Genomic DNA, 230,686 nt, shown 5'->3' with positions numbered 1-230,686 from the left:
ACCACATGGTTGACCAAAGCGCATGGTCATTGGTCGTCACCATGCCACCTTCACCGCCGGTGGTCATGATTTTATCTTGGCAGAATGACCAAGCACCAATATGACCAATGGTGCCGACACTACGGCCTTTGTATTTCGCGCCATGCGCTTGGGCGCAATCTTCAATCACATAAAAACCGCGCTCGGCGGCGAGTACCATAATTGCGTCCATTTCGGCTGGCATACCCGCCAAATGCACCACAATCACCGCTTTGGTTTTTTTAGTGACGACAGCATCAATGGTTTCTGCGGTGATATTTTGGCTGTTGAGATCCACATCCGCAAACACTGGATTGGCACCAGCGGTGACAATGGCAGAAGCAGAGGCCAAGAAAGTGCGTGAAGTGGTGATCACTTCATCCCCTTCGCCAACACCCAAGGCTTTTAAGGCCACATCGAGCGCGAGCGTGCCGTTACCTAGCGCAATCGCATATTCACAGCCAGCCCAGGCTGCGAACTCTTTTTCAAACTCACGGCATTCGTTGCCTGTCCAGTAATTGACTTTGTTTGACAGCAGCACACGGCTGACTGCATCGGCCTCTTCTTGAGTGAAGCTTGGCCATGGAGAAAATGGGGTATTTAACATTAGAATGCCTCTAATTGTTTGATAACTTTTGCTGGATTACCAAAATACAGGGTGTTAGGTTGAGTATTCTTTGTCAAGATACTCCCCATGCCAAGACTTGCACCTGTTCCAATCGTTAATCCCTGCCGGATTTTACTGCCTGCACCGACTTCGGCACCACTTAAAACATTCGTATTGCCACCAAGCATCACTTGTGGAGAGATAGTTACAAAATCAGCAATATTCACATCATGGCCAATACTAACAAGTTTATTAACGATGACATGATTTCCAATTTGAACATTGGCTGTCGTAATGGAGCCAGCACAAATAACGCTTCCTTCACCAATAGATAGATCCTCCGATAGCCACTGGACAGATGGATCAATTAATGTGGCAAAATGTACTTTTTTATCCACAAAATGCTGCATATAGATTTTCAATCTTACTCTTGGTGAAGCAACAGCAATAATAAACTGAACATCATCATATTCTGGCCAAGTATGGATATGCCCTAATATGGGTAAGTTATAGAAATGGCCTGTTGACGAATTATCATCAAGAAAGCCTTTGACTTTAATTTGTAAACGTTTAGCAAGCCAAGCAATCTCTTTACCAAGACCACTCGCACCGATAATCACTAACTCTTTATTATTATTTATCAAGACTACTTCCCTTAAATCTTGGCATAGTGACATTATCACTATTATTTATTCCATCTTTCACAATAACTTTCTTTATTGTTAAAAATAAAATCTTAATATCAAGCCAAAGTGACTGATTATCGACATACCAAACATCAAATTTAAATTTATCTTCCCAGCTAATCGCATTGCGGCCATTAACTTGAGCCCAACCAGTAATTCCAGGGCGTACTTCATGACGCCTTGCTTGCTCTTCAGTATAGAGAGGCAAGTACTCAACTAATAAAGGACGAGGGCCAACTAGGCTCATATCACCTTTAATAACATTAAACAAGCCTGGTAGCTCATCTAGGCTTGTCGCTCTAAGTGCGTTTCCAAACTTAGTCATGCGTTGCTCATTCGGTAATAAATGACCATGAAGATCTTTAGCATCAGTCATGGTTCTAAACTTATACATCTTGAAAACTTTACCGTGTAATCCTGGGCGTTCTTGATGAAATAAGATTGGCGAGCCGAGCTTAACTCGTACTAAAATAGCGACAATAATAATAATAGGGAGAAAAAAAGCACACGCTAATAAGGCAAGTATAAAATCAGAAGCTCTTTTTAACACAGTAGTCTCCTGGTGCAATAGCAGCAACATCATTACATTTGGATTGAACAGCACAGTTGAGCACATCTTCAAATTGCACTGCAAGTTTATCGCGGTCGAACTCGTTCATTGCAAGCATTTTTGCTGAATAGCCAGCAGATTTTAACCAATTTATATCTGTTATTTTATTAGCAACTAACCGAGCAACATCATCTAGTGGAACTTTCCACATAGCTAAGCCACATTGATGTGAATTAACCAAATCGTGCATCCAACCACCATAATTGAGTAGCACAGGGGTACCTGATGCCAATGAGTCAAAAAATTTATTTGCAGAGTTAGGTTGCATTTCTGGCATATCGATAAAAAGGCAAGCTGCCATATCAGCTGCAGACAATAAATCTGGTATATCTTTTTTAGGAAGGTAGCCTTCAATAAACAAATTCACCCCCAACACACCACTTTCTTTGGCCTTTTCCGCAATGAGCTCTTTTTCAAAACCACCACCAACTAATAAAACCCGGATATCCGGATTAATGGGCAGTAATTTTTTCGCTAGTTCAACCATATAGCCAACACCATTGATTTTACCAAACGTACCGGTATAAACAATTAACGGTTTGTCACCTAACCAGACTCGCGCATTTCGAAATTTAATCGCAGCCGCTGAATCATGAGAGAATTCTTTATTATCACTACTGTTGGGAATAACAGCAACCTTACTAGCGGGGTAGCCAGATTTAACCACGCCTGCTTTCATTCCTGGTGAAAGTGCAATAATTGCCGCAGAATGATGATAAGCCCATTTTTCTAATTTATGTGCCAACCAGCGAGCTAACGGGTTCTTGATTGCCCCCATTGCGATTGGCAACTCTGGCCACAGATCTCTCACTTCAAATACCATGGGTATTTTTTTACGTTTTGAAGCGAGAACTCCAGGTAGAGCTATAGTGAGAGGGGTACTTGTTGCAAAAATAACATCGCCATCAAGCTCTTTCGCTTTACGCATTGCTTTAAATGCAAATATAAAAAAAGCCTGAATACGTTTTGAGTAAGATAACTTATTATTATAGGGAACGGGCAACCAGTGAACATTTATACCCGCTTCATTGGTGGAAAACCAATCTTGTTCAAGACAATTTGTATCCCGAAAGGAGGTAACCATATGAACTTCATGACCAGCTGCAACTAAACGCCGAGCCATTTCATATGAGCGAGTTCCACCACTCATAGACGGAGTATTAAAATACTGATGTAAATAAATGATTTTCATGATTTAAAATAATTTCTTTAAGTGCCTAATTGTTGCCAATATACGTGTAATGATAAAAACAAAACTATAACCTGGAGAAAATAATAACTTTGAGTATTTACCAGTCAGATAGATAACCCTTTTAATTTCTAATAATCTATTAACTGTACTTCTACTAGCAGAATTTTGACGATGATTTACATAATAAATCGCATCGCTATTGCATTTAGCGAAAGTAGCAATATTCTTCGAAATGGTAGTCATAAAGAGCCCGTCTTCACCTCTTGCTAACTGAGTATCAAAACGCACATCTTTAACCATATCTCTATGTAGCATTTTTGCACATGGTGACGAAAAATATTTACGATACAAAGGTTTAGATCTACCCGTTGGAGGTAATTTCACAAATGAACGTCCAATATAATTTTCAAAAGAGTCTGATAAAGAATCTTTAAAATTAATGATGTTTGCCAAACCCATGGTAGCACTATCAGTTACTTTCATTAGCTCTTCTAAGTATGAAGGAGAAATTAAATCATCATCATCCAAAAAAACCAAAAACTGACTATCTGACGCATCAAGGAGATGGTTTCTAGCGTTAGACACTCCGCTAGTTGGTATATAAAAATACTTATAATTAAACTTAACTTCAGCTAAATAATGAAAAATCATATTTTCATAGTCATCTTTCGGTCCATTCAAACCTATGTACACACAGAAGCGTTCTCTCGTTAATGTCTGTTTATCTAGAGAATTAAAACAGTCTAGCAAATATTTACCAGGCTTATACACTGGCAATATAACGGATATCTCAAACACAATAAATGAATCCTTAGAAATATTATTTTCCTCAGAAAATAAAACAACAAAGTTAGGGTAACACTCAGGGAGAAAATCACGGCTTGCACGGCTTGCGCATGAGTTAAATAATTGTTAAGTCCCAAATAACACGTGCTCTCGAAACTCTGTATTTAACGCACATTTCAATTGCCACGGAAAAATCATGAACATTCCCGTAAATAAAGGCTTCCCAGAACCTTCAAAAGGTACTCGGGATCCATCGCGCACATCGCTCTTTTGTGTTTAATACTCGCTTTTAGCGTCGTTTCACTTTTGAGCATGTTTAAACACATCTGTCTGATCACGGAAAAATCATGAACATTCCCGTAAATAAAGGCTTCCCAGAACCTTCAAAAGGTACTCGGGCTCCATCGCGCACATCGCTCTTTTGTGTTTAATACTCGCTTTTAGCGTCGTTTCACTTTTGAGCATGTTTAAACACATCTGTCTGATCCTTGCGAAATTCTCTGCTCGTTCTTCCGCTCGTTTACGGCAAGCATCTTCACCAAATGCAGTATCCAACATCCAATGCATCGACTCGACTAACCAGTGCGAGCGTGAAGCATTTAACAATTCTTTAGCACTGAGCGCTTTCGAACTAATATAATATCGAACCGTTACTTCTGACTCTTGAGCCACTGCGGATTCTTGTCGAATTGATACCACAATTCCCATCGTTTTTAGCCCCGGCCAATCAAATTCAAGATCGCCTAAAACACTTAAATCTTCATTCACTAAAGCCAGTCGTGTTTCCTGTCTGCCTCGCGATTTTTCTTGGGTACTGTAAGAATCACCATCATGTTTTTGTAGCATGCTCATATTGAAATAATTATCAAAAGCTTGCTCAAGTCGGCCTTGATTTCCTTTCACGGCCAGCAAGTAATCAGCGTTTTTTTCAAGGATCTTTTGCGCGATTTTCTTTTGGCATCCCATCGCATCAATTGTGACTAAACAACCCGATATATCAAGCAGTTGAAGCAACTCAGGGATAGCGGTTATCTCATTGGACTTCTCGTAAACTTTATGTTGTCCAAGGCACACGCCATTCTCTGTCGCAAACGCATTAACCATATGGATAGCACCAAGCCCACGGGAATCATCATAAGAGCCACGCACGGTTTTACCGTCTATGGCGATCACTTCACCGTCCGTCAGTTCACAGCAGGATTTCATCCATTCGATAAAACACTTTTGTAAGCGTGTCGCGCTAATCATTCCCATCACTCTTGCAATGGTAATGGCAGAGGGAACACCATGACTAAAATCACCAAAGCGTTTGAGAAAATCTAACCATCTAGTGCCGTAAAGATGGATAGCTTTCCAGTCATCTTGACCGGAAAGTATCGCGCAAATTGTTAACAAAATGATATCAGTTAACTTGTGCTCGACTTTACCTTGTTGGCGATAATCTGGGATGGCACCGAAATGCATAAATGGGTGCTGGTTACTCATCGTTGGACCTCCAATTTGTCTATGGAGGTATTAGAAAACACCGAAAATGATCGTCAAATTGATCATCAATTTATTGTTTGTTGTGTGATGTTCTTATCCATTAGAGCAAGAAAACGGTGAACTCACTATGCCACAAACCCTTTAAACACGGGCTTCATGAATTTTCTCTTACACCTTGGCATTTCAGCTAGGTGGGAAAATTTAGAAATACTTATTTAGCACGTATCTCTTCTATAGAAAATGAAAAAACAAGTAACCAGTATAATAACGCAGTAAAACCGAACACATAGCCACTGAATAATGATAAAGCTATTGCAGACAATGAAAGCCTAACTTTTGACATTCCGTCATAATTAACAATCTGAAACATTGAAAATAAATAAAACAAAAAACCAATTACTCCTCCAGATACAAACAAAGCGGTAAAAAAGTTAAAAATATCACCACTCCTATATATACCGTAATTAGTAGAATAATAGTTTTCAACCCAAAGAAAATACCCTGACATTCCCTCTCCAAAGAGAAATGACAACTTTCCAAAGGAGTATTGTGCATATTCAAAAAATAACACAGTCGATAAATAGCGAACCGATGAACTACTCAAGCCATATTCACCATCAAGAACAGCCAAAAGTGTATCAAGTTTTTTTTCTAACCAAAAACCACTCCCATCCAATACAAATTTCCACATTAGAAAAAGTGACATATAGATAAATATTGAGAAGAAAATTAATCTAAAACTTTTTCCTTTCGACTTGTCTATAGCTAAGAGGATTGAAAAGAGCAAGTAACCAGAAAGAGACCACGTTAAAATCAAACCCAGGCTAATTATAGATAATCTTGCGAGACCTACATTAGCAGATTTTGCGTTAATTAAATTGAAAGCTAGAAATATAGCATAATGAGATGGTTCGCTGAAAAAAAATGTCAAACGAGACATCCCAAAAACGTCACTTGTTCTAATTCCAGCATCTTCCAAGTAAGAGTTTAAAAAAAGAGACATCACTATCGCAACAGGCACACTCAAAATAGCAAGATCAACCAAGTAACGTTTAAAATTTAATATATCTTCTCTTTTTAAAATAACTATAACTGATAGTGTTAAAAATGCATTTATATAAGAAAATAAATTAGTTATATTACCGTCTAACAAATCTACAAGCGCGATAGTAGAAAAATATAGGAAAATAAAAATTACGTAGGCAAGGGATCTTACATTCATCAACTTAATTGAATGTAAAAAGAGCATTATCAAGCTAATAAATTGTATTCCAAAAATATTTCCAATTATACCTACATCAATTATCCTTCTAGGTATATATTTTTTGCTAATATTCATTTAATCCTTATTAAATTTCATCGTAAATAAAACTCTTCCAATACTTGTCCACATTTTTTTTATCAAAAAAATCAGCAAGAGCCTTCCTGTTTTCACACGAAAAACTTCTATTAAGGATATTTTCGTAACTTATCTCTTCTGTCGTGCTCACTCTCAAACCTAAATCACATAGCCATCTATAGTTAGAGCCATCTTTATTTAAAAATATAACAGCGCCGTTATTTACAGCATTATAAATTAAGCCTAATCCCGTTTGATGCTTAGTATCAACGATCACAACATCCGACTTGGACAATAACTTCAGATATGATTCATAGTCTAAAATATTCCTATATATACAGTACCTATTGGGAAACTTATTTATAGCGACATTCTTAATCTCTTCAATGTATTCAAGTGTGCCAGTTCCGTAAGACATTAGTAAATGAAGAAAAATATTTTTATCTTTGTCGCTTTCATATAATTTATCTATCATCTCTTTATGATTGTGGTGGGGTGTGGACTGGTTTCCCAAAAAGACATGCAAATAGTCATCTTTATGCTTAACTAACGATTCATGCATGAATTCAGTTTCAAACTGCTCATTATAATAAGGAGAAACTGATATTTTACCTTTCCATCTATCACCAACAATTTTAAGGAAATTAATTTTATCAGGTCCCATAAGAAAATGAGCAGCCCCTAGTTTTCTATATGAGAAGGCTCGTAATGCTTTTAAAGTAAAACTATTTATATTATTACTAACACCAGAACCCCAACAAACCCAAAAAAGATTGGTGATTTTTTTAAAGTGTATCATATTTAATAACGCATTTATTAGAATTAACTTAAAAAAATTACCATGTAATATAAAACGACACTCGTTGCTTGACTTCATAAATAAAATTAAAAAACGACCAAATGACATAAACATTACAGAGGTATCAATAGATTTGCATAGATCTTTTTCTTCGCCATCAATAACAATAAATTCTGTTATTTCATTCAACGATTTCATATAGCTGATAATCTTGTTATAGTGTGTAGGCAATCTACCATCTAGAATATGAACAACTTTCATTATTTAAAACGCCGTTAACTTAACAGGAATGATATCTTTACTACCAACAATACCCTCTTCAATTGAGAAATAAGTACTTTGTGTTTTCCCTCCCAATAACCAATCAATAATTTGCTTAGGGATGTTGACTCCCGCTAAATGTGAGAATGGGTACTGCCCACCGAAACGAGCATTCATTTCCAATACATAAAATCTACCATCTTGCTCTAGACAATCCGTATCTAGCACTGCAATATGACCCAACTTCTCAGATAAATTCTTACCAATATTTTCAAGCTCTATACTTTGTAATGTAATCGCCTGATCAGTTTCCCCAGATCGCATAGCAAGTTTTTTCTTACACAACGTTGTAACATAATTCTTATCAAGGTCATTAATAACTTCGACGCCATATTCGGCCCCAGAAATACACTGTTGTATCAGAACCGATTGCTCGATATCGCTCTCAGATTCATATTTCAGGTATGATGATTTAATCTCATTTATCACTTTTTTGTAAAAAATGCTTAACTCATCCATATCATCCGCTTTATAAATACCAATAGAACCCATCCCCCAGCGAGGCTTTACAATCAGCGGAAATGATAGATTTTCGATATCTTGATGAACCTCATTTAGCGAAAGATATGTCTTAGGTGTCGTAATATTGTGACTCACTAAAAATTGATATGTCTTCCATTTATCATTGCATATTTCAATGACTGACTCATCAGAAACGACGACACGTATACCATTCTTTTCGAATTCACACTTGTGCTTAGATAATACTGGCAAGTCGATGTCAAATAATGAAATAATGGCTCGAATATTGTATTTAAGGCAATACCTTATCAAGTAATCGATATAACCATCTGAGTATATTGGCGGAGTAATAGTAAAACCATCTGCTTGCGTCAATGCATATGTTTCAATGCTATTCGCAGCGAAAACCTTACCGTCACGAGACTTTAATGCATCTTTAAAATAATTGACTAAATAGGTTCTTCGACCTACGGAAGTTAATAATATATTCATTAGTTAAGCCATTAAATTTAGTAATCCACCAGTATGCCAAAATAAAATTTTTGCATCTGGCCTTACAACCTGATTTTTAATATGATTTTCCATACCTAACCATGCTTTCCCCGTATAGGTAGGGTCAAGAATGATCCCCGATCTTATGGCGACAGACTTAATTAGACTCAGCAACTCAGCATTTGTTTGTTCGTAACCGCCACAGTTAGCAGAATCATCAAAGTTGATATCATCAAGATAACTGCTATCAAGCTTTTTATACCCAATAAACTCAGCAACTGAGTTTTTTACCGCTTCATAACCACGTTGTTTTTCTCGAGCAACACTAATCCCATAAACTTGGGCGTCAGGAAAGTAGTGCTTGAAACCGCAATGTAACCCTGCCTGTGTTGCCCCTGTTCCGCTAGCAACAAACACCGCATCAAATTGGATATCTGTTTGTTCTTTTAGCTCTTTTACTGCATCAAAATAGGCTAGCGTACCTTCATAGCAATGCCCTCCTCCCCAAATATAAAAAGGAGAGTAGCCTAGCGAAGACCAACGAAGCATTTCAGCGTCCATAACAGCTGCTACATCTTTCATTTCACAGTAGACAATTCGGATACCAAGAAGCTGTAATAACTTCAAATTGCCTGATGATTGCTCTCTAGGCTTAGCATGAATAACTATTGTACATTCTAAGCCTAATTCTTTACATCGAATTGCCGTTGCTCGAGTATGATTGGATTGAATCCCACCACAAGTTACGACTGCATTACATCCATTGGAAATACATTTTTCCAAAATGTATTTCGCTTTCCTTCCTTTATTTCCGCCGCCTGAGATTGGATATAGATCATCTCTTTTTACGTAAAGATTATCTATTGAACTATAAATTATCTTTTGAATTGGCGTGATCATATTCATATTTTCTTAACCATATTAACACCAACTATATCAGTATTTTTATATTTGAACTCATAATCTATTTTAAAACCAATTTTTTTATACAAATAGAATGCATCAGAATTTTTTCGTACTGTTAATGATAGGTTTTTAAAATTATTTTTTTTAACTCGAACAGTAACTTATTTAATAAAATCCCACCTATACCATAACCTCGAAAATCTCTATCGACAGCAATAAAAGGAATATAAGCATTTTTTTTTGATGAGTCATTCGCATAACATGCAACTAGACCAATTGTATTTGAGGCTTTATATGCTTTAAAAACAATTGCGTTACATATTAACTTTTGAGCATAATTTTTTATATCAACACGAGATGACAAAGTTGGTTGAAAGTCTTCATCTACTTTATGAAGAAACCTCTCTAACTCTTTTATCTCTTTTACATCAAGCTTACTTATTAACATTTGCATTACACTTAATTACATTTACAACAAACTCTAAATCTAATTGAGTTAGATCATTGTGTATAGGTAAACATATTACACTGTTTGATATCTCTTCTGAACACGGTAATTCGTTTTGAAAGTTACGATATTCTTTGAAATTTGTAATCAAGGGATAGAAATATCTTCTCGCCAAAATGTCATTTTTTTTAAGTGCATCAAAAAGATCATTGCGACTAATACCCAGCTTATCTTCAATAATGATTATTGGGAAATACGAGTAATTTGCTTCTACACATGATTCTTGTTTGAATGTTATTATACCATCGACTGACGCCAAGTGGTTTTCATAAAACTCAGCAATTCTTTTACGTTTAGTAATAGCCTCATCAATATACTTTAACGTTACCAAACCAAATGCAGCCTGGACTTCATTGAGTTTTGCATTCATACCACATAAGCTAATCTCTGTTTCTGATTCAAAGCCAAAGTTTTTCAGCCTATCTAGCTTGTCTTTCATTTCTTGGCTGTGGCAAACCACCGCACCACCTTCAATCGTGGAGTAGGCTTTCGTGGCATGGAAACTTAAAATAGATAGCTCCCCCATATTAAGGATAGACTCACCATCTTTCTTCACCCCAAAGGCATGGGCGGCATCATAGATAACTTTTAAGTTATGCTTATCAGCAATGGCTTGAATGGCATCATGATCACAAGGATTGCCGTAAACATGAACAGGTAAAATAGCGCAGGTTTTATCCGTGATCGCTGCTTCGATCTTGCTTGGGTCAAGATTGAAGGTTGTCGGATCTATATCAACAAATACCGGCGTTAAGTTATTCCATTTTATGGCATGGCTGGTAGCTACAAAACTATAAGGTGTGGTTATTACTTCTCCCTCAAGATCTAAAGCCTGTAGCGCAGTGATAAGAGCTAAAGTGCCGTTTGAAAAAAGGCTGATATAAGACACACCTAAATAGTCGCATAATGCTGCTTCAAGCTGTTGATGATAATAACCATTATTGGTCAACCATTTTCTCTGCCATATATCTTCTAGATAAGGGGTTAGCTCTTCTAATGGTGGTAATAAAGGTGAGGTGACTGTAATTTTTTTCATGATGGCCTACTGGTTTTAGATTGCAGCATCGACAGTATTTGTTGGTAAAGATCAGGTTGAAACATTTTAATTAATATGATGTAACTCGGAATTGCATAAATCCCAATTAAAATCAATTGTAGTAATGGATTACTGATAAACTGAATTACTAATAGTTTGCCACTTATACAAACAAACACTGCAATAGTGCCTATCGGTAATAAGTCTTGCAGTTGCTTAATTAAACCTAAGTTACCTAATTTACCGTTGTAATAAGTATTAATCACTAAAGCAAGATACGACTGTACAACCATACCTATACAGATGACAGTAACGCCATAAGGTACAGTAATAAATAGTATTAATGTGGTGATTATCTTTTTAATAATTTCTAATTTTAGAAACAGATCGGAACGGCCTTTAACTTGTAGATAATTCAGGTTGATAGAATGTATTGGGTATAACAAAAAACCTATTGATAATATCGAAACCAATATCACAGCTGGTTGCCATTGTTCACCTAAAACTAACGGCAGTAAAATATCAGCAGTAGTAGCCAAACCAATCAGTAACGGAAAAGAAACGACTGCCGCTAATCGAATAATCAATAAATAGGCACAGTTGAGCCTCTGTGGTTCTCTCTGAATTCCACTTAGTAATGGGTAAGTTACTTTTTGTATAATTGTGACCATTGTAGTTGCAGGAGTTCTAACCAATTGGTTAGCCTGAGTAAAATACCCAACATCTGTAGCACTGAACTGTTTACCTATCACTAGTTGATAGATATTTTGAAACAGTGAATCGATTAAACCTGATAAAAGTAATTTAGAGCCAAAACCAAATAAATCATTAAACGACTGACGTGAAAAACGACTGTTCGGCCACCAAAAATGGAAATAATTCAGTAGCAGTACATTAGAGATGGCAAATGTGAGCGTTTGTACAACAAGTGCCCAAACACCAAAACCTAAATGAGCTGTGATGAGTGCAACAAAACTACTCAACAAAACCGACAGCAAAGAGGCTTTAGCTTGGGTTTTAAAATCCATAACAATAGTAAGCTTTGCTTTTTGAATAACCGCAAAAGCGTTAACCATTATAACTAGACCCAAAACTCTAGCCAACTCGATTAATTCGGGCTGTTGGTAAAAACGAGCTATGCTTGGTGCTGTCAGATACAAGAGCGCGTAGCAAATAACGGCAATAACGATATTAAAATAAAATGCCGTTGAAAAATCAGCTTCCGTTCTATCTAACTTACGAATTAAAGCGGATGTCATACCACTATCAACAAACACTTGGCTAATCGCGATAAATACAGCGAGCATGCCAACTAAACCAAAAGCCTGAGGACCTAATTGACGCGCTAACAAGAGCATAACCAAAAGCTGCACAGCTTGAGTTGCTAAACGCTCAATAGCACTCCATTTTAGCCCTGTCGTCGCTTTTTGCTTTAAACTAGACATAGTTAGTTTTTCAACAAACCAGCAAGATACTGCCCATATCCATTCTTAACCATTAATTCTGCACGCTCTGCTACTTGCTCAGTAGATAACCACTGTTGACTGTAGGCAATCTCTTCTAGACAAGCGACTTTATAACCTTGTCGCTTTTCAATGGTTTCAACAAATTGTGCCGCTTCTAACAAGCTTTCATGAGTGCCAGTGTCTAACCAAGCATAGCCACGGCCGAGTAATTCAACATTAAGCTGATTTCGCTTTAAGTACATCTCATTAAGGCAGGTGATTTCCAGTTCACCGCGAGCTGAAGGCTGCACTTCCTTGGCCAGTTTTACCACTTGATTATCGTAAAAATACAACCCAGTGACAGCAAAGTTACTTTTCGGTTTGCTTGGCTTTTCTTCAATCGAAATCGCACGATTATTTTCATCAAACTCAACCACACCAAAACGTTCAGGATCTTTCACCTGGTAACCGAAGACCGTCGCCCCTTTGCCTTCACTTGCATTTTCAACTGCGTGTTGTAGTTTTGCACGAAAGTTTTGCCCCCAAAATATATTATCGCCCAACACTAAACATACTGAGGAATCGCCAATAAATTCTTCACCAATTATAAAAGCTTGCGCCAAACCATCTGGGCTCGGTTGAATCGCGTACTGTAGGTCGATGCCAAAATCGCTGCCATCACCCAGTAAACGCTTAAAACTATCCTGATCTTCTGGAGTGGTAATAATCAGAATTTCACGAATACCAGCCAACATTAATACTGAAAGTGGATAGTAGATCATTGGCTTATCGTAAACAGGGAGTAACTGCTTCGATACACCACGCGTTATTGGGTAAAGCCTTGTGCCCGAGCCACCAGCCAGAATGATGCCTTTCATGGAAAATAGGATCCTAGGTTAATAGGTACTAAGTTCTAGGAAAAGCCTAGAGCAAAGAACCTGAGATAATTTAATAAGAAGACTGAAAGTGCTTAATTTGTGCCGAGGCGCTCTCGGGAGTAAGAGCCGTCGAGAACGCGAGACCACCATTCTTGGTTGTTTAAGTACCATTCGACTGTTTTACGAATACCGGACTCAAAGGTTTCTTGTGGTTTCCAACCTAACTCGCGCTCAATCTTGCTTGCATCAATGGCGTATCGCACATCATGACCAGGGCGGTCTTTTACGTAAGTAATCAGGTCTAAATATTGATCAACACCTTGGGGTTTCTTTGGTACCAATTCTTCAAGTAGTGAACAAATCGTTTTCACCACTTCAATATTGGCTTTCTCGTTATGGCCGCCGATATTGTAGGTTTCACCCACAACACCTTCGGTGACCACTTTGTAAAGTGCGCGAGCGTGATCTTCGACAAATAGCCAGTCGCGGATCTGCATGCCATCGCCATATACAGGCAGAGTTTTACCTTCTAAGGCATTGAGAATCATCAGCGGAATAAGCTTTTCAGGAAAATGGTACGGACCGTAGTTGTTTGAGCAGTTGGTGACTATGGTTGGTAAACCGTAGGTACGCAGCCAAGATCGAACCAAGTGATCGCTCGATGCTTTAGAAGCAGAATAAGGGCTACTTGGTGCATACGAGGTCGTTTCAGTAAACAGGTCGTCTGTACCTTCTAAATCACCATACACTTCATCGGTCGAAATATGGTGGAAACGAAACGCGGCTTTGCGCTCGCCGTCCAAGCTATTCCAGTAGCTACGCGCTGCTTCTAACAAAATGTATGTACCGACAATATTAGTTTCAATAAAAGCGGCAGGCCCATCAATTGAGCGGTCTACGTGAGATTCAGCGGCCAAATGCATCACCGCATCTGGTTGGTGCACGGCAAATACACGATCCAGCTCTGCGCGATCACAAATATCTACCTGCTCGAAAGTATAGCGTTCGCTGCCTGCAACGCTGGTCAGTGATTCTAAGTTACCTGCATAAGTGAGCTTATCAAGGTTTACTACGCTATCTTGAGTATCATCGATGATGTGGCGAACCACGGCAGAGCCTATAAAGCCCGCGCCGCCAGTGACGAGAATTTTCATAAAATACTGCTCGTTTCCTTTACGCTTCTATTTATTTTGAGACAGACCAACATCGCCATCTCATTTTAGGTTCTAGGTTCTAGGTTCTAGGTTCTAGGTTCTAGTAAGAATAATTACGCCTTCTTGCTATCACCATAGCTATAGTTGTAATAACCATAGCCGTAGTAACTTGATGCACGTTTCTCGGTGGCGTTAAGAATTACGCCTTTCACCTCAATGCCCGCTTGTTCAAAGCGGTTACGTGCCACTTCAATCTCTTTCACTGTATTTTGGCCAAAACGTGCCACCATCAGCGTGGTGCCTGCTAGCGAGCCAACAATGCTTGGGTCGGTAACCGCCAGCACTGGCGGGGTATCAATAATCACTAAGTCATAGTTTTCACTCGCCCACTCCACCAACTGTTTAAAGCGCGGGTGCATTAAAAGCTCAGAGGGGTTGGGTGGCACTTGGCCGCGGGTAATAATATCGAGGTTGTCCACTTTAGCGTGTTGCACGGCGGTGGCGGTGTCGATTTTGCCTGCGAGGTAATCAGAGAGGCCATTTTCCCAGCTCAGGCCAAAACATTGCTGCAAGTAGCCTTTGCGCATATCGGCATCGATAATCAGCACTTTTTGCCCGGTTTTCGCTGCCACGGCAGCAAAGTTGGTGGAGATAAAGGATTTACCAATACCTGGCGCAGGGCCAGAGATCATCACCACGTTGTTTTTGGCTTCTAGCATGGCGAAGTGCAAGCTGGTGCGTAGACCGCGCAGCGCTTCGATGGAAAGATCGGCTGGGTTGCTCTCTGAAAGCAGCGCCAACTCTTTGTTGTGCTTGCCTTTGCGCTTGAGTTTTTCGGCCAAGGCAATTTGCAGGGTCGATTTCGGCACGCTAGCGTAAACGGAAAGGCCAATTTGCTCGATTTGATCGGGCGTTTCTACTCCGCGATGCAGCGCGGCTTTCACCAGCACAATCGCCACACTGAGCATGCCGCCCAGCAAGGTAGCTAGCACCGCAATCAGCGGTTTTTTCGGTTTGATCGGTCTGGCAAAGGTTTGCGCCTCATCCAAAATACGCACATTACCCACTGTGCCCGCTTTGATGATGCTCAGCTCTTGCACTTTATTGAGTAGCTGAATGTAGATCTGCTGGTTTACTTCTACATCGCGTGTCATGCGCAGCACTTCACGCTGGGTTTTCGGCAGCTTTTGCACTTGCAGGTTTAAACGCTCGCGCTCTTTAAGCAGGGTTTCACGTTTATCTAACAGAGAAATATAAGCCGGGTGATCTTTGGTAAAGCGCTGGCTAATTTCACTCTCTTTAAAAGTCAGCTCGTTCAGCTGCGCTTCGAGTTTCACCATCACATCAAGCGTTGATTTGGCTTCTAGGCCCAAATCGATCGAGTCGTTCTCTTGGCGAAAACGATTTAATGTGTCTTCGGCAATGGTCAGGCTGTCTTTAATGTCCGGCAGGTGGCCTTTTAAAAAGCTCAGACTCTTTTCCGCTTCTGCTGAGTTACGCTCAACGTTTTGTAAAAAGTAGGTTTGGCTAATGTGATTGAGGATGTCACTAATCTGCTTGCGGTTTTCGCCTTCAAAGCTCAGTTGTAAAATCCCGGTCTGCTTGCCGCGCTCTGAAATGGAGAGATTTTGTTTTAACCATTCAATCGCCTCTAAACGGTTGCGCTGGCCAATGGCAAACTCTTGCCCAGTGTGAGAACGCAGCTCGGTAACAAACAGTTCATAACCGTCGTTTTTCGCCAGCTCGCCCGCTTTACCTTGCAGCACTACGCTGTCATCTTCGCGCACCAGTTGGTAGCTTTGCTGCGCTTCATCGGTCACCAAAATGGTATGGCTCATCCCTTGTGCGTAATCAGGCACTTGGTAGCGGCTCACCTCAATTTGGTTGACCTTGCCTGCCATGCGCGCGATGCCCTTACCAACCAGCGGGAAGTACTTCGCCTCTGTCACTGTGGTGAGGTTAAATCTCTCCACCGTGTCGCCCAAAATCATCCGCGATTTGAGAATCTCAATTTCTGTAGTGGCGGAGGATTTTGCACTGAACAGATCCCCCATATCGCCCACCAGCGAACTAACGCCACCCGAGCTTTTTTCTTCAATTTGCAGTAAAGCATCGGCTTTGTAGATCGGCGTAGAAAGCAGCGCCACCGCCACCCCACCGACCGCGAAGATAAAGGTAATGGCGAAGATGAACCATTTGGCATCCAATAAAATACCAAGCAGCTTGCCTAAATCGATTTCGTCAGAAGCGTTATCAACAGAAGGTCGAGTTTGTGGTGTTGTCATTGTCTCGTAAATTTCCGGGTTGGTGGATTTTTGAATAAGGTTCTAGGTTCTAGGCTCTGGGTTCTAGGCTCTAGGTTCTGGGTCCTAGGTTCTGGGTCCTAGGTTCTAGGCTCTGGGTTCTGGGTTCTAGGCTCTAGGTTCTGGGTTCTGGGTTCTAGATTTTGCTCTTCCTAGGAACTAGGGCCGCTTTTCCCCTAGGACCCGCTCTTAACCGCTCTTCTACAACTTCTTCGCCCAGGCTTGGGCGGCTTCGTCAATTAACTTGTAAGCGTAGTCAAAGGCTTCTTTACTTTGTCTGTATGGGTCGGGGATCTCTTTTTGCCCGATCCATTGGCCGAATAACATGGTTTTACCGCGTGCTTCTGGCGCTATTTGTGTCAGCGCTTCCATATGGCTTTTTTCCATCACTAAGATGAGATCATACTGGCTGCATAGCTGCGGGGTTAACTGCTGAGAGTGATGGTTTTCTACATCCACCCCGTGCTCGGCCGCGACTTCGATCGCCATGGGATCGGCTGGCTTACCGACTAAACGGCTTTTTTCCGCCGCAATGCCCGCAGAAGCGATGGTTTTATGCGGCAGTAACTTTTGCAACACACGCTCCCCAGTAGGAGAACGGCAGATGTTACCGACACAAACGACTAGAATTTTGTTAAACATGCCTTACAGCCTATCGATATAAAGTTTTTGGGTCCTGGGTACTAGGTTCTGGGGTCCTGTGGTCCTGTGGTCCTGTGGTCCTGTGGTCCTGTGGTCCTGTGGTCCTGTGGTCCTGTGGTCCTGTGGTCCTGTGGTCCTGTGGTCCTGTCAAACTGGAAACAACAGCCACATCTATTGTGTCAAGTCTTATCGTACCGTGCCTTTGCGAATTTTGATCAACTTCGCCAGCATGACAGAAATATGCTTGGCTTCTTGAATGAATGCCATTCCTTGCTCTTTGCTGATGTAGCCCAGCTCAATCGCGATATAGAGTTGAGTAATCATTTCTCCACAAGAACCCTTTGCTATATATAAAAAGCGGGCAGACTCTTTGGCAGTTTCTCTCTCTTCGCCCTCGGAAATATTCGAAGGGATTGAAAGAGAACTGCGTGTTAGCTGGTCAAGCAAAGCATAATTTTTACACTGCCGGAGAGATTTAACGATATCAACCGAAAGCCTTGAACTCTTTTTCCAAACCTCAAGCGTTTCAAATCCCAACACCCTCATCTTTCATCCTTGTTTAAGTGTATTAGAACCGCTTTTCTAGGACCATAGGACCGCTCTTAACCGCTTTCGCCCTTCCCCGCCCTTCAGGACCATAGGACCATAGGGCCGCTTTTAACCGCTTTTAACCGCTTTTAACCTTTCTTACGGCCAAGTTTTTACCCTTAACGCGCCTTCGGTTAGGTTGTTAAAGCCATTGATGGTTGGCAGTAGCTGGCCGATCAAACGGTTCCAGCGGGTGATTGGCGCGGCGGTAACGTAAACAATGTCATACGGTTTGAGGTCAAACTCGGTGCCGATGACTAAAGCAGAGGCGTCTTTGATATTGAGTTGGTAGATGTCGGCCATGCGCTCAGATTTGTTGTCTGAAGTGCGGATGACAAACACGCCAGTTGCGTCGGCAGAGAGCTCGTTAATACCGCCAACACTGCTGAGGGCTTCGGTCAGGCTCATGCCAGAGCGGTCCATCTTCAACAGTTTGGGATCTTTCACTTCACCCATCACAAACACTTTTTGCGCGTCGTTGCGCGGCACGTGGACGATGTCGCCCGGTTGCAACAAACGGTTTTGTGTGAGATCGCCACGCTGCATCAGCGCATAAAGGGAGATTTGTTGCTCTTCACCGTTGCGCGTTAGGGTCACATTGCGCCAATCGGCGTCTTGCGCGAGGCCACCAGCGCGGTTAACCGCATCTAGCAGGGTGAGCGGAATATTGGTGATCGGCTGTTGGCCTGGGTTCGAAACTTCCCCTGTGATGTAGGCTTTTTTCGAGCGAAACGCGGCAACGTTTACGTCCACCTGCGGGCTTTCGATAAATTTCGCCAAGCGCTTGGCGATATCGGCACGTACTTCACGCACGGTTTTGCCCGCCACCTCAACAGTGCCAATATAAGGGTAGAAAATGGTGCCATCGGCATGAACCCAGTTACCAGCCTCTTCGGCGCTACGGTAAGAGCCAGCAGGAATGGTCAGTTCGGGGTGGTCCCAAATGGTCACGTTGAGAATATCACCCGGGCCAATGCGGTATTCGTAACGCGCAAGCTGGCTATCAAGCTCAGGGTTGGCGCGAGAAACCGAAGGCGGCGTGGTGAGGTAAGTCGAGATGGTTTGCGTTGTCAGCGGGTAGAGATTCACCATTTGCGAGAGATCGTTTTCTTCGCTCTGATTGGTTTCAACGCGCGTTTTGTTGTCGGTGGGGAGGTGAGAGCCGGGTACGGTACATCCAGCAAGCAAGATAGGTAGCAAGGTTGCTAACAGAAGTTTTCTTTTTAGTTCCATGTAAGCCAAATCATCATAATGCCAGAGTGATTAACCGCACTCTTGGGTGAACACAAAGTGGTTTTGATTTCCGGAGTCCCTAGCCATTGCTAGGTTCAGGTATTCAATATAGTTAAACACGCTTCCATGATCGCACTTAACTATATTTTATAATCTGATTTTTTAGTCTGTTTGCACAGCCCGACTCTAAAACCCGATATTCCGTTATTTTTCATTCTGTTACTTACGCTGTCTAATGCCGAACAAGGGATTAGAACAGCGCCAGTTGTTTGCACACACCAAGATGAGCTCTTTGTTAACGCTTTGATATTAAACATCTATTTAATCAGAGCATCACAGTTTAGGCACGCTACCGCCCGTTGGTGTATACGCACAACCACACAGCGCATGATGAACTTGCCGCCGGGCAAAAGACCAAACGACAAATTACTGACGTTTCATGACAGTTGTTAGGATTCTGTCATGATTAATAATATTTATGGCGGCTTATTATCCATATTGTGGCGTACAGCACAAATTGTTTTTTGGGGGGAAGAGAGAAAGAGAAGGTTCTGGGTTCTGGGCCCTTGGTTCTGGGAAAGCAAGGGCGGAAGAGAAGGTCCTATGGTCCTGTGGTCCTGTGGTCCTGTGGTCCTGTGGTCCTGTGGTCCTGTGGGAAAGGCTAAAAGCGTTACTAGGGAAAGCAAGGCCCTTGGTTCTAGGAAAGCAAGAGCGGAAGAGAGGGAAAAGAAGGTTCTAGGTTCTGGGCCCTGGGTTCTGGGAAGAGCAAAAGCAGGTAAAGCAGGAAACGAGTTTTCTAGAAGCTAGGTTACGAGGGCAAGCAAAAGCGGAAAAGCAGGACCGCTCTTCCTGCTCTTCCCTAGAACCTAGCAACCTTCTTTTCCTAGAACCTAGTACCTTTTTTCCCCGCTCTTCCTAGAACCTAGTAACCTAGGAACCAGGACCGCTTTTCCCCGCTCTTCCTAGTACCTAGTACCTTTCCTTTCCCTTCCCCCCTTTTTCTATGAATTTTTCTTGAGGTAGATTTTGCTCAGTATTTACACATTGTTAATATAACGCTATGCTTGAGGTTGCGTTTGGATCCAATTAAAACAACCGGAGCGTAATTTTGAAAACTAAACTATTAACAGCATGTGTGGCTGCAGCGTTGCTTGCAGGTTGCGGCAGTGATGGCAAAGATCCACAACAACAAGTTCAAGCATTTGACGGTGCGATTCAAGATATCGCGGGTACTTATTCTTGTACTGCGGATGGCGTAACTGAAACTGGCACTCTACCAAAAACGGCTTACAGTGGTTTTTCTACGGTAACAACCACTGTAGATTCTCTACTTTTCTCTAACCCAAGTAGCTGTACCTTTACCTTTAACCCAACAGCGGGTGCGGTAGACGTATCTAACGGCAAATCAATGGCAGATGTTTCGCTATCTATCCCTCGCGGTTTTGCAACATCTGGCTCTAAAATTGCTGCAACACCGTTTACTTCACTAGTAGCACAAACTCTAAATGGCGCAGACTACACAGAAGCGGCTGCAACTCAAGTTCTGCAAGACCTAGGCCTAGGTCCTGTATTGAACGCAGGCGTTACTGCAGCAGAACTGATGACTGACCTTGAAGGTGCTATCTCTAAGCTGAAAAACAGTGCGGATGAGAACACCAAGAAACTGGCGGGTCAGTTAACGGCAACGACTCACGTATTGACTGACGTGCTGGTGAAAAAAGGCACTCTAACCTCTACTGAAACTGCAGTTATGGCGAAAAACCTCGCCGCAACCGTGACTTCATCAAACCCTTTCTACCCAGCAGCAGGCGCTACGGGTACAGGCGGTAACATTGTGGTTGATGTTAAAGCGACGGTAGACGCTGTTATTGCAGATCCAGCGACTAAAGTGACTATGACTAACCCAGCAACGACTATCGATGACATCCCTGCGGATGTTAAGACTGAGGTCGGTAATAGTGAGAGCCCAGCTAAACCTGTAGATCCAAACCCAGGCACTGGTACTGGCACTGGCACTGGTTCAGGCGGCGGCAGCACTGGCGATTAATTTCGGCTGAAACACGCTTTTTAAAGGCACTCTTTGTGAGTGCCTTTTTGTTATCAAATGGACTCTTTTTTTCTTAGGATACCCGATGAAGCTTAATCCTATTCGCTTGGCGATGCTGCTGGGTGGTTTACCTTTAAGCAGCGCTGCTCTAAGTGCGCCTTTATCTGTCACTTCGGCCAATCAGGCGTTTTCCGGCCTCGTTTTAACCCCCAACGCACAAGTGATGCAAAGCGGCGACTTTAGTTATACCTTTGCTCAAGGGGTACCCTTTCGTGGCGAAATTGCTGAGCTGGATGTGCTGAAGTTTTCCTTAGGCCTTTTCCAAGGGTTGGAAGCCCATGGGCGTATTGTAACGAAAACCTACGATACCAACTTGTATGAGGACCCCAGTGGCGGCATTCGCGATCTCTCCGCATCGTTTAAATACCAGATCCCCAATTTCTACCACCATGACAACCTTAAACTGGCTTTTGGTATGCAAGATTGGGGCGGCGCGGCCAACAATTTTGAAACCAAATACGCAGTCGCGGACTACACCTTTGATGCGTTGCCCGTACGTGCCAGCCTTGGTTATGGCTCTTCCACCTTAAACCCGCAAGTGATGAACGGCGCGTTTGGCGGCGTGGAATACCAACCGTTTGATTTCGTTCAGTTACTCGGCGAGTACGACAGCGTGGCTTACAATGCGATGGTTAAAGTGATGACGCCGAAAGATTTCCTCCCTTACGGCGTGAAAGCCTCGCTCGGTTATCAGCTTTACACCAGCCATGAAAAGAGTGAACAGCCCCTATGGCAAACCCAAGTGAGCGTGCCGCTGGCAGGTAAATTTATCACCGAACCCACCCAAGTCAGCGACCGCCTCACCCTTCAAGACAAACTGACCATAGCGCAGCAAAATGCACAAAGCGCTTCGCTACAAGCATTAAAACAAGCGCTGCTGGGCGAGGGCTTTTTGAATGTGCGCCTCGGCCGCCACGATGGGCAGTTGATTATCACCCTAGAAAACCGCCGTTATAACCAAAACCAAGTTGATGGCCTTGGTGTGGCTCTGGGGATAGTGTCTAGCTACTATGGGCAAAGCGCCGCAGCAGAGCTCGAACTGACTAACGACAAGTTCCAAGTGATCGCCCTGACCAATGGTATTGCGACTAGCAAAGTAAGCACTTCTGCGCAGTGTTATCGCGATTTTCTGCGCGACAACATCGCCTGTCGCGATCTCGCCTTTGACACCAGCAACCCAGGTGAAATGCTCGACGCCGCCGATTGGCAGGGCGAGCAACAAGCGTCCGGTTTTGGCCGCGTACAACTTAGCCTTGCACCAACACTGCGCTATGGCGTCGCAACCGAGTACGGGGTGTGGGATTACAGCTTAGCCTTAGCCAGCAATATTTACGCGCCGTTATGGAAAGGTGCCGCACTGGATATTCGCCATGTGACGCCAGTGGCCAACAGTGATGACTACGAAGAAGGTGGCTACTGGCAAAATTCAGCCTTTGAGCGCGGGGTGGATCGCGTGGTGGCTCACCAAGCCTTCTCCCTACCTTATGGCTTTGGCTATCAATTGTCTTTTGGCCGCATTCGTACTGATTACGAAGGGTACACCCATGATCTCGCTTGGCACTCTCCGCAAGGTCACCATTCACTTTCTTACCAGTACAGCGATTATGAGCACCGCGATATTAAAGGTCAGGAAAAGTCGGTCAGCTTAGCGGGTTACCACTACTCACGCCCAGAGTGGGATTGGCAATTGGATATTGTCGGCGGCGAGTTTTGGAACAGCGACAAAGGCTATGAGATCACCACCAACCACTGGTTTGGCGATTTCAACGTTTTCGCTCGTTACCTCAATAGCCAGTTCGAAGGCAGAGACAAAGAGCAATTTTTAACGCTTGGTGTCGCCTTCCCGATTGATGTATGGCGAGGCATGAAACCGGGTTACCTTCAGGTTCGCGGCATCGACCAGTTTGATTTCTCACTGCAAACCCGTATTCATGAGAAACACAACTACATCAATAGCGGCCTTGGCGGCGCAGTCAACTTCCAACACAGTTTGGAACGTCAATACCACAACCGTGGTCGCTATGGCGCCGGCTACTTCGAAAACCAACAAGTACGTTTACGAAATGCGTATTTGAGGTATTTGGATAGGGATTAAGAGCGGAAGAGAGGGAAAAGAAGGTCCTAGGCCCTGGGGACCTGGGTACTGGGGAAAGGCAGGGACTAGGGAGAACAAGGGCGGAAAAATGGTCCTGTGGTCCTGTGGTCCTGGGCTCTGGGAAAAGCAAGAGCGGAAGAGAAGGTCCTATGGTCCTGGGGAAAGCGGAAGAGAAGGGACGAGTTTTCTAGAAGCTAGGTTACGAGGGAAAGCAAAAGCGGAAAAGCAGGACCTAGAAAAGCAGGACCGCTCTTCCCGCTTTTCCTGCTCTTCCTAGAACCTAGCAACCTAGGAACCAGGGCCGCTCTTCCTGCTCTTCCTGCTCTTCCTGCTCTTCCTGCTCTTCCTAGAACCTAGAAACCTAGAGCACCATATAGTTTAAATTTTAAGCAGCCAAACTCATCGCTATATGCAGGTTGGTAATAGCTGCCGTTCTGTTTAAATCATATTCATTTAGCCGCAAGCCTCGGTACCTTGCTCTAGGACCTTTGCGGTTGCAGATTGATGCTAGAGAGTGCTCTACTTTGACCCGCTCTCTAGCATCAGCCCGACCTTGAGACGTACTTACGTACTTCTGAAGTTTTTGCAGCATCGCTTCCTGCTCGTGTATTTTAATTTTTCGACCTTTCTCTGATGTCGTACAATCTGCTTTCTTCGGACAAGCGTTGCATTCCGTTGATTTAAAACGAGCTTGCGTTACTTTTCCAGACTTTATCATGGCCACTTTCCCTGCTGGGCACATGACACAACCTTCAACCAAGTCTATTTGGAAGGCGTTTTTAGTCAGTACTTTTTTGGATGGTGGTGTCCATGGCTTTGCAACAACCTCTTTCCCAGCCTCATACAGCTCTGTTGTCCAGCTAGCGGCTAAATAACCCCTATCTATTTGAATTTGTTTAACTTCACCGTAAGCATTGACTTTGGGTTTTAAGTACTCCGACGCCTTGTGCTCCGGTTCATTGGCAGGACGGACACAGGTCGCTAATATCAGCTTGTTGTCTAAGTCGACAGCAATATGTTGCTTAAACCCGCTAATCGTCCTTGAGCTTGATTTTCGTCCATGGCGCATGGTTGAGTCTGAGATAGAGATTTGCCTATCCGGCACCGAACCCTCTTTTACTTTAGGCCCATTTCCGTCCGGGTCGGGGTCTATATTCTGTTCCAAAACTTTTGCAAGTAAAGCGAGGCTCTCTTCCAGCCCTTTATGCTTAATAAAGGCGGAGGGTTGTTTTTCTAACCACTGCTTCAGAGCGTCAACATCATTTTGCAAGGTTTCAACGGCTTGATGCTTCTCGTTTTTATCTGACCAATCAATGTCTAACGCCGCTTTGACACTGCTTTTTCCTACCAGTTTTAGACCACATTCTTCGATGAGTTCTTCTTCTGAGATCATCTTTATTTGTGCAGCACAGTTGACGACTAATTCAAGAGCATGTCCCACTAAATTGAACGTATCTTCAACTCGACCAGCGCCCTGTAGTGGCGCTGAGTCTAGGGCCACTCTGAGCTGAACATGACTAAAACCTCCAACTTCACGAGCGACATTTACGGTATGTTCAAGTAAAACTACATCCATATCGTGCGCAATTAAACGATGACGAAAATCACATAAGGTGCCTTGTGAAAATGGCGATTCCTCGCTCCCTAGACAGTCCAGTACCATTTGCCAACGTTGGTCAAACATCGCTTCTAATGTCGCTCCGGCATCCGATTTTTGCTCGTATGCTTGGAGAATCGTTGCCATAGCTAAAAGAGCGGCCGGAACAGCAGGCTTTCCTCTTGGGTGGTCAGCATACATCGACATAAGCTTATGATTAATCTCTTCATTAATGATGAGATGACGATTGGTGCGTAAGAACACAAACAGTTTTCCGGTCTGTTTTAACTTTTTGCAAATAAACTGCTCTTTTTTGGAAAGAGCAGTTGGTGGTTCCCAGTTTCTAGAATTAGACATAATCAATCAGTTGATAAGTTAATAATACTGTGTATTTGATCATGTTTTGGGGCTAAAGTCACTGTATGTTTTTTAAACTGATCGGTGCTCTAGGTCCTAGGCAAGCAAAAGCGGAAGGAAAACTGCTCTTTCCTAGAACCCAGCAACCTAGGAACCAGGGCCGCTCTTCCTGCTCTTCCTGCTCTTCCTGCTCTTCCTAGAACCTAGAAACCTAGAACCTAGCAACCTTCTTTTCCTAGTCCCTAGCGACCTGCTCTTCCCCGCCCTTCCTAAAACCTAGCGACCTAGGAACCAGGACCGCTCTTAACCGCTTTTCCCTGCTCTTCCTAGCAACCTTTTTTTCCTAGTCCCTACTTTTTCAATGCAACAAAGTTTTGCACTGGCATCTCATCGGCGGCGGGTTGATCGAGTGGGGTCTTGTCTTTATCGAGCTTTTTGATGTAGTTGATCAAAGAGTCGGTGTAAAGCAAACCGGTGTCTTCACGGCGCGCGTCATCGGCGTAGATGGGCTTCATGGTGTCGTAACGGTCGCCGCCTTTGGCGATAAAGTCGTTGGTCACGACGATATACATCTTATCGAGTTCAATCGTATGCCATACTGATTCATCACGGCGACGCGCTTCAACCTTCGTAACACGCTGACCTTTCTCGGCGTTCATATCCACATCAAAACGCAGATTGGCCGCCGCAGGGAATGCACCACTGGAGTTGTTGGCGACCACGTTGTCTATCGCATCTTCTAATGTGTTGATGATCTCTTGCCCTGTCATCTCCAAGTTAACGAGGAAATTACTGAACGGTAGAACATCAAAGGCATTACCGACACTGACATTACCCACATCGATACTCTTGCGAACGCCACCGGTGTTTTGAATCGCGAGATCGGCGCGCAAAGAGAGATCAAGAAAGGCTTTAGAAACAATGTGCGCCATCACGCTGCCGTGTTTATCCATAAATGCGCGCTCTGCACTACCAGGGCCACAGAGATCGCCCGAGCTATGATTGCTGCCTGGCACACGCTCGTTACACAACTTGCTGTTGCTGCTGTTGATGATTTCGGCTTTTTTCACGTTGATCTCATCTGAAAAGTTTTTCAGCAAGGCCGCAGTTTCGACATCATCTTCGACAAACGCTAGCTCAGGAATGGCTTTCGCGGCAGTCACAAAGGCTTGGTTTTCAGCCTCAGCGAACGCCACTGGGGTTCCGTCGTTGTTTTTAAATTGTTGATCAAGAAGAATGTGTGGCTGGCCAACACAGCTTTTCACTTTACCGTCTGAGGTAAACTCAACCGTTAGCTCACCAACCGCTTTGCTATTTTCCCACGCTTGGACAATACACGTGGTGTGGCCGCTGGCGTTAGTCACCTTGGTTGGGTAATCGCCCGCTGGAGCAAAACCCACTGAGTTCAAACGCTGTGCATTACCCAACAAGGTGTGGCTATCACCGCCGACAATCACATCCACGTCAGTCAGTTTGGCTGCCATCTTCACGTCGTTTTGGTAGGTTTGATGAGTGAGTAGCACTATTTTGTTGACGCCATCGGCTTTCAACTTATCGATGTATTTTTGTGCCGTCGCCGCTTCATTTAAGAAAACCGTGTCTTCCGATGGCGACGACGAGGCCTGAGTTTTCCCTGAGATATCAATGCCAATCACACCAACTTGATAACCATCAATTTCAAAGACTTTGTAAGGTTGGTATTTGCCAGAGATCGGGTTGCTGTTTGGCACTTCGATATTGGCGGCCAATACGGGTGTTTTACACTGTCCTTCTGCCAGTTTATCTAAGAAGTTGGCTAAAGATTCGTTACCATCATCGAACTCGTGGTTGCCAAGCGCAAAGGCATCAAAGCAGACTTGGTTCATCATCAAGGCATCGGGCAGTTCATCACGGAACAGGCTGTAATACATGGTGCCGGTAATGGCATCGCCCGCGTGCAATTTGAGTAGGTTTTTGTGTTTGGCTTCCAATGCTTTGAATTGGCTGACCACTTTGGCGTAGCCGCCAATATCGTTACGCACCGAGGTGCTTTCACCCGCTGCGTTTGCCAATGTCAGCGCCATATTGCTATTGGCATCAAGCTTGGAGTGATGGTCGTTAATGTGCGCAATGGTCAGGGTGAGCCTCTTTTTATCGTTGTCGTTATCTTTATCGTTACAACCTGTTAGGCCTACAACAATCGCACACGCCAATAATGTTTTTTTTCCTAGTAACACAGTGTTATCCCCTTGTTCTGTAGAGTTCCACACTCTACTCAATGATAATGACGCATTGATTAATCTTTTATTGCTCAATTGTTTAGGTAGTTTTAATTACTTGCGTAAGGTAAAGCCCTCGGCGAGATTATCGCCATGCATGCATAAGTTGTGTGAATGCAATCGATTTATGTCGTTCTTTTTGACAAATTGATTGATAAGTTAACAAAAGGTGTTGGCTTGGTGATGGGAGGAAGGGAAGGGGCTAGGGAAAGCAAGGGCGGAAGAGAAGGGACGAGATTAATAGGGACTAGATTGCTAGGAAGAGCAGAAGCGGAAAAATGGTCCTATGGTAAAGACTAAGAGCGGTGCTGGGGAAAGCAGGGGCGAGGTTGCTAGGAGCTAGATTTCTAGGAAGAGCAAGAGCGGAAAAATGGCCCTGGGTTCTGGGTTCTGGGCCCTGGGTCCTAGGCAAGCAAGAGCGGAAGAAAAACTGCTCTTTCCTAGAACCTAGGAACCTCTTCTTTTCCCCGCTTTTCCAGGACCATAGGGCCATAGGACCGCTCTTACTGCTCTTCCCTGCCCTTCCTAGAACCTAGCGACCTAGGAACCAGGACCGCTCTTAACCGCTTTTCCCGCTCTTCCTAGCAACCTTTTTTTCCTAGTCCCTAGAAACCTTCTTTTCCTAGCAACCTTCTTTTCCCCGCTTTTCCAGGACCATAGGGCCACAGGACCGCTCTTACTGCTCTTCCCTGCTCTTCCCCGCCCTTCCTAGAACCTAGCGACCTAGGAACCAGGACCGCTCTTAACCGCTTTTCTCGCTCTTCCTAGCACCTAGACTCCTGCTCTTTCCTGCTCTTCCTAGCAACCTTCTTTTCCCCGCTTTTCTCCCAGGAACCAGGGCCGCTCTCGCCTTTCCTAGGACCGCCTTTTTACCCCAACACCCACCTCATTACGGCTTTAAACCAAGGGTGCTCTTCTGCCCAGACGACTAGGCGCGGGGACCAGTGATAATACTGCGCCACCAGCCAGTCGCCGCCGGGGAGATTGAGCAATACCTCGTCGCGAAAGTGGCGATAATAGGCCAGCGTTTGTGGTTGGTCGGCAAATAAAGAGGTGGCGAGAAAGCAGCGGCTGTCGCTGCGTTTCTCTCCGGCGACCGCGAGAGGGCTGACACTCATTTCGAGCAGGATTTGAAAGCTATCGCTTTGCTCTGCCGCGCTTTGCGCATTGGCGATGGCCCCCGAGCTGATGGCGAGGCTTTGCCCGCGGTTAGTTAAAATAACTTCTCTCTCTCCACTACTGCGGATCACTTTGGCTTGGGTAAACTGATAGTTTGCTTGCTGCGGGCGGAGCAAAATTCCTCCTTCCGCCGCGAGCCATTGGCCGGAGAGTAATATGCGTCCATCGGTGATTTGCTGCGCGCCAGAAAGTTGTGCAGAGGTCAAATCCAGCAGTAACGGCTGACCTGAGAGCGAAACACCCCAATTTTCTCCTTCCGCTATGCTAATCAAAGCCATTTGTCGCGCTTCGGTGAGGCGATTTTTCACCGTGATTTGCCCGGTTCGCGCCACATCGGTCGCAATTCGCACTCGGTTGCCCACCACCTCTTGTACTAGGTTTTTCGTATCTTCGACAATAGCTAAATCCACGCTCGCTTCGTCAACAAAAAAGCTCACCCACGCCTCTTGCCCTACTGGTACAGGGCCCACTTGGATGACCTCGCCGACGGAATCTGATGAGCTTTCACTCAGCGGAGAAGTTAATTCAAACTCACTGCCGCCCACTTCGATGCGATACACCAAGCGCACCTGATAGCTGGCGTCACTGCTGCCTTCGCTATCGAGATACTGATTGGTCACGCCGCTGACGCTGGCGATCTTCTGTTTGTAGCTATTGTTACTGGTACGATAGATCTGGTACTCGCTGGCATAATCGCTGCCTTGCCAAGTTAGCAGCTCGCCACGTTCAAGACTTTGTTGATAGAGATTGATGGGCGCAGGAACGTCAGGCAGATACTCAAGTTGCTGCCACTCTCCGCCCGCGCTTTGCCACTCCAGCCAGCCAGCTGGCATATCCCAATCACTAAAAGAGACCAAGCTCTCACTGGATTGCAAGGGTGTGAGTGATCGTTCACGTTCTGCCAAAGTACTGTTTTGCGCAGCGCTGCGATAGCGCCAAGCGCTGACTTCGTTTAAACGATGCCCAGATAGACGAAACTCACCAGAGACTCGCTCAATCGACAGCACTTGCGGGCCCGGTGCGGCGATATCAGCGAAATTGGCCACGCTGAGCCTTCGTCCTTGTCTTACCCGGCTGACCAAAGGCGCGCTGGTTTGGCTCTGCTGCACTACGGCGCTGACGAGCGCCCCCGCAGACCAATTAGGGTTTTGCTGCCAAAGCATAGCGCTGGCGGCCGTGACAAACGGCACCGCCATCGACGTGCCACTCTCTGTTCTTGTCGCGTTATTCGGCGCTAAGCTGAGAATATGGGTGCCAGGCGCGGCTAAGTCGGCCTTGGCCCAGTTGAAGTTGCTGGTGCTGTTAAGGCGTTGGTTTGCGTTGTCCCAGTTAGCAACGGCTAACATCATCGGCAGTTGGGCGGCAAACTCGGCTGGATAGACATCAAAGCCGTCGCGTTCTAGATCGAAGCCCGAGTTACCTGCGGCGACAATTTGAATGATGCCGAGTTGGTCAGCTTCTTTCATTACATCCCACAACGCTTGCGAGTATTGGGTCACCGTCCAAGAGTGGTTGATGATGTTGGCTTGGTGGTCTATCGCCCAGCGAATGCCCGTCACCGCATCGGCGATTTTCCCGCCGCCTGTGTCGCCTAAAAAGCGGATTGGCATCACTTGTGCGCTGCTGCATGCCCCTTGAACGCTGCTACTTTCACTCGCTTTAGCAGCCAGAATCCCCGTTACATGCGTGCCATGGCCAAACGGATCGCTCATATTGGTGCTTGGGTTGATCACATCAAAGGGCGCAGAGAAAAGTACATGACTAAGCGCGCTATGGCTGATATCGACACCGGAATCCAGCACCGCAACACGCATGGCATCGCACTGTCGTTCGCTTGCGCTGAGCTGCGAGAAGCCCGCAATCGCTAAGCCATCTTGCACTTCAGTGGCGGCCTGAGCGGCGCGCAAAAGGCCGCTCTTTTGCTGCCGCTCGCTTAATGGCGCTGGTTCATCTAGTTGCACTTGGTCTTCTAATTGCGTTGGCTCTTGCAATTGCACTGGCTCTTGCAATTGCAATAGCGCATCAGGTTCGATATAGCGCACTTCGCTATCGGCGAAAAAAGGCAGGAGGTCGGCTTGTTTAACACTGAGCAGGCGGTCTTGATCAGTAAAAGTATACAGCGGCGTTAGGTGCGAAAAACGTTCGCTATAACCCGTGTCACTGATGCGTACTAACCAGCTCTGCGCTAACGCAGCATGGCTAGCCAGCAAAGCTGGGCCAAGCAGAGTGATAACAATAAGAAAACGGCGAAGAAAGTACGGCATCCGTGCAATTCCTGTAGTGAAGATATCCTTTCTATTTATACTCAATTTTTATCCGCTTGATGGAGAAAAACCAAGCGGTATAACGCAAACAAATCAATAAAAGCGAATGTGAACCAGCACATTTATCTACTTTGTAACTATCTGTGCTGTAAAGATCTGCGCTGTAAAAAAACATCACACCATGCTACGTCGCAGCATGGTGTGATGAAAGCGATAACACGATTAACTCGATATTTGCCTTATTCGACGATCACGCCGCCATCGGTGCCGTAATCAATCGCCAGTTCAGAGGCTTCAAGCGTGAATGGTTGGATGCACATAGTTGCCGTGGTGGTGGTGGTGTAAGCCATCACTTCGGTTACCGCTTCCGACACCCCTTCACAGTTTAGCGAGTAGCTATTGATCTGCTGCTCTGAATTCCACTGGCTGCTGACATAGCAGTAACCCGATGAGTAACCCTCAGCGTAGAACACACCATCTTCAAACAGGGTCGCGGTACCATCCTCGTTAAGATCGACATTCGAATTAAACTCAGCTTCCAGAGTATTGAGATCGTCAATAGCCGCAAGCTCTAAGGTGTTTCTATTTTGCAGACTGGTAATTAAGTCTTCCAGCCATTGAACATCTGCCTCGCTAGCACCATTAGCCAAAGCACTATCAATTTCAGCCTGATAATAGCTGATATTCAGATTGTTCATATCAATCTCGTTTTGATGCCCGCTACGGTAGCTATTGAAGGTTGGATAGAGATTGCTGTAAGCGTTTAGCAACAGCTCGTTGGTTGTCCCTGCTACCCAGCGGCTGTTTTCTTCATCCCAGCGGTACTGGTTACTAAAGCTCACCTCTTTATTTGTTAGTTCATGACAGCTTTCGCTGGCTTTAGCCAACAAGCCCGCTTGCACAGCCACCTCATTGAGTGAGGCATCAAGGTACTGAGCCGGCATTTCGGCACCGTCTGATTCCGTTCCCTTTTCAACCACTTCGATAAAGAAACCATTAATGGTATTGCCACCGACAAACGAGTTCGCACTGCCTTGCAAAACATCCAAGAAGGTTTTCTCGTAGTTGTTTTGTTCCTGCCAAGTTCCGACATCCAGAACTTGAATGCCCGTATCCACATTTTGCCCGATATCGGCATCCCAGTAGGTAATATTGCGCATATACCAAGCGTTACGCTCTACCTCTTCATCTTCGTCTGCGCTCACATGAGCGACGCCCATCAAGACAGAGGCGTTCCAGAACATGCGGCTTGGGCTATCTTGCTCTTCATCACTCCAGTCAGAGGAGAAGATTTCAATTTCCTTGGTACCGAGTTCAATGAACGCACTGTTTTCACCCGCCGCATACTGCTGGTACAGCCCAGCAATGGTATCGTGGCGATACAGATGCTCTACCACTTCTCCTGGCTCAACCATATAACCCATGTCATAGTCATCTTGGTTGGCTTGAGGGTGTAGATCAGTCTCACCAGTGCCATCTTGAATTCGCCACACAGGAACCAGCAGCGCCGCAGAAGCTTTGGCGTTAGTCATGTTGCCCGTTAAGATACCAATTTCACCATCGTCCAACTCCAGCTCTTCGCCTAAAGGGCCAGAATAGCCAAACAGGCTTGGCAAATGCAGACCTAGGATGTTCCCAGTCAGCCCCATTGCTTCGGCTGGCGTTTGCACGCCTTCGGTTTCTGGATCCCAATCTTTCTCATGGGCCTGATTGAGCAGTGAAAGCGCGATAGGCGTTTGTGCCGTCCAAGTAGCGGAAACCCCTTTGAGCGCGACTTGATGCTCACCCTCGGTGAAGGTGACGTAGCTGACACTGGTTTCACGCAAACCACCTTGCGCATCATAAAAATGTGCTTCAACACGGTATTTACCGGGCATGAGATTGACCGATGCCGTTGGTGAGCTGGCGCTGAGCGAAGCGGCCACCGCAAAACGCTCTTTCATGCCGTTGTTTGGCAGCTCATAGCATTCCAGCTCTTCGTCGCCGACCATCACCGTTTGGTTTTGGTTTTCCGACTTGTAGTTTTCCTCTTGGCAAAAATGGTAGGCATCAAGCATATCTTCTGCTTCCGATAAGCTGCCCACATACTGGTTGCGATAAAAATCGATCTCAATTTCACTCGCGCTACCAATCCAAGCTGCGCCTGCTTCGGGTGCGGGGAATTTAGCCGCCAGTTTGACCGATGCGGTTTTCTGCTCTTGAGTCGCATCGGGAGACGATGCCACTTGGCTCTCGCTGTTACAGCCTGCCAAGCCGATTGCAGCAGCGACAACCACTGCCAATGGTTTAAGTGTGAATAGAGTTTTCATAGTTCTGTCCCTGCCAATTATTCGACAATAATTCCGATGTTTCCTGAAAATTCGAGTACCGAGAAGGCGAGATTTTGCGTTGTCGCCTGACCTTGGTTATCCGTGACCGTGACGCTGGCTTGATATTCGCCAACCGCTAAGCTTTCGGCTGCAATGCTGGCAGTGTTGCCATTGTCCGTTGCCGTTACGCCCGTGCTAAACGTCCACTCCACTGTTGGAGCATCGTCGTTGTCGTCACTCACGCTAACACTGAAGTGAATCGCGTCCGGGTTGGTGCCCGACTCATTCGCTTTTTGAATTCTTGGCGTTGCTGTCAACGAAAGAATTTGCGGCGCTTTGTCTTCGACCACACTCACGGTCAACTGCGATTCGCTGCTCAAACCAACCGCATCGGTCGCTTTTAGCGTGATCACATAGTTGCCTGCACTCAAGCTGTTCGCCGCGATCGTTGCTTGCCGCTCGTCAGCGGACAACGCCAGTGCGCTGCTCATGTCTTGAGCGTCTTTCGTCATAGTCCAATCCAGCGTGAGGCCTGCGTCGCCGTCGTCATCCGACACTGTCGCCGTGACAATCACCGCCTCACTGTTCATCTGACCTTGCAAAACCGTGATCTTTGTGGCGCTACTGCTAAGCGCAACTGACGGAGGCTGATTGGCCAGCACAGTAAACGCCACCGATTTGCTGCTCACGTTTGGCGTGGCTGCCGTATCGGTGACGCTTAACGTCGCCTGATAACTGCCAACGGGGATGGTATCGGCCGCCAAACGAATGGTTTGCCCTGGTGTATCGCCCAGCAAAGAAGTGACATCTTGCTCGTCGCTGTTGACTAGGTTCCAGCTCAGTTGCAGTTGATCACGCGCGGTAAAGTCATCACTCACTAACGCTGCCAGCGTAATCAGTGCCACGTTATTCTGCCCGTTACTGCCGACAGAGCTTGGGTTAACACTGAGCACCTCAATCACTGGCGCTTGATCTGCCACCACCTTGAACTTGATGTTGGCCGAGCTCGAGAGCGGCGTGTTGTGATCGTCAGTGACAGTCAGTGTGGCGGTATGTTCGCCAACTGCGACTGAGGCGAGATCGCACTGCGTCGTAGTGCCACTGCATTTACCACTCCATTGATAGCTGAGCGTATCGCCGTTACCATCACGGGCAATGGCGGTGACAATGCCTTGATTACCTTGCTGGACTTTAATCGTTTGACCGGCAGAGTAACGGGTGTTGCCGTAATCAAAACCGATGATTTGCGGCGCGATGTTGTCGCTGTCACGCACGGTAATCGGGAAGCGGCGTATTGGATTAACGCTGCCAGTAGTACGGGTTTGTCCATCATCCGCACTGATCACCAGCGTTTTCTCGCCAATCGAACTGAAGGTGATGGTCGCTCGCGTGCCACTGCGCTCAATGGTGCAGTTGTCATCGCCTTCGCACTCGATATTGACCGTCACGGCATCTCCGTCTGGATCGGAAACCGACCAACGCAGATCGGCGCTTTCATCGATTTTCATTTGTGATGGCGTGCGCAGCAGCGCCCCTAGTAGCGGTGGCTGATTGGCTTTGATGAAATCCAACGTCGCTTTTTGTTGTGCGCTCGTCACCGTCTCGGTTTTATTCTGCCCAAGGGCGCTGACCGCAAGTGGACTGTCACACAATACGCTTTGGCTGTAAGAACCGTCGGTACCGGTGTAGGCATAGTCCTGACCACGCGCATGACTGATGCGTACGTATTGATTCGCCACTGGTGTGCTGCCATTGGACTCAAATGTGTGCCCTTCTAACGTACACGCATAAGGGTTGACTAAGAGCAACTCTGGCAAATCATTACACGCACCGACGTTGAGAGTGGCTGGCATCTGCACATATTCTGTCTGCCAGGTTTTTTGGTTGTAGACTGGCAGTGACCACAAGGCTCCATTGGTCGGTTCGGCTGACGTGCCTGATACCAAAGTGTTAATTTGGTATGCGCCATCTTCGATATAGTGCCATTCCGTTCCTCCATCAGGTAGACGAACGCTGATCTGGCCGTAGAATGTTTCACCGTTTTGGTACCTGACTTTACCTTGCAGACAGATATTGATATTGACGCCCGCTTTGATCGGCCAGTCCAAGTTGATCCACTGAATCCACTGATTGGCCTGACTGATCTCTACCTTAACGTACAACTGCAATGCTTCTTGGCCCGTTAGGCTAATGACGCCCTGATCGTCAATCGGAATGTCCGTACTACTGGTCACCACATTGCCTGCCGCATCATTGACCAGCACCCCATTCCCGACATATTGCCAACCTTGTCCACTGCGATAGACGTAAATCGGGATCTGAATACCATCTGTGGTTAAATCAAAATCGCGCTGAATGGTCGGGTAAGAGCCTTTCGGCACCATCATCACAATTGATGGGCTTTCACCGGCCGCGGGCTGAACATCGGTCAGTGGTAACGGCTGTTGATTTTCATCGGTCAAGCGAATTTGGCTGAAGGTACTGGAGATCAGGCGATAGCTTTCATCGCTGTTTTGGTTATCAAAATTGACCCCTTGCCCTTGATTGTCCGTGGTCCCTTGCCCTTCAAACTCGCCAGGGAAGCTTTGGATATCATTAGCATTACTCGAATCAAAGTACGCCACTTCACTGTTGATCGCTTCAACATTCGGGTCGATATTGGCCACTGGAAGATTAAGCGCAAGCTGCACATCTTCGTCGGCGGCAGGAGAAACCTCTCCGACCACAACCCGCTGCTGTCCTTGGCTATTTTTTACCAGAGAAAAGCGCAAGCTCGGCACGCCATTGGCTGACACCACAATAGAAGCAAGGTCGGAGCGCTTGACCGTGCTCACCTGAGCGGTGGCCAAGAGCACATTGACCGAGATTCGATTGGATTGATCGTTAACGTCGATACTTTTTTCGTTATCAACAAACCCTGATTTCGCCACTGAAACGACCAAGCGGCTGGCTTGGTGAGCATCGGCTTTAATTTCAGGAACGGAGATAGAATAGAAACCACTGTCATCACTTTCGGTACTCAATTCGAGCAATGACTGACCATCACTGCTTTGGAACTGAACCGCAACGCTCGATTTGGCGACGGGTTGTCCGCTGCTTGATGTCACTTGACCGGAAACGATTTGAGTACTGATGGCACGCACTTGGGTCACTGGGTCGACTGGGTCTGGGCTACTGCCGCCGCCATCCCCGCCACCACAGGCTGAAAGTGCCGCCGCGATAAGAGTGCTTATTACGGTGCGACTGAAGGTTGTCATATTAATCCTACCAATGACTGTATTGATGATTTTGCAACTACAATGAATGTAGACGATATATTTGCTATATGGATTAATTATTAGACAGAAAGACTATTTCATGAATATTGCGTAAAAAAATGTGAGATTGGGATAAGTTTGCTTGCAGTTATCGAAAGTAAGTCTCAATTCACCTGAGTAGGAACCCCGTTTCATCGTGGATTTGCCCTGTTTCCTCGCCTACGCTTTTTCTGCTAAACTCGGAGCGCATTTTTAACCTATGGCGGAAGATTTATGATCATCGTAACTGGTGGCGCTGGCATGATTGGCAGCAATATTGTTAAGGCCCTCAACGAGATTGGCATCAATGATATTTTGGTGGTAGACAATCTAAAAAATGGTAGAAAGTTCAAAAACCTGGTTGACCTCGACATCACCGATTACATGGATCGTGATGATTTTCTTACCCAAATTATGGCGGGCGACAATTTCGGCCCGATCGAAGCAGTGTTCCACCAAGGTGCTTGTTCGGCAACCACCGAGTGGGACGGCAAGTATATGATGCTCAACAACTATGAGTATTCAAAAGAGTTGCTGCACTACTGTTTGGATCGCGAGATCCCATTTCTATACGCCTCTTCTGCGGCTACCTACGGCGAAACCTCGGTATTTAAAGAGGAGCAGGAGTACGAAGGCGCACTGAATGTCTACGGTTACTCAAAACAGCAGTTTGATAACTACGTGCGTCGTCTATGGCAAGATGCCGAAGAACACGGTGAAAAACTCTCGCAGATCACTGGCTTTCGTTACTTCAATGTCTACGGCCCACGTGAACAGCATAAAGGCAGCATGGCCTCGGTGGCGTTCCACCTCAATAATCAAATTCTTGCCGGTGAGAATCCAAAGCTATTTGCTGGCAGTGAACAGTTCAAACGTGACTTCATCTACGTCGGTGATGTGTGTAAGGTGAACTTGTGGTTTATGCAAAACGGTGTCTCTGGCATCTTTAACTGCGGCACTGGCAACGCAGAATCCTTCGAAGAAGTGGCCAAGGCGGTGATCAAACATCATGGTAAAGGCGAGATCGAAACCATCCCGTTTCCTGAACATCTAAAAGGCGCTTACCAAGAATTTACCCAAGCCGACCTAACCAAACTGCGCGCTGCCGGCTGTGATGTCGAGTTTAAGACCGTCGCCGAAGGGGTAGCGGAGTATATGGCGATTGTTAATGGTTAGGTTTCTAGGGGGTAGGCTCTAGGGACTAGGTTTCTAGGTTCTGGGTTGCTAGGGACTGGGTTCTAGGTTGATAGGTTTTGCTCTTCCTAGGGCCCAGGGCCCGCTCTTCCCTAGGGCCGCTCTTCCTAGCACCTGCTCTAAAAAAATTAGTATGAAAACTGAACGAAACGACTTCGATCCTAAAGCATACCACCCCACCTTCCAGTGGGGTTTTCTTGCACCTAAATATTGGGGAATATGGCTAGGCCTGATTGTGGGGTTGCCGATTGCTTTACTGCCCATCCGTTTACAATATTGGATTGCCAGTAAAATCGCTAAAAATCTTGCCAGTAACCCACCGCGTACTGTGCACAACATCTGGGCCAACTTAACCTTATGCTTTCCGGACAAAAGTGATAATGAGAAAGAAGCCATCTTGTTGGAGTGCCTAACCACAGCAGGGGTCTTTCTACTCAACTTTCCGCTCATCACCCTCTTTGGCAAACGCTATTTAGAAAAGAGCTGTTCAATAAAAGGTCTAGAGCATTTACAAACGGTTCGAGAGCAAGGCCACAACGTCATTTTACTCACGCCACACACTTGGGCGATTGATGTTTTGCCAGTATTGCTCGCCTCAAAAGGCAGCCCAGTGGTGGCCATGGTCAAAGAGCAAAAAAACCCGGTTGGTGATTGGCTGATGCACAGGCAACGTATGCAATTTGGTGGACGAATTTACGAGCGCAGCGCCGGAATAAAACCTTACATGAAATCGGTGCGCGAGGGGTATATCGGTTATTATCTTCCTGACCAAGATCATGGCCGTGAACAGAGCCTGTTCGTCGATTTTTTTGCCACTCAGAAAGCCACCTTACCGGGTTTAGGCAAACTGGCTAAAGTGAGTAAAGCCAAGGTACTAGCTGCCTTTACTCGCCTTAATACCGAAACTGGCAAATATGAAATCACAATTTCTCCTGTGTGGGAGAACTTCCCAAGTGGGGATGAACACGCCGATGCCAGAGCCATGAACGTCTTTATCGAACAGCAAGTCTCTCGTTATCCAGAACAGTACATGTGGACGTTCCAACTTCTGCGTACGCGGCCCGATCCCAACGAGCGCAGCCCTTACAACAATGAAGATTTAAAGAAACCGGCGGTAAAATCATGAAGATCTTAGTTATTGGCCCTTCATGGGTGGGCGATATGGTGATGTCGCAGTCACTTTACACCACACTTAAGCAGCAACACCCTGATGCGCTGATTGATGTGATGGCGCCAGGCTGGTGTAAACCCATCTTAGAACGCATGCCCGAAGTGAACCGAGCGATTGAAATGCCGCTTGGCCATGGGGAGTTTAACTTGCTGGGCCGTCGTGAAATCGGTAAGTCGCTGCGCGAGTTTAAGTACGATCACGCCTACGTTTTGCCTAACTCGGCCAAATCGGCGCTCATTCCTTGGTTTGCCAATATTCCTCTGCGCACAGGCTGGCGCGGTGAGCTGCGTTATGGCCTGCTCAATGATTTACGCCCTAATAAAAAAGCCTTCCAGTATATGGTCGAGCGCTACGTGGCGCTGGCTCATCCGCGAGCGCAAATGGTCGATTCCGCCTCGCTCGGTGGCCTGGAAACGCTGCCTCGTCCTAAGCTTTCCATCGATGTCGAAGCGCAGCAACAAACGCTGGCGAAGTTTGATCTCTCTACACAAAGCAAAGCCATTGGCCTTTGCCCTGGCGCCGAGTTTGGCCCGGCTAAAAAATGGCCAGAAAGCCATTATGCCGAAGTCGCCCATGCCATGTGCCAGCAAGGCCATCAAGTATGGCTGTTTGGCTCGCAAAAAGATCTCGACACCTGCAACAGCATTAAACAGCGCGTGCCGAGCGAGTATCATGCTCAAATCCAAGTGTTAGCCGGGCAAACCAGCCTTATCGAAGCGGTGGATCTGCTGGCAGCTTGTCACACGGTGGTGAGTAACGATTCAGGCCTGATGCATGTCGCCGCGGCGGTTGGTTGTAATGTAGTGGCGGTGTATGGCTCGACCTCGCCGAAATACACCCCACCGCTGGCCGAAAAGGTCGAGATTGTGCATACCGATATTGAATGTCGCCCCTGCTTTAAACGTGAGTGCCAGTACCAGCATCTCAAATGTTTGTCGGAACTGACACCAAAGCAAGTGTTAGACAGCATTCGTAAGCTCGATGCCATTGCGGTGAGCGCATGTTAGTGCGGCTGTTCTATACGCTGATTCTGGCCCTTGCCGCGCCTTTGCTACTGTTCGGCTTGTATCGCAGCAAAGCGAATAAGCCAAAGTTTGGGGCGCGCTGGAAAGAGCATTTCGGTATCACGCCCAAACTTGATGGGCAAGCGAGACCACTGTGGATCCATGCCGTCTCTGTCGGTGAAAGCCTCGCGGCGATTCCGCTCATCAAAGCCATCAAAGCGCAAATCCCGGAGCAACGGATTGTCGTGACCACCACGACGAGTACTGGCGCAGAACAAATCGAAAAGCTGGGTGATTTAGTCGAACACCGCTATATGCCGATCGATTTCGCTTTTGCCGTCCGTGGTTTTCTTAAAGTGGTCAATCCCGCTAAGATGCTGATCATCGAAACCGAGCTGTGGCCCAACACCTTAGCCACCGTGCACAAAGCCAATATTCCGATTATCGTGGTCAATGCTCGTTTATCAGAAAAATCTCAGCAAAACTACGCCAAAGTGCAGCCGCTATTTAACCTGATCCATCCTTGTTTGAGTAAAGTTCTTTGCCAATCCCAAGCAGACGCGGATCGTTTCGCCAAGCTTGGGGTCGCGGCAGAGAAACTCTGCGTCACGGGTTCGATAAAATTCGATATCCATATCTCTGATGAGATCAAACGCAAAGGCGCTGAATTGCGCGCTCAGCTTGGCCAAGACAGACCTATCTGGATAGCCGCGAGCACCCACAAAGGCGAAGATGAACAGGTATTGGCCGCACATCGACAAGTACTTGAATCGCACTCCAACGCTCTGTTGATTTTAGTTCCTCGTCACCCAGAGCGTTTCGATTCGGTGTTCGAACTGTGCCAAGCACAAGGGTTTGAAACGATAAGGCGCACGCAACAGCAAGACGTTAGCGACTCGACTCAAGTTTACCTAGGCGACACCATGGGAGAGATGTTGATCTTGCTGGGCGCAGCTGATGTCTGTTTTATGGGTGGAAGCCTGATTGGAGACAAAGTAGGCGGGCATAATGTGTTAGAGCCAGCAGCGCTGGGAGTTCCTGTTATAACTGGGCCGAGTTTCTTTAATTTTAAAGAAATTACCGTAGAATTACAGCAAGCCAATGGCATCATCGTTAGTGAAGGCACTGACATCGCTCTCCATATAGCTCGCCTCCTACATAACAACTCATTGTGTTGTAAACTCGCGAAATCAGCATATGGAGTGGTACATAATAATCAAGGTTCACTTGCTCGTACTTTGTCTGTGAGTATGAAACTGTCAGTCACTACGGATTCAACAATATGAACGTGTTCTTAGTCACATCACCATTTCAGTATATTTGTGCTTGTGAAGCCAAGGCCCACTATAAAACCAAAGAAAACATTCTAATACTAGTAAACCAAGAGTCAGAACCTGGTATTACCCAACAAAATAAACTCGTTAATTTTTCTGAATGGGATTGCGTGATAACAATCGGTCGAACTTCTCGCAGCAAACAGGTACCATCGGTTATACGAAAAATCAGGAAAATGGCACATGGTCGTGTCATTGATCACTTTTTCCATGCAGAATATAATGCTTGGCGTACAAAGCTAATTTTACGAAACTTAGACATTGTTAAAGAAGTCTATTTTGATGATGGAACATTAACAATTAATGAGTATGAAGAAGTTATTAGACCCAAAACTTGCTATTACCGACCACGTCTAATGCCTGACCTTATGACTCGACTTAGAGGTTGCCAACCAGTTGGTAAAATGCCTCAATCTACTAACCTTGAATTATTTACGATTTTTGATATTCCATCACCTATACATCACATTGAACGAAACACCTTTGAACACTTAAAAAGTCAATATAACCTAGAATCACTATATGATCCAAATGCTCCAATAGGATTTATTGGACAAGGGGCTATTGGCCATAAACGTAGAAAAACAATAGCAAGCTATATAAAGGAAGTATCGTATTTTCAGAAGAAACTAAACAAACCTATATTATATTTTCCACATAGAACAGAATCAGAAGAAGTTAGAAATAAAATATTAGCACTAGATAATGTTACTTACCATCATAGTGAGCTACCACTCGAGATAGAACTTATTGATAAGAGAATTCATTTATCAGCTCTTGTTGGTATACTTTCAACGGTACAATACACATCGTTAATATTGTACCCAAACATGCCAATATTTAATCTAGAAAACAACAACTTAAACCAAGACTACAATCTAGATGAGCATGTGAAGCAGAGGGAGAGTCGCATTGCGAATCTATTCACAAGATGCGGTATTGAAAACATAACCATTGAATAAAATAAGGCTACATATTCAATGCAGCCTTATTTTTATCCAGAAAAAGAGAAATATAGAGCTATGATTCTGAACTACTCTTCAATCAAATCAAATCGTAGTGCTGTTCCTCTAGCGATGTTTGTTTTCGCTTTTTTCCCCAAAACTTCATCATAATACTTAGGCGCTAAGCCAAAGCCAGGCCGAATACTACGCACATGCTCTTCGGTTAAGACCTCCCCCGCTTTGATATCCTTTACAATATATAAAGAGCGACGGAACTTAACATTGCCTTTCTCTGCCTCGGTACGCTCGTAATTCACTTTACCCAAAGCTGCCCAAGCGGTCTTTGTATCTCGGCACAATGCTTGCAGCTCATGCGGCTCTAATGAAAAGCTATCGTCGGCACCACCACCATTTCGATCCATCGTCACATGTTTTTCTATCAAACAAGCCCCAAGCGCCACTGATGTCACCGCCGTCGCATTGTCTATTGTGTGATCCGAAAGCCCTGCAAGAACATTAAAACGCTCAGCAATATCTGCAATTGTTCTGAGATTATATTGATCGGCAGGCGCTGGGTAACCACTCACACAGTGAAGTACCACGAGTTCCTGGCAACCATTCTCTTTCGCTGTCTTGATAGCCTCTGCAATCTCCACTTCATTTGCCATGCCTGTTGACATAATCATTGGCTTGCCCGTCTGTGCTACTCGCTTAATCAAGGGCAAGTCTATCAACTCGAAAGAAGCGATTTTATACGCAGGCGCGTCCAGTTCTTCTAAAAGGTCAACCGCTGTGAAATCAAACGGAGAGCTAAATATGGTTATGCCTAGCTGTTTGGCTTTCTCAAAGAGCGGCTTATGCCACTCCCAAGGCATATGCGCTCCCTTATAAAGTTCGTACAGGGTCTGGCCATCCCATAAGCCTCCATGAATTTGGAACTCCTCAGAGTCACAATCCATAGTGATTGTTTCATGGGTATAAGTTTGTAATTTGATCGCATCAGCCCCCGCCTTTTTTGCTTCTTCCATAATTTGGAAAGCACGGTTGATATCGCCATTATGATTAGCGGAAAGTTCTGCAATAATATAGGGAGGATAATCCGGACCGATTTTGCGGCCGTCAATGGTTATAAATGGCGTCATTTTTGCCTCAATCAATGGGTTGACGGATATAAGTTTCTTCATCGACTTGTTGGTAGTCGGCTTTTTGGAACAGTCGTTGTGATGCAATGTTGGCTTTCAAAACAGTGGCATGAAGTGTCACATCGGGATGGATTGCATCAATTGCTCGTAGCGCTTTGTACGCTATTCCTTTCCCATAATTCTGCGGATCAACAAAAATGGAGACAAGATAGTGTCCTGGACGCATTCTATCTAAACGAACGGCACCCACTTTTTGGCCTTCATTAGCTCGCTCCACAACCATATAGTAGTAGTCTGTAACTGAGCGTAATTTTCTCGACATCCAGGCATGATGTTCATCCCACGTTGGTATATTTGGCGTTAATGCATGTTTTCTGGTCTCTGGATGGCACTGCCATTCATAAATCAATGCAATATCTTCTGGTAACGCCCGCACCAAACTGATCCCTTCTTTCTCTTCTCCTAGTAACTGTTCGATTTCAAACACGACTCGACGAGCACCCCGTCCATCACAAAGCGCCAAATTGGTGTCTTTGATCTGTGACCATTGCTTTAGCAGCTTCTGGTACTCATCGGCTAAACGCTGAGGGATAACATCGATATCGACTTGCAAGGCCGCATGGCGCTTGACGAGCTGCTGGCAGATTAGCTGTTGATTTTCAGCTAAGGGAACAATAATGCTGGGTAAGCCAAGACAAGCACGCTCCCAACTGGTGGTGCCTGGTGCACCAATCGCCACATCATGAGCCAACATTAAGCTGGCCATATCTTCGACAAATTCTTGATGCGTGACCTGCGAGTGCAAAGCACACCACGCTTTCACTTTATGAAAGTGAGGTGCTCGCGGGGATAAGAGCACAGTAATTTCAGCGTCTATTTGTGGATGACACAATGACTCAAGCACTTTTAAGGTGGCATTGGGGGCGTCAATTCCGCCCATCGAAACCAGTACTTTAGGACGGTCTTCTGACAACGCTCGGCCAAGTGCGGCTTCTCGCTGACTCGAGAAACCTCGCTGCAACAAGGCATACTCACTACCAACCAGCACGCGTGTTTTTGACTCGGCATAAGCGGCTTGCTCACGTCCTAGCGTTTGATCCAATATCAGATCCGCTCGATGATGCCTTGCTAAATCGTCAATGGCAAGCAAGCGACAACCGAGCGATGCTTTGACCCGTTTCTGCCAAGGTTCTCCAATCGCATAGTGATCGGTAATGACCAGATCTGCCGCGGACACGGCCCTTAAGAAATCATCGGCATCGGCATCCACGCTCTTTTGCAGCCACGCCTCATAGTCGGCATCATGCGCGGGCTTCATCACTTCTCGAGGCTCGGGAAGAGCCAAAACGTCAAATCCTCGCTCCAGGATAAACGAACGCATATCTCCGGTGAGTGGCGTGCAAGCGAACAGAATTTCATGCCCTTTGCGGCGTAACTCATTAGCAAGTACCAGGCAACGCATCACATGCCCACTGCCGATCAATAAAGACGCATCGACTCGGAAAACAACCTTCATGACTTACCCTAACTTTGTGACTTAACGAGTTTCAAGGCAGTAAATAAGGATTCGGCGAACTCCCAGTCCTCAAGTGTATCGATGTCTTGAACACGCTTTCTAGGAAGAAGCACGATTCGAGAGTGAGGTGAAAAAACAGAACGTTTTTCCACAAAGGCATCGGTCTGCCCCCAATAAAACTGCCCTGCATCATGATAGGCTTCCTCAAGATCTTGTGATCTTACTTGCTCATTTTCTGGTGCAAACATCGAAACGCCACCGTCTTGACCCAGTTTGATTGCACGCTGAATGGGGAATGGGAACGATGTTGCACTAAAGACAAATTGCACTCCTGTCTCTTGCAATAGAGCATAGCCTTGCTGCAAATCTTCAGATCGCACGAACGGCGCCGTTGCGTATAAACAGCAGACCGCTTCAATATCCCAACCTTCATTTTGACACCAATGAATCGCATGAGCCATAACGTCCATCGTCGTCGCATAGTCGTCAGAAATGTCTGTCGGCCGTAAAAAAGGCACCTCAGCCCCATGAGCCTGGGCGACCTGGGCAATTTCAGCGTCATCGGTTGATACGATCACTTTATCAAAACAGCCAGAGGCCAAGGCGGCTTCAATGGAATAAGCGATCATCGGCTTACCATGAAACGCCTTGATATTTTTCCTTGGTATGCGTTTGCTACCACCTCGTGCTGGAATAATCGCGATTTTCATTAGCGTCTCTGTAATACGTCGGTGAGAATTTGAACCACGGTATTTTGTTGCTCAAGTGTCATACCATGAAACATGGGAAGTGACATCGCTTCTTGATAGTAGCGTTCAGATTCCGGGAAATCTCCTACACTAAAGCCCATCTTGGCGTAATAGGGCTGCGTATGGACCGGAATATAGTGCAGGTTCACACCGATCCCTCGCTCACGCAGTGCATCAAATACCTGCTTGTGACTTAATCCGATCTCCTCTAAGCACAAACGAATCACATAGAGATGTAAGCCAGAATACGTTTCCGGTAGTTGGTACGGTAGCACAATAGGTAAATCAGCCAATTGTTCATTGTAACGTTGCGCAATCTGATGTCGGGCAGTGACAAAATCTTCCAACCGCTGCATTTGGCTCACGCCCAACGCCGCTTGAAGCTCTGTCATTCGGTAGTTGTAACCCAAGGCGATCTGCTGATAATACCAGCCGCCATGGCTTTCCCCTTCCATCTGCTTTGGATCGCGGGTAATGCCATGACTGCGCAGTAACGCCAACTTGTCTGCAAGATCTGGGTGATTAGTCAAAGCAGCCCCACCCTCGGCAGTGGTGACTATTTTCACCGGGTGGAAACTAAATACGGTAATGTCTGAATAGTCACAATTGCCAATCGGCTGACCACGGTACTTGCCTCCAATGGCATGCGAGGCATCTTCAATCACGTGAAATCCGTACTCCTTCGCTAACTTACCAATGGCTTGCATGTCGCAGGGCTGACCACACAGATGAACGGGCACCACGATTTTCGGCAGCATGCCCTTCGCTTTGGCCTTGATGAGTTTTTCTTCGAGCTTGCGGGGGCATAGGTTATACGTTGCGGGGTCGATATCGACAAAGTCCACCTTTGCGCCACAATACAAGGCACAATTTGCCGACGCGACGAACGTAATAGGTGACGTCCACAACCAATCCCCTTCACCCAGTCCCAGTGCTAAACAGGCCATGTGCAGCGCCGAGGTCGCACTATTGACGGCAAAGGCGAACTTCGCTCCAGTATGCTCAGTTAAGGTTTTTTCAAACGCAGGAACTTGAGGTCCTTGGGTGAGGAAATCGGATTTCAACACCTCAACGACACTATCAATATCTTGCTGACTTATGTCTTGCTTTCCGTAAGGGATCACTGCGGCTCTCACACTGCAAAGTTGGGATCTACGTGCTCTTTGATGAGCTCGCGTAAGCTTTCAATACTTTCCCACTCTGTATTGGTACCGGAGTTGTATTTAAATCCAAACGGCACTTTTTCAGCTTTGTGGTGTTTGAGATATTCTGCTTCGGTGTAAGTAAAGGAAACAGAAGGCAGAATCGCGTAATACTTACCAAGGTCGATAGTATTAAGAGAGTCTGTGTCGGTGATCATCTCTTCGTGCAGTTTCTCACCTGGGCGGATCCCAACAACCTCAGTTTTGCACTCAGGTGCAATGGCTTTTGCGATATCTAATATCTTGTACGATGGGATCTTCGGTACAAAAATTTCACCGCCAAGATGGTGCTCAAGCGCATACATCACCATGTTTACGCCATCTTGCAATGAAATATTAAAACGCGTCATCTCTTCATGAGTGATCGGTAACACACCTTCTGCACGCTTTTTCAAAAAGAAAGGAATCACTGAACCACGAGAGCCCATGACGTTGCCGTAACGCACGACACTAAAACGGATTTTCTTTGAGCCCTTGATGTTATTCGCTGCAGTAAACAGCTTATCTGATGCGAGCTTGGTGGCGCCATAAAGGTTAATGGGTGCGCAGGCTTTATCTGTCGAAAGGGCAACAACATCTTTGACACCACACTGAAGCGCGGCCTGAATAACATTCTCCGCCCCATCGATGTTGGTACGAATACACTCTGTTGGGTTGTATTCGGCGGTATCTACTTGTTTGATCGCGGCAGCATGAATGATCACATCAACCCCTTCACAAGCTTGGATCATACGGTTACGATCACGCACATCGCCAATAAAGAAACGAAGTTGAGGGTACTGGTTGTGTGGATACTGCTGTTTCAGCTCAAACTGCTTCAGTTCATCACGAGAGAAAATGATTATTTTCTTCACTGCTGGATAACGGTTAAGGATTGTTTTGACGAACTGCTTACCAAATGAACCAGTTCCACCAGTAATCAGGACTGTTTTATTATTTAACATATTTTCTCCAGTTAATTCTTGAGCCATCTAGATCAGTGACACTTTTGCAAGTCGTTAATAATCGTTGCAACATACTGTTTTACCATTATTTTATCATCAAACATTGCTGCATACTTTGCGTCAGAAAATTTCTGCCTAAAATACTCTTCGCTAGATGGATTTACACATCCAGGTATAGCCTTATTATCTATCCAACCTAACAAGGATTCCAGAACTTCTTCTCTTGAATGATTTCGCTCCAACATCAAATCTTCAAATGACTGAAGTGCACTAAAACTGTACACGTTTGGTATCCCAGAAAACCAAGTATCACCCATCAAAATCGATTTTCGCTCAAAACATGCCGCTTCAATACACGCCGTACCTGTTTGGCTCACAGTAAGAAGGGCATTTCTAACTAATGTCTCAGACTTAACGTTTAGATCAACCAAAAATACATTCGGAATGTCAGTGAGTACTTTATAAAGATAAGGACTTTTTCCACGATAACCAGGAAGCATACGCGTAAATTGAGAATAATGTTCCTTAACATATATAGGAATATTTTTCGGTATAAAACTCCGTAGCGCAATAATAGCGTCATAAGATTGGTAGTACAATCCACCATCAGGGTTAGATGTTCTTTCTGGCTCATAGTGAAGTGGATAGTAAACATAATCCAAATTTAGAGAAAGAGGTATAACATTTGTTAAATATGCATTTTCCAGTTTAGTGTGTATTTTATTTGAAATTAACTGAGAAAATACGCTCCTACTATTATCCTCATAAAAAAAGTTATTATTTATCGCATAACTATTTCTTTGCTTCTTTTTCCTAGAATATTTAACCCCCTTCCCAAAGAGCTCTAAGTATTTAATAATACCAAGTCTTTCTTTCTTAATGTCATGTTTTTTTTGATTGATCATATATAACGGTTCTTCAGGAGAAGAAGAAAATGAACTTACATAATCTGTATATATGTCTTTAAAGATGCTTGCAACTTTTTCGTTACGGCATACATTAACAACCGTTCCATAAAAATCTTTACATACATGCATTAATGGAGCAACACCCGACTGCATGAGATGGTATCTTGGTATATTTAATATTTCACACAAGCCATACAAGACCATACCTACAGGAGAGTGTGGCGCTTCCGATGCCACTAACAATTTTATGTTCTCATCAACTATAATATTATAATAATAATTGAACCACAAATAAAAAACAGCCTCTCTTTCTAGCCTAGAAAAGCGTCGTATATCATCCTGTCGATCCATTATCTTGTAGACTTTGTCTTTTAAAACAAAAAACTTCTTATCTAATAAAATTTCTCTTGAAGGAGTATGAACTATTTTTCTTTTCCCTAACAACCCTTTATTTACTCTAAAAAAATTTTCTACATTACAACTGGGGAACAGCTCTTTAGCTCTATCATCTAACTTAGGATCCCCAAGCCAAATTTTAATATCAAATTTGGCTATTTTGAGTTCTTTAGCCACATCCAACCATACAGCCCTACCCGCTGGTATGTAGATCACATTAATCATGAGATATCACCAAATCTGTTTGTTATTTTCAAAGAAGAATCTATTTTTAATATAATTATTTTAGCATACACTGAGATCCTTGTCATTATGAATATATTTCTAGTCACATCACCTTTACAGATATTAAACGCTATAGAGGAAAGAATAGAGTTTAACTGTCAGAATAATATTCTTACCTTAAGGGAAGGTAAAAACAAATACCGGAAGAAAGTAAATAAAATCGATGCTTACATTAAAAGAATGGGACCACATCATATATTTACCAAGAAGAAACAAAGTTCTTTCTATCTTATTAGTCATGTCAAAAGTAAAGAAAATAACAACAAATAATAAAATAGAAACTTTTTTCTTTGCTGATTACTCGGCATGGAGAACAAATGTGTTTCTGAACAATTTTCACGCAGAAAAAGAGATTATGATTGATGATGGTGGTGTTTTAACGCTGAGAGAATACAAATCAAAGATAAAAAATTACAAATTATTATTTTCAAATAAAAAGTACAACTTCATTTTCAATCTACTTAGATTCTCGCCACCTAGAGATATTTTTCCATCAAAAAGGTTTATATATTCACTATTTTTGACTTGGAAAAAAGTGAAATACCGATAATAAAGAACGAGCTAAATTTTATAAAATCAAAATTTATTATTCCCCCATAGAACAGAATCCAAAGAAGTAGAACGTAAGATTCTAAAAATTAAAAATGTAGTATACGTAAGACCAGTATTTCCAATAGAAATAGAATTAATGAGTAAAAAACCACCTTCTAAAGAAGGTGGCTTTGTGAGAGCCCCCTAAAAGGGGGGCCTTTGTTTAGTCCAGCGCTAATTCTTGCTGCTCCTGGCGCTCTTTCTTTTCCTGATGTCTGACATATCGTCGGATTATTTCTTCATTAATTCCAACACTATCGACAAAATAGCCTCGCTGCCAAAAGTGATTACCCCACAGTTTATTCTTCCGTAGATATGGAAATTTACTGAATACTTTCAGGGCTATTTTGCCCTTCAATACCCCCATCAACTTGGATATTGATAGCTTGGGTGGCACCTTAACCACTAAGTGCACATGATCTACTTGGACATTCAGCTCTACGACTTCACATCCAAGTTGATTACAGTACACATATATACACCGATAAACCTCTTTACCAACATTGTTCTTCAATATCCGAAACCGATACTTTGGAGTCCATACGATGTGATATTGACATCTCCAAAATACGTGGGAAGCTTGCTTGTATCTACTCATGTTATTTGTCCTCTTTGACTTCGCTAAAAATCAAGGGAGCAATTAGCATGGGTAGAACTACAGGCCAAGCCTAATTGAATGATAACCACCTACTGAAGTAGGTGGTTTAGGGCTGAAAATAAAAATGTAAACATTAAGGAAATATATGGGATTGGCTCCACTGCTTTAGTCACTCTATCAAGCTTAATTCCTGATGCTAAAATTTATAACATAAATTTTGATATCTCATCTTATATAAATACATCTTTTGGGGAAAATTTTTTGGAGATCAATCCTTTTGTAAATTCAAGCACATACACCTTGATATACCCAAAGGATTTCAATTAGCACACAAAAAGGCCCTGAAAATACAAGGGCCATATATTATGTTATCTATAAAACCGACTAATCTGCTCTAGCGCTTGCTGCAGATAAGTAAAGTTAGGTTGTTGATCTTTCAATTGGCGGTTGGTTTTGTCCATAAACTGGTACTGGCCACCGCCACCCACTTCGAGAATGTTGTCATTGGTAATGATGGCATAGCCACTGTAGTTAGAGGAAATGATCCAATCACGTTTTACCGCTTTGCCCAGCAAATCTTCGCCGACTGAGTAATCTTTAACGTCGTTGGTGACGCCAAGATAATGCTTCATCAAAGTAGGCACCACATCTTGATGACTGGTTAGCGCCTCGGTGCTCCACTGCATGTTTTCAGCATCAACACCGGGGCCAAATATCGCAAACGGCACGTTGACCTGTGCATCGGTAAAGTTGCTATTATGCCCCCAGAAGTTGAGCTTGTTGTCGTTCATCTCTTGCCCGTGGTCACCAGTAATGATCACTAGGGTATTTTCTAGATCGCCACTCTCTTTGAGTTTATCGAGCACTTTGGCCGCCATTGAATCGACATAACGCACGCTGGTTTTGTAGCGATTGAAAAATGGCGTTGGATCCGTGTCGTTATTTAGCTTGAGATAGTTTACCTCTTTCAGCATCGGCTCATATTTCGGTTCGAAATTGGGCGGGAAATCATAGCCATGTGGCGCATCGTAAAACAAGAAAGAGAACGTTGGCTTCGACTTATCACGTTGATCGTACCAAGCTAGCCAATCTTGGGTTAAGTCGGCATCCAACTCGGATGGGCGGTTGCCTTTTGAGCCAATACGCAAGTCGTTCACTTTGGTGAACACGGTTTGATTGAACTCGGGCTTACGCAATTGTGCAGCGGTAAAGATACCAAGCTGATAATCCATCGCTTGCAGACGATCAATCAACACTGGGCTTTGCTGGTTGGCTAAAAAGCCATGCCAGTACGTTCCCGGTACTCCGTAAAATAGCCCAAAAATCCCCGTACGGGTCGCATTCCCCGTGGAGATATGGTTATTGAACACCACACCCGCTTGAGCATATTTCCACATATTAGGGGAGTTTTCCGCGTTAAAAGTGTCTGCACGCCATGAATCGACCACCAGCAACATGATGTTCAACGGTTTTGCGACTGGTTGAGTTTGCAGTGGAGCCAAAGGATAGTTGAGATCGTTTTTACGCTTAAAAGCCAATGCCTTCTGCCTTTCCAACGCTTCTTCATCCACCCAACCGCGTTTACGCATAAATTTATCTGCCGTTGCAGGATAGAACAGCGGCAAGTAGCGTTTGACGGTCGTCACAGGCTGATAGGCATGCGCGGCCGCCCAAATATGAATGGCGTTAGTTGCAAGTAATGCCACGAAGGTCAAAAGCGCAAACTTACGTCCTAGCTTCAGGTTGCGCACTGGCGCTCCAGCTTCTAGCCAGCGAATTAACCACCACTGCGCCGCCAACAGAATACCCACACCACCAATTACCATCAGCCAAGTAATCAACGGGAAGCTGACAATCTGCCCTGACATCACCAGTTCAAGCACCACGGCATTAATATGGAATCGATATTGCGCAAAGACGATGGTATCAATAAACAGCGTCGCGACGCCGAGTGAGGCAATCAAAGCTTGAGTACCATTGCGCAGCGATTGAGGTAGTAGCAGCGCTGGAATGGCAAGCAGACCAATCAACGCGGCAAGCAGTGTCATTTGCCCCCAGGTGCCCACGAGAATAAAAGCGATGCCTAACGGATCGCTCGGAAACTCAGGTAAAAACGCGAAAAAACGGCTGGCGATGAGCATGAGCACTAGGGCGTTAATCAGAATAAACCAACCGTGAGCATGCAGCTTTTGTTTGAAGGACATGTACTATTTCCTGAAACTAATGATGAGTTATCGGACGCTTTGGTAGCCTTGCAGCAAGGCTTGAAAGTCATCGCGCTGCCAGTGAATGTTTCGTTTCACTAACTCTTTGTTAAATGAGCGTAGTAAGCGGGCTAAGTTCGCTTGTTTCCACGCTTCTCCCGGCTGTGCAAAGCACTTATCAAAATCGATAATCCATACCTTTTGCTGATCATCCAACAGAATATTGTGGATGTTCAGATCGGTATGATTGACGCCCACTTGGTGCATCTTGGCAATTTCGATCCCAATTTGATGATAACGCTCCGCACCCAAGTGAGACGCTTGTAAAAGAGCAACTAAGTCTTGCGCGTTGGCAATCCGTTCACTAAGCAAATCCGCTTGATAAAACGGCCCTTTTTTCACCGCTCGGGCGGCAATCGGCCTAGGGACATTGACGCCCGCCGTGCGCAGTTGGCTCAGAAGCTCAAACTCGGCCACACTGCGAGTCTTATCCCAACTCGTGAACCAATAGCGATCTTTAACCAACTTACCAAATAGGCCACCACGGCGGTAATGGCGCAGCGCGGCCTGTCTATCCCCTAGCTGCACAAACCATGTAGTGCCTCGGCCAAGAGCGCTCCCCTGTACAAGGTTGTTTTGCTGCCAATAGTCTGCATCAAATAGTGGTAAAGTCGGGTCGGCAACGATCTCTGCGTCATAACAGAGATAGGTATCGCCAATTTGCTTGCGTTGTATCATGTTTACCACCAGTGGTAACTGCCGATGATGTACAGCCAAGTGAATCCGGCAAAGGTCAGCGCGACTAAAACGGCCGCCGAGCCGATATCTTTCGCCCGGCCACTTAGCTCATGGCGCTCGACACCGATCCTATCCACCACCGCCTCAATGGCAGAATTTAACAGTTCAACAATTAACACCAGCACCACGACTGCCAGCATGGCAATTCGCTCGAGCACGGTCACGTCCAGCCAGCAAACCAACACAATTGCCGCCAGTAGCAAGGCCGATTCTTGACGTACCGCCGCTTCGTGTTTAAACGCCGCTTTCAATCCTTGAATCGAATAGCCTGTCGCTTTAATAATCCGTTTGACGCCGGTATTCCCCGGTTTGCCAAGATTCTCCTGAGTCATAAAAGGTGCTGCCTTGTAATGTCTGCGCGGTTTTCAAAGAGGCTCATTTTACATTTATCTCGGGTATCTGCATAATTTAGCCAGATTTTTTTGTGAGCTTTAATTATGCCGCTGTTTAGCCAAGCCCCAGACTCTGTTTGTTTCCTAAGATTATCCGCCATTGGCGATGTCTGTCATGCGGTGGCTGCCGTACAAGCCTTGCAGCGTCACTGGCCAGAGACCAAAGTGACTTGGATTATCGGCAAAGTGGAAGCGCAGCTTTTACAAGGGCTTGAAGGCGTTGAGCTGATCGTCTTTGACAAAAAGCAAGGTCTTAAAGGAATGCAGGCAGTGTGGGCACAATTGCAAGGACGTCGTTTCGATGCGCTGGTCCATATGCAGCTCGCCTTGCGCGCTAGTCTGTTAACCTTGGGCATTAAGGCGCGTTATAAAGTCGGATTTCATTTGAAACGGGCTAAAGAGGGTCAGTGGCTGTTTACGAATCACAAGATTGCCGACACCGACTCCGCCCACGTGTTGGACAGCTTCTACTCGTTTATTGAGTACTTGGGCGTTCCGCGCTCACTTCCTCTGTGGAATCTGCCGATTAGCGCCGCGGATCGTCAGTTTGCCAGCGACGCGCTGGGCGATAAACCGACCTTAGTTATCTCGCCAGCCGCGAGTAAAGATGAGCGCAACTGGCTGAGTGAACGATACGCCGCTCTCGCCGACTACGCCTATACGCACGGTTATCAAGTGGCGATTTGTGGCTCTCCGGCAGAACGTGAAAAACGCCTCGCAGATGAGATTATTCGTCAAATGTCGCACCCTGCGCTCAACTTGGTTGGGCAAACCAACTTAAAACAGCTCGCCGCGCTGTTAGCCAAAGCAAGCGTGGTGGTGGCCCCCGATTCCGGACCAGCGCATATCGCCACCACTCAAGGCACACCGGTGATTGGCCTTTATGGTCACAGCAACCCCAAGCGCACCGGCCCTTACAACAATTTAGCGCAGGTGGTAAGCGTATATGAATCTTTCGCCGAGCAACAATACGGCAAACCTGCGGCGCAACTGGCGTGGAGTACACGCGTGAAAGGTAAGCACATAATGCAAGAAATCACCTTGGATGCCGTGAAAACCGCATTCGATAGGCTCATTCAAGATAACAACCCCAAAGGTAGGCAAGATGTCTGATTTTCCGGCCAAGGCCACAAGCAAACCGACGTTGGCCGTTGCGCTGATCGTCAAAAACGAAGCGTCTAATCTGGATGCCTGCTTAAAAACCGTCGAAGGCTGGGTGGATGAAATTGTCATTCTCGATTCAGGCAGCAGCGACGAAACCGAAGCGATTGCGAGAAAGTACACCGATAAATTCTTCGTCAACACAGCGTGGCCAGGTTTTGGTCCACAACGTCGCTTGGCGCAGCAACATATCGAATCCGATTATGTCTTGTGGCTGGATGCCGATGAGCGCGTCACACCAGAACTCAAAAACAGTATTTTGCAAGCGGTACAGCGCAATGAATCCAATACACTCTATAGCATGTGTCGATTGAGTTGGGTATTTGGGCGCTATATTCGTCACTGCGGCTGGTATCCGGATCGTGTGGTTCGTCTTTACCCCACAAAATTGACCCAATACGACGACGCGCTGGTGCACGAGAAGGTTGAGATCTCCGGCGCTATGCAGGTAAAAGAGCTACAAGGCGACGCGATTCACTACACGTACAACGATTTGCACCACTATTTGGTTAAATCGGCCGGATACGCGAAAGCATGGGCCGAGCAGCGAGAAAAACGTGGCAAGAAAAGCAGCATTAGCGAAGGTGTGGTGCATGCCATCGCTTGCTTTGTCAAAATGTACATTGTCAAAGCTGGTTTTTTAGATGGCAAACAAGGATTTTTGCTATCGCTACTCTCAGCGCACTCCACTTTGGTGAAGTACGCTGATTTATGGATTAGGACAAGTACTGAGAAACCCAAGGATTAAGGGATTGTAGTGCCGCGTTGATGTCGATGCGGCTCATATCGGCCTCCGCGGCCTCACCGCCGCCTTTTGGCGGAGAAAACGCCAAGTGACGCCCTGGAGAATTGAGCGGCTGCCAACGTAAAGGGGTCGACGAGCGTTTACTCGGGAAGAAACCTATGGTCGGTACATCCAAGGTTGCCGCTATATGCAACGGCCCGGTTGACCCCGCGATAAACAAATCAGCGCAAGCGATGGAACGGGTAAAGTCCACCAGCCCTTCATTCTCATCATACACCACGCCATGTCCGCCGAGCGCGGTATATTCTTCGAGCAAATCCCGTGCTTTCTGCTCTTCCCCAGGCCCTGCCGTCACAATCAACTGAAAGTCAGCATCAATGCCTTTCAACAACTGCGCGTATTGTGTCAGGGTGAGATTGTTGGCCGATCCCCCTGTGCCAGCGTGCACCATCACCCACGCTTTATGCGCTTCAATGCCCAGTTGCTCCGCGAGTTTGATTTTTTGTATCGCCAGTTCGCTAGCATCAAACTGCAAGAACGGTGCCTGCGGTTCGACCGGAGTAATGCCTTGCTCTGCTAAGAAAGCGCGAATCAAATCGAGATTGTATTGATACTCAGGCTTGGCCGAGCGCGAACGTTTTTGTTTGATACGGCGATTGTAAAAAATCTGCGCGATTTTGGTTGCTGGTGCTAAACGATAGCGAATGCCCGCTTTCCACACCAACAGGGCATTATATGTGGTTGAAAAGAGGTTGATCGAAGCGTCAAACTGACGCGCTTTCATCTCTGCAACCAACTGTTTCTGCGCCTCTTTACTGCCCTTTTCCGTGGGATCGATCATCACCTCATCAATCCACGGACAGAGTCGAGCCAGCTCTTGTGTATAACGAGGCACCAACGCGGTAATGTGGGATTCGGGCATCGATTGCTTGAGCATCGCAAAGCTTGGCCAAGCCAACATAAAATCGCCAATTTTATCGTTTCGGATCACCAGTAATTTTTTCATTTATCTGTTCGCATTCGATTTTTTCTGTCGTCATGATACATGCATATTGATAGCATGTAGACATTTTGAGCTGAAGAGTATTTCAACGTGTCAAAAAAAGTAATTTCAAGAGTGGTTTACCCTGGCACCTTCGACCCTATCACCAATGGCCATTTGGATCTGGTGGAACGTGCGGCAAAAATGTTTGACGAAGTGATCATCGCGGTGGCCGCCAGCCCAAGCAAAAACACCATGTTTACCTTAGACGAGCGAGTGGACTTTGCCCGTCAGGTCACAAGTCATCTCGACAATGTCACCGCACAGGGATTTACTGGTCTCATGGTCGACTTTGCTCGTGACGTCGACGCCAACGTGCTCATCCGCGGTTTGCGCACTACGGTCGATTTCGAGTATGAGTTTGGCCTGACCAATATGTACCGCCGCTTGCTGCCCGGGCTTGAAAGCGTGTTTCTCACCCCTTCGGAAGAGCACGCCTTTATCTCCTCGACTATCGTGCGAGAAGTGGCCATCCATGGCGGCGATGTGAGCCAGTTTGTCCCGCCGATTGTGGCACAAGCGCTGCATCAAAAGAAAAAAATCTAATCCTATCAAGTTCCGCTGAGCGAATGGCTCAGCGGGAACTGGTTACGGCTGAGTCACCTGATAGCGCAAATACGCATTCATCAACTTGCGATACTCTTGGGCCCATTCTGGGTCTGGGTTAACCCGGGTTTCTGTCTGCGACAGCAAACCATCCGCCCACGGATACAACACGTCTGGCTGACCAGTGCTGTACGCACCTTGCGAAGTGATCACTCGCGATGCGTTAAAGCCGATGTTACTCACCTCCTGGCTGGAGAGCAGATTCTCTCCACCCAAAGAAATATAGCTCTGCCCAGAAAGGCTTAAGCTATAAAGCGTTGGGAAAATATCACGGTGTGAACCCATTCGACTCGCATCGTAGTGGAAATCAACCTGAGTTAAGATCGATTGCGGTGCATAGAGATAGAACGGCACGCCAAAGGTTAAGCCAAACTCATCTTCACGCTCTATCGACAAATAACGCACTCGATGATCACCCGACGCGGCGATGATGGTCTTATCAGCAAGGGAAGAGGCTTTGATCCCTTGGACAAACTGTCCTAATGAATCGTTGGCATATTGATATGCCTGTAGCAGCTTTTCACCTTGATCCGCCATTGGGCCAAGCAGCGCAGCTAACCGTTCACTAACGTGAACTGGTTTAGGCTGGTAATAGTCGGGCGCACGAAACGGCGAATGATTGGTTACCGTCATAATGTAGATCAGCGTCGGCTGCGTCGCTTCATCTAAGAGCTTACGGGCGAACTTAAAAGTGAATTCATCCGGCACGCCCCACGTATCGGCGTATTGGCCTGCCTCTGGAAAGACGTTTTTGATGCTGTTCTCATCGTAAACTTGATCAAACCCTTGCACTGGCAAGTAATTAGATAAGTTGCGCCACATGCTGTTTCCGCCATAGATAAACACCACACGATAACCTGCACGTTTGTAAGGCAGCACCGCCGAAGAGGGCAAAGCCACTTTTTGCGCGCTGGAGTGGCTGATGGTCGGTACGTCGCTGTGCAGCAACATCATTACTATGCTGTCAATGGTCGCCGATGTGCCCGCCATAAAACGCTTGAAGACAAAATCTTGCTCAAAACCTTCACGCAACGCGCCAAGCAAATCGTTGTTTTGTGCATCGTCTTCAATCAGCACGTTGTTGCCCATGCCTTCCATCAAAGCCATCACCACATGCGGTGGATTTTCTGCTAAATAACGGTTCTCTGGAGTGCGGTACTCTGGGGTCGGTTGACCGAGCACTTTTAACATTTGCGCTTGCAACTCTTCGACTGAAATCGGTTCGAATTTCGACTGTTTTTTATAATCGCTTTTGGCCCAATCAAGCGCCATAAAGGCGTTCGGCGTGATGATATTAAGCACCTTGTATTCCGACACATTGGCGTGATAGCGCTTTAGCGGTAAGGTACCGAGCGAGCCGCGCGCAACGATAACGTATACTAGGATGGTTGCGAAGACAGAAAGTGTTGTCACGCTCCAATGCCGAGCAGGGCCACACCACTGCTTGGCGCGTGCCGCCAACCAAGCTGCGCCCTGATAGGCCAACCATGCCAGCGCAACTGAAATAAAGAAAGAGCGTAAAATCGGATAGTCTTGCCAAGCATTCGCCAATACGGCGTGAGTGTCATCATCAAACAAGCCAAAGGCAAACACATCAATGTAGTTGCCGTAAGTAACGTAGTAGTAATAGTTACCTATCGAAAAAGCGGTGAGCAGGAAGAAAATGAGCCCAACATAACTTGGCAAAAGCTTACGCCACCAGCAGAAGAGGCGATGTGATGCCGCCATCACGAGCCCAGACAAAAGCAGTGGGGCGAACGCTAAAGCGATCACCTTGGCATCAAAACGCAAGCCGACATAAAAAGCGCGCCACACATCTTGGCTGAGAGCGGGCAAACGGGCCAAATCCGCCGCGAGTAAAAGAAACCAGCCACGCGAGATGCTCATCAGCATCAACGCGGCCAAAAACACTATCAATAAAATTCGCAGTAGCTGTCGGAACTGCTGTTGAAAGCCCATATTCCACGACATCCAGTGATGATAAAAAACAGGACGGCATCATAGCACAGTGTTCGCTCGCGTCGCTTCACAATAGCTTCAAAAAACTGGCATCTTACTGCCGCATTTCTTTAGTGGAATGGACGCAAAATATCTAACCCAACGTCCTGATGAGCTTAAAGAAACTTCACTACTACAGCGTGCACACCTTGCTGCGAATGCTACCGAATGTGCTTCATCGCACCTACGCACGCACCTTGTTAAGTCAGTTCGATAAAATGAGTTACGCAGAGCAATCGGAACTCATGGCGCGTGTTCATTACTATTGCCAACTGCAACACCCATTTCCACTCGATCACAACAGCCGAGTCTCCGTGCGGCACTTTCGTAAAACCGGTGGCAACACCTATTTCTTCGATCTAAGAAAAATCATCAAAGGGTTCTGCCCCGATCTCGAATTTTGCTTTATTAATGGAGATGTGACTCACGTGCCGCCTACGCCGTGTTTTGTGAAAAGCCGACCGATTGAGGGCAACCGCAGCAACTCCGTACTCCTCAAACTGAATGCCGTCCGCCATTATCAGTTTGTTGACGATCCACTGCCGTTTGATAAAAAGAAAGACAACCTCGTCTGGCGGGGGGATGGGTTTTGGTCGCACCGTGAAGCGTTTATCGAGCAGTATTTCCAACACCCTCTGTGCGACATTTCCCGCTGTGACTATCACAAAGCACACGCAGCAAGCAATATGGCCACGTTTGGCCCGTTTATGCCTATCCGAGAGCAGTTGAAAAGCAAGTTTATCGTTAGCTTAGAAGGCAAAGATGTCGCCACCAATCTTAAGTGGATCCTTGCATCCAACTCGGTTTGCATCATGCCGAAGCCAAAATTTGAGACTTGGTTTATGGAAGGTTTACTTCAACCCGGGGTTCACTATGTAGAAATACGTGACGACTATCAGGATTTGCTTGAAAAACTTCACTATTACCTCGACCATCCCGAAGAGGCCAAACAGATCGCCGCCAATGCGAATCAGTGGGTCGCGCCATTTAGAAACCAACAGCGTGAGCACTTACTTGGATTATTGGTTGCAATGAAATATTTCATGCTGTCACAGCAACCTCAAGCATTTGCCATCCACCAGTTCAACCGAGCTTAACTCTGGCATTCAAGGCAGAAAAAGGTATTGCGCTGACCGATTTTCAGCTCTTGAATCGACTCACCGCACACTGGACAGGCTTCCCCCGCTTTACCATACACTTGCAGCTCTTGGGCAAAGTAACCGGGTTTCCCATCGGCTTGGGAGAAATCTTTCAGTGTGGTACCCCCTTGCTCAATCGCCGTTTGCAAGGTGTGTTTGATGTGGCTGACCAAGCATTGCCACTGCTCGGCACTGAGTGACATCGCTGGTCGTGTTGGCAGAATACGGGCGCGAAACAGCGATTCACTGGCGTAAATATTACCCACCCCGACCACGATTTTATTGTCCATAATAAACTGCTTCACCGCCACGCGCTTACCTAGCGCCCTTTGCTGCATATACTCGGCGTGAAAATCATCGGTGAGCGGTTCTGGCCCCAACTTGTCTAAAACCTCATGTGACTGACCCGGCTCGACATACAGCCAAGCGCCGAAGCGTCGCGGATCGTTGTAGCGCAGCACTTTGCCATTTGTCAGTAGCAGATCGACGTGATCGTGTTTGCCCGCGGGGAGTTCGGCGTCCAAAACGCGCAGTGAACCCGACATGCCCAAATGGACAATCGCTGAGCCTGCTGCGGTTTCAATCAGCAGGTATTTGGCACGGCGCTTAATGGCGTCAATCACTTGCCCTTCCAGCCGCTTTAATTCTAGTGGAATGTCCCAACGCAATTTGGCGGTACGAAAAGTGAAACGGCGAATGGTTTGCTGATTTAAATGCGGGGTAATCCCCATTCTGCTGACTTCAACTTCCGGTAGTTCAGGCATGGCGGCTCCAAGATAAGGGCAGGTGCTAGGTGCTAGGTGCTAGGTGCTAGGTGCTAGAGCACCATATAGTTTAAATTTTAAGCAGCCAAACTCATCGCTATATGCAGGTTGGTAATAGCTGCCGTTCTGTTTAAATCATATTCATTTAGCCGCAAGCCTCGGTACCTTGCTCTAGGACCTTTGCGGTTGCAGATTGATGCTAGAGAGTGCTCTACTTTGACCCGCTCTCTAGCATCAGCCCGACCTTGAGACGTACTTACGTACTTCTGAAGCTTTTGCAGCATCGCTTCCTGCTCGTGTATTTTAATTTTTCGACCTTTCTCTGATGTCGTACAATCTGCTTTTTTCGGACAAGCGTTGCATTCCGTTGATTTAAAACGGGCTTGCGTTACTTTTCCAGACTTTATCATGGCAACTTTCCCTGCTGGGCACATGACACTGCCTTCAACCAAGTCAATTTGGAAGGCGTTTTTACTCAGTGCGCTCTTGGATGGCGGTGTCCATGGTTTTGCAACAACCTCTTTTCCTGCTTCGTACAGCTCCGTTGTCCAGTGAGCAGCTAAATAACCCCTATCTATTTGAATTTGTTTAACTTCACCGTAAGCATTGACTTTGGGTTTTAAGTACTCCGACGCCTTGTGCTCCGGTTCATTGGCAGGACGGACACAGGTCGCTAATATCAGCTTGTTGTCTAAGTCGACAGCAATATGTTGCTTAAACCCGCTAATCGTCCTTGAGCTTGATTTTCGTCCATGGCGCATGGTTGAGTCTGAGATAGAGATTTGCCTATCCGGCACCGAACCCTCTTTTACTTTAGGCCCATTTCCGTCCGGGTCGGGGTCTATATTCTGTTCCAAAACTTTTGCAAGTAAAGCGAGGCTCTCTTCCAGCCCTTTATGCTTAATAAAGGCGGAGGGTTGTTTTTCTAACCACTGCTTCAGAGCGTCAACATCATTTTGCAAGGTTTCAACGGCTTGATGCTTCTCGTTTTTATCTGACCAATCAATGTCTAACGCCGCTTTGACACTGCTTTTTCCTACCAGTTTTAGACCACATTCTTCGATGAGTTCTTCTTCTGAGATCATCTTTATTTGTGCAGCACAATTGACGACTAATTCAAGAGCATGTCCCACTAAATTGAACGTATCTTCAACTCGACCAGCGCCCTGTAGTGGCGCTGAGTCTAGGGCCACTCTGAGCTGAACATGACTAAAACCTCCAACTTCACGAGCGACATTTACAGTATGTTCAAGTAAAACTACATCCATATCGTGCGCAATTAAACGATGACGAAAATCACATAAGGTGCCTTGTGAAAATGGCGATTCCTCGCTCCCTAGACAGTCCAGTACCATTTGCCAACGTTGGTCAAACATCGCTTCTAATGTCGCTCCGGCATCCGATTTTTGCTCGTATGCTTGGAGAATCGTTGCCATAGCTAAAAGAGCGGCCGGAACAGCAGGCTTTCCTCTTGGGTGGTCAGCATACATCGACATAAGCTTATGATTAATCTCTTCATTAATGATGAGATGACGATTGGTGCGTAAGAACACAAACAGTTTTCCGGTCTGTTTTAACTTTTTGCAAATAAACTGCTCTTTTTTGGAAAGAGCAGTTGGTGGTTCCCAGTTTCTAGAATTAGACATAATCAATCAGTTGATAAGTTAATAATACTGTGTATTTGATCATGTTTTGAGTCTAAAGTCACTGTGTGTTTTTTAAACTGATCGGTGCTCTAGGTTAATGGAAAAGCGGAGAGAAGGTAAAGGCAAAAACGAGGCATGAGGTTATTAGGTAAAGAAATAAACCTAAAGAAAGAGCCAGCTTGTAGCTGGCTCTTCAATCGAATGTTATTGCGGCAACAGGTACTCGGGAGAGACAGAGATGGCGATCCATTTATCCTGCCAGTTTTTAAATAACCAGAAATCGCTTAAACGGTAGAAGGTGATGCGCTGCGGCTCTTCTTGGTCTTGGTACCATACTTCGATGGTTTCGGGGCTGCGTAGCTGGGCAGAAAGTTTATCTACCGTCGCGTCATCAAGACGTGTGCCTTTTAAATCGCGCCAGCGATTGATCAGTGTAGCGGGTGTGACGGATAAGGTTTGATTCGACTGCCAATCGTCCCCTTGTCGCTCTAAAGCCCAATCAGAGAGATAGAAGGCCACCAAGGTTTCATTTGGATTGAGCAAGCTCGGGTATTGACTCTGGGCCACAGGATCATCCAGCAGATAGGTTTTGATCAATGTGGGCGCATTAATGATCACAATGAAAAAGGTGATCCCTGCAATGAGGATATTATTCCAGCGGCGACGGCGTGAAGGGGATACGCGCATGATTTGAGTCCTGAGTGATAACTGAGCAAAGTATACCAACCAAGGGAAAAGCGAGGTACTGATTTTGAGGGTGCTAGGTGCTAGGTGCTAGAGCACCGATCAGTTTAAAAAACACACAGTGACTTTAGCCCCAAAACATGATCAAATACACAGTATTATTAACTTATCAACTGATTGATTATGTCTAATTCTAGAAACTGGGAACCACCAACTGCTCTTTCCAAAAAAGAGCAGTTTATTTGCAAAAAGTTAAAACAGACCGGAAAACTGTTTGTGTTCTTACGCACCAATCGTCATCTCATCATTAATGAAGAGATTAATCATAAGCTTATGTCGATGTATGCTGACCACCCAAGAGGAAAGCCTGCTGTTCCGGCCGCTCTTTTAGCTATGGCAACGATTCTCCAAGCATACGAGCAAAAATCGGATGCCGGAGCGACATTAGAAGCGATGTTTGACCAACGTTGGCAAATGGTACTGGACTGTCTAGGGAGCGAGGAATCGCCATTTTCACAAGGCACCTTATGTGATTTTCGTCATCGTTTAATTGCGCACGATATGGATGTAGTTTTACTTGAACATACCGTAAATGTCGCTCGTGAAGTTGGAGGTTTTAGTCATGTTCAGCTCAGAGTGGCCCTAGACTCAGCGCCACTACAGGGCGCTGGTCGAGTTGAAGATACGTTCAATTTAGTGGGACATGCTCTTGAATTAGTCGTCAACTGTGCTGCACAAATAAAGATGATCTCAGAAGAAGAACTCATCGAAGAATGTGGTCTAAAACTGGTAGGAAAAAGCAGTGTCAAAGCGGCGTTAGACATTGATTGGTCAGATAAAAACGAGAAGCATCAAGCCGTTGAAACCTTGCAAAATGATGTTGACGCTCTGAAGCAGTGGTTAGAAAAACAACCCTCCGCCTTTATTAAGCATAAAGGGCTGGAAGAGAGCCTCGCTTTACTTGCAAAAGTTTTGGAACAGAATATAGACCCCGACCCGGACGGAAATGGGCCTAAAGTAAAAGAGGGTTCGGTGCCGGATAGGCAAATCTCTATCTCAGACTCAACCATGCGCCATGGACGAAAATCAAGCTCAAGGACGATTAGCGGGTTTAAGCAACATATTGCTGTCGACTTAGACAACAAGCTGATATTAGCGACCTGTGTCCGTCCTGCCAATGAACCGGAGCACAAGGCGTCGGAGTACTTAAAACCCAAAGTCAATGCTTACGGTGAAGTTAAACAAATTCAAATAGATAGGGGTTATTTAGCTGCTCACTGGACAACGGAGCTGTACGAAGCAGGAAAAGAGGTTGTTGCAAAACCATGGACACCGCCATCCAAGAGCGCACTGAGTAAAAACGCCTTCCAAATTGACTTGGTTGAAGGCAGTGTCATGTGCCCAGCAGGGAAAGTTGCCATGATAAAGTCTGGAAAAGTAACGCAAGCCCGTTTTAAATCAACGGAATGCAACGCTTGTCCGAAAAAAGCAGATTGTACGACATCAGAGAAAGGTCGAAAAATTAAAATACACGAGCAGGAAGCGATGCTGCAAAAACTTCAGAAGTACGTAAGTACGTCTCAAGGTCGGGCTGATGCTAGAGAGCGGGTCAAAGTAGAGCACTCTCTAGCATCAATCTGCAACCGCAAAGGTCCTAGAGCAAGGTACCGAGGCTTGCGGCTAAATGAATATGATTTAAACAGAACGGCAGCTATTACCAACCTGCATATAGCGATGAGTTTGGCTGCTTAAAATTTAAACTATATGGTGCTCTAGGTGCTAGGATACTAGACTATAGGTTCTGGGTTCTAAAAAATAACAATAAAAAACCCAGCTAAAAAGCTGGGTTTTCTACAATCTTCAAAGAGACAAAATCAATTACTTGATTTTCGCTTCTTTGTATACAACGTGCTTGCGAACTACTGGATCAAATTTTTTGATCTCGAATTTGCCTGGCATGTTGCGCTTGTTTTTGTCAGTTGTGTAGAAGTGACCAGTATCAGCAGTTGATACTAGACGAATTTTCTCACGAATGCCTTTCTTAGCCATTGTCTATTTCCTCTTAAACGTTCTCGCCACGTGCACGCATATCAGCTAGAACAACATCGATACCTTTTTTGTCGATGATGCGCATGCCTTTAGCAGTCAGGCGTAGTTTAACAAAACGTTTTTCGCTCTCTACCCAGAAACGATGAGTTTGTAGGTTCGGCAGAAAACGACGCTTAGTAGCATTTCGTGCGTGTGAGCGGTTGTTACCAACTGCAGGACGCTTACCAGTTACTTGGCATACTCGGGACATGAATGTCTTCTCCAAATCGTTTCAGCTCGATATCAACCTTGGTGGCCGAACCTCATCAATTAGAGGTTAAAAACCGTTATGGCATATCCATACAAGGCTATCAAAGGTCGCGCATTATACTAACTTGACATGCATTGCTCAAGACCCGAACAGATCCTTTTTACAGGTTTTCGTGATCTTTTTTTAGACAGCACGTTTTCAAGTAGTCCAAGCTGAATGTAAGTTAAAAATTTTGAGTGGCGGGGATTGTAGCAGAAACTCACTTATGAACAACAAAAAAGTTTGCCTGTCAATACGGAATAGAATTCACACGGATAGCCACCCTCGTTCGGCAAATGAAACCACCTCGCCATCCCCCACCACAAAGTGATCCAACACACGAATATCAACTAGCGCCAAGGCATCACTGAGGCGCTGGGTTATCCGTCTGTCCGCTTGGCTTGGCTCGGCCACACCGGATGGGTGATTGTGCGCCAAAATCACCGCCGCCGCATTGTGGTAGAGGGCCCGTTTGACCACTTCTCGCGGATAGACAGACGCCGAATCAATGGTGCCTTCAAACATCACCTCGTCTTTAATCACCCGGTGTTGGTTATCGAGAAACAGCAAGTAAAAAGCTTCGCGCTGTCGATCGCGCAATATAGAGGAAAGATAGAGTTTGGTGTGATGGGGACTGGTCAGCGCGTCGCCGCGTTGCAAGGTTTCGCCTAAGTAGCGCTGCGTCATCTCAATCACCGCCTGTAGCTGCACATACTTGGCTTCCCCCAGCCCTTTGTGGCGACAAAACTCTTGCTGGTTCGCTGAAAACAGCTTGCGCAGCGACCCAAAATCACGCAGCAGAACATCGGCCAGTTCAATCACGTTCATCCCTTGCGTGCCGGTACGCAGGAAGATCGCCAACAGTTCGGCATCGGACAAGGATTGCGGGCCCCGGGAGAGCAGCTTCTCCCGTGGCATGGATTCACTCGGTAGGTTTTTCAGGCTCATCACGGCGCTCGTTTGCGAAAGATAAGCCAATTGACCTGAGAGCGCGACGTATGTCTAGATGCTTGATAGCGCTTTTCTATCCGCTCAAGAACTTTATGTAACTGAGCGGTTTATCAGAGCTTAAAGTGCCCGACCAGAGCATGCATCTCGCGCCCGGAGGTACTGAGCTGGGTACTGATCGTCTCCGACTCTTGCAAGTTGCGATTGAGATCGTTGACGATTTGCGCAATCGCCACCAGATTTTGATTGATCTCTTCTGCAACCGCGCTTTGCTGCTCGGCCGCTGAGGCGGTTTGGATACCCATATCGCGGATCGTCCCCACCGCAGTTTGGATGCCCGCCAGCGAATTTTTGATTTGCACCGATTCAAGCGCCGTCTGCTCACCTCGTTCTTGGCTGACCGACATGGTGCTTACCGCACGGGCCACGCCACTTTGCAGCTGTTTCAGCATGTCGCCAATTTCCAGCGTGCTGTTTTGCGTGCGACTGGCCAGCGAGCGGACCTCATCAGCCACCACAGCAAAGCCACGCCCTTGCTCTCCAGCGCGCGCCGCTTCAATCGCCGCGTTCAGCGCCAGCAGGTTGGTCTGCTCGGCAATCTCGCCAATCACTTGCAACACTTTGGTGATCTGCTCGGTCTGTTGGCTCAATTGAGAAATGGCCTCCGAGGTGGTGTTCACCTCATCCACCAATTTGCCAATCCCCTCAATGGCGTGGTTAACTTCCAGCTGCGCCTCAGATATTTGCACGTTGGCTGAATCAATCGCCTGCGCTGTGGCATGGGTGTTGCTCGCCACTTCTTTTGCGGTGGCGCTCATTTCAGTCACCGCGGTCACCACCTTGTCGGTTTCGCTGCAGTGACTTTGCATCTGTGAACTCGCCATCGCCGTGTGTTCATCCAAACCACTGGCGGCTTCCTGCACCACTTGAGCGCTGGCACGGATCTCGACCATCATCGGATGCAGTTTGTCCATAAACTGATTAAACGCGTGCGCCACTTCGCCCACTTCATCTTGGCTCTCAACTTGCAAACGCGCGGTGAGATCGCCGCCACCAGCGGCTACCGCTTTTAAGGATTGGCTAATGTGCAGCAAAGGTTGAATGCCACGTGTCACCAACACGCTGATCGCCACACAGGCGAGCAATAAGCCAATCAGAGAGAAACCGACCGCCGACAGCGTATGCGCCTTGAGCTTGGCAATGCTCTGCTCGCGGTATTGATTCACTTGGCGGTCAATATCATCGATGTAGATCCCGGTGCCCAGCACCCAATCCCATTTCGGCAGATATTCCGCATAACCGAGCTTGGGCGCTTGAGCGTTAATGGTCGGTTTGTGCCAAGAGAAATAGAGAAAGCCATCGCCCTTTTTTGCGGCGTCAATCAGGCCAGCAATCACCGCCACGCCATTTTGATCTTTCATGCCGTAGAGATTTTTCCCCTCCAGCTCCGGTTTGATCGCATGTAAGGTATTAACCCCTTTGGAGTCGTAAGCAAAGAAGTAGCCATCTCTGTCAAAGCGCATCGCTTTGAGGATCTGCTTTGCCTGCTGTTGATGGCTGCCATCCACATCACCGTCATACAGCGGTTTGATGGCCGTCATCCCCATCATCAAATAGGCTTTTAACTCGCTTTTTCGCGTCTCAATCAGCTCGTTTCGGTAGTTTTTCAGCTCAAGTTCGAGGCTTTGTTGGCTGTTGATATAGAAGACGGCGGTGATCATGGCCGAGATAAGTACCAAAGGTATTAAGGTAAGCAATAGCAGTTTATTGCGGCTTTTCATAGCTAGCGACATAAGTATCCCAATGATTGTTATGGTTTTTATTTTCGCCATATCTTGCAGAGAAAAAATGCCTTGTCTGTGAGCTGAGCATGAATTTGCATAATCCATCCTCATTATTGATGGGCCTTTTGATTTAGCTTCACTTCTGTGATTGCCCACGCGCACCCTCGGCGCAAACTCCGCTCATCCAGTAACGAGCCGCGGCAAGTTGTGTTACTATCGGCGGCAGAATTTTTGGAGAACAACAAGATGCAAACATTGGCAGGAAAAAAAATACTACTGGGCATCAGTGGTGGAATTGCCGCCTATAAATGCGCGGATTTAACACGTCGTCTCAAAGAGCGCGGCGCTGAAGTACAGGTGGTAATGACCAAAGCGGCCAAAGAGTTTATCACGCCGCTCACCATGCAAGCCGTCTCTGGTCGCCCGGTCTCTGACAGCTTACTCGACCCGGCGGCAGAAGCGTCCATGGGCCATATCGAACTGGCAAAATGGGCCGATCTGGTGCTACTTGCGCCCGCCACCGCCGATTTGATCGCCCGCATAGCCGCTGGCATGGGTAACGACCTACTCACCACGCTGGTGCTGGCCACCGACGCACCAGTGGCGGTTTCTCCCGCCATGAACCAACAGATGTATCGCAACGTCGCCACGCAAGAGAACATCGCAACGCTGCTGCGCCGTGGCATGCACATTTGGGGCCCGGCGGCAGGCGAACAAGCCTGTGGCGATGTAGGCCCAGGCCGTATGCTGGAGCCGATGCAACTGGTGGAGCTTTGCGAGCAGTTTTTCCAGCCTAAACCTTTGCAAGACACGTCGATTTTGATCACCGCTGGCCCAACTCGCGAAGCGATTGACCCGGTGCGCTATATCACCAACCACAGCTCGGGAAAAATGGGCTTTGCTTTGGCGCAAGCAGCCATGCAACTAGGGGCGAGCGTGACCCTCGTCAGTGGGCCGGTTTCGCTCTCCACGCCAGTCAACGTCAACCGTATCAATGTCGACAGTGCGCAAGAGATGTATGACGTGGTCATGGCTCAAGCGGCCAGTCATGACATTTTTATTAGCTGCGCGGCGGTGGCCGACTATCGCCCAGCCAGTGTGGCTGAGCAAAAGTTGAAGAAAACCGACGACAGTGACGAAATGACCATTACCATGGTGAAAAATCCCGATATCGTTGCCTCCGTCTCGGCGATGGCAGAAAACCGCCCCTTCACCGTGGGCTTTGCGGCAGAAACTCACGATGTGGAGACCTATGCGCGACGTAAGCTGGAAAAGAAAAAGCTCGATATGTTGTGTGCCAATGACGTTTCGGTTGAAGGTCAAGGTTTCAACAGCAGCAACAACGCCATCACACTCTACTGGTCTGAGGGCGAGAAAGCCTTGCCACTGAGCAGTAAAGCGTCGCTGAGCGTCGAGATCCTCGATCAAATCCGTCGACTGATGGATAAATAGCCTATCACAGTAGTTGAGCAGGCGCGCGTGTACAGCTTTTTGCTTTTTGGCCTCACAAAACCTGCTCATCAACTACTGTCTTGTACTTGGCATACTGATATACTCGCTGACGAAAAAGTCTATTCAAAAGGAAGTTAATCAATGGCTGGCAGTAAAAAATCAAACCGCCGCGAAGAGATCCTCCAGGCGCTGGCTCAGATGCTGGAGTCCACGGAGGGCGCTTCACGCATTACCACAGCGAAACTGGCTCAACAGGTGGGTGTGTCGGAAGCCGCGCTTTATCGCCATTTCCCAAGTAAAGCCCGCATGTTCGAAGGTTTGATCGAGTTCATTGAAGAGGCGCTGATGTCACGCATCAACCGAATTTTGGATGAAGAAAAAGACACGCTGGAGCGCATTCGCTTGGTGATTCATCTCATCCTAGCTTTTTCTGAGCGTAACCCAGGATTGACTCGCATTCTCTCCGGCCATGCACTGATGTTTGAAAACGAGCGCTTACGCGATCGCATCAACCAACTGTTTGAACGCATCGAAACCCAACTGCGTCAGATTCTACGTGAGCGTAAATTGCGCGAAGGCAAATCCTTCCCGGTTGAAGAAAAAATCTTGGCGGCGCAATTGCTGGGCCAGGTGGAAGGCAGTTTAAACCGCTTTGTTCGCTCCGATTTTCGCTATCAACCTACTGAAAATTTTGAAGAATACTGGGCACTGCTCAGTGCACAAATACAATAAGTTATGGCATTACAAACCCCTCCAACCTTCTCACTTTCACTGCTGCACCCCAAATATTGGCCGGTGTGGTTTGGCTGCGCTCTGCTGGCGCTCGTGGTCACCCTTCTTCCTTACAAAGTGCAACTGCGCTTAGGGCGAGCGCTCGGGCATTTTGCCATGCGCTTTGCCAAAAGCCGCGTGCATGTGGCACGTCGCAACTTGGAACTGGCTTTTCCAGAAATGAGCCAGCAAGAGCGTGAGGCCATTGTGGTTGAAAACTTTAAGAACTCAGGATTGGCGCTGTTTGAAACCGGCATCGCTTGGTTTTGGCCCAATTGGCGCATCAAACGTCACATCACCTTTAGTAACATTGAACCCTTGCTCGCACTTGAGGAGCAAAAAAAAGGGGTTTTGGTGGTCTGTACACACGCGCTCAACCTAGAGATCACTGCGCGCGCCTTTGCTTTGGTCGCGCCGGGCTATGGCGTTTATCGCCCTCATAACAACCCCGCCTATGACTTTATACAGACTTGGGGACGCACACGTTTTGGCAACCAGATGGTCGATAGAAAAGATGTGAAGGGGATGCTGAAAATTCTGCGCGCTGGCGGCCGTTTGTGGTATTTGCCCGATCACGACTACGGCAACAACAATTCGGTGTTTGTGCCCTTTTTCGCCGTGCCAGACGCCTGCACCACAGCCGGAACTGGTGTGTTGGTGGATGCGAGTAAATGCGCCGTGATCACCGCTTCCAGTTTTCGCCAAGGGGAAACCTACACGTTAGAAGTGGATGAAGACATCAGTGGTCAGTTCCCGCGCAAAGATGCCGTTGGCGCCGCGACCGTGATGAATCAGGCGATTGAAAAAGTGATCTTGCGTGGATTAGATCAGTGGATGTGGCTACACAAACGCTATAAAAGCATGGCTGACCCAAGCCAGCCACGCGGCATTCGTTATAAATAGATAGTTAGGTTTCGAGGTTGCTAGGTTCTGGGTTCTGGGTTCTGGGTTCTAGGGGGCTAGGTTACTAGGCTCTGGGTTTCTAGGTTTTGCTTTTCCTAGAACCTGCCCTTCCTAGTTCCTAGCCCCTGCTCTTCCTAGGACCCGCTCTTCCTAGCCCTTCTCTTAAACACCAAACTGCTCACGGTACGCTTTAACCGCGGCGAGGTGCTCAGTCGCATCACCTTTCTCTTCTAGGTAGGTGATCAAATCCGATAGGCTGACAATCGAGATCACCGCGCAGCCGAAATCACGCTCCACTTCTTGAATCGCAGAGAGTTCGCCTTTGCCCTTTTCCTGACGGTCAATCGCCACTAGCACCCCAGCTAAATCGGCGCCGTTGGCCTGAATAATTTCCATCGATTCACGAATCGCCGTGCCTGCGGTAATCACATCATCCACCAGCATAATGCGCCCTTCCAGCGCGGAGCCGACTAAGTTACCGCCTTCGCCGTGATCTTTGGCTTCTTTGCGGTTAAAACAGTAAGGCGTATCAATATCGTGGTGATCCGCCAAGGCCACTGCGGTCGTAGTGGCGATAGGAATGCCTTTGTAAGCAGGGCCAAACAGCACATCAAACTCAATACCAGAATCAGCCAGTGCAGCGGCATAAAAACGGCCTAGTCGCGCCAAATCACGGCCAGTATTGAAAAGACCAGCGTTAAAAAAGTAAGGACTTTTACGACCTGATTTTAAGGTAAACTCACCAAATTTCAGGACCTGTTTCTCTAAGGCAAATTCAATAAACTCACGCTGGTATGCTTTCATGAATACTCTCTCAATGTTTAATAGGGAGGTTAATAGGTTCTAGGTTCTAGGTTCTAGGTTCTAGGTTACTAGGTCCTAGGTTACTAGGTCCTAGGTTACTAGGTCCTAGGTTACTAGGTCCTAGGTTACTAGGTCCTAGGTTACTAGGTCCTAGGTTACTAGGTTACTAGGTCCTAGGTTACTAGGTTCTGGGTTACTAGGTCCTAGGTTACTAGGTCCTAGGTTACTAGGTTCTAGGTTCTAGGTTACTAGGTTACTAGGTCCTAGGTCCTAGGTTACTAGGTTCTGGGTTACTAGGTTCTTGCTTTTCCTAGGGCCTAGTCCCTGCTCTTCCTAGTCCCTGCTCTTCCTAGCCCCTGCTCTTCCTAGCCCCTGCTCTTCCCAGATAAAAAAATAGCCCCCTTAATGGGAGCTACTAACTAAATCATTCCGCTAATGCGGCTTTCTGTGCGGCGACGATCTCACTGATGCCTTTTTTGGCCGACTCCAGTAGCGCTAGCAACTGCTCATGGCTAAACGGTTCGCCTTCTGCTGTGCCTTGGATTTCGATCATCTTGCCTTCTTCGGTCATCACCACATTCATATCCGTGTCGGCGGCTGAGTCTTCGACATATTCGAGATCGCAAAGCACATCGTCACCGAGAATACCGACCGAAACTGCCGCTACATGGCCTTTCATCGGGTTCTTTTTCAGCTTGCCGCTGTCCAGCAGATGTTGGAACGCATCAGCCAGTGCCACGCTCGCGCCAGAAATCGACGCCGTGCGCGTGCCGCCATCGGCCTGAATCACATCACAGTCAACCGTGATCATAAACTCACCCATCGCTTCCAGATCCACCACCGCACGTAAGCTGCGAGCGATCAAGCACTGAATTTCCATGGTCCGGCCGCCTTGCTTGCCGTTGGTCGCTTCACGGCGAGTACGTGAATGGGTCGCACGTGGCAACATGCCATATTCCGCGGTCACCCAACCTTTTCCTTGGCCCTTTAGCCAACGAGGCACCGATTCTTCCACCGTCGCGTTACACAACACCTTGGTATTACCAAACTCAACCAACACAGAACCTTCTGCATAGGCGGTGTATTGGCGAGTGATTTTAATTGGGCGCACCTGGTCTGCCGCGCGATCATTTGGACGCATGGATGAATCCTTTTATGGGGGATGAGTAAGATTGGGGCAAGATTATAGCGGAAAGCCAGCCAAGATCCTAGCGAGAACGCCGAGTTCTCGCACGCCACACGCTATCGCAAGCCCCGAGCCAGGCGATTGTGTGTTACTATTGCAGGGCGTTATTTTCACAGATAAAGAACAGGAAAATTCGATGATTTACAGTATGACAGGCTATGCCCGCAAAGAGGTCAAAAGCGACTGGGGTACCGCCGTGTGGGAAATCCGTAGCGTCAACCAACGCTATCTGGAAACCTATTTCCGCCTCCCGGAGCAATTTCGTGGTTTAGAACCGCTGCTGCGCGATCGCTTCCGTCAGCGCTTAGCGCGCGGCAAAGTAGAATGCAATTTGCGCTTTGAGGCCAATCCCGCGGCCAAAAGCGAGCTCAAGATCAATGAAGCGCTGGCCAAGCAAGTGATCAAAGCCGCTGAACAAGTGATGCACATGACCGGTGAATTAAGCCGCATCAACCCTTTCCAAGTGATGCAATGGCCCGGCGTGATGGAGACCCCAGAGCAAGATATGGACACCATCAACAAAGCGTTACTCGCGGCCTTTGATGAGGCGCTGGCTGAGTTTATTGAATCACGCGGACGTGAAGGCGACAACATGAAAGCGCTGATTGAGCAACGTCTTGAAGCGATCAGTGCAGAAGTGGTCAAGGTACGTGCGCGCATGCCAGAGATTTTGCAATGGCAACGCGAGCGCTTGCTGGGCAAATTTGAAGAAGCGAAGATTGAGCTAGACGCGACCCGTGTTGAGCAAGAGCTGATCCTCCTCGCACAGAAATCGGACGTGGCGGAAGAGCTGGATCGCCTCGATTCCCACGTCAAAGAAGCACGCAATGTGCTGAAAAAAGGCGGAGCGTGCGGCCGAAAACTCGATTTCATGATGCAAGAGTTTAACCGAGAATCGAACACGCTGGCATCAAAATCGATCACCACCGACATCACCGCTTCAGGTGTCGAGCTCAAGGTACTGATTGAGCAGATGCGCGAACAGATCCAAAACATCGAATAGGTTCTTGGGTAGAAAGTTACCCGTCCAAGAATGTCTTAAAAGCCCTGTTATTTGCTTGTAAATACAGGGCTTTTTTATTTTCCCCGTCCAAATCGGTTTGCAGATGTCCGTTACCAACTACCTGTTTAGTGGTGGGCAGAATGGTGGGCAGCCCCCTCTTTTTTGCTCAATAAGCATTTTGCGGTGGCGTGGAGTCCAGTAAAGACAGGATGCTTAGCAAAGAGGAAATTCACTACGCCTTTAGCGTGTTTCATACCCATATCAATAGCTTTGGCCGCGACAACTACCTCGCTTGCTGCCTGTTTTTGGTGTTGGGTGTACGCAAAAGCGAACTGTGCGAAGCCATGTGGCGTGAAATGGATTTAACCACAGGCGTGTGGGATCTGCCCAAAGAACGCAGCAAAACCGGCGTCCCAATCAGCATTCCCTTACCACGCCAAGCCATTGCTTGGTTTAACGAGTTGCAAATCCGCGCTTGTGGCTCGCCTTATGTTTTCCCAGCCAGACGAGCAAGCCATCGTCCACATATGGGGCCAGATACGCTGAACCGCGCCATTTCTAAACTCTTTGGTCGCGAGCCAGGGCGCAAAAAACAGCCTCCCAATAAAATGGGCAAACTTGAACACTTCACCGTACACGATCTGCGCCGCACCTTTCGCAGCCTTGCCGCCTCTTTGGGTATTGCAGGCAACGTAGCCGAACGCTGTCTAAACCATAAGCTAAAAGGCGTTGAGGGTATCTACGACCGCCACGATTACTTTGAAGAGCGCCGTATTGCCCATCAAACCGTGGCTGATGTGGTTGAACCACTGGTGAACTTTGAGCCCGCTTCACAACACCACACAGGAGGGCGCTATAGCCAAACTACTGGGAGTTGCAGCTAGGCGGCAAGAGAATGAATCCCCATGAGCATAGACATACTATGTGATTGGGGTGAACGAACGCAGCCAACACCGCTGCAGCTTCAAGTAGGAAGGATATAACATGCAATTTATGATGCGACTCGCCCCCATTACCTTTCCAATAGCCATGCTGGCAGGCCTTGGTTGGTGTATTGGCATTGCCTTACTCGAACAACCTCATGGTATAGGCTACGCACTTACTCGGCATTGCCTGATGACATTGGTGGTACTCGCTCCTTGGCTGATGCTAAAGCTCATGTTCTACGTGATTGTCAGTTTAGGACGCAAACTGGGGCTCATCCCGCCTGCACGTCCAACGCACAGCTTGGGGTATGAAGAATCACCCCTTTCTTTTTAAAAAGAGGGGTTCAGAGTCTTGGCCTTCTTCGATGGCAAACGCAGCCGCATGCCGAAAAGGCCCATCAGGCGAAACTAACAAGCCCCCATTTGCTCACTTACCGTGGGCAGTTGGGGCAACGGGGCAACGGGGCAACACTTGCTATGACGAGCATTAGAGGGTGAATAAGAAGAAATTACATTGCCCCAAGGAATGGGGCAATTGGGGCTTTGATTGACAAAATAGGTCACTAAACATAATCTTCAAGCCAATATGGCCGACGCCTCTGCATTTCTGTACGCGTCGGTTCTCATTTCGCCTTGTCACTATTCAGCCATTGCTTTTCCTACCAATAGCTCGCTTACAAAATACCACACCCCGCTTAAAGCTAAATCAACCAACCCAATTACTTACTTTGATCAGCTGATGCAATCCCCCCTAGGCGTCATTTGCTAATCCATGAGTTTCAACAGCCGCCACACACTTCCCCATGCCTTTACCCCCATACGCCAAAACCACTATCCGTTTGGCTTTTGGATCGAAACGCCAAACAGGGAAATTAGTCCATTTACTGTTTGGCTTCTCGATTGAAATCCAAAACCAGTAGGCCTTGCCATTACTGACTCAAAGCAAGGTTTGGCACTTTTTGTACCCTAAACCAACCTCGGCATCAAAGTACAAACCGTTTGTTTTTTCTAACCCAGAATGCAAACGATCGTTTGGCGTCTCGATTTTTTTGCACTAGCCAAATGCCGCCAAACAGCACCGTATTGGACTATGTATATCAAACAGTTAGCCGCGCACAGGTCATCATAAAAAACCGATTTGACTGGTGAGTTTGATGGCCATTTCTTTCATCTAATTCACCACTGAGTCTGCACCCGACGACTGAAAATAGACGGCATGACGAACCAACAAGGTGATAAGTGACGTGCTATGGGCAAGTGCTAACGATTGGGATAGAGAATGGATACAGCAGGTGGTCGCTTTACTGGTTGGGCATGGCGCGTTTACCCTCTACCCAGCATTAAGCCAGTGCGATAATGCAGCCGAACGTTTAACCCGCTGGCTGACCTATCAGTTACCACGCGTTAAACAAGCGCACTCTGGCTGCCCGATTCACCAATGGCTCAATAGCATTGGCTTACAAGTGATCGTAGAAAAATGGCAGAGCCCTGAGCAATGGCCAAACCTGTATTGGCTACCTTTACCTGAGGTTGATGGCCACGCGCAAGGCGGCTTGGTTTTGTTACCAGCACATTTGTTACCTACATATAGGGATGGCACGAGCCAAACCAAAACATTGCACGTAAACACACCGGCCAACGCCCGTATTTTTTGGTGCATTACGCCTTTATCTAAAACAGGAAAGCGCGCTACCTTGCACCCCAAACGGCAAAACCGCGCCTTTTGCCTGCCCAGTTCGCCGGAGCAAATGGGCAAATCATGCACAGGGTTATTACTGAGAGGTTTGAGAAAAGACAACGGAAAACGAAACGGCAACGTGATCAGCCATCAGATCAACCTAGCGCTGCTGCACCACCTTTGTGGGCCGGAGAGTGATGTGTGGATGGAAGCTAATTTTGGTGCCGTAACTGATTACGGTAGCAAAAATTAGAAGCCTGAAAAAAGAGTAACCCCTCACAGGGCGCTGATCTCACGGGTAGCGGGAGGGGTGTTGTGGTGCGATTTTTAATATTAACAAAGCTGAATGGACATATATTCGTACCATCTCGTGTAGAACCACGAAATGGTCAGTAATATCCGTTAATACCCCAGTTCACCTGCATTAAACAAAACCAAACTTTAGTAAATCCAATTATTATGTGCTAAAGGCATTCGGTTTAACAAATCACGGCGCTCTCGCCAATCGGGAAGTAGCTTGTCCATATACCCCTTGAAGCGTTCATTGTGATTACGCTCAAGCAAGTGCACCAATTCATGCACTAGGATGTACTCCAAACACTCCGGTGGCTTTTTAGCAAGTTCTAAATTCAGCCAAATACGCCTGGCCTGCGTGTTGCAGCTGCCCCACTTGGTTTTCATCTTTTTGATTCCCCAATCTGCAGCTTTAACGCCGATCTTATCTTCCCAAACAGGCAATAACTCAGCGATTCGTGCTTTAAGCGCATCTCGATAATATGAGCTCAGTACCAGTGCCTTGTTCTCAAGCGTTGTTGCGGGATTGACATATAAATGCAATCGACCACGACCTAGCTTGATTTCATGCTTTCCGGAACGCTCAATAAGATTCAGACGATAACGCCTGCCCCACAGGTAATGACATTCACCGCTAACCATTGCTCGATCAGATTGGCGAGGTTGTTTGGCAAAATCACTCTGCTGTTTCTTGATCCAAGGAATGCGGCTGATCACTGCCATACGGATTGCGGTTTCTGTCATAGATTCAGGAGCAGAAACACGCACACGCCCATCAGGTGGCAACACGCTGATATGAAGGTTTTTAATTGCCTTACGATTTAACTGCATCGCAATAGAACCAATTTCTACCTTAGGCATCAATGGTACTCTTTTTGCGCTTTTGCCAATTCCATTACACCCTGAATATCCACATCATACCCCGTCGTTTCTTCTCGCACCGCATTGGCAATCTCGCGCTCTTTAAAACGGTCGCCCACCCAGTCGGCTTTTTTGGTATAACGAATGGCACTATCTATTTTGGTAGCCAGCAATTCATCTTGACCAAAATTATCGTAAAACGCGCGTTTTGGATTAGAGTCCATCGATGGCGGATAGTTAGCCGCTGTCTGCTCCGGACGTATAACCTTACGAGACAGCTCGCGGATTTTTTCCAGATACTCTTGATATTCAATCGCTTTTTGGCGACGAAGCTCAATCAGCTCATCCAATAACACCGACATTTGCTCGTAATACTTAGGGTTAACCGGGTTTTCATCAACGATGGTTTTACGCACGTTATTTTCGATGGTTTCGGCCATGGCTTCCTGATTTTTACGAATACTTTCAGGCAAAGCCTCCACGGCATCAGCACCTTTTTCAACGATAAGCTCAATTAGCCCTAGCTCTTCAAAATCCATCAGTACTTCGCTGTCATCCGCACGAATATACATATCTAACAAATGGCGCATGGCAGGCTCAAAGCGTTTCATTTCTACCAAATCGCCACTGGCCAGTTTTACTTCGTCACGGACTTTTTCAAAATGAGCCACTTCAGCTCTTATCAAGTCTACATCTTGAGCAGAATAGCCTGCATCAGGCATTTCATTGGCGATATTGGCGAACGCACGCAGCAGTTTGGCAACGTTCTGATAAAGCGTTAAACGCAGTGCTTCTTTCTCGGTGAGCTCGTCTTGGTTCAGACCTGACTTACCACAAAAATAATAAATGTAGTCTTCCGTATTGCGTGGCGCTTTTACCGGCTCACACAAGGCGCGCACCATTTCCAGCGCATTATCCAAATCGAGCTTGGCTTGCTCTAAACGATCTTTCAGCAGCCCTGCAACGTCTTCCTTGTCATAACCATCAAATGCGCCTTGAGTATAATCAGAAATCGCTTTATCCAACGAGCGGAACAGATCTTTGTAATCAATGATGTAACCGTATTCTTTATCATCGCCATCCAAGCGGTTCACGCGGCAAATGGCCTGAAACAGATTGTGATCAGCCATCTGTTTGTCGATATACAAATAGGTAGCCGAAGGGGCGTCGAAACCAGTCAGCAACTTATCGACCACGATGAGCAAGCGCATTTGTCCTGGCTCATCAATAAATTGCTTTTTAACTTCTTTTTCAAACTCTTCAACTCGGTTAGCGGCCTTGTCTTCCGGTTGCTCGAAGTAATCCGCAAGCATCTTGCGGTAAATATCGTACTTAAAGAGCTTTTCCGTTAAACCCTCACCGGTTTCTTCCCCTTTAATGCTTGCAGCAGTCGGCTGAAAACTGGTGACAATAGCAACCTTACCGGCTAAATCTGTTTGGCTGAACATTTCATAAGCTTTACAAGCTTGATAGACACTAGAGCAGACCAACATGGCATTGCCGTAGCCATCCATCAGGCGTGGCTTAGTGTCCATATCCAGCAAGATATCATTCACAATCTGCTGCAAACGCGATTTACTGGACAGCACCTTTTGCATGGTGCCCCATTTCTGTTTCAACTGGGTTTTCGCTAATCGAGATAAGCCGCGAGTTTTGGCTTCAAACCATTCATCGACCTTTTTCTGCGACGTGACGTTTTGGTCGATGTCTCGCGCCTCATAGCGCAAATCGAGCACCACACCATCGGCCACGGCTTCATCAAATTTATAGGTGTGAATGTAAGGGCCAAATACCTCAACCGATTTTTTCTTGTCTTTCTTCATCAAGGGCGTGCCGGTGAAGCCGACAAACATGGCTTCTGGCAGGATGGATTTCATCGCCTCGTGCAACTTGCCCGATTGAGTACGGTGACACTCGTCCACAAACACAAACAAATCACCTTTGGCTTTAAAGTCCGATGGTAGGGATTTCTTTAACTCGGCAATAAACTCATCAGTCGCCGTATCGTTTTCCGAATCAGACTGCCGACCAAATTTATGGACTAAAGAGCAAACCAACCAAGGGTTGGGCTGATTGAGCGTCGCCACCAAATCGGCACCGCTTTTGGTGCGATAAATATCTTCCTCAACACCGGTGAACACTTTTTCAATCTGCTCATCCAGCTCAGTGCGATCGGTCACAATCAATACACGGGCGTCTTTGACATTTTCGCGTATCCATTTGGCCAGCCACACCATAGTGAGGCTTTTACCAGAACCTTGCGTGTGCCAAATAATGCCGCCTTCTCGCCTTGCGATATGGCGTTTTGCCGCTTCAATACCAAAGAATTGATTGTGGCGACAGGTCTTTTTTATACCCGCATCGAAAACAATAAAATCATGGATAATTTGCAGCAAGCGCGCTTTGTTACACACGCGGCTCAGGTGAAAATCGAGTTTATGATCGTATGGCCCTCTATTTGGCTCATGGCTGCTGCAATCCTCCTTCCACTCAAGGTAGTGCTTTTCTGGTGTCTCAATCGTGCCGTAACGCAAGCCTTGCGTGTCGTTACCCGCCATCACCAATTGCATGGTGGTAAAAAAGTTACGAATAAAATCTTTCTTCTGATTATCGAGGTTCTGGCGAATACCTTCGGAGACAGACACCGAAGAGCGTTTTAGCTCAATCACACCAAGCGCGATACCATTGACATACAACACAATATCTGGACGCTTTTTGTTCTCGCCCTTGATAGAGACTTCTTCGGCAATGGCAAAATCGTTTGCTTCTGGGTTTTTCCAGTCAATCAGCCACACGGTTTCATTAAGATGGCCAGCACCTTCTTTATCTTTCACGCCGTAACGCAGCAGGCGATAAACCTCTTTGTTGGCGTAATAGAGCTTTTTACCTTCGCCCAGCGCTGCTGCCGTATCCAATTGGCGAATAGCACGATTGATCAACGCCTCGCTGACACCACGCTTTTTTAACCAATCAACGAGGATATCCACTTCAATATTTTTATTATTAGCGCGATCCTGCCAATCGCCTAAATAGCGATAACCTAAGTCAGTTTGAAAAAACTGAACGATACGATTTTGGGTAGCGCGCTCACGCTGACCAACGTTACTCATCCTAACCTCTAATCAATTCGAAGCTTGTTCCCCTTGCCAATCAAGCAACGATCAAGCAAATTTTATCCATAAAAATCAAACCAGTAGAACTAAGTTCGTTAGCTTTATCACCACTCAGTCAAGCAACGATCAAGCAAGTTAGACTTTTATTAAGCACCTAACTCAAGCAACCGAGTTCGCTATTTATTGTGCTCGCTTAATAATTGCCTTGAACGCATTGCCAGCCCTGTCGTCAACAAACTCAATGTCTGGATACGCTTTTATCGCTCGTTTTATGCCGCTCCCCAAGCCCCGATATGGCAACACTTTTGGAGCAAACGAGGCCAAAATTGGGTTCCTAACATTCGAGTTACCCATTTTGATATTTTCTATCGTTAAGTTATTGGGCAAGTGACCGGGGCTGACGATTTCAATTCGATCAGCAAACACCAAAACCTTAATCGGAGCGGATACAAAGTAATCTCGATGAATAAGCGCATTGGCAATAAGCTCTTCAAGAACGATTCGCGGAATTTCTGGCTCGCCTACTGAGTTGAAGCCTTGTTCATTCTGCACATGGCGAATGTTAGCCAGCACAAAACCCAGAACCTTTTGGAATACATCCGATAGCTTGCCGTTAATATCCTGGCTGTCGATATAGTGCTCGTCTTCGATATCAACACCCGGAAAAGCCACCGCTTTTACAATAAAAACCGGTAAGCGTATTTGTGGTCGTGATGCAAACAACAAGGCGCCGCAGATGTTAAGCCGCCCGTTCTTTGCCAAATTCATGTTTTCAAGCAGTTGCACACGAGATACGTCTTGGTCTTCAACTCGTTCGCCGTATTCCCTTTCAAAAAATGCGTCAAAAAACTCTTGGTCTATGTCTGTAACAGAACTACCGTTCACAGATATCTCATCCGCATGGACCAACGCCGATGATTGAAACATTCTCAGTAGCTCTTCTCGCGCGCTGACTTTGGATTTGTTAGCGCTATTTTTTACCCATACATGTAGGTTGCCATCCATATAAGGCTTGCTTATGCCTTCAGGCACATCAACAACCATCACCATACCACTGGGTAAAGCAACATTTTCAGTGGTAACGGAAATCGGTGGTTTTACATCCTTTGCCGCATTAGAAACCAACTGATTAATTCGCCCCATATCCTCAATAGTTAGTCCTTGAATGCCTCCGTCATCAGTGACTCCAATAAACAATAAACCGCCTTTAGAATTACTGAATGCCGCTAACTCGGGCACCAGACTCTCAGCTCGGGTAATGTTTTGCTTAAACTGATGCCTTGAGTCTTCACCGTTGGCAATAATCGCTAAGAGTTCTTCGGTTTCCATGCTTCATATACCTGCTTACGTTTCTCGAAGGCTTCGGCACCACCTTCCATAATACTTACAATGCGTTGCTGAACGTCAGCACAGTCGATGCTGCCGTTAACTAACGCGATATGGTCATCTTGATACTCACAGGCAATCACCTGTTCCGCATCACCCAGTACCGGAATATTGGCGTTGTGTGTCGCGAAGATAAACTGGGTAGAAGGCTTAAGCTCTCTAATCAGCTTGATGACATCGTCATAGATAGTTTGGTTGTCCAAATCATCTTCCGGCTGATCAATGATCACCACGTCGTTTTCTTGCTGACTTAACACAAACAGCATCAACGCCGATGCCCGTTGCCCCAACGAGTGGTGCGCCAGTGCTTTGCCGTGATACTCGATAGTAAATACATTCGGCACTTGCCAGGTTAACAAGGCTTCTAAGTTGTCTTCAAAATACTGCCAGAAGGTATCAAAAGACCCGCTAAGCGTGCTTTTCAGCTTTTCAACGTCGCGATAGGCCGATGCGAAATCACTGTATTCATCCACCACACTTTGCAACGTTGCTTCACGAATACGGCTCCCGCGATACAAATCTTGAATGTGCTTAAGCATGGCAGCCTTATTCGCTTTAAATTGCGGCACAATTTTAAGGGGCGAATCAACCCGATTGATTTTGCTCAGTACCTGTTCAATGGTGCGGTACTCCTCCAGCCATAAATCATTAAGCTGCGCTAATTCACGCTCTAGGGATTGATTCAAATCCGCATACTGCTGCTCGCTTTTGGCGAGTACGGCTAACATTTGCTCGGCTTGATCTAACAAGCTTTTAAGTTGTTTAAATTCTTGCGGGCTAATTGCCTGTGCACCGGCTTGCTTAAGCTCTGTGGCCAGTTTGCGTTCAATCTCGGCAAACTCTTCTTTTAGCGCCTGCTTTTGTTGCACAAAGCCAGCCAGCTTCTGTTGTAATACAGCAACCGTACTTTGACCCGTTAGCACCGTTTGCTTAATGCCATCAAAGCCAGCAATCAACTGCTGATAGGTCGCAAAAAACTCGTCAAAGAATGTCTGATTCTGGGCAGACTTATACAATGCCTGATTTTTTAGCTCATCTTCAAAGCTGGCCACAAAACTATTGAGCTCGGATAGATAATGCTCAGCACCTTGAATGACTTGCTGTGCTTTGCGCTCATCGCGCTCAAAATCAATTTGCTTTTGTAGCTTAGTTTCAACACCGTGTTGCTGATAGAACTTGAGCTTAAATTCAGCATCTTGCTTTTTTTGCAACCATTCTTGTTTTTGCGTTGCCGCTCGGTTGAGGCGTTTAATCTGATTAATCGCATCCGCCACCCGCTGACGACCTTGCTCAATTTTTTGTCGAACGGGCACCAGCGCTTCGCCAAGCAACTTTTCAATCAAATCTTTTTCAAAGCCAGCACCCGTGCTGGAAAGATCTTTCTGGCCAAAGTAAATCGGCTGATGCAATACCGTTTCACGCACCGACACGCCGGGTTGCAACTGACCATTCACATACACATCGGGGCGCTCACCCAAGATACGGCGGATTTGATAGGGCTGGCCTCGGCGGTCAATGGCGTCGATGGTAATTTTTCCGCCACTACGCAGTAAGTGTTTTACCAGTCCCTCTTTGTATTCCACATCCGACGACTTATCGCCAAAGGGAATATTCAGTGCGTAACGTACCCCCTCAAGCACGGATGATTTACCACTGCCTCGAATGCCAATCAGGGTATTAAGCTCAGGCGAAAGACAAATTTCTGTGCCACCTAAAGTACCCGCCCCTTCAAAGCGGATTTTTTGAATATAAGAATGTTTATAGCTAGGCAGCTCGGCGCGGACTCGGGAAGCTTTATCGCGCAGCGCAAACTTGACTGCTTCAAAGCTGAATGAGCCAAGCTTTAAGTAGCTTGCCTCTTTACGGGCCGACATGTCCGCAAGGTTCTTGGCATCACAACCTTCCACTTCAGCCGGATACAACTGACCTAACGCCTGCTGGATTTTTGCTCGCTCGTCACGGGTGCGTACTTTTTGGAATGCCAAGGTTCTGCGTCGTACTGTCGCATTATCAAATAAATCTTTTATTCGACCAGGCGCGAGTTCTTTCCATAAGCCCTTTGGAGCTTCCACATGAGCAAAAATGAGAAAATAATCTTTGTGAAATTTATCTAACTCTCGAACTGTTTCGACAATATCATGGTTCGAACGCGCATTTTCATCTTCGAAGTTCGCAATACCAGCAAAAGTCAGACTGAGAAACGTCTGAATATGGTTAGTCTGTTCTTTGTTGCTAAACCACTCATCTGAAAATACCACTAAGGTATGCACACCTGCCTGACCATCTTTGATGGATAACTCAATGCCCGGCAACAAACCAATGCCTGATTTTTTGGCTTTTTTGCGCAATGCCTTAAATTCAGCCACATCAAATTTATTGTGGTTGGTGATAACCCCAAGACCAATGCCCGCATTCGCAAGCGCCGCAACATACTGGTTAGCATAGTCATTTTCTTCACCAGTATAGGTAAACTCTTTATCGGCGCGAGTATGGAGGTGGAAGTCTGCCTTTAACCAACGGCTTCCATATTCAAAAACGGATTCACTCATGAATAACCTCCTTTGATGGCTTGATTAATCGCGTTTTACCCGTCAGCAGCTCCTGCATCATGCCTTGTTTGATTTGGCGGGTTTTGCCAAGGCGTTGTTCCAGTGCCTGAATCTCTTCGTCCATATCGGAGAGGATGGTGGCGATGGCGGCTTGTTCTCGTTCAGATGGCAATGAAATCTCCATATTGCGTAAAGTCCCCAATGAAACAAACTTTTGAATCCCACCATCCATACTATCTTCAAGGTAATCTTGAAAAATTTTCGATCGAATTAGTTGTACAAGGAACTCACCAGACACTTTCTTTGGTTTAAATAAAGCAACATTTTTAATGCAGAATTTTGGTTCTTCTAGTAGCAATACTGCACTTCCAACGGTTCCAATCATTGACATGATGATGTCACCTTTATCCACTTTCGAACGTTTGTCTATTTCAAAGGCATCTTCAGGTGAAATAAGCGAAACATTACTAAGGTCTAAAATGTCATCAACAATGTTTTTAGAAGTAACCAGAGGGATGCCATTATCTTTGTATTTTGGCGAGTCATGGGTTCCATCTCTTACGTCACATATCGACGATAACGAATGAACCTCCCAATCCTCCGGTATTTCCCCCAACTCACTAGGCTTGGTGCGTTTTGGCGTGCCATCTTCACGCAAAGCAAATTGCGGCAGGCGGGTGTGGCCGGTGAGGAGTTGTTGCATGGTGGCGGTTTTGATTGCCTGTTTTTTGGCGATCAGTTTTTCCAGCTCGCTGATCAAGGCATCGACATCAGACAAGGCATTGGCGATGGCTGTTTGTTCATTTCTGGGCGGCTTTGCAACCTTTATTCTCAAGCAGGCTTGTTTGTTTAACTTTGGCTGCGCTGTACCTGAGTTTAATAGTGAATAATCTAAGCTTTCCAAAAACTCTGTTAGGTATGTAATGTCAAAATATTCATTGGGTTTCATGACATGTGCATGATTGTTGACCCAGATTTTTCCAGAAACCTTAAATGCAAGTGGTAAGTTTCTGCTCAGAATATTCTCACCATCCTCACCTAACAGTATGAGTTCATCATCGAAAATGTAGTCATTGACATAATCAACAATCCCTGAAGCGCCGTAGTATGGGTATATACCACTAATTTTTGCACGATCACCTGACTTAACTGGTCGCCGCAAACCATCTAGAAAATTTACTGCATCTTGAAGCTCACAAACATCCCAATCTTCAGGAACCACTCCAACTTCCGTCTGTTTATATCCAGCTGGAATCGCGACTGATGCAGTTTCCGCCAGATACTTTGGACTAACTTCCGCTACGCCACTCATACCGTCCACTCCAGCCCCATAGCTTTTAAGTGACCTGCTACTTTATCGCTCAGACTTTCTACTGATTGGGTAAGGGCTGGCAGTGGCTCGCTGTAACGCTCTTCCAGCTCTTTCACACGATTGGCCAGTTGTTGGGTGACGCGCTCGATTTCGGCGACAATATTACCTTCAAGCGTTGCCAGCCATTTGTCTTCCACAATCAGGGATTTGATCTCATCTGTACTGAGTTTGGGGTAATGCTTAAATACCGCTAAATCCAGCGCGTCTTGCGCTTCTTTTAGGGCTTTTTTGGCATCGGCCTCTGCATCAAACAGCTTTTTGGCTTGTTTTAGCGCGGCCTTTTCATCTGAGTCGGTGGCGAGTTTCAAACGCGCTGTCACCGTAGCTTTGGTGACTTTGTCCTTGTCATTGAGCGCATCGTTTAGTAAACCGTCTTCACCCGAGTTTTCTTCAAGGTAGGTTTCAAGCTCTTGGCTGGCGCTATCCAATAGCGATTGCAGCGTATCGACTTTGGCTTGTTCAGCAGCAAAAAAGTGCGCGACGATTAACGCTGGCGGGATAAGTTCGGCTTTGTATTTGGCTTTACCAATCACTAAATCAGGCGATTCTTTCAGTTTTTCACCTTTTTTGACGACCAACTCACGCAGTACCTTGCCTGCTTGCCAGCCGTCTTGCACCAGCACGTACACATCGTCTTGCATGCTATCGGCCCAGTAATCCATCAGGATCTGGTAGATGTCGTATTTACTCAGCAGTGGTGTTTGTGCATAGCTCTGCAACAGGTCTTCACTGATGCGGTGAATAATCTGTTTGGGTGTTATGTCCATGGATGGACGGTATGCCGAATCGCCAGGAGGCAGCGATTCGGCCTCGCCAATTGCAATGCCTTGTAGGTTTGAGCGCTGCGCCCACTCGGTAAACGGCATTAAGCTTTGTACAGCAAAGGTTTTAAACTCGTCATGGTTCAGGATGGTGTTTTTCACCTCGGAGGCTTTGACCAAGGCTTTGCTGTAACCCTCACGCGCAGGTTCGAACAGCGTGGCGCGAATGCTCGGGAAGACTTGCCAGTAACGCTCTAAGGCATCGATGTCGCGGTTTGGAATACCGCCTTGCAGATGGGCGCTTAAGTCGTGGAGGTCTTCTGGCTCACTGGAGTCGATATAACGCGGAATATTGAGGTTGTAGCCGTTGGCGGCAATCTCAGAGAGCGGCACCATACGCGCGTAGCGCGACAGTTCTAGCTGCTTGGTAAAAACGTCAACGATTTTATGAATATCTTGGCTGCGCAGGCGGTTTTTATTGCCGTCTTTCATGAAGCCTTTGCTGGCATCGACCATAAAGATGCCGCTGCGAGCGTTCGCGTGCTCTTTATCAATCACGATAATACAGGCAGGAATGCCGGTGCCGTAAAACAGGTTGGCCGGTAAACCGATTATGCCTTTGATGTAACCTTGTTTAATCAGGTTTTCACGAATACGCGCTTCGGCGTTGCCACGGAACAAAACGCCGTGAGGCAGAATGACCGCGCCTTTACCGGTGCTTTTTAGGCTTTTAATGATGTGCAGCAAAAAGGTGTAGTCGCCATTTTTCTCGGGTGGAATGCCCCAACTGAAACGGCCAAACTCGTCGTCGTTCGGGTTAATGCCGCTGGTCCAGTTTTTGTTGGAAAACGGCGGGTTGGCCACAGCAAAATCAAAAGTCTTAAGTTGGCCGTTTGCCTCTTTCCATTGCGGGTCAGCAATGGTGTTGCCTTTCCAGATTTTGGCGGTGGCGTTGTTATGCAGGATCATGTTCATACGCGCCAAGGCACTGGTCGCGTTGTCCATCTCTTGGCCAAAAATACTCAAGCCACGCGGCGCTTCATCACTGGCTTTTAGCAATAGCGAACCTGAACCACAGGTTGGGTCGTAGACGGTGGCATCTTGCGGGGTATTGCTATCAATACCAATCACTTTAGAAAGGATGCGTGACACTTCCGATGGCGTATAAAACTGGCCTTTGGATTTACCGGATTCCGTTGCAAAGTGGCGCATCAAATATTCGTAAGCATCGCCCAACAAGTCATCGCCATCGGCGCGGTTATCGCCAAGGTTTAGCCCTTCAAAAATGCCGATTAGCTTACCTAGCCGATCAACCATCTCTTTACCTTTGCCAAGCTTGTCTTCATCGTTGAAGTCGGCAACGTCGATGACGCCTTTGAGGTCGTTTTCTTCTGCAAGGGCGCTGATGACTTTGTTGATTTTGTCGCCAATTTCTTTGTCGCCTTTCAGCGCGACCATATCGTCAAAGCTGGCACCTGGCGGCACCACAATCATGCCGTACGGGTCGCCTTTGTACTTATCAGAGACATACTTCATAAACAGCATGGTCAGCACATAGTCTTTGTACTGGCTGGCATCCATACCGCCGCGCAGCTCGTCACAGCTAGCCCAAAGGGAGGAGTAGAGTTCGGTTTTCTTAATGGCCATTTGGGTTCCTTAATCTTTCATCGTCTGGCTTTTGGCCGGAATATGTTCCAATAATTGGTTTAACTCGCAGTTAAACAAACTGCACAGCTTATCGAGCGCCTCTAAGTCCACCTTAAGCGCAGTTTCTTTGTACAGTAGCGTGACGGTGGTACGGCTGAGGCCGGTTTCTCGCATCACGTCGCTAATGCGCATTTTTCTCTCACCCATTAATCGGGCTAGGTGGCAGCGGATCATGCTCTCTCCACGGTGTTTTCTTAACCATAAACTTGGGGATTTTTCACTGTTGCTTACCCTACCACGATTATGATTATTCTCAACTTATTTGAGTTAAAACCAAATAATTGAGCGAATTTGTTATTCGTTCGGTGCTGGTTGTTGGTACGCTAACGGTTCACGGGAATGCCTCTAGCGGTATTGTCTGTGTTGGACTTCAAGCATCGCTAGCTATTTATGTTGACTGGCGATGCACTGCAAGGCGACAAGCCTACACAGGATTCATCGCCTCTTTAGTCATCCAAGATGCTGCCTTTCACGCAGTACATTCGCGGGCGGGTGTTGTCGGGTAGGCTGACTTTGCGCTGTGGTCGGTTGCCATCGGGGATTAGGTAGCCTGCGGCCATCAGTGCCTTGGCTGCGCGATCTGGGCTTAGGCCTTCGGTGGCTTCACGCCAGCCTGTTGGGTAAAACAGGTAGAGGGTTTGTGGGCCGCTGGTGTCTATCCACCCTGCGCGTTGGCGTACTTGGCTGCTGTAACCAATTTGTTTAGGTGTAAAACGGCTTTCACCATGCTGCTCAATAAAACTGCGTACTTGGCGAATCGCTTGTTGGTCTTCATTGGCGGCCACACCACCGCGGGCAAGTATCCATTGGTTAAGCTGGCTTAAACAGGCGGCTTCGACACTTTGAGCTGACCAATCGAGTACTTTGGCTTGAATGGCTAACAGGCCTGCGCTGGCCAGTAAGGCAAACTTTTCGGCGACCCGGCGCACTTGGCCGTCTGACTCGGGAGGTAAACTGGCTAAAAAACGTTGGCGTACATTTTGGAAAACGGGGCGCACCTGTGCGCTGTGCTGCGTTAAATGCCGCAACCAATCCAAGGCCAAACTGCCGCAATGTTGGCGACTTTGCTGTTTTAGATGATCGGCTAAATCGGCGGCGTTCATACCATGACTCTGGTTAAACACGCCGATTTGCGCGCCGGCATCGGCACTGAGATCAATCACGCGCACTTGCTGGCCGGCTTTTACGCGTTTGCCGATACTGGCAAGATGGCTTTCGAGCGTCACTTCGCCAGTAGATAAAAACACCAAACGCCAACGGGCGGGTAAGCGCATTTCACCGTATTTGCCTGCACGGGTTTTACCTTGGCCATTGGCAAGCATATAAGCGACATCGCCAGCCTCTTTGGGGTCAACTTCGCCCATTTCATCGAGCGCCAGCAGGGCATCGTTATGCGCTAATGCTGTGCCTTCTAAACCGTTGGCCGTGGCACGCCAACTGTCGCTACTACCTTGTTGAATAAAGCCTTCTATCGGGTGCATGGTTTGCAACACCATGCGTGGGTTGTTGCTGTGCTCGCTTGGGTAAAAGGTGAGGTGCGGATGCACATAAGCGTGGTGATGCCAACCAATACAGTTCACGCTGATAGCCTTTTGCGTGGCCAGCTCGCCCATTTGTTGAATAAACAGCGAGAGCAACTGCCTCGCTGGGTGTGTTGATGTGGTGGATGATTGTGTAGTTGGGTTCATCGTTTGCTTCCTCACTGATCTGTTAAGTTCAGTTAGGAGTTTGCCAGTACTAATCGGACGCAGTAGGCAGATAAATGCCCAGATCGTGCAGCTTTCTGAGGGTACAAGTAGCTACTTGCCCCAGAATTGACATTATGCCCCAAGTCATAAATACCCTGTGGGCAGGGTTAGTGTGTGCCTAAGTTGCGTGAACTAAGGCTTTGCCCAAACCGCCCCAAAAGCCCAAGGGATAAGAGGTGTTAAAACACATGGAGTATGAGGTAAAGCATAAAGTGAAACTAAAACTTCTTTATCTGCTGAAAAATGAAAATATAGTTTCACTGACTCATTAAACGTTAAACGCTGATTGTTTCATGGCTTGCTCCGCTCGGCTGATCCCTAGCCGCTTAGCAACGGTTTGCCATTGCTTAACAGCAATTAATACTTCATCGTAAATTTGCGTGGCTTGGGTTTGCGAAAGTCGGAAGAAGTCTTTTACGTCAAAGGCTAATTGGTAGTCTAAAGTGTTGTCTGCATCGGTAATATTCAGATGCAGACCATGCTTACCCACTATCGGGTTTAAATCATAAGCGGGTGATAACTTCCAGCCATTCTTTGTTAATAAAAAGCCATGGTTACGCAGGTGATCATCCGTGTTGGACACCGCAATATTAAACACGATACGTCGCCATAACTGCGCTAAATCAGCTTCGGTTTGTGCACCAGAATTGGAAATAAATTCAGCAATTTCTAAATAGCTGGCACCTTGAGATTGTTCACCATCATAGTATTGCAGTTGAGTCATGGCCGATGAAAAATGCAGCCGCTGATCGCCGTCGCGGTCAAACCGTTTTGTTAAAAAGGTATGATGCCCAGAGGAAAACTGCCTAATCTCACTTGGAAACATGTCAACACCTGCCGCCAAAGCCAATTCATAACAGACCATCTCCCACGCCCCCACATCAAAGGTATCATTTAAGTTGGGAAACTTGGCAATCCACAAGTGGCCTTGTTCATCTGTGACACAAGCCTTGGGTCTTGCACCACCTAATGATGATCCTGGTGAAATCAGCATTTTCAACCAGCGGTAATACTCGTCACTGTCGATGTTATCGTCTTTTTCAATCTGCATTGCTGCGTGCTCTAGCTCTCGCAAAGAAGCCATTGGTGGCGCAGCAAACTCAGAGTTGTCGTCCAAAAAAGCATCCGAGCCTACTCGCTTAAATCGAATCCCCCCCATCCGATAAGAGTCATGTACGCCCAGCAGGTAATCCAATTCGTTTAATCGACTTGTTGCTCGAATGCCTTTGCGCGCCTCAATCGCCGCACGCCGCTGCATTAAAATACGCCCCCATCTATCAGGCGATGAATCAAGAAATACGCGAAAGTTTTTATCGGCTTCATCGTTATAGAGTTCACCGGAGTGAAGCGTTAGGATTGGATCAATTTGCAAGCGATAGGCTGAGGTTAAAAATGCTTTATCGTAGGCAAAACTAAATACGCCACCTCGGCTTGAATCACTGTAAGCAAGCAGCCCAATTAGCAAAGGCGCTTCAATTGGCTGCCAGTCGGCATAGACTTCGACGATTTCACGGCTCATTTTGAACCTTCCAGCAATTTTATGTTTTGCAGCTTGATACCCACTTCATCATGAGCGGCCATTTCTGCAAAGTTGCTTTCCATGCCAAGAACGGCCATCACTTTTAAGTAAGTGCCTATGGCAACGCCCGGATCACCGGCGAAGACTTTATTCACGGTTTTATGATCAAAACCAGTACGTTCACACAGTAGCTTTTTTGTAAAACCACGTCGTTTCATCGCCAACAGCAAGTCTTCACCAAACTGCGTCAGGATTTTGCGCTGCTTTGGAAACAGTACATTGTGTAAGTCACGCTTAGCCATATCACCAACCAAAGGGACTATATTCCCACTATTTAACCGTTAATGGGAATATAGTCCAACTTGGAATCCCAAGCAACTCCAAAAGTTTACATATGGGACTATATTCCCACTTTACTCAATATAATTGGATTTATATCCCACCTTTAGGTTTAGCTTGCGCGTTGGCCAAGGCGATGATGTGGATCCCTGAACGCCAAAGGTTGCGAATTACACTTTTATGCGCATAAAAATGTATAATTCCACACTTTTTTGCAGGATCCTCGTCTTTTCCGGGCGCTTTTCAGATAAGTAGCGTTGCCGGATGCTTAATAACATATCCCGGCGGGCAGCAAGACTCATAGTAGTCGTCATAAATCACCTAATATCATTCTCGTAGAGTTTGATTTTAGATGAGGCAACCGGGCTTGCTAGGTTTGATTCTTAGTGAGTCAATGCGGACCGGCTACCATAATTGTCGCTTAATACCCAAAGGAACCATAAAGCATTGATTTATAATAAAATGAAATTTTAAGTCAGTTTCGGAGGTTTTTACTCCAGAGGCAGGGGTTAAAGGCTCGACAAAATTGCCTGGAGCAATTTTGGACAGCTTTAGCTGGTCCGCAAAGCGGACGAGCGCCATGGATGGCGCGAATCAATCCTCTCGGGTGCACCAGAAAGTTTTCAGGCTAGCCCGCGCAGCTCTTGCCCTGGTTGGCTAAAATGATTTCGAGGTCGGTTTCGTCGGTTACGCCGTCGTAATTGAAGTCGTACCAACTCGACCCACTCCAGCCACTTGCTATCAGCGCGTGGTAGTTATCAAGGTCTCTCTGGTCCACAACGCCATCATAGTTGCCATCGCCAAGGCACCCAGGTTTGGAGGCAAGAATCGCAGTAAGGTGCTGGTTCAATGCGTCGAAATTCGTACGCTCTTCGGCCGTGAGCAGTGCGAGGTTGGTTAAACCGCCGCCCTGCAACAAATCATCGTCTTCACGGTCAAGTTTTGGCAATGCTGCCGCTTGATCGACCCGATAAAACTCCACCGTGTAAATATCTATCTCGCTGTCGGTACTCGGGTTGTAATCAAGCGCATGGTTACTCACCAGTTTGTAGTTGTCATTGCGCACCGCCTCATAGCGCGTAGCACCCATTTCAATTTTCTGCGCGTCGTACTCTTGTGGATTAACATTGAAAATGGCCTGATTCACCTGCCAGCACTGCTCTAAGTTGCCACTATTATAAAAATTAACAACCTCTGAGTTGTCTGCACCAACACCCCACCAAACGCCACCATTGTCTTCACAAACTGACTTGCTAATCGGAGTATGTGTACACTGCCCAATAACACATGGCCCATTACGCCCGCCATTCAGCTGAATATTTAAACCGCCTTGGGCAAAGTTATAGTTTCGTTGCGATTCGGCATTCACCTGAGTGAGGTAAGGCAGCATTTTCACACTATCGAGCTCGCTTTGCGCAATTTCAGCCAAATCGACACCTGCAATTTCAGCAAATAATGAGAATACATCAACCGCATTAACCATGTGTTCTACATCTCGGTTCGGTTCACTCACCATAGGCCCTGCTATAATGAGCGGTACCCAAATACCCGTTTGATACGCGGACCCTTTCGCTCGCGTTAAGTCAAATGGTGCTTTTACCGTCGGCCCAAAAGACCCGTTGTCACCCACCACCACTACAACCGTATTACTTTCTGGGCGGTAAGTAATCTCGCCATTAGCCCCATGCTCTGCCACGCCAATATCCACCAAAAGCTGTTCAAACTCATAATCCATGGCTTCAATCATGGCGTCGGAGGTACGCCGAAAATTAACGAGTGACTCCGGCGCAAAACTACAATCAGCGGCTAAGTGACTCCCTACTCCTGACTGTAACAGCTCCATCGGCGGTGTTTGAATTGGGGTGTGAGGGGCGGTAAAGGTTAGCGATGCCATCCAGGGTTGCTCACCTGAACGACTTGTTATCCATTCCCGCGCAGCGGCCGCTTCAATACTGGTGCGATAACCGCGCGCTCGAGGATCACGCAAGGAAATTTCACTCACCTCTCCGCCTTCATTAATAACCAACGGGGATACATAGTAGGCATTTTCAACCTCAAAATTCACGCTTGCGGGTGGCTCCGCGGCGCAACTGGCTTCGGGTACCAACACACCACCTTGCGTTAGGCACTGCAAGCCAGCGGCATAGGTTTGGCTGCCCTCAACCTCTTCACAGCGAACATTTTCCGAGTTCGGAATATAACAAGCACCAAAGTCGGCGCCATGAACGGGGTCCTCATTCCGCGACGGGATAAAGCCACATGAATAAGTTCCTACTTGGCCTACGCCGCCTGCTGTGGTGTCGATACTCGCGGGTAACCCACCCGTCCAACCATAAAAGAAATCCCAGCCTAATTGACTTGGAGTGCCATTTCCTGCCGGATTAAACTCTGGCCCTGCTAAATGAAATTTGCCAAACATGGCGCTCTCATAGTTAGCATTTTTAAGCATTTTGGCCGTGGTTAATTCATAGGGCGACACTTGCGAATTCGCTAGGTCATTCGGCCCAAGTGCTTGGTAAGTATTAGACCGGAGCGGGTAACGACCAGTAAATAAGGCGACTCGCCCGGGTGAACATTCCGGCATAGACCAAGTGTTGCGAAAACGTACACCTTGCTCCGCTATAGCATTAATGGCTGGCGTTACTGGCGGCTGGGCACCGCCATAACCCATAGCACTAAGTTGATCGATCCCCACATCATCCATAATCACAAATAGAATATTCGGGAGCGGCTCGGCGACCGGCGGGGTTGGCGGGTTCGGCTCAACAGCTCGGTTATCCGTTGAATTCCAATTACAGGCACTGAGTAACATGGCAAAAGTAATAATTAACGCACTGCGCACATGGTTCTGACTCTTACGTTTCATAGTGGAATTCCTTTTATCGATATCCCTGCAAGAGGGGATCATAAGGGTTAACGAGCTGCCATTGTTCAAGCAGTAACTGCCTTTCCTGCGCTTGAGCTTGGTCGTGTACATTTAAATATTCTATTAACGATAGTCGAATTTGTCGGTTTCGCGGGCTTCTGTTCAATTGCGTTCGCAATATATCAAGCGCCTTAGATACATCACCTAATTCGTGCCAGCCAATCGCTAACACATAGGCATAGTAGTCATTCTCGGGCGCCAATTGCCACGCACGCGTTAAAGCGTTAATACCCGCAGCTAAATCGCCTTGTCGAATTTGCGCCAAGCTGAGTGCAAAGTGTAAGTCGGGGTTGTCTGGCCATTGCTGCACGTGTGCTTGCAACTCCGCAATACCTAACGCTCCGGAACTTGCTTCTGTTATTTCCGCACTCGCTACTAATGCAGCTGTAAAGTTTGGCGCTAAGCGCAACGCGTGTTCAAGATTAAAAGCCACTAACTGCTGTTGCTCAGTTGCCGACAACATATTCGGCTGCAGTTGATAGAGCCGCGCTAAGCTATAGTGTGCTTCCGGCCTGCCCACAAGTTCTTGCTGTATAGTCAGCAATTCATCCGTTAAATTGCTTGGAGCCGTTTGCCCCATTTGCTGCGCTTGCTCAATTGCATGTTCAGCCGCGCTCACTCGTACCGCGCGAACACCGTCACCCTGCAAATACGCTAATACTTGTTGCAGCTGGTCGGAAGGAAGAAATGACGCACTAAAATTCAATGCCTGTCGGCGCACCAGTGGGTCTTGATGCTGCAAGCTTTGCACACCCACTTGGTAAAGCTGCGGAGCCGGATAATGCTCGGCTTCAGCAAGTAGTGCTGCGTAGCGAATTGGCGGTAAATCATTTCGCCCGAGTTGCTGCAACAGTGCATCAACCGCCCCGGGTTGACCTTTACGAGTAGCATGGATAGTTTGTGCATAGCCGCCATCCGTAGGCTGATAATCCGGATAACGCTGGTTAAAAGCGAATACAATACTGGCTGGTGGATCACCACTATGGCAGGTTAAACACGCATCGCTGTGCCCTAGCTGTAATGCCTGCGCGGGGTTGGGAACGCTAAAACTATGGTCATGGCGATCGTCATTGCCCATATACGTTTTACTCGGCATATGGCAATTCACACATTCAGCGCCCGCAGAGTTTTGCTGGTGGAAGTGGTGGGTTGTTGCATTGTAATTCGTAGTAGAACGCGCGATTCTTTGAATGCCTTCGCGCGGCAAAGCATTCACTGGATTATGGCACTGTGTGCAGGTTGCATTGCCGGGTAATTTTAGCTGTGCTGTATGCGGATTGTGACAGTCACTACACACTACACCTTGCTGGTACATTCGGCTCTGCAGAAAAGAGCCATACTCAAAAACCTCGTCTTTAATCTTTCCATCGACCTCATACAAATCTGATGTTAGTAAGCTGAATAAATAGTTTTGATGAAATCCTTGGTTGGTCTGTACCTGCCCTAAAGGCGTTCGACGACTATGACACTGAGCGCAGCTTTCGAGTTGCGCCACTGCGTTACCGGGTACCGTAACATTGCGCTGAAAACCTTTATTCGGTGCGTCTGCTACATCTGCTTGCGCCCAATCGACATGCAAACTTGCCGGCCCGTGGCACGCTTGGCAGCCAACGCCCAGTGCAACCCATTTCGACTCAAAGCGTTCCGTCTTAACCGAGTAATCGGTTTGGTAACCCGTGGTGTGACACTCGATACATTGCGTGTTGGCATTTTGCGACTGTTGTTTCCAATGCAGCGGATGCTTGTCCTCTACATTAAATCCTTCGTATAAGTGAAACCACTGGTCTTTTTCCGTGTTCCATGCAACACCTAAAACCTGCAAACGACCCTTGTCAGTTTCAATAAGATATTGCTGCAACGGCTCCCAACCAAAGGTATAAGCAATCGGGTAAACTTCACTTTGCGCTGTCGAAAGCGACTCAATACGAACGAAATATTGCTCTTCATTTTGGAAGAACTCATACCGTTCGTTTTCATAGCGAAACTCACTCTCGGTGAACGCACCGCGAACGGACTCCTGATCTGGTACTAACATTGCGCGTTGATGATGTGAGCCATGCCATTGCTGATACTCTTCGGCATGGCACTGCTGACAGGTTGTTTCTTGCACCCATTCTGCGCTTGTGTCTGTAGTAAGCCCAATATTAGGTGGTGAGTGGCTCGCCGGCGAGCGAGCAGAAAAAGAAAACACAGCTGCGCAAAGCGCTATGCTTAGAACAAAAAATACCGCTAGAGCCCAACGATAGAGCGACATAATTGCTTATATATCCATGCCTGTTCGCTGCCAAATGATTTGGCGTCAATACAGATTATAGCATGCAATACGGATCACAATGGCATTGGTGGTGTAGATAGCTTTGCGTATCTCGACTGGGTAGTCGAAGAACACACTTAAACGCTCCCAGTTTGCCCGCCATGAGCGGCTGATGGTGGGATGCTCGGCGTCCCACTTTTCAGCGAAGTCTTCCAACGCTTGCTCCGCTGCCGCGCGAGTGGCAGAAGTAAAAGCAAGCATGCCAAATTCAAACGCCATCGCAGATATCGAGCGAGAAATTGCGATTTATGAACGTTACCTAGGCGAGTTGGGGTACCACATGTTTGTGCTACGCAAAGGGGCGTAACGGAACGCCCTATAAAAGTCGACTTTTGAGACGATTTAACAGCGCTTTACGGCTATTATTCGCCACAACAAAGCGCTCAAAGCGTTGTTCAAACACTGCTTCATCCGCTTTGAACTGATAGGCCTCAAACAGCTGATGCAAATAGCGTGATGCCGCATCGTAACCACTGGCGCAAGTGCGATCCGCTTGCTCTTGTGCTTGCTGCCAGTAGTGCTCACGCCGATTGTAAACATCCGTCAACGCTTTTTCTTTTTCTGCTTTTTCAATAGCCATTTTCTTTGCGAGTGCTGCGGCTTGCTCTTGCTGTAATTGGCTTTGCGCTTGCTCAATAAAAGGAGAAATTACCTCGGGGGTTAACCAATACTGGTAGATTTCGTCTGTGTTAGCGGGTTCTTTTCGCGTCAGCGCTAAGGCTTGGTGTCGGGTTAGCTGGCCTTGCTCAAACAGTGCGCGCAATAGCGTGTCTTTCTCTGCCTCTGAGAGACTATGGAGCCATGTATCAAACTGAAACTGGGTTTGTTTGGCTTGGTGACTGGGTTGTGCGTTCAGCACCATGGCGAGTGCCTTAACTAAGGCTAAGGGAATATCATAGAGTGCCGCAAACGCCTGCTCCACTTCACTGAGGTACTCAAAATCGAATTGAATTAACGGCACTCGCTCAACGTCATCATTAAAATCAAACGCTTTGAGCCACATGAAGTACACAAGGCGCCAATCCCCTTGCATTAACCCGCTGCGTAAAGCGGCTAAATGCTGGAAAAATTGGTCGGCATGCTCATCGTCAAAATATTCGTCATACTCCTCAAGGGAAAAAATCAGCAACTGCCACTCATCGTTTTCGTGAATATGAAGCCCATCACTTGAAAAGCAAAGTAAAGCTTCAGGGAGCGTTCCTGCTGGTAGCTTGATGTAGGCATCGATTGAGCCCCAATCGGCATAATAAAAACCGATATCAAAGTATTTTAACATCAGCTCAAAAGGCTCTGCCTTTAAGTCACTGTAGGTGTAATACACCTGAAAGGACGTAGCGCTGATCTCGGCACGGCTTGAAATGGCCCTGAGTGCTTGACGTGCTTTAGCATCTAAATACCCATCCAGACGCTCAAATTTATAGTATTGATATTCGCTCACGATGACCTTGTTATGTATTTATTTTGAATTGAAAAGTTTGTTTTACTTTCATTGAAAAAGCGCTGCATTTTCCTGTTTGCGCTGATCCAATGTCTTAGCAATCGCAGACACTGTTGTTTTACTGATCCCTTGCTGCTGTGCCAGATACGTAAATTGGCTGATGGCTTCTGCGACTTCTTCAATGACTTGCCTTGCATCATGCCAATTCGCAAAGCCAGCACTGGTAGCAAGTTTTTGCATCACCTTAAGCGGTGGCGCTTTGCCATAACCTCCGAACGCAGTGGCGTGTTCGTTGAATGGATGTGGGCTGTAGGTAACATCGTAAAAAGGGGCAGGATCCCATTGACCGTCATCTGCTTGCAAAAACGCCCAGTTTTTACTGTGGTCGTCTTGATTAGACGACAGCAGGTTAAAAACGGCACGGCGAAATTGCAGCTGTCCAGCCGCTGGCGATTTACACAACTGACGGCTGGCTTTAATCAAATCAATGTAATCTAAACTAGGCGTTCGAAAGTCTGCATCCAGTAGCCCGCAAGCGCTGTGCATATGCAATCGACCTGCACTGCGCTTTCTGCCTAAGTCGGCCTGTTCAGTGACATAATCAAAACGCTTAAGCGCCAACCAAGCAGACGCACCGCTGGTAGGTGGTGCTTCAATGAGTTGCCATTGCGGCGGTTGACACTTCGCAAGTTCTGCCATTTGTAAATAAACTGCCTCGCACAAACCTTCTTCATGGCCGAGCGCGAGATTTTTAGAGGTAAACTTCACCAGCCAAGCCTCATCTCCAAGCTGAGCGAAGGTTCGACAATGCTGAGTTTCCCCAGCAGGCATATAAATTTGTGCCTTAGGCCTTGCCCCACCAGAACTGCCTCCGGCGACTAATGCGGCCAACACCTGTTGCGTATGCCCATCTAACTCATCGTGATTATCATCTATATAATCTGACATCGAAGAATCGAACAGCGTTTGTGCTTCTAAGCCTAACGTTGCTAAATCAATATCCGCGTGCGTGGCGGCTGAAAACTCAGACACGGGAGAAAAAGACAATGCTCCCATACCTTTATCACCGACAAAGGCCAGCCTATCCATCGCCGTTAATTGATTAGGCAGGATGCCCTTTTGCCGGAAAATACGATCTTGTAACAGCATGCCCCAGCCATCGGGTAAACAATCTCCAAATACGCCATGTACACCTTGGTGCGGCGCTTTAGGTGCGGCTTGAACTTGCGTGTTCGCTTGCAAAGTAAACGGTGATAAATTGCCAAACTGTTGCAAATAGCTGTCTGCATACTGAAAAAAAACACCGTGGCGATTCTGCGCCAAGACACCTACTGCAACCTGCTCACCTGAGCTTAACGTGCGAGTCACGGCGAGTTTTTGAATGGGTTTAAAACTCATCTTTTAGCACCTCATCAATACTCGTGGGCATAGCAGCGCGTTCTTTGCTAGGTTGCGTGAGCTGATAAAGCCTATCCAATGAATCGAGGGTCTGCCATAGCAACAGCAATTGGCGAAATGAAATTTGCCCGGTCAGCTCAAACTTTTTAATGGTGGCCGCAGGTACACAGCTGCGCTCAGCAAGCGCCGCTCGTGACAGCTTTGCCTGCTTTCGTAACTCACGTAAATAAGCCGCATAGGCTTGGCTTACATCGGTATCATCAAGTAAGGTAAATTTCATCCGAAAAGGCCAAATGGATACAATCATATCCATTATAGCGAAATAAAACCCAAAGTGGATATTATTGTGTCCATTATCAAATGAGGTGTTGAAAAAATTACTCGATAAAGCCCTTCAAAACTGCTATGTTTTAGCTCTAACAGCAGCATAAAAACGGCACTGTTTTTCCGTAGTTTTAGCTTCGAGCACCACTAAGATTTAGTAAAAGCCATAGGCAAGTGGTGGGCAGTTTGGTGGGCAAGCAGGCATTTTTGAACGGTTTCTTTTCGGTAAATCATTGAGTTTGTTAGGGTCTAGGCCGCTGCTCAATGAGCAGATCCAAAACATCGAATAAGGTTTTTTGAGTCTCTTTGAGCTTACTTAATCTTACCAAGCCCCTGTAAATAGAGGCTTTTTTGTTTTCAGGAGATTTCAGGTCTTTGCCTCTGTTTTCAACCAACTGGTGAGTTTAGTGGTGAGTAGGATTGATCTAGCATGCCCTTAAATGGTGAGTAACTTTCCATGATCAGGAGAACACTATGGGCAAGCTCAATGCACGCAAAGTCGCTGCTTTAGCCAGTTCTTGTTTACCAACGTTTTGCTAAAACTGTTTGACCTGTCTATAACCTCATGGTTTAGAGTAAATCACTCAAACGATTTAACAGTGCTTTACGGCTACTTTTCGCCACAACAAAGCGCTTAAAGCGTTGCTCAAACGCCGCTCCATCCGCTTTAAACTGATAGGCTGCGCTGAGCCAACCAAAAGGCTAAATTGAGCGTTAGATAAAACTACCCAATCACGCACATTGGAGAGCCCGCTACTGGGTCGTTGAATATCCTCGCTTGTACTTCGAAAACCGAGGCCAACATCCCTTCTGTGAGTACCTCTTGCGGCGTTCCCTGCGTGACCAACCGGCCTTTTTCTAACACCACCAAATGATCGCAGTAACGGCACGCTTGGTTTAGATCGTGCAGCACCACCACCACGGTTTTGCCTTTGTCATTCATCTTCCGCATCAGCTTCATCAGTTCAACTTGGTGAGAGAGATCCAGATAAGTGGTTGGCTCGTCCAGCATCACCACATCGGTATCTTGCGCCATCACCATCGCGATCCACGCTCTTTGCCTTTGACCGCCCGACAGCGATTCAACTGGCTTATCCGCAAACTCAATCACGCCGGTATCTTGCATTGCTTGCTCGACCAAGGCTTTGTCTTGCTCGCTTAATCGGCCCCAATGAGAAAGATAAGGCGAGCGACCATATTCGACCAGCTTTCTCACTGTAATACCTTCAGGGCTGACCAGAATTTGTGGCAGTAAGGACAGAGAACGTGCCAAGCGTTTATCGCCGTAGCTGCTTAGCGGCTTGCCGTCATACAACACTTGCCCGGACGCCGGTTTGTTAATACGTACCAAGGTTTTTAAGAGTGTCGATTTACCGCAACCACCCTTGGGAAAGCTACACCATTTTGAGCAACCCAAGCGTGAAGCGTGCCATTGAACAAGGCAAGATCACGCCACTGGGTTTAGGTGGTGAAAAGATGCAGCCGACCTCTTCAGTTCGTACCCTCTATCACCCAGAGATGGACTGGTTTGCGAAATTCTCCATCAACGTACGATTAACCAATTGCGTGCGCAAAAACGCTTGGTACGAACTCGACAGCGCCGTGCAACTTACGTCGATTCTCAAACCGATTCGAGAAAACGAACAGCTGCACAACCCCGTATTTAAAGTGATGACCGAGCCTTACGCCACCACGTTGAATCTTGAAAGGGTCGCCGAGCGCCATGGGAACGACAACACCAAGGCGCGCGAGTCGTTTGGGATTTTGTATCGCGAAAACTTCTCGCTGAGCGAAGTCGACATCCTAAAGCCAACCCTCGCTGGCGCTCTGTTTGCCTACGACAGAAACGGCAACAGTTGCATTGCTCAACGCCTGAAAAGCAAAGCACGTACAACGCAAAATCGCTATTGCGACATGGCAACACTGTGGTTTGAACGCTATTTGCATTGCCTAATTCCGGGTGTGTTTAACTACTACTTCAAACACGGAGTGGCGTTTGAGCCACATCTGCAAAATACCTTGATTGGCTTTGAGCAAGAGATGCCGTGTTGTGTTTGGATTCGTGATTTGGAAGGCACCAAGTTACTGCCGGAGTTTTGGCCAGAAGATAGCTTAAACAAACTGTCAGAACGCGCGCGACAATCGGTTTATTACAGTCGTGAACAAGGCTGGAATCGCATCGGATACTGCACCTTTATCAACAACATCAGCGAAGCGATTTTCTTCATCGCAGAAGGTGACGAGCCACTAGAGCAAACGCTGTGGAATGCGGTGCAACGTGCCATTGTGCGCTGGCAGTCAGTGAATGGAAAAGAGCCGGAACTAGAAGCGTTGCTAAATGGCGGTCACTTTCCGAGCAAAAACAATTTCACCACGCGTTTGATGCAAAAAGCCGATAAAGAGTCGGGCTATAGCCAAGTCGCCGCACCTTGGCAACAACGCGAAAAAGGAGCGCAACATGTCTAATTCACTTTCTCTACCGACCCGTGTTAGCCAGCAAATTCACACGCTCGCACAGCAGCAAGATCAACCCTTGTGCGCCTACTTGTATGACCTAAACGCCCTAGAAGAACACATCAAACAACTGCGTCACGTTTTGCCGAAAAACGTCGAGCTATTTTACGCGGCCAAAGCCAATCCATCGGGCCCAATTCTCAAAACGCTCGCGCCGTATGTCGATGGTTTTGAAGCGGCATCTGGCGGGGAGTTGGCGCATCTCCACCAGCAACAACTCGATAAGCCATTGATCTTCGGCGGCCCAGGGAAAATGCCAAGTGAATTGCAACAAGCGATTGAGCTTGATGTCGATGCCATTCACGTCGAAAGCCTCACCGAGCTACAACGCATTGGCACGCTCACCGAGCGTCTCAACCGCCCAGCTTCGATCTTTTTGCGTATGAACATTGATATTGGCGACATCACGCTCAGCAAGTTAGCGATGGGTGGCAAGCCGACCCCGTTTGGTTTGGATGAGTCCGAACTGGGCAATGCTTTGATGTTGCTGCGCGATTTCCCGCAAGTGTCGCTGAAAGGCTTCCATTTTCACTTGATGTCGCATCAGCTCGATGTTGAACGTCACTTAGCGTTAATGCAGCGCTATTTTCAAGTCGTCAAAGCGTGGCGAAAGGAGTTCGATCTCAGTAAGCTGATGATCAACTTAGGCGGCGGCATGGGCATCAACTACCAAAACCCTAAGCAACACTTTCCGTGGATGACGTTTTGCGACAAGCTGGAGTTCCTGATTGCCAAAGAGCAAGTGCAAGACTGGAGACTGCGTTTTGAGTGCGGACGGTTCATCACAGCGGCATGCGGTTATTACGTGATGGAAGTGCTGGATATTAAGCAAAATCTTGGCGAAAACTTTGTTATCGCGCGCGGGGGAACCCACCATTTCCGCACGCCAGCGGCGCAGAACCATGATCATCCATTGGTCATCCTAAAAAATGAACAACACAACGAGGTTTCTCACCCAATTCAGCATACGCAAGCGACCTTTGTCGGCCAGCTTTGTACGCCCAAAGATGTGCTGGCACGCAAGCAACACGTCGCCCACGTCGATATTGGTGACTATGTTGTGTTTACCTTAGCGGGCGCCTATGCGTGGAACATTTCTCATCAAAACTTCTTGATGCACCAACCACCGATATTCCATTATTTTTAAGCATAAACAACTAAAGTACTCCCGTGTCAGTTAGTGGGTTTCTCTCACTGGCTGACACACTACTATCAACCCATATCCAACCTCGCCGCATCTGCCGATAGCGATGCTCTCGTCGTGAACGATATCCTCTTCATGGCAGACCATTAACTCAAAGCTCAAACACTGAAGTGGCATATAAACTGCATTCATATAAAAATCCAATATTGATATACCATCTATCGATGGAGATATTGGTTTTGACTTTCTAACAATCACGACTTAAGAGGTGTGAATCGTGAAACAAAAAATCCTTATTTTAACGCTTTTGGCTAGTACTTCGATGGCTGCAAACGCAGACTCGATCCTTTATGGCGGCGTGACTGGCGGCAGTGCTCATTACGGTGAAAACTTTGGTAATGACTTCCTTTATGGGGTGCGTATCGGCAGCGGCATTTTGCCTTTTCTTGATGTCGAAGCCGGTTACATGAACTTGGGGCAGGGCGAAAACAGTGGCACGACCGTGGACACCAGCACCAAGTTTGTCGCCATCAAACCAACCTTTACCCTACCTATGGTCGATATCTATGCGCGTGCGGGCCTGCATCAATGGGATACTGACGCGAAGTACCTTAGCCTAACCTCTAGCGATGACGGTACCGATGCGATGTTTGGTGTCGGTTTTGACTACTTCATCAGCGACTACTTCTCTATCGGTGCCAGTTACACGCGCTACAATATCGACGATGGTGAAATAGATGGCTATGAGTTAAATGCCACCTTTCACCTAGACCTGCTTTGATGGCTTAGCGCTGATAACCCATTAAAAGCATTTGACTCAGAAAACTTCTGCTATGGTCAATCCCAAGGGCAGGAGTTTTCCGGCAATTTCATGCCCTTGGCTGGAAAATACGGATTTGAGATAGTGGCCAATCTCTGAGCCAGCTCTGATTCCCAAAATGAAAGCCAAGATAGTACTGCGGCTTGAGCCTTGGTTACGGTATAGTTATCGTTTTCCATTTAACTCATCACCCCGCACTATTTTCCATGTTAATTCGCAATACACTTTGTTCTTTTTTGCTTCTCTTTGCTGTCGCACTCACGAGTAAATGCTTAGCATTAATGACGTTTTCTCAACTTCCTGTCGATCTCCTCTCCGGCTCAGGGCTTGAAGCGTTGCTCTATGGTCTACGTTTTGACGCGACCATCGCGGCCATGCTGAGTGCACCGATTTTCCTCACCAACCTAGTGTTAATGCCGCTTAAACGTGATCTACGTCTGCTATTGCGCGTGTTGCTTTGCTTAGCGATTGCTTGGATTGTGGGTACCAGCTTTTCTGATGCGATATACGCGAAAGACGCCAGTAAGCATGTCACCTTCGAGCTGTTTACCGCGCAAGGGATGGAAAGCGAACTGTTGGTCACAGCACTGAAAAGCTATTGGGCGACGATGCTGATTGGCACCTTTTGGCTACTCATTTGTCTGATGATGGCGAGCAAATACCTGACTCTCTCTGACCGACGTGATACGCCTTGGTATAGCAACACAGCGTTTGCGGTGTTGTGGCTATTGATCACGGTGAGTTTGGTCCGCGGCGGCTGGGGAGATGCACCGCAAACGCCGATGCGCGCTTACAATATTGGTAATAGTGAACAAGCCTTTCTTGCTTGGAGCGCGCCATATAGCATCACTTACTACCTCGCTAACGGTGACCGAGCTGCGATCAAAAAGATCACCCGCGATCCGACGCCGGAACAGCTCGCCACTTGGCAACAAGCAATAGAGGTACCGCAACCCGCGAAACTGGATGGGCTCAAGCAGGCGAACATCATCCTCATTCTGCTAGAAAGCTGGCCTGCTTATGACATGCATAGTTACGCGGGTGACGCCGATGCAACGCCTTTTTTTGATAACCTTCGTCAACGTTCTTTCTCTACCTTCTCGAGCTATGCCGATGGCTATCGGACCGTACAAGGGATGTTCGCCACGTTCTGTTCGTATCCCAACCCGACCAGCGGCATCATTTCAACCAGTCAGCTACAAAATGCGAACTATATCTGCTTGCCGCATATTTTGCGCCAGCAAGGCTGGCAAACCACGTTTATACAAGGGAGTGCTAAGGGTAAAGTCGGCTCATTCGCGCAAACACTCGGCTTCGCAGATTCGTTCGGTAAGCACGATTACCCGTTTGAAGGCGTACATAATGAGTGGGGGTATATGGATGGCGATATTTATCGCTTCTCGCTTGGACAAATCGATCGCTTGAGTCAATCTCAACAGCCCTTTTTCCTCACCATCAATACGGGCACAACACATGGCTCATTTCTGCCTGAGCAAGATGGTTATTTTTATGGTCGAGAGACGCAAATCCATGAAAGACGCAGTGTGATGCACCATGCGGATCAAGCGCTGAGCCAATTTATTCCGCAGCTTGATGCCAAACTGGCTCAGCTAGACAAGCCGACACTGGTAATTTTACTTGCGGATCACACAGCCAAAACCGTAAAGGGCGGCTTTGTGAAAAACGCGATTCCTTTTTTGATGTACGCCTCGGATAAATCTATTCCAAACCAAACTCGGCCCATCACCGCTTCACAACGTGACGTCGGCGCTACCGCACTCGATTGGTTGGGCGGCTACGCACCTTGGTTTACCGGCCACAGCTTGCTGGACCCTAACTACGCCGGGCGTGCCAGCTTTGCCTTCGGCACCAGTTTTTTCTGGATGAGCAAAGAGCATGGCATTGCCATCAACGTCGAGACGGGGGAGCTCGCCCAGTGCTTCGAAATAGGAGCCGATACCGTGAGTAAAAAAACCGTTGCCTGCGATCAGCCTTGGGCCAACGCCCTGTTTGAGGAAGCGAGTTATTACAACAGCATATCGCAATATTTACTGTTCAAAGGGCGCAGTACCGATTATCGCGCTCGCCTGAATTGAGAGGGTAACAAAACAGCAGCCTAGGCTGCTGTTTTGTTTTATGCGCTGCGCTGCGCTTGGGCGGCTTGTTCGGCCTGGCGCTTACGTTTGCGATATTTTGGATGGGTGATGGGTATCGCGGCCAGGAGTTTCTTGGTGTAGTCGTTTTGTGGATTGGCGTAAACCTCTTTAGCGCTGCCCTCTTCCACCACTTTGCCAAAATACATCACCGCCACTTTGTCCGAAACGTGTTTCACCACCGAGAGATCGTGGGAGATAAAGATGATCGCCAAGTTCATCTCTTTTTGCAGTTGCAGCAATAAGTTGAGGATCTGCGCCTGCACCGACACATCGAGCGCCGAGACCGATTCATCACAAATCAGCAGTTTCGGTTTCAGAGCAATCGCACGCGCGATACCGATACGCTGACGCTGACCGCCAGAAAACTCATGTGGATAACGGTTCACTGCCTCAACCGGCAAACCCACTTTGACCAGCAACTCTTTGACCCACTCTTTACGCTCAGCGGGTGTGCCGATACGGTGAATGATATACGGCTCTTCTAAAATCATGCCGACCGTATGGCGCTGGTTAAGTGATTCCATCGGATCTTGAAAGACAATCTGCATATCGCGGCGCAGCGGACGCATCTCCCGTGCCGACAGCTTGGTGATGTCGCGCCCTGCAAAAAATATCTGCCCTTCGGTTGGCTCATACAGCTTTAAAATCGTCCGGCCAAGGGTACTTTTGCCGCAGCCCGACTCACCGACCAAACCTAGAGTCTCACCTTCACACACCGAGAGCGAGACGCCATCGACCGCTTTAACCGTGTAGCCTTTACTAAACAGCTTTTTGCCGGAAACAAAGTGCTGCTTGAGGTTTTCAATACGTAGAACTTCTTTACTCATCCCTGCTTTCCTTAGTTGGTGGCAAACATGCTGGCGTCGATCGGCTTGATATCAATCATCTGCTTGGGCTCGCTGTCCAAACTTGGCATCAGCCCCATCAAACGTTCCGTGTACGGGTGCTGCGGGTTATCAAACAGCTCGAAAATTTCCGCTTGTTCGACAATTTGGCCGCCATACATCACCGCCACGTCGTCGCACACTTCGGCAACCACGCCGAGATCGTGCGTGATGAAAATCATCGCCATGCCAGTCTCTTGTTGCAGTTCATTCATCAAGTCGAGAATCGACGCCTGCACTGTCACATCCAGTGCCGTGGTCGGCTCATCACAAATCAGCACATCCGGTTTACACGCCAGCGCCATAGCGATCATCACACGTTGACGCATCCCGCCCGAGAGATTGTGCGGGTACTCATTGAGGCGCTTCTCTGGCATCGGAATGCGCACTTTTTTCAACATCTCTAAGGCGTATTCATTACGTGCCCGTTTATCGAGCTCAGGGCGATGCAGTTCCAACACTTCATTGATCTGCCGGCCAATGGTGTGCACCGGATTGAGCGCCGTCATCGGATCTTGAAAAATGATCGAGATACGATCGCCGCGCATCGCATACATCTCTTGCGCAGGCAGATTAACCAGATTAGTGCCGCGATAGAGGATTTCACCTTTGACCACTTGGCCGTAAGGCTTGGGCAGCAGGCCCATGATCGCCATTGAGGTGACGCTTTTGCCACTGCCCGACTCGCCCACTAACCCCAAAGTTCGCCCGGCACGCACATCAAAATTCACCCCGTGTAGCACCTTAACCGGGCCATCATCGGTGGTAAACGAGACCTCTAAATCTCGCACGCTCAAAATCACATCTTGCTGCATGACTACTCCTTACAACTTATAGGTGTCGTCGATAATCGTCACGGGTTCAAAGGTTTTGCCCGATTTGAGCGCTTTTTCCGTCTCTTTTTTCACTTGTGGATCGATCCAGAAGGTACCAAAACCGAGCGCGCCACCGCTGCTAAACAAGGTTTCGGTTTTCTTGGTCATCGCTGGCGTCGGAAATTTGAGCCAGCGCCAATACCCCATGCGAATATAAGGCACCATGTAGCCGGGCACGATCACGTTGGCATCGCCGACAATCTGCTGGATCTGTTGCGAGTAGCGATACTTCTTCTCCATATCGAACTCGTTTTTGTAGGCCATGATCAGTTTATCCAGCTCTGGGGTACTGAAGTTAGTGAAGTTATTGGTTTGTGGGCGATTGGCATTGACTGAGTGGAAATATTCCCAATACGCCGGTGTCGTCGAGGCACTCATATCCAAAAACGCCAGTTGATGTTTTTTCTCCAGCATGAATTTGAACGCGGAAGAGCCATCCACCAGCTTGAGTTCATACTCCAAACCGGCTTTTTTCGCTTGCTCTTTCAGGTAAGCGATGCGCGGCGTGTGGTGTGCATAGGCGTAGGTAATGGCAAAACTGAGGCGCTGACCTTGCTGATTGACGCGAATCCCATCCGGACCGATTTGATCAAAACCCGCCGCTTCAAAATAGCGAATCGCTTTTTCTGGGTTAAACTCCGGCGCTTTGGCATTTGGCAAGTCGTACTTCCCGTGCCCCGTACCCAGCGCGTGCGGCTTACGTGAGTAGTCTCCGCGCGTAATTTTTTCAATCATGCCGTCGTAGTCGGTGGCGTAACTGATGCCGCGACGCACGTTGAGATCATCCAACAGCGGCGTGGCAACGTTCATCCATAAGCCGCCTGCGCCCTCTGGCAGTTGGCTGTAGCCCCAGAATTTATGAATGTAGCCTTTCTGGTAGGGCTCGCCGTTGGATTTGTCGTGCCACAATTCAGGCAGGACTAGAGCGAACGAATCGAGATCACCTTTTTCGAAATGCTTCATCGCGATGTCGTTGTCACGAATGACGTTAATGCGAATTTTTTCCACATTGTAGCGATGTTGATAATATTTATTGCTGTAACCCCACCAATCTTGCCCAACGTGCTCAAAAGTCACGCTTTTGCCTTTTTTGATGTCGTCCAGATAGTAAGCGCCGGTGGTTGGCTCAGCTTTGAAGTTGTACTTGCGCACATAGTTGTCATCAATGCCGTCACCATTTTCATCTTTGCTCGGGTTGGCATAAAAATGGGCCGGACGTGGACGCAAGCCGCCTAACGTCTCAAGCAGGTCTTCTGGGTTTTTCTCCTGCTTACTCACCACCATCAAGGTGTGCGCATCGATCTTTTGTACATCGCTCACCACGTTGGTGTAGTACTCGTTATACCAAGGGGCGACCAGATCTTTGGAGCGATAAAACTTGAGCATAAAGACAAAATCGTCGGCGGTGACTGGTTTGTCGTCGGACCATTTGGCTTTGGGATTGAGTTTAAAGTAGACGGTTTTGTTGTCGCCTGTCAGCGCCCATTCGTTCGCCAGCGCCGGGATCCAAGCATCCGTGTTGGGGTGACGGTCCAGCAATCCTGGCGTTTCATCGAGTATGTAGTAGCGCAGGCCAGAGTTGGAATCCGGGCCGACGCTGCGCAGCGTTTGTGGAAAGCTCTGCATGTAGGTGCGAAAGGTGCCACCAAATTTCGCTTCGCTTGAAGCAAACAGCGGCTCATCCCAGTTGGTCTGCCAGTTGAGATCCGCAGGTAAAGTGGCAGCATACAAGCTGGTACTTAACAACGATAAGGTGGCCGCTACTATTGATTTTTTCATTGTGATATCCCTATGAATTCCAGTCCGTTGCCCCATGGTATCAGACATAGCGGGTAAACTTCTTCGGATCGAACGCAGCGCGTATCGCTTCTCCGATGAAGGTCACCATCACTAGCACTGCGACAATCGATGCCACGACCGAAGAGACTATCCACGGCGCATCCAAATTCGATTTCCCCTGCTGCAACAGCTCGCCCCAGCTCGGCGTCGGTGGCATCAGTCCCAAACCGAGATAATCTAGGGCCGTCAGCGCGGTGATGTTGCCAGCAATGGTGAACGGCGCGAGTGTCACGATCATCACCATAGTATTGGGCAAAATGTGGTTAAACAGAATACGTCCGGTCGAAGCGCCCAGCGCTCGGGCTGCCATCACGTACTCACGCGCCGACTCTTTATAGGTCATGGTGCGCATGTACCAAGTCATCCCCATCCAACCAAACAACACGTTAATGCCGACAAACAGGGCAAAGGTTGGCTGCACAATGGAGACTAAAATCATGATGACGTACAAAAACGGCACCATCGACCACACTTCAATCAAGCGTTGCACAAATAGGTCAAACTTGCCGCCCCAATACCCCATGGCGCAGCCAACCGTTGTGCCTATCGCGTAGGAAATGATCATCGTCAGCAAGGCAAAGCCCATTGCAGTGCGAAAGCCATACACCAGACGCGCCAAAATGTCGCGGCCAATCACATCCGTGCCCAAGTAGTGCTTGCTTTGTGCATCCGGAGCGGTGGGTGGGTAATCGCCAGAAAAGTCCTGCTCGTACGGGTTCCAGGGCACCAGCGGTAACAGGACGAAATTATCGCCCCCTTGCTCGGCAAACTGCTTTTGCAGCTCACGGTAGTTGGCTTCGCTGGCCGACTCTTGGCCAAATTCACTGCCCGTGCGCACATCGCTAAATACTGGGAAAAAATACTCGCCTTGGTATTTCACCACCAGCGCTTTGCTGTTGATCAACAGCTCGGCAAACAGCGACAACACCAGCATGATCGACAGCAGCACGAAGGAGTAGTAACCCCGTTTGATGGCTTTAAAACTGCGGATTTTCTTTTGCGTTAATGGGCTAAATGTCATCATCGTCTAGGCTCCAAACTTCACACGTGGGTCAACCAGAGCGACACAGATATCGGAAATGATGTTGCCAAGCAGCAAGAGCGCCGCGTTGATCGCCACTATGCCCATCACCACCGGGTAATCGCGCTCAATGATCGACTCATAACCCAGCAGGCCAATACCGTCGATATTGAAAATCACTTCAATCAAAAAGGCACCGGTCATAAAAAACAGCAGTGAGTTACCAAAGTGGCTGGCAATCGGAATCAAGCTGTTACGCAGTGCGTGCTTACGTACCGCGGTCTGAAACGGTAATCCTTTGGCAATCGCTGTGCGGATGTAATCTGAAGAGAGGTTTTCCATCAGATTGTTTTTCATCGTCAGCGTTAGCGTGGCGAAGTCGCCGATCAAGTAACAGATCAGCGGCAGCACCGCATGCCACATCACATCCTGCGCGCGCTCGAAAAAGGTTTCCAGATCGTCAAAATCATCGCCGACAAAGCCCCCCATCGGGAACCACTCTAAATGATAAGAGAACAAGGTAATCAGCAGCACGCCGACCACATAGCCGGGCAAGGCATAGCCAACAAAGATCAGTATCGAGGAGGCGGAATCAAACACGGAACCATGTTTGAGCGCCTTGTAATACCCCAAGGGTATCGAAATGAAATAGCTGATAAAAAAAGTCATGCCGCCATAAAACAGCGACACCGGAAGGCGCTCGGCAATCATGTCGCCCACCGGCTCGTAATAGCGCGTGGATTCGCCAAAATCGAACACCGCCAGTTTGCTCAGCCACTCGACGTAGGCTTGCAGTACTGGCTTATCTAGGCCGTAAAACGCGTTCAACTCCGCCATCTGTTCATCTGACAGCGCCGAGTTGCCGCCGGCTGTGGTCATCGCTGCGGCGCCATCGCCTTGCGACTGCATTTTTGACAGCATGCGTTCAACTGGCCCACCGGGAACAAATCGAGTGATAGCAAAGATAAGGATCGTGATCCCAAGGAAGGTGGGGATCACCAACGCCAAACGGCGTAGAAAATACGACAGCATATACAACTCACTCCATGTCACTGTGCAGAATCGGCTAGTAAGGAAAACAATGAAATCATCCACACCGATGCGTGGAATCAACGATAGACCGCTAAACCTGTCGAAGTGTTCATCCTAAACAGCCTCAATCTCTGGTTTTCGACTCTGACACCCGATAATCAGCGCCATATTTATATCGAAATCCCCAAAGCTTCAAGTGTTTATCGCCAAAACATGACAAACTAGCGACACTCTCAACCTTCTGTATCTCTGTCGGTAAAAAAAAATAAAAATCTGGTTTTTTTGCTACTACAGAACATCAGCCTGATTAGTTTAGAGCTCTAACACTACATAAAAACGCAAAAATTGAGTATAAAAAACCACCAAGCACGCAGGCAATAAAACACTATAAATGAGCATGAGCTCTTGTATCAACAGGGGTATCATAATCTGATACCACTCGACTCACTGCAAGCTTATGCTGAGCAAAACAGCCATCCAATGCAATCAGAGTAATATTCTATAGACAAACGTTTTCCAAGGTAAAATCACCCACTAAACGATCATCAGCAACATATGACGTTACTGGTTAAGAAAAACACAAAATACACTGTTTTATTGAAATTATTAGTTATCGAGGCCCTCTTTTATAGACAATCCTCTCGATAAAAACACTCTCTTATAAAATTTTACATATTTTTTACAGCTTACACCCCGCCAATCTCACTGGTTTGACTTCTAAAATCCACATCATGTATATCTTTCGCGCAACGTTAACGAAACATTAACGTCACATTTGGTCATTTTTAGACCACAAAACATAGGAAATAATGAAAACGGAGCAACAAGGATGTACAAAAACACAACAGCCTTATCGGTTGCGATCAGTCTTGCCCTAGGAACAGCGTCGCTGTCACCACTCGCTTTTGCAGAAGAGCAGCAAGTTGAGCAACTACAGAAGATGAAAGTCACGGGTTCGCGGATCTCAACCACGCAGATGGAAGGTCCGTCACCTGTCACTGTCATCACCAGCAAGGATATTGCGGCGAAAGGATTTAACAGCGCGCAAGATATCCTCAACAGCTTGACGCAAAACACGGGCGGCGCGTTGGCACAAACCAACTCCTTCTCCTTTACGCCTGCGGCCCAGTCGGTCAACCTGCGTGGCCTAGGTGCCTCTCGCACACTGATCCTGATTGACGGTCGCCGTATGCCGCAGTATCCGCTGGCAGAGAACGGCGTATCCAATTTCCAAGACATCGGTCAGATCCCGATTGCGGCGATTGAACGTGTCGAAGTGATGACCGACTCCGGTTCAGCGATCTACGGCTCGGATGCGATTGGTGGGGTGGTCAACTTCATCATGAAGAAAGACTTTGATGGCGTATCGGTCAAAGCGCGTTACGGCGACGCCACCGAAGGCGGCTACCAAAATGGTCGTGTCGACATCGTCGCGGGTAAAGACATGGACGACACGCGCGTTCTGTTTGTCGCCCAGTTAGCCAGCAACGAAATGCTGATGCAAAAAGATCGTAGTTGGGCTGGTGACGACGGTTCCGATCGCTCGGCATTCAGTGGTTACTCAAGCTACGGCGCCAACTTCTATCCGAAAGACGGCTCTGCCACGCTGACACCCGCCGATATCGGTAAATCGTGTAAAGAAGTGGTCGGTGATGCGGCCGTGGAACTGTCTCGTGGCCGTTGTGGCGTCAACCGCTCGGCATACCGTACATTGAAGCCAGAAAACAAGCAGGCTGATCTGTTGTTGCGCGGTGAGAAAGATATCGACGATAACTTGACCGCCATGGCAGAGGCACGTTTTAGCTACAAATCCACCGAGTCACTCTTCGAGCCCAACCCTTACTCGGTTGAAGTGGACGCGACACACACTGTTAATGGTGTGAACCGCGGCGAAGGTGAATACACTCGTCGTTTGGTCGAATTTGGCCCACGTGAGAGCAATACCGAAGCGACCGCATTTGGTGTAACGGCGGGTCTGACTGGCCTACTTGCTGACGCCTATGACTGGGAACTGTACGCCAGCTTCTCACAGCAAAACGTCGATACCGACAATCCGGCGGTGTACACCACTATGGATCAAGCGGTGCAAAACGGCGAAATCGACCTGCTGGATACTATCTCAGCGGAAAATGTTGCCAAATATACGGGTACGTCAAGCAAAGAAGCGTACTCTAAACTTTACACCATCAATGGCTCCATCGCGGGCGAACTGTTTGAAATGCCAGCAGGCATGTCCGGTTTCTCCGTCTACGGCGAATGGAACCGCACCGACTACAACGAGAAAACCGATGCTGTGACCGCAGCTGCGGGTTTCTCCGGCCTTGGCGGCACTTCCGGCGGTGGCGATCGTGACCAAATTGGTCTTGGCGCGGAGCTGCTGATCCCAATTTTAGAAGAGTTGGAACTGACTGTGGCTGGCCGTTACGACCACTACTTTGATGATTCCGCCACTGGCGGTGCGTTCACGCCGAAAGTCTCGCTGGCGTATCGTCCAACCGACACCCTACTGCTGCGTGGTAGCTACGGTTTAGGTTTCCGCGCACCCGACTTGAAACGTCTGTTCGGTGATGAGACGCGTGGCTTTGGCTCTGGTTTTGACCCAGTGCTGTGTGCCTCTGCTGGCGGCACAGGCCCAGATGAGAATATTCCAGAATGTTCGACTCAACACTTTGATACGGTCAACGGTCCAAACTCCGAGCTGAAAGAAGAGACCAGCACCAACATCAACCTTGGTTTGGCGTGGGAGCCTGTTGACGATCTTGGTCTAACCGTCGACTGGTATCACATCAAGATGGAAGACGTGGTTAAAGCGCCGAGTTATCAAGACGTGATCAACGACCCGAGCAAGTACCCAGGTACGCAGGTGATCCGTAATCCAGACGGCACGATTGACAAAGTGATCTACGGCCCGGTCAACCAAGCGTTTGAAACCCGTTCAGGTATCGATGTGTCGGTCAGCTACGCCTACGACACCAACGACATGGGTTCTTTCTCAAGCAAAGTCTCGGTCACTAAGCTGCTCAAAGCGGAATACCAAGAGAGCAGTTCAGAGCCGGTCAAAGACGAGATGGAATACATGCCTGAATACACCGCGACCTTGAACCTAGGCTGGGCGTATCAAGATGTCAACGTCAACCTGTTCGGTAAGTATCGTGACAAGATGTGTTCAGGCTTCGCCAACGGCTACTACTTCGAAAGCTGTGATGCTGCCAAAAAAGCGGGCTACGAAACTAAGATTTCGAGCATGACCACTTGGAACCTGACCACCTCGTATCAGTTTAACGAAAGTGGCCGTGTGACGCTGGGCATCATCAACCTGTTCGACAAAGAGCCGCCAAAGGATCCATTGAGCGATACTTCACCGTTTTACGCGGATGAGTACGATGATCCGATTGGCCGTCAAGTCTACGTAGAAGCATCTTACGACTTCTAACCAGACTCACCCATTTGGCGCGGGAGTTTCCCGCGCCCTTTTCGACTGACAAAACACGAAAGGATGCAACCATGACGTTAAAGGAATTTGGCGTAAGTGCACTCACCGCCGCGATGCTGACCATAAGTGGCAGCGCGTTGGCCGCTGACTCAGGCAGCGTAATTTCCACCCAAGCGGGTAGTAACAAAGCCGCACAAGCCTCACAACAAAAAATCGACAGCTACGCCGACAACACCGAAGCGATGCTGGCAGAGTACAAAGCCATCATGCGCCAAGTCGACAGCATGAAAGTCTACAACGAGCAGATCAACCGCATGGTTCAGTCGCAACAGAGCGAACTGGACTCACTCAATCGACAGATCGCTCAGATTGATCAAACCGCGATGGAAGTGGTGCCTCTGACCCTCAAGATGATCGACGCACTGGACGATTTCGTCACGCTTGATCTGCCTTTCCAAAGCAAAGAGCGTCGCAAGCGCATCAACGAATTGCGCGAATTGATGGACCGCGCCGACGTCACCACCTCGGAAAAATTCCGTAAAGTGATGGAAGCCTACCAAATAGAAGAGGGCTTTTCGCGCTCAATTGAATCATACAAAGCCAGCCTTGATCGCGGCGGCGAAGTGGTGACTTACGACTTCCTACGCATCGGCCGTACTGCGCTTTTGTTCCAATCTCCAGACGGCATTGAAACTGGCATGTGGAACCAACAGACCCGCCAATGGGAACAACTGCCGGAAAGCTACCGCCTTGCGGTTCAGCAAGGGATCCGTATTGCTAAGAAACAGGCGCCACCATCACTGATCAAACTGCCTGTCTACGCTGGGGAGAATAAATAATGAAAGGATTCAAAACCATCGCCGCGGCCCTATTGGCAAGCTTACTCATGGCAGGAGCTGCGCACGCTGACAGCGCCAAATCACTCAACGATCTGCTCAAAGAGGTGAAATCGGAAAGCATCGTTGAATCAAAAGAAAACAAAGCGCGCGAGCAAGCCTTTCTTGCCGATCGCAACCAACAAGCCGAGTTGCTCAAGCAAGCTAAAGCGCAGCTCAAAGCCGAAACGGCACTGGGCGAACAGCTCAAAGTCACTTTTGACAACAACGACAAAAAACTCACTGAACTGAGCGAAACACTGCGTCAGCGCTCAGGCACACTGGGTGAAATGTTTGGCGTGGTGCGCCAATACGCGGGCGAATTTAAGGGGCTGTTTAATGCCTCGCAAAACGCGGTGCAGTTTCCTGCGCGTGAGGCTTTGCTGACCAAGCTGGCCGAAAGTAAAGAGTTGCCTTCCACCGAAGAACTCGAAGCCTTCTGGCACACCATTTTGCAGCAGATCATTATTTCCGGTGAAACCTCAACCGCCCCAGCGACCGTGGTGTATGGCGAAGGTAACGAAGCAGTGCGTGATGTCACTTTAGTCGGCGAATTTAACGCGATTGCTGATGGAAAATATGTCACCTACGTGCCGCAAACTGGCAAATTCGAAGAGCTCTCTCGTCAGCCCGGTGCCAACATCACCGGCTTGGTAGCCGGCTTTGAGCAAGCCTCTGCCAGCTACGAGCCACTGTTTATTGACCCATCACGCGGGGTGATCCTTTCACTCTTGGTACAAAGCCCAACCGTGCAAGAGCGCATTGACCAAGGCGGCATCGTCGGTTACGTGATTCTAGGCATGGGCTTGATTGGCGCTCTCATCGGCCTCTTCTCTTACCTGCGCCTGCTGGTATTGGGTGGCAAAATGCGTCGCCAAGCGAAGTCGGATGCGGTGATCCCGGGCAACCCGCTCGGTGAAGTGATCCAAGCTTACCAAGAACACCAAGGGGATAACCTCGAAGATCTGGAAGCCAAGCTGGACGAAATCATTTTGCGCAACGCACCACGAATCGAACGCTTTATCGGCTCTATCAAGCTGTTTGCCTCCGTCGCGCCGCTGCTTGGCCTACTGGGTACCGTCATGGGCATGATCGGCACCTTCCAAGCCATCACGCTGTTTGGTACTGGCGATCCAAAACTGATGGCGGGCGGCATTTCCGAAGCGCTGGTCACCACCATGCTTGGTCTGGTTGTCGCCATTCCACTGCTGTTCCTCTACACCCTGGTACACAGCAAAGGGCGTCGTCTGGTACAGATGCTGGAAGAGCAAAGCGCTGGCTTCATCGCACGCTATCAGGAAAGACTGCACGCGGAGCAGCGCTAAGGAGGCGCCATGTGGTGGTTAATTGAAGAGTTAGACTCCATCAGACGATTTTTAGGCATGGGTGGCGATGTATTGGTCGCTATCTTTGTCCTCAGTTTCATGCTGTGGGTCGTGCTGCTTGAGCGTTGGTTTTATTTCGTTGCCGTGGCTCCACGGGCGATGAAAAAAGCCGTCGCTATCTGGTCAGGACGCGAAGACCACAAAAGCTGGAACGCCAAAATGATCCGTCAGGAGATTGTCTCCAAACAGGACATCGAAAACAAAAAAGGGTTGCCGATCATCAAAGTGCTGATCGCCCTCTGTCCGCTACTTGGCCTGCTTGGCACTGTGGTGGGTATGATTCAGGTTTTCGACATTTTGGCCATCGTCGGTACAGGAAGCCCTCGTGCTATGGCATCGGGGATCTCAAAGGCAACCATTCCAACCCTTGCGGGCATGGTGGCGTCGTTATCCGGACTGTTTTTCAGTACGCGTCTGGATCACTTAGCCAAAGTCACCACGCAAAAGTTGGAAGATAAGCTCAAACATATTGCCTAGTGTAGGGTCGCCATGGCCGCGAGCAACGCGCGATGGCACCTGTGCTCATAAACGGAATTAGAGGTATAGGTCATGAAAAGACGCTATAGCAACGACAACAGCGATGAAATGGCGATCGATATGACGCCGATGCTCGACATCGTTTTCATCATGTTGATCTTTTTTATTGTTACGACATCCTTTGTTAAAGAGGCGGGGATTGATGTGAATCGTCCCAGCGCCAACTCAGCGCAAACAGTCAAAAAAGGCAACATCATGGTCGCGGTCGGCGCGGCGGGCGATGTCTGGATTGACAAACGTCGCGTTGAAGTCGATGCGGTGCGCGCCAACGTTGAACGTCTGCGTGCCGAAAGCCCAGATGGCGCGGTGGTCATCCAAGCGGATGAAGAAGCCAACGCGGGCGTGGTGGTGAAAGTGATGGACCAGATAAGAATGGCCGGTGTGGCAAACATCTCGATTGCTGCGACCAACAAGGATTAAGCCTATGCGTTATCTGGCCTCCATTGCACTGGCGCTCGTTGTCTCCCTCGGACTCTTCTGGGGGATGGACAAGCTGGTAAATAAAGAGCGCCACGAGCTGGCGTCGAATGACGATCTGCGCATGGTCGATTTCATTCGCGTCAAACCCGAAGAAAAAGTACAGGAGAAAAAACGCGAACTGCCGAAACCGCCACCACCGAAACGCCCGCCGCCACCGCCAGAAATGAAGGTGACGTCGACGGTCAAGCCGGTGATGGAACAGATCCCGATGGATATGCCCAAACTCGACCTTCCAGTGAACGTCACTGGCGGATCGATTCTCGGCCACTATTCACAAGGAGGCGGTTCGCAAATCGCGGGCAACAGCGGCCCAGTACCCAGAGCGACCTTCCAACCGCAAATGCCGCGTAAAGCCGCCAAAGCGGGTCTGGAAAAAGGCAAGGTATTGCTGGAATTCACCGTCAACGAACATGGCGCAGTGGAAGACATCAAGATCCTCGAAGAAGATCCACGCCGTCTCGATTTAGGCAAAGAGGCACGTAAAACTGTCGCTAAATGGACCTTCACGCCGAAAATGGTCGATGGCAAAGCCGTTAGCTCGCGCATGGCGCAAGAGATCGAGTTCTCAATCAACTAAGGAGTCCACCATGATGAAATCCTTCACCAGTGTGCTGGCTTCTGTGACCTTAGTGGCGGGTGCAGCGCTTGCACCCGCTCAGGCAAAAGAAGCGCCGCAGCTGGCCGACCGCACCTTCCGCATTGTCAATAAAGTGCAGGAGCTGATCGCCACTGAAAAATACCCAGCGGCATTGGAAAAGCTCACCGACACGCTAGAGGGCACCACCAAGCAGTACGACCGCGCGGTACTATTGCAACAAACCGGCTTTTTGTACTCACTGCAAAGTGATTACAGCAACGCGGCGAAATATTTTGCTGAGTCGCTTAAGCTTGATGCCTTGCCCGTACCCGTGGCGCAGCAAGTGCGCTACAGCTTAGCCCAGTTGTATTTAGCCGAGGATAAGTACGCGCAATCGGTTGAGACGATGAAAGCTTGGTTTGAGATCGGTAAAACCAGCGAAGAAAAACCGCAAGCACACGCTTACATCACCTTAGCCAGTGCCTATGTGCAGATGGACGACTACAAAAACGCCATCGCACCACTCAAGCAAGCGATCAGCATGAGTAAAAGCCCGAGCGAGACTTGGTACATGCTGCTGATGGCCTCGTATCACGAGCTGGGGCAGCTAAACGAGGTGGCGTCGGTGCTCAAAACCTTAACCACCCTCTATCCGCAGAAAAAGCGTTACTGGATGCAACTCTCCGGCACCTACCAAGAGCTGAATCAAGATCGCAATGCGTTGGCCGCGTTGGAAATGGCGTACAAACAAGGCTTGTTTGAAGAAGAGAAAGAGTACCTACGCTTAGTGAACTTTCTCGCCTATCAAAACATCCCTTATCGCGCCGCGAAAGTGCTGCAAAGCGAGATGGAGAAAGGCAACATCACCCGCAATCAGGAAAACCTCGATCGCCTAGCCAGCTTCTGGCAACAAGCGAAAGAGCTGGACAAAGCGATCAGCGCGTATCAAGAGGCGTATGCGCTCGCGCCAACGGCCAGCAGCCAGATCCGCATTGCGCGCCTGATGTTGCAAAACAAACAGTACGCCAGCATTACCGAGTTTACTCAGCAACCTGCCGCTGATGCCAAAGCGGAGCAGAAAGCAGAACTCGATTATGTGCGCGGCATGGCCTACTTCGAAATGAACGACGCGCTCAATGCGCTGCGCTCAATGAGAAGTGCCGCCGAGTCAGAGAAGATGCGCCAAGTGGTTAGCCCTTGGATCACTTATCTGGCCAGCCAAGGATGACTTGAATGCCCGGCCCAAGCCTTGCGGCGAAGGCCGAGTATTGAGGTTTAGTGTGAGTCAGTCGCACGTCTGGGGAAGCTTGTCTTCCCCTTTTTTCTCCCGACGGAGCGCTTTTCGCGCACAATCAGGCGCACCAATATCAACTGGCAACCGATAGCGGATCGTGATACTCTTCGCCTCCATTTTTCTGGCCTAAAAGTAACCAATCGGTCACGCTGCTAGGCTGGTGCTATCTTTATTAATAGCCGATTTTCCCGATCAGCTTTCAATCCAACCAAATGTGGACCAAAACAGATGGGTAAAGGTACTCTTTATATCGTTTCCGCCCCAAGCGGCGCAGGTAAATCAAGCTTAATCTCCGCGATGTTGGAAAAAAACCCAACCTACGCGATGAAAGTCTCGGTCTCGCACACCACGCGTGGCATGCGCCCTGGCGAGCAAGATGGGGTGCATTACCATTTTGTGGAAAAAGAGCACTTTGAAGCGCTGATCGAGCAAGGGGAATTTCTGGAGTACGCCGAAGTGTTTGGTAACTACTACGGTACCTCTCGCGTTTGGATCGAACGTACGCTCGACAAAGGCATCGACGTTTTCCTCGACATCGACTGGCAAGGCGCACGACAAATTCGCGCCCAAATGCCAGCGGCGAAAAGCATCTTTATTCTGCCGCCGTCCAACGGTGAGCTGGAAAGACGCTTAAATACGCGTGGCCAAGACAGCGAAGCGGTGATCGCCAAACGCATGGCTGAGGCGAAATCGGAAATTTCCCACTACAACGAATACGACTATTTGATCGTCAACGATGATTTCGATACTGCTTTGGTGGATTTTAAAGCCATCCTCCGGGCAGAAAGATTGAAGCAAGACAAACAAGCTGCTAAATATAGCGGTATGCTTGAAGCGCTTTTAGCGGAATAAGCCCCCAACCTTAGTGTTACGGTGCGCCCACGCGGGTAGAAACTGGACACTAGGAACGGAGAGCTTGTATACTTTCTCGTCATTCAAAATTTAGTTAACTAATCTGGAGTTCTCATGGCACGCGTAACTGTTCAAGACGCTGTTGAAAAAGTTGGCAACCGTTTCGACCTAGTTCTGATTGCGGCTCGCCGCGCTCGTCAAATGCAAACTGGCGGTAAAGATTCACTGGTGCCGGAAGAGAATGATAAAACCACCGTTATCGCCCTGCGCGAAATCGAAGAAGGTCTTATCACAAAAGAAGTTCTTGATGCCCGTGAGCGTCAAGAGCAGCAAGAACAAGAAGCAGCAGAACTGGCGGCGGTTAGCAGCATCGCTCACAACCGTTAATTCCGCGTTTAGCAACACACAACCTTCCGGGCCCATAATTTGTATCTATTCGATAGCCTCAAAGACGTTGCCCAAGAATATCTTACAGAGCCTCAAATCGAGGCTCTGCGTCAATCTTATGTGGTAGCGAGAGATGCCCATGAAGGGCAAACCCGCTCTAGCGGTGAACCTTATATCATCCACCCCGTCGCTGTGGCGCGAATTTTGGCCGAAATGCGTCTGGATCTCGAAACATTGCAAGCAGCGCTGCTGCACGATGTGATCGAAGATTGCGATGTCAGCAAAGAAGATCTTGAAGCCAAATTTGGCCAAGCCGTGGCTGAACTGGTGGATGGGGTTTCTAAGCTGGATAAGCTTAAATTTCGCGATCGCAAAGAGGCTCAAGCTGAGAACTTTCGCAAGATGGTTCTGGCCATGGTGCAGGATATCCGCGTCATTCTGATCAAACTGGCTGACCGCACCCACAATATGCGCACGCTCGGCGCTCTGCGCCCAGACAAAAAACGCCGTATTGCTCGGGAAACACTGGAAATCTACGCCCCGCTGGCCCACCGATTGGGTATTCACAACATCAAAACGGAGCTGGAAGAGCTGGGTTTTGAAGCCTTGTACCCGAACCGCTATCGCGTATTGAAAGAAGTGGTGAAATCGGCACGTGGCAACCGTAAAGAGATGATCCAGCGCATTCACAAAGAGATTGAAGGCCGCCTGCAAGATGTCGGGCTCAATGCACGTGTGCTCGGTCGTGAGAAGAACCTGTTCTCCATCTACAACAAGATGAAAACCAAAGAGCAGCGCTTTCACACCATCATGGACATCTACGCCTTTCGCGTGGTGGTCGACACCGCCGACACCTGTTATCGCGTGCTCGGCCAAGTGCACAGCCTGTACAAGCCTCGCCCGGGCCGGATGAAAGATTACATCGCCGTTCCCAAGGCCAACGGCTATCAGTCGCTGCACACCTCCATGGTCGGCCCGCACGGCGTGCCCGTCGAAGTGCAAATCCGTACCGAAGACATGGATCAAATGGCGGATAAAGGGGTCGCGGCGCATTGGTCTTACAAAGGCAACGGCGATCGCACCGGCACTACCGCACAAGTCAAAGCGCAGCGCTGGATGCAGAGCCTACTTGAGCTGCAGCAAAGCGCGGGCAACTCTTTTGAATTTATCGAAAACGTCAAATCCGATCTTTTCCCCGATGAGATTTACGTCTTTACGCCGAAGGGTCGCATCGTCGAGTTGCCAGTAGGCGCCACCGCGGTGGACTTTGCCTATGCCGTGCACACCGATGTCGGCAACACCTGCGTTGGCGCACGCGTCGATCGCAATCCGTACCCACTGAGCAAAGCGCTGAAAAACGGCCAGACGATCGAGATCATCAGTGCGCCGGGGGCAAGACCCAACGCCGCTTGGCTCAACTATGTGGTGACTTCCCGTGCTCGCACTAAGATTCGCCAAGTGCTGAAAACCATGCGCCGTGAAGAGTCGATCACCTTAGGTCGCCGCCTGCTCAATCACGCTTTGGGTGAGCACTCACTCAGTGACATCAGCCCGGAAAATATGGAGCACGTGTTGAGCGATCTGAAAATCGCTTCTCTCGACGACTTGCTGGCCGCGATTGGCCTTGGCGAGCGCATGAGCATCGTGATTGCCCGTCGTCTACTGGGGGATGCCGATGAGCTGACCGAAGTCGCGACGCCGGAAGGCAAGCCGAAGAAAAAGCTGCCGATCCGTGGCTCGGAAGGGTTATTGCTGACCTTCGCCAACTGTTGTCATCCGATCCCGGACGATTCGATCATCGCCCATGTCTCACCAGGGCGTGGTTTGGTGGTGCACCGCGAGACGTGTCCAAACGTACGCGGCTATCAACGCGAGCCGGATAAGTACATGGCGGTCGCTTGGTCCGAGGATTACGATCAAGAGTTCATCGCCGAGCTGAAAGTGGACATGCAAAACCACCAAGGCGCGTTGGCCGAGCTGACCAATGTGATCTCGAAAACCGGTTCCAACATTCATGGCCTCTCGACCGAAGAGCGCGATGGCCGTTTGTACACCGTGACCGTATTGCTGACCACCAAAGATCGCGTCCACTTAGCTGGAATTATGAAGAAAATCCGAGTGATGCCTTCATGTTCGCGAGTGCGTCGAAGAAAGAACTGATCGACAAAGCGGCTCAACTCATGGCCCTTGAAATCCCGGTTTCAAGGGCTTTTTATTTTATCCAACCATCGTCTATCGCATGAATTTAGAACGCTACCAAAAAATCCAGCAGGTGCTCAAAGCGCGCCAAACCGACCTCACCCTCTGCCTTGAAGAAGTGCACAAACCCAATAACGTCTCGGCGATTATCCGCTCGGCCGATGCCACCGGCCTGCACAAAGTGCACGCGGTGTGGCCAACCGAACAGATGAAAACGCTGAAAAATACCTCGGCAGGCGCACGCAACTGGATCGAAGTCGATACCCACGATTCGATCGCCGACGCCGTTGGCGAACTGAAAGCGCAAGGCATGCAGGTGCTGGTGACCAACCTTTCCGAAACAGCAGTGGATTTTCGCCAAATCGACTACACCAAGCCGACCGCGATTATTCTCGGCAGCGAAAAAATCGGCGTGTCCGAACAAGCCAAAGCACTCGCCGATCAAGACATCATCATCCCGATGGTTGGTATGGTGCAATCGCTCAACGTGTCGGTGGCGTGCGCGGTGATACTTTATGAAGCACAGCGCCAACGCGAAGCCGCTGGGATGTATCAGCGCGAGACCAGCAGCATCGACGCCCAGACGATCAACCGCATCCTATTTGAACGCGGCCATCCGGTGCTGGCGAAAGTCGCCAAACGCAAAGGGCTCGCTTATCCAGCGCTTGATGATACAGGCCAAATCGTCGCTGATGAGCAGTGGTGGGCCGAGATGCAAAGAAAGTAGGTATTTTCTAGTTTTCTAGCTTCCTAGTTTTCTAGTTTCCTAGTTTCCTAGTTTCCTAGTTTCCTAGTTTCCTAGTTTCTAAAGCATATTTCCCCTGTACAAAAACACAGCCAAGTGGTTAACATAACACTATGCTTATCATTGCCTTGAGGCCATTATGTCTGCGCAACTGTTATCTGCCATCCCGCTAACCTCACTCAGTGGCGTGGGTGCGAAAGTGGCGGAAAAACTGGAGAAAGTCGGTTTGCGCACGGTGCAGGATCTGCTGTTTCACCTGCCGCTGCGCTATGAAGATCGCACCCGTATTTACCCGATCGTCAAACTGCACGCCGGGCTGTGGGCGTCGGTACAAGGCAAGGTGATGCAGGTCGATACCCTGTTTGGCAAACGCAAAATGCTCACGGTGAAAATCAGCGATGGCAATGGCACCATCACCCTGCGCTTTTTTAACTTCACCGCGGCGATGAAAAACAACTTTAGTGACGGTAAGTTAGTGCACGCTTATGGCGAGGTAAAGCGCGGCAATATGGGGCTGGAAATTGTTCATCCCGATTACAAATTTTTCACCCCCGCGCAAAAACCCGATGTGGAACAGAGCCTCACGCCCGTTTACCCCACTACCGATGGCTTAAGGCAAATCACCTTACGTAATTTAACCGATCAAGCGCTAGCGCTGCTCGACAAAAGCGCAGTCAGCGAACTGCTGCCACCCGGTCTGTACGATCAGCAATTGACGCTCGGCCAAGCGCTACACATCATCCATCGCCCACCGCCATCCATCGACTTAGAGCAGTTTGACCAAGGGAAACATCCGGCGCAAATTCGCCTCATTATGGAAGAGCTGCTGGCACAAAATCTCTCGATGCTGGCGGTGCGTAGTAAAGGGCAACAAGATGTCGCTCTGCCGCTCGCCCCGGTCGACAGGCTCAAAAACCAGTTGTTAGCGCAACTGCCTTTTTCACCGACTAAGGCACAAGCGCGGGTGGTGCGCGAAATTGAGGCGGACTTAGAGAAAAACCACCCAATGATGCGCTTGGTGCAAGGCGATGTCGGCTCCGGCAAAACCTTAGTCGCGGCGCTCGCCGCTGTGCGCGCGATCGAGCACGGCTACCAGGTCGCGCTGATGGCGCCGACCGAACTGCTCGCCGAGCAGCACGCCATCAACTTTGCCAACTGGTTTGCCGCCATGGGTATCCAAGTCGGCTGGCTGGCGGGCAAGCTCAAAGGCAAAGCCCGTGAAAGCGAGTTGGCGCGCATTGCCAGCGGTGAAGCGCAGATGGTGGTCGGCACGCACGCATTGTTCCAAGAACAGGTGACGTTTCATCACCTTGCTTTAGTTATCATCGACGAGCAGCACCGTTTTGGTGTCCACCAGCGTTTGGAGCTGCGCGAGAAAGGCGCTAAACAAGGGGCATATCCGCACCAGTTAATCATGACCGCGACCCCGATTCCGCGCACGCTCGCCATGACGGCTTACGCCGATTTGGAAACCTCGGTGATCGATGAGCTGCCGCCCGGACGCACACCGATCCAAACCGTGGCGATTCCTGACACCAAGCGCGACGACATCGTTGAACGCATTCGCCATGCCTGCCTCCAGGAAGGCAAACAGGCGTATTGGGTTTGTACTTTGATTGATGAATCGGAAGTGCTGGAAGCGCAAGCGGCCGCCGATACCGCCGAAGAGCTGCAACGAAAATTGCCCGAGGTGAAAATCGGCTTAGTGCATGGCCGGATGAAACCAGCCGACAAGCAAGCGGTAATGCACGCTTTTAAAAACAATGAGCTGCACCTGCTGGTCGCCACCACGGTCATTGAAGTTGGCGTGGACGTGCCCAACGCCAGCCTGATGATCATTGAAAACCCCGAGCGCCTTGGCTTGGCGCAGCTACATCAGCTGCGCGGACGTGTTGGTCGAGGCTCGGTCGCCAGCCACTGCGTGCTGCTGTATCACGCGCCGCTGTCCAAAACCGCGCAAAAACGCCTTGGCGTACTGCGCGAAAGCAACGATGGCTTTGTCATTGCCCAGCGCGACTTGGAAATTCGCGGCCCCGGTGAGCTGCTTGGCACCAAGCAAACCGGCCTCGCCGAGTTTAAAATTGCCGATCTGGTGCGCGATCAACGACTTATCCCAGAGGTACAACGCGCCGCCCGCTTTATTCATCAGCAATATCCGCAAAATGCCGCCGCGATCATTGAGCGCTGGCTAGGTGAGCGCGACGTTTACGCCAAAGCCTAATCGTGCTTTGGCGTGTCTGCGTATTTGCCAACCACCAAGGCAAACGATTGCTTTTTAGAATAATCGCCCTATAATGCCGCTCAAAATTTGTGATCTCACACACCTCCAAACCGAACTGATTTCTGAGTAACAGCAATCACAGAGCACGTGATCAGTTCCACTTAGCCTCCCATTCAGCGAGCGCTAAGCTTTTGATAAAATTAGGAAGCAAGATGACAACGCCACACAACACGCGTAAACACGATTTAGTTTATCAACTCAATGACCGTCCACCACTGCCACAAACGCTGTTCGCCGCCTTGCAACATTTACTGGCGATGTTCGTTGCGGTGATAACACCGTCGCTGATTATTTGTCAGGCCCTTGGCGTCTCTGCCGAGCAGACCAACACTATCATCAGCATGTCGCTGTTTGCCTCTGGCCTCTCCTCTTTTATTCAAATCCGCACCTTTGGCCCGATTGGCTCAGGCTTGCTCTCGGTACAAGGCACCAGCTTTAACTTCCTTGGCCCAATCATCGCTGCGGGCCTCTCTTTGAAAGCGGGCGGGGCGAACGTGGAAACCATGATGGCGGCGATTTTTGGCACCATTTTGGTCGCCTCCTTTGCGGAAATTTTGCTATCACGCGTGTTGGAATACGCACGCCGCGTGATCACGCCATTGGTCTCGGGCATTGTGGTGACTCTGATTGGTTTAACCCTGATCCAAGTCGGGTTAGTGTCGATGGGCGGCGGCTATGCGGCGCTGGGCGATGGCACTTTTGGCAGCCTAGACAAACTGGCGCTGGCGGGCACCGTGCTCGGTTTGATTGTGCTGCTTAACCGCGCGAAAAACCCTTACATCCGCGTCGCATCGATCGTGATCGCGATGTTTGTCGGCTACCTGATGGCCTACGTTATGGGCATGGTCAACATCCATCAACAAGCAGAAACCGACCTGATTGCCCTACCCATTCCGATGCAGTTTGGCCTGAGTTTCGACTGGTCACTGTTCATTCCTCTGGTGCTGATTTTCTTTATCACTGCACTGGAAGCGATCGGCGACATCACCGCCACCTCAGAAGTTTCTGGCGAACCAGTCAAAGGCCCAGTGTACATGAAGCGCATCAAAGGCGGCGTTCTGGCCGATGGCCTTAACTCGGCGCTGGCGGCGGTGTTTAACAGCTTCCCCAACTCGACGTTTAGCCAAAACAACGGCGTGATCTTGCTGACGGGCGTAGCCAGCCGTTATGTGGGTTATTTTATTGCCGGCATGTTGGTGCTACTGGGGCTGTTCCCGGGCGTAGCCAGCTTTGTGCAGTTAATCCCTGAACCGGTTCTCGGCGGCGCGACCATTGTGATGTTCGGCACCATTGCCGCGGCTGGGGTGCGCATCATCTCTCGCATCGACCTTGATCGCCGCGCGATTTTGATCATGGCGCTGTCGTTCTCGATGGGCTTAGGCATCGCGCAGAAACCGGAAATCCTGCAATTTATGCCGGACTTCATTAAGAGTATTTTCTCCTCAGGCGTCGCGGCGGGCGGTATCACTGCGATTGTGCTCAATCTGCTGCTACCAGAGAAATTGCGCGACGAAGAGAGCGAGCAAGCACAAAGCGCGACCCAAGCGCAGTAACCAAATCACGGTAAAAAACAGGGTTGCCATTGGCAACCCTGTTTTGTTGTTACTTAGCTAATTCGCTTAGCGCGTCGGGAAACTGATTTGCACTTTCAGCCCGCCTTCGCTGCGGTTATTGACCACCACCGAGCCATGGTGCTGGCTGACAATACGCTTAACAATCGCCAGTCCAAGCCCAGTCCCCTCGCTGCCGCGCGCCGTATCGCCGCGAGTAAAGGGTTGAAACAGCTTCGCCACTTGCGATTTGTCGATCCCCGGGCCGTTATCTTCCACACAGATCCACACCAGCTTGTTGTCGGCGGTCATGCCGGTGCTGACTTTCACCCAGCCGTTGCCGTAGCGCAGCGCGTTGACCACCAAGTTGCTGATCGCACGCTTAATGGCAATGGGGTTACCAAACGCATCACGCACCGTCGGCTGAAAAGCGGTTTCGATCGCCACCTCGTAGCCCCCTTCGGCGCTGGCCACATCGCCGGCGATGGTGTTGATGTCGACTTGGGTGAAAGATTGCGCGTTGACCGGTTTTAGATAGTCCATAAACTGGCTGATGATCTCATTGCACTCTTCGGTGTCGCTGATGATCCCTTCGGCGAGATAACTCTCTTCTGGCGACATCATCTCCGTCGCGAGTCGAATACGCGTCAGTGGCGTGCGCAAATCGTGGCTAATGCCCGCCATCAGCAGTGCGCGGTCCGCTTCCAACTCTTGAATACCACGCGACATCTGGTTGAAAGCCCGCGTCACCGCGCGAATTTCCGTCGCGCCTTTCTCCGGTAGTGGCGGCGGAATTTCACCGCGTCCCACCTCTTTGGCGGCTTTTTCCAGCGCAATCAAAGGGCGATTTTGCAAACGAATAAACAACCAGCCACCCGCGATGATCAGCAGCGCCGCAATCAAACTGTTACGAAACAGCGGCGCGAAATCTTCCTCTTGCAGCTCCGAGAGCGGAATGCGGATCAGCGACCCGGGCATGGCTTCGATTTTCATCCACAAAATATAACTTTCACTGCCCAGCAAGAGACGCACTTCAGTTGCTGAACCCAGCTCTTGGCTCATCTCTTCACTCATCAGATCAATCGACATCGCATGGTCGAACTCTTTCGCCTGTTCGCTATCTTCTCGGTGCACCGTCACGCCAAGCTGCTCAAGCACTTGGCGGCGCAGCGGCTCGTTGGCGTGCAGATCGCCGCTGTCATCCAGCACTAAGTTGAGCTCGTGGGCGAGAATTTTGTTGAACTGCTGCAAACTGGGCAACAAAGCGTAGTTAAACACCGCGTAATAGGAGAAAACTTGGCTGGCCAGCAGCAAAGTGACAAAGATGAGGATCGATTGAGTAAAGGAACTGCGAATTCGCATGACAAGCCTCGGCAGATAAAACGTCAATAAACGACAATCCCTGGGCAAAGCCAGGGACTGTGGAGTGAATTATGTCGCGCTTTAGGCCTGTTTGCCATCAGGGACAAACACATAACCCAAGCCCCACACGGTTTGAATGTAACGCGGTTTGCTTGGGTCTTCTTCTAACATGCGGCGTAAACGGGAGATTTGCACATCGATGGAACGCTCCATCGCGGAATACTCACGGCCACGCGCCATATTCATCAGTTTATCGCGCGACATCGGCTCACGCGCATTGGTCACCAGCGATTTCAGCACGGCAAATTCGCCGGAAGTGAGCGGCATCGGCTCATCGCCACGAAACATCTCTCGGGTGCCAAGGTTTAAGCGAAACTCACCAAATTCGACGATTTTCTCTTCTGAGCTGGGTGCGCCCGGCAGCTCGATGATTTGGCGACGCAGCACCGCTTTGATGCGAGCCAAGAGCTCACGCGGGTTAAACGGCTTCGGCAGATAGTCATCCGCGCCTACTTCGAGGCCGACAATACGATCCACTTCGTCGCCTTTGGCGGTCAGCATTAAAATAGGCAGCATGTTGTTGGCATTACGCAGACGACGGCAAATCGACAAGCCATCTTCGCCCGGTAGCATGAGATCCAGCACCATCAGGTGGAAGTTTTCGCGCGTCAGTAGGCGATCCATCTGCTCTCCGTTGGCGACACTACGCACTTGGAAACCTTGTTCAGAAAGGTAACGCTCTAAGAGCGCCCGTAAGCGAGCATCGTCATCGACCACCAAAATTTTATAATTTTCTTGCATCTGTCTGTCCACCTATCTGCAAAATCGCCACCCAATTCGGCCGAGTAAAATGTAACATCAATTCGCACACTTAAGCACAAAGAATTGTTAGCGTTTATTACCTTTTAGTGGAAGATTAGGCGAGTTGCCAGCGCACCCCCTCTGGCAGGATAGTTGTCACTGTTAAAATTTAACCAGTCTAGGGCGGTAAGAGTGAATTGTGTCTCGTATTCCAACAGAAAGAAAAGAAGCCATATTGAAGAAGCTGCTGCCTCCATACTCAATGTCAGTGAGCGAACTTTCAAAAGAGGAAGGCATTAGCACTGCAACCCTGTATCATTGGCGACAGCAACTCAGACGTTCAGGAGCCGCAGTGCCAAACAGCAACACTTCATCAGAGCAGTGGTCTGCTCAAACTAAACTCGCCATCGTCGCCGAGACTTACTCGATGACCGAGAATGAACTCAGCCAATATTGTCGTGAAAAAGGTCTGTTTCCAGAGCAAGTCCAACGCTGGCGCAGCGAATGTATGCAAGGCTTCATGTCGAGTAAAGAGCGGGAAGCACAAGCAAAGAAGCAGGCCAAAGCGGATAAGCTTGAAATCAAAGAGCTTAGGAAGGAGTTACGCCACAAAGAAAAGGCGCTCGCTGAAACGGCTGCCCTGTTGGTTCTACGAAAAAAGCTCATAGCCTTTTACGGGGAAGAGCCAGAGGACGACTAACCTCAACCGATGAAAGGCAGCACCTGATTGCTCTTATCCACGATGCCAAGCAAAGTGGTTGCCGCTTAGAGCGAGCTTGTTATGAGGTTCAAATTGACCTGAGAACGTATCGTCGATGGTATCGGCAAGGAGAGGTTCAAGCGGATAAAAGACCGACCTGTGCCAGACCTGAGCCAGCTAACAAGCTCTCTCAGCAAGAGCGTGATGCCATTATCGAGGTGTGTAACCGCCCAGAGTTCGCGAGCTTACCTCCAACTCAAATCGTACCGACACTGCTTGATAAAGGTGAGTATATCGCCTCAGAGTCGAGCTATTATCGGGTACTGAGTGCACAAGGGCAACTTCATCATCGAGGCCGTCAGAGGAGTAGACAAACACAAGCGAAGCCAACGAGTTATACGGCGACAGGCTCGAATCAAGTCTACACATGGGATATCACTTACTTGCCTTCAAAGGTTCGAGGCCAGCACTATTATCTGTACGTCATTGAGGACATCTACAGCCGAAAAATCGTGGGTTATGAGGTGTATGAACGTGAGTGCGGCGAGTTAGCCTCACAACTCCTGCAGCGGACGTTGATGCGAGAGCAGTGCTTCAGTCAACCGCTGGTTCTTCACTCAGATAACGGTGCGCCTATGAAGTCGCTGACGTTCAAAGCGAAGATGGATGAGTTAGGCATTACCTCATCGTATAGCCGTCCAAGAGTCAGTGATGATAATCCGTATGTAGAATCGTTGTTCCGCACGGTAAAGTACATGCCAAACTGGCCGACAAAGGGCTTTGAAAGTCTCGACAGCAGTCGACGTTGGGTTGAAGCCTTCGTGCGCTGGTACAACACCGAGCACAAACACAGTAAGCTAAATTATGTCACGCCTTCAGAGCGTCATAATGGAAAAGATGAAGAGATCTTGAAGCGCCGAGCTGAGGTATTGCTCGCAGCAAAACAGCGAAAACCTGAGCGCTGGCCTGGTGATATCAGGAACTGTGAACCAGTTGGTGAAGTCCACCTAAATCCAGAAAGAGAAGCTGCTTAATAAGCAAGCAAATGATGGCAACTATCTTGAAAAACACCGCGCACTTCAAACTGCGTTGCGGATGGACAGCACAGTCGCAGCACCGTTCTATTCTGCGCTTTGCAAAGTTGAAGGCCGAGTGCCGACAACGCCACTGGTATCGGGTCGATGAAGTCGGTTACGTAAGCAACACATCGAGCACACAGTTTTTTCTCCAAGGGGCTAATAAGCGCCCCCACATATTTCATCCGTCGTTGTCAACTCACCACATTCTCTTTAAGAAGACAATTACTAGATGACCAATTTTACAAAAGATAGATATATATAAAACATCAAGTTAAAGTTAATTTAAAATCAACTATTTCACTAGGCCAATAGTTATCACCATCTACAGTAAATCCTTCAAGCATAGTAATTATTCCCCCATCAACATAAAGCATAAAGTCAACTCCATATTTTAATCCTAACACTTCAGCATGTATCGAGCTCCCTAAAGTTAAGTTCTCTATAATTTTGGCTCTATACTCATCGGGATGACGGAAATTTGCGTAAAATCCAACTCTTGAAATATTTACATCACCAATAAATATATAATCAAGTTGTTCTAAATATTCCTCCGCTTCATTGACCAATATATGCTCAACCACTGAATTAATAAAATTTTTTAAATTTAAATCATTCATTCCTCAATATCTCTCCTTGAAGCAGAACCAATTCTAAAGCGTCCATCTACAACTTTTCCTCCAACAAGATCGACTTCCATCCCACCTACGTTTACTCTATTTATTTTTTTCGATGTATCTAAAGCTCCATTTACCAATGCCTCTTGTGCTGCATCATCAATTGCTCTAAATGCACGCTCCTGATCGCCATCAAATTTATCTAAAAATTTACCCAACTTATGTTTTTCTTGGTCAAAAATGTGCTTAAGTTTTTCTGGTTCTATCTTGTTTATCGCTTTTACAGCATCATCAAGTAGACTAAAAGAATTTCCGACATATCCCGTGTATCCAATGCCACTTGCAGCGACAGTCGTTCTTAAGCTTAAACCTAATCGAGCCACTAACCCCAAGGAAGCTCCAGGAGCAGCCAGCATAGCCATATCAGTAAAGAACTCATTAAACTCCTCTGGACTCATTCGAGCGCTGAAGCCTGCGGCAAAGTCCTCATTTGTACCATAAGTCCAAGTACTGTGTGTTGTTCCCAATGCGGCTTGTCGTTGTGCTACTCCTTCTCCACTTCTCCCTCGTGAGCGGTCTAACGCTCTATCCAGTTTGCCGCGATCTTCGGCTTGTTCGCCCCGGCGAGCCTCATCGGAAGGCGATCCCATACCTGGAGTTACAGTTTATTTCTGGCGAAACAAATTATAACGCCTTACCATGCTGCTCAAAAAGCCATCACGAAAGATCAACACGCCCTAGATACCGTGATCCAACAAGCTGCACATTAAAAAGCCCGCGAATGCGGGCTTGGACTAATCAGAAAAAGCGATAATACCGAAACAGCTCTCCAAGTTTAGACTTTGAGTATTCGCCTCTTGCATCGAACTGACTTTCAATCAGGTTTTTATTTTCTATCAGAGCGCTCGGCACCTCAGTTGTCTGGCTTTTTTCTGCAAGATTAATAATCGTCTGTAATATTTCACAAGCTGTGGATTCATCTTCTTCTTTTAACAAGAAACTGATGGTTTCATTTATAGAAGAAAATGCTTCAGATGGACTCATATTGCCAATAAAGTCATCTCTAAATTTTTCAAAAAACCACTCGTCTTCGATTGGATCTGAGTTCCAATAATCAATAGCTTCAATCAGAGCATCACGATATAACATCATCAATCCTTAAACTTGAAATCAATAACCTCATTGGTATTGATATTTTCAACATAATGAATCTCAACGCCATTTACGTTCTGAGTACGCTTCACCCATCCATCTTCATGCAGAAGATTATTCTTTGTATCAGACATTTTTGGCATTCTTGGAGGAGTAACACCAGATGGGTTTGATTTAACCTCCTCCATTGCAAGTTGCTCTTCTAGGCTTTTAGCTTCTGTTCGCCCGGTACTAATATCTGCTCTCTTTGTAACATCATCACTTATACCCCCCACCTTTCCGAAGATGCCGCGAAATTTTTTTGCAGCCCAGCTAGTTGCAGCTTTTAGATATTTTGTCGCTTTAGCCGCCCAACGAGCGGCAGCAGGGCCTTCCAACAAAGGCCCACCAAGCAACATAGCCGCTGTAGCCGCAGCTTCTGGATCTCCTGTCGTATTAAGGGCTCCATAAAATCTAGGATCTGTCCCCCAAACATGCTCTGTTGTTCCCAATGCGGCTTGTCGTTGTGCGACTCCTTCTCCACTTCTCCCTCGTGAGCGGTCTAACGCTCTATCCAGTTTGCCGCGATCTTCGGCTTGTTCGCCCCGGCGAGCCTCATCGGAAGGCGATCCCATACCTGGAGTTACAGTTTATTTCTGGCGAAACAAATTATAACGCCTTACCATGCTGCTCAAAAAGCCATCACGAAAGATCAACACGCCCTAGATACCGTGATCCAACAAGCAGCACATTAAAAAGCCCGCTGCGGGCTTTTACTAAGACAAGCTATTCGTAAAGCTTACAAAGTCCGATAGGCCAAAATCTTTCATATCTTCCAGAAACTGCCTTCTAGTTGATATTTGATTTTGAATATCAGGCTGATCTAATAACTTTGATATAGCGATTGCTTTCTTAGCTCTAGTTGCATGGAATGGGCAATGTTTCCATACACTTTTTTCATCACTAGACAGCAGCTCATAAGCAGCCCCCATAGACGAATATTTCAATAAATACGGCTCTCCAAGCTTATCAAAAGCATCCAATATTGAATCAGTAACTGAAGATATTTGATCTTCAGAGGAAATACTCCACCGCTTCTGTTCGCCGGTCGATAAATTACCAAGCTCTACACCAAGCGTGCTAGTTCCTGCTTTTTCCTTTTTGGTCAATAGGTTGTTTTTAGAATTTACTAAATCCTCAACCTCATCAAACCGAACAGCGACATCTACCGTTACATCAAAGTCATCGGCATGTTCAATAAATGAGAGGTGGACACAAGCCCAGCCTCCTTCAATAGATCGATAAAAGGACTGCTGTTTGGCTTTTTTCCCAAAGCCAAAAGCTGTCAATTTTTCACCAACACTCGCAAGTAGATTTTTTTGTAATTCTTTAATACTCATAATGTACTCAATACTCATAATGTACTCAGCCAATTAGTAACGCCTCTCAACAGTCTCAATAACCATGTTTTGGCCACGAAGAGCTGCTGGGGCATTTTTACCAACAAGGGTTCCACCCTGGGTTGCAAGCGCTTTATCTTTGGCGAGCTGAGAAGCATTGCGGACTGCACCGCCTGCTTTCACTTCAACAGCTCGAATCGTACCGTTGGCATCTTGAACTAAGTGATCAATTACACGTCGGCCTTCAGCAGTCCTCACTGATACTTGACTACCTAAAATAGAATTTCCTTCAGCAACTAGGTCTTTGGCCGCTTGGGCCTCAGCAGCTTTACCTACCGCTCTATTTTTGGCTAACTGGGCTGCTCTCTTTGTAACATCCTCCCCAATCCCCACTACCTTTCCAGTATATCTCGAATACATGGTGTTTGCGATCGGACTAGCAAGTTTGGCTGCCCGTGCAATAGTAAATGGCCCAGCCAGCATAGCCATATCAGTAACGAACTCATTGAACTCCTCTGGACTCATTCGAGCGCTGAAGCCTGCGGCAAAGTCCTCATTTGTACCATAAGTCCAAGTACTGTGTGTTGTTCCCAATGCGGCTTGTCGTTGTGCGACTCCTTCTCCACTTCTCCCTCGTGAGCGGTCTAACGCTCTATCCAGTTTGCCGCGATCTTCGGCTTGTTCGCCCCGGCGAGCCTCATCGGAAGGCGATCCCATACCTGGAGTTACAGTTTATTTCTGGCGAAACAAATTATAACGCCTTACTATGCTGCTCAAAAAGCCATCACGAAAGATCAACACGCCCTAGATACCGTGATCCAACAAGCAGCGCATTAAAAAGCCCGCTGGTGCGGGCTTTGAGGAGGTTATTTAATGGTGATATTACTAATTGGAGTACCAGGCGGCAACCCACGAATTTTTTCAAGTAACTGCCCTGATATACCCCAGTACACCTCAAGATCAATTAATTCCAAATTTGCAACTATATCTGCTCCACCTAAAAATAGCGGCTTTTTATAGCCAACACATTGTGAGGAAGCAGGAGGTTCATTGCCTGTAACCAACCATTCACTGAAAAACTCTACAGCAAGCGCTTCATTGGTGTAATTCACAAGCTCATCTTCATGGAATTGAGCAAAGTTAACAGGTATTTCCAATGCCTCCCCCGTACCAGGCTCAAATATCAAAACCAATGGCTCCCCAGCTTCTGAACGACCTAAATCAAGTGCAAATTGTCGACCCAGCCAATCATACCCAAAACAGAAAATTCTCTGAGAAAAACTTGGGAATGCTTCACCTACGATTTTATTCCACTTACTAATATTCTCAAAAGAATGAATCCTATATAAGCCTTGATTAAATGAGCTGCCAGAGTAGTTAGAAAAAAACTCTTCTAGGCCTACCATATTAATTGGAAAACTAAAAGATGATGCTTGTTCTCCACCTTTTAATTCGTCTTTATTAAATTTCGATAAAAAACTTTCAAACATCTCAAACTCTCTTCTAATTAATATTCACTTTGTCGATAACTGTACCTAGGGGCAAGTTCTTTATTTGGTGATGGATTTGAGAACCTAAGCTTCTATTAACACTTGAGTCCAATGGAGACATATTACTTAAGGTATCTGATCCACCTAACTGTAAATCATGCACATGATCAACATCGTTTCCACTTGGAACCGAGTTTCCTGCTCGTTTATAACGTGATGCAGCAGATGTTCCTGATCTTTGTGATTGAGTTACAACGGTGTTTGCGTCACATAACGCTTGGCACTTAGCATCTGCTGCCGCTTTCTGTGCAGCAGTCCAGCCTTTTTTGTATTTCAGATTAAGATCTACACTCTTTGTAACATCCTCCCCAATCCCCACTACCTTTCCAGTATATCTCGAATACATGGTGTTTGCGATCGGACTAGCAAGTTTGGCTGCCCGTGCAATAGTAAATGGCCCAGCCAGCATAGCCATATCAGTAAAGAACTCATTGAAATCCTCTGGACTCATTCGAGCGCTGAAGCCTGCGGCAAAGTCCTCATTTGTACCATAAGTCCAAGTACTGTGTGTTGTTCCCAATGCGGCTTGTCGTTGTGCGACTCCTTCTCCACTTCTCCCTCGTGAGCGGTCTAACGCTCTATCCAGTTTGCCGCGATCTTCAGCTTGTTCGCCCCGGCGAGCCTCATCGGAAGGCGATCCCATACCTGAAGGTGCATTTGTGTAATAACCTGTAGGATCTGAATAACTCAGCGGATTATTTTGCACATAGGAGTAACGGTTAAATGCTTGCGTTGCAAACCATTTATCTTGAATAAACGGATCTGCGCTTAAGAAACGAGCCAAGGTTGGATCGTATACTCGGCCATTCATGTGGATTAAACCCACATCATCCAACATTTCATGGCCCGTAAAACCCAAGCGCCCGACAATCGATGAGGTTTGCTCCAACTGCGGCTGCCAATCACTTCCGCGACGTTTGCCCCATGCATCGTAGCTAAAACGCTGCTCAATATCGCCCAACTCATTTGAGATAGCGATCACAGAACCAAGGTGATCCTTATGCAGATATTTAATACCAGAGAGCTTTACATCACCAACCGTATGCTCATAAATCGCTTTATCACCAAGGTAGTAACGAAACGTCGTTTTACCATTGGGCTGTGTGATGACTTCTGTCGAGTCTAAATAACGTGTGGTGGTGGTACCGCGCTCAGTAGTGTCTTTACGTAAATAACGCTGGCCATGCACTCCATACTCAAACTCGGTGGTGGCATTGCCTTTCTTGATTGAGATAGGTTTATGATTAGCGTTGTAGCGAATACTACGCCCCGCGCCCGATAGCATGTTGCCATGGACATCATAGGTAAATTTTTGCACCTGACCGTTAGATGAAACAACTTGGCTAACGGCGTGAGGTAGATATTCTGAACTTCCCGCTCGCAGCGCGCCATAAGTGTAGTGGCCGACATCCTGCTTATGTTCTATGTTACCTAGCTCGTCATAAGCCACTGAAACATTGGACAATGCCGTATCATCGGCAAAGGGTGATTTTCCTTGGCTTGGTAAACAAACTTTGTTCTCAATCTTAATTGCGCCCTCATGCATTCCTCCAATTCGAGAAACAGAGTCAATGCCTCGGGGATTAACCAGTAAATCACTAGGTTTTACCTGACTCCAATGCGTAATAGGTTGCAAAGGATCAGGACGTATCGTAATCGGCTTCAGGCAGTCTTCAAATGACATATAGCCGTGAAGGCTTGTTTCCGTGCTCTCTGTTCTTGAATTTAAAATAACCGCACTGCGTGATATATCACTTTGAGTCAGTCGATTCAAAGCATCGTAGTTCAGCGATTCTTGTAGCTCCATTTGATATTCATAGTGCGCATAGGAAACCCGTATTCCAGCCGATCTTCCAGACTCAAGTAACTTCTCGCCAGTTTTCACTTTTGTTTTGAGTAACTGAGAATCCAGTTCAGATCGATAGGTCAGATTTCCGACAGAATCAAAGCGGTACTGGTTTTCTTTAACGACCTCACTGCCTTTAAATAGTTGTGTGCGATCGATATAGCCCGTATCCGCTTGGTATTGATAGACCGAGCTCAAGCCATTGCCAAATTGTAAATCGGTCATGTTGCCAAAGCTGTCCATCTCTTTGGCAGACCAAACTAAGTCTCTTGCGCCCGTTAGGCCTTTTTTATACAAGTAAACTTTCGAAAGTCGGTTACTTTCATGGTAAGCCTGTTCGGTAACCACCCCATTGCCGTAGTGGAGAAATTCCAGACGGCCTGTTAAATCGTACTCATATTCTTGATGATAACTTTGCCCAAGAATTGTGATGTATTTGTGTTGCAGCAACCCATTGTCGAAATACTCGTAGTTTTCTACATTTCCGGCCTGAGACACCTCAGAAAGCAAACCACCTCGAGCTTGGTATTTCCAAGTTTGTACGGGCTCTTTGTGATTAGCCTTGCTAGACTCACGTTTCACTATGCGACCAAGCAGATCAAAGTGTTCGCTAACGACGACGTCTTGATTTTTCTCTGTTTTATAAACAAGACCAAGGCCGTTAGTCGCGTAATAAACAACGCCAAGATCCGGGTCTTTCAGGCGCGTGCGATTGCCTAAAATGTCATAGCCAACCTCAATACGATTTCCTTTAGGATCTTCCGTTTGAACCAAATTTCCCCAAGCATCATATTGGTAGTACACACTGTTGTTATCTGCGTCTTTTACTTCAACTTTCTGCCCTAAAGCATCGAATGTTGTTGACGTGGTGTAGCCCCGAGAGTTGGTAAACTCCGTCGTAAAACCACTGTAGCGGTAACGAGATGAGGAGCCATCTGGTTTCTTGATATGAGTCACTCGACCCAACGCATCGTACTGATAGTCCGTGGTCGCTTCGGGGACTTCGCTTGGACTTGGAACCCCGCTTGACACGACTTGTCCGAGCGCATTGTAGCGCGTCGTCGTAAAGGCATACGGCTTGTTTCCTATAACTCGTGTCATCGATTTAACTTCACGATGTCGCGCGTCATACCAAGTCTTTTGCTCTGGGGCGTTAGAAGAGCGAACCGTTTTACTGTAAACCGCACCTTCTTCTGCTGACAGTTCATATAAGATGGTGGACCATGCCCCAGTTGGCTCACGAGAGCCGATCAATCTGCCCCATTGGTCGTAGTAATATAAGGTAACGTTAGCTCGTTCATCCCGCAGATGAACCAAGCTGCCAAACACAGGATCAAACCCATACGTTTTAGAGTAACCTAACGCATTGGTTTCACTACTGAGATAACCATACCTATCATAGCTTTTGAACGTTTGGCGAAAGTTTTGAGGCGCTCCCGTTTTTCCTACAATATTTTTGCTCAGTGCCGCCGACCACCGTTCAGTGATGATTTGAGGAAGACCACGGTGAAAATTGCCATATTCGATGGCACTTTCTAACTCCGTGCCTTTTTGTTTGGTTTCTTTGATCAGCAGGCCATTGTCGTCATATTCATAGTCATAGGTTTTGGTTTGAGTATTGAGTTTTGCCCCTTCTGCGGTGTTGCTTTGTGAAACCGCAATGGTTTTTTTCTCTAGAAGACGCACTAACCACTTATCGTAGTTTGGCTGCTTATACTCATTGAGGACTGAGGTCGTCGTCGTTTGGTTATGAATATGGTCAACCGTTGTCGTTGTCTCAGACTTTACGTAACCAAACTGTTTGTCATAGGCTTTATCAATGGTAACTGTTTGTAAAAAAGCACCATCAAGCCCCCAAGTCTTAGTGACTGACTTGATCAACTGCTGCTTGAAACGCTGACGTGGTTCAAAGGGTGATTTATAGCTTGGAGCTAGGTATTTAGCCGCATTAGGACGACCATTGCCAATGGCTTTCTCGGTGTGCCATTGGTTCGTTAACACGCTCAGTTTGTTTGCAGAATCGACCGAACAGGAATCAAAACTGAATTCGTTATCACTTGTAAGCTGGCATACCACCTTCTCTTTCAGTGCTGAGTAAAGCAACGTATTTTCAACATCTTGGTGATAAGTACGGCTTTCTACCTGATGGGTTGTTTTATTCCACTGGTGAACTTTCTCAAAACCCAAATTATGCGCACCCATTAAGTGCACTTTTTTACCTTCATACTTATAGGCAAGCTCGTTGTACCCGCCAATACCATCTGAAACGGATAAACCTTTCACCACAATGCCAAACGTTACATTCTGCTGCGGGTATTGAGCGTCAGGCCCACGACGGTAAACTTCCGTATCGCTCAAGGTGCCGTATTCAAAGCGGGAAACATTGCCTAAGTTTGACGTGATAGCGTTAACAAGAGGAGAAGAGAAATGACTGATCGCAGTGTGAATGCCAGAGTCATTGACACCGACAAGATCCATTTTCCCATCGCCATTCAAATCCACTGAAGTACGCACATCCTCTGCGCGCCAACCACCTGCTCGAGTACCAAAGGCACGAAGCCCTCCGGCGTGGTCTAAGAAACCACTTCCAGTCCCTTGCGCGACAACCACTCTATCATTAGCAAAGCCAATGATGTCGGGAATGCCGTCATAATCGACATCAGCTAACAAGCGTGGATGTTCACCAACACGCCAGCCGCCTGCCTTAAAGCCAAATTGATTTTTCCATAAGGAAGAGGCTTTTAAGGATGCCCCGGTAGACAGAGCGACATAAGTGCCTGCATCCGAAAAGCCGATGACATCAGCCAGCCCATCTCCATTCACATCTGTCGCTTTCAGAATGTGCCTGCTTAGTTCCCACGATCTTGGCGTTCGAAACTCACTTGACCATAACGTCTCTGTAGAAAAAGCCGAACCTGTGGAGAGAGAGAGACCGTAACCCCTTTATCTGCAAATGCGACGATATCCGCCATTCCATCGCCATTAAAGTCTCCCAGAGCTCTTTCACCATACTGCTGATGCGCTCCAAACCGTTGGGACCACAGTTGAGGGGCGGTAAAACGCGTGCCATCTGAGAGAGAAACAAACACTCCTCGATCAGCAAAACCAACGATATCATCAAGGCCATCACCATTGACGTCGGCTAAATACCTTTTATTTTCCTGTTTCCAACCACTACGAATGTATCCCAATGTATCCAGCCACTGTTCAGCATTTCTAAATTTACGCCCTTCAGACAAAGCAACCGACACACCATAATTGCCAAAACCAACAATATCGGCCTTACCATCACCATTTACGTCACCTAGCAACCGAGGATGCAGAAGAGTATTCCATTCTTTATTTGGATCTGGGCGTCGTCCTAGGCCCTCGCCATTGCCTCTACGTTCACTGCGCGAGGAACTCTCCATCCCCATACTCCTATGCTCTCTGCGTCCTCCCTTATGATCCGACTCATCTTCTTTTGGAACTAAGTTTACTTCAGCAAACTCATGACTAAGTAACAAAGGGGAGGAATAGGAACCAGATCCATCTGCAAACGCGACATGGACGCCATTTTTCGCAAAACCGATATAATCAGGGAAACCATCACCATCTACATCTGCAAAAGTTCGGTATGAATATTGATGTTCGCTAAAATCACCTCTCAGAGCGACTGAGTAATCGGTGAAGTCCTCCTCCCCGTCAGTATTCCAATCAATAGTGAATGCATCGATTTCTGGTGAGCTATAGCGGCTCAAGGTGACTTTGCTGAGTAAATCTTGGTTGGCATCTTTAGGATCATAGTGTGCAGAAACAGTCAAAACCAGAGTGCTGCTGTCCGCAAACACATCAATCGTTTTTACTTTTAACGTATCTAAGAATTCACTTCCTGCGCGAAAATAACTGCGCTTTCGATTTGCCGTTTCGTAGTTAATCTTAACGGAAAAGCCATTATAGGTTACCGTTGATAAATAGAGTGTCCTGTTCGTTCCTGATGAATCTGGCTCATAATTATAATTGATCAAGTTACCAGACAAATCGGCCATTTGTGTTTGATACCAAAAGATTGGTGAACCATTTTCTAAATTTACGCTTTGGCGATATTCAGAACGAATACCATCAGAATCCCAAACTTCAAACCAACTATCGCTATCTTGCATTCCTCGATGCAAAATAATTTTTTGATAGGTGTCGCTCAAAGTGCGATATTCCGTTTCAGCGGCGCCATACTCACCATCCACGTTGATAAGGCGCATGCCATTCAAACAAAGCTTATCACTCTGCTCACCACTGATAGAACCTGGTTCACCATCTACAAAATAGCTGGATTGACAGCGAGTTATACTTTGTGGGCCAGAGAGTGTCCAACCATACCCTAAAGAGCCCTTGGTCAGATTTGAATTGTAGGAAATTCCGAGCTGAGGGGTAAAACCATTAATCCCACTAGGGAGGGGAATTGAATAATGGTATTTTGCATTGCCGTTAATACCAACAGATGCAACACCTGTACTTTCAACACCATTTGATGTTTTTTCTAGTTGAAGATTGGTTAAATATGAAGCAAATGATATATCACTGTATCCTGACACCACGCACGCGATCAGCAGTGAAGAGAGCTTCCTTACTTGTCTTAAATCCATTATTAAGCCTTTAAATACTAGACGACCAACTAATTTAAAGGCGAAATAATATACCCATAGAACATTATTTCAATTTATTAATATCAGACATCATATTGAATAAAATACAGTACAAAAACCCGTAATTTAGAACATGCAATAATTCATTCATTTCCAACTTACTATTTAATTAAATTATCAATATATGTATATCTGTAATAAGAATATTAAATCTATTCGCAAAAGCTTCCTCACTCTCCCTTTTCGTACTCAATCGCGTTGATAAACCACTCTTTGATGCCGCTTGGCGTCGGTACTTGCACTTCGTCGTCCACCTGTTTTTTCAGCAGCGCGCGCGCCATTGGGGAGTCAATCGAAATGTAGCCTTTGGCGTCACCGTAGATCTCTTCTGGGCCGACGATGCGAAACTTCATCACTTCGCCCGCTTCGTTTTCAATCTCCACCCACGCGCCGAAGAATACTTTGCCCTCTTGTTGCGGCGCGTAATCGACGATCTTAACTTCCGGTAGCAATTTGCTCAAAAAGCGCACGCGGCGATCAATTTGGCGCAGCAAGCGTTTGTTGTAGGTGTAATCTGCGTTTTCAGAGCGATCGCCAAGGCTCGCGGCCCACGCCACTTTCTGTGTGATCTCAGGGCGCTGCTCTTTCCACAGGTAATCGAGCTCTTTTTTGAGCTTGTTGTATCCCTCACGGGTAATCATTTTGGTTTTCACGCACTTTCCCTTATCGGCTCGAACGGAATCAGATGGAGCGAAAAGTAACGACTTTTGCCCGCTTTTACCAGTGCAGGCCAAAGAATTGACTGTATGCTCTCAAAAGCCACGGCGAAACGTGCTATTAATCTCCCCCACTGCGCCCTTGCTGGCCGATTCATGCATTGCGGGGTGGAATCGACGCATTGCCATCCCCATATTAGCCACATTAACGAAGAACAAAGAGATCCCACGGATGAGCCAAGCTATCTGTAATCTGATTGCTCAGGAGCTGAATGTACGCCCAGAGCAGGTCATCGCCGCCGTCACCCTGATTGATGACGGCAACACAGTGCCCTTTATTGCCCGCTACCGCAAAGAGGTGACGGGCGGGCTGGACGACACGCAACTGCGTAACCTCGATAGCCGTTTGTCTTATCTACGTGAGCTGGACGACCGTCGCCAAACCATTCTTAAGTCAATCGCCGAGCAAGGCAAACTGAGCGCCGAACTGGAAAAAGAGATCCTCAATGCCGACAGCAAAACGCGCTTAGAAGATCTCTACCTGCCATACAAACCCAAGCGCCGCACTAAAGGGCAAATCGCGATTGAAGCGGGCCTCGAACCGCTGGCCGATACGCTGTGGAACCAACCACAGACCGAACCTGAAAGCGAAGCCGCACGCTACATTAACGCTGAGAAAGGAGTCGAAGACAGCAAGGCCGCGCTGGATGGCGCACGTGCGATCATCATGGAGCGCATCGCAGAAGACGCGAACTTGCTGGAAAAAATCCGTGCGCACCTCACGCGTAATGCGGAAATTGTTTCGCGCGTCGTGGCGGGCAAAGAGCAAGAAGGCGAGAAGTTCAAAGACTACTTTGAGCACAACGAACTCATCAGCAAGGTGCCATCACACCGCGCGCTGGCAATGTTGCGTGGCCGCAATGAAGGCTTTTTGAGCTTGACGCTCAACGCCGATCCGGGACAAGAAGAGAACGCACGTCAATCTTACTGTGAGACGCTGATTGCCGATCACTACGGCGTGACACTCAGCAGTGCACCAGCCGACTCTTGGCGTAAACAGGTCATTAGCTGGGCATGGCGTATCAAGGTTTCGATGCACATGGAAACCGAATTGATGGGCGCAATGAAAGAGCGTGCCGAAATCGAAGCGATTGAAGTGTTTGCCACCAACCTCAAAGATCTGTTGATGGCCGCTCCGGCTGGCCCACGTGCCACCTTGGGACTCGACCCGGGCCTGCGCACCGGTTGTAAAGTGGCGGTGGTTGATGCTACAGGCAAAGTGCTGGCCACCGACACCATCTACCCGCACGTGCCGCAGAACCAGTACGATCGCGCAATGCAAACCGTGACGGCCTTGATCAAGCAACACAATGTCGATTTGATTGCGATTGGCAACGGCACCGCTTCACGTGAAACCGATGCGTTCGCGGCCGATTTGATCAAACGCGGCAACCTCAAAGTACAGAAAATCATGGTCAGCGAAGCGGGAGCGTCGGTTTATTCGGCATCCGAACTGGCGGCGAAAGAGTTCCCGAATATGGACGTTTCGCTGCGCGGTGCTGTGTCTATTGCTCGTCGTCTGCAAGACCCACTGGCGGAGCTGGTGAAAATCGATCCGAAATCGATCGGCGTGGGCCAATATCAGCACGATGTCAGTCAAGCCATGTTGGCGAAACGTCTGGACGCGGTGGTGGAAGATTGTGTAAACGCGGTCGGCGTGGATGTGAATACCGCCTCGGCCGCCCTGCTGACTCGCGTTGCGGGGCTTTCCACCACATTGGCGCAGAACATCGTCGATTTTCGTGACGAAAACGGCCGCTTTGCTAGCCGTGCAACCTTGAAGAAAGTACCTCGTTTGGGGCCAAAGGCGTTTGAACAGTGTGCGGGCTTTTTGCGCATTATGGATGGCAAAAACCCGCTGGATGCCTCGGCGGTGCACCCGGAAGCCTACCCGGTAGTGAAAGCGATTGCCGAGAAAAATCACAAAGAAGTCAAAGCGCTGATTGGCGATTCCAACTTCCTCAAAGGGCTGCGTGCACTCGACTATACTGATGAACATTTTGGTCTGCCAACGGTTACCGACATCATCAAAGAGCTGGATAAGCCGGGCCGCGATCCACGTCCGGAATTTAAGACCGCCACGTTTGCCGAAGGCATCCATGAAGTGCGCGATCTGGAAGTGGGGATGATTTTAGAAGGCGTAGTGTCGAACGTGGCCAATTTCGGCGCGTTTGTCGATATCGGCGTGCATCAAGATGGCTTAGTGCACATTTCCGCTCTCACTGACCGCTTTGTTGCCGATCCTCGTGAAGTCGTCAAAGCAGGCGACATCGTCAAGGTCAAAGTGATGGAAGTGGACGTGCAGCGTAAACGCATCGCCCTCTCAATGCGCTTAAACGATGAACCCGGGCAAGATAACCGCAGCCAACGCAGCTCGGCGCCTCGCTCCGCTCAAGAGCGCCGCTCGCCACGTCGTGATGAGCCGCAAGGCAATGCACTCGGTGGTGCGATGGGCGGCGCATTTGCGGCTGCTTTTGCCAAAGCCAAAAAATAACGCGGCAATCAACAGAACTCATTGAATAAAAACAAAACCCACAACGGCTGCCCATTGTGGGTTTTTTATTGAATTGCGCTTACAACACCGCAATCACTTCCGAAGGAGTGTGGGGCACGACCGAATGACCATAGTGGTATTTGATGATCTTTCGACGCTTTTCCATCACGCCTTCTTTTATCGCCGCATCCAAAACGCGCTTAGGTAGGCGGTAACGAATCGCATAGCCTTTGCCCTGATCTTCTGCGTAACTGCCCAGTGATATCAAACTAAAGAGCCGATCAATCGCATCTTTGGCTTCATCGTGATACACCGCGATGCCATCCGCGGTATCCATCTCGTAGCCGGGATGTTCACTCGGATCCCAAGACGACTGCCGTCGCCGTTTATCGTCACTTTTGACTTTACGTTCCGCATTGGACTTTGCCAGCGCCACGGGTGGCGCGACGGGCTCACGCACTCGATTGTCGCGCGCAACCTGCTCTGTTTGCACATTTACCGATGGGGCGATCAGTGGCACACTCACAGTGGTCGGTGACACAATCATCGCGATACCTCCTCAAAGAATCGCCCTCAGCCGTGCGCATTGCTGCGAACAGCGCCAATTCATGCTCCCGAGAGGAAAACCTTCAGTGAGAATAACCTTGGTCATTTAGTTATCGACCAATATTTAAACAATTTTAGTTTTTATTTCGCCGCAAACCTGATGAGTTGATGGCAAAAGCTTTCGGGCTCGGTGATAAAGGGCGCATGGGATGATTGGCTGAAAACAAACTGCTCGCTACTCGGCAGTGCTTCGGTGAGTTGCTCGGCAATCTTAACGGGCACTAAGCCATCCAAACGACCATACAGACGCAGCATCGGCATACTGAGATGCGGCAAGTGCTCACGCAAATCCACTTCGGCCAACATTTTCAGCCCAGCCAGCAAAGCTTGCGGGTTCGGCTCCGGACGCGACAACACCGCCTGCTTTAAGTTTTTCACATCCTGGCGAGCCGAAGGGCTACCCATGGCTTGCAGTGCCATGAAGCGCTCTACGGTGGTGTGAAAGTCTTCACTGAGCTGCTCGGTAAACGCGTGCAACACGCTGGGCTGAATGCCGCGCCATTTAGATTCGGCGGCAAATTTTGGCGAGCTGGCGACCGTCACCAGTTTACTGACATAGTCGGCGTGGTGCAGCGCCATGTGCGTCGCCACCAGCCCACCGAGCGACCAGCCGACCCAAATCGCTTGACGAGGAGCGCGCGGCAACAATAACTGGGCGATCGCTTCTAAACTGCTGGCCGGCAGATGCGCGCTATGACCATAGCCGGGCAAGTCCACCACATGCACCCGAAAATGCGTTTGCAAGCGCTCCACACTCTGCTGCCACACTGCCCCATTCATTCCCCAGCCGTGCAGCAACACCAAATCTTGCCCTTCCCCACTCACTTGCCAATGCAATTGTGTGTCCATGCTCAAACACTCTCCCACTTTTTCCACTCCGCTCAGTCTCGCCTGTTGGCTACATTGAGTGCTCGGTCTGCTTATATTTCGAAATGATTATGTTAACTCATTGGCTGCGTGAAAAAACACTCCGATCACTGCCTAGGCTGTGTCACCTGTGCGGCTTACCTTGTTCATCTGCCAGCGCCTCTCTATGGTGTGACCATTGCCTTGGCTATTTTTCGCCTACGCCTCGTTGTCGCCACTGTGGCTTGCCCACTTTAAGTAACGTCGCCGAATGCGGCCAATGCCTACGCACCCCGCCCGTTTGGCGACGCTTGTATTGCCTGAGCGACTACCAGTTTCCTACCGCTTGGTATGTCAATCAGATCAAACACCAGCGCCAATTTCGTTTCTGCCAACCCGTTGCCGCGCTCCTTGCAGAACGCATTACTGAGCCCGCCCCACTGCTGCTCTCTGTCCCCATGCACTGGCGTCGGCAGTGGCGACGTGGCTTTAACCAGAGCGACCTTTTCGCCGCACAGTTGGCCCACGCCCTTGGGCAGCACTATCTGCCCGACGCCTTTCGTCGCACCACTCACACGCCGCCACAACAAGGGCTCAACAAACAGCAGAGGCAGCGCAATCTCGCGGGCGCTTTTCGCTTAAATCGGCCAATTGAGGCCAAACACGTGGCGATTGTTGACGACGTCGTCACGACCGGCAGCACAGTGCGACAATTATGCCAATTACTGCTTGCAGTCGGGGTGGAAAGCATTGATATTTATTGCATCTGCCGCACTCCTGAGCCGAAGTAGCTCCATCAGCGACCAATCGTTCAAGCGGTACATGCGCTGAAATTGGTGGTTTTTTCGCTGCAAAAGACTAGATCCTTTCGCTATCAGGAGTAGAATGGCATCAATAACCTACAAATTCACTCGGGTATTTAGTCGTGTCAAATATTACTATTACTGAATCTGCACAAACTCACTTCGCTAACTTGTTAGGCCAACAGCCTGACGGTACCAACATTCGTATTTTCGTTGTCAATCCGGGCACACAGAATGCGGAATGTGGCGTTTCATACTGCCCACCAGAAGCAGTTGAAGGCACCGATACCGAAATTCCGTACCAAGGTTTTTCCGCTTACGTTGACGAGCTAAGCCTGCCCTTTTTGGAAGATGCCGAGATCGACTACGTCAGCGACAAAATGGGCTCACAACTGACCCTCAAAGCGCCAAACGCTAAAATGCGTAAAGTCTCTGACGACGCGCCGCTGATTGAACGAGTTGAATATGCAATTCAAACTCAAGTGAACCCGCAGCTGGCGGGGCACGGTGGCCATGTCAACTTGGTGGAAATTACCGATCAAGGCGTGGCGATTGTCTCTTTCGGCGGTGGTTGTAACGGTTGTTCTATGGTGGATGTCACGCTCAAAGAAGGCATTGAAAAAGAGCTGCTGCAACAGTTTGCTGGAGAACTGACCGCGGTACGCGATGCGACAGAACACGATCGCGGCGAGCACTCGTACTATTAATCGCGCCAGATGGCGATAAAGAAAAAGGTTGGCACATTTCGCCAGCCTTTTCTTTTCGATTATTTTTTCTTTTCGTTTATATTGACTCAGCAAATGCCTAATATTGCCAATTAACTTAACGCAGCTAACCATCTCGCGGTGAAGGAGTACACGCAATGAGCCGAAGGAAAGAACCCGAAATCCTCAAGAGTGACATTGTTGCCAAGTCCAGACTGTTTGCCATCGAAGCTCTGCAATTGCGTTTCTCCAATGGCGAAGAACGAATTTATGAACGTATGAAGCCGAGCGGCAGAAATGCCGTCATGATGGTTCCCATCACTGAGCAGGGTGACCTACTATTAGTAAGGGAGTACGCTGCAGGCACAGAACGTTATGAACTCGGTTTTCCTAAAGGGCTGATAGACAGTGGTGAGAGCCCAGAGCAGGCAGCGGACAGAGAACTAAAAGAAGAAATCGGCTTTGGCGCAAGAAAACTAACGCCCCTCAAACAGGTCGTGCTCGCTCCGTCCTATTTTTCGAGCAAAATGACCCTGTTCATTGCGCAAGATCTGTATCCAGAAACGCTGCAAGGCGATGAACCTGAACCTCTGGAAGTGGTGCGTTGGCCTTTGCAACAAGCAGAAGAGCTGCTCAATCACCTCGATTTTTGTGAATCGCGCAGCATCACTGCATTGTTACTGGCCATCAAAGCGCTCAATCAAGCCGGGTAGTAAGGACAAGCCCCATGCAGACAACAAAAGATTTATCTCAACTATTACCTCAGGTCATCGATATCGCCCGCTCTGCCGGACAACTGATCCTCGATATTTATCAAACCAAGCAGTACGAAGCCTTCACCAAAGACGATGCGACGCCAGTCACCAGTGCCGACCTCGCCGCGCACAAACTGATCACCAAGCAACTCAGTGAATTAACCCCGGACATTCCCGTCCTGTCTGAGGAGGCTGCCGACATCAGTTTAGAAAGGCGCGCGCAGTGGAACCGCTACTGGTTGGTTGACCCGCTGGATGGCACGCAAGAGTTTATCGCGCGCAGCGGCGATTTCGCCACCATCATTGCGTTAGTGGAGAACAATCGGCCCGTGATGGGGGTCGTCTATGGCCCGGTCTCTGGCGTGACTTACTACGCTTACCATGGCAAAGGCGCGTGGAAAATCCCGCAGATGGATCAAAGCCTGAGAATTCAGACCCACAAACATGAGCTGCCCGGACAAAATATTGCGATTGCCATCAGCCGTCGTCAGGACATCAATCGCATCACCAACCGCATGAGCAGTGCTTGGAACTACGATCTGGTGCCACTCGGTTCAGCGGCCCTTAAAGCCTGTTTAGTGGCGGAAGGCGCGGTCGATTGCTATCTCCGTTTAGGCCCAACCGGAGAGTGGGACACCGCGGCGACGCAGTGTATCGTCGAAGAAGCGGGTGGACGCATTCTCAGCACTCAACTGGAGCCTTTGTCATACAACGAACGCGACACGCTAGAGAACCCGAACTTCATTGTGTTGGGTGATGCGGATTTGCCGTGGCATGAGATTTTGCAGGGCAAAGACTAACGTAAGAGCAAACTGACAACGACAAAAGAAGCGAGCGGAAATCCGCTCGCTTTTTCATATTGTGTATTGCAACTGGGGCAGCTAAAAGCGCCCTTTGTAGTCAAACTGATACTGCCCCTGAGCATTAGGATTACCCAACCAGCTGAGTTGTGACTTCATCGACGTAGGAAACGCTGCCCCCGGTTTAAACCACGCCGAGGTAACGTACTGGCGATTAGGGCTCACTTCCGCGCTAAAGGCGGCGCTGACCTGCTCGCTCTGCTGCGATCCTTTGGCCGAAAGCAGGCTATTTTCACACTGAATATCGGTGATCACTGGGCCCAAGTCGAGCCCACCAATCGGAGTGCCCACTTTGGCCGTGCTCCACACTAACGTACCAGCGCCCGTGGCGCACCAAGGCGCTTGATATACCGCTTGGGCGACATTCAGCTCCACTTGGCCTTCTACATCAATCGGTAACGGCATCGGGATTTTGCTGGCGATGTATTTCGCGGGGAGCGACGCCACCAAGTTTTCCACGTAAGCACCTCGACTTAGGCTATAACCAACGCGCCCTTTACCACGTAAATTCATCTCGCTGCCGCGACCAAAACGCAGCATCACTTGCGCATCGCCCGTGAGCAGCGGCATCCACTGCACATCCCAGTTCACTTCGCCGAGATCTTGTCCTTGCCAAGAAATTTTGTGCGCACTGCCTTTCCAGATGGTGCCCGATGGACCTTCAATTGCAAGCCCACGTACGGGCGGAAGATAGCCAAGCACAAAACTGGCCGGAATACTCGAAATCAGGCTGATGCTGAAAAATACAATAAAAATCAGGCTATAAACTATACCGCGTTTCACATTAACCTCGCTTAAACTGCAATCGGTTAATTTCCACCACACCCGCTTCTTTTCCGCGGTCAATATCCATAAATTCCACTTCGATGCCTTGTTTCTCTTTTAAATAGGTCAACCAATCGACAAAACGGTTGAACGGCATCGGCGCCACCCACACTTGCAACATCTCATTGCGCGGTTGCACTCGTTGCAGCTCGATGTTGAATTGGCGAGTGGACGATGAGATCACTTGGTTGAGTGGCTGATTGGAAAACTGTACCCCTGCACTCGCCCGTTTTTGGCTGATGTCGTCCGCTTTCTCTTTCACCCAGCTAAGCAGTTGCTTTTCGCTCTGAATGCGCATCTGCGCCTGCTCTGCTCGCATCTCGATCGGCTGCAAAATGCCCCAATAAATTGCCCCTAACAAGGCAAAGATACTGCACACCATCACTAGGCGCTGTTCGCGAGGGCTAATACCACTCCACCAAGTTTGCAGCATGGTTCGTAAATTTGTCATTCTGGCCTCACTTACGCTTCAACACAAAGCTGCCCACTACCGAATCGCCGGTGCGGTTGAGCTGCCCTTGTTCGACCTGAAAATGTTCGCTCAGAGCGACTCGGGCTTGTTCGAAAATCTGGAAGTCTTTGCTCTGTGCTTGAATGCGCACTTCGCCGCGATTGCCATCGTACTTGACGCTCTGTACCTCGAAGTTCTTCACTTTACCAATAGTGTCAGGAATAAGTGCCATCCAATTAAGAATAGAGTCACCACCCGCGCCTCCAGACAAACGACGCTCTTCGTCTTCCATCTGCCGTTTGAGGTAACTGACGGTCGGGATCTTGTTCTTACCGGGCAAAACCTGACGGAAAATACGCTCACTCTCCGCGCGATAGGCGTTGGCCTGCGCCTCATATTGTTGAATGGTCAGCACCTGCTGCGCCACTACCGCAGCAATCAGTAGCGCGCCACTGATTGCCACCTTCTGCCACACCTTCCAGTGTTTCAGCCAAGACGATTTCGGCTTAAATACTCCGGTCAGCAAAGAGAATTTGATGTTTGCCACGCCTTGGCTCAGCAGCGCCATGGTCATTTCGGCTGGCTGAGCCAACCAATTCACTTTACCTGTCTCTGGCGGTACGCTACTGAAACTGGCTACCGTTAACGGTTCGTCAGGGCTCAAAGCCTCAAGATAGAGCGGCATCCAGCTTTGATCGACCGCACTGCCCTGATAGGCACTGCGGCGAAATAACCACTGCTCACCCAGTTGGGCGGCGCTCATTCCTTCTTCACTCAGCGGCAACGCCAAAGAATCAGGAACGATGCGTTTGATCTCTATCCCTTGCTCACGAAACTTCGCCACAATGTGATGTAGCCAATCTCGCTCTACGGCACAAACATGGGCGATACGACCTTCTTTGGCCAAGATGGAAAAGTGCAAATCGTCCACGTCTTGCGCGATTTCATCTTCGAGCAGATAGGGCAACATGTTATCGATCTGGCGAGAGGCACCCGCGGGGATCTCCACATTCGTGAGCACAAGATCGCTCGATGCTAGGAGTACCACCACACTTCTTTGTTCTGCAAAAGGTTTTAATTCTTCCAGTTGCTGCCAATCTGACAGCTCGCCACTGGCGATCACTTCTTGTTGGTCTGCAGACCAAACCAGCCAAGGGATCGGGCTATATTGTTCGCTACTCAGCCGAACGGTCAGAAACTCGCTCACTGATTCCTCCAAAACGACGACGCACGACGGTCACTGTTTCTCTGTTTTTACTGTACATTAGGCTGCGAATTCTCACTCGTGAGTCATCAACAAAGACCTGCGCATCCAATTCAAAATAAGCACTATCTACGGTGAGGTACTTTTTGGATTGTTTTTTAATCTCATCGCTGACACCTGCCAACTCTGATTCTGCCATAAAGGCATCGACACTCGCCCAACCGTCAAACGGTCGCTTTTCAATCAAGTCTTTGGCACTCGATTCGTTAAGCGTCGGCGACAGGAGCGCAACCAGCAATGAGCTCTGCTCCTCGGCAAGTGTGTTGACATTTAATCGCCAGTCATCGGTCGGCAACGCACACACCAACGGGCGCAGCTTTTCCATCATCTCGCCCGTGACCTTGTACACCGCGCGTAGCTCGCTGCTGTCGGCGAGAAAGCCGTTGGCCGCTAAATACGCGGGTTGCATGCCTTCGTAAGTGGCATCTTCCACACCCGAGCTGGAACGAACTGCGTCATCACTGTCGATAAATTCCCACACTGAATCCGCAACCACCTCAGATTCATACGTTTCCACGCCATTTTCTTCAAGTAAATTGCGCAGCACTTTGACGAGGTAAGGACGCTCAAGCTGTCCATCCTGCGGTTTTACACTCGCCAATACATTGAGATTAAAGCACGCTTGGCGATCATAAATACGCCCGCGCGCTTCACCGTAATCCAGTGGATAGGTCTTCTCTTCCACCGCCCACGGCTGGTTCAAGTTCACCGTGGTATCACTGTCTTTGTAACTCTGTTCAATCGCCACTTTAGCCAGCGCTTCCACACCTAAGCTGTACCAATAGGCTTGCTGGTAGCTGACTTGATTGCTACCGCGCTGAAACTGGGCAAACAGCCGCTCCGACATGGATGCCGCAATGGTCGCCATAATAGCCAGCAGCATGAGGATAATCACTAGAGCAACGCCAGACTGACGGCGGATGGTCAATTTAGCCATTATTGTCATCCTTGCTGTCCTGACTGCCCGAGCCGTCGCGTTTTTGCAGCGTCCCTTCCGGAGTCAGATAGACACGCGAGATCTTACCGTAATCTTTCAATGTCAATTCAACCGAAACGGCAGCAGGTAAAGTGTTCTCCGCATCCCACTCATCGCTCCATTTTTTACCATCGGAAAAACGCATTTCAAACGTTTCCACCCCGCTCAGCAAAGGGGTAATCACTCCCATTTGACCAGTGGGCGTGTCAGGATAACGCCACCATACCCGCTCAAACATGTCGTCTTTGATGCGATAACCGACTTTGGTCACTTCACCTCGCGGAAATTGCTGCTGAGGGTTATGCCAGCCTAAACGGGCAAACATCACCCCTTTGCTGTCCGAGTCGAGCAGATAGTCCGCCCACACGATCAATTTACTTGCGGGGTTTTCACCATTTGTGCGCATCGGGCGCAGCGCCATTTGACGAAAATCGTTGTCCATCATCACCACAGCACGCTGTAGCTCGTTGAGACGCGCACTGCGCTCTTGTGATAACTGATTGCTGCGCTGCACCTGATTCACCACCTGATAAGCAGCTACGCTTAATGTGGCAAAAATGGCGATCGACACCAACACTTCAATCAGGGTAAAGCCTTGTTGGCGCTTTCTTTTACTGGCCGACATACTTTTACTGGCCGACATAGCTTCTCACCGTCACAATGGGGTTCGCTTCTTTTTCCACCGCCACACTGACGTCAAACGCTTTCAACAGTGGTTGCGTGGTCGCCACAGGCGCTACTTTCCAGTACCAAGTTCGCCCGGCCATCTCTTCCTGACCAGAGCGTGCTTTGAGTGATTTCGGGTCGAGCATCACACTCGCCATCTGGTTGTCGGCCACCATAGCGGCAAACATCTTCTCTTCCAAATAGCCAATGGTATTGATGTGTTGGCTGACCGCTCGAATTACGCTCATCGCCGCGGTGGCAAAAATCGCCAGCGCAACCAGCACTTCCAGCAGCGTCATGCCTCTGCTTTTACGTCTGTTGGCCATTACTCTTTCTCTTCTTCGCCAGGGGCAAGCAGCACAATCTGCCCGGTATCTTTCGCCCTCACACGCCAACCATCTTCTGTCGCATCACGGTCTTGTGGGTAGAAAGAGAGTGAGAACGGCGTCAGTTCACCGCTCGACAAAACGAAAATTTGTGGTGGCGACTCTTTTTTCTTTTTGCCTTCTTCTTCGGCAAACATATCTTCATCAAACAGAGATCCCGGCTTAAACAAGCGATCATCTTGTTGCCACACGCCGCCACCGAGGGAGAGTTGCAGCGCAACATCATTCTTCAGTTCGGTTGTCGCGGGGATTTTGTTGAGCGCTAAGCTCTGCCATCCCTGAGCTTGCAATACAAGTAAGGTATAGCGAGACTTATCTTCATTGATACGAATACCAAAATCTTTACCACTGAGCAGTGCTTCTTCATTGAGTAACTGCAATCGTTGGTAAAAACTCTGGGCGTATTTTTTGGCGCTGTCGTCGGTGCGAGTCGGAATGGTGGCGATCACCGCCACCGCCGTCAGAGAGAGCAGCACCAACACCAACAAGATCTCGATCAAGGTGAAACCTCGCAGGTGCTGATTGGACATGTTCTTCAAGCTGCTTTCTCTCACTGTTATTACGTTGCAAACTGCTCCGAATTAACGGAAGTCTTGCATATTCCAGTTGCCGATGTCCGCTGCCGCGCCTTCACCGCCTTCTTGACCATCCGCACCTAAGGTAAAGATGTCAACTGTGCCTTTGTCACCCGGGCTAAGGTATTGGTAATCGTTGCCCCACGGATCTTTTGGCAGACGTTTGATGTAACCGCCATCGCGGTAGTTACGCGGCTCAGGGCTACTTGGCTTGCTCACCAGCGCTTCCAAACCTTGATCAGTGGTTGGATAAACACTGTTGTCGAGCTTGTACATATCGAGCGCGTTTTCCAACGCGACGATATCGGTGATCGCTTTTTGTTGGTCCGCTTTCTCTTTGTTCCCCAGCAAGTTAGGTACAACGAAACTGGCCAAAATGCCCAGAATCACTACCACAACCATGACTTCTAACAGGGTAAAACCCGCCTGTTTTTTACGTTTGCTTTGCATTATTTTCTCCACAATTAATCGTTCAGATAGCTGCTCCACCCGATCGATAACCTTAGCCACTCATTAAGTTATTCATTTCCAGCATCGGCATCAGCGTTGCCATGACGATAAACAGCACCAAGCCCGCCATCAAGGCGATCAACGCCGGAGTAAAAATCCCCAAAGCAATATTGACCGTCGATTCGAAGTTTTGGTCTTGGTTATCCGCTGCGCGCGTCAACATGCTCTCCAGCTCACCACTCTGCTCACCACTGGCGATCATATGTAGCATCATCGGTGGAAAGAGACGAGTCTGATCCAGGGCTTTGCGCAAGCTGGCACCTTCACGCACACTGTCTGCAGCTACTAAGACCTGCTGTTTGACAAATTGGTTCGACATAACATCCACCGCAACGCGCATTCCCTCCAAAATCGGAATGGCGCTGGAGGTACAAATCGATAGCGTTCGTGCAAAACGCGCCGTATTCAAACCCTTAGATATTTTCCCAAGCAACGGCAGGCTTAAAATACGTCTATCCCACGCCATACGAAAGTTTGGCTTTTTCAGGGCGGTTTTTAGCAGATAAATCGCCACTACCACGCTGACAAACAGTATCAAGCCCCATTGCTGAATAAATTCACTCGAAGCGAGAAGAAATTGCGTGGACTGCGGCAACTCTTGCCCCATTTGAATGATCGGCTCAACGATTTTCGGCACTACGGTCGCCAGCAAAAACGCCACAATCGAGACTGCAAACACCACCAACACCACAGGGTAGATCATCGCTTGCATCAGCTTAGAGCGCATTTTCTGCCGATTTTCACAGTAATCGGCCAGCCGTTCTAAAACTGCATCGAGGTGACCGGATTTCTCCCCCGCCGCCACCATAGAACGATACAGCTCATCAAAGATGTGCGGATAATCGGCCAAACTGTCGGCTAAGGTGTAACCTTCGGTCACTTTGGAACGCACCGCGGCCAGCATGCTTTTGATGCGTGGTTTTTCCGCTTGTTCCGATACCGCACGTAAACACTCTTCCAAAGGCATACCAGATTGAACCAAGGTCGAGATCTGGCGCGTAATCAAAGAGAGATCGGGGGTACTGATCCCGCGTTTGAACCCACCGGAAGCGTTGCTTTTCGCCTGCTTCGCTTTGGTCTCGATCACCTCAATTGGCACCAAGCCTTGCTCTTTAAGCCGCTGTCTAACCTGACGAGCGTTATCGCCTTCGATATTGCCTTTTTTCTGTCGCCCTTTGGCATCGAGCGCTTTGTATTCAAACGCCGCCATCAGGATTCCTTAGTGACACGCATCACTTCTTCGAGTGAGGTGACACCTTGCAATACTTTGCTCAAACCATCACTGCGAATGCTTGGCGTATGTTCACGGATCAGTTTATCAATCGCCTGCTCGCCCGCTTCACTGTGAATAAGCTCCTGCACTTTCTCATCCACCATTAGCAATTCGTGGATACCGGTACGGCCTCGGTAACCTTTGTGATTACACTTCTCACAGCCTTTTGGGCGGTAGAGGATAAGAGGCTCTTTCTTCTTGCTATCAAACAGTTTGCGCTGCTCTTTATCGGCTTCGTAAGGCTCTTTGCAGTCGTGGCACAGAGTTCGTACCAAGCGCTGCGCCAACACCCCAAGCAAAGAGGAAGAAATGAGGAAAGGCTCAATTCCCATATCACGCAAACGGGTAATCGCACCGACCGCCGTGTTGGTGTGCAATGTCGACATCACCAAGTGGCCGGTTAACGACGCTTGAACGGCAATTTGTGCGGTTTCCAAGTCACGAATTTCCCCGACCATCACCACATCCGGGTCTTGACGCAAAATCGCACGCAAACCGCGAGCAAATGTCATGTCGACTTTCGGGTTGACCTGTGTCTGACCAATACCGTCGATGTCAAACTCGATCGGATCTTCGACGGTGAGGATATTGCGCTCGTTGCTGTTGAGCTCCTGCAACCCTGCGTACAAGGTCGTTGATTTACCCGACCCCGTTGGCCCCGTGACCAGAATAATCCCGTGTGGACGAGCGATCAGGTGACGAAAGTTATCATGGTTGGTTGGCGTCATACCTAGGCTGTGCAAATCCAAGCGGGTGGCGTTTTTGTCCAGCAGACGCATAACTACACGTTCACCATGCGATGACGGCATGGTCGAAACCCGCACGTCCACTGCGCGACCACCGATGCGCAAAGAGATTCGACCATCTTGCGGCACGCGTTTTTCTGCGATGTCCAGCTTCGCCATTACCTTAACCCGCGATACCAGCAGCGGTGCTAGCTTACGGTTCGGAGCAAGCACGTCACGCAACACCCCGTCGACACGGAAACGAATCGAGAGCGATTTTTCAAACGTTTCGATATGAATATCTGACGCGCCCTCTTTAATCGCTTCACCGAGCATGGCGTTGATCAATTTGATGATCGGCGCATCGTCTTCCGACTCAAGCAGATCTTCCCCCTGCGGCAACTCTTCCGCCAAGGAGAAGAAATCGTCATCGGAGCCGATGTCTTCCATCAGTTGTCTCGCCTCTGACGAGTCACGCTGATAGGCTAAGGTAAGCTTTTTCTCGAACTCTTCTGCGCTGAGCGCTTTGGGAATAAACGTCTGCTTCAACACTCGGCGTACTTCAATCAACGCTGAGGCATTGAGAGGCTCGACATAATAGAGCATCATCGGGCGCTCGGGATGTTCCACTTCAAGCACCATCTTAAAGCGGTTGGCAAAGCTAAAAGGCAAACGGCGAAAAGCAGCTACCGTGTCCAACATATCTACCATTAGTTGCTTTCCATCTGTTCGATAAAGGCCTGAATTTCAGCAGGATGGCGCTTATCTTCACCATATTTTGGCAGAACTGGGATGTTACCATCGCCCATCAGCTTCAAACCTTGATCGGCTTTATATAACTGTTCGGCACGAATGTAGTTGTATTTGCGCTGGGTGATGCCGTCAGCCGTCATGCCATCGCGAATAATGGTTGGCTTGATGAAAACCATCAGGTTCTTTTTCTCGACTTGAGTACTGGTCGATTTGAACAGGTGGCCCAAAATTGGAATGTCCCCCAATAGCGGTACTTTCGATTCACTTTCCAGCGCACGCTCGTCAATCAAACCACCGAGTACCAGCATCTGCCCGTCTTGAACAATCACAGAGGTATTCAATTGGCGTTTGGCAAAGCGCACGTCGACCGCGCCGTTAGCCCCAAGCACGTTGGAGACCTCTTGCTCAATATTGAGTTGTACTGAGTCGCCTTCGTTGATTTGCGGCACTACTTTCAGTTTGATACCAACCTCTTTACGTTCCACCGTCTGGAATGGATTGTCGTTGTTCGAGCTGGCCGATGAACCGGTTAAGACTGGCACTTCTTCCCCAACAATAAACGACGCTTCGCCGTTGTCCATCACGGTAATGCTAGGCGAAGAGAGTATGTTCGAATTGGAGTTGCTGGCGACCGCGCTGATTAAGGCTGTCCAATCACCCATGACCAAACTCATCGCTGCGCCATTTACGCCTGATAAGGCAGAGGCTAGAGTGGAGTAATCGCCTTTTTCAGTATACTCGCGGCTTTCCCAACCACCGGTTGAGCCATCGGCATTTGTTTTACTTGAATTCCAATAACTCTCTGTTTTCTTAACATCTTTGGCTTCTTCAAGACCAATCATCACCTTGCCAATTTGTGCACCACTGTTGCCGTACTGAATCAAAGCGCCACTTTCCAGTGAGCCCCACTGTACGCCAAGGTTAATGCCATCGCCTTCCGCCATTTCGACAATCAAAGCTTCAATCAATACTTGTGCACGACGAATATCCAACTGAGAAATCACTTCTTGCAACGCAATCATGATATCGGGCGGCGCAGTCAGCACCAGCGAGTTGGTACCTTGGTGAGCGGCGATCACCACGTCATTGCGCTGCGAACCCGCGGTTTTTTGGCCGGAATTTTTCTCCGCTTGCAGATTATCGGACACTCCTTTGAGCACATCGACCAAATCTTCCGCTTTAGCGTATTTGAGATACACCACGCGGTTGTTGCCTTTGGTTGCCATCTCGACATCGAGCTTCTCAATCAGGTTTTTCAGGCGTTCACGCACTTTCGGATCACCCGAGATCAAGATGGAGTTAGTGCGTTCGTCTGCCACTAATTTAGGCAGCAAATTGGCTGGGGTATTTTTGGCGTCTTGGGATTTGTTCAGTGCATCGACAATGCGCACCATTTCAGAGGCAGACGCGTTTTTCAGTTCAATCACTTCCACTTCGGTATCGCCCGCCTGATCGACACGTTTGATGATTTCCGCAAGGCGATTCACCACCGCCGCACGGCCGGTGATCAAAATGATGTTGGCTGGGTCGTAGTGCACCACGTTACCTGCGCCTGCGTTGTCGATCAGTTGGCGCAGCAGAGGCGAAAGTTCGCGCACCGAGACATTGCGCACCGCAACGACGCGCGTGATGACGTTGTCGCCTTTGACGGTATCGTCACCCACCACAGGAATGGCCGAGGTTTTCGAGTCTTTTGATTTGACGACTTTCAGTACGCCATTTTCCATTTCCACCACGGCATAGCCGTACACTTCCAACACATTGAGAAAGAAGCTGTAGTATTGCTCTTCATTCAATACATCATAGCTGCGGACATCAATTTTGCCGCGCACTGACGGATCAACAATGATGGTTTTCTCCAGATTGCGTCCGACGATCGTAATGAATTCCTGAATGTCCGTACCTTTAAAGCTCGCACTAAATTCGCTTGCCCACGCGCCGGACGTACAGGCTAGCGTCCCTGCTAGCAACCATGCGCTTTTGCTAAACCAATGTTTCACGTATATCTCCCACCACTTACGCTCTAGCGCCTAAGTATTAAAATTGGATGTAAATGTCATGCTGCTGACCATCACGCTCAACCGTCAGGTTCAGCTCTGTCAGCTCTGAAATTGAATTGAAAATTTTGCCCATCGCCGCCGGATCGGTCAGATCGTTGCCATTAAGCTGCACAGCAATATCGCCATCTTGCAAACCAACCGACTGGAAAAGCTGCGGATTTTTACCCGGGCTAACACGATAACCGATGACCTGCTCGTCTTTCTTCACTTGGGATAAACGGACATATTGGAAAATCTTCTGCGGATCGGCGGTGATCTCTTCACGAATCTGCGCTAACTGTTCGTCGGTATCGGGCGGGTTGTTCTTCGCTATGGTCGACGAGGCTGGCGCATGCGAAGTGCTATCGCCGAGTTTCTTGTACTCTAGCCCTTCAAGCATCACGGTTTCATCACGCCCTTCGTTATCAATGATCACCCGATCCACTAACACGGCTTTTAGCTTGGCGCGAGTCCCTTCAATTTCTTCGCCTAAACCGTACGTCGCTTGCTGACCTCGGTTAGCAATGACCGCCAAACTGGCACTCGGGTTGCTACTCGCGACCGCACCGACCAACACCAAATTGAGTCGAGTTTTCGGCGCATCTTGCACCACAGGCGCTTTTACCACCGGTTTTGCTTTGTTTTCGTTGTAAGCACCAAACAAATTCATCGCCTGCAGCCCAGCAAGAGAAAGGCCCTGCTTATTGTTGCTTTGCCCTCCGGTTATCACAGGGGCTTGCCAAGCAACAATCTCATTTTTTTGTGGCTGTGTGAGCCAGACAACCTGGCCTAAAGTCCAGCCTGTCATCGCAATCAAAATGCCAGCTAAGATCTTGCTTACATGGCGCTGAATTTCGCCGTTATTCGCAATGACGCGAGCCAGTAGCGGGCTGCTTTTCAATCCAGCACTTAGCTCTGATGGTTTCACTGAGTTGATTCCTTTTTTGTTACGATTCAATGACCGCTTTGTTATCGGCAGTGTTCTTCTATGATTTCACTGCACTCTCTGCTCGACATATTCACCAGTTCTAAACAAATGGAAGACATCCTGCTATGTTTTTGACTGCAATGGAATTGTCTAGTCGACAAAGAGCAGTGAACTATATCACAGCATAATAGTTACACGCTTTTCAAATTCCGTTTTTGCCAACTCCCTTGAAAATTTTGCTGTCCGTCACCATTGTAAGGGTCAATACGCCGCAATCATTCACAGCACTGATTAGAGAGTAAGACTTCCTATGAGTTCCCAACTTGACGCCGTTCGACTAGATAAATGGCTATGGGCTGCACGATTTTATAAGACCCGTTCCATTGCCCGCAACATGGTCGATGGAGGTAAAGTCCACTATAATGGTCAGCGCACAAAACCAAGCAAAATAGTTGAAATTGGTGCGACAATTAAGTTACGCCAAGGAAATGACGAGAAAGTGGTGGTGATTGAGCAGATCTCAGATCAGCGACGTGGCGCGCCTGAAGCACAAAGGCTGTATCGCGAAACCGACGAAAGTGTAGCAAAGCGCGAAACACTGGCACAGCAACGTAAACTCAACGCCAACCCAAGTCCAGAAAGACGCCCAGACAAAAAACAGCGTCGTGACATCATCAAATTTAAACTGCAGTAACAACGCCGGAAAAACCGACGAGGAATCCCTAAATGGCAAGCAATGTTTTGAACCGCTACTTATTTGAAGACCTTTCAGTGCGTGGCGAGCTGGTACAATTGGATGAAGCATACCAGCGTATTATTTCGAGCAAGGAATATCCGGCAGCCCTGCAAAAACTGTTAGGCGAGCTGTTGGTGTCAACCACTCTACTCACCGCCACGCTCAAATTTGAAGGTTCTATCACCATTCAATTGCAAGGTGATGGCCCGGTATCTTTGGCGGTAATCAATGGCGATAACGAACAAAAAGTTCGTGGTGTCGCGCGCTGGGAAGGTGAGATTGCCGACGATGCTAGCCTGCACGATATGATGGGGAAAGGCTACCTTGTCATCACCATTGAGCCGAAAAAAGGCGAACGCTATCAAGGTGTGGTTGGTCTCGACGGCGATAACCTTACTCAAGTGATCGAAGGCTATTTTGCCAATTCAGAACAGCTTAAAACCCGCTTGTGGATTCGCACTGGCGAGCACCAAGGTCAAGCGCACGCCGCTGGTATGCTGATTCAAATCGTGCCAGATGGCACTGGCTCTGCCGATGACTTTGAGCACCTCGAACAGTTAACAAACACAGTGAAAAATGAAGAGTTATTCACTTTAAAAGCCAACGAGCTGCTGTATCGCTTGTACAACCAAGAACAAGTCCGCCTGTTCGAACCTCAGCCTGTCGAGTTCCATTGTGGCTGTTCTCGTGAGCGCAGCGGTGCCGCAATTGTCACTATCGATAAAACTGAAATTTATGACATTTTGGCCACCGAAGGATACGTTTCTTTACATTGTGATTACTGCGGCACGACTTACTCGTTTGACGAGCCGCAAGTAGCTGAACTCTACACCAACGCCACTTCTGAGCGTAAAACGCTGCATTAATTTCCTTGGATTATCAAGCACGTAATTTACCCGTCAAAAGGTCAGCATACGCTGGCCTTTTTGTGATCAAAGCCTAGTAAATCAATACTTTCCCGTAATTTAATAACCCCTTATTTTTTGTTAATTAATAATCCTTTAACGCTGGCGCAATGGTTTGCGTGCACGATAAACTGTCTCGGCCAATATGTGACGGGACACCTAAAACCGCAGGAAAATTAAGGATAATTTTTGAACTATATCCCTGTTTTCTCCCCCACCCGTTGTTAGCATGGTGAGCAGAAAAATTAAAAGATTCTTACAAAATCCCTACAAAATCCTATAAGGAGCACCTATGACCGTTATGGAACATACTAAGGCTGCAACAATTGATTTAACCAAACATGGACTGCGCAACGTAAAAGAGGTTCTACGTAACCCAAGTTACGAAGTGCTGTTTGCAGAAGAGACGCGAGCGGATCTCGAAGGCTACGAAAAAGGCGTAGTCACCGAGCTTGGCGCGGTCGCTGTCGATACTGGCGTTTTCACTGGCCGCTCACCAAAAGATAAATACATAGTGAAAGACGCGACGACGGAAGAAAACATGTGGTGGACATCCAGTGCAGTTCCGAACGATAACAAACCAATCACTCAGGAAGTGTGGAATGACCTCAAAGAACAGGTCACCAACCAGCTTTCTGGCAAACGTTTGTTCGTGATTGATGGTTACTGTGGTGCTAACCCTGACACGCGTTTAAGCATTCGTGTGATCACCGAAGTCGCTTGGCAGGCGCATTTTGTGAAGAACATGTTTATTCGCCCTTCCGAAGAAGAGTTGGCAAGCTTTGAACCGGACTTCGTGGTGATGAACGCCGCGAAATGCACCAACCAGAAGTGGCAAGAGCATGGTCTGAACTCGGAAAACTTTACTGTGTTTAACCTGACCGAGCGCACTCAACTGATTGGTGGCACTTGGTACGGCGGCGAAATGAAGAAAGGCATGTTCGCCATGATGAACTACTTCCTGCCGCTGAAAGGCGTCGCATCCATGCACTGTAGTGCCAACATGGGCAAAGATGGCGATGTTGCGATCTTCTTCGGCCTATCTGGTACAGGGAAAACTACCCTATCCACCGATCCAAAACGTGCGCTGATCGGCGACGACGAACACGGCTGGGACGATGACGGCGTATTTAACTTCGAAGGTGGCTGCTACGCGAAAACCATCAAACTGTCGAAAGAAGCAGAGCCAGACATCTACAACGCCATCCGTCGCGATGCGTTGCTAGAAAACGTCACGGTACGCAACGACGGTTCGATTGATTTTGACGATGGCTCGAAAACCGAGAACACGCGTGTTTCTTACCCGATTTACCACATTGATAACATCGTCAAACCCGTTTCTAAAGGTGGTCATGCCAACAAAGTGATCTTCTTGTCTGCCGATGCTTTTGGCGTATTGCCTCCTGTGTCTAAACTGACACCAGAGCAAACCAAGTATCACTTCCTATCAGGTTTCACCGCCAAACTGGCGGGTACTGAGCGCGGCATTACCGAGCCAACGCCAACCTTCTCTGCCTGTTTTGGTGCAGCGTTCCTAACGCTACATCCGACTAAGTACGCAGAAGTTCTGGTTAAACGCATGGAAGAAGCAGGCGCAGAAGCCTACCTAGTGAACACCGGCTGGAATGGCAGTGGCAAACGTATCTCGATTCAAGATACGCGTGGCATTATCGACGCTATCCTTGACGGCTCGATTGAAGAAGCACCAACCAAGCACGTGCCTATCTTTAATCTAGAGGTACCGACATCGCTTCCTGGCGTCGACCCAACTATCCTTGACCCACGCGATACCTATGTAGACCCGCTACAGTGGGAAAGCAAAGCCAAAGATCTGGCACAACGCTTTATCAATAACTTTGCTAAATACACCGACAACGCCGAAGGTCAATCGCTAGTCTCAGCTGGTCCTCAGCTTGACTAAGTGATCGGATAACAAAAAGCATGCTCAAGCCCCTCATTCGAGGGGCTTTTTAGTTGAATCACACCTCAATTTAAGACAAGCTTATGCAACACATGCAGGGAAGCAGCGAGAGTTTGGTCAATTCGGATGAAAAAAATAGTTATAACCATCACTGTCTTGCTTTTGGTCGTTGCGATTATTCCACTCGCGCTTTTGTGTTCACTGCAAACTCGCTACGCAAGCCCGGTATTCAATCAACTCAATCAATGGCTGCACTCTGGTGTCAGTGCTTCAGAAGTTCGCTACCAGTTTCCCTATCATTTTTCTTTTAAGAATCTGACCTTTGATCACCCAGACGTGAGCTATGTCGAACAACTCGATCTCTGGTTCAACCCGTCACTTTACCGTGATGGACAGTGGCAGTTAGACAGTGTGCTGATCGACGGCCTCAGTCTCCAACAAGGGCTAAGCAGCAATCCGCAAACTTGGCTGCGTGATGCGGTTGATATCCAGCAAATCGCCTTGTCTCACTTTGACTACGCCGATAAAGAGTTCAGCGCGCGCGGTCTTAAAGTTCAGCTCAAACAGCCATACTGGGAGACGACAGAGCAGTGGCTGCCGTATGCTGAGATTCAACTTTCCGCTGATCAAATCTATTGGCAAGGCGAGGCGTTCAACAAAACGTTGCTTGATATGGACTATCGCCCGCAAGAGAGTACGGTGTTTGGCCTCTCCTTCCTCTGGCGTGGTGGGCACCTCTCCGGTCAGGCTGAGCAGTACGCACAAGGCTGGTCACTGGTCAATGTCACCATTGATGGCCTTACACTCTCAGAGCAGCAAGTGCAGTCGATTGTGGCCAAACCTTGGACAAGGCTGGGCAACATTAGCCATATCAACAGCCTCGATGTGATGCGTAGCAGCATTGATTACCAAGGCTATCAACTGGTCAATGTTGAGCTCTCCTGTGAAAATCTCACCCTACCGTTTGCTTGGTGGCAGCAAAACGATGGCCTTTTTTCTCTCTCTGCGGAAAGCGTGCAAGACCGACACAACATGTGGATTGAACCGCGTCTCAGCCTGCGTCTCAATCCTGCGCAAATTGATGTCGAAGAAGCCGCTTTTCTCTGGCAGCAGGGGAACGTGAGCTTTTCTGGCCGCATCACTCCGCACGCGCTGGCACTGAAACACGTGAACGTTAATAACGTGAAGTGGGCCGCTGAACAGCCCGGTGAAGGAGAGTGGCTGAAACAGTTGCTTAGACAGGCGAAAGAGATTTCCGTTGAAACGCTGAATATCGAGCGCAGCCAATTTATCCAACTGATCCGCGAACCCTATTGGCAACTGACTGGACTCAATATCGAAGGACAGAACTTGCTGATTAAGCAAGACGGGCAACTTGGTCTTTGGCAAGGTACGCTGAGCGCCAGCGCCGCCAATGCAAGCTACCAGAGTGTACTCAGCTCACACCCGATCATTGAAATGCACAGCGACCAAGGCAAATGGCAGATGGATCGTTTGTTTGCCCCGCTACAACAAGGTTATGTAGAGGGACAGGCCTCGCTTGATCTGACACAAATCAGCAAACCGTGGCAACTCACCCTCAATGCCGATGGCTTCCCTGCAGGGTTGCTATTGTCGCAATTACCGCTGCCGTTGGAGATCAACGCGATCAGCAGCATCGATTTACAAGCCAAGGGGTTGGCGGGCGACTGGGCGATGTTCTCCCATACCTTGTCGGGCGGGGTGTATGCGCAGTTACATGAAGCGTATATCCAAGCTCAAGACAACAGCATCACACCATTAATGCTATCGGAACTCAGGCTCGATATGCAGCGAGGTAAGCTGTCACTCAGCCCGATCAACGTCAGCGGCCCATCGATCACAGGCAACATCAGCGGCCAAGCGGACCTCGCAGCCGATGCGCCTCAAGGTATCAGCTATCAGTTCATGATTGGCTGTCAGCAGTTGAGTGGTGACCTTCTCTCGGATCAACACCAGCGCCACAGCGAATGCGACGCGGCATTAAGCAGTGAAAGCCAACCACCCAGTGAAAACCAACCCAATTTAGCCACGCTGACTCAATAGCTTTTTGTAATCGGGTAGCAGCATATAGGTTCCCATGAACTCCACCGCCGCAACCTCACCACTAAAAATGGTCACATGGATCACGATACGCGCTTTGCGTCCAGAGGCGAGTCGGTCCAAATCGCCACTAATACCATCCAGCGACGTGCTGGCAATCGGGTTCTTCTCCACCGGATGACGGTAGCGAATGCTACTGTCTGCCAAAACAATATCTCCGGTTAAACCACGCTCTTTCAGCAATAACCACGCCATGCCCCAGCCGGTTAACGTCGCCAGCGTGAATGCCGACCCAGCGAACAGAGTATTATGCGGGTTTAAATTGGGGTTGAGCTGCGCACTGCACTCAAACTGATAACCGGTATATTGGTTGATTTTGATGCCCATCTTATCGCTGATCGGAATTTGTCTGTCCCAGCGATCTTGCAATTCCGTACACCACTTCGGATTGCGCAATACGTTGGCCATCGGATCAAGGTGCTTGACCATTTGCTGATGACGCACCGGACCGCGTTCATCGGTCAGCTCACCTCGACGCTCAAAACCATTTCTCTCGTAAAAGGCGATAGCGTCCTCACGCGAATTACACACTAAACGTTTCGCTCCCTCTTGCAGGGCGAGCGATTCCAGCGCCACTAACACCAGCGAGCCCATACCTTTGCCACGGCGAGTGCCTTTCACCGCCATATAGCGGATTTGGCCTTCGCTATCCGGAGAGATATACAATCGACCGATGGCAATTGGCCGTCCCCGGCCATCGACAATCATGCGATGATGGCTCATACCGTCGTATTCATCGCGCTCTGAACCGATTGGCATACGCCAGGGCTCGCGCAGCATTTGCCAACGAAAGTGGTAATACTTGTTGAGTTGGTTATCTGTTTTCGGCGTGATCAGCTTAAACATAGAAATCCTTTTTCAAGTAAACAGGCTCCTGCCTTTACACCTGTAACCAGAAGGTTACCGGACCATCATTCACTAAAGATACTTTCATATCTGCCGCAAAGCGACCTCGCTCTGTCGGCAACACCTGTTGGCACTGGTCTGAAAAATAGTCATACAAACGCTCGGCCTCTGTGGGGTGAGCGCCGCGAGAAAAGCCTGCGCGCGTGCCTTTTTTAGTGTCGGCAGGCAAGGTAAACTGCGACACCACCAGCACTTTGCCCCCGACTTGCTGCACATTGAGATTCATTTTGCCGTCGTCGTCTTCAAACACACGGTAAGTGGTGACCCGCTCTACCAATCGGCGAGTTTTGGCTTCATCATCGTCTTTTTCAACACCGAGCAGGACCAATAGCCCTTTTTCTATCTGCCCGACCACTTCACCATCGACGCGAACAGCGGCTTCACTTACTCTCTGAATCAGCGCAATCACTACTACTATCCTCTTCTGCAGCCAACATTTTTTCTGCCTGAGAGTGTATCATTTCCGCGCTCAGTCTCCACTGTTCCTTCTCACCCAATGCCGCGGTTACTTCCGCACCGATCAACACAATCAGCCAGCACAAATAGACCCAAACAAACAAAATAGGAATGGCCGCCAGCGCGCCATATATCACTTGGTAAGAAGGAAACTGGGTTATGTACGCGGCGAAGCCTTTTTTACTCATCTCAAACAAAATCGCGGCGATGATCGCCCCGATGACTGCATGGGAAAAATGGACTTTTTTGTTCGGTACCAACAGATACAAACCGACAAAGGCACAAAACGAGAGAATAAACGGTAGCCAGCGCAGCAGTAAATTGTACATGCCAGAAATTGCTTCGCTGTCGAGCAGACGCAGCGAAGTCACATACGAGGTCGCGGCGATGCTGGTTCCGACCAAAATCGGCCCCAAGGTCAACACCATCCAATACATGGAAAACGAGAACACCGCACGGCGCTTTTTCCGCACCCGCCAAATGTAGTTGAGATTTTTATCGATGTTGGAGATAAGCATCAAAGCCGCAACAAAAAGAAAGGCCGCGCCGACGGCGGTCATTTTTCCGGTATTGGCGACAAAATCCTGTAGCGCGTTATGCACCGCATCCCCAGCCGCGGGGACAAAATGGGTAATGATAAAACCTTGCAATATAGTGCCAACATTTTCAAACACTGGAAATTTAGACAAAATCGATAAAAGTACTGTCATCAGTGGCACAATCGAGAGCAAGGTAATATAGGCCAAATAACCGGCGTTCACATTCACCCGATCGTGTTGCATTCGGGCAATTAAATAGCGCGCAAACGCGATTCCATTTCCGGCGAGGGTTTGCAATCTCAACTTGTCACTCCCAGGTAACTGGTTCATAGTCCTACCCATACGGCTCATTAAAACAGATGGAAAATAAGCATGCCTTATTCTCTCGCAGTTATGCTATCAATTTTTTATCCGCTCAGCTCTGCTTATCTAAAGGTCATTATCATTAACCCACTCTCACCATCAAGCTAACGAGAAGATGAACAGCAATAAAAAACCCCGGGAGAAGCTGCCCGGGGTTTTCATTTCTTACAATAACGTTATTCGCAATTACTTCGCTTCACGTGAAGCGCGCTTACGGTCGCTTTCTGTGAGGAATTTCTTACGAATACGGATGCTTTCCGGCGTTACTTCTACCAATTCGTCGTCATCGATAAACTCAAGCGCTTGCTCTAGAGTCATGATGATTGGTGGCGTCAGTACCTGCGCGTCATCGGTGCCCGATGCACGTACGTTGGTCAGTTGCTTACCTTTCAGGGCGTTTACGGTCAGGTCGTTGTCACGGCTGTGAATACCGATCACCATACCTTCGTATACTTCCACGCCGTGACCGATAAATAGACGGCCACGCTCTTGCAGGTTAAACAGTGCGTTGGTCAGTGCTTTACCCGCTGCGTTGGCGATCAATACACCATTGACACGTTGACCAATGGTGCCGCCTTTGTGTGGGCCGTAATGGTCAAAAGTATGGTACAGAAGGCCAGAACCCGAGGTCAGTGTCATGAACTCGGTTTGGAAACCAATCAGACCACGAGAAGGCATGATGAAGTCAAGACGTACACGGCCTTTACCATCCGGTGCCATGTCTTTCAGCTCACCCTTACGCATACCAATTTTTTCCATGATACCGCCCTGATGCTCTTCTTGAACATCGATGGTCACGGTTTCAAATGGTTCCATCAACTGGCCGTTCTCTTCTTTAAGAATAACTTCTGGACGAGATACCGCGAGCTCGAAGCCTTCACGACGCATGTTTTCGATCAGAATCGAAAGGTGCAGTTCGCCACGGCCAGAAACGCGGAATTTGTCTGGATCTTCCGTTTGTTCAACGCGCAGTGCTACGTTGTGCACCAATTCTTTCTCAAGACGCTCAAGGATGTTACGTGACGTGACGTATTTACCTTCAAGACCGGCAAAAGGTGAGGTGTTCACTTGGAACGTCATGGTCACGGTTGGCTCGTCAACAGACAGTGCAGGCAGTGCTTCCACTTTGTTTGCATCACAGATGGTGTCAGAGATTTTCAGCTCACCAAGACCCGTAATCGCAATGATGTCACCTGCGGTTGCTTGCGGCACTTCATGGCGCTCAAGGCCAAGGTAACCGAGTACTGTACCCACTTTACCGTTACGAACTTTACCGTCCGCACCGACAATACTTACTTGTTGGTTGGCTTTTACTTTACCGCGTTTGATACGACCCACGCCGATAACGCCAACGTATGAGCTGTAATCCAGCTGAGAAATTTGCATTTGTAGCGGGCCATCAAGGTCCACTTCTGGCGCAGCAACCACATCGACGATGGTCTGGAACAGAGGTTCCATGTTCTCGCCTGTTTCGCCTTCTTCCAGTGTCGCCCAGCCATTCAGCGCTGACGCGTAAACCACTTTAAAGTCCAGCTGTTCGTCTGTCGCACCGAGGTTGTCGAACAGATCAAACACTTGATCCATAACCCAGTCAGGACGTGCGCCAGGGCGGTCAATTTTGTTGATAACCACGATTGGCTTCAGACCGTGAGCAAATGCCTTTTGTGTTACAAAGCGCGTTTGTGGCATTGGGCCATCCACCGCGTCAACGATCAGCAGCACGCAGTCAACCATAGACATAATACGTTCAACTTCACCACCGAAGTCCGCGTGTCCCGGGGTGTCTACGATGTTGATGCGGTAGTCGTTCCAGTTGATGGCGGTGTTTTTCGCCAGGATGGTGATGCCACGCTCTTTCTCGATGTCGTTCGAGTCCATGACTCGCTCTTCAATGTCACCGCGAGATTGCAAAGTGCCTGATTGTTGCAGCAGTTTGTCAACCAGTGTGGTTTTACCGTGGTCAACGTGCGCGATGATCGCGATATTTCTTAAATTATCAATCTGTGGAGTCGTCATGGATTCTGATTCACTTGTTTAAAAACGACGCTAAAAACATGAATGTTTTTTAAGCGGCGGTTATTTGATTAAAAAAACGGCCATAATGTACCAGATTTTGATAAAAAACCCAGAAATATGTGATCAGCTCGTGATTATTTTTCGCCAAGTAAAGACTAGTCGCCAAGGTGTATTTCGGCCATTTTTCTGCCATAAAAAGAGTATGCACATTAACACACTTCTCGATTGACAAGATGCCCAAAGACGGGCTGAATGAGAGACAGTTTTGGCTTATTCTGGTGCAAACTCGCCACATCAGCACCAAAACAGTGCATTAAGAGATCATTTTGGTGCATTGCACACACCAAAATGGCGAGATGAAATACTAAAACCATGAAATATAAGGACTTTAAAAATTGGCACAGTTTTAGCTTTGTAAGAATCAGCATCGATTAATACCAATGTAAAGAAATTAATCAATGCTAGATTCAATACCGAATCTGGCCAATACCGCTTTAATAACACTGGAGGTTATCCAAGATGTCAGTAGAAAACGTTCTATCGCTTATCCAAGAAAACGAAGTTAAGTTTGTTGACCTGCGTTTTACCGATACGAAAGGTAAAGAGCAGCACATTTCTATTCCTGCACACCAAATTGATGCTGACTTCTTCGAAGACGGTAAGATGTTTGATGGTTCCTCTGTAGCGGGCTGGAAAGGCATCAACGAATCAGACATGGTGATGATGCCTGATGCGTCTTCTGCGGTACTTGACCCATTCACTGAAGAAGCGACTCTGAACATCCGTTGTGACATCCTTGAGCCTGCAACCATGCAAGGCTACGACCGCGACCCACGTTCTATCGCAAAACGCGCGGAAGATTACCTACGTTCTACTGGCATCGCAGACACCGTTCTTGTTGGTCCAGAGCCAGAGTTCTTCCTGTTTGACGACGTGAAGTTCTCTACGGATATGTCAGGTTCTTTCTTCAAGATTGACGACGTAGAAGCTGCATGGAACACAGGTTCAGATTACGAAAACGGTAACAAAGGTCACCGTCCTGGCGTGAAAGGGGGTTACTTCCCAGTAGCTCCAGTGGACTCTTCTCAAGACCTGCGTTCTGCAATGTGTCTAGTAATGGAAGAGATGGGCCTAGTGGTTGAAGCGCACCACCACGAAGTGGCGACGGCAGGTCAAAACGAGATCGCGACTCGCTTCAACACGCTAACCACGAAAGCGGACGAGATCCAAATCTACAAGTACGTGGTTCACAACGTAGCACACGCATACGGCAAAACTGCGACCTTTATGCCGAAACCACTGGTTGGCGACAACGGCTCAGGCATGCACGTTCACCAATCTCTGGCGAAAGACGGCGTTAACCTCTTCGCGGGTGACAAGTACGGCGGCCTGTCAGAAACAGCTCTGTACTACATCGGTGGTATCATCAAGCACGCTCGTGCACTGAACGCGCTGACTAACCCATCAACTAACTCGTACAAGCGTCTGGTTCCTCACTACGAAGCGCCTGTTATGCTAGCTTACTCTGCGCGTAACCGTTCTGCGTCTATCCGTATCCCTGTGGTACCAAGTCCGAAAGCACGTCGTGTAGAAGTTCGCTTCCCAGACCCAGCAGCAAACCCATACCTAGCGTTTGCCGCATTGCTGATGGCTGGTCTTGACGGTATCAAGAACAAGATCCACCCAGGGGAAGCGATGGACAAAGACCTTTACGATCTGCCTGCAGAAGAAGCAGCAGAGATTCCAAAGGTTGCAGAATCACTCAAGCAAGCTCTTGAGTGCCTAGACAAAGACCGTGAGTTCCTAACTGCGGGCGGCGTATTCTCTGATGATTTCATCGATTCTTACATCGAACTGAAAACCAAAGACGTTGAGCGCGTTAACACCGCCGTTCACCCACTGGAATTTGAACTGTACTACTCAGTGTAATTCACTCAGTGCAAATGTAATTCAGATTGCACTTTTTATCAGGCTCGCCTCGCAGGCGGGCCTTTTTCATATTCTCCCGCCAGAAATCGAGTAATAACATGCGGTTTGCATAAAAAATTGGCCAACAGCCAAGCGCATCCGCTCACATCGGGCGCGGGTTGTGATTACATGAAACCGCATCTCTTTGGAGGTGAAAGATGATAAAAAGACTTTCTCTGCTGTGTGTATTGCTCAGTTCTCTTGCGCACGCACAGACAGTGTACACTTGGGTCGACGCCGATGGCGTGCTGCATTTTAGTGATACTCCCGGCAGTGGTGCGAAAAGCATTACGCTAGCGGATTTGGACGCCAGTGCCCCTGCGCCACACGTTGAATCCACGCAAAAGATGGACGCTGCGCAACCCAGCACTACGCAGGCTTCTTCAGCAAAAGAAACGGCGGTTGAACCCGCGCAGCCAAGCTCGTCGGATCAAGCCCCCGCCGAGTTACAACTGAGTATGGCGTCTCCGGCGAATGACACCACCATCCGCAGCAATCGCGGCCTCATCTTTATTCGCATGGAAAGCAATCGCAAGCTTGAGGTTGGCGAACAGCTGCAGTTGATACTCAACGGACACCGTTATGGTGCACCACAAACCGGCTTGACTTGGCAATTGAAAAACATTGACCGTGGTACCCACACACTGGCCGTTCAGGCTTACAGAAACGGCAAGATAATTGCATCATCCAGCCCTATATCAGTGCATTTGCATCGCACCAGTATTAAATAGTGGCTTGAGTCGCAAGATAAGCATCTGAAACGCCTTAGAAGACGCTTTCACTTCTCCCCTTAATCCGCCATACTGGCTGCCAATGCACCAATTTAGTGCATCGCACCAAACTATGACAACGACAAGGATGTGATTGTGAATTCAGCGCTTTCAGACACAATTCTCAGCAATATGGTGACCGCAACCCTGATCCTCGATGATGGGTTGCAGGTTAAACACGCCAACCCGGCGGCCGAGCAACTCTTCGCGCAAAGCGCCAAACGCATCATCCACCAACCGCTGTCACAATTGATCCAACACGCCTCCCTCGATTTAGCCTTGCTCTCACAACCACTACAAAGCGGTCAAAGCATCACGGACAACGACGTCACTTTCGTTGTTGATGGTAAGCCGCTGCTGCTGGAAGTGACAGTCAGCCCTATCTCGATTGAGCGTGAACCAATGCTGCTGGTAGAGATGCGCAAGGTTGACCAACAGCGGCGTATCACCCAAGAGATGAACCAACACGCGCAGCAGCAAGCGGCCAAACTCTTAGTCAGAGGACTAGCGCACGAGATCAAAAACCCCTTAGGTGGCTTGCGCGGCGCGGCGCAATTGCTAGAGAAGATGTTGCCCGAACCAAGCCTGACCGAATATACCCAGATCATCATTGAACAAGCGGATCGGCTGCGCACCCTGGTCGACCGGCTGCTTGGCCCACAAAAGCCGGGCAAAAAGCAAGAAGCCAATCTGCATCAGGTTTTGGAAAAAGTGCGCCAATTGGTCGAATTAGAATCACAGCAAAAACTGCTGATTGAGCGCGATTATGACCCAAGCCTGCCGGACATTTATATGGCTGCGGACCAAATTGAGCAGGCGATGCTGAACATTGTTAGCAACGCGGCACAAGTTCTGGCCAACCAAGACGACGGCCTGATCACCATACGCACCAGAACGGTGCATCAAGCCAATATCCACGGCCATCGCTGCAAAGTGGCCGCGCGAATTGAAATCATAGATAACGGCCCCGGTATTCCGGTTGAGCTGCAAGATACCTTGTTTTACCCCATGGTCAGCGGACGAGAAGGAGGCACCGGACTTGGGCTTTCTATCTCGCAAAATCTGATAGATCAACATAACGGCAAAATCGATGTCGAAAGCTGGCCTGGGCATACCAATTTCACCATTTATCTGCCAATTTAATGCTGCAAGGAATAGACCATGAGTAAAGGATATGTTTGGGTTGTCGACGACGATAGCTCCATCCGCTGGGTGATGGAAAAAACCCTCTCTTCCGCCAATATCAAGTGCGAAACCTACGCCAATGGTGAAAGTGTGTTGATGGCGTTAGAGCGAGAAGTCCCTGATGTGTTGGTGTCCGATATCCGTATGCCCGGCATTGATGGCATTGAATTGCTGCAACAAGTGCACAGCAAGTGCCCCGATTTGCCTGTGATCATCATGACAGCGCACTCCGATCTCGACGCCGCGGTCAACGCCTATCAGAAGGGTGCGTTTGAATATCTGCCCAAACCGTTTGATATCGACGAAACGCTGACGTTAGTAGAACGCGCCATCGCCCACGGTCAAGAACAAAAGCGCGAGCAGATGGCCTCGGGCAATCCACTTAGCTCCCATACGCCAGAAATCATTGGTGAAGCGCCCGCAATGCAGGAAGTGTTTCGCGCCATCGGCCGGCTTTCACGCTCCTCTATCTCTGTGCTGATCAATGGCGAATCGGGCACGGGTAAAGAGCTGGTCGCTCATGCCCTGCATCGACACAGCCCACGAGCCAGCAAACCGTTTATCGCCCTCAACATGGCCGCGATTCCAAAAGATCTGATTGAGTCGGAGCTGTTTGGCCACGAAAAAGGCGCTTTTACTGGGGCAAATTCGGTGCGCCAAGGACGGTTCGAACAAGCCAACGGCGGCACCCTGTTTTTGGATGAAATTGGCGATATGCCGCTCGATATTCAAACTCGCCTACTGCGCGTGCTCGCCGATGGGCAGTTTTATCGTGTCGGCGGTCACTCGCCGATCAAAGTTGGCGTGAGGATTGTCGCCGCCACCCACCAAAATCTCGAACGTTTGGTGCAAAACGGCGATTTCCGAGAAGACCTGTTTCACCGCCTCAATGTTATCCGAGTGCAGATCCCCGCATTGCGCGAACGCAAACAGGATATAGAAAAACTGACTCAGCACTTTTTACTGCGCGCCGCCGATGAGTTAGCGGTGGAAGCCAAAACACTGCATCGCAGTACCTTAGACATTCTCTCGCGTCTCAATTGGCCTGGGAACGTGCGTCAGTTGGAAAACATCTGTCGCTGGTTGACCGTAATGGCCAGTGGCAGCGAAATTTTACCGGGCGATCTGCCGAGTGAACTGCTGCAAGAGAAAAAGAGCAGCGAGGAAGAAAACGCGGCAGGGACTTGGCAGGAGATTCTCGCCAGTTGGGCGCGAAAAGAACTCAGCTCTGGGGAAAAAGAGCTGCTGACATACGCACTTCCACAATTCGAACGTATACTGTTAGAAGCAGCACTCGAGCACACCAACGGCCACAAACAGGACGCGGCCAAAGTACTCGGCTGGGGGCGCAATACCTTGACACGTAAATTAAAAGAACTGTATTGACGACGAGTAGAGAAATTCACCGAGGTTCGCCAGCCCTTACGAACCTAAGTGGCAGCAGGGATAGTAAAGCACGATGGCAGAGATGGCTTCCAACAGCAAAATTTCCTTAAAAACCGCGGTCATTGTGCCTTTGGTGGTGATCTTTTTGCTCTCAATCAGCGTGGTGATTTTGGTGCAAAAGCGCAGTTACGAAGAGGCGGTACACGATCTGAGTGACAAGCAGCTCTCCGCCTTAACCGAAAACGTGCGCAACAGTTTAACCAGTTATCTCGGCGCCCCGTTTGACGCCGGGCTCAGTATGGCGCATACCATTGGCTTCAACCATTTGTATAAACCCGATGACACCACCGCATTGCAGCACTACTTTCTGGACGCCTTTCAAACCATTTATGCCCCGATTGCCCAGCTAGACGTGATTGGATTTGGCTCGGAAGCAGCCGATTATGTCGGACTACGTAAAGAGAGCGATGGCAGCCATACCCTGATGGTGCAAGACGATCGTACCAACAGCAAACTGGTGATTTATCAAGGAGACGCCGTCAGCGAGAACATCCGCTCTGTGATTGACAATTACGACCCGCGAGTGCGCCCTTGGTACACGCCAGTTGCCCAAGAGCGGCGCCCAATGTGGTCTTCCATATACGCCAACGCCGACGAAAGACAAGAAATCACCCTCTCTGCTCTCGCTCCGGTGTACGACCAGCAGCAATTTGTCGGCGTGGTGGTCACCGATATTCGCATCAACACCTTCAATAATTTTCTCTCCGCACTGAAAGAAAAAACCAAGGCGTCGGTCTATGTCATGGACGAAAAGCAGCGCTTGATCGCACACTCTTCGCCAAGCAGCGTGGTCTCTTGGGGTACCGAATTGTCGAAAAAAGGCGACCGTTTGCTAGCAAGCGAAAGTGCCGACCCCATCATAAAACGCCATGCCGATGCGGTGAAAAGCCAACAAATGTTGGAGAAGAGAGCGGCGCAACGCTTTGAATTTTTGGGTCACGATGGGCGCTACTTCAGCCTGATCTCGCCCTATACCGACGAATATGGCTTAACGTGGTATATCGGTATTTCAATTTCTGAATCGCAGCTACTGGGCGTATTGCCCAAAGCGCAGCAAGAGAGCTGGATCGTTGGCTTATCGGTGGGAACCATCGGCGTTTTGTTCTGTATGGTGATTTTTAGCCGCATTACCCATCCCATCACCACCACGGCCACCGCCGCGAAAAACTTGGCCAATGGGCATTGGGAAAGTGCCATGCCCAAACCCGGATTGATCTACGAAACCAGCCTGTTGGTCACAGCGTTCAATGAGATGGCCAATAACCTTCGAGTCTCTTTTAAAGCGCTGCGCAACCAGTTGGTTTATGACTCTCTGACCAAGCTCTACAGTCGAGAAGGGTTGATTGATGCGAGTCGTCGCGTGCATCCCTCTCAGAGCGGTAGCCTATTTTTGCTTGGGGTGAATCGCTTTCGCGACATCAATGACAGTGTCGGACATCACAAAGGCGATCAACTGCTGATCAGCATCTCTGAAAGACTGAAAGACCTATTTGATGATAACTATATCCTTGCTCGCACTGGAGGCGATGAGTTCGCCGTCTACGCACCACGAGTGACCAGCTCCGAAGAGATCACCTTGACCGTTAACCGGCTGCAACAGCTGTTTATCGCGCCATTTTATATGGGTGAGGAAAGCGTGGTGATGAAAGTGTCGATTGGGGTGGTATGTACCGACAGCGAGAGCGACATGATCCGTTGGTTGCGTAACGGCAGCATTGCACTGAGCAACGCGAAACAAGATCATACCTCGGTCAGCCACTACCGTCCCGAGATGGCAGATGCATCCAAGTTTCGCACCCAAATGCTGGCGCGCATTCAAGATGGCATCAACAGCCAAGAATTCATCCCTTACTACCAACCGATTATTGAACTGGAGAGCGGCAAAGTCGTCGGAGCAGAAGCATTGGCGCGCTGGCTGAGCAAACAAGGCATCGTATCACCACTCGATTTTATCCCGATTGCTGAAGACAGTGGCATGATTAAAGAAATTGGCAGCCAAATATTGCAACGCGCCTGCAAAGAAACCGCTCAGGCAATCGCAAATAACCTCTGGCAAAGTGACTTCCAGTTACACGTTAATATCTCCGTCAACCAACTATCACGCGAAGATTTTGTCGCGGAAGTCGGGCAAATTTTGTTGGAAACGGGGCTACCCGCCACCAATCTCACTCTGGAGATCACCGAGTCGCGGCTGGTCGACAGTGCACCAACCACTTTGGAGAACATGCACAAGCTGCGCCGCCTTGGTATCGGCATTGCGATTGATGATTTTGGTACTGGCTACTCATCACTGGCGTATTTGCACACCTTACCGTTTGATTGCCTGAAAATCGATCGAGCCTTTGTCGATAAACTCAGCCGCGAGGAACTCAATAACTCTGTGGTCGCTGCCATCGTCAACATCACCCGAGGCTTTAACGTCAGTGTGGTGGCGGAAGGGGTCGAAACTGGCTTGCAAGCCAAATTGCTCTCTGAACTAGGCTGCCCATTGGCTCAGGGCTTCTTATACAGCCGCCCGGTCCCTTTTGCCGATTGGCCCAGTGATCGGTTATCAGGCAAGTAATTTTGTTGAAAAATCAGCTTATTGGACAATAAGTCAGGCACAAAGTTGCACTAGCAAAACAAACAAAAATGCCAGCGTCTCGCTGGCATTTTTTATTGCATATAGCACTCTTTCGCTAAATGACACGCGAGAACTGCTGTTGTCGCGCTTTGGCACGTAGGTATTTGTCAAAGCACATGCAGATGTTGCGGATCAGCAGACGACCACGCAATGTGACACGGATTTCGCTCTCATCCACTTCCACCAATCGATCATCAATAAAAGTCTGCAGCAGTTGCAGATCTTCTTTGAAGTAGTGGTTAAACGTCACTTTGAACTGCGTTTCGATCGCTTTTTTATCCAGTTTGAAGTTGCAAATCAATTGCTTAATTACCTCACGGCGCAGCAAGTCGTCAGCGTCCAGCGCGACCCCTTTCCATAGCGCATGGCGCAATTCATTGACTTGAGCGTAGTATTTCTTCAGCTCTTTTTGATTCTGCGCGTAGGCGTCGCCAATCATCGAAATGGCCGAGACACCAAAACCGACCAAGTCACACTCGCCTTGGGTGGTATAGCCTTGGAAATTACGATGCAACACACCTTCTCGCTGGGCAATCGCCAGTTCATCATCCGGCTTGGCAAAGTGGTCCATACCGATAAACTGATAACCCGCTTCGGTTAAAGTGGTAATGGTTTGCTGCAAAATCGCCATTTTTTCTTCAGCTTTAGGCAGCATCTCATCTTTGATTTTACGCTGCGCGGCAAATAACTGCGGCATGTGGGCGTAATTAAACACCGACAAACGACCCGGCTGCATTTGCAACACTTGGGCTAATGTTTTTGCAAACGACTCGCGGTTTTGCTTGGGTAAGCCGTAGATGAGATCAAGGTTGGTCGAGCGGAAACCGAGCTGCTTCGCCCGTTCGACCATGGCAAAAATAAAGGCTTCATCTTGCTCACGATTGACCAGCTTTTGCACTTCCTTGTCGAAATCTTGCACACCAATGCTCAGGCGGTTAAACCCTTCTTGCCGCAAATGGTCGAGAATATCGAGTTCAATCTCACGCGGGTCGACCTCAATACTGATCTCCGCATTGGCTTCAAAATCAAACTCTTCCCGCAGCAAGCTCATCAGCCGCGACAACTGTTTGGCCGTTAGAAAGGTCGGCGTACCGCCACCAAAATGCAGCTGCGTTACCTGTCGACCGTGCAAAAGTGAAGCGCGTTGGCGAATTTCGTGTTCCAGCACATCAAGGTACTCATCCGCTTTATGCGAATGGCGAGTAATCACTTTATTGCAGCCACAGTAGTAGCAAAGCTTATGACAGAACGGAATGTGCACATAAAGAGAAAGCGGACGCTCAGGGTACTGCGAGCATGCCATGTCATAGTCAGAAATGGTAAACGCTTCGTGAAACTCCAACGCTGTCGGATAAGAGGTATAGCGAGGACCAGAATAGTTGTACTTGTCCAATACCGCTTGGTCCCAAACGATCTGTTGGTTCGATTCAAGAGTCTGATTCGACATGGTGTTACTTCCGTAAAATCCTATGAGCCGCTATTTTGCCACATCCAAAATAGGGAGATAGCGCGACATTGTGGCTTTTTAAGCGCCAATCGTTAGAAGTGCTAGCGCGATCACGATAGCCCCGCACAGCAGGGCCATCGATCAGATCATTTGAATGTTGATCTGGTTGTTGAGCGGCTGCACTCTTTTGCGCAGTGCTTTCAGCTCTTCGACAATCGCCTCACTAAGACGGCCTTCCGCCTTGTGACGCTCAAGGTTTTGCTTCATGCGCTCTTTTTTCTCAAGCGCCTGACGCGCTTCACCGCGTGGCATGTCTTTGACGATATGATACAGCTCAGCAATCGCTGGGTATTCCGCATCAAAATCAACCCGTTGTTCTCCTTGCACATAATCCATGATGCAGTAGACACGAATGCTGATTTCAGACAGATCGCACTGTCCTTGAATCCCCGCCATACACAAGATATTGACGTTATCGAAAATATTGGCATTGCGTTTCTCGATCGCCAACTTCTGATGCTGCTGTTGCAACTCCTTTTGCTTCTTTAACTGGAGCAGAAGGTAGCCTGCATAACACGCCAAACCCAGAATGATGGCACCACCAATTATGGCCAGTAAGGTGACATTCATCGCGCTGCTTACCCTTTGTAGTCGTCCATGTTGAAGTCTTCAAAATCCGCCAGCAGCTCATCGTCTGAACGAGCTTTGCGCGTTGGCGCTTCATCTTGAAACTCTTCGTCATCTTCGGGTTCGAGCAAACCAAGTTGCTTCATCAACTGCTCAATGCGGTCCAGTTTCTCATCGACATACTGCTGCAATCCGCGACCTAGGTTTTCACCAGCCTCAATACGATCAAGCAACACATTCAACTGGGCATCGTTTTCCAGCATTTCGAGCTCTTGTTCCGCCGACAGACGACGCTCTTGCTTAGTCAACTTCTTCGCAGGTTCGACAATCAGTGGGATTTTCTTCTTGCTGCCAAGACGTGGATCACGCACTTGATTGGCGGACTGTTTCTGCTTAGCTTGCTCTTCTGCGTTACGTGCACCGGCTTTCAAACCCTTGTGCTTTTTCTCTTTTTTGCGCAAACGTCCTGCGACATCCGACTCAGAACGGTTACGGGTAACAATAAACTCCGGTGCGCCTGCGGCACCTGGTTTTCTCGATTTTTTCTTACGACTCATTACTGGGTCTTCCTCAGTAAAATTACATCTTTGCCAATAAATTCAAGTTCGAGCTTATCCCGCTCTGCCAGAAACTGAAACGTTGCTTGGCTAAAAAAGATCACATGCGTGGGATCATTTTTGTAGTGCCAATGGGCAAACGCCTCAACATTGATGACCATTTTTGTCATCAGGCCTATCCAGCCTCCGGGCTTAACTAAATTCAACCATTGTTGCCACACCTGATCAGGTTGATAGAGATGCTCAATCACCTCCGTGGCCGTCATGAAGTCGTACTGTTTAGCCAACACACTGGTTTGTGGGTGGTAATAAATGTCGTACAACGCCATGGTGTGACCACGCTCTTCCATCATCAATGAGAGCGTTGGCCCAGGCCCACAACCAAAATCCAACCCGGTTGATTGCGGCTCAATCCGTTCCAAAAGAGGGTCAGCAATGCGTGCTAAAAAGCGCCGATAACCTGCATCCTGCGGATCATTCTCATGCAGATCATAGTGAGCTTTTTCGTTTTTTGCATCCAGACGCTGGTTAGGATGGACAAACACCAAATGGCATTGCTCACACTGCAAATACTCGCGGCGTTTGTCGGCAAAATAAGGCTGAATGTGCTCATGCTGACATAAAGGGCAGGTATGCATACTGACTTCCTCAAACAGGGATGCGCAACATACCAGAAAGTCCAGCAGGATTGGAGGGGCCGCGGGCAAAATATCGCCAATTTCAGAAAAAAACGGCCGAAATAAAAAAAGCGACAGGCATGCTGTCGCTTTCTGAACCGCCACAAGTGGCAAAAACTGTGTTGCACTCAGTTAGTGCACCAATATTCCGTTTGTTTTTTGTGCTTTCCCTGCCAAAAGGTGTTGTTCGTCATCATCCTGATGAGTTTTGGCTTTCCTTCGACTTCCTGTATCGAGGCTTATCCGTTAAGCCTGGATCCTTTGCACTGTCTTAACCTTTAGACGAGGTGACCATCCTTATCTGACCAACATCCTGTCGATCTGAGCTCCCTTCTCCGGCTTTCGAACAACTCCTTTGTCCGCATCCGTGGAGACCACCTTGGCCTAATTTCCTTTACCAGCGTCCTGCTGATGGTGCTAATTTACTTGGTCATCAAATTGAAACAAGTCGCTTAGCGCGATTTATTGGCTCTTTTTTCAGCTAAATTAAATACTTTCTGCTTTTCATAAAGTTAGAAAAAACTGGTAGACAAAGAGGCAAGAACGAATGGCAAATCTCTTACAAAATGATCAGCAAACTGTCCTTCAGCAAGGAAAGGTAGCGACGAAATAAGTGTGACTCTGCACCACAAAGAAAACGCCCTGGTGACAGACCAGGGCGTTTTCCTACAACATGTGCTCGAGCGGTTAGGGGCGAAATTAGTGAAGACCACCAACGTATTGAGACAGCGTGTTAATGTCATCGTCGGTCAGTTTCTTTGCGATATCACGCATCATCGCATTCATATCGTTGCCACGGGATGATTCGCGGAATTTTTGTAGCTGAGCTTTGATGTAGTCAGCATGCTGACCGGAAATTTTCGGGAAACCTGAAAGCTCAGTACCATTGCCGCGTGGGCCATGACACGCAATACAAGCGGTTAAACCACGCTCTGCGTCACCTGCGGTGTACAATACTTTACCCGCATCGACCACGCTTTCCGGGGTCGTGTTTGGAGAAATTGGCAGGGAGGAGTAGTAAGCTGCCAAATCCGCCATATCCTGTTCTGTCAATGGCATCGCCATTGCACTCATAACCGGATCATAACGTCCTTGCTTACCTGCACTTTCCATACCTAATTTGAGATCTTTCAACTGCTTCTCAATATATTTGGCATGCTGACCAGCAAGCTTTGGATACATGGTGAGTAGACTGTTGCCGTCAGCACCGTGACACGCAACACACGTTTGGGATTTTGCTTTGCCAGCCTCAATATTACCTTGGGCCCATACTGAGCAGCTGGCTAAAAGACTCAAAATTAGCGCTAATTTCTTCATGACATTCCATTATAATTATCAAGCTTCCAGTACCACGGAAGGTGAACAGACCGAGTACACTCATGGTACAATAGGCGACCTTATGCCGAGCACGGTTATTTTACACAATTTCACAAAAAAGTAATCAATCGACTACACAAAGTCGAGATGGAGTTAACAGTGAGCGTAAAAATTCATTACCAAAATACGCATTTCATCACCAGTGCGCCTGATATCCGCCACCTGCCAGCCGATGAGGGCATCGAAATTGCGTTTGCAGGACGCTCAAATGCTGGTAAATCCAGTGCACTAAACCGATTAACCAACCAAAAAAGCCTGGCGAAAACCTCAAAGACGCCAGGCCGCACGCAGCTTATCAACTTGTTCAAAGTGACGGACGGCTGCCATATTGTCGACCTTCCTGGCTATGGTTTTGCCCAAGTTCCGCTGGAAATGAAGCAGAAGTGGCAAAAATCGCTGGGTGAATATCTGCAAAAACGCCAATGTCTACAAGGATTGGTGGTGTTGATGGACATCCGCCATCCGATGAAGGATCTCGATCAACAGATGATTGCTTGGGCAATTGAGAGCCGTATCCCAGTCCAAGTTCTTCTCACGAAAGCGGACAAACTCAAGAGCGGTGCACGTAAAGCAGAACTACTCAAAGTTCGCCAGTTAGCCGCAACCTTTGGTGGTGACGTGCAAGTGGATCTGTTTTCATCACTGAAAGGGATTGGCGTGGATCAGTTACGAGCCAAACTCGACGAATGGTTTGCACCAGCACTCGCCCATCTATTGGACGAAGAAGCGGGCCAAGAAAACGACTAGCCTCTGCGATACAAGATTATCGATCAAAGCTCTGCCTGTGCAGGGCTTTTGTTTTTTCTGCCGCCAGAAACAAAAATCCCCGCCATCCTGGCAGGGAAACGGGAGAGAAAAATTGGTAATTATTGTTATGGGCCAGAGCATTACTGAACTGGTAACGGATTTCAAGAGTTCGCGCGCTGATGATATTGGGCTGCTGACTAAAGATCAGCCACGACAATTAAACCTAACTAACTGATATATAAGACTTTATACCCAAAATGCTCACATTAAATATGCAGTTAGTTTTTTAAGAGAATTAATAATAGTGTGATTGGTACAAATTTACAGAACGGATTTTCAACGACAAATACGGTAGAACACCGTCAGAAGCGGGATAAGCAAAACAGAATAAGAGAAAAGAAAGATGGATTGCTAATTTATTGAAAATTAATAAAATTTTATTTGGGCAATAAAAAACGCCCCAGTCAAAACCTGACTGGGGCGGCTGAATCAGCCTAATCCAATAACGTGAAACAAAAGGTCTGAAAGATAGAACATCTTACCTCTGTACCCTACGAGGATTAATGTACAACAATTGGTCATAATTGCAAACTTTTTTTGTAGTTTATTTTCATGAAACTTTTATTAAGCTACAACTCAACAGTTTCTCTTTGAACTTATTTAGATACAAAAAAAAGCCAGAACTTGTGCTCTGGCTCATACAATTTATTCGTTTTCGCACAAAAAGTGATTAGTGTGCCTGATCCCAGTTATCACCATGACCTGCATCTGCGACAAGAGGGACTTTCAACTGCGCTGCTGATTCCATCAATTCCTGTACTTTACTTTCAATTTCGGCCAAAGATGACTCTTCCACTTCCAGAACCAGTTCATCGTGTACTTGCATCAAAAGTTTAACCCGGCCATCGCCCTCTTGCTGGATCCACTGATCAACCAAAAGCATTGCTTTCTTGATGATGTCTGCCGCCGTGCCTTGCATCGGTGCGTTGATCGCCGCACGCTCGGCCGCTTTACGGCGCATCACGTTACGTGAGGTAATTTCCGGCAAATGCAATCGTCGACCAAAAATGGTTTCCACATAACCAAGTTCAGACGCCGTACTGCGAGTATCTTCCATATACTGCATAACGCCGGGGTAGCGCTCGAAATACTTATCCATATAGCCCTGCGCTTCGCCACGCGGAATACCCAACTGCTTCGCCAGACCAAACGCACTCATGCCGTAGATCAAACCAAAGTTCACCGCTTTAGCGCGGCGGCGCTGCTCGGAGGTGACTTGATCTATGCTTACGCCGAGAATTTCCGCAGCGGTCGCAGCGTGAATGTCTTTGCCCTGCTGGAAGGCATCCAACAACGCCTGATCACCGGAGAGATGCGCCATAATACGCAGCTCGATTTGCGAGTAGTCGACCGCAAGAATTTTGTAGCCATGCGGCGCAACGAAAGCCTGACGAATACGACGCCCTTCTTCATTACGGATCGGAATGTTCTGTAAGTTAGGATCGGTTGACGATAAGCGTCCCGTCGCCGTTACCGCCTGATGATAAGAGGTATGCACACGACCGGTAGTCGGGTTAATCATCTTCGGCAACTTATCGGTATAGGTGGATTTGAGCTTAGCCAAACCACGGTATTCAAGAATCACTTTTGGCAATGGGTAGTCCAGCGCCAGTTCTTGTAGCACCTCTTCATTAGTCGAAGGCGTTCCCGATGGGGTTTTCTTCACCACTGGTAATCCCATCTGCTCAAACAGAATGGTTTGCAGCTGTTTGGGCGAGTTCATGTTGAACTCTTGCCCGGCGATCTCGTACGCTTTTTGCTCTAACTCATCCAAGCGCAGCGCAATTTCCTGTGATTGCGCGGACAGTTTCATGGCGTCAATCAAAACGCCTGTGCGTTCAATGCGAGACAGCACAGGCACTAACGGTACTTCAATCTCTTCATACACAGATTTGAGTTTCTCATCCGCATTGAGCGACTCGGCTAAGCGATTATGTAGACGCAAAGTAACATCGGCATCTTCGGCGGCGTACACAGCGGCTTCATTTAGATCGATCTGGTTAAAGGTTAACTGATTTTTACCTTTACCTGCGATCTGCTCAAACGAGATGCAGCTGTGCTGCAAGAATCGCAGCGCCAAGCTGTCCATATCGTGTTTGCCGCCAACGCTGTTGTAAACGTAAGAGGCCAACATGGTGTCGTGTTTGATGCCCCGCATCTCAATGCCGTAGCGTGCCAGCACTGAAGCGTCATATTTTAGGTTCTGGCCTACTTTCGCTTGCGCATCGTCTTCAAGAATCGGTTTCAGTTGCTCAAGAACCCAATCGCGATCCAGCTGCTCTGGTGCATCCAAATAATCATGCGCCACGGGCACATAGGCCGCGACGCCCTCTTCGATGGCAAACGAGAGGCCCACCAAATTCGCCACCATGTAGTCGAGGCTGTCGGTCTCGGTATCGAAAGCAAACAGCTCTGCCGCTTTAAGCTTATCTAGCCAGGCATGGAAAGAATCTTGGTCAAGAATCGTTTCATACTGGCTACGATCGATGTTTGCCGCCGACGTGTTCAGCTCTTTAGCTGGTGAAGCCGCAGCGATGGGAGCGCGTGTTGATACTGATTTTTCTACCGCTTCAACCACACCCGTGCCGCCATCAAGCAGTTCCGTCAACCAAGATTTAAACGTTAACTGGCCGTAAAGCTTTATTAACTCGTCTTTGTTCGGCGCCATTTTGTGCAGAGACTCAGGTGTTTGCTCCAGCTCAACATCGAGTTTGATAGTAGCCAACTGATACGACAACAGTGCATTCTCTTTGTTATCGAGCAGTTTTTTCGCCATGGTTTTCGAACCACGAAAGCCTAATGCAGCAATCTCATCAAGGCGCTCATAAAGTGAAGCAATCCCGCCAATGCCTTGCAACAAAGCGACCGCCGTTTTATCTCCGACGCCGGGGACACCCGGGATATTATCCACTTTATCGCCCATCAGGGCGAGGTAATCGATGATCAGTTCAGGCGGAATACCGAATTTTTCAATCACTCCTTCTCGATCCATCACCACATTGGTCATGGTATTGATCAGAGTGATGTTGTCATCGACCAACTGTGCCATGTCTTTATCACCAGTGCTGATCAACACTGGCATGCCTTGCTGGGAAGCTTGATAAGCGAGCGTGCCAATCACGTCATCCGCTTCAACGCCGGGTACGCAGATCAGTGGCAAGCCCATGGCGCGAATCACATCGTGCAGTGGTTCGATCTGACAGCGCAAATCGTCCGGCATAGGTGGACGGTGCGCTTTGTACTCCGGATACATCTCATCACGGAAAGTCTTGCCTTTTGCGTCAAACACCACCGCGATGCGCTCAGAAGCAAATTGGCGCATCATGCTACGCAGCATGTTCACCACTCCATAAACCGCATTGGTCGGTATCTCACCATTGCTCATGGTGCCGGGGTAAGCATGAAATGCACGATAGAGATAGGAAGAGCCATCGATCAGAATCAATGGATTTTCAGGAATACTCGCCATAATTGTAGATATCCAGCAGACATTAAATTTGATGTGCTAAGGATGCCACGTCTAACCCACTGAATCTATGTTGCAGATGTAATCCTCCCTATCAATGCACAAAATCTTATGCCAAGCGAGCCCACCAAGCTGTGGATAACTCTGTTTATATTAATTATCCACTGGATATGCACTGGTTAAAAACGCAACCAACGACCAACATAAGTATTTGTTTTAAAAAAATAAAATGAAAATACCACGACGATACATTTGATCTTTTCAGGATCCTGTCATGTGGAAAAGATATTTTTTGTTGAAAAACACAGCAGATTTGTCAAGAAAATGCGCATAAAAAAAGCGACATCAAAAGATGTCGCCTAGCGAAATACGGTGCAGCCCAATCGGTGAGTACCACGGCCTGACCAGAAAGCTATAAATTACACTGGAAGCAATGTGAGCAATGTCGTGTCAAAAAGAATGCGTGCAAGTTCTGGGCAGTTCAGTTTCATTACTTATTAACACCTTGGTTAATCGGGCAACTCAACATCCTTGTGAACTATTTCGTATTCCCTCAGACGCATTTAATAATAATGATTCTCATTTGATAGTCAACATCTAAATGAGAAAAAATCTCATTTATTTTGATAGCTGTTTGACAAAGTGGATTCGAGACTCAGTAATGTTTTCCATTTTTTCATAATTATCAATCAGATAATTATTTCTCAACAATAATCTCAGCATGGAGGGAAACTGATTGCGCGATTTAACTCTTAAGCGTTGATACCCCTGCTCAAGCGCCCAAGCCTCTTGTTCCTCTAACAGGCGTTGCGCTACGCCATAGCCTCTAGCTTGTGGTGAGACACCACCAAACCAGCTGTAGAATTCATCACTGCTTAACTGATAGCCGATTTTAAATCCCAGTAGCTGCCCATCTTGTAATGCCACCAACACCAACGATTTCTTGCCCTGTAAGCGCTCATTCAAAGTGTGCACGGTTTCTTTGCGCACAAACTCGTTGATTGTCGCCACCACCGCGACCACTTCCTCAAGCGATCCTTGACGCACTGTTATCGACATCGTTTCTCCTAGCATAAAAAAAGCTGGCCGAAGCCAGCCTGTTAAGCTCTTTGCTCTTACTTTGTTAGGCGCAAATGTGCGGCCGTTTGGGCGTTTTCTTCCGCCAGCCACTCGGCAACGTCTTTTGCAAAGTAGGTTAAAATGCCGTCCGCCCCTGCTCGCTTAAAGCACAGCAGCGATTCAAGCACAGTTTCACGCTCTTTTAACCAACCATTGAGAATGGCGGCTTTGTGCATCGCGTATTCACCCGAAACTTGGTAAGCAAACGTCGGCACCTGAAGCTCCGTTTTCACGCGGCGAACCACGTCCAAGTACGGCATCCCCGGTTTTACCATCACCATATCCGCACCTTCGTTAATGTCTAACGCCACTTCGTGCAGCGCTTCATCACTGTTGGCCGGATCCATTTGGTAATTTTTCTTGTTGCCGCCTTTCAGGTTGGCTGCTGAGCCGACTGCATCTCGGAATGGTCCGTAGTAACATGAGGCGTACTTGGCCGAATAAGCCATGATTTGGGTATGAATATAGCCAGCCTCTTCTAACGCTTCACGAATTTTGCCAATGCGGCCATCCATCATGTCCGACGGTGCCACCACATCGGCCCCCGCCTCGGCGTGTGAGAGTGCCTGTTTGACTAAGACTTCGGTGGTTTCGTCATTCATCACGTAGCCGTCTTCATCAATGATGCCATCCTGACCATGAGTGGTGAACGGATCCAACGCGACGTCGGTGATCACGCCCATTTGTGGCACGTGCTCTTTCAATGCACGAACGGCACGCTGCACCAAACCTTCTGGGTTGTAGGCTTCGGCTGCACACAGGCTTTTCGCATCCTGATTGACCACCGGAAACAGAGCGATGGCCGGAACACCTAACTGCGCCAGGTACTGCGCTTCTTCCAGCATCAGATCGATAGACAAACGTTCCACGCCCGGCATGGATTCGACGCTTTCACGGCGATCTTTACCCATCAGAATGAACATCGGATAGATCAGATCGCTGACCGTTAACTGGTTTTCCGCCATGAGTCGACGACTGAAATCGTGCTTACGCATACGACGCATACGACGCGCCGGGAATGGCCCCTGGATAGATACAGACACTCTATTCTCCTTGTCTGGTGTATAGAATTGGCGAAATCATATCACTCTAGGTGCATGACGCCAGCAACAAAGCGGAAAAATGCCAAAAATGACCAAACGCTCACACTGACGTATAATCGCCCCACTGCTTTTATAACGAGACTCCGTAATGATCGATACTCATGCCCATATCTACGCCAGCGAATTTGACCAAGACCGTGCACAGGTCGTGGCACGTGCACAGCAGCAAGGCATCAGCAAGATCTTGTTACCCAATATTGATCTCGAATCGATTGAACCAATGCTCGCTACCGAAGCCGCCTACCCCGATGTCTGCCGCTCGATGATGGGATTACATCCATGCTATGTCGATGCCAATGTCAAAGAGACACTCAGCATCATTTATCGCTGGTTTGCCAAACACGCTTTCATTGCGGTGGGTGAAATTGGCATTGATCTGTATTGGGATAAAACCTATCGCCAAGAGCAGGAGTGGGCATTCATCACCCAGCTCAATTGGGCTAAAGAGATGGATTTACCTGTGGTGATTCACACGCGCGATTCGATAGAGCAGACACTAAAATTGCTGCGACAAGAGCAAAATGGCTCATTGCGCGGCGTGTTTCACTGTTTTGGCGGTAGCGTGGAAGAAGCCAAAGCGATCAACGATCTCGGTTTTCATCTTGGCCTTGGCGGAGTTTCCACCTTTAAAAATGGCGGCATGGACAGCGTTATCCCACAGTTGGATATGAACTACGTGATTTTGGAAACGGATTGCCCTTATCTCGCCCCCGTGCCACATCGGGGCAAACGCAACGAACCGGCTTACACGTCACTGGTTGCCCAACGTGTGGCCGAGCTGCGCGGGTGGTCGCTGCAGCAAGTGGACACGCTGACCACTCACAATGCGCAGCAACTGTTTCAACTGTTCTGACACCGAGTGTGATGCGGCTCATCCGTCTGGGCACACTAGAAGATGAAAGAAAACATGGTTTTTACACGGCTAATTTATCAAACCATAATAATGCTTTATTATTTTATGAGATAAAGATCACATAGAGGCATGGAATAACACTCCAATTGCATATATGATCCAGTGCACAAAATACATAACACGTGAGTTATCAGCATGTGCAATCATAGTGCTCACTTACAGCGTCAGCATCGTACTTTTTGGCATAAAATCATGGGCGTAAAAGAGCTTTACGTCTGCACCAAATGCGGCCATGTGGTCAAAGTGAAATAAAAAAAGCGGCTTGTTTCAGCCGCTTTTCTTACTTCATTCTTGTCTACTTCTACTCTTCACTCTCTGCAGGATCCGCTTTACGCGTGTAAAAACGCGCAAAGAACAAGCCCACTTCGAACAGCAAACACATCGGTACCGCGAGTAAGGTTTGCGAAATAATGTCTGGCGGCGTGAGCAACATACCGACCACAAACGCACCCACCACGATATAAGGGCGTTTTTCACTCAAACTCTTCGGGTTAGTGGCCCCAGTCCAACAGAGTAGAATGATCGCCACTGGCACTTCAAAAGCAATGCCGAAGGCCAAAAATAGCGCCAAAACAAAATCTAAATAGCTGGCGATATCGGTAGCAAATTCGACACCGCCCAATGAGATGGCGGTGAAAAAGCCAAACACCAGCGGAAAAACCACAAAATAAGCAAACGCCACACCACAGTAAAACAGCAGCGAGCTGGAAACCAACAGCGGCATCACCAAGCGACGTTCATGCTTGTATAAGCCGGGCGCCACAAAAGCCCACACTTGGTACAAGATGAACGGCACCGCCACAAACACCGAAGCGATCAAGGTCAACTTCAATGGTGTGAAAAAGGGCGACGCCACATCAGTGGCAATCATGGTTGCCCCAGCGGGTAAACGTTCAACCAAAGGCGCTGAAACGAACTCATAGATCTCAGCGGAAAAATAGATTAACCCGACAAACACCACCAGCACCGAGACGATCGCTTTGAGTAGTCGATTGCGCAGTTCAAGTAAGTGGCTAATCAGGGGCTGTGTCTGCTCTACGGAAGACATATCAAACCTCTACAGTCAAAACAGAGCAAAAAGGAGCGACCATCGGGCCGCTCCTGAGAAAAGAGATTATTCGGCTTTGCTATCTGCCGCTTTTGTGGGGGTGGCTTCGAGCGCCGAGTCAGGCGCTTTTTCTGTCACTGACTCCTTAGGCGCAGAAGCCGCTTCAGAGGCAGCATAAGGTCGATTGACCGACTGCGCCGCTTGCTGCAATTGTTCCACCGACGCTTTGAGCTCTGGCGAGAGATTTTCCATCCCCATTTGCTCCGCTTTGCGTAAGTTTTCCTGCAACTCCTGCACTTTCAGTTCGTGTGCCAGCTCATCTTTAACGCTGTTGGCCATGCTGCGCGCCGCACCAACAAAGCGCGACACGCTGCGAATTGCATGCGGCAAACGTTCTGGCCCCAGAACTACCAGACCCACCACAGATATCAATACCAGTTCCCAAAAACCGATATCAAACACGAATTATGCCTGCTCTTTATCTTTTTTGGTTTCGCTTGCAGCTTGCTTGGTTTGCTGCTCGAGACTCTTGGGTTCGAAGTCTGCGTCTTTTTTGTCTGACTCATCGTCATTCATGGCTTTCTTGAAGCCTTTGATAGCGCCGCCCAGATCGCCGCCAATGCCACGCAACTTCTTGGTTCCGAACAGCAATATAACGATGACAGCAATGATTAGCAGTTGCCAGATACTGATACCACCCATTTTCTTTACCTCGGGTTTTGTAAAACAAATAATTTGATTAAGAGTTTAACGCCTATTGACGATAAGCTCGCCAGCTAAACAGCCAAAATGTGACGCCCATAAGCGCCGTTATCCATGACAGCTGCTCAAACGCATGGTCCACCAATATCGCTGAGCATACGACTAAGGTGGCGCCAACGCCAAATAAAAACTTTCCTGTCGCCTGCGAGCGCTTGCTTTGTCGATAGCCCTGATAAAGCTGATCCATTCTCTGGTTCATCGCTTTACCTTGTCTTAAGCTGTCGTAAAGCAGCTCCGGCAGTTCCGGTAATTTTTCTGCCCAGAACGGCGCACGATCTTTAATCGCGTTGAGTACCGCCTGCGGGCCAACCTGATTCATCATCCAGCGCTCTAAGTAAGGTTTGGCGGTTTCCCACAAATCCAATTGCGGATAGAGCTGTCGCCCTAGCCCCTCAACGTAGAGCAAGGTTTTTTGCAATAGCACCAGTTGCGGTTGCACTTCCATATTGAATCGGCGTGCTGTGTTGAACAAATTCAGCAGCACGTGACCAAAGGAGATCTCACACAAGGGCTTGGCAAAAATAGGCTCACAGACGATACGGATCGCGAACTCAAACTCGTCGATATTAGTATCGGCTGGCACCCAGCCGGAATCGACATGCAGCTCAGCCACCCGACGATAATCACGATTAAAAAAGGCCAGAAAGTTTTCCGCCAGATAGCGTTTATCTTCACTGTTGAGTGTTCCGACTATCCCGCAATCCAACCCGATCCACTGAGGGTTTTCTGGGTGTTTAGGGCTGACAAACACATTCCCCGGATGCATATCCGCATGGAAAAAGCTGTCACGGAACACTTGGGTGAAGAACACGCTGACACCACGCTCGGCCAGCAGCTTCATGTTGGTGCCGTTAGCAACCAAGCCTTCAATATCAGAAACTTGGATGCCATATATTCGCTCAGAAACCATGACAGTTTCATTACTAAAGTCCGGAAAAACTTCCGGCACGTACAACTCTTCACTGTTTTCGAAATTGCGTCTGAGTTGGATAGCATTGGCCGCTTCTCGGCGCAGGTCCAACTCATCCAGCAGTGTTTTTTCGTACTCACGCACCACTTCAATCGGCTTAAGACGACGTGTCTGCGGCAGCGCTTTAGCGACAATACGCGCCATGCGGTGCATCAGTTTGAGATCGGCATCAATGATGGGGCGAATGTCTGGGCGAATGACTTTCAAAACCACTTCACGACCATTGGATTTCAGGCGCGCAGTGTGCACTTGGGCAATCGATGCCGACGCCAGCGGCGTGACATCAAACTCATCAAACCAAGTTTCAAGCGGTCCGTCCAAGGCTTTCTCTATTTGTGCCTTCGCCAGATGACCATCGAAAGGAGCGACTTGGTCTTGCAGCAGCGCTAAAGGGTCGGCAATGTGCGGCGGGAAAAGATCCCGCCTCGTTGAGAGCATCTGGCCAAACTTGATCCACACGGGCCCAAGCGATTGCAACGCCAAACGCAAGCGTTCTCCGGGCGGCTTATCGGCGTGACGATTTTTAATCCAGAATAAGCTTTTGCGCAGTAAAAGGGGCGCTTTGGTTAGCTGGTGCGCCGGTAAGAGTTCATCTAAACCATATTCCAGCTGCACTTGAATAATCTGATACAGGCGTTTCAGTTCGGTTGGCGTCATGCTCTCTCCAGCAATCGCGTCAAACGCGCTTCCAATTGGGCGGTGGCACTTTGCAGGTCATCCACTTGGTCACAAAAGTGCGCTACTTCTAACGGCCCCGGCGCCACACGCCACTCTTCGGTTAACACTTGTCCCAAATGGTTTTGATGTTTCTTCGCCTGAGCACGCAAAAACTCGCCAACATTGCGCGCCCCTTGCACGGCACTGTGAGCGACCACATCGCCCGTAACGCGCGACAGCCACTCTTCCACATCCGGCTTGGCATCGGTGATCAACTGGGCAAACTTCTGCGCCAGTTGGATATCGCCGTCCAGCACCAGTTGGTCTTGCTTAATCAGACGCGTGATGTTGGCCTGCTCACGCAATTGCGGCAAAACCGAGAGATTGAGCGACAAATAGCAATCTGGCTGGCCTTCATAATCGGCCAGCACATCGATTTGCTGACTGAACACAAAGGTCAGCGTCTGGTTAAGCTCTTTGAGATGGATTTGAATCACCTGCCCTTTGAGACGTAACAGGCGACGCTGTAGATCCGGATTGTCTTTGAACAACACATTGAGTGTGGTTTCAATCGCAGCGGTGATCAGCGGAGCAAAAGGCATGGGCGACCTCAGAATTTAAAACCACGGTGCAAAGCGACAATGCCGCCAGTGAGATTGTAATACGAGGTATTGTCAAAGCCCGCTTCGTTCATCATGCCTTTCAGTGTCTCTTGATCTGGGTGCATGCGAATCGATTCAGCCAGATAGCGGTAACTTTCTGCATCGTTGGCCACCAACTGGCCCATTTTAGGCAACAGATGGAACGAGTACGCATCGTATACTTTGGAAAGCGGTTCAAAAACCGGTTTGGAAAATTCCAGCACCAACAAACGGCCGCCGGGCTTGAGCACGCGAAACATCGAACGCAGCGCTTTCTCTTTGTCGGTCACGTTACGCAGACAGAAACTGATGGTGATGACATCAAAATAGTCGTCCGGGAAAGGCAGCTCTTCTGCGTTGGCTTGCACGTAATGCACATTGCCGACGATGCCGCTGTCACGCAGCTTATCGCGGCCAACGTTGAGCATTGAATTGTTGATATCAGCGAGGATAACGTGGCCTTTTTCACCGACAATGCGCGAGAATTTCGCCGTCAGATCGCCGGTGCCACCACCGAGATCCAACACGCGCTGCCCAGGGCGAGCACCACTGCAATCAATGGTGAAGCGCTTCCAAAGACGGTGAATGCCACCCGACATCAAGTCGTTCATGATGTCGTATTTCGCGGCGACCGAATGGAACACTTGCGCCACTTTGGCGACTTTCTCGTCTTTGGCGACAGTGGTAAAACCGAAGTGGGTGGTTTCCTGAGATTCTAAGGCTGTATCTGATTGCACGCTGATATCCGTCATTATTCTTCCTCTTGAGCAGCACGGTTCGACATCGGACCCAATTTTGGTTATACGGCCCTCGACTGCGGGCGATTAGTTTACTTTATCCTCAGCGGGATGTCTTTCTACTAAAGGGTCATTTTGTGCTAATTGCGCCAATTCGGCCGAAATGGGCCGTTTCACTTCAACCCCTAACTCTTTGAAACTTTCGGCCTGGCGGATGACGTTACCACGGCCGGTAACCAGCTTATTCATCGCCCCTTGATAGCTCTGATTGGCTTTATCTAATGCGCCGCCGAGGTTTTGCATATCATCGACAAACAGGCGCAGTTTGTCGTAGAGCTTGCTCGCGCGCTCAGCGATGATTTGCGCGTTCTGATTCTGCCTTTCGTTGCGCCATAAATTGTCGATGGTGCGCAGCGCCACCAGCAAAGTGGTCGGGCTGACGAGAATGATGTTGTGCTCCAGTGCCTCTTTGACCAAGCTCGGATCAGCCTGAATGGCCAACTGAAACGCAGGTTCGACCGGAATGAACATCAGCACGTAATCTAAACTGTGGATACCGCGCAGCTGATGATAATCCTTGACGCTCAATCCCTTGATATGACTGCGCAGCGCCGCCAAGTGTTCGCTCAGCGACTGCTCGCGCTGCTCGTCCGTCTCGGCATGAAAATAGCGTTCATAGGCGACCAGCGCCATTTTCGAGTCAATCACCACCTGCTTATCTTGTGGCAGAGAGACAATCACATCTGGCTGATAGCGCTTGCCCGCTTCATTTTGCAGGTTAACCTGTGTTTGATATTCGTGCCCTTCACGCAGGCCCGATTCTTTGAGCACTCGCGCCAGTACCACTTCGCCCCAGTTGCCCTGCTGCTTGTTGTCGCCTTTGAGCGCTTGGGTCAAATTGAGCGCTTCCTGGCTCATCTGCTCGTTGAGACGCTGCAAATTTTTCAGCTCATGCACTAAGGTGTGGCGCTCTTTCGCTTCTTGGCTAAAACTGTCGTTAACCTGCTTTTTGAACCCTTCTAACTGCTCTTTCAATGGCGAGAGCAGCCCCTCCAAACTGAGGCGATTTTGTTGATCCACTTTGGCGGTTTTCTCTTCAAACAGTTGGTTCGCCAGCAGCTCGAACTGCTGCTTGAGGCGCGTTTCCGCCTGTTCGAGCAATTGCAACTTCTCTTGATTGGCTTGATTGACCTGCTCGTGGCGCGCTTGCTGCTCACGCAGTTGCGTCTCTAAGCTCGCCTTTTCTTCACGCAGGCGGCTTAACTCGTCGGCGTAGTGCTGGCGTTCTTGTTTAACCGCCTCGAAATAGCGCAGCTTCTCTAGCGCGGCCATCAACTTACCATGCGACTGCTTGACCTCAAACGCCGCTTTATCGCGCTCTTCGTCGTATTCATCCAGCTCGCTTTGCGCTTGGGCCAAGGTGCGCGTGAGCTGCTCAATCTGGCTTTTGGCCAGTTGCTTGTCGCTTTCGAGCTGTTGCAAGAGCAACTGGTTCTGATAGGTGAATTTCTGTTTGGTCCACCAACTGGCGAACGCAGCACTGCAGGTTGCGGCGCCCACGACCGCCAGCAATAGGGTCTGATTTTCGATAATCCATTGCATAATAAGGAGTTGACCGAGCTAAGATGCGTGCTTCAATGGTATTTGGGTACTGGATAAATGTCCAGTTTGTTGCCCAGAAAATCCTCGCTTACACTGGCTGTTTTGTCTCTCACGCTATTGAAACGAGGAATCATGAACGAGCGTCGCGCCCTAGGATTTGGCCTTGCTGCTGTCCTGCTTTGGTCTACCGTAGCCACTGCGTTTAAACTCACTCTGGCCGAATTTTCCCCTATCCAGATGCTCACCATCGCCAGCATGGTCTCGGCCATGGCTCTGCTTGTTATCTGTGCGCTGCAAGGCAAACTGGGGCAAGTTGTCAGCACCTTTCTCGCCAACCCTTGGTATTACCTGATGCTTGGGCTGATTAACCCGCTAGCCTATTACCTGATCTTGTTTAAAGCCTATGACCTGCTGCCCGCCTCGCAGGCACAAGCGATCAACTACAGTTGGGCGATCACCTTGACGTTAATGGCGGCGGTATTTCTTGGGCAGAAAATTCGCAAGCAAGATTGGGTGGCGTGCCTGTTCAGCTATTTCGGAGTGATTGTGATTGCCACTAAAGGCGATGTGCTCGGTTTGTCGTTTGACAGCCCAACGGGGGTGGCGTTGGCGCTCATTTCCACCTTGCTATGGGCTGGTTACTGGATTCTCAATACCAAAAACCGCGCCGATCCGATTGTCGGCGTGCTCCTTGGCTTTCTGGTCGCCATCCCATTTGCGCTCGGGCTGTGCGTTTATGAAGGTGCGAAATGGCACACTATCAGTGTGCAAGGCTGGCTGGCGGTCACCTATGTCGGTCTGTTTGAAATGGGGGTTACATTTGTCCTTTGGCTCTCAGCACTCAAACAGACCAACAACACGGCGCGCATCAGCAATCTGATTTTTGCTTCGCCATTCATTTCGCTGATGCTACTGGCCACCATCATCGGCGAAGAGATCCATCCGACCACCTTAATGGGGCTAGTGCTCATTATCGCCGGGCTGGTGATTCAGCAGTTGAAATGGGGAAAAAACAAGCTCGCCACTGGCGATGCTTAACTCCCATGTTATCTGGCCTACATGGTTAAAATATCGTGGGCCATCTGGCTGCCTTGGCCGCGAATTTGGTCGACGACAAACGCACGTCTGGGCGAAATGCCAAGCGCGGTTGCAGCGGGGTGCTCAGCCAAGTAGCACTGCTTTTCTTCTTCATCCTGCATGGTGTCCCAAACGCGGCTGACATCGCGAGCCAGATAAAGCAAGCAAGCGAGCCGCTTGGCCACTTTCGCTCGTCCGGGATGGTTGATGTTTTCAATCGCATCTTTCATCTCAAGTGGGAACTGCCACGCTTCAGCCAGCTTCACGCCGAGCTCCACCGCGTCCGTACCCAGCACCTGCCGCTGTGCCGCCAGGGGTTTCATCCCTTGGTCAATGCGTTCGCGGATGATCAGCGCTTGCTCTGGCACTAAGGCGTGAATCATCAGCTCGCCGATGTTGTGTAACACACCGGTGGTAAAGACTTCGCTACTGTCGAGCTTGGCCTGATCGGCCAAACGGCTGGCAATCATGGCAATATCAAAGGTTTCTGCCCAATAGCTTTTCAGATCGAGCGTTTCCACCTTAGGAAACGCGCCGCAAATGATAGACGATGATACCAACGTGCGCACCGCCTTGGTGCCAACCCGCACAACAGCTTCATGGAGATTGTAGATCGGCTGGTTTCCGGCAAAGTAAGCCGAGTTCGCCATACGCAGCAAACGCGCACTCAGCACCTGATCCATCGCCAATTTTTGCGACAGCTCAGCAAAGCTGAAATCATCTCGATTCACCATCGCCAAAAGCTCTTGCAGCACACTTTCGATCCGTGGCAACTCATTGAGACGCGAAATCAGCGAATCTTGCGACATAACTTTCTCCTTAACATCAGCAGAGTCATTAAACATAGCGCATACAGCTCTATTTAGGACCAAACAACACATCAAGATACGCAATAAAAAGAATGTTTTAGGCAATAAATTGCTTATTTAGAGACACTCATCGGGCCAGAATTATAGACAAAACTTGCAATTTCACCTTGGGAAAGTGCGGTGAGTTGGTTAGGATATAACCAATTTTATAACATCGTTTGCGCTGATGCGAAACGCGGTTCAATACGCGCTCGCGCCAGTCGGTTTTTTCGGGCGCAACCTTGGGCCCCCTTTTTTCTGTTGCTATTACCTATGTTTCGCTTTGCTATCTCCAATGACGTACTCGCCCGCTGGAAACAGAAGATCACCAAAGCTTCTGAGTTTCTCGATTGCGACTGCTATTTTTACTCATTCAGCTACACGGGGCAGTGGATGCTCGAGTTCGCCATGCCCATCGGCAGCCAAAGCCATTTGGGAGTGGAGATCTACGCCAAACTTGAGCAGTGGCAGGCAGAATGGCCCATAGGGCAAACCGAGGCTCAATACCAAACGGTGAACGATCAGGCGATCGCACTCAGCCCGATTTGGCTGCTCGATCAGCAGTTGTTTGGCGTATTGATCGCCCGTTGTCGCAAAGCGCAGCATGCCGCGCCGATGGCAGTGCAACTGTCTGGGCTCGCTGCCATCTTCAGTTTTGAACTGGCGAACTTATACCATCAGCAGCAATTGCGCCATCAAGCCGCCGAACTCACGGCCATACCCAAGTTGCAAGATTTTATCGACTGTCTTGAAGATCACACGTGGATAAAAAGTGTCGATGGTAAATATCTCGCCACTAACCAAAGTGTTGAGCAGGCTTGGCAAAAAAGTGGGCTTGAGATTGTTGGCCAGAGCGATTACGAACTGTTTCCAGAATCCAGAGCGAAGAAGTTTATCGAATCCGATGAATTGGTCGTGGCCAGCGGCAACCAACAAGTGGTCGAAGAGTGCTATGTGTTTGATGACCAGCAGAATAAAAGTTGGCTGGAGACGATCAAATCTCCCATTCGTAATCGTCGCGGTGAGTTGATTGGCATTTTGGGTATGACGCGCAACATCACCCGTCGCAAACACATCGAAACCCAGCTCACTTTAGCATCCAGAATTTTCAACAACTCCCAAGAAGGGATGGTGATCACCGATCACAACGCGCGTATTCTCGATGTGAATCAGGCTTTTAGCTCAATAACTGGCTACAGCGCCGAAGAAGTGGTGGGCAAAGACCCCAGTATTTTGCGCTCCGGTCATCATGATGATGCTTTTTACCAACAGTTGTGGCAGCAGTTGGAGCAACAAGGCCAGTGGAAAGGCGAATTTATCAACCGTCGCAAAGATGGCAGCATTTACCCACAATTGGCCACCATCAGTGCAGTGCAAGATGAACGACATGAACTGGTCAACTACATCTGCGTGTTTGAAGACATTTCCGCGCGTAAAGCCAATGAAGCCAAGTTAGAGCGCATGGCGTTTTATGATCCACTCACTGGGCTGCCAAACCGTACGCTTTTGGTGAAATTACTGCAACAGCAGATTAAAAGCGGAGAGCAATCTGGACTAAGCTTTGCCACTCTGTTTCTCGATATCGACCATTTCAAACACATTAATGACAGTTTGGGCCACCTGTGCGGCGACACCCTGCTATCGCAGCTTGGGCGACGCCTGTCGGAAGCGTTGCACGGTCGGGCACATATCTCGCGTATTGGCGGTGATGAATTTGTTGTACTACTGCCAGATCTGCAAAACGACGAGCAGTTGACCCAAGCGCTGAGCGATATTCTCAAAGTGTTCAACCGACCCTTTCATCTCTCAGAGCAAGAGAATCTGCGCGTTTCAACCAGTATCGGTATCGCTCGCTTCCCGCAAGATGGCACAGACAGCGCATCTTTGCTGAAAAACGCCGACACCGCTATGTATCTGGCGAAAAAGAATGGCCGTAATGGCTACGCGTTTTACTCGCCAGATCTGACCAATCAGTCGCTTTCACGCCTACGCTACCAATCGGCACTGCACGAAGCGCTGGAAAAAGACCAGCTGTTTTTGCTCTACCAGCCACAATTTAATCTCTACGAGTCGCGCTTAGTCGGCGTGGAAGCCTTGCTGCGCTGGCAACATCCAGAATGGGGATTGATCTCGCCCGCCGAGTTCATTCCTGTCGCCGAAAAAACCGGTTTGATTCAGGAGATTGGTTTATGGGTTCTGCGTAGCGCCTGCCAGCAAGCCGCGACTTGGCTCAGTCAGGGGTACCGTTTTAGTCACATGGCAGTGAACGTGTCAGCGTTACAACTGCAAAATCCGCATTTTATTAGCGAGTTACAAGATATTTTACAGGATACCCGACTGCCAGCGAGAAAACTGGAACTGGAGATCACCGAAGGCTTCCTGCTGCACGATCCGGCCAAAGCCATCCAAGCGCTCAACCAGCTGCGCACGATGGGTGTCGAGATCGCACTGGACGATTTTGGCACCGGCTATTCGTCGCTCTCTTATTTAAAAGGCTTGCCAATCAGCAAGTTAAAAATTGACCGCTCGTTTATCAATGACATTCCCGTCGATAGTGACAGCAACGCCATCGTCAAAGCGGTGATCGCCATGGGCGAAACCTTAGCGCTTACGGTGATTGCCGAAGGGGTGGAGAACCAGCAGCAAGTCGACTACTTGATAAGCCAAGGCTGCTTATTGGGGCAGGGTTTTTATCTCGCTCGGCCACAAGATGCACAGCAAGTGGCTCAATTGATGGTCAGAGAGTAATACTGACCATTTTAACAGGCGTCCTAAACAAGCCAGACCCATTTAGGACGCTGTCCGCTTTACACCCACTGCCCCGCCACAAAGCCGCTTGACCAGCACCACTGGAAATTGTACCCGCCGAGCCAGCCGGTGACGTCCATCACCTCACCAATAAAATACAAGCCAGGAACGGACTTGCACTCCATGGTTTTCGATGAGAGATAATCGGTATCGACGCCGCCTAAGGTCACTTCCGCCGTGCGATAGCCTTCGGTCCCGTTCGGAGCGATTTTCCACTGCTGCAAGGTTTCAATCACCGTTTGCCACTCTTTGCTGTTGTACTGTTTGAGCGGCTTATCACTCAGCTCATTGCGTTCAATCAGCACTTCGGCCAAACGCTTAGGTAGCACCTTGGCTAAAGTGTTTTTCATGCTCTGGTTAGGGTGTTTTTCTAGGTTGCGTGTCAGCAGTTCATGCAGATCGACTTCAGGCACCAGATTCACGCTCACCGCTTGCCCGGCTTGCCAGTAAGAAGAGATTTGTAGCACAGCTGGCCCCGACAAGCCGCGATGGGTGAACAGCAGCGCCTCTTTGAACATGGTGCCGTCCTCTGCGGTGATCTCCGACGGAATCGCGATACCAGAGAGCTCAGCAAACGCTTCTTTGTCCTCTTTGTGCAAAGTGAACGGCACTAATCCCGCGCAAGTCGGCACAACCGGAATGCCAAACTGCTCGGCAATCTTGTAGCCATAAGGGGTAGCGCCCAACTTCGGCATAGACAGGCCGCCTGTCGCCACCACCAAAGATTGGCATGCAAACACTTCTGCGCCCGCACGTAGCACAAAGCCTTGCTCGGTTTTTTCAATCTCGGTGAGTTGCACTTGGTAGCGCTGAGTGATGTTGGGTTGATCGCACTCACTGAGCAGCATGTTGACGATATCTTTCGCTGAATCGACACAAAACAGCTGGCCATGATCGCGCTCTTCAAACTCAATGCCGTACTTGTAGATCATCGAGATAAAATCCCAATTACTGTACTGAGAAAGCGCCGACTTGACGAAATGCGGGTTGCGGCATAAATAATTTTTCGCTGACACATCATTATTGGTGAAATTGCAACGGCCACCACCGGAAATGAGGATTTTGCGTCCTGGCTTTTTGGCGTGATCGACCACCAGCACCCGGCGGCCACGACGACCCGCCTCGGCGGCGCACATCAATCCTGCGGCTCCGGCACCAATAATGACGACATCAAACTGTTTACTCATGCTCGTGAATCTCTCTGGCAATAAAAAAGGATGTGCAGTTGGCACATCCTTACTTTTTCACCGCTATTCTAATGCGAAAGCGGGTTATTTTCCAAGCACTCGCTTACAGAAGAAACGCCGCCAGCAGTGTCACCCCCATCAAGCTGACAGAAAGAACAAACAGCTCGCGTACGCGGTCGCATTTGCCAGTAAACACAGGGTCATGATGATGGTGATACTCGCGGCTTTTTAAGTAGTGATAGAGGCGCACCTGCTTGGTGACATTCCCATGCGTGGTAAAAAAGCCGTTGCCATCCACTTGTTGATACAAGAGCGGGTGTGCTTCTCGCATAATGTAGATAAGAGAACGCAGTGCGGTGAGATAGCGGGCCAGATTAACGCCAGTCACTACCATAAGCGTGAATAGGATAATATCTGCATTGATCATCTTTTCCTCCCTACATCTTCAACAATGCTCAAGAGAAAAAGACGATCGTCGCCTTTTTTCCCGCTACCGGGAACTTAGCGTCCCGTTACGCAGTTGGAGCATCCATCACTGAAGATGAACCTTCTTTCGCCAGTTGTGCCAGATCTTTGTCGATAAAGAACAGCGCCTTGCCATCTTCACCCACAAGTTCGATCTTGTCTAAAATCCCTTTAAACAGCTTTTCTTCTTCGTGCTGCTCAGCCACATACCACTGCAGGAAGTTGAAGGTTGAATAGTCCTGACAGGTAAAGGCAAGGTGAGCCAGTTTATTGATTTGTTCTGTGATCATTTTTTCATGTTCGTAGGTTTCACGGAACACTTCGCCCAAGCTCACAAAATCATGTTTTGGTGCGGCGATGGCGCCTAAAATTGGCAGAGCCCCAGTTTCGCTCACATAAGTAAACAAACGCTGCATGTGGCCCATTTCTTCTACCGCATGCGTACGTAAAAACTGCGCTGCGCCATCAAAACCTTTGTCTTCACACCAAGCACTCATTTGTAAGTATAGATTGGATGAGAAAAATTCCAGATTAATTTGCTCATTCAGTTGGTCGACCATAGTCTGAGACAGCATGTGGGCTCCTGATATTTTCATGTCTGTGGCTGGCAACTATAACACGAAAAATTCGATAACTCTTTGTTCACTGGATACGGTTCTGAGATCCCAGCGGCAAAAAACTGTTCACCTAAGTGCTAATGTTGAACTATACCCAAAGGGGAAAATGATAAAGGAGACCACACCATGAGTTATCAACACATACTGGTTGCCATCGATCTGTCTGACGACAGCAAACTACTGATAGATAAAGCCGTTTCTCTTGCAAAAGCACTGGAAGCCAAAGTTTCCTTTATTCACATTGATGTTAATTACGCCGAGCTCTATACCGGCCTTATCGACATCAACATGGCCGAAGCCCAGCACCATGCGATGGAAGCCTCGCGCACCCAACTAACCAATTTGGCGGAATACGCCAACTTCCCCATCACTCATACTTTGGTCGGCAGTGGCGATTTAAGCAATGAGTTGTGCGACACCATTGGCGAATACAATATCGACCTGCTGGTGTGTGGCCATCATCAAGATTTTTGGAGCAAACTGCTCTCTTCTACTCGCCAACTGATCAACTGCTCGCCAGTGGATATGCTGGTTGTACCATTGAAAGAGTAAGTTTTGCTTTTGCCGCCCATCGCAAATCGGTAGACTGCGCGAATTGATTAATAATTACTCTCAGTTATGTTTTATCTCAATGCAGTCACCCTACTATGGGCATTCTCCTTTAGCCTGATCGGCGTGTATCTCGCTGGTCAGGTCGATTCTTGGTTCTCTGTACTGATGCGCGTCGCATTGGCCAGTGTGGTTTTTCTGCCGTTTCTCAAATTCAAAGGGATCAGTAAAACGCTGATCGGCAAACTGATGCTGGTTGGCGCTTTTCAACTTGGCCTGATGTACTGTTTCTACTACCAATCTTTCCTGCTGCTGTCGGTGCCGGAAGTGTTGCTGTTTACCGTTTTCACGCCCATTTACGTCACCCTGATTTACGACCTGTTGAAAGGGCGCTTCTCCCCTTGGTATTTGCTCACGGCGCTGATTGCCGTAGCTGGTGCAGCGCTGATTAAATTCTCCACCATTAATGAGAATTTCTTGCTGGGCTTTTTGGTGGTGCAAGGCGCAAACCTCTGTTTCGCCATCGGCCAAGTGGGCTATAAGTTCATCATGGAAAAAGAGTCGCTGGATTTGCCGCAGCATACGGTGTTTGGCTACTTCTACCTCGGTGCGCTGTGCGTGGCATTGGTGGCGTTTGCTCTGCTCGGCAACGTCGATAAGCTACCGACCACTGATGTGCAGTGGGGCATTTTGATTTACTTGGGGCTGATTGCGTCTGGACTAGGCTATTTTGCCTGGAACAAAGGCGCGACTATGGTCAACGCAGGTGCGCTGGCGGTGATGAATAACGCCTTGGTGCCCGCTGGGCTGATTGTCAATATCGTGATCTGGAACCGCGATGTCGACTTGCTGCGCCTTGCCGTCGGAGGCGGAGTTATTCTGCTATCGCTGTGGATAAACGAACGCTGGGTGAAAGCGAAAGTCGAGCGCGACTACGCACGTACCGTTCGTTGATAAAAAGCTCGTTGATAAAAAAGTCCGTTGATAAAAAACCGCCCACGACATGTGGGCGATTTTTTTAACGTCTCACTCAGTGCATGGGCGTCTCTTGGCGCACCGCTTGAGTATGATTCAGCACTCGCAGCACGCCACTGAACTTATGCAATTTGCGTTCAAGCTTCTCTCTGCGTTTCAGCTGTTTGGCCTTTTGCTTGGCCAACTTAGCCAGTTTCTTGTGGTACTTACGCTGCTTTTTCAGCGCTTTCTTGGCTTTTTTCAGTTGCTTCTTATTGAGCGAAAGCAAGCTTATGGCAAAGCCGTTTAACGGCGCGCTCACCAAGTTTGCCTCTGCACTTTCCACCGGCAAGCTTGGTTTAACCACAATCGGCGCGGGTTGGCTAACTATATGTTCGCTTTGCGCCGCTTTCTGGCGCAACGCTTTTAACGATGGAATCGCTTGCGGCTTACACAATGAACCTTTCGCTGCCGACGAACGAACGCAGGCCCGGCAAAGATATTTGGGCGCGGCGACCAATTGGTGAATTTCCCCCAGTTGATCCGCGATCTCTTTACGGTTCATCTTACAAAAGCGTTTTGCCATGCTACTACTCCAGCGTGCGCGATGTGTATCCATCGTTGATATTTTGAATAATAATAATTCTTACTAAGATATACAGCGCAGCGGAATATTTAGCAAGCGAGTTATCACCGCAAAACGCGCTCCTTTACTTGCCGAGGAGCTAACTCATTGATGCATTAACATAGACGTCAAAACGATTTTTTTTGGTTTCGATCGCCATCGCCGGTTTTTGTCCATCGAGCCACTCGGCATAGTCAGGGCGTTTGACCACGACCCGTTTGCTCGCCAAGGCTAAAGCGGGCGCCAGTAAGGCATCGGCGTCGCTATCGGCGCCCACCAAGGATTGAAACACGCGCATCTCTTTTTTCACCAGCGCACTTTTTTTCTTGTTCTCTGGATGCGGGTACATAGGATCGAGATAGACTACGTCCGGACGGACAAAATTCGGGTCGCTAACCAGTTGCGTTAATGCATCGTGGCTGGAAGCGTGTAGCAGCGACATACGCTCACTGACCCACGGGCCAATTTCCACATCCTGCTTGGCGCGTTGCAAACCATCTTCCAGCAGCGCCGCCACCACCGGATTACGCTCAACCATCTGCACTTTGCAACCTAGCGAAGCGAGCACAAAGGCGTCTCGGCCAAGGCCCGCGGTACCATCGAGCACATTCGGTGTCGCCCCTTTATTGAGCCCTGCGGCTTTGGCGATCGCCTGCCCTTTTCCACCGCCAAATTTGCGCCGATGGCCGACCGCGCCGCCCACCAAATCGACATAAATCGCGCCCAGTTTAGGTTCGTCCAGTTTACGCAATTCCAGCCGCTGCGGTGTCAACACTAGAGCCATCACGCTCTGCTCATCCTGCACCAGTTGCCAGCGAGCGGCGATGGCGTCCAGTTGCGCTTGCATCGTCACGTCTTCACAAATCAGCTGTAGTTGCACTGAAAACTCCCAGAAAAGTAAGAAAATAATCGCCGCGAGTGTAGCGTAACGCTCACAGAAACCCCAGAGATTGTTGGCTGGCAACGCGCCGTTTAACGCTCAAGTTCGGCCAGCAATTCCTCGATCAATTCGCCCAGCGGTTTCGGCTTGCCGATAACGTAACCTTGGGCATAGTCGACTCCGAGTTCCAGCAACCTGTCTATGATGTCTGGATTTTCGACAAACTCTGCCACCGTCTGCTTTTTCATCTGCTGGGCGAGCTCGTTAATCGCGCGCACCATAATAAGGTCCGTCTCGTTTTCATGCATATCGCGCACGAACATGCCGTCGATTTTGACAATATCCAGCGGCAGCTGGCGCAAGTAACCAAATGAAGAGAGGCCCGAGCCAAAGTCATCCAGCGCGATAAGGCAACCCAAAGCTTTGAGCTGGGCAAAAAACTCCATCGCCAACGCGACGTTTTTCATCGCAGCGGTTTCAGTGATTTCTAAGCACAATCTTTCGCAAGGAATCACACTGTTCGCCAGACGATCGAGCAAGAATTGAATGAACTCCGGATTCCCCATCGAATGGCCGGAGAGGTTAATTGAACAGCGCCCCAGACGCGCGACCACCTCAGGCCGCGCTTCCAGCCAATCGAGGGTTTGATTGACCACTTGCTCATCGATCAGATGGGCGATGTTGTAGCGCTCCGACGCTGGCATAAAAATAGCGGGCGACAGATAACGATTATCACTGTCACGAATGCGCACCAAGATCTCAAAGTGCATTTTTTTACATTCCCTGCTGAGCGGCAAAATGCGCTGGGCGAACAGCTCCAGACGATCGTTGGCCAGCGCATCGTGCACAAGATTGACGCTCTCCATCTCCTGCTGGCGGCGCTGCAACTCTTCGCTGTCGAGGCTAAACAGTTGATAGCGGTTGCGCCCAAGCTCTTTGGCGGCGTGGCAGGCGGTGTCAGCTTGTGCGTGGACCATTTGCGGCGAATCGGCGGTATGGTCGATCATGCGAATGCCAATCGAGCAGGTGAGGTTGAGCCGCACCGTCTCCCAGACAAATGGCTCGGCCCCTAAGGTAGCGAGAATCGATTTGGCAACACCAATCGCGGTATGCTCATTGCTGTCTTTAAGTAGCACGGCAAATTCATCGCCGCCGAGGCGCGCCAACACGGCGTTGTGAGGCAACACCTCTTCCAGCATGCTGGCGCAGTATTGGATTGCGGCATCTCCCGCATCGTGGCCGGCGGTGTCATTGAGCACCTTGAGCTGGTCCATATCGATGTACAACATGGCATGCACGCGGCGATGGCTTTCGACTTCGCCCAGCGAGCGCTTGAGTTCGATTTCAAACTGGTTGCGATTGTAAGTGTCGGTCAACAAATCGTATTTCGCCTGATACTCCAACTGCGTCGCCAACTGTTTGTTGTGCGAAATGTCTTCGCCGACAATCAGCACCTGCCCAGACTCGGTTAACGGGCGAATATTTTCCCGCACCCAGACCGCGTCACCATTGGTATGGCGATACTCAATTTCACGTCGCCACACCCCTTTCATATCCGGATCGGGCTGCAATAGCACTTGGCGCGGGTTCATCGCCTTACTGTCGCAATAAAAATCGTGCAGATGATGGCCGAGCATCGACATTTGTGGATACCCCAACAACTGCTGGGCAAAACGATTGACCTGCTGGATGCGATTGTTGGCATCAAGCGTCACCATCATCACCGGTTGCTGCTCGTAGTAATTACGCAGATTCGATTCGCGCTTGTAGAGTTTATCTTCCATCACTTTACGCGAGGTGATATCGCGCGCTTCAAACAGATAACGCGGCGCTTTTTTGGCTTGAGAAGAGAAAGGCTTGAGCGACACTTCCAGCACTATCGAACCTTGTTCGGCGCTCCAGATCTCCGCTTCAAAGGTACTCACCATCGACTCCGAAGAGGCAAAATAGCTCGCTAAACGGGCGCCTGATTCGTCTTCCCAATGCTTGTGCTGCCATAAGGGCCTCTCAAGCGGCATGCCCGGATAAAACAGCAGTGTTTGCAGTTGGCTGTTGCTTGAAATCAGGCAACCGTGCTGATCCAAAATGCCGATGTACTGCAAGCTTTGATCGAAAATCGATTCGAGGATCAGTTGGCTCTCTCTGGCGAGGCTTTCACTGCGGCGCAAACGGCGTAGATAGGAAACTTGCAACAAAATCACGCCCAGCAGCAGCACAAAGGCGATGCCAACCATGCGGAGCTCGCGGCTGTAGCGCTCGAAAAACGGCTCCGGTTTATTGAAAAACACCGAGGCCGATTCTCCTTCCACACCGAGCCCCCAGCGTGCGACCGCTTGATAATCGAGACGAATATCTGGCTCTCCCACCCGCACTTTGGGCAGTGGCGCGCTTGGGTTAGCCAGCACGTTGAGTAACACTTCTCCGGTTTCAAAGCCTTGCTTGTAGCCACTCTGGATCACCCCACCCACCGCGCCATGGCCCACACCGACATCGTGCACCAAATAAATTGGCGAACGGCTCATTTGATTGAGTTTTTTCCAGTCGTCACTGCTGGTCAAATGGCCGCTGATATCGCGATAGTAAGCCCAAAACAGCACCGCATCACTCATGTCCATCCAAGCCGTCTGCTGCGCCAGATCCAGCATATTATCCGGCACCAAGTGCATCACTTTATGCTGATAGCGCGGATGCTCGGTGAGAAAACGGTCGATCTGCACACGCAACGCTTTCCCGCTGATGGAGTGATCCGTCACCACATAGATCTGTTTGACTTGCGGCTGCAAACGCTCAATCAGCGCGATGTTGGCGAGTATGTCGGTGTCTTCGGTAAGGCCCGTGGCTTTTAAACCTGCATGCAAACTTGGCTGGTAATCATTAATTCCGCCAAAGATCACTGGCGTATCACCAAGCTGCTCGGCGAGGCGCTGCATCAACGCCAACGCGATATTGTCGCTGACCACAATCGCGTCGAAATGCTCCTGCTGCAGCTTGGTTTTGTAGAGAAAATAGAGCTGATTGAGAAAACGGGCGCTTTGATTGCGTTTGCTGTCTAAGTAGAGCACGCGCATCGAGATATCACGCTGCTCTAGCTGCTGCGCCAATCCTCGCTGAAACGAGTCGGTCCAGTAAAAGCCTTGATGGTAGGAGTGAACCACCAGCACTTTTTTCTCTTCAGCCGTTGCAAAAGCGCTGCAGCACAGCAGCAGTAAACAGACACAAAAACGCACGCATTCACCTTGTTAATACTGAGACGATTCAGGTGCAAAGCGTGATTGTGCAAGCTGAGCGACCCTTGTTAGTATTATACCCTCACGGCGGTTAAAAAAGGGACAAAGAATGCAGACAACCAACGCCAAACTGGATGAACTCGACCGAGCGATTTTAAAAACGCTGATGGCGGATGCGAAAACCCCCTACGCCGAAATGGCAAAACAATTTAACGTCAGCCCAGCCACCATTCACGTGCGCATCGAAAAGATGAAAGCCGCCGAGGTGATTGAAGGGACAGAAGTGATCGTCAATACCAAGAAACTTGGCTATGACGTGTGCTGTTTTATCGGCATTAATCTCAATGCGGCGCGCGATTATCACTCGGCACTGCAAAAGCTCAACGCCCTTGACGAGGTGGTGGAGGCTTACTACACCACCGGTGCGTACAACATTTTCGTCAAGCTGATGTGCAAATCGATTGAAGAGTTGCAATATGTGCTGATCGATAAACTGCAAGCGATCGACGAAGTGCAGTCCACCGAAACCCTCATCTCGCTGCAAAATCCGATCAATCGCAACGTCAACCCTTAACGCTGCCGTTCAGCAAAAAACAAGGCCAGCTCTGTGGCTGGCCTTGTAAGAAGTATTCGCGCTTTATTGATTTACGCAGCAATACCGCAATGACGCAGCAAAGCATCAATTTGTGGTTCACGGCCGCGGAAGCGTTTGAACAGCTCCATTGGCTCTTCGCTGCCGCCCATCTCAAGAATGTGGTGCAGGAAGCTTTGCCCCGTCTCAGGGTTGAAAATCCCTTCTTCTTCAAAACGTGAGAACGCATCGGAAGAGAGCACTTCAGCCCACAGATAGCTGTAATAACCCGCGCTGTAACCACCGGCGAAAATATGGCCGAAGCTGTGGGAGAAGCGAGCCCACTCCACCGCTGGCAGCACTGCCACTTTCTGTTTCACTTGCGCCAGCGTTTCCAGTACACGTGGGCCGACTTCCGGATCGAACTCGGTGTGCAGGGTGAAATCGAACAGACCAAACTCAAGCTGGCGCAAAATACCCATCGCCGACTGGAAGTTCTTCGCCGCCAACATTTTCTCTAGCATCGCTTTAGGCAGCGGTTCGCCCGTTTCGTAGTGGCCTGAGATAAACGCCAGCGCTTCCTCTTCCCAGCACCAGTTTTCGAGGAACTGACTTGGCAGCTCTACCGCATCCCAAGGCACACCATTGATGCCAGAAACCGCCCCGGTGCTCACTTGGGTCAACATGTGATGGATGCCGTGACCGAACTCGTGGAACAGCGTGACCACTTCATCGTGAGTAAACAGCGCTGGTTTGTTGCCGATCGGACGGTTGAAGTTACACGTCAGATACGCCACCGGCGTTTGCAGCTCGCCTTGCGCGTTAATCCGGCGCACACGACATTCATCCATCCACGCGCCGCCACGTTTGTGTTCACGCGCGTAGAGATCAAGGTAGAAACTGCCGCGCAGCGTACCTTGCGCATCGAAAATATCGAAGAAACGCACCGATTCGTGCCAAACATCGACGCCCTGACGCTCTTGCACACTCATGCCAAACACGCGCTTGAGCACTTCAAACAGGCCACTGACGGCTTTGGACTCAGGGAAATAAGGGCGCAGCTCTTCATCAGAAATTTGGAACAGATGCTGTTTTTGCTTTTCGCTGTAGTAAGCGATGTCCCACACGTTGAGTTCAGACACCCCAAACTCTTGCTCAGCAAACTGACGCAGTTCTTCGACTTCGCGCTCGCCTTGCGGCTTGGCTTTGGTAGCCAAATCATTCAAAAAGCCAAGCACTTGCGCTGGGCTCTCGGCCATTTTGGTCGCCAGCGATTTTTCGCTGTAAGTGTTAAAACCCAGCATACGGGCAATTTCATAGCGTAGTTTTAACTGCTCATTGATGATTTCCGTGTTGTCCCACTTACCCGCGTTCGGGCCGCGATCAGAGGCGCGTGTCACATACGCTTCGTAAACTTCACGGCGCAGCGCTTGGTTGTCACAGTAAGTCATCACTGGCAGATACGACGGTACGTCGAGCGTCAGCAGATAGCCACCCAACTCTTTGGCTTCTGCCGCCGCTTTGGCTGCCGCCAGCGCGGATTCAGGCATGCCTGCCAGCTCTTTTTCATCCGTGATGTGCTTGGTCCAGCCCATGGTGGCATCAAGGGTGTTGTTGGAGAATTTCGAGCTCAGCTCCGACATACGTTTGCTGATCTCACCATAGCGATGCTGCTCGTCCGCAGGCAAGCCGATACCCGACAACTCAAAATCACGCAGTGAATCGGTGATGGTTTTCTTCTGCGCTTGCGTCAGTTTTTGATACTCATCGCTGGCTTTGATGGTTTTGTAAGCTTCAAACAGGCCTTTGTGCTGACCAACCCAAGTGCCGTACTCCGACAACATCGGCAAGCAGCTTTCATAGGCATCACGCAGCTCATCGCTGTTCACCACCGAGTTCATGTGGCTGACGGGTGACCAAATACGGCTCAGGCGATCATCCACTTCCTCAATCGGCGCAATCACGCTTTCCCAGCTCGGGTTGCTGTTGTCCGCCAGCACTTGGTCAATCTTGGCGCGGCAATCGGCAATCGCCTGCTCGACCGCAGGTTTCACATGTTCAGGTTTGATTTGAGAAAACGGAGGCAGATCGGTAAATGTAAGCAGTGGATTCGACATATAAATTCCTTTTGTTTGGCTCATAGGCGTGACTTAGGCAGCCGCGCGTCCAACGGGCTGCGCGCTTCCATCGACTGTTTTTCAGCCAACGGAGGTAACACGTACTGCATTATGACACTACATATGAGCAACAGGTTCAGATTTCAATACTGTGGAGCAATTTTGTCCGTGCTTAGGCTGAGAGATCCATCAACATCCGCATCACTTGCGTATATAATCACCCTATTCATCCCAGACCACACTCTGCCAAGAGTGTTACGAGAGTGTATTTTGCTGAGTTATCGCCACAGTTTTCACGCTGGCAATCACGCCGACGTGCTAAAGCATATTGTTCAGAGTTTGATTCTGGACGCCTTAAAACAAAAAGACAAACCCTTCGTCTATCACGACACCCATTCTGGCGTGGGTCGCTACGATCTGACGCATGAATGGTCGGAAAAGACTGGCGAATACAAACAAGGCATCGCACGAATTTGGGAGCAAAACAATATTCCTGAAGATCTCAAAAGCTACCTCGATGCGATCAAGGCGCTGAATAACGGCGACAACTTACGTTACTATCCTGGTTCGCCACGCGTGGCACGCGCTCAGTTGCGCCCGCAAGATCGCATGGTCCTGACGGAGCTCCATCCAAGCGATTATCCGCTATTGGAACAGGAGTTTCACCGCGATCGCCAAGTGAGCATCTACAAAGAAGATGGCTTTTCACGCCTCAAAGCCAGCCTGCCGCCACAAGAGCGCCGCGGTTTAGTGCTGATTGATCCGCCTTACGAGCTGGCCAAAGAGTACCGTGATGTGGTGCAAGCGATTTACCAAAGCCACAAACGTTGGGCGACGGGCATCTATGCGATTTGGTATCCGGTGGTCAATCGCTGCGACATCGATGACATGTTGGAAGGGCTTGAAGGGCTCGGCATTCGCAAAATTTTACAAATTGAGCTCGGCGTGTCACCCGACACCAACGAGCGCGGCATGACGGCATCCGGCATGATCGTGATAAACCCACCGTGGAAGCTGGAAAGCCAGATGCAAGAGATTCTGCCGTTTCTGCAACAAGCCATCGCGCCAGCGACAGGCCACTGGAAAGTCGAGTGGGTGGTGCCGGAATAACGGCTGAGCGCTCCTCCTCTCTCAGCGCAGCGCCTTAACCGCTGCGCTTTTTTTCACCCAATATCGCCACTTAATCTGCCTAATATTCCTTTAGCGCGAGCTTTTCTAGTCCTCTCATCGCTATTTGTCATAAGCATCGTCACTTTTTCCCATTAAGCAAATTGCTAGACTCGTTTTATGATAGGGGAAAGCGGTGGCATTGACTTCACAACGCGCCACCCCAATCTATGTTGGGCACTCAAAAAATCAATAAGATCTTGGAGAAAGTAATGGCAACGCATTTTGACTATATCTGTATCGGTGGTGGTAGTGGCGGTATCGCATCAGCCAACCGTGCAGCCATGTATGGCGCGAAAGTGGCGCTGATCGAAGCGAAAGACCTCGGCGGCACCTGTGTCAACGTCGGTTGTGTACCGAAAAAAGTGATGTGGCATGGCGCGCAAATCGCCGAAGCGATGAGCCTTTACGCTCCAGATTACGGCTTCGATGTGGACGTAAAAGGCTTTGACTGGAGCAAACTGGTGGAAAGCCGCCAAGCGTACATTGGCCGTATCCATCAATCTTACGATCGCGTGCTCGGCAACAACAAAGTCAACGTGATTAAAGGCTTCGCCAAGTTTGTCGATGCGAAAACCGTGGAAGTGAACGGTGAGCACTACACCGCGGATCACATCCTGATCGCCGTAGGCGGCCGCCCGACCATTCCAAACATTCCGGGCGCGGAATACGGCATCGATTCCAACGGTTTCTTCGACCTAGCTGAGCAGCCAAAACGTGTTGCTGTGGTCGGCGCGGGGTACATCGCGGTGGAAATCGCTGGCGTACTCAACGCGCTTGGTACCGAAACTCACCTGTTCTGCCGTAAAGAATCGCCACTGCGCAGCTTCGACCCAATGATCATCGATACCTTAGTGGAAGTGATGGCGGCAGAAGGCCCAACACTGCACACCCATAGCGTGCCAAAAGAGGTGGTCAAAGAAGCCGATGGTAGCCTAACGCTGCACCTTGAAAACGGTGCCAGCCAAAACGTTGATCAGCTTATCTGGGCAATCGGCCGTCACCCAGCGACTGACGCCATCAACCTGAGCGCAACCGGCGTGGCCACCAACGAGCGCGGTTACATTAAAGTCGATGAGTTCCAAGCCACCAACGTAGAAGGCATTTACTGCGTGGGCGATATTATGGAAGGCGGCATCGAACTCACCCCGGTTGCGGTGAAAGCGGGTCGTCAGCTTTCTGAGCGTCTGTTCAACAACAAGCCAAACGCGAAAATGGATTACGATTTGGTGCCAACCGTAGTGTTCAGCCACCCACCAATCGGCACCATCGGCCTGACGGAACCAGAAGCGATCGCCAAATACGGCGAAGAGAACGTGAAAGTGTACCAATCTGGCTTTACCGCGATGTACACTGCGGTGACGCAACACCGTCAGCCATGCAAGATGAAACTGGTATGCGCAGGCGAAAATGAGAAAGTGGTCGGCCTACACGGCATCGGTTTCGCCGTAGACGAAATGATCCAAGGCTTCGGCGTGGCGATGAAGATGGGCGCAACCAAAGCCGATTTCGACTCAGTTGTGGCTATCCACCCAACCGGTTCGGAAGAGTTCGTCACGATGCGCTAAGGCGCCCCAAAAAGCATAACCGCGGGTCAGTGAGTTGGCCCGCGGTCATTTGCTTCCACCTCACAACCACAAGATCATTCTTGCTGGATCGGTGCTTCTAAACCATAAGATTCATAGATACGAGTGACTTCTCCTGAGCGTCGCATCTCCAATAAAATCGCTTCTAATTGATCTATGTATTGATAATTCGCAGAGCGCTTAGGGACACTAAAAAACCGTCCATTCAGCGACACGTCTTTGTAGGCGATTTTTCTCAACTCCGGATCGCTGTCAAACACCTCCAAACCATGCTGCTCTGAAGTGATAACCAGATCCAACCGACCCGCCTTGAGCATGTTGATCAATTGATCACCCTTGGTGACAAAGTTTGTGCGCAACTTATCCACGTTTTGATTAAATTGCGAACTGTAGAAACTGCCATTGAGCGCACCAATCACATACCCTTTACTGACGATTTCATCAAAATCTTGCGCATCAATGTCAGAGTCTTTACGAGTGAAGTAAAACACTTCTCTTTTTCCGTAGCCCATCAAGAGAGGATGTAAGTACGCCTCACGCTCTTCATTCATCGAATGCAAAGGGATGATGTCAACACCACCTTGTGGAGCAACACCAATGGTTCTCGCCCAAGGCGCTTTGGTCCATTCGATTTGATGACCCATTTTACTGATGGCTTGGGTGATCACATCCCCACCCGGTCCTTTGCACTGGCCATCTTCGTAATAAAGAAAAGGGAGCCTGTCTCGACAATGTCCTTGCCAAGTGACACTGGCCCACAGTGGTGTTGAAAAAAATAATCCTAACCACCCCAACATTAATAATTTAACGGTTCGACTCATGCGAATTCCTCCAGCTAGTCACGGGTAAACGCAGAATCCATCACTGGACTTGGTTTATGTGTTTGCTACTCCTTCATAAGTTTTGCCCAAGTTTGATAAAGTGCAACGGCGGGTAGCCAGTCTGCTTTTTGAAAAAGGCGATAAAGGCGCTGTCTGAGGCAAACTCCAGCCAATACGCCACATCGGTGACACACATCCCAGACGAAAGCAGTTCGATCGATTTGAGCAAGCGCCACTGCTGGCGCCACTCTTGATACGACATGCCCGTGTCGGTTTGAAACATTCGTGTGACGGTTTTGCTACTCAGCCCAACACGCTCGGCCAGCTCAGATGCTGAGGGCGCTAAAAAAGTCTCTTGGGTCATCGCGGTGCGAAACGGTTGTAACCGGGCATCTTGCGGCAAGGGGAGCTGGAAAAAGTGGCGTTTGGCGCTCGCGAACTCTTCCCAAAACAGCGCGACGGTATTGCGCATCTCTGCTTCCGCCTTGTCCCACGGCCAAAACGCCATGCGTTCAATCAACGCTTGCAATAGTGGGTTGACCTCTATCATCACCAACTCCGTTGGCGCCGCGAACTGGCAACAATCAAAATAGAGCGAGCGATAGGCCACCACATTGGTCATCACTGCGCGATGAGATAGGTTGGGCGGGATCCACACGGCTTTGGTCGGCGGCAAGGTACACAGCGAATGGTCCAGTACAAAAGTCATGCAACCTTTCGGCGCGTAAAGTAACTGCCCTTTGCTGTGTTGATGCATGCCGGAATCGTGCTGACCAATCTCAGAGGCGATCCCAATGACGCTGGCGGGCAACGCATCAGCGTCAAATTGGGTTGCTGGGGTAATCACTGCCATAATGTCTCTTACCATCCGTATTCACATCCAGCCATCTTCGCCTGTCCGAATGTTGATATTTTCATTCTGAATGTCGTTAACTTACCCAATATCATGGCAGATATACTCACCGCGAACAAAACAAAGGTGAGAATTGCAATGAAAGCAAAACCCTCTCTTAGCTTAATGGTCGTGATGCTGATGTTTCCGCAAATTGTCGAAACTATTTACAGCCCCGCCTTAGGCTCGATTGCACAGGCATTTAGCGTCTCTTACGCGCAAGCGGCGCAAACTCTCTCGATCTATTTTGGCGCGTTTGCGCTGGGCGTCGCAGTGTGGGGCATTTTGGCGGATCAATGGGGAAGACGCCCCACCATGTTGTTGGGCTTGTTGATCTACGCTGCCAGTGCGTTTACCGCGATGTACACCGACAGCTTTACCGTTTTGATGTTAGCGCGCGCTTGCAGTGCGTTTGGTATCGCTGTCGGCTCGGTGGTGACTCAAACCATGTTGCGTGATTGTTTTACTGGCGCGGAGCTTGGCAAAGTCTTCAGCTTAATGGGCTTAGGGATATCCATCAGCCCGGTGATCGGCATGTTTAGCGGCGGGCAACTCGCCCAGCTTGGCGGCCGTGCGGCGGTCTTTCTGGCTCTGTTTGTCTTGGCGCTTGCCTTGCTGTTCTACAACTTCGTCAAATTGCCAGAAACCCAGCAAAGCAAACATCCCCTTGCACTGGGTGCATTGAGCCGGCGTATGGTCAAAGATGCGCACATCTGGCGTTCGGCCTTATTGGTGGCGCTGTATAACATTGCCCTGTTCTCTTACTACCAACTCGGCGCTTTTGCCTTTGCCACACTCGGTTACTCCGCCGAACAGTTCGGCTACAGCGGCCTCGTGCTTGGACTCGGCTCTTTACTTGGGAGCTACGTGAATAAAGGCTTGTTGGCCAAAAACATGCCACAGCAGAGCTTATTGAAAGCCGCGTCACTGCTTTTGACGCTCGGCGCTATCGCAGTTTACGCGTTACAGGCGTCGATCTGGTTTGTCGCCCCGATGCTGTTGGTGGTGATGGCGTTTGGCATAGCCATTCCGAATGTGCTGAGCATGGCGTTACCACAATACAAAGCGCAGGCAGGCAGTGCTGGCGCGCTATTTGGCTTGATGTATTACCTGTTGATCGGCGCAGGCTTAGCCATCGCAGCGCTCGTCGACCACCTTGGCTGGGTGCTTATCACGTACGGCAGCGCCACTATGCTGCTGACACTATCGGGTAAAACGAAGGGTTAACCAGTATAAAAGAAGGCCATCAAGCGATGGCCTTTTGCGTTTTGGCGCACTATTTTTTACTTCACCGCGCGAACCAGTTCCGCAATACCTTCCCAATCACCGCTGTCCATCATGGCGGTTGGTACCATCCACGTGCCGCCACAGGCGACAACCGATTTCAGCGCGAGGTAATCAGCCACGTTGGATGGACTGACGCCGCCAGTTGGCATAAATTCCACAGGGTAAACCGCGGTTAGTGCTTTAAGCATGTTGACACCGCCTGATGGTTCAGCCGGGAAGAACTTCAGCGTGCGCAGCCCCATTTCCATCGCTTGTTCCACTAGGCTTGGATTGTTAACGCCTGGTACGATGGCCACACCGCGCTGCTGACAGTATTTCACTGTGGTTGGGTTAAAGCCGGGGCTGACGATGAAATCCACCCCCGCTTCGATGGCAATATCCACTTGCTCCGTGGTCAGCACCGTACCTGCGCCAATCAGCAGATCGGGGTACGCTTCACGCATCAGGCGAATCGATTCTGCCGCCGCCTCGGTGCGGAAAGTCACTTCCGCACACGGCAGACCATTTTCCACCAGCACTTTCGCGAGTGGCAGCGCATGCGCCACGTCGTTGATGGCGATAACCGGGACGATTTGGATTTCTCTTAGTCGTTGTTCAAGTGTTTTCATCGATCACCTCTAAAGAATAAAGCTCAATGTTGCAACGATAATAAAGGCGATACCACCAAGTAACGTTTCCATTACCGTCCAAGTTTTTAAAGTGGTTTTCTCGTCCATTTCCATCAAGCGGGAAACCAACCAGAAACCAGAGTCGTTAAAGTGAGACAGCACCGTCGCGCCGCCAGCAATGGCGATCACGATAAAGCACAGATCCAGTTCGCTCAAGCCTGTTGTTGCCGCGACCACAGGCGCAATCAGTGCCGCCGTCGTCGTTAGCGCCACGGTGGCCGAGCCCTGCGCGACGCGCAAGCAAGTGGAGATCACAAACGCGGCCACAATCACCGGCATGCCAGTATCGGTCAGCACGTTGGCCAACGCATCACCAATACCGCTGGCGCGCAACACACCGCCAAACATGCCACCCGCGCCTGTCACGAGGATCACACCACAAATCGGCGCGAGTGAATCGCCGCACAGCTTTTCCAGCTTCGCCATGCCGTAATCTTTGGCAAACACCAACAGACACACCACTAAGGTGATGAGCAGCGCCACGGGCGTTTTACCCAACATGCGTAAAAACGCCACCAATGGTGTTTTACCGTCGATAACACCCGCCACCGCTAAGGTGTTAAGCACCGTATCAAGACAGATGAGCAGCACCGGCAGCACCAGCAGCGTCATCACGGTAGCAAACTTGGGCATGTGCTTTTCGTCTAGGATGGTGTCGCTGTTGAAAAAGGCTTTTGACAGCGGAATGTCGAATTTTTTGCCAGCATATAGACCAAACAAGTAGGCACCAAGATACCAAGTCGGAATCGCGACCAAGATCCCAACCACCAACAACAGGCCGATGTTCGCGCCGAGAAACTCCGCCGCCGCCACTGGGCCCGGGTGCGGCGGCACAAACGCATGCATCACCGCAAATGCGCCCGCAGAGGGCAAGGCATATTTCAGCGGTGAGCCGCCAAAGCGTTTGGCCACACTGAAGATGATCGGCATCATCACCACAAGGCCAGCGTCAAAAAAGATCGGGAAACCAAACAACAGCGAAGCAACCCCCAACGCAAGCGGCGCACGCTCTTTGCCAAAGCGACCGATCATGGTGTCGGCCAGCACTTTCGCCCCGCCAGTCACTTCCAAAATTTTGCCAATCATGGCGCCAAGGCCAACAAGCAGCGCCACAGAGGCCAGTGTGCCGCCAAAGCCTCCCAGCATAGTGGGCACTACTTTGTCTGCCGTGACGCCAGTGGCGATGGCTGTCGCCAAACTGACGGTAATCAGAGAGACAAAAGCGTGCACTCTGAGTTTGATGATAAGGAGAAGCAAGGCGGCAATTGCCAGCGCTGCAACGGTTAAAAGATACGTAGGATCAGGGGTTTGGGCTAGCTGTTCCATAGGTTCACCTTTACGAATTATAGTTTGTGTTGTGGTTCACATTTATTGAAGTTACCGGTAACATGTTACCGATAACATGAATAAGATAAACCCATATTTCCAAGTGAATTTCAATTTTGAGATCACGCGCAAGTTTAGTTATGAGGGCAAATTATGGCGGGTAGTAGTGTCATTGTGATGGGTGTCTGCGCGAGCGGTAAAACCACCATTGGTGAGTTTTTGGCGAAAAAACTGGGGCGTAAATTCATTGACGGCGACGATCTTCATCCTCGCGCTAACATTCAGAAAATGGCCTCTGGTCAGCCGCTGAATGACGATGACCGCACACCATGGCTGGAGCGCATTCGCGATGCGGCCTACAGCTTAGAGAGCAAAAATGAACACGGCGTGATTGTCTGCTCGGCGCTGAAAAAGTGTTACCGCGACCAGATCCGCGATGGCAACCGAAACGTGACGTTTCTGTTTCTCGACGGCGATAAGGCGCTGATTTTAGAACGCATGCGCCAGCGCCAAGGCCATTTTATGAAAGAGAACATGGTCAACAGCCAGTTTGCCACTTTAGAGCGCCCGGACGATGAGCCGCAAACCCTGATTGTTTCTATCGACGCGCCCATCGAACAGGTGGTGGAAGAAGCCGCCGCCGCATTGATCGCACAAAGCGAGGTCGCCTTATGACTCATCCTGTTATTCTTGCGGTCACCGAACGCCTCTCAAAGCGCAGCGCGCAAAGCCGTGCGGCATTTTTAGCCCGCACCGCGCAACAGGCGCAATATGGCAAAGCGCGCGCTCATCTATCTTGCGGCAATTTGGCTCACGCGGTCGCGGCGTCTTGCTCGGCCGAAAAGCAGAGTATTCTCAACTTCACCCACGCCAATATTGCCATCATCAACGCTTACAACGACATGTTGAGCGCGCATCAACCTTATCAATTCTATCCTGCGCAAATCAAAGCCGCGCTGGCTCCGTATGGCCACACGGCGCAAGTTGCGGGCGGCGTGCCTGCAATGTGCGATGGCGTGACCCAAGGCCAGCCGGGGATGGACTTGTCGCTCTTTTCACGCGATCTAATTGCGCAGGCCACAGCCCTCTCTTTGAGCCACAATGTGTTTGACGCCACCTTGCTGCTCGGCATTTGCGACAAAATTGCCCCCGGACAACTGATGGGCGCACTCGCTTACGCGCACTTGCCTACCGCGTTTGTACCAGCAGGGTTGATGGCAACGGGCATCAGCAACGAAGAGAAAGTCGATATTCGCCAGAAATACGCCGCGGGTGACGTGGGGAAAGAGGCGCTGCTCGATATGGAGTGTCGCGCCTATCACTCCGTCGGCACCTGCACCTTCTACGGCACCGCCAACACCAACCAGTTAGTGTTTGAGGCGATGGGTTTGATGCTGCCCGGCTCCGCCTTTGTCCACCCGCACAGCGCACTGCGCAAAGCGCTGACAGAACACGCCGCGCTGAAAATCGCCGCCATGACTTCGGGCTCTTCCCACTATCGCCCGCTGGCCGAGGTGGTGACGGAAAAAAGCCTTATCAACGGCATTGTCGCTCTGCTCGCTTCGGGCGGTAGCACCAACCACACCATTCATATGCTGGCGGTGGCGCGCGCTGCGGGTATTGAGCTGACGTGGCAGGACATCAGTGATTTGTCAGACGTGGTGCCGCTGCTAGCACGCGTATACCCCAACGGCCCCGCTGACATGAACGCCTTCCAACAAGCCGGTGGCGTGCCTGCACTGCTGCACCGCTTGAATGAAGCGGCTCTGCTGCATCGCGACGTGCAGCCAGTGTTTGGCGAGTTCGACGACCAAATGAGCTTACCAAGCCTCGTCGACGGTAAGCTTGTTTGGACACCATGTAAGGGTACATTCGATAGCCATGTGATCGCCGACAAATGCTGCGTTTTCCAGTCCACTGGCGGCACAAAAGTGCTGACTGGCAATTTGGGCCAAGCGGTGGTGAAAGTCTCTGCGGTGAAAGAAGATCAGCGGGTGATTGAAGCGCCAGCGCTGGTGTTCCAGTGCCAGCACGAGGTCGAAGCGGCTTATCAGCGCGGTGAGCTCAACCGAGATTGCATCGTGGTGGTGACACACAATGGCCCAGCCGCCAATGGCATGCCAGAGCTGCACAAGTTGATGCCGATCCTCGGCAATGTGCAAAAGGCGGGCTTTAAAGTGGCACTCGTCACCGATGGCCGTTTGTCTGGCGCGTCAGGCAAAATCCCATCAGCCATTCACGTCTCCCCAGAGGCGATTCGCGGCGGCACAATTGGCTTAGTGCGTAATGGTGATGTGATTCGTGTCGATTGCCAGACAGGCGAGTTAAACAACCTCAGCGACACCACAGGTCGCACGGCGATGAAGGTAGACAGCGAAGCGCAGCAGCAGACTTGGGGACGCCATCTGTTTCAGGTGATGCGCCAGCATGTCAGCAGCGCCGATCAAGGGGCGAGTTTTATCATCTGATCAACAAGGGCGCGTTCATCGCGCCCTTGGTTTTAATCACATCGACCGAGTTACACACTCTCGCCAGCGGTAATTTTGTAGCCCATATCCACCACGCTTTGCTCCGGCTGTTCTCCGCGCAAGCGCGCCAACAGCAGCTCGGCACTTTTCTCGCCGATCTGAAAACGAGGCGTATCGACACTGGTCAGCTTCGGGCTGATGGTTTGGCCAATATCGAGCGCATTATACCCAACCACCGCCAACTGCGCAGGCACGGCAATACCGCGCTGCTGAGCCACCAGCAGCGTGCCGATGGCAATGTCGTCGTTGGTACAAAACACCCCATCGAGCGTCGGCATAATGGCCAGCGCGCGTTGCAGCAACTCATCGGCGAGAGAAAAGCTGGAGTGATCACCAGTGAGAACGTGTTGCGGAGTCAAGCCCGCTTCGAGCATGGCGCGATCATAACCTTGCATGCGCAGCTTAGTGCGCGTGTCTAAACGCGCGCCAAAATAGGCGATGTGCCGCTTACCCGAGGCAATCATGCGCTTCACCACCTGATACGACGCCTCGATGTGATCCAACCCGACTGCCATATCAATCGGTTGGCTCGGCAGCTCCATGGTTTCCACCACAGGGATGCCAGCGTTTTTGATCATCTGCAAGGTGCGTTCGGTGTGGTGGCTCTCGGTCAAAATCAGCCCATCCACCTGATAAGAGAGCAGCGAAGCGATTTTGCGCTCTTCCTCTAACTCGTCATAGCTAAAGTGGGCCAACAGCGTCTCGTAGCCGTGCGCTTTGGTAACGGTTTCAATTCCTTGCACAAAGGAGGCAAAAATCTGGTTGGACAGGGATGGCAGCAGAATGCCAATCGCGCGGCTGGACGATTTGGACAGCATCGCTGGGGCGCGGTTTTCGATGTAACCGAGCTCCTCAATCACCGCGGCAATTTTCTCGCGGGTCTTTTCCGCGACCGACTGCGAATTGCGCAGATAGCGCGAAACGGTCATTTTGGTCACGCCCACTTGGTCGGCGACATCTTGCAACGTCGTGCGTGCTTTTTTGCTGCTGGGCGCGGCAGAGGTATGTTGAGGCATAAAACGCTTTTTGTCAGTAATGTTACGTGTAACATTATGACCCGTCTGCGGCACAGGCACAACCAGTCGACACGGCTAAAAGCCGACTAAGGTGATTTTACCTTGCGCCATTTGCTGCAACTGGCAGGAAAAATCGACCCGCTTGTCGGCTTCCTTGTTAAACAACACTTTGAGTTTATCGAACGCTTGTGGCGCAAAACTGACGCTTTTGAGCCGCAGACTTTTGCGCGTCAAGCTGTCGAGAAACGCTAACGAGGATTTATCCAGCACCCGCTGGCAGGTGTCGAGTATCACTTTGCTGACCATCTTTTTGTGCACCGCTTGGTTTAGTTGCTCGGGCGAAATATGCGGATTGGCCGACGCCAACACGCACACCGCGTAAATATCAAGCACGGCTACGGCGCGCGGTTTTTGCGTTTCCCCATCTTCGTAAATGGCGATCAGACACGGCACCTTGCTGTCATCAAACTGCTGCAAGCGAATATTGTTCAGTTCAATCTCGCTATGCACCACCTTTTTCAGCAGCTTTTCCAGTTGGCTGAGCTTGGGAAGCGCCGGCCGCTTTGGCCTGAGCGATTTGCGCCTCATCATCCACAGTGGTGATCATGGCGATTTTGATCTGCGGGTAGCGCTGCGACACCGTCTCCACCAGCGCCAAGCGCGTCATATCCGGCATGTGCCAGTCGGTCAGCACTATGTCTGGCTGCCATTGCTCGATCGTCTCCAGCGCTTGTGTCGCGCTGTTGGTCTTTTCAATCGACAAGCGACGATAACCAAAACTTTGCAGCGCTTTGCGCACAATTTCTAACGTTGCCCTGCTGTCATCGACTATCAGTATCTTCACCTTACCACCAGCTCCACTGCGAAAACTGTTTAAATTATAGGCACAAAAATCGCTAGCATCTAAACTTAGCCATACCACTAGTCATAAAGTTGATTGTCTATGTCTTTGGAATTGCTGCTAAATGAACTTGGCCCTGATCTGCTGATGACCCTCGCCATCAATCTCGGCTTGCTGATCTTGCTGCTGTGGTTTGTCATTCTCTGGCTGATGCTGCGCGAGTTTCGCCAAGCGCTTGGCTCCTCAGCCAAGGGTGGCGCACTCAGTCAATCGGCTCAAGCGCTATGCGAAGAGTCGGTCAATCACGCGCTCAACTACAGCAATGAAAACCGCGAAACCTTAAATGCGCTGGTGCAAATCCAACAGGCTTTGGAACAACAGGTCGCTGAGATCCGCGCCGCAAGCAGCGGCCACAGCCGTGAAGAGCAAGCGTCAATTGAGCTGCTCAATCAGAAACTGTCCAAATCGCACCAACTCATTCGCAAGCTGAAAGGCGATCTGGATAAAAGTACCCGCGGGCTACGTAAAGCCAAAAATATCCTGCTGGAGCAGAATGATACCGTCGCCGGGCTACGCCAGCAGAAAGAAGCGATCGAAAAGCAGTTTGAGCAGCTTGAGCGTGAATACATCATGATCAGCGAAAGCGGCGGATTTCAGGACATAGAGCAGAACTTTGCCAAAGAGAAAGAGCAACTTTTGGCCACCATTGAAAACTATAAGCGCCAGTTAGCCAGCCAGACGGCTTCAGCGCCGCAAGCATCGGAGCTGAATGAGCTCAGGCAGCAATTGGCCGCCAGCCAAAAACAGTTGCTGCATTTAGGGCGAGAGAAAGCTTTTATCGAGAAGAAGTATTTGGAGCTCAGCGCTTCTCAGTCGTCGGAGGCCAATTAAGCGCCAAACTTGCCACAACTGGCTATCAATGCCATCATCATTAAATTTGAATGAGGCGTTAAAGCATCAGCTTCAAACGACCTTATTTGAAGTCCTTGAAGCTAGAAAAGCAAAGCAGAATT

At 48.8% G+C, this 230,686-nt stretch carries 187 protein-coding genes and 6 pseudogenes (1 of these 193 cut by a window edge); 66 read left to right on the top strand and 127 right to left on the bottom strand.

Annotation, left to right across the window (positions count from 1 at the left end):
• The 19 genes from EA26_RS02075 to EA26_RS01985 all read right to left on the bottom strand — a co-directional run.
• On the bottom strand, nt 1–625 hold the 5' portion of the coding sequence (locus EA26_RS02075; RefSeq protein ID WP_039422880.1) for a DegT/DnrJ/EryC1/StrS family aminotransferase. Its footprint begins 551 nt before the window's first position; 625 of the gene's 1,176 nt are visible here — the first part of the coding sequence; it begins with the start codon at nt 623–625; the stop codon falls past the left edge of the window.
• On the bottom strand, nt 625–1,269 hold the full coding sequence (locus tag EA26_RS02070) for an acetyltransferase (protein ID WP_039422876.1): 645 nt from the start codon (nt 1,267–1,269) through the stop codon (nt 625–627). Before EA26_RS02070 ends, EA26_RS02075 begins: the two co-directional genes overlap by 1 nt.
• Nucleotides 1,259–1,891 (bottom strand): sugar transferase, encoded by a 633-nt coding sequence (locus tag EA26_RS02065; protein ID WP_039422873.1) that lies wholly within the window; start codon nt 1,889–1,891, stop codon nt 1,259–1,261. Before EA26_RS02065 ends, EA26_RS02070 begins: the two co-directional genes overlap by 11 nt.
• Entirely contained in the window at nt 1,842–3,113 is a 1,272-nt protein-coding gene (locus EA26_RS02060) for a glycosyltransferase family 4 protein (protein ID WP_039422870.1), read from the bottom strand. The genes EA26_RS02065 and EA26_RS02060 overlap by 50 nt, the downstream gene beginning before the upstream one ends.
• Before the next feature lie 3 nt (nt 3,114–3,116).
• The gene (locus tag EA26_RS02055) at nt 3,117–3,911 is read right to left on the bottom strand and encodes a glycosyltransferase family A protein (RefSeq protein WP_052079603.1); all 795 of its coding nucleotides are present in this window, start codon (nt 3,909–3,911) and stop codon (nt 3,117–3,119) included.
• 333 nt (nt 3,912–4,244) lie between these two features.
• A complete protein-coding gene (locus tag EA26_RS02050) occupies nt 4,245–5,384 on the bottom strand; it encodes an ISAs1 family transposase (RefSeq protein WP_039422867.1) in 1,140 nt (379 codons plus the stop codon).
• 211 nt (nt 5,385–5,595) lie between these two features.
• Nucleotides 5,596–6,723: a hypothetical protein gene (locus tag EA26_RS02045; RefSeq protein WP_039422864.1), complete on the bottom strand. Its 1,128-nt coding sequence runs from the start codon at nt 6,721–6,723 to the stop codon at nt 5,596–5,598.
• 10 nt (nt 6,724–6,733) lie between these two features.
• On the bottom strand, nt 6,734–7,783 hold the full coding sequence (locus EA26_RS02040; protein WP_039422861.1) for a TDP-N-acetylfucosamine:lipid II N-acetylfucosaminyltransferase family protein: 1,050 nt from the start codon (nt 7,781–7,783) through the stop codon (nt 6,734–6,736).
• Nucleotides 7,784–7,786: 3 nt separating this feature from the next.
• A complete protein-coding gene (locus EA26_RS02035; protein ID WP_039422859.1) occupies nt 7,787–8,797 on the bottom strand; it encodes an ATP-grasp domain-containing protein in 1,011 nt (336 codons plus the stop codon).
• A 3-nt stretch (nt 8,798–8,800) separates the two neighbouring features.
• Nucleotides 8,801–9,703 carry a 1-aminocyclopropane-1-carboxylate deaminase/D-cysteine desulfhydrase gene (locus EA26_RS02030; protein WP_081947016.1) on the bottom strand — a complete coding sequence of 301 codons (903 nt, stop codon included), beginning with the start codon at nt 9,701–9,703 and terminating at the stop codon, nt 8,801–8,803.
• 115 nt (nt 9,704–9,818) lie between these two features.
• On the bottom strand, nt 9,819–10,151 hold the full coding sequence (locus tag EA26_RS02025; RefSeq protein ID WP_160173450.1) for a GNAT family N-acetyltransferase: 333 nt from the start codon (nt 10,149–10,151) through the stop codon (nt 9,819–9,821).
• Complete coding sequence (locus tag EA26_RS02020; protein WP_039422850.1) at nt 10,138–11,247, bottom strand: DegT/DnrJ/EryC1/StrS family aminotransferase; 1,110 nt, start codon at nt 11,245–11,247, stop codon at nt 10,138–10,140. Before EA26_RS02020 ends, EA26_RS02025 begins: the two co-directional genes overlap by 14 nt.
• A complete protein-coding gene (locus EA26_RS02015; RefSeq protein WP_039422847.1) occupies nt 11,244–12,692 on the bottom strand; it encodes a lipopolysaccharide biosynthesis protein in 1,449 nt (482 codons plus the stop codon). The genes EA26_RS02020 and EA26_RS02015 overlap by 4 nt, the downstream gene beginning before the upstream one ends.
• A 2-nt stretch (nt 12,693–12,694) precedes the next feature.
• Entirely contained in the window at nt 12,695–13,570 is an 876-nt protein-coding gene (rfbA, locus tag EA26_RS02010) for a glucose-1-phosphate thymidylyltransferase RfbA (protein WP_039422844.1), read from the bottom strand.
• Between the two features lie 92 nt (nt 13,571–13,662).
• Nucleotides 13,663–14,724: a dTDP-glucose 4,6-dehydratase gene (gene rffG / locus EA26_RS02005; RefSeq protein WP_039422840.1), complete on the bottom strand. Its 1,062-nt coding sequence runs from the start codon at nt 14,722–14,724 to the stop codon at nt 13,663–13,665.
• Between the two features lie 113 nt (nt 14,725–14,837).
• Nucleotides 14,838–17,009, bottom strand: a complete 2,172-nt coding sequence (locus EA26_RS02000) for a polysaccharide biosynthesis tyrosine autokinase (protein ID WP_193244165.1) — start codon at nt 17,007–17,009, stop codon at nt 14,838–14,840.
• Between the two features lie 219 nt (nt 17,010–17,228).
• Nucleotides 17,229–17,669, bottom strand: a complete 441-nt coding sequence (locus EA26_RS01995; RefSeq protein WP_039422831.1) for a low molecular weight protein-tyrosine-phosphatase — start codon at nt 17,667–17,669, stop codon at nt 17,229–17,231.
• Between the two features lie 186 nt (nt 17,670–17,855).
• Nucleotides 17,856–18,215 (bottom strand): four helix bundle protein, encoded by a 360-nt coding sequence (locus EA26_RS01990; protein WP_039422829.1) that lies wholly within the window; start codon nt 18,213–18,215, stop codon nt 17,856–17,858.
• A gap of 141 nt (nt 18,216–18,356) precedes the next feature.
• Entirely contained in the window at nt 18,357–19,490 is a 1,134-nt protein-coding gene (locus EA26_RS01985) for a polysaccharide export protein (RefSeq protein WP_039422828.1), read from the bottom strand.
• Nucleotides 19,491–19,952: 462 nt separating this feature from the next.
• On the opposite strand from EA26_RS01985, the gene EA26_RS22125 reads away from it, so the two are divergent.
• From EA26_RS22125 to EA26_RS01970, 3 genes are all read left to right on the top strand, one after another.
• Entirely contained in the window at nt 19,953–20,297 is a 345-nt protein-coding gene (locus EA26_RS22125; protein ID WP_039422826.1) for a hypothetical protein, read from the top strand.
• Nucleotides 20,298–20,598: 301 nt separating this feature from the next.
• The gene (locus tag EA26_RS01975) at nt 20,599–21,537 is read left to right on the top strand and encodes a hypothetical protein (RefSeq protein WP_152593648.1); all 939 of its coding nucleotides are present in this window, start codon (nt 20,599–20,601) and stop codon (nt 21,535–21,537) included.
• Between the two features lie 85 nt (nt 21,538–21,622).
• Nucleotides 21,623–23,692 carry a YjbH domain-containing protein gene (locus EA26_RS01970; protein WP_039422822.1) on the top strand — a complete coding sequence of 690 codons (2,070 nt, stop codon included), beginning with the start codon at nt 21,623–21,625 and terminating at the stop codon, nt 23,690–23,692.
• A gap of 385 nt (nt 23,693–24,077) precedes the next feature.
• On the opposite strand, the gene EA26_RS01965 is transcribed toward EA26_RS01970, so the two are convergent.
• From EA26_RS01965 to EA26_RS01940, 5 genes are all read right to left on the bottom strand, one after another.
• Complete coding sequence (locus EA26_RS01965; RefSeq protein WP_039422819.1) at nt 24,078–25,646, bottom strand: IS1182 family transposase; 1,569 nt, start codon at nt 25,644–25,646, stop codon at nt 24,078–24,080.
• A 350-nt stretch (nt 25,647–25,996) separates the two neighbouring features.
• Nucleotides 25,997–27,862, bottom strand: coding sequence for a 5'-nucleotidase C-terminal domain-containing protein (locus EA26_RS01960; protein ID WP_160173449.1), 1,866 nt, complete (start codon nt 27,860–27,862; stop codon nt 25,997–25,999).
• Between the two features lie 911 nt (nt 27,863–28,773).
• Nucleotides 28,774–31,347, bottom strand: coding sequence for a S8 family serine peptidase (locus tag EA26_RS01950; RefSeq protein WP_039422813.1), 2,574 nt, complete (start codon nt 31,345–31,347; stop codon nt 28,774–28,776).
• A 239-nt stretch (nt 31,348–31,586) separates the two neighbouring features.
• The gene (locus EA26_RS01945) at nt 31,587–33,656 is read right to left on the bottom strand and encodes a hypothetical protein (protein WP_039422811.1); all 2,070 of its coding nucleotides are present in this window, start codon (nt 33,654–33,656) and stop codon (nt 31,587–31,589) included.
• Between the two features lie 17 nt (nt 33,657–33,673).
• Nucleotides 33,674–36,913 (bottom strand): hypothetical protein, encoded by a 3,240-nt coding sequence (locus EA26_RS01940; protein ID WP_039422809.1) that lies wholly within the window; start codon nt 36,911–36,913, stop codon nt 33,674–33,676.
• 273 nt (nt 36,914–37,186) lie between these two features.
• On the opposite strand from EA26_RS01940, the gene rfaD reads away from it, so the two are divergent.
• The 5 genes from rfaD (at nt 37,187) to EA26_RS01915 (ending at nt 42,617) form a co-directional block, all read left to right on the top strand.
• The gene (gene rfaD, locus EA26_RS01935) at nt 37,187–38,128 is read left to right on the top strand and encodes an ADP-glyceromanno-heptose 6-epimerase (protein WP_039422807.1); all 942 of its coding nucleotides are present in this window, start codon (nt 37,187–37,189) and stop codon (nt 38,126–38,128) included.
• Nucleotides 38,129–38,279: 151 nt separating this feature from the next.
• The gene (lpxM, locus tag EA26_RS01930) at nt 38,280–39,272 is read left to right on the top strand and encodes a lauroyl-Kdo(2)-lipid IV(A) myristoyltransferase (protein ID WP_039422805.1); all 993 of its coding nucleotides are present in this window, start codon (nt 38,280–38,282) and stop codon (nt 39,270–39,272) included.
• Nucleotides 39,266–40,324 (top strand): lipopolysaccharide heptosyltransferase II, encoded by a 1,059-nt coding sequence (gene waaF, locus EA26_RS01925; protein ID WP_039422803.1) that lies wholly within the window; start codon nt 39,266–39,268, stop codon nt 40,322–40,324. Before lpxM ends, waaF begins: the two co-directional genes overlap by 7 nt.
• Complete coding sequence (gene waaA, locus EA26_RS01920) at nt 40,318–41,607, top strand: lipid IV(A) 3-deoxy-D-manno-octulosonic acid transferase (protein ID WP_039422800.1); 1,290 nt, start codon at nt 40,318–40,320, stop codon at nt 41,605–41,607. The genes waaF and waaA overlap by 7 nt, the downstream gene beginning before the upstream one ends.
• Nucleotides 41,604–42,617, top strand: coding sequence for a hypothetical protein (locus EA26_RS01915; protein ID WP_039422799.1), 1,014 nt, complete (start codon nt 41,604–41,606; stop codon nt 42,615–42,617). The genes waaA and EA26_RS01915 overlap by 4 nt, the downstream gene beginning before the upstream one ends.
• Before the next feature lie 71 nt (nt 42,618–42,688).
• On the opposite strand, the gene pseI is transcribed toward EA26_RS01915, so the two are convergent.
• The 10 genes from pseI to EA26_RS01860 all read right to left on the bottom strand — a co-directional run bounded on the left by pseI (nt 42,689) and on the right by EA26_RS01860 (nt 54,264).
• A complete protein-coding gene (pseI, locus tag EA26_RS01910) occupies nt 42,689–43,741 on the bottom strand; it encodes a pseudaminic acid synthase (RefSeq protein ID WP_039422797.1) in 1,053 nt (350 codons plus the stop codon).
• A gap of 7 nt (nt 43,742–43,748) precedes the next feature.
• Nucleotides 43,749–45,257 carry a UDP-2,4-diacetamido-2,4,6-trideoxy-beta-L-altropyranose hydrolase gene (pseG, locus tag EA26_RS01905; protein WP_039422795.1) on the bottom strand — a complete coding sequence of 503 codons (1,509 nt, stop codon included), beginning with the start codon at nt 45,255–45,257 and terminating at the stop codon, nt 43,749–43,751.
• Between the two features lie 8 nt (nt 45,258–45,265).
• On the bottom strand, nt 45,266–45,967 hold the full coding sequence (gene pseF, locus EA26_RS01900) for a pseudaminic acid cytidylyltransferase (protein WP_039422793.1): 702 nt from the start codon (nt 45,965–45,967) through the stop codon (nt 45,266–45,268).
• Nucleotides 45,967–47,142: a UDP-4-amino-4,6-dideoxy-N-acetyl-beta-L-altrosamine transaminase gene (gene pseC, locus EA26_RS01895; protein ID WP_152593647.1), complete on the bottom strand. Its 1,176-nt coding sequence runs from the start codon at nt 47,140–47,142 to the stop codon at nt 45,967–45,969. The genes pseF and pseC overlap by 1 nt, the downstream gene beginning before the upstream one ends.
• Nucleotides 47,139–48,152, bottom strand: coding sequence for a UDP-N-acetylglucosamine 4,6-dehydratase (inverting) (gene pseB, locus EA26_RS01890; RefSeq protein ID WP_039422791.1), 1,014 nt, complete (start codon nt 48,150–48,152; stop codon nt 47,139–47,141). The genes pseC and pseB overlap by 4 nt, the downstream gene beginning before the upstream one ends.
• 32 nt (nt 48,153–48,184) lie before the next feature.
• On the bottom strand, nt 48,185–49,681 hold the full coding sequence (locus tag EA26_RS01885; RefSeq protein ID WP_039422789.1) for a hypothetical protein: 1,497 nt from the start codon (nt 49,679–49,681) through the stop codon (nt 48,185–48,187).
• Nucleotides 49,682–50,495: 814 nt separating this feature from the next.
• Complete coding sequence (tnpA, locus tag EA26_RS01875; protein WP_039422787.1) at nt 50,496–50,930, bottom strand: IS200/IS605 family transposase; 435 nt, start codon at nt 50,928–50,930, stop codon at nt 50,496–50,498.
• Between the two features lie 368 nt (nt 50,931–51,298).
• On the bottom strand, nt 51,299–53,134 hold the full coding sequence (locus EA26_RS01870) for a DUF3413 domain-containing protein (RefSeq protein WP_039422785.1): 1,836 nt from the start codon (nt 53,132–53,134) through the stop codon (nt 51,299–51,301).
• A gap of 27 nt (nt 53,135–53,161) precedes the next feature.
• Nucleotides 53,162–53,872, bottom strand: a complete 711-nt coding sequence (locus EA26_RS01865; protein WP_039422783.1) for a 3-deoxy-D-manno-octulosonic acid kinase — start codon at nt 53,870–53,872, stop codon at nt 53,162–53,164.
• Between the two features lie 2 nt (nt 53,873–53,874).
• Nucleotides 53,875–54,264 carry a diacylglycerol kinase gene (locus EA26_RS01860; RefSeq protein WP_039422781.1) on the bottom strand — a complete coding sequence of 130 codons (390 nt, stop codon included), beginning with the start codon at nt 54,262–54,264 and terminating at the stop codon, nt 53,875–53,877.
• A gap of 105 nt (nt 54,265–54,369) precedes the next feature.
• On the opposite strand from EA26_RS01860, the gene EA26_RS01855 reads away from it, so the two are divergent.
• Both EA26_RS01855 and EA26_RS01850 read left to right on the top strand, forming a co-directional pair.
• A complete protein-coding gene (locus tag EA26_RS01855; RefSeq protein WP_039422779.1) occupies nt 54,370–55,437 on the top strand; it encodes a glycosyltransferase family 9 protein in 1,068 nt (355 codons plus the stop codon).
• Nucleotides 55,430–56,233 carry a glycosyltransferase family 2 protein gene (locus tag EA26_RS01850; protein WP_039422777.1) on the top strand — a complete coding sequence of 268 codons (804 nt, stop codon included), beginning with the start codon at nt 55,430–55,432 and terminating at the stop codon, nt 56,231–56,233. Before EA26_RS01855 ends, EA26_RS01850 begins: the two co-directional genes overlap by 8 nt.
• Here EA26_RS01850 and EA26_RS01845 read toward each other — a convergent pair.
• Nucleotides 56,202–57,236 (bottom strand): glycosyltransferase family 9 protein, encoded by a 1,035-nt coding sequence (locus EA26_RS01845; RefSeq protein ID WP_039422775.1) that lies wholly within the window; start codon nt 57,234–57,236, stop codon nt 56,202–56,204. The two genes, EA26_RS01850 and EA26_RS01845, sit on opposite strands and share 32 nt — an antisense overlap.
• A gap of 87 nt (nt 57,237–57,323) precedes the next feature.
• Between EA26_RS01845 and coaD the strand changes: the two genes are divergently transcribed.
• Nucleotides 57,324–57,818 carry a pantetheine-phosphate adenylyltransferase gene (coaD, locus tag EA26_RS01840; RefSeq protein ID WP_039422774.1) on the top strand — a complete coding sequence of 165 codons (495 nt, stop codon included), beginning with the start codon at nt 57,324–57,326 and terminating at the stop codon, nt 57,816–57,818.
• Between the two features lie 42 nt (nt 57,819–57,860).
• On the opposite strand, the gene EA26_RS01835 is transcribed toward coaD, so the two are convergent.
• Nucleotides 57,861–59,837, bottom strand: a complete 1,977-nt coding sequence (locus EA26_RS01835) for an LTA synthase family protein (protein WP_039422773.1) — start codon at nt 59,835–59,837, stop codon at nt 57,861–57,863.
• Between the two features lie 149 nt (nt 59,838–59,986).
• Between EA26_RS01835 and EA26_RS01830 the strand changes: the two genes are divergently transcribed.
• Nucleotides 59,987–60,973, top strand: a complete 987-nt coding sequence (locus EA26_RS01830) for a glycosyl transferase family 90 (RefSeq protein WP_052079597.1) — start codon at nt 59,987–59,989, stop codon at nt 60,971–60,973.
• On the opposite strand, the gene mutM is transcribed toward EA26_RS01830, so the two are convergent.
• The 3 genes from mutM to EA26_RS01815 form a co-directional block, all read right to left on the bottom strand.
• Entirely contained in the window at nt 60,970–61,779 is an 810-nt protein-coding gene (mutM, locus tag EA26_RS01825) for a bifunctional DNA-formamidopyrimidine glycosylase/DNA-(apurinic or apyrimidinic site) lyase (protein WP_039422772.1), read from the bottom strand. The genes EA26_RS01830 and mutM overlap by 4 nt on opposite strands.
• A 77-nt stretch (nt 61,780–61,856) precedes the next feature.
• Nucleotides 61,857–63,425: an IS1182 family transposase gene (locus EA26_RS01820; protein WP_039422768.1), complete on the bottom strand. Its 1,569-nt coding sequence runs from the start codon at nt 63,423–63,425 to the stop codon at nt 61,857–61,859.
• A 204-nt stretch (nt 63,426–63,629) separates the two neighbouring features.
• Nucleotides 63,630–64,112 (bottom strand): hypothetical protein, encoded by a 483-nt coding sequence (locus EA26_RS01815; RefSeq protein ID WP_039422770.1) that lies wholly within the window; start codon nt 64,110–64,112, stop codon nt 63,630–63,632.
• A gap of 180 nt (nt 64,113–64,292) precedes the next feature.
• On the opposite strand from EA26_RS01815, the gene EA26_RS01810 reads away from it, so the two are divergent.
• Complete coding sequence (locus EA26_RS01810; RefSeq protein ID WP_039422768.1) at nt 64,293–65,861, top strand: IS1182 family transposase; 1,569 nt, start codon at nt 64,293–64,295, stop codon at nt 65,859–65,861.
• A 126-nt stretch (nt 65,862–65,987) separates the two neighbouring features.
• On the opposite strand, the gene rpmG is transcribed toward EA26_RS01810, so the two are convergent.
• The 4 genes from rpmG to EA26_RS01790 form a co-directional block, all read right to left on the bottom strand.
• Nucleotides 65,988–66,158, bottom strand: coding sequence for a 50S ribosomal protein L33 (gene rpmG, locus EA26_RS01805; RefSeq protein ID WP_039422766.1), 171 nt, complete (start codon nt 66,156–66,158; stop codon nt 65,988–65,990).
• 13 nt (nt 66,159–66,171) lie between these two features.
• The gene (rpmB, locus tag EA26_RS01800; protein WP_011078894.1) at nt 66,172–66,408 is read right to left on the bottom strand and encodes a 50S ribosomal protein L28; all 237 of its coding nucleotides are present in this window, start codon (nt 66,406–66,408) and stop codon (nt 66,172–66,174) included.
• A 306-nt stretch (nt 66,409–66,714) separates the two neighbouring features.
• On the bottom strand, nt 66,715–67,395 hold the full coding sequence (gene radC, locus EA26_RS01795; protein ID WP_039422756.1) for a RadC family protein: 681 nt from the start codon (nt 67,393–67,395) through the stop codon (nt 66,715–66,717).
• Between the two features lie 113 nt (nt 67,396–67,508).
• Nucleotides 67,509–69,176: a methyl-accepting chemotaxis protein gene (locus EA26_RS01790; protein WP_152593646.1), complete on the bottom strand. Its 1,668-nt coding sequence runs from the start codon at nt 69,174–69,176 to the stop codon at nt 67,509–67,511.
• Nucleotides 69,177–69,425: 249 nt separating this feature from the next.
• Between EA26_RS01790 and coaBC the strand changes: the two genes are divergently transcribed.
• From coaBC to EA26_RS01775, 3 genes are all read left to right on the top strand, one after another.
• On the top strand, nt 69,426–70,631 hold the full coding sequence (gene coaBC, locus EA26_RS01785) for a bifunctional phosphopantothenoylcysteine decarboxylase/phosphopantothenate--cysteine ligase CoaBC (protein ID WP_039428705.1): 1,206 nt from the start codon (nt 69,426–69,428) through the stop codon (nt 70,629–70,631).
• 141 nt (nt 70,632–70,772) lie between these two features.
• Nucleotides 70,773–71,363 carry a nucleoid occlusion factor SlmA gene (gene slmA / locus EA26_RS01780; protein WP_039422755.1) on the top strand — a complete coding sequence of 197 codons (591 nt, stop codon included), beginning with the start codon at nt 70,773–70,775 and terminating at the stop codon, nt 71,361–71,363.
• A 3-nt stretch (nt 71,364–71,366) separates the two neighbouring features.
• Nucleotides 71,367–72,305 carry a Kdo(2)-lipid IV(A) acyltransferase gene (locus EA26_RS01775; RefSeq protein WP_039422754.1) on the top strand — a complete coding sequence of 313 codons (939 nt, stop codon included), beginning with the start codon at nt 71,367–71,369 and terminating at the stop codon, nt 72,303–72,305.
• Nucleotides 72,306–72,467: 162 nt separating this feature from the next.
• Here EA26_RS01775 and pyrE read toward each other — a convergent pair whose 3' ends face one another.
• Nucleotides 72,468–73,109 carry an orotate phosphoribosyltransferase gene (pyrE, locus tag EA26_RS01770; RefSeq protein ID WP_039422753.1) on the bottom strand — a complete coding sequence of 214 codons (642 nt, stop codon included), beginning with the start codon at nt 73,107–73,109 and terminating at the stop codon, nt 72,468–72,470.
• A gap of 424 nt (nt 73,110–73,533) precedes the next feature.
• Nucleotides 73,534–74,250 (bottom strand): ribonuclease PH, encoded by a 717-nt coding sequence (gene rph / locus EA26_RS01765; RefSeq protein WP_039422750.1) that lies wholly within the window; start codon nt 74,248–74,250, stop codon nt 73,534–73,536.
• A 181-nt stretch (nt 74,251–74,431) separates the two neighbouring features.
• Here rph and EA26_RS01760 point away from each other — a divergent pair, with 181 nt between their 5' ends.
• The 4 genes and pseudogenes from EA26_RS01760 to EA26_RS01745 all read left to right on the top strand — a co-directional run bounded on the left by EA26_RS01760 (nt 74,432) and on the right by EA26_RS01745 (nt 78,155).
• Nucleotides 74,432–75,298, top strand: coding sequence for a YicC/YloC family endoribonuclease (locus EA26_RS01760; protein WP_039422746.1), 867 nt, complete (start codon nt 74,432–74,434; stop codon nt 75,296–75,298).
• 182 nt (nt 75,299–75,480) lie between these two features.
• Nucleotides 75,481–76,182: pseudogene (locus tag EA26_RS01755) on the top strand (tyrosine-type recombinase/integrase); the annotation flags it as partial.
• Between the two features lie 100 nt (nt 76,183–76,282).
• Nucleotides 76,283–76,558, top strand: a complete 276-nt coding sequence (locus EA26_RS01750) for a hypothetical protein (protein WP_226978339.1) — start codon at nt 76,283–76,285, stop codon at nt 76,556–76,558.
• A 910-nt stretch (nt 76,559–77,468) separates the two neighbouring features.
• Nucleotides 77,469–78,155, top strand: coding sequence for a hypothetical protein (locus EA26_RS01745; protein ID WP_039422745.1), 687 nt, complete (start codon nt 77,469–77,471; stop codon nt 78,153–78,155).
• A gap of 188 nt (nt 78,156–78,343) precedes the next feature.
• Here EA26_RS01745 and EA26_RS01740 read toward each other — a convergent pair whose 3' ends face one another.
• The 17 genes and pseudogenes from EA26_RS01740 to fecE form a co-directional block, all read right to left on the bottom strand.
• The gene (locus EA26_RS01740) at nt 78,344–79,057 is read right to left on the bottom strand and encodes a M48 family metallopeptidase (protein WP_039422743.1); all 714 of its coding nucleotides are present in this window, start codon (nt 79,055–79,057) and stop codon (nt 78,344–78,346) included.
• Complete coding sequence (locus tag EA26_RS01735) at nt 79,057–82,167, bottom strand: type I restriction endonuclease subunit R (RefSeq protein WP_039422741.1); 3,111 nt, start codon at nt 82,165–82,167, stop codon at nt 79,057–79,059. Before EA26_RS01735 ends, EA26_RS01740 begins: the two co-directional genes overlap by 1 nt.
• A gap of 183 nt (nt 82,168–82,350) precedes the next feature.
• Nucleotides 82,351–83,499 carry an RNA/DNA-binding domain-containing protein gene (locus EA26_RS01730; protein ID WP_039422739.1) on the bottom strand — a complete coding sequence of 383 codons (1,149 nt, stop codon included), beginning with the start codon at nt 83,497–83,499 and terminating at the stop codon, nt 82,351–82,353.
• Entirely contained in the window at nt 83,478–86,105 is a 2,628-nt protein-coding gene (locus EA26_RS01725) for a TrlF family AAA-like ATPase (protein ID WP_039422737.1), read from the bottom strand. Before EA26_RS01725 ends, EA26_RS01730 begins: the two co-directional genes overlap by 22 nt.
• A complete protein-coding gene (locus EA26_RS21845; RefSeq protein ID WP_052079595.1) occupies nt 86,098–87,417 on the bottom strand; it encodes a restriction endonuclease subunit S in 1,320 nt (439 codons plus the stop codon). The genes EA26_RS01725 and EA26_RS21845 overlap by 8 nt, the downstream gene beginning before the upstream one ends.
• On the bottom strand, nt 87,414–89,885 hold the full coding sequence (locus EA26_RS01715; RefSeq protein WP_039422736.1) for a type I restriction-modification system subunit M: 2,472 nt from the start codon (nt 89,883–89,885) through the stop codon (nt 87,414–87,416). Before EA26_RS01715 ends, EA26_RS21845 begins: the two co-directional genes overlap by 4 nt.
• A gap of 9 nt (nt 89,886–89,894) precedes the next feature.
• Nucleotides 89,895–90,119: a helix-turn-helix domain-containing protein gene (locus tag EA26_RS01710; RefSeq protein WP_039422734.1), complete on the bottom strand. Its 225-nt coding sequence runs from the start codon at nt 90,117–90,119 to the stop codon at nt 89,895–89,897.
• A gap of 272 nt (nt 90,120–90,391) precedes the next feature.
• Nucleotides 90,392–91,591, bottom strand: a pseudogene (locus EA26_RS01705) (DUF927 domain-containing protein); the annotation flags it as partial.
• Between the two features lie 370 nt (nt 91,592–91,961).
• Nucleotides 91,962–93,212, bottom strand: coding sequence for a type II toxin-antitoxin system HipA family toxin (locus tag EA26_RS01700; protein WP_039422732.1), 1,251 nt, complete (start codon nt 93,210–93,212; stop codon nt 91,962–91,964).
• Nucleotides 93,209–93,514: a helix-turn-helix domain-containing protein gene (locus EA26_RS01695; protein WP_039422731.1), complete on the bottom strand. Its 306-nt coding sequence runs from the start codon at nt 93,512–93,514 to the stop codon at nt 93,209–93,211. The genes EA26_RS01700 and EA26_RS01695 overlap by 4 nt, the downstream gene beginning before the upstream one ends.
• Before the next feature lie 665 nt (nt 93,515–94,179).
• On the bottom strand, nt 94,180–96,417 hold the full coding sequence (locus tag EA26_RS01690; protein WP_039422730.1) for a sulfatase-like hydrolase/transferase: 2,238 nt from the start codon (nt 96,415–96,417) through the stop codon (nt 94,180–94,182).
• Nucleotides 96,418–96,430: 13 nt separating this feature from the next.
• The gene (locus tag EA26_RS01685) at nt 96,431–98,587 is read right to left on the bottom strand and encodes a multiheme c-type cytochrome (protein WP_160173447.1); all 2,157 of its coding nucleotides are present in this window, start codon (nt 98,585–98,587) and stop codon (nt 96,431–96,433) included.
• Between the two features lie 222 nt (nt 98,588–98,809).
• Nucleotides 98,810–98,974, bottom strand: a pseudogene (locus EA26_RS21270) (transposase); the annotation flags it as partial.
• Between the two features lie 133 nt (nt 98,975–99,107).
• A complete protein-coding gene (locus tag EA26_RS01675) occupies nt 99,108–100,229 on the bottom strand; it encodes a hypothetical protein (protein ID WP_039422727.1) in 1,122 nt (373 codons plus the stop codon).
• Nucleotides 100,230–100,277: 48 nt separating this feature from the next.
• Nucleotides 100,278–101,627: a type II toxin-antitoxin system HipA family toxin gene (locus tag EA26_RS01670; protein ID WP_039422725.1), complete on the bottom strand. Its 1,350-nt coding sequence runs from the start codon at nt 101,625–101,627 to the stop codon at nt 100,278–100,280.
• Nucleotides 101,617–101,907 carry a helix-turn-helix domain-containing protein gene (locus EA26_RS01665; RefSeq protein ID WP_039422723.1) on the bottom strand — a complete coding sequence of 97 codons (291 nt, stop codon included), beginning with the start codon at nt 101,905–101,907 and terminating at the stop codon, nt 101,617–101,619. The genes EA26_RS01670 and EA26_RS01665 overlap by 11 nt, the downstream gene beginning before the upstream one ends.
• A 768-nt stretch (nt 101,908–102,675) precedes the next feature.
• A pseudogene (gene fecE / locus EA26_RS01660) lies at nt 102,676–103,335 on the bottom strand (Fe(3+) dicitrate ABC transporter ATP-binding protein FecE); the annotation flags it as partial.
• Here fecE and EA26_RS01655 point away from each other — a divergent pair.
• The 4 genes and pseudogenes from EA26_RS01655 to EA26_RS01640 form a co-directional block, all read left to right on the top strand.
• A pseudogene (locus EA26_RS01655) lies at nt 103,317–104,417 on the top strand (IucA/IucC family protein); the annotation flags it as partial. The pseudogenes fecE and EA26_RS01655 sit on opposite strands and share 19 nt — an antisense overlap.
• On the top strand, nt 104,410–105,612 hold the full coding sequence (locus EA26_RS01650) for a type III PLP-dependent enzyme (RefSeq protein ID WP_039422722.1): 1,203 nt from the start codon (nt 104,410–104,412) through the stop codon (nt 105,610–105,612). The pseudogene EA26_RS01655 and the gene EA26_RS01650, both read left to right, overlap by 8 nt.
• A gap of 274 nt (nt 105,613–105,886) precedes the next feature.
• On the top strand, nt 105,887–106,390 hold the full coding sequence (locus EA26_RS01645; RefSeq protein ID WP_039422720.1) for an outer membrane beta-barrel protein: 504 nt from the start codon (nt 105,887–105,889) through the stop codon (nt 106,388–106,390).
• A gap of 320 nt (nt 106,391–106,710) precedes the next feature.
• Complete coding sequence (locus tag EA26_RS01640; RefSeq protein ID WP_235425314.1) at nt 106,711–108,525, top strand: LTA synthase family protein; 1,815 nt, start codon at nt 106,711–106,713, stop codon at nt 108,523–108,525.
• 38 nt (nt 108,526–108,563) lie between these two features.
• On the opposite strand, the gene EA26_RS01635 is transcribed toward EA26_RS01640, so the two are convergent.
• Genes EA26_RS01635 through EA26_RS01615 form a run of 5 tightly spaced genes read right to left on the bottom strand, consistent with a single transcriptional unit; the run spans nt 108,564 to nt 114,236 of the window.
• Nucleotides 108,564–109,412 (bottom strand): ABC transporter ATP-binding protein, encoded by an 849-nt coding sequence (locus tag EA26_RS01635; protein ID WP_081946352.1) that lies wholly within the window; start codon nt 109,410–109,412, stop codon nt 108,564–108,566.
• Nucleotides 109,413–109,423: 11 nt separating this feature from the next.
• Nucleotides 109,424–110,284, bottom strand: a complete 861-nt coding sequence (locus tag EA26_RS01630; RefSeq protein WP_052079592.1) for an ABC transporter ATP-binding protein — start codon at nt 110,282–110,284, stop codon at nt 109,424–109,426.
• A gap of 9 nt (nt 110,285–110,293) precedes the next feature.
• Nucleotides 110,294–112,123, bottom strand: coding sequence for an extracellular solute-binding protein (locus tag EA26_RS01625; RefSeq protein ID WP_039422718.1), 1,830 nt, complete (start codon nt 112,121–112,123; stop codon nt 110,294–110,296).
• Between the two features lie 40 nt (nt 112,124–112,163).
• Nucleotides 112,164–113,207, bottom strand: coding sequence for an ABC transporter permease (locus EA26_RS01620; protein WP_039422717.1), 1,044 nt, complete (start codon nt 113,205–113,207; stop codon nt 112,164–112,166).
• Nucleotides 113,208–113,210: 3 nt separating this feature from the next.
• Nucleotides 113,211–114,236 (bottom strand): ABC transporter permease subunit, encoded by a 1,026-nt coding sequence (locus tag EA26_RS01615; protein WP_039422715.1) that lies wholly within the window; start codon nt 114,234–114,236, stop codon nt 113,211–113,213.
• An 829-nt stretch (nt 114,237–115,065) separates the two neighbouring features.
• Between EA26_RS01615 and EA26_RS01610 the strand changes: the two genes are divergently transcribed.
• From EA26_RS01610 to EA26_RS01550, 13 genes are all read left to right on the top strand, one after another.
• Nucleotides 115,066–117,669, top strand: coding sequence for a TonB-dependent receptor (locus EA26_RS01610; protein ID WP_039422713.1), 2,604 nt, complete (start codon nt 115,066–115,068; stop codon nt 117,667–117,669).
• Nucleotides 117,670–117,740: 71 nt separating this feature from the next.
• Nucleotides 117,741–118,508, top strand: a complete 768-nt coding sequence (locus EA26_RS01605) for a DUF3450 domain-containing protein (RefSeq protein WP_039422711.1) — start codon at nt 117,741–117,743, stop codon at nt 118,506–118,508.
• The gene (locus tag EA26_RS01600; RefSeq protein ID WP_039422710.1) at nt 118,508–119,869 is read left to right on the top strand and encodes a MotA/TolQ/ExbB proton channel family protein; all 1,362 of its coding nucleotides are present in this window, start codon (nt 118,508–118,510) and stop codon (nt 119,867–119,869) included. Before EA26_RS01605 ends, EA26_RS01600 begins: the two co-directional genes overlap by 1 nt.
• 9 nt (nt 119,870–119,878) lie before the next feature.
• A complete protein-coding gene (locus EA26_RS01595; protein ID WP_039422709.1) occupies nt 119,879–120,406 on the top strand; it encodes a MotA/TolQ/ExbB proton channel family protein in 528 nt (175 codons plus the stop codon).
• Between the two features lie 72 nt (nt 120,407–120,478).
• Nucleotides 120,479–120,886, top strand: a complete 408-nt coding sequence (locus tag EA26_RS01590) for an ExbD/TolR family protein (RefSeq protein ID WP_039422707.1) — start codon at nt 120,479–120,481, stop codon at nt 120,884–120,886.
• 4 nt (nt 120,887–120,890) lie between these two features.
• The gene (locus tag EA26_RS01585; RefSeq protein WP_039422706.1) at nt 120,891–121,523 is read left to right on the top strand and encodes an energy transducer TonB; all 633 of its coding nucleotides are present in this window, start codon (nt 120,891–120,893) and stop codon (nt 121,521–121,523) included.
• Between the two features lie 13 nt (nt 121,524–121,536).
• Nucleotides 121,537–122,751, top strand: a complete 1,215-nt coding sequence (locus EA26_RS01580) for a tetratricopeptide repeat protein (protein ID WP_193244154.1) — start codon at nt 121,537–121,539, stop codon at nt 122,749–122,751.
• 294 nt (nt 122,752–123,045) lie between these two features.
• A complete protein-coding gene (gene gmk / locus EA26_RS01575) occupies nt 123,046–123,669 on the top strand; it encodes a guanylate kinase (protein ID WP_039422702.1) in 624 nt (207 codons plus the stop codon).
• A gap of 114 nt (nt 123,670–123,783) precedes the next feature.
• Entirely contained in the window at nt 123,784–124,056 is a 273-nt protein-coding gene (gene rpoZ / locus EA26_RS01570; protein WP_039422701.1) for a DNA-directed RNA polymerase subunit omega, read from the top strand.
• Nucleotides 124,057–124,095: 39 nt separating this feature from the next.
• Nucleotides 124,096–126,216: a bifunctional GTP diphosphokinase/guanosine-3',5'-bis pyrophosphate 3'-pyrophosphohydrolase gene (gene spoT / locus EA26_RS01565; RefSeq protein ID WP_039422700.1), complete on the top strand. Its 2,121-nt coding sequence runs from the start codon at nt 124,096–124,098 to the stop codon at nt 126,214–126,216.
• A 79-nt stretch (nt 126,217–126,295) separates the two neighbouring features.
• A complete protein-coding gene (trmH, locus tag EA26_RS01560) occupies nt 126,296–126,982 on the top strand; it encodes a tRNA (guanosine(18)-2'-O)-methyltransferase TrmH (protein ID WP_039422698.1) in 687 nt (228 codons plus the stop codon).
• Nucleotides 126,983–127,139: 157 nt separating this feature from the next.
• Nucleotides 127,140–129,221, top strand: coding sequence for an ATP-dependent DNA helicase RecG (gene recG, locus EA26_RS01555; RefSeq protein WP_039422696.1), 2,082 nt, complete (start codon nt 127,140–127,142; stop codon nt 129,219–129,221).
• A gap of 212 nt (nt 129,222–129,433) precedes the next feature.
• A complete protein-coding gene (locus EA26_RS01550) occupies nt 129,434–130,834 on the top strand; it encodes a uracil-xanthine permease family protein (protein WP_039422694.1) in 1,401 nt (466 codons plus the stop codon).
• 66 nt (nt 130,835–130,900) lie between these two features.
• Here the strand turns inward: EA26_RS01550 and envZ are convergent, their stop codons facing one another.
• Nucleotides 130,901–132,193 carry a two-component system sensor histidine kinase EnvZ gene (gene envZ, locus EA26_RS01545; RefSeq protein ID WP_039422692.1) on the bottom strand — a complete coding sequence of 431 codons (1,293 nt, stop codon included), beginning with the start codon at nt 132,191–132,193 and terminating at the stop codon, nt 130,901–130,903.
• An 81-nt stretch (nt 132,194–132,274) separates the two neighbouring features.
• Nucleotides 132,275–132,994: an osmolarity response regulator transcription factor OmpR gene (gene ompR, locus EA26_RS01540; RefSeq protein WP_039422689.1), complete on the bottom strand. Its 720-nt coding sequence runs from the start codon at nt 132,992–132,994 to the stop codon at nt 132,275–132,277.
• A gap of 199 nt (nt 132,995–133,193) precedes the next feature.
• Between ompR and EA26_RS01530 the strand changes: the two genes are divergently transcribed.
• Nucleotides 133,194–134,728 (top strand): IS3 family transposase gene (locus EA26_RS01530; protein ID WP_404975831.1). Its coding sequence is split into 2 segments (ribosomal slippage): nt 133,194–133,647 and nt 133,647–134,728, totalling 1,536 coding nucleotides; the frame shifts between segments, so codons are not numbered across the junction.
• A 311-nt stretch (nt 134,729–135,039) separates the two neighbouring features.
• Here the strand turns inward: EA26_RS01530 and EA26_RS01520 are convergent.
• The 10 genes from EA26_RS01520 to greB form a co-directional block, all read right to left on the bottom strand.
• A complete protein-coding gene (locus tag EA26_RS01520) occupies nt 135,040–135,390 on the bottom strand; it encodes a hypothetical protein (RefSeq protein ID WP_039422678.1) in 351 nt (116 codons plus the stop codon).
• Entirely contained in the window at nt 135,387–136,037 is a 651-nt protein-coding gene (locus EA26_RS01515; RefSeq protein WP_039422677.1) for a hypothetical protein, read from the bottom strand. Before EA26_RS01515 ends, EA26_RS01520 begins: the two co-directional genes overlap by 4 nt.
• A 148-nt stretch (nt 136,038–136,185) precedes the next feature.
• A complete protein-coding gene (locus tag EA26_RS01510) occupies nt 136,186–136,536 on the bottom strand; it encodes a hypothetical protein (protein ID WP_039422675.1) in 351 nt (116 codons plus the stop codon).
• Between the two features lie 2 nt (nt 136,537–136,538).
• Nucleotides 136,539–137,030, bottom strand: coding sequence for a hypothetical protein (locus EA26_RS22120; protein ID WP_226978306.1), 492 nt, complete (start codon nt 137,028–137,030; stop codon nt 136,539–136,541).
• Between the two features lie 264 nt (nt 137,031–137,294).
• Complete coding sequence (locus EA26_RS01500; RefSeq protein WP_039422673.1) at nt 137,295–137,918, bottom strand: hypothetical protein; 624 nt, start codon at nt 137,916–137,918, stop codon at nt 137,295–137,297.
• A gap of 33 nt (nt 137,919–137,951) precedes the next feature.
• The gene (locus EA26_RS20035; protein ID WP_152593643.1) at nt 137,952–138,512 is read right to left on the bottom strand and encodes a hypothetical protein; all 561 of its coding nucleotides are present in this window, start codon (nt 138,510–138,512) and stop codon (nt 137,952–137,954) included.
• A gap of 272 nt (nt 138,513–138,784) precedes the next feature.
• A complete protein-coding gene (locus EA26_RS01490) occupies nt 138,785–139,408 on the bottom strand; it encodes a T6SS immunity protein Tdi1 domain-containing protein (protein WP_039422671.1) in 624 nt (207 codons plus the stop codon).
• A 13-nt stretch (nt 139,409–139,421) separates the two neighbouring features.
• Nucleotides 139,422–144,137, bottom strand: a complete 4,716-nt coding sequence (locus EA26_RS20030; RefSeq protein WP_052079590.1) for an RHS repeat-associated core domain-containing protein — start codon at nt 144,135–144,137, stop codon at nt 139,422–139,424.
• Nucleotides 144,138–144,163: 26 nt separating this feature from the next.
• The gene (locus EA26_RS20025) at nt 144,164–145,936 is read right to left on the bottom strand and encodes an FG-GAP repeat domain-containing protein (RefSeq protein WP_052079589.1); all 1,773 of its coding nucleotides are present in this window, start codon (nt 145,934–145,936) and stop codon (nt 144,164–144,166) included.
• Nucleotides 145,937–146,166: 230 nt separating this feature from the next.
• A complete protein-coding gene (gene greB / locus EA26_RS01480) occupies nt 146,167–146,649 on the bottom strand; it encodes a transcription elongation factor GreB (protein ID WP_039422669.1) in 483 nt (160 codons plus the stop codon).
• Between the two features lie 235 nt (nt 146,650–146,884).
• Here greB and EA26_RS01475 point away from each other — a divergent pair, with 235 nt between their 5' ends.
• Nucleotides 146,885–149,206 (top strand): Tex family protein, encoded by a 2,322-nt coding sequence (locus EA26_RS01475; RefSeq protein ID WP_039422668.1) that lies wholly within the window; start codon nt 146,885–146,887, stop codon nt 149,204–149,206.
• 79 nt (nt 149,207–149,285) lie between these two features.
• Here EA26_RS01475 and EA26_RS01470 read toward each other — a convergent pair whose 3' ends face one another.
• Together EA26_RS01470 and bioH are read right to left on the bottom strand one after the other, a co-directional pair.
• Nucleotides 149,286–149,753: a hypothetical protein gene (locus tag EA26_RS01470; RefSeq protein ID WP_039422667.1), complete on the bottom strand. Its 468-nt coding sequence runs from the start codon at nt 149,751–149,753 to the stop codon at nt 149,286–149,288.
• Nucleotides 149,754–149,893: 140 nt separating this feature from the next.
• Nucleotides 149,894–150,661: a pimeloyl-ACP methyl ester esterase BioH gene (gene bioH, locus EA26_RS01465; RefSeq protein WP_039422665.1), complete on the bottom strand. Its 768-nt coding sequence runs from the start codon at nt 150,659–150,661 to the stop codon at nt 149,894–149,896.
• A gap of 89 nt (nt 150,662–150,750) precedes the next feature.
• On the opposite strand from bioH, the gene EA26_RS01460 reads away from it, so the two are divergent.
• The 4 genes from EA26_RS01460 (at nt 150,751) to cysQ (ending at nt 153,720) form a co-directional block, all read left to right on the top strand.
• Nucleotides 150,751–151,449 carry a phosphoribosyltransferase family protein gene (locus EA26_RS01460; protein WP_081946357.1) on the top strand — a complete coding sequence of 233 codons (699 nt, stop codon included), beginning with the start codon at nt 150,751–150,753 and terminating at the stop codon, nt 151,447–151,449.
• A 134-nt stretch (nt 151,450–151,583) separates the two neighbouring features.
• On the top strand, nt 151,584–152,168 hold the full coding sequence (nfuA, locus tag EA26_RS01455; RefSeq protein WP_039422661.1) for a Fe-S biogenesis protein NfuA: 585 nt from the start codon (nt 151,584–151,586) through the stop codon (nt 152,166–152,168).
• Nucleotides 152,169–152,323: 155 nt separating this feature from the next.
• On the top strand, nt 152,324–152,878 hold the full coding sequence (nudE, locus tag EA26_RS01450; protein ID WP_039422660.1) for an ADP compounds hydrolase NudE: 555 nt from the start codon (nt 152,324–152,326) through the stop codon (nt 152,876–152,878).
• Nucleotides 152,879–152,892: 14 nt separating this feature from the next.
• Nucleotides 152,893–153,720 carry a 3'(2'),5'-bisphosphate nucleotidase CysQ gene (gene cysQ, locus EA26_RS01445; protein WP_039422658.1) on the top strand — a complete coding sequence of 276 codons (828 nt, stop codon included), beginning with the start codon at nt 152,893–152,895 and terminating at the stop codon, nt 153,718–153,720.
• Nucleotides 153,721–153,801: 81 nt separating this feature from the next.
• Here the strand turns inward: cysQ and EA26_RS01440 are convergent, their stop codons facing one another.
• Genes EA26_RS01440 through gspC form a run of 12 tightly spaced genes read right to left on the bottom strand, consistent with a single transcriptional unit; the run spans nt 153,802 to nt 165,151 of the window.
• Complete coding sequence (locus EA26_RS01440) at nt 153,802–154,563, bottom strand: type II secretion system protein N (protein WP_039422656.1); 762 nt, start codon at nt 154,561–154,563, stop codon at nt 153,802–153,804.
• Between the two features lies 1 nt (nt 154,564).
• Complete coding sequence (locus tag EA26_RS01435; RefSeq protein WP_039422655.1) at nt 154,565–155,056, bottom strand: type II secretion system protein M; 492 nt, start codon at nt 155,054–155,056, stop codon at nt 154,565–154,567.
• Between the two features lie 7 nt (nt 155,057–155,063).
• On the bottom strand, nt 155,064–156,263 hold the full coding sequence (gene gspL / locus EA26_RS01430; RefSeq protein WP_039422653.1) for a type II secretion system protein GspL: 1,200 nt from the start codon (nt 156,261–156,263) through the stop codon (nt 155,064–155,066).
• Nucleotides 156,232–157,257, bottom strand: coding sequence for a type II secretion system minor pseudopilin GspK (gene gspK / locus EA26_RS01425; protein ID WP_039422651.1), 1,026 nt, complete (start codon nt 157,255–157,257; stop codon nt 156,232–156,234). The genes gspL and gspK overlap by 32 nt, the downstream gene beginning before the upstream one ends.
• The gene (gspJ, locus tag EA26_RS01420) at nt 157,250–157,939 is read right to left on the bottom strand and encodes a type II secretion system minor pseudopilin GspJ (RefSeq protein ID WP_039422650.1); all 690 of its coding nucleotides are present in this window, start codon (nt 157,937–157,939) and stop codon (nt 157,250–157,252) included. The genes gspK and gspJ overlap by 8 nt, the downstream gene beginning before the upstream one ends.
• Nucleotides 157,926–158,288 (bottom strand): type II secretion system minor pseudopilin GspI, encoded by a 363-nt coding sequence (gene gspI, locus EA26_RS01415; protein WP_039422648.1) that lies wholly within the window; start codon nt 158,286–158,288, stop codon nt 157,926–157,928. Before gspI ends, gspJ begins: the two co-directional genes overlap by 14 nt.
• Entirely contained in the window at nt 158,288–158,878 is a 591-nt protein-coding gene (gspH, locus tag EA26_RS01410) for a type II secretion system minor pseudopilin GspH (RefSeq protein WP_039422646.1), read from the bottom strand. The genes gspI and gspH overlap by 1 nt, the downstream gene beginning before the upstream one ends.
• 51 nt (nt 158,879–158,929) lie before the next feature.
• Nucleotides 158,930–159,373, bottom strand: a complete 444-nt coding sequence (gene gspG, locus EA26_RS01405) for a type II secretion system major pseudopilin GspG (RefSeq protein WP_039422645.1) — start codon at nt 159,371–159,373, stop codon at nt 158,930–158,932.
• Nucleotides 159,374–159,425: 52 nt separating this feature from the next.
• Entirely contained in the window at nt 159,426–160,643 is a 1,218-nt protein-coding gene (gene gspF, locus EA26_RS01400; protein WP_039422644.1) for a type II secretion system inner membrane protein GspF, read from the bottom strand.
• Nucleotides 160,643–162,142, bottom strand: coding sequence for a type II secretion system ATPase GspE (gene gspE / locus EA26_RS01395; protein ID WP_039422642.1), 1,500 nt, complete (start codon nt 162,140–162,142; stop codon nt 160,643–160,645). The genes gspF and gspE overlap by 1 nt, the downstream gene beginning before the upstream one ends.
• On the bottom strand, nt 162,142–164,184 hold the full coding sequence (gene gspD / locus EA26_RS01390; RefSeq protein WP_039422640.1) for a type II secretion system secretin GspD: 2,043 nt from the start codon (nt 164,182–164,184) through the stop codon (nt 162,142–162,144). The genes gspE and gspD overlap by 1 nt, the downstream gene beginning before the upstream one ends.
• A gap of 37 nt (nt 164,185–164,221) precedes the next feature.
• Nucleotides 164,222–165,151: a type II secretion system protein GspC gene (gene gspC, locus EA26_RS01385; protein WP_039422638.1), complete on the bottom strand. Its 930-nt coding sequence runs from the start codon at nt 165,149–165,151 to the stop codon at nt 164,222–164,224.
• 310 nt (nt 165,152–165,461) lie between these two features.
• Between gspC and hslR the strand changes: the two genes are divergently transcribed.
• From hslR to EA26_RS01365, 4 genes are all read left to right on the top strand, one after another.
• The gene (gene hslR / locus EA26_RS01380) at nt 165,462–165,845 is read left to right on the top strand and encodes a ribosome-associated heat shock protein Hsp15 (protein WP_039422637.1); all 384 of its coding nucleotides are present in this window, start codon (nt 165,462–165,464) and stop codon (nt 165,843–165,845) included.
• Between the two features lie 32 nt (nt 165,846–165,877).
• The gene (hslO, locus tag EA26_RS01375) at nt 165,878–166,753 is read left to right on the top strand and encodes an Hsp33 family molecular chaperone HslO (RefSeq protein WP_039422635.1); all 876 of its coding nucleotides are present in this window, start codon (nt 165,878–165,880) and stop codon (nt 166,751–166,753) included.
• Nucleotides 166,754–167,084: 331 nt separating this feature from the next.
• The gene (pckA, locus tag EA26_RS01370) at nt 167,085–168,713 is read left to right on the top strand and encodes a phosphoenolpyruvate carboxykinase (ATP) (RefSeq protein WP_039422633.1); all 1,629 of its coding nucleotides are present in this window, start codon (nt 167,085–167,087) and stop codon (nt 168,711–168,713) included.
• 126 nt (nt 168,714–168,839) lie between these two features.
• Nucleotides 168,840–170,777, top strand: a complete 1,938-nt coding sequence (locus tag EA26_RS01365) for an AsmA family protein (RefSeq protein ID WP_039422632.1) — start codon at nt 168,840–168,842, stop codon at nt 170,775–170,777.
• On the opposite strand, the gene EA26_RS01360 is transcribed toward EA26_RS01365, so the two are convergent.
• From EA26_RS01360 to typA, 4 genes are all read right to left on the bottom strand, one after another.
• Nucleotides 170,757–171,680, bottom strand: coding sequence for a bifunctional GNAT family N-acetyltransferase/hotdog fold thioesterase (locus tag EA26_RS01360; RefSeq protein ID WP_039422631.1), 924 nt, complete (start codon nt 171,678–171,680; stop codon nt 170,757–170,759). The genes EA26_RS01365 and EA26_RS01360 overlap by 21 nt on opposite strands.
• A gap of 34 nt (nt 171,681–171,714) precedes the next feature.
• On the bottom strand, nt 171,715–172,149 hold the full coding sequence (gene dtd / locus EA26_RS01355; protein WP_039422630.1) for a D-aminoacyl-tRNA deacylase: 435 nt from the start codon (nt 172,147–172,149) through the stop codon (nt 171,715–171,717).
• On the bottom strand, nt 172,121–173,065 hold the full coding sequence (locus EA26_RS01350; protein WP_039422628.1) for a virulence factor BrkB family protein: 945 nt from the start codon (nt 173,063–173,065) through the stop codon (nt 172,121–172,123). Before EA26_RS01350 ends, dtd begins: the two co-directional genes overlap by 29 nt.
• Before the next feature lie 219 nt (nt 173,066–173,284).
• Nucleotides 173,285–175,114, bottom strand: coding sequence for a translational GTPase TypA (gene typA, locus EA26_RS01345; protein ID WP_039422626.1), 1,830 nt, complete (start codon nt 175,112–175,114; stop codon nt 173,285–173,287).
• Nucleotides 175,115–175,633: 519 nt separating this feature from the next.
• Between typA and glnA the strand changes: the two genes are divergently transcribed.
• The 5 genes from glnA (at nt 175,634) to gepA (ending at nt 183,046) form a co-directional block, all read left to right on the top strand.
• Nucleotides 175,634–177,043, top strand: coding sequence for a glutamate--ammonia ligase (gene glnA, locus EA26_RS01340; RefSeq protein WP_039422624.1), 1,410 nt, complete (start codon nt 175,634–175,636; stop codon nt 177,041–177,043).
• A gap of 197 nt (nt 177,044–177,240) precedes the next feature.
• Entirely contained in the window at nt 177,241–177,813 is a 573-nt protein-coding gene (locus EA26_RS01335) for a DUF4124 domain-containing protein (protein ID WP_152593642.1), read from the top strand.
• 129 nt (nt 177,814–177,942) lie between these two features.
• On the top strand, nt 177,943–178,995 hold the full coding sequence (glnL, locus tag EA26_RS01330) for a nitrogen regulation protein NR(II) (RefSeq protein WP_404975934.1): 1,053 nt from the start codon (nt 177,943–177,945) through the stop codon (nt 178,993–178,995).
• Nucleotides 178,996–179,013: 18 nt separating this feature from the next.
• Nucleotides 179,014–180,423 (top strand): nitrogen regulation protein NR(I), encoded by a 1,410-nt coding sequence (glnG, locus tag EA26_RS01325; RefSeq protein ID WP_039422621.1) that lies wholly within the window; start codon nt 179,014–179,016, stop codon nt 180,421–180,423.
• Nucleotides 180,424–180,505: 82 nt separating this feature from the next.
• Nucleotides 180,506–183,046, top strand: coding sequence for a phosphodiesterase GepA (gepA, locus tag EA26_RS01320; RefSeq protein ID WP_039428678.1), 2,541 nt, complete (start codon nt 180,506–180,508; stop codon nt 183,044–183,046).
• Nucleotides 183,047–183,161: 115 nt separating this feature from the next.
• Here the strand turns inward: gepA and hemN are convergent, their stop codons facing one another.
• The 4 genes from hemN to EA26_RS01300 all read right to left on the bottom strand — a co-directional run bounded on the left by hemN (nt 183,162) and on the right by EA26_RS01300 (nt 186,375).
• On the bottom strand, nt 183,162–184,553 hold the full coding sequence (gene hemN, locus EA26_RS01315) for an oxygen-independent coproporphyrinogen III oxidase (RefSeq protein WP_039422619.1): 1,392 nt from the start codon (nt 184,551–184,553) through the stop codon (nt 183,162–183,164).
• Between the two features lie 141 nt (nt 184,554–184,694).
• Nucleotides 184,695–185,183, bottom strand: a complete 489-nt coding sequence (locus tag EA26_RS01310) for a DUF2489 domain-containing protein (RefSeq protein ID WP_039422618.1) — start codon at nt 185,181–185,183, stop codon at nt 184,695–184,697.
• Nucleotides 185,184–185,191: 8 nt separating this feature from the next.
• Nucleotides 185,192–185,737 (bottom strand): Der GTPase-activating protein YihI, encoded by a 546-nt coding sequence (yihI, locus tag EA26_RS01305; protein WP_039422616.1) that lies wholly within the window; start codon nt 185,735–185,737, stop codon nt 185,192–185,194.
• Nucleotides 185,737–186,375: a class I SAM-dependent methyltransferase gene (locus EA26_RS01300; RefSeq protein ID WP_039422615.1), complete on the bottom strand. Its 639-nt coding sequence runs from the start codon at nt 186,373–186,375 to the stop codon at nt 185,737–185,739. Before EA26_RS01300 ends, yihI begins: the two co-directional genes overlap by 1 nt.
• Before the next feature lie 20 nt (nt 186,376–186,395).
• On the opposite strand from EA26_RS01300, the gene EA26_RS21950 reads away from it, so the two are divergent.
• Complete coding sequence (locus EA26_RS21950; RefSeq protein WP_167772721.1) at nt 186,396–186,689, top strand: hypothetical protein; 294 nt, start codon at nt 186,396–186,398, stop codon at nt 186,687–186,689.
• Between the two features lie 424 nt (nt 186,690–187,113).
• Here the strand turns inward: EA26_RS21950 and EA26_RS01295 are convergent, their stop codons facing one another.
• Nucleotides 187,114–187,731 carry a c-type cytochrome gene (locus EA26_RS01295; protein WP_039422613.1) on the bottom strand — a complete coding sequence of 206 codons (618 nt, stop codon included), beginning with the start codon at nt 187,729–187,731 and terminating at the stop codon, nt 187,114–187,116.
• Between the two features lie 159 nt (nt 187,732–187,890).
• Here EA26_RS01295 and yihA point away from each other — a divergent pair, with 159 nt between their 5' ends.
• Nucleotides 187,891–188,538 carry a ribosome biogenesis GTP-binding protein YihA/YsxC gene (gene yihA, locus EA26_RS01290; protein ID WP_039422611.1) on the top strand — a complete coding sequence of 216 codons (648 nt, stop codon included), beginning with the start codon at nt 187,891–187,893 and terminating at the stop codon, nt 188,536–188,538.
• Between the two features lie 489 nt (nt 188,539–189,027).
• On the opposite strand, the gene spfP is transcribed toward yihA, so the two are convergent.
• The 4 genes from spfP to hemB all read right to left on the bottom strand — a co-directional run bounded on the left by spfP (nt 189,028) and on the right by hemB (nt 194,226).
• Nucleotides 189,028–189,075 (bottom strand): small protein SpfP, encoded by a 48-nt coding sequence (gene spfP, locus EA26_RS22630; protein WP_438356636.1) that lies wholly within the window; start codon nt 189,073–189,075, stop codon nt 189,028–189,030.
• 193 nt (nt 189,076–189,268) lie between these two features.
• Nucleotides 189,269–192,067 (bottom strand): DNA polymerase I, encoded by a 2,799-nt coding sequence (polA, locus tag EA26_RS01285; protein WP_039422609.1) that lies wholly within the window; start codon nt 192,065–192,067, stop codon nt 189,269–189,271.
• A gap of 615 nt (nt 192,068–192,682) precedes the next feature.
• Nucleotides 192,683–193,123, bottom strand: coding sequence for a GNAT family N-acetyltransferase (locus EA26_RS01280; protein WP_039422607.1), 441 nt, complete (start codon nt 193,121–193,123; stop codon nt 192,683–192,685).
• 56 nt (nt 193,124–193,179) lie between these two features.
• Nucleotides 193,180–194,226, bottom strand: a complete 1,047-nt coding sequence (hemB, locus tag EA26_RS01275) for a porphobilinogen synthase (RefSeq protein ID WP_039422605.1) — start codon at nt 194,224–194,226, stop codon at nt 193,180–193,182.
• A gap of 148 nt (nt 194,227–194,374) precedes the next feature.
• Between hemB and EA26_RS01270 the strand changes: the two genes are divergently transcribed.
• Complete coding sequence (locus tag EA26_RS01270) at nt 194,375–195,139, top strand: TatD family hydrolase (protein WP_039422603.1); 765 nt, start codon at nt 194,375–194,377, stop codon at nt 195,137–195,139.
• 361 nt (nt 195,140–195,500) lie between these two features.
• On the opposite strand, the gene tatC is transcribed toward EA26_RS01270, so the two are convergent.
• The 7 genes from tatC to rmuC all read right to left on the bottom strand — a co-directional run bounded on the left by tatC (nt 195,501) and on the right by rmuC (nt 201,616).
• Nucleotides 195,501–196,247, bottom strand: coding sequence for a twin-arginine translocase subunit TatC (tatC, locus tag EA26_RS01265; protein ID WP_039422601.1), 747 nt, complete (start codon nt 196,245–196,247; stop codon nt 195,501–195,503).
• Between the two features lie 66 nt (nt 196,248–196,313).
• Nucleotides 196,314–196,709 carry a Sec-independent protein translocase protein TatB gene (gene tatB / locus EA26_RS01260; protein ID WP_039422599.1) on the bottom strand — a complete coding sequence of 132 codons (396 nt, stop codon included), beginning with the start codon at nt 196,707–196,709 and terminating at the stop codon, nt 196,314–196,316.
• Nucleotides 196,710–196,712: 3 nt separating this feature from the next.
• Nucleotides 196,713–196,949 (bottom strand): Sec-independent protein translocase subunit TatA, encoded by a 237-nt coding sequence (gene tatA / locus EA26_RS01255; RefSeq protein WP_039422597.1) that lies wholly within the window; start codon nt 196,947–196,949, stop codon nt 196,713–196,715.
• 52 nt (nt 196,950–197,001) lie between these two features.
• Nucleotides 197,002–198,636, bottom strand: coding sequence for a ubiquinone biosynthesis regulatory protein kinase UbiB (gene ubiB / locus EA26_RS01250; RefSeq protein WP_039422595.1), 1,635 nt, complete (start codon nt 198,634–198,636; stop codon nt 197,002–197,004).
• Complete coding sequence (locus EA26_RS01245; RefSeq protein ID WP_039422592.1) at nt 198,633–199,238, bottom strand: ubiquinone biosynthesis accessory factor UbiJ; 606 nt, start codon at nt 199,236–199,238, stop codon at nt 198,633–198,635. Before EA26_RS01245 ends, ubiB begins: the two co-directional genes overlap by 4 nt.
• Nucleotides 199,239–199,246: 8 nt before the next feature.
• Nucleotides 199,247–200,029 carry a bifunctional demethylmenaquinone methyltransferase/2-methoxy-6-polyprenyl-1,4-benzoquinol methylase UbiE gene (gene ubiE, locus EA26_RS01240; RefSeq protein ID WP_039422589.1) on the bottom strand — a complete coding sequence of 261 codons (783 nt, stop codon included), beginning with the start codon at nt 200,027–200,029 and terminating at the stop codon, nt 199,247–199,249.
• 72 nt (nt 200,030–200,101) lie between these two features.
• Nucleotides 200,102–201,616, bottom strand: a complete 1,515-nt coding sequence (gene rmuC / locus EA26_RS01235; RefSeq protein WP_039422586.1) for a DNA recombination protein RmuC — start codon at nt 201,614–201,616, stop codon at nt 200,102–200,104.
• Between the two features lie 132 nt (nt 201,617–201,748).
• On the opposite strand from rmuC, the gene EA26_RS01230 reads away from it, so the two are divergent.
• Nucleotides 201,749–202,654 (top strand): DMT family transporter, encoded by a 906-nt coding sequence (locus tag EA26_RS01230; protein ID WP_039422583.1) that lies wholly within the window; start codon nt 201,749–201,751, stop codon nt 202,652–202,654.
• A 17-nt stretch (nt 202,655–202,671) separates the two neighbouring features.
• On the opposite strand, the gene EA26_RS01225 is transcribed toward EA26_RS01230, so the two are convergent.
• Complete coding sequence (locus EA26_RS01225) at nt 202,672–203,502, bottom strand: HDOD domain-containing protein (RefSeq protein ID WP_039422582.1); 831 nt, start codon at nt 203,500–203,502, stop codon at nt 202,672–202,674.
• A gap of 312 nt (nt 203,503–203,814) precedes the next feature.
• On the opposite strand from EA26_RS01225, the gene EA26_RS01220 reads away from it, so the two are divergent.
• Nucleotides 203,815–206,289, top strand: a complete 2,475-nt coding sequence (locus EA26_RS01220; RefSeq protein ID WP_039428675.1) for a putative bifunctional diguanylate cyclase/phosphodiesterase — start codon at nt 203,815–203,817, stop codon at nt 206,287–206,289.
• A gap of 59 nt (nt 206,290–206,348) precedes the next feature.
• Here the strand turns inward: EA26_RS01220 and EA26_RS01215 are convergent, their stop codons facing one another.
• The 3 genes from EA26_RS01215 to ftnA form a co-directional block, all read right to left on the bottom strand.
• Nucleotides 206,349–207,536, bottom strand: a complete 1,188-nt coding sequence (locus EA26_RS01215) for a BaiN/RdsA family NAD(P)/FAD-dependent oxidoreductase (protein WP_039422579.1) — start codon at nt 207,534–207,536, stop codon at nt 206,349–206,351.
• A gap of 103 nt (nt 207,537–207,639) precedes the next feature.
• Nucleotides 207,640–207,963, bottom strand: coding sequence for a universal stress protein UspB (gene uspB / locus EA26_RS01210; RefSeq protein WP_039422576.1), 324 nt, complete (start codon nt 207,961–207,963; stop codon nt 207,640–207,642).
• Between the two features lie 85 nt (nt 207,964–208,048).
• Complete coding sequence (ftnA, locus tag EA26_RS01205; protein WP_039422573.1) at nt 208,049–208,576, bottom strand: non-heme ferritin; 528 nt, start codon at nt 208,574–208,576, stop codon at nt 208,049–208,051.
• A gap of 168 nt (nt 208,577–208,744) precedes the next feature.
• Between ftnA and uspA the strand changes: the two genes are divergently transcribed.
• Together uspA and EA26_RS01195 are read left to right on the top strand one after the other, a co-directional pair.
• On the top strand, nt 208,745–209,170 hold the full coding sequence (gene uspA, locus EA26_RS01200) for a universal stress protein UspA (RefSeq protein ID WP_039422571.1): 426 nt from the start codon (nt 208,745–208,747) through the stop codon (nt 209,168–209,170).
• A 66-nt stretch (nt 209,171–209,236) separates the two neighbouring features.
• Nucleotides 209,237–210,121 carry a carboxylate/amino acid/amine transporter gene (locus tag EA26_RS01195; RefSeq protein ID WP_039422568.1) on the top strand — a complete coding sequence of 295 codons (885 nt, stop codon included), beginning with the start codon at nt 209,237–209,239 and terminating at the stop codon, nt 210,119–210,121.
• A 76-nt stretch (nt 210,122–210,197) separates the two neighbouring features.
• Here the strand turns inward: EA26_RS01195 and EA26_RS01190 are convergent, their stop codons facing one another.
• From EA26_RS01190 to EA26_RS01180, 3 genes are all read right to left on the bottom strand, one after another.
• Nucleotides 210,198–210,707 (bottom strand): hypothetical protein, encoded by a 510-nt coding sequence (locus EA26_RS01190; RefSeq protein WP_039422565.1) that lies wholly within the window; start codon nt 210,705–210,707, stop codon nt 210,198–210,200.
• 139 nt (nt 210,708–210,846) lie between these two features.
• A complete protein-coding gene (locus EA26_RS01185) occupies nt 210,847–211,626 on the bottom strand; it encodes a class I SAM-dependent methyltransferase (RefSeq protein WP_039428672.1) in 780 nt (259 codons plus the stop codon).
• Between the two features lie 92 nt (nt 211,627–211,718).
• On the bottom strand, nt 211,719–214,853 hold the full coding sequence (locus tag EA26_RS01180) for an EAL domain-containing protein (RefSeq protein WP_039422563.1): 3,135 nt from the start codon (nt 214,851–214,853) through the stop codon (nt 211,719–211,721).
• A gap of 109 nt (nt 214,854–214,962) precedes the next feature.
• On the opposite strand from EA26_RS01180, the gene asnC reads away from it, so the two are divergent.
• Entirely contained in the window at nt 214,963–215,427 is a 465-nt protein-coding gene (gene asnC, locus EA26_RS01175; protein WP_039422561.1) for a transcriptional regulator AsnC, read from the top strand.
• 71 nt (nt 215,428–215,498) lie between these two features.
• Here the strand turns inward: asnC and prlC are convergent, their stop codons facing one another.
• Nucleotides 215,499–217,541, bottom strand: a complete 2,043-nt coding sequence (gene prlC, locus EA26_RS01170) for an oligopeptidase A (protein ID WP_039422558.1) — start codon at nt 217,539–217,541, stop codon at nt 215,499–215,501.
• A gap of 270 nt (nt 217,542–217,811) precedes the next feature.
• Here prlC and EA26_RS01165 point away from each other — a divergent pair, with 270 nt between their 5' ends.
• Together EA26_RS01165 and gorA are read left to right on the top strand one after the other, a co-directional pair.
• Complete coding sequence (locus EA26_RS01165) at nt 217,812–218,651, top strand: 23S rRNA (adenine(2030)-N(6))-methyltransferase RlmJ (protein WP_039422555.1); 840 nt, start codon at nt 217,812–217,814, stop codon at nt 218,649–218,651.
• A 269-nt stretch (nt 218,652–218,920) separates the two neighbouring features.
• Complete coding sequence (gene gorA / locus EA26_RS01160) at nt 218,921–220,276, top strand: glutathione-disulfide reductase (protein ID WP_039428669.1); 1,356 nt, start codon at nt 218,921–218,923, stop codon at nt 220,274–220,276.
• Between the two features lie 74 nt (nt 220,277–220,350).
• On the opposite strand, the gene EA26_RS01155 is transcribed toward gorA, so the two are convergent.
• Together EA26_RS01155 and EA26_RS01150 are read right to left on the bottom strand one after the other, a co-directional pair.
• Nucleotides 220,351–221,115, bottom strand: a complete 765-nt coding sequence (locus tag EA26_RS01155) for a substrate-binding periplasmic protein (RefSeq protein ID WP_039422552.1) — start codon at nt 221,113–221,115, stop codon at nt 220,351–220,353.
• Between the two features lie 73 nt (nt 221,116–221,188).
• Nucleotides 221,189–221,968: an AraC family transcriptional regulator gene (locus EA26_RS01150; RefSeq protein ID WP_039422550.1), complete on the bottom strand. Its 780-nt coding sequence runs from the start codon at nt 221,966–221,968 to the stop codon at nt 221,189–221,191.
• Nucleotides 221,969–222,106: 138 nt separating this feature from the next.
• Between EA26_RS01150 and EA26_RS01145 the strand changes: the two genes are divergently transcribed.
• Nucleotides 222,107–223,234: an MFS transporter gene (locus EA26_RS01145; protein ID WP_039422547.1), complete on the top strand. Its 1,128-nt coding sequence runs from the start codon at nt 222,107–222,109 to the stop codon at nt 223,232–223,234.
• Nucleotides 223,235–223,290: 56 nt separating this feature from the next.
• Here the strand turns inward: EA26_RS01145 and EA26_RS01140 are convergent, their stop codons facing one another.
• Entirely contained in the window at nt 223,291–223,902 is a 612-nt protein-coding gene (locus tag EA26_RS01140; RefSeq protein ID WP_039422544.1) for a bifunctional 4-hydroxy-2-oxoglutarate aldolase/2-dehydro-3-deoxy-phosphogluconate aldolase, read from the bottom strand.
• Between the two features lie 9 nt (nt 223,903–223,911).
• Nucleotides 223,912–225,288 (bottom strand): GntP family permease, encoded by a 1,377-nt coding sequence (locus EA26_RS01135; protein ID WP_039422541.1) that lies wholly within the window; start codon nt 225,286–225,288, stop codon nt 223,912–223,914.
• Nucleotides 225,289–225,441: 153 nt separating this feature from the next.
• On the opposite strand from EA26_RS01135, the gene EA26_RS01130 reads away from it, so the two are divergent.
• Nucleotides 225,442–225,963, top strand: a complete 522-nt coding sequence (locus tag EA26_RS01130; protein ID WP_039422538.1) for a gluconokinase — start codon at nt 225,442–225,444, stop codon at nt 225,961–225,963.
• Nucleotides 225,960–227,756 carry a phosphogluconate dehydratase gene (gene edd, locus EA26_RS01125; protein ID WP_039422536.1) on the top strand — a complete coding sequence of 599 codons (1,797 nt, stop codon included), beginning with the start codon at nt 225,960–225,962 and terminating at the stop codon, nt 227,754–227,756. The genes EA26_RS01130 and edd overlap by 4 nt, the downstream gene beginning before the upstream one ends.
• A 50-nt stretch (nt 227,757–227,806) precedes the next feature.
• Here edd and EA26_RS01120 read toward each other — a convergent pair whose 3' ends face one another.
• Both EA26_RS01120 and EA26_RS01115 read right to left on the bottom strand, forming a co-directional pair.
• Complete coding sequence (locus tag EA26_RS01120; protein WP_039422533.1) at nt 227,807–228,832, bottom strand: substrate-binding domain-containing protein; 1,026 nt, start codon at nt 228,830–228,832, stop codon at nt 227,807–227,809.
• A gap of 75 nt (nt 228,833–228,907) precedes the next feature.
• A pseudogene (locus tag EA26_RS01115) lies at nt 228,908–229,676 on the bottom strand (response regulator).
• A gap of 99 nt (nt 229,677–229,775) precedes the next feature.
• On the opposite strand from EA26_RS01115, the gene EA26_RS01110 reads away from it, so the two are divergent.
• Complete coding sequence (locus EA26_RS01110) at nt 229,776–230,564, top strand: hypothetical protein (RefSeq protein WP_039422530.1); 789 nt, start codon at nt 229,776–229,778, stop codon at nt 230,562–230,564.
• Nucleotides 230,565–230,686 lie beyond the last annotated feature (122 nt).

Source organism: Vibrio navarrensis, from assembly GCF_000764325.1.
GTDB classification, from domain to species: Bacteria; Pseudomonadota; Gammaproteobacteria; order Enterobacterales; family Vibrionaceae; genus Vibrio; species Vibrio navarrensis.
This window is presented reverse-complemented; position numbering and strand designations above follow the sequence as displayed.

Excerpts from the sequence above, each read along its gene's own strand:
- EA26_RS02065 (WP_039422873.1), bottom strand. The coding sequence starts at position 1,891 with ATGTTGCTGCTATTGCACCAGGAGACTACTGTGTTAAAAAGAGCTTCT.
- EA26_RS02060 (WP_039422870.1), bottom strand. The coding sequence starts at position 3,113 with ATGAAAATCATTTATTTACATCAGTATTTTAATACTCCGTCTATGAGT.
- EA26_RS02050 (WP_039422867.1), bottom strand. The coding sequence starts at position 5,384 with ATGAGTAACCAGCACCCATTTATGCATTTCGGTGCCATCCCAGATTAT.
- EA26_RS02045 (WP_039422864.1), bottom strand. The coding sequence starts at position 6,723 with ATGAATATTAGCAAAAAATATATACCTAGAAGGATAATTGATGTAGGT.
- EA26_RS02040 (WP_039422861.1), bottom strand. The coding sequence starts at position 7,783 with ATGAAAGTTGTTCATATTCTAGATGGTAGATTGCCTACACACTATAAC.
- EA26_RS02035 (WP_039422859.1), bottom strand. The coding sequence starts at position 8,797 with ATGAATATATTATTAACTTCCGTAGGTCGAAGAACCTATTTAGTCAAT.
- EA26_RS02030 (WP_081947016.1), bottom strand. The coding sequence starts at position 9,703 with ATGAATATGATCACGCCAATTCAAAAGATAATTTATAGTTCAATAGAT.
- EA26_RS02025 (WP_160173450.1), bottom strand. The coding sequence starts at position 10,151 with ATGTTAATAAGTAAGCTTGATGTAAAAGAGATAAAAGAGTTAGAGAGG.
- EA26_RS02020 (WP_039422850.1), bottom strand. The coding sequence starts at position 11,247 with ATGAAAAAAATTACAGTCACCTCACCTTTATTACCACCATTAGAAGAG.
- EA26_RS02015 (WP_039422847.1), bottom strand. The coding sequence starts at position 12,692 with ATGTCTAGTTTAAAGCAAAAAGCGACGACAGGGCTAAAATGGAGTGCT.
- rfbA (WP_039422844.1), bottom strand. The coding sequence starts at position 13,570 with ATGAAAGGCATCATTCTGGCTGGTGGCTCGGGCACAAGGCTTTACCCA.
- rffG (WP_039422840.1), bottom strand. The coding sequence starts at position 14,724 with ATGAAAATTCTCGTCACTGGCGGCGCGGGCTTTATAGGCTCTGCCGTG.
- EA26_RS02000 (WP_193244165.1), bottom strand. The coding sequence starts at position 17,009 with ATGACAACACCACAAACTCGACCTTCTGTTGATAACGCTTCTGACGAA.
- EA26_RS01995 (WP_039422831.1), bottom strand. The coding sequence starts at position 17,669 with ATGTTTAACAAAATTCTAGTCGTTTGTGTCGGTAACATCTGCCGTTCT.
- EA26_RS01990 (WP_039422829.1), bottom strand. The coding sequence starts at position 18,215 with ATGAGGGTGTTGGGATTTGAAACGCTTGAGGTTTGGAAAAAGAGTTCA.
- EA26_RS01985 (WP_039422828.1), bottom strand. The coding sequence starts at position 19,490 with ATGGAACTAAAAAGAAAACTTCTGTTAGCAACCTTGCTACCTATCTTG.
- EA26_RS22125 (WP_039422826.1), top strand. The coding sequence starts at position 19,953 with ATGATTAATAATATTTATGGCGGCTTATTATCCATATTGTGGCGTACA.
- EA26_RS01970 (WP_039422822.1), top strand. The coding sequence starts at position 21,623 with ATGAAGCTTAATCCTATTCGCTTGGCGATGCTGCTGGGTGGTTTACCT.
- EA26_RS01965 (WP_039422819.1), bottom strand. The coding sequence starts at position 25,646 with ATGTCTAATTCTAGAAACTGGGAACCACCAACTGCTCTTTCCAAAAAA.
- EA26_RS01950 (WP_039422813.1), bottom strand. The coding sequence starts at position 31,347 with ATGCCGTACTTTCTTCGCCGTTTTCTTATTGTTATCACTCTGCTTGGC.
- EA26_RS01945 (WP_039422811.1), bottom strand. The coding sequence starts at position 33,656 with ATGAAAACTCTATTCACACTTAAACCATTGGCAGTGGTTGTCGCTGCT.
- EA26_RS01940 (WP_039422809.1), bottom strand. The coding sequence starts at position 36,913 with ATGACAACCTTCAGTCGCACCGTAATAAGCACTCTTATCGCGGCGGCA.
- rfaD (WP_039422807.1), top strand. The coding sequence starts at position 37,187 with ATGATCATCGTAACTGGTGGCGCTGGCATGATTGGCAGCAATATTGTT.
- lpxM (WP_039422805.1), top strand. The coding sequence starts at position 38,280 with ATGAAAACTGAACGAAACGACTTCGATCCTAAAGCATACCACCCCACC.
- waaA (WP_039422800.1), top strand. The coding sequence starts at position 40,318 with ATGTTAGTGCGGCTGTTCTATACGCTGATTCTGGCCCTTGCCGCGCCT.
- EA26_RS01915 (WP_039422799.1), top strand. The coding sequence starts at position 41,604 with ATGAACGTGTTCTTAGTCACATCACCATTTCAGTATATTTGTGCTTGT.
- pseI (WP_039422797.1), bottom strand. The coding sequence starts at position 43,741 with ATGACGCCATTTATAACCATTGACGGCCGCAAAATCGGTCCGGATTAT.
- pseG (WP_039422795.1), bottom strand. The coding sequence starts at position 45,257 with ATGAAGGTTGTTTTCCGAGTCGATGCGTCTTTATTGATCGGCAGTGGG.
- pseF (WP_039422793.1), bottom strand. The coding sequence starts at position 45,967 with ATGAAAATCGCGATTATTCCAGCACGAGGTGGTAGCAAACGCATACCA.
- pseB (WP_039422791.1), bottom strand. The coding sequence starts at position 48,152 with ATGTTAAATAATAAAACAGTCCTGATTACTGGTGGAACTGGTTCATTT.
- EA26_RS01885 (WP_039422789.1), bottom strand. The coding sequence starts at position 49,681 with ATGATTAATGTGATCTACATACCAGCGGGTAGGGCTGTATGGTTGGAT.
- tnpA (WP_039422787.1), bottom strand. The coding sequence starts at position 50,930 with ATGAGTAGATACAAGCAAGCTTCCCACGTATTTTGGAGATGTCAATAT.
- EA26_RS01870 (WP_039422785.1), bottom strand. The coding sequence starts at position 53,134 with ATGTCCTTCAAACAAAAGCTGCATGCTCACGGTTGGTTTATTCTGATT.
- EA26_RS01865 (WP_039422783.1), bottom strand. The coding sequence starts at position 53,872 with ATGATACAACGCAAGCAAATTGGCGATACCTATCTCTGTTATGACGCA.
- EA26_RS01860 (WP_039422781.1), bottom strand. The coding sequence starts at position 54,264 with ATGACTCAGGAGAATCTTGGCAAACCGGGGAATACCGGCGTCAAACGG.
- EA26_RS01855 (WP_039422779.1), top strand. The coding sequence starts at position 54,370 with ATGCCGCTGTTTAGCCAAGCCCCAGACTCTGTTTGTTTCCTAAGATTA.
- EA26_RS01850 (WP_039422777.1), top strand. The coding sequence starts at position 55,430 with ATGTCTGATTTTCCGGCCAAGGCCACAAGCAAACCGACGTTGGCCGTT.
- EA26_RS01845 (WP_039422775.1), bottom strand. The coding sequence starts at position 57,236 with ATGAAAAAATTACTGGTGATCCGAAACGATAAAATTGGCGATTTTATG.
- EA26_RS01835 (WP_039422773.1), bottom strand. The coding sequence starts at position 59,837 with ATGGGCTTTCAACAGCAGTTCCGACAGCTACTGCGAATTTTATTGATA.
- EA26_RS01830 (WP_052079597.1), top strand. The coding sequence starts at position 59,987 with ATGAGCTTAAAGAAACTTCACTACTACAGCGTGCACACCTTGCTGCGA.
- mutM (WP_039422772.1), bottom strand. The coding sequence starts at position 61,779 with ATGCCTGAACTACCGGAAGTTGAAGTCAGCAGAATGGGGATTACCCCG.
- EA26_RS01820 (WP_039422768.1), bottom strand. The coding sequence starts at position 63,425 with ATGTCTAATTCTAGAAACTGGGAACCACCAACTGCTCTTTCCAAAAAA.
- EA26_RS01815 (WP_039422770.1), bottom strand. The coding sequence starts at position 64,112 with ATGCGCGTATCCCCTTCACGCCGTCGCCGCTGGAATAATATCCTCATT.
- EA26_RS01810 (WP_039422768.1), top strand. The coding sequence starts at position 64,293 with ATGTCTAATTCTAGAAACTGGGAACCACCAACTGCTCTTTCCAAAAAA.
- rpmG (WP_039422766.1), bottom strand. The coding sequence starts at position 66,158 with ATGGCTAAGAAAGGCATTCGTGAGAAAATTCGTCTAGTATCAACTGCT.
- rpmB (WP_011078894.1), bottom strand. The coding sequence starts at position 66,408 with ATGTCCCGAGTATGCCAAGTAACTGGTAAGCGTCCTGCAGTTGGTAAC.
- radC (WP_039422756.1), bottom strand. The coding sequence starts at position 67,395 with ATGAGCCTGAAAAACCTACCGAGTGAATCCATGCCACGGGAGAAGCTG.
- EA26_RS01790 (WP_152593646.1), bottom strand. The coding sequence starts at position 69,176 with ATGAAAAGCCGCAATAAACTGCTATTGCTTACCTTAATACCTTTGGTA.
- coaBC (WP_039428705.1), top strand. The coding sequence starts at position 69,426 with ATGCAAACATTGGCAGGAAAAAAAATACTACTGGGCATCAGTGGTGGA.
- slmA (WP_039422755.1), top strand. The coding sequence starts at position 70,773 with ATGGCTGGCAGTAAAAAATCAAACCGCCGCGAAGAGATCCTCCAGGCG.
- EA26_RS01775 (WP_039422754.1), top strand. The coding sequence starts at position 71,367 with ATGGCATTACAAACCCCTCCAACCTTCTCACTTTCACTGCTGCACCCC.
- pyrE (WP_039422753.1), bottom strand. The coding sequence starts at position 73,109 with ATGAAAGCATACCAGCGTGAGTTTATTGAATTTGCCTTAGAGAAACAG.
- rph (WP_039422750.1), bottom strand. The coding sequence starts at position 74,250 with ATGCGTCCAAATGATCGCGCGGCAGACCAGGTGCGCCCAATTAAAATC.
- EA26_RS01760 (WP_039422746.1), top strand. The coding sequence starts at position 74,432 with ATGATTTACAGTATGACAGGCTATGCCCGCAAAGAGGTCAAAAGCGAC.
- EA26_RS01750 (WP_226978339.1), top strand. The coding sequence starts at position 76,283 with ATGCAATTTATGATGCGACTCGCCCCCATTACCTTTCCAATAGCCATG.
- EA26_RS01740 (WP_039422743.1), bottom strand. The coding sequence starts at position 79,057 with ATGCCTAAGGTAGAAATTGGTTCTATTGCGATGCAGTTAAATCGTAAG.
- EA26_RS01735 (WP_039422741.1), bottom strand. The coding sequence starts at position 82,167 with ATGAGTAACGTTGGTCAGCGTGAGCGCGCTACCCAAAATCGTATCGTT.
- EA26_RS01730 (WP_039422739.1), bottom strand. The coding sequence starts at position 83,499 with ATGGAAACCGAAGAACTCTTAGCGATTATTGCCAACGGTGAAGACTCA.
- EA26_RS01725 (WP_039422737.1), bottom strand. The coding sequence starts at position 86,105 with ATGAGTGAATCCGTTTTTGAATATGGAAGCCGTTGGTTAAAGGCAGAC.
- EA26_RS21845 (WP_052079595.1), bottom strand. The coding sequence starts at position 87,417 with ATGAGTGGCGTAGCGGAAGTTAGTCCAAAGTATCTGGCGGAAACTGCA.
- EA26_RS01715 (WP_039422736.1), bottom strand. The coding sequence starts at position 89,885 with ATGGCCATTAAGAAAACCGAACTCTACTCCTCCCTTTGGGCTAGCTGT.
- EA26_RS01710 (WP_039422734.1), bottom strand. The coding sequence starts at position 90,119 with ATGATCCGCTGCCACCTAGCCCGATTAATGGGTGAGAGAAAAATGCGC.
- EA26_RS01700 (WP_039422732.1), bottom strand. The coding sequence starts at position 93,212 with ATGAGCCGTGAAATCGTCGAAGTCTATGCCGACTGGCAGCCAATTGAA.
- EA26_RS01695 (WP_039422731.1), bottom strand. The coding sequence starts at position 93,514 with ATGGCTAAGCGTGACTTACACAATGTACTGTTTCCAAAGCAGCGCAAA.
- EA26_RS01690 (WP_039422730.1), bottom strand. The coding sequence starts at position 96,417 with ATGAAACGTAAGAGTCAGAACCATGTGCGCAGTGCGTTAATTATTACT.
- EA26_RS01670 (WP_039422725.1), bottom strand. The coding sequence starts at position 101,627 with ATGAGTTTTAAACCCATTCAAAAACTCGCCGTGACTCGCACGTTAAGC.
- EA26_RS01665 (WP_039422723.1), bottom strand. The coding sequence starts at position 101,907 with ATGAAATTTACCTTACTTGATGATACCGATGTAAGCCAAGCCTATGCG.
- EA26_RS01650 (WP_039422722.1), top strand. The coding sequence starts at position 104,410 with ATGTCTAATTCACTTTCTCTACCGACCCGTGTTAGCCAGCAAATTCAC.
- EA26_RS01640 (WP_235425314.1), top strand. The coding sequence starts at position 106,711 with ATGACGTTTTCTCAACTTCCTGTCGATCTCCTCTCCGGCTCAGGGCTT.
- EA26_RS01635 (WP_081946352.1), bottom strand. The coding sequence starts at position 109,412 with ATGAGTAAAGAAGTTCTACGTATTGAAAACCTCAAGCAGCACTTTGTT.
- EA26_RS01630 (WP_052079592.1), bottom strand. The coding sequence starts at position 110,284 with ATGCAGCAAGATGTGATTTTGAGCGTGCGAGATTTAGAGGTCTCGTTT.
- EA26_RS01625 (WP_039422718.1), bottom strand. The coding sequence starts at position 112,123 with ATGAAAAAATCAATAGTAGCGGCCACCTTATCGTTGTTAAGTACCAGC.
- EA26_RS01620 (WP_039422717.1), bottom strand. The coding sequence starts at position 113,207 with ATGATGACATTTAGCCCATTAACGCAAAAGAAAATCCGCAGTTTTAAA.
- EA26_RS01615 (WP_039422715.1), bottom strand. The coding sequence starts at position 114,236 with ATGCTGTCGTATTTTCTACGCCGTTTGGCGTTGGTGATCCCCACCTTC.
- EA26_RS01610 (WP_039422713.1), top strand. The coding sequence starts at position 115,066 with ATGTACAAAAACACAACAGCCTTATCGGTTGCGATCAGTCTTGCCCTA.
- EA26_RS01605 (WP_039422711.1), top strand. The coding sequence starts at position 117,741 with ATGACGTTAAAGGAATTTGGCGTAAGTGCACTCACCGCCGCGATGCTG.
- EA26_RS01600 (WP_039422710.1), top strand. The coding sequence starts at position 118,508 with ATGAAAGGATTCAAAACCATCGCCGCGGCCCTATTGGCAAGCTTACTC.
- EA26_RS01595 (WP_039422709.1), top strand. The coding sequence starts at position 119,879 with ATGTGGTGGTTAATTGAAGAGTTAGACTCCATCAGACGATTTTTAGGC.
- EA26_RS01590 (WP_039422707.1), top strand. The coding sequence starts at position 120,479 with ATGAAAAGACGCTATAGCAACGACAACAGCGATGAAATGGCGATCGAT.
- EA26_RS01585 (WP_039422706.1), top strand. The coding sequence starts at position 120,891 with ATGCGTTATCTGGCCTCCATTGCACTGGCGCTCGTTGTCTCCCTCGGA.
- EA26_RS01580 (WP_193244154.1), top strand. The coding sequence starts at position 121,537 with ATGAAATCCTTCACCAGTGTGCTGGCTTCTGTGACCTTAGTGGCGGGT.
- gmk (WP_039422702.1), top strand. The coding sequence starts at position 123,046 with ATGGGTAAAGGTACTCTTTATATCGTTTCCGCCCCAAGCGGCGCAGGT.
- rpoZ (WP_039422701.1), top strand. The coding sequence starts at position 123,784 with ATGGCACGCGTAACTGTTCAAGACGCTGTTGAAAAAGTTGGCAACCGT.
- trmH (WP_039422698.1), top strand. The coding sequence starts at position 126,296 with ATGAATTTAGAACGCTACCAAAAAATCCAGCAGGTGCTCAAAGCGCGC.
- recG (WP_039422696.1), top strand. The coding sequence starts at position 127,140 with ATGTCTGCGCAACTGTTATCTGCCATCCCGCTAACCTCACTCAGTGGC.
- EA26_RS01550 (WP_039422694.1), top strand. The coding sequence starts at position 129,434 with ATGACAACGCCACACAACACGCGTAAACACGATTTAGTTTATCAACTC.
- envZ (WP_039422692.1), bottom strand. The coding sequence starts at position 132,193 with ATGCGAATTCGCAGTTCCTTTACTCAATCGATCCTCATCTTTGTCACT.
- ompR (WP_039422689.1), bottom strand. The coding sequence starts at position 132,994 with ATGCAAGAAAATTATAAAATTTTGGTGGTCGATGACGATGCTCGCTTA.
- EA26_RS01520 (WP_039422678.1), bottom strand. The coding sequence starts at position 135,390 with ATGAATGATTTAAATTTAAAAAATTTTATTAATTCAGTGGTTGAGCAT.
- EA26_RS01515 (WP_039422677.1), bottom strand. The coding sequence starts at position 136,037 with ATGGGATCGCCTTCCGATGAGGCTCGCCGGGGCGAACAAGCCGAAGAT.
- EA26_RS01510 (WP_039422675.1), bottom strand. The coding sequence starts at position 136,536 with ATGTTATATCGTGATGCTCTGATTGAAGCTATTGATTATTGGAACTCA.
- EA26_RS01500 (WP_039422673.1), bottom strand. The coding sequence starts at position 137,918 with ATGAGTATTAAAGAATTACAAAAAAATCTACTTGCGAGTGTTGGTGAA.
- EA26_RS01490 (WP_039422671.1), bottom strand. The coding sequence starts at position 139,408 with ATGTTTGAAAGTTTTTTATCGAAATTTAATAAAGACGAATTAAAAGGT.
- EA26_RS20025 (WP_052079589.1), bottom strand. The coding sequence starts at position 145,936 with ATGGATTTAAGACAAGTAAGGAAGCTCTCTTCACTGCTGATCGCGTGC.
- EA26_RS01475 (WP_039422668.1), top strand. The coding sequence starts at position 146,885 with ATGAGCCAAGCTATCTGTAATCTGATTGCTCAGGAGCTGAATGTACGC.
- EA26_RS01470 (WP_039422667.1), bottom strand. The coding sequence starts at position 149,753 with ATGATTGTGTCACCGACCACTGTGAGTGTGCCACTGATCGCCCCATCG.
- bioH (WP_039422665.1), bottom strand. The coding sequence starts at position 150,661 with ATGGACACACAATTGCATTGGCAAGTGAGTGGGGAAGGGCAAGATTTG.
- EA26_RS01460 (WP_081946357.1), top strand. The coding sequence starts at position 150,751 with ATGTTAACTCATTGGCTGCGTGAAAAAACACTCCGATCACTGCCTAGG.
- nudE (WP_039422660.1), top strand. The coding sequence starts at position 152,324 with ATGAGCCGAAGGAAAGAACCCGAAATCCTCAAGAGTGACATTGTTGCC.
- cysQ (WP_039422658.1), top strand. The coding sequence starts at position 152,893 with ATGCAGACAACAAAAGATTTATCTCAACTATTACCTCAGGTCATCGAT.
- EA26_RS01435 (WP_039422655.1), bottom strand. The coding sequence starts at position 155,056 with ATGACAAATTTACGAACCATGCTGCAAACTTGGTGGAGTGGTATTAGC.
- gspK (WP_039422651.1), bottom strand. The coding sequence starts at position 157,257 with ATGGCTAAATTGACCATCCGCCGTCAGTCTGGCGTTGCTCTAGTGATT.
- gspJ (WP_039422650.1), bottom strand. The coding sequence starts at position 157,939 with ATGTCGGCCAGTAAAAGTATGTCGGCCAGTAAAAGAAAGCGCCAACAA.
- gspI (WP_039422648.1), bottom strand. The coding sequence starts at position 158,288 with ATGGCCAACAGACGTAAAAGCAGAGGCATGACGCTGCTGGAAGTGCTG.
- gspH (WP_039422646.1), bottom strand. The coding sequence starts at position 158,878 with ATGTCCAATCAGCACCTGCGAGGTTTCACCTTGATCGAGATCTTGTTG.
- gspG (WP_039422645.1), bottom strand. The coding sequence starts at position 159,373 with ATGCAAAGCAAACGTAAAAAACAGGCGGGTTTTACCCTGTTAGAAGTC.
- gspF (WP_039422644.1), bottom strand. The coding sequence starts at position 160,643 with ATGGCGGCGTTTGAATACAAAGCGCTCGATGCCAAAGGGCGACAGAAA.
- gspE (WP_039422642.1), bottom strand. The coding sequence starts at position 162,142 with ATGGTAGATATGTTGGACACGGTAGCTGCTTTTCGCCGTTTGCCTTTT.
- hslR (WP_039422637.1), top strand. The coding sequence starts at position 165,462 with ATGAGTTCCCAACTTGACGCCGTTCGACTAGATAAATGGCTATGGGCT.
- hslO (WP_039422635.1), top strand. The coding sequence starts at position 165,878 with ATGGCAAGCAATGTTTTGAACCGCTACTTATTTGAAGACCTTTCAGTG.
- pckA (WP_039422633.1), top strand. The coding sequence starts at position 167,085 with ATGACCGTTATGGAACATACTAAGGCTGCAACAATTGATTTAACCAAA.
- EA26_RS01365 (WP_039422632.1), top strand. The coding sequence starts at position 168,840 with ATGAAAAAAATAGTTATAACCATCACTGTCTTGCTTTTGGTCGTTGCG.
- EA26_RS01360 (WP_039422631.1), bottom strand. The coding sequence starts at position 171,680 with ATGTTTAAGCTGATCACGCCGAAAACAGATAACCAACTCAACAAGTAT.
- EA26_RS01350 (WP_039422628.1), bottom strand. The coding sequence starts at position 173,065 with ATGAACCAGTTACCTGGGAGTGACAAGTTGAGATTGCAAACCCTCGCC.
- typA (WP_039422626.1), bottom strand. The coding sequence starts at position 175,114 with ATGACGACTCCACAGATTGATAATTTAAGAAATATCGCGATCATCGCG.
- glnA (WP_039422624.1), top strand. The coding sequence starts at position 175,634 with ATGTCAGTAGAAAACGTTCTATCGCTTATCCAAGAAAACGAAGTTAAG.
- EA26_RS01335 (WP_152593642.1), top strand. The coding sequence starts at position 177,241 with ATGATAAAAAGACTTTCTCTGCTGTGTGTATTGCTCAGTTCTCTTGCG.
- glnG (WP_039422621.1), top strand. The coding sequence starts at position 179,014 with ATGAGTAAAGGATATGTTTGGGTTGTCGACGACGATAGCTCCATCCGC.
- gepA (WP_039428678.1), top strand. The coding sequence starts at position 180,506 with ATGGCTTCCAACAGCAAAATTTCCTTAAAAACCGCGGTCATTGTGCCT.
- hemN (WP_039422619.1), bottom strand. The coding sequence starts at position 184,553 with ATGTCGAATCAGACTCTTGAATCGAACCAACAGATCGTTTGGGACCAA.
- EA26_RS01310 (WP_039422618.1), bottom strand. The coding sequence starts at position 185,183 with ATGAATGTCACCTTACTGGCCATAATTGGTGGTGCCATCATTCTGGGT.
- yihI (WP_039422616.1), bottom strand. The coding sequence starts at position 185,737 with ATGAGTCGTAAGAAAAAATCGAGAAAACCAGGTGCCGCAGGCGCACCG.
- EA26_RS01300 (WP_039422615.1), bottom strand. The coding sequence starts at position 186,375 with ATGCATACCTGCCCTTTATGTCAGCATGAGCACATTCAGCCTTATTTT.
- EA26_RS21950 (WP_167772721.1), top strand. The coding sequence starts at position 186,396 with ATGCGCAACATACCAGAAAGTCCAGCAGGATTGGAGGGGCCGCGGGCA.
- EA26_RS01295 (WP_039422613.1), bottom strand. The coding sequence starts at position 187,731 with ATGAAGAAATTAGCGCTAATTTTGAGTCTTTTAGCCAGCTGCTCAGTA.
- polA (WP_039422609.1), bottom strand. The coding sequence starts at position 192,067 with ATGGCGAGTATTCCTGAAAATCCATTGATTCTGATCGATGGCTCTTCC.
- EA26_RS01280 (WP_039422607.1), bottom strand. The coding sequence starts at position 193,123 with ATGTCGATAACAGTGCGTCAAGGATCGCTTGAGGAAGTGGTCGCGGTG.
- EA26_RS01270 (WP_039422603.1), top strand. The coding sequence starts at position 194,375 with ATGATCGATACTCATGCCCATATCTACGCCAGCGAATTTGACCAAGAC.
- tatC (WP_039422601.1), bottom strand. The coding sequence starts at position 196,247 with ATGTCTTCCGTAGAGCAGACACAGCCCCTGATTAGCCACTTACTTGAA.
- tatA (WP_039422597.1), bottom strand. The coding sequence starts at position 196,949 with ATGGGTGGTATCAGTATCTGGCAACTGCTAATCATTGCTGTCATCGTT.
- ubiB (WP_039422595.1), bottom strand. The coding sequence starts at position 198,636 with ATGACGCCAACCGAACTGAAACGCCTGTATCAGATTATTCAAGTGCAG.
- EA26_RS01245 (WP_039422592.1), bottom strand. The coding sequence starts at position 199,238 with ATGCCTTTTGCTCCGCTGATCACCGCTGCGATTGAAACCACACTCAAT.
- ubiE (WP_039422589.1), bottom strand. The coding sequence starts at position 200,029 with ATGACGGATATCAGCGTGCAATCAGATACAGCCTTAGAATCTCAGGAA.
- rmuC (WP_039422586.1), bottom strand. The coding sequence starts at position 201,616 with ATGCAATGGATTATCGAAAATCAGACCCTATTGCTGGCGGTCGTGGGC.
- EA26_RS01230 (WP_039422583.1), top strand. The coding sequence starts at position 201,749 with ATGAACGAGCGTCGCGCCCTAGGATTTGGCCTTGCTGCTGTCCTGCTT.
- EA26_RS01225 (WP_039422582.1), bottom strand. The coding sequence starts at position 203,502 with ATGTCGCAAGATTCGCTGATTTCGCGTCTCAATGAGTTGCCACGGATC.
- EA26_RS01220 (WP_039428675.1), top strand. The coding sequence starts at position 203,815 with ATGTTTCGCTTTGCTATCTCCAATGACGTACTCGCCCGCTGGAAACAG.
- EA26_RS01215 (WP_039422579.1), bottom strand. The coding sequence starts at position 207,536 with ATGAGTAAACAGTTTGATGTCGTCATTATTGGTGCCGGAGCCGCAGGA.
- uspB (WP_039422576.1), bottom strand. The coding sequence starts at position 207,963 with ATGATCAATGCAGATATTATCCTATTCACGCTTATGGTAGTGACTGGC.
- ftnA (WP_039422573.1), bottom strand. The coding sequence starts at position 208,576 with ATGCTGTCTCAGACTATGGTCGACCAACTGAATGAGCAAATTAATCTG.
- uspA (WP_039422571.1), top strand. The coding sequence starts at position 208,745 with ATGAGTTATCAACACATACTGGTTGCCATCGATCTGTCTGACGACAGC.
- EA26_RS01195 (WP_039422568.1), top strand. The coding sequence starts at position 209,237 with ATGTTTTATCTCAATGCAGTCACCCTACTATGGGCATTCTCCTTTAGC.
- EA26_RS01190 (WP_039422565.1), bottom strand. The coding sequence starts at position 210,707 with ATGGCAAAACGCTTTTGTAAGATGAACCGTAAAGAGATCGCGGATCAA.
- asnC (WP_039422561.1), top strand. The coding sequence starts at position 214,963 with ATGCAGACAACCAACGCCAAACTGGATGAACTCGACCGAGCGATTTTA.
- prlC (WP_039422558.1), bottom strand. The coding sequence starts at position 217,541 with ATGTCGAATCCACTGCTTACATTTACCGATCTGCCTCCGTTTTCTCAA.
- gorA (WP_039428669.1), top strand. The coding sequence starts at position 218,921 with ATGGCAACGCATTTTGACTATATCTGTATCGGTGGTGGTAGTGGCGGT.
- EA26_RS01155 (WP_039422552.1), bottom strand. The coding sequence starts at position 221,115 with ATGAGTCGAACCGTTAAATTATTAATGTTGGGGTGGTTAGGATTATTT.
- EA26_RS01150 (WP_039422550.1), bottom strand. The coding sequence starts at position 221,968 with ATGGCAGTGATTACCCCAGCAACCCAATTTGACGCTGATGCGTTGCCC.
- EA26_RS01145 (WP_039422547.1), top strand. The coding sequence starts at position 222,107 with ATGAAAGCAAAACCCTCTCTTAGCTTAATGGTCGTGATGCTGATGTTT.
- EA26_RS01140 (WP_039422544.1), bottom strand. The coding sequence starts at position 223,902 with ATGAAAACACTTGAACAACGACTAAGAGAAATCCAAATCGTCCCGGTT.
- EA26_RS01135 (WP_039422541.1), bottom strand. The coding sequence starts at position 225,288 with ATGGAACAGCTAGCCCAAACCCCTGATCCTACGTATCTTTTAACCGTT.
- EA26_RS01130 (WP_039422538.1), top strand. The coding sequence starts at position 225,442 with ATGGCGGGTAGTAGTGTCATTGTGATGGGTGTCTGCGCGAGCGGTAAA.
- edd (WP_039422536.1), top strand. The coding sequence starts at position 225,960 with ATGACTCATCCTGTTATTCTTGCGGTCACCGAACGCCTCTCAAAGCGC.
- EA26_RS01120 (WP_039422533.1), bottom strand. The coding sequence starts at position 228,832 with ATGCCTCAACATACCTCTGCCGCGCCCAGCAGCAAAAAAGCACGCACG.
- EA26_RS01110 (WP_039422530.1), top strand. The coding sequence starts at position 229,776 with ATGTCTTTGGAATTGCTGCTAAATGAACTTGGCCCTGATCTGCTGATG.